The sequence below is a fragment of the Faecalicatena orotica genome, from assembly GCF_905197545.1.
Classification (GTDB): Bacteria; Bacillota; Clostridia; order Lachnospirales; family Lachnospiraceae; genus Faecalicatena_A; species Faecalicatena_A orotica.
Map to the genome: position 1 here is coordinate 230393 of NZ_CAJJZH010000004.1, position 230686 is coordinate 461078.

192 protein-coding genes (2 of these 192 cut by a window edge) are annotated in these 230686 nt (G+C 43.9%); 167 read left to right on the top strand and 25 right to left on the bottom strand.

Features of this window, described 5'->3' with window-relative positions; translation table 11 throughout:
- From ABIN22_RS10575 to ABIN22_RS10610, 8 genes are all read left to right on the top strand, one after another.
- On the top strand, positions 1 to 205 hold the final stretch of the coding sequence (locus ABIN22_RS10575; protein ID WP_346908460.1) for an ATPase, T2SS/T4P/T4SS family. Its footprint begins 851 nt before the window's first position; the window shows 205 of its 1056 coding nt (coding positions 852-1056); its start codon lies beyond the left edge, outside the window; the stop codon is at positions 203 to 205.
- A 26-nt stretch (positions 206 to 231) separates the two neighbouring features.
- Positions 232 to 1734, top strand: a complete 1503-nt coding sequence (locus ABIN22_RS10580) for a hypothetical protein (protein ID WP_346908462.1) — start codon at positions 232 to 234, stop codon at positions 1732 to 1734.
- Positions 1735 to 1903: 169 nt separating this feature from the next.
- On the top strand, positions 1904 to 2059 hold the full coding sequence (locus ABIN22_RS10585) for a hypothetical protein (protein WP_181368682.1): 156 nt from the start codon (positions 1904 to 1906) through the stop codon (positions 2057 to 2059).
- Between the two features lie 31 nt (positions 2060 to 2090).
- Positions 2091 to 2564, top strand: a complete 474-nt coding sequence (locus tag ABIN22_RS10590; protein ID WP_346908464.1) for a hypothetical protein — start codon at positions 2091 to 2093, stop codon at positions 2562 to 2564.
- 11 nt (positions 2565 to 2575) lie between these two features.
- Complete coding sequence (locus ABIN22_RS10595) at positions 2576 to 2908, top strand: hypothetical protein (RefSeq protein ID WP_109731423.1); 333 nt, start codon at positions 2576 to 2578, stop codon at positions 2906 to 2908.
- Between the two features lie 21 nt (positions 2909 to 2929).
- The gene (locus ABIN22_RS10600) at positions 2930 to 3607 is read left to right on the top strand and encodes a hypothetical protein (protein ID WP_118618234.1); all 678 of its coding nucleotides are present in this window, start codon (positions 2930 to 2932) and stop codon (positions 3605 to 3607) included.
- Complete coding sequence (locus tag ABIN22_RS10605; RefSeq protein WP_346908467.1) at positions 3604 to 7437, top strand: right-handed parallel beta-helix repeat-containing protein; 3834 nt, start codon at positions 3604 to 3606, stop codon at positions 7435 to 7437. The genes ABIN22_RS10600 and ABIN22_RS10605 overlap by 4 nt, the downstream gene beginning before the upstream one ends.
- A gap of 218 nt (positions 7438 to 7655) precedes the next feature.
- Entirely contained in the window at positions 7656 to 8834 is a 1179-nt protein-coding gene (locus ABIN22_RS10610; RefSeq protein WP_242996059.1) for a C40 family peptidase, read from the top strand.
- 91 nt (positions 8835 to 8925) lie between these two features.
- On the opposite strand, the gene ABIN22_RS10615 is transcribed toward ABIN22_RS10610, so the two are convergent.
- Positions 8926 to 9294: a VOC family protein gene (locus ABIN22_RS10615; protein ID WP_109731426.1), complete on the bottom strand. Its 369-nt coding sequence runs from the start codon at positions 9292 to 9294 to the stop codon at positions 8926 to 8928.
- 286 nt (positions 9295 to 9580) lie between these two features.
- Between ABIN22_RS10615 and rpsB the strand changes: the two genes are divergently transcribed.
- A complete protein-coding gene (rpsB, locus tag ABIN22_RS10620) occupies positions 9581 to 10333 on the top strand; it encodes a 30S ribosomal protein S2 (protein WP_109731427.1) in 753 nt (250 codons plus the stop codon).
- A 98-nt stretch (positions 10334 to 10431) separates the two neighbouring features.
- Positions 10432 to 11355: a translation elongation factor Ts gene (tsf, locus tag ABIN22_RS10625; RefSeq protein WP_346908470.1), complete on the top strand. Its 924-nt coding sequence runs from the start codon at positions 10432 to 10434 to the stop codon at positions 11353 to 11355.
- Positions 11356 to 11668: 313 nt separating this feature from the next.
- On the opposite strand, the gene ABIN22_RS10630 is transcribed toward tsf, so the two are convergent.
- Positions 11669 to 12886, bottom strand: a complete 1218-nt coding sequence (locus ABIN22_RS10630; RefSeq protein ID WP_346908472.1) for a helix-turn-helix domain-containing protein — start codon at positions 12884 to 12886, stop codon at positions 11669 to 11671.
- A 181-nt stretch (positions 12887 to 13067) separates the two neighbouring features.
- Between ABIN22_RS10630 and ABIN22_RS10635 the strand changes: the two genes are divergently transcribed.
- The 22 genes from ABIN22_RS10635 (at position 13068) to ABIN22_RS10740 (ending at position 43486) form a co-directional block, all read left to right on the top strand.
- Positions 13068 to 14456, top strand: coding sequence for an MFS transporter (locus ABIN22_RS10635; RefSeq protein WP_346908474.1), 1389 nt, complete (start codon positions 13068 to 13070; stop codon positions 14454 to 14456).
- A gap of 30 nt (positions 14457 to 14486) precedes the next feature.
- Entirely contained in the window at positions 14487 to 16748 is a 2262-nt protein-coding gene (locus ABIN22_RS10640) for a glycoside hydrolase family 3 C-terminal domain-containing protein (RefSeq protein ID WP_346908476.1), read from the top strand.
- Between the two features lie 19 nt (positions 16749 to 16767).
- On the top strand, positions 16768 to 18051 hold the full coding sequence (locus ABIN22_RS10645; RefSeq protein ID WP_346908478.1) for a glycoside hydrolase family 1 protein: 1284 nt from the start codon (positions 16768 to 16770) through the stop codon (positions 18049 to 18051).
- A gap of 125 nt (positions 18052 to 18176) precedes the next feature.
- Positions 18177 to 18425 (top strand): polya polymerase, encoded by a 249-nt coding sequence (locus ABIN22_RS10650; RefSeq protein WP_346908480.1) that lies wholly within the window; start codon positions 18177 to 18179, stop codon positions 18423 to 18425.
- A gap of 3 nt (positions 18426 to 18428) precedes the next feature.
- Positions 18429 to 19811, top strand: coding sequence for an MFS transporter (locus ABIN22_RS10655; RefSeq protein ID WP_346908482.1), 1383 nt, complete (start codon positions 18429 to 18431; stop codon positions 19809 to 19811).
- Between the two features lie 140 nt (positions 19812 to 19951).
- On the top strand, positions 19952 to 21199 hold the full coding sequence (locus ABIN22_RS10660; protein WP_346908484.1) for a helix-turn-helix transcriptional regulator: 1248 nt from the start codon (positions 19952 to 19954) through the stop codon (positions 21197 to 21199).
- A 48-nt stretch (positions 21200 to 21247) separates the two neighbouring features.
- The gene (locus ABIN22_RS10665; RefSeq protein WP_346908486.1) at positions 21248 to 24142 is read left to right on the top strand and encodes an alpha-L-rhamnosidase; all 2895 of its coding nucleotides are present in this window, start codon (positions 21248 to 21250) and stop codon (positions 24140 to 24142) included.
- Between the two features lie 18 nt (positions 24143 to 24160).
- The gene (locus ABIN22_RS10670) at positions 24161 to 26554 is read left to right on the top strand and encodes an alpha-L-rhamnosidase-related protein (RefSeq protein ID WP_346908488.1); all 2394 of its coding nucleotides are present in this window, start codon (positions 24161 to 24163) and stop codon (positions 26552 to 26554) included.
- Between the two features lie 113 nt (positions 26555 to 26667).
- On the top strand, positions 26668 to 28737 hold the full coding sequence (locus ABIN22_RS10675; RefSeq protein ID WP_346908490.1) for a hypothetical protein: 2070 nt from the start codon (positions 26668 to 26670) through the stop codon (positions 28735 to 28737).
- Between the two features lie 140 nt (positions 28738 to 28877).
- Positions 28878 to 29933: a family 43 glycosylhydrolase gene (locus ABIN22_RS10680; RefSeq protein ID WP_346908492.1), complete on the top strand. Its 1056-nt coding sequence runs from the start codon at positions 28878 to 28880 to the stop codon at positions 29931 to 29933.
- Complete coding sequence (locus tag ABIN22_RS10685) at positions 29926 to 32340, top strand: glycoside hydrolase family 3 N-terminal domain-containing protein (RefSeq protein ID WP_346908494.1); 2415 nt, start codon at positions 29926 to 29928, stop codon at positions 32338 to 32340. Before ABIN22_RS10680 ends, ABIN22_RS10685 begins: the two co-directional genes overlap by 8 nt.
- Positions 32341 to 32363: 23 nt before the next feature.
- Positions 32364 to 32657, top strand: coding sequence for an alpha-L-rhamnosidase N-terminal domain-containing protein (locus ABIN22_RS10690; RefSeq protein WP_346908496.1), 294 nt, complete (start codon positions 32364 to 32366; stop codon positions 32655 to 32657).
- Between the two features lie 94 nt (positions 32658 to 32751).
- Entirely contained in the window at positions 32752 to 32952 is a 201-nt protein-coding gene (locus ABIN22_RS10695) for a family 78 glycoside hydrolase catalytic domain (protein ID WP_346908498.1), read from the top strand.
- A 125-nt stretch (positions 32953 to 33077) separates the two neighbouring features.
- Positions 33078 to 33203, top strand: coding sequence for a hypothetical protein (locus ABIN22_RS10700; RefSeq protein WP_346908500.1), 126 nt, complete (start codon positions 33078 to 33080; stop codon positions 33201 to 33203).
- Between the two features lie 218 nt (positions 33204 to 33421).
- Positions 33422 to 35002, top strand: coding sequence for a GH35 family beta-galactosidase (locus ABIN22_RS10705; RefSeq protein ID WP_346908502.1), 1581 nt, complete (start codon positions 33422 to 33424; stop codon positions 35000 to 35002).
- 41 nt (positions 35003 to 35043) lie between these two features.
- A complete protein-coding gene (locus tag ABIN22_RS10710) occupies positions 35044 to 35868 on the top strand; it encodes an SDR family NAD(P)-dependent oxidoreductase (RefSeq protein ID WP_346908504.1) in 825 nt (274 codons plus the stop codon).
- Between the two features lie 98 nt (positions 35869 to 35966).
- Entirely contained in the window at positions 35967 to 37484 is a 1518-nt protein-coding gene (locus ABIN22_RS10715) for an apiosidase-like domain-containing protein (protein ID WP_346908506.1), read from the top strand.
- A gap of 54 nt (positions 37485 to 37538) precedes the next feature.
- A complete protein-coding gene (locus tag ABIN22_RS10720) occupies positions 37539 to 39776 on the top strand; it encodes a glycoside hydrolase family 2 protein (protein ID WP_346908508.1) in 2238 nt (745 codons plus the stop codon).
- Between the two features lie 21 nt (positions 39777 to 39797).
- Positions 39798 to 41603 (top strand): family 43 glycosylhydrolase, encoded by a 1806-nt coding sequence (locus ABIN22_RS10725; RefSeq protein WP_346908510.1) that lies wholly within the window; start codon positions 39798 to 39800, stop codon positions 41601 to 41603.
- Between the two features lie 139 nt (positions 41604 to 41742).
- Entirely contained in the window at positions 41743 to 41865 is a 123-nt protein-coding gene (locus tag ABIN22_RS10730) for a hypothetical protein (protein WP_279220768.1), read from the top strand.
- 89 nt (positions 41866 to 41954) lie between these two features.
- Positions 41955 to 43157, top strand: coding sequence for an RtcB family protein (locus ABIN22_RS10735; protein WP_346908513.1), 1203 nt, complete (start codon positions 41955 to 41957; stop codon positions 43155 to 43157).
- A 50-nt stretch (positions 43158 to 43207) separates the two neighbouring features.
- Positions 43208 to 43486 (top strand): helix-turn-helix domain-containing protein, encoded by a 279-nt coding sequence (locus tag ABIN22_RS10740; protein WP_109731441.1) that lies wholly within the window; start codon positions 43208 to 43210, stop codon positions 43484 to 43486.
- Between the two features lie 85 nt (positions 43487 to 43571).
- Here ABIN22_RS10740 and ABIN22_RS10745 read toward each other — a convergent pair whose 3' ends face one another.
- On the bottom strand, positions 43572 to 44912 hold the full coding sequence (locus ABIN22_RS10745; RefSeq protein ID WP_346908516.1) for an ATP-binding protein: 1341 nt from the start codon (positions 44910 to 44912) through the stop codon (positions 43572 to 43574).
- 114 nt (positions 44913 to 45026) lie between these two features.
- Positions 45027 to 45227: a hypothetical protein gene (locus ABIN22_RS10750; protein ID WP_118618258.1), complete on the bottom strand. Its 201-nt coding sequence runs from the start codon at positions 45225 to 45227 to the stop codon at positions 45027 to 45029.
- Between the two features lie 178 nt (positions 45228 to 45405).
- Here ABIN22_RS10750 and ABIN22_RS10755 point away from each other — a divergent pair, with 178 nt between their 5' ends.
- A complete protein-coding gene (locus tag ABIN22_RS10755; protein ID WP_346908518.1) occupies positions 45406 to 47706 on the top strand; it encodes a glycoside hydrolase family 3 C-terminal domain-containing protein in 2301 nt (766 codons plus the stop codon).
- Positions 47687 to 49519 (top strand): family 43 glycosylhydrolase, encoded by a 1833-nt coding sequence (locus tag ABIN22_RS10760; RefSeq protein WP_346908520.1) that lies wholly within the window; start codon positions 47687 to 47689, stop codon positions 49517 to 49519. Before ABIN22_RS10755 ends, ABIN22_RS10760 begins: the two co-directional genes overlap by 20 nt.
- An 8-nt stretch (positions 49520 to 49527) precedes the next feature.
- Here the strand turns inward: ABIN22_RS10760 and ABIN22_RS10765 are convergent, their stop codons facing one another.
- A complete protein-coding gene (locus tag ABIN22_RS10765) occupies positions 49528 to 50712 on the bottom strand; it encodes a helix-turn-helix domain-containing protein (RefSeq protein WP_346908522.1) in 1185 nt (394 codons plus the stop codon).
- A 254-nt stretch (positions 50713 to 50966) separates the two neighbouring features.
- Between ABIN22_RS10765 and ABIN22_RS10770 the strand changes: the two genes are divergently transcribed.
- The 34 genes from ABIN22_RS10770 to ABIN22_RS10935 all read left to right on the top strand — a co-directional run bounded on the left by ABIN22_RS10770 (position 50967) and on the right by ABIN22_RS10935 (position 88950).
- Complete coding sequence (locus ABIN22_RS10770; protein WP_346908524.1) at positions 50967 to 52340, top strand: MFS transporter; 1374 nt, start codon at positions 50967 to 50969, stop codon at positions 52338 to 52340.
- A 16-nt stretch (positions 52341 to 52356) separates the two neighbouring features.
- Entirely contained in the window at positions 52357 to 54717 is a 2361-nt protein-coding gene (locus tag ABIN22_RS10775; RefSeq protein ID WP_346908527.1) for a glycoside hydrolase family 2 TIM barrel-domain containing protein, read from the top strand.
- Positions 54718 to 54816: 99 nt separating this feature from the next.
- Positions 54817 to 55845, top strand: a complete 1029-nt coding sequence (locus ABIN22_RS10780) for a LacI family DNA-binding transcriptional regulator (RefSeq protein ID WP_346908529.1) — start codon at positions 54817 to 54819, stop codon at positions 55843 to 55845.
- A gap of 367 nt (positions 55846 to 56212) precedes the next feature.
- A complete protein-coding gene (locus ABIN22_RS10785; RefSeq protein ID WP_346908531.1) occupies positions 56213 to 56617 on the top strand; it encodes a cupin domain-containing protein in 405 nt (134 codons plus the stop codon).
- Between the two features lie 5 nt (positions 56618 to 56622).
- Positions 56623 to 57033, top strand: a complete 411-nt coding sequence (locus ABIN22_RS10790; RefSeq protein WP_109731444.1) for a cupin domain-containing protein — start codon at positions 56623 to 56625, stop codon at positions 57031 to 57033.
- Between the two features lie 181 nt (positions 57034 to 57214).
- Entirely contained in the window at positions 57215 to 58411 is a 1197-nt protein-coding gene (locus ABIN22_RS10795) for a hypothetical protein (protein WP_346908533.1), read from the top strand.
- Between the two features lie 18 nt (positions 58412 to 58429).
- The gene (locus ABIN22_RS10800; RefSeq protein ID WP_346908535.1) at positions 58430 to 59602 is read left to right on the top strand and encodes an iron-containing alcohol dehydrogenase; all 1173 of its coding nucleotides are present in this window, start codon (positions 58430 to 58432) and stop codon (positions 59600 to 59602) included.
- A 15-nt stretch (positions 59603 to 59617) separates the two neighbouring features.
- The gene (locus tag ABIN22_RS10805) at positions 59618 to 60451 is read left to right on the top strand and encodes an alpha/beta hydrolase fold domain-containing protein (protein WP_346908537.1); all 834 of its coding nucleotides are present in this window, start codon (positions 59618 to 59620) and stop codon (positions 60449 to 60451) included.
- Positions 60448 to 61884 (top strand): 6-phospho-beta-glucosidase, encoded by a 1437-nt coding sequence (locus tag ABIN22_RS10810; RefSeq protein WP_346908539.1) that lies wholly within the window; start codon positions 60448 to 60450, stop codon positions 61882 to 61884. The genes ABIN22_RS10805 and ABIN22_RS10810 overlap by 4 nt, the downstream gene beginning before the upstream one ends.
- An 11-nt stretch (positions 61885 to 61895) precedes the next feature.
- Positions 61896 to 62858, top strand: a complete 963-nt coding sequence (locus ABIN22_RS10815; RefSeq protein WP_346908541.1) for an aldo/keto reductase — start codon at positions 61896 to 61898, stop codon at positions 62856 to 62858.
- Positions 62859 to 63060: 202 nt separating this feature from the next.
- Positions 63061 to 64926, top strand: coding sequence for a BglG family transcription antiterminator (locus ABIN22_RS10820; protein WP_346908543.1), 1866 nt, complete (start codon positions 63061 to 63063; stop codon positions 64924 to 64926).
- Positions 64927 to 64952: 26 nt separating this feature from the next.
- Positions 64953 to 66197, top strand: coding sequence for a PTS sugar transporter subunit IIC (locus ABIN22_RS10825; protein WP_118618286.1), 1245 nt, complete (start codon positions 64953 to 64955; stop codon positions 66195 to 66197).
- Between the two features lie 14 nt (positions 66198 to 66211).
- Positions 66212 to 66523, top strand: coding sequence for a PTS sugar transporter subunit IIB (locus ABIN22_RS10830; protein WP_109731452.1), 312 nt, complete (start codon positions 66212 to 66214; stop codon positions 66521 to 66523).
- A gap of 4 nt (positions 66524 to 66527) precedes the next feature.
- Positions 66528 to 66872: a PTS sugar transporter subunit IIA gene (locus ABIN22_RS10835; protein WP_109731453.1), complete on the top strand. Its 345-nt coding sequence runs from the start codon at positions 66528 to 66530 to the stop codon at positions 66870 to 66872.
- A 34-nt stretch (positions 66873 to 66906) separates the two neighbouring features.
- Complete coding sequence (locus ABIN22_RS10840; RefSeq protein ID WP_118618292.1) at positions 66907 to 67896, top strand: Gfo/Idh/MocA family protein; 990 nt, start codon at positions 66907 to 66909, stop codon at positions 67894 to 67896.
- A 47-nt stretch (positions 67897 to 67943) separates the two neighbouring features.
- On the top strand, positions 67944 to 68966 hold the full coding sequence (locus tag ABIN22_RS10845; RefSeq protein WP_346908547.1) for an NAD-dependent epimerase/dehydratase family protein: 1023 nt from the start codon (positions 67944 to 67946) through the stop codon (positions 68964 to 68966).
- Between the two features lie 13 nt (positions 68967 to 68979).
- Complete coding sequence (locus tag ABIN22_RS10850) at positions 68980 to 69948, top strand: beta-propeller fold lactonase family protein (RefSeq protein ID WP_346908549.1); 969 nt, start codon at positions 68980 to 68982, stop codon at positions 69946 to 69948.
- 4 nt (positions 69949 to 69952) lie between these two features.
- Complete coding sequence (locus tag ABIN22_RS10855; RefSeq protein WP_346908551.1) at positions 69953 to 70801, top strand: aldo/keto reductase; 849 nt, start codon at positions 69953 to 69955, stop codon at positions 70799 to 70801.
- A 268-nt stretch (positions 70802 to 71069) separates the two neighbouring features.
- On the top strand, positions 71070 to 71780 hold the full coding sequence (locus ABIN22_RS10860; protein ID WP_346908553.1) for a LytR/AlgR family response regulator transcription factor: 711 nt from the start codon (positions 71070 to 71072) through the stop codon (positions 71778 to 71780).
- Between the two features lie 152 nt (positions 71781 to 71932).
- Positions 71933 to 73078, top strand: coding sequence for a hypothetical protein (locus ABIN22_RS10865; RefSeq protein WP_346908555.1), 1146 nt, complete (start codon positions 71933 to 71935; stop codon positions 73076 to 73078).
- The gene (locus tag ABIN22_RS10870) at positions 73075 to 74376 is read left to right on the top strand and encodes a hypothetical protein (RefSeq protein WP_346908557.1); all 1302 of its coding nucleotides are present in this window, start codon (positions 73075 to 73077) and stop codon (positions 74374 to 74376) included. The genes ABIN22_RS10865 and ABIN22_RS10870 overlap by 4 nt, the downstream gene beginning before the upstream one ends.
- Positions 74377 to 74404: 28 nt before the next feature.
- On the top strand, positions 74405 to 75703 hold the full coding sequence (locus ABIN22_RS10875) for a hypothetical protein (protein ID WP_346908559.1): 1299 nt from the start codon (positions 74405 to 74407) through the stop codon (positions 75701 to 75703).
- Positions 75704 to 75731: 28 nt separating this feature from the next.
- Positions 75732 to 77033: a hypothetical protein gene (locus ABIN22_RS10880; protein WP_346908561.1), complete on the top strand. Its 1302-nt coding sequence runs from the start codon at positions 75732 to 75734 to the stop codon at positions 77031 to 77033.
- Positions 77030 to 78328 (top strand): hypothetical protein, encoded by a 1299-nt coding sequence (locus ABIN22_RS10885; protein WP_346908563.1) that lies wholly within the window; start codon positions 77030 to 77032, stop codon positions 78326 to 78328. The genes ABIN22_RS10880 and ABIN22_RS10885 overlap by 4 nt, the downstream gene beginning before the upstream one ends.
- 4 nt (positions 78329 to 78332) lie before the next feature.
- Positions 78333 to 79073, top strand: a complete 741-nt coding sequence (locus ABIN22_RS10890; protein WP_346908565.1) for a GHKL domain-containing protein — start codon at positions 78333 to 78335, stop codon at positions 79071 to 79073.
- A 126-nt stretch (positions 79074 to 79199) separates the two neighbouring features.
- Positions 79200 to 79649, top strand: coding sequence for a hypothetical protein (locus tag ABIN22_RS10895; protein WP_346908567.1), 450 nt, complete (start codon positions 79200 to 79202; stop codon positions 79647 to 79649).
- Positions 79650 to 79734: 85 nt separating this feature from the next.
- On the top strand, positions 79735 to 79992 hold the full coding sequence (locus ABIN22_RS10900) for a hypothetical protein (protein WP_346908569.1): 258 nt from the start codon (positions 79735 to 79737) through the stop codon (positions 79990 to 79992).
- Positions 79993 to 79996: 4 nt separating this feature from the next.
- Positions 79997 to 83404 (top strand): FtsK/SpoIIIE domain-containing protein, encoded by a 3408-nt coding sequence (locus ABIN22_RS10905; protein WP_346908571.1) that lies wholly within the window; start codon positions 79997 to 79999, stop codon positions 83402 to 83404.
- A gap of 18 nt (positions 83405 to 83422) precedes the next feature.
- Positions 83423 to 83698, top strand: coding sequence for a hypothetical protein (locus ABIN22_RS10910; RefSeq protein ID WP_346908573.1), 276 nt, complete (start codon positions 83423 to 83425; stop codon positions 83696 to 83698).
- 12 nt (positions 83699 to 83710) lie between these two features.
- Positions 83711 to 84034 (top strand): hypothetical protein, encoded by a 324-nt coding sequence (locus tag ABIN22_RS10915; protein ID WP_346908575.1) that lies wholly within the window; start codon positions 83711 to 83713, stop codon positions 84032 to 84034.
- Positions 84035 to 84317: 283 nt separating this feature from the next.
- On the top strand, positions 84318 to 85637 hold the full coding sequence (locus tag ABIN22_RS10920; protein ID WP_346908577.1) for a radical SAM protein: 1320 nt from the start codon (positions 84318 to 84320) through the stop codon (positions 85635 to 85637).
- Positions 85638 to 85652: 15 nt separating this feature from the next.
- Positions 85653 to 87173, top strand: a complete 1521-nt coding sequence (locus ABIN22_RS10925) for a radical SAM/SPASM domain-containing protein (RefSeq protein ID WP_346908579.1) — start codon at positions 85653 to 85655, stop codon at positions 87171 to 87173.
- Positions 87174 to 88217: a hypothetical protein gene (locus tag ABIN22_RS10930; RefSeq protein WP_346908581.1), complete on the top strand. Its 1044-nt coding sequence runs from the start codon at positions 87174 to 87176 to the stop codon at positions 88215 to 88217.
- A complete protein-coding gene (locus tag ABIN22_RS10935; protein WP_346908583.1) occupies positions 88204 to 88950 on the top strand; it encodes an aldo/keto reductase in 747 nt (248 codons plus the stop codon). Before ABIN22_RS10930 ends, ABIN22_RS10935 begins: the two co-directional genes overlap by 14 nt.
- A gap of 121 nt (positions 88951 to 89071) precedes the next feature.
- Here ABIN22_RS10935 and ABIN22_RS10940 read toward each other — a convergent pair whose 3' ends face one another.
- A complete protein-coding gene (locus ABIN22_RS10940) occupies positions 89072 to 89440 on the bottom strand; it encodes a helix-turn-helix domain-containing protein (protein ID WP_118618300.1) in 369 nt (122 codons plus the stop codon).
- A 209-nt stretch (positions 89441 to 89649) separates the two neighbouring features.
- Here ABIN22_RS10940 and ABIN22_RS10945 point away from each other — a divergent pair, with 209 nt between their 5' ends.
- The 9 genes from ABIN22_RS10945 (at position 89650) to ABIN22_RS10985 (ending at position 99549) form a co-directional block, all read left to right on the top strand.
- Positions 89650 to 90417, top strand: a complete 768-nt coding sequence (locus tag ABIN22_RS10945; RefSeq protein WP_346908585.1) for a Uma2 family endonuclease — start codon at positions 89650 to 89652, stop codon at positions 90415 to 90417.
- Position 90418: 1 nt separating this feature from the next.
- Entirely contained in the window at positions 90419 to 90760 is a 342-nt protein-coding gene (locus ABIN22_RS10950; RefSeq protein ID WP_346908587.1) for an arsenate reductase family protein, read from the top strand.
- Positions 90761 to 90856: 96 nt separating this feature from the next.
- On the top strand, positions 90857 to 91429 hold the full coding sequence (locus ABIN22_RS10955; RefSeq protein WP_346908589.1) for a helix-turn-helix domain-containing protein: 573 nt from the start codon (positions 90857 to 90859) through the stop codon (positions 91427 to 91429).
- Positions 91430 to 91592: 163 nt separating this feature from the next.
- Positions 91593 to 92936 (top strand): MATE family efflux transporter, encoded by a 1344-nt coding sequence (locus tag ABIN22_RS10960; protein ID WP_346908591.1) that lies wholly within the window; start codon positions 91593 to 91595, stop codon positions 92934 to 92936.
- 99 nt (positions 92937 to 93035) lie between these two features.
- On the top strand, positions 93036 to 93785 hold the full coding sequence (locus tag ABIN22_RS10965) for an ABC transporter ATP-binding protein (RefSeq protein WP_346908593.1): 750 nt from the start codon (positions 93036 to 93038) through the stop codon (positions 93783 to 93785).
- A gap of 13 nt (positions 93786 to 93798) precedes the next feature.
- Positions 93799 to 95808, top strand: coding sequence for an FtsX-like permease family protein (locus ABIN22_RS10970; protein WP_346908595.1), 2010 nt, complete (start codon positions 93799 to 93801; stop codon positions 95806 to 95808).
- A 27-nt stretch (positions 95809 to 95835) separates the two neighbouring features.
- Complete coding sequence (locus ABIN22_RS10975) at positions 95836 to 97395, top strand: sensor histidine kinase (protein WP_346908597.1); 1560 nt, start codon at positions 95836 to 95838, stop codon at positions 97393 to 97395.
- The gene (locus tag ABIN22_RS10980; RefSeq protein WP_346908599.1) at positions 97367 to 97987 is read left to right on the top strand and encodes a response regulator transcription factor; all 621 of its coding nucleotides are present in this window, start codon (positions 97367 to 97369) and stop codon (positions 97985 to 97987) included. Before ABIN22_RS10975 ends, ABIN22_RS10980 begins: the two co-directional genes overlap by 29 nt.
- A 164-nt stretch (positions 97988 to 98151) precedes the next feature.
- Entirely contained in the window at positions 98152 to 99549 is a 1398-nt protein-coding gene (locus ABIN22_RS10985; protein WP_242996064.1) for an MATE family efflux transporter, read from the top strand.
- Positions 99550 to 99619: 70 nt separating this feature from the next.
- Here the strand turns inward: ABIN22_RS10985 and ABIN22_RS10990 are convergent, their stop codons facing one another.
- From ABIN22_RS10990 to ABIN22_RS11000, 3 genes are read right to left on the bottom strand one after another with little or no spacing between them, the layout of a single operon-like run.
- Complete coding sequence (locus tag ABIN22_RS10990; RefSeq protein ID WP_346908601.1) at positions 99620 to 100576, bottom strand: EFR1 family ferrodoxin; 957 nt, start codon at positions 100574 to 100576, stop codon at positions 99620 to 99622.
- 42 nt (positions 100577 to 100618) lie between these two features.
- Positions 100619 to 101890, bottom strand: a complete 1272-nt coding sequence (locus ABIN22_RS10995) for an L-lactate MFS transporter (protein ID WP_346908603.1) — start codon at positions 101888 to 101890, stop codon at positions 100619 to 100621.
- Positions 101887 to 103464 (bottom strand): xylulokinase, encoded by a 1578-nt coding sequence (locus tag ABIN22_RS11000; protein WP_346908605.1) that lies wholly within the window; start codon positions 103462 to 103464, stop codon positions 101887 to 101889. The genes ABIN22_RS10995 and ABIN22_RS11000 overlap by 4 nt, the downstream gene beginning before the upstream one ends.
- Before the next feature lie 172 nt (positions 103465 to 103636).
- On the opposite strand from ABIN22_RS11000, the gene ABIN22_RS11005 reads away from it, so the two are divergent.
- Positions 103637 to 104689 carry a zinc-binding dehydrogenase gene (locus ABIN22_RS11005; RefSeq protein ID WP_346908607.1) on the top strand — a complete coding sequence of 351 codons (1053 nt, stop codon included), beginning with the start codon at positions 103637 to 103639 and terminating at the stop codon, positions 104687 to 104689.
- A gap of 826 nt (positions 104690 to 105515) precedes the next feature.
- Here ABIN22_RS11005 and ABIN22_RS11010 read toward each other — a convergent pair.
- A complete protein-coding gene (locus tag ABIN22_RS11010) occupies positions 105516 to 107471 on the bottom strand; it encodes a BglG family transcription antiterminator (RefSeq protein WP_118618325.1) in 1956 nt (651 codons plus the stop codon).
- A gap of 178 nt (positions 107472 to 107649) precedes the next feature.
- Between ABIN22_RS11010 and ABIN22_RS11015 the strand changes: the two genes are divergently transcribed.
- From ABIN22_RS11015 to buk, 12 genes are read left to right on the top strand one after another with little or no spacing between them, the layout of a single operon-like run.
- A complete protein-coding gene (locus ABIN22_RS11015; RefSeq protein WP_346908609.1) occupies positions 107650 to 108795 on the top strand; it encodes an iron-containing alcohol dehydrogenase family protein in 1146 nt (381 codons plus the stop codon).
- A gap of 22 nt (positions 108796 to 108817) precedes the next feature.
- The gene (locus ABIN22_RS11020) at positions 108818 to 110002 is read left to right on the top strand and encodes an MFS transporter (protein ID WP_346908611.1); all 1185 of its coding nucleotides are present in this window, start codon (positions 108818 to 108820) and stop codon (positions 110000 to 110002) included.
- Positions 109999 to 111054 (top strand): NAD(P)-dependent oxidoreductase, encoded by a 1056-nt coding sequence (locus ABIN22_RS11025; RefSeq protein ID WP_346908613.1) that lies wholly within the window; start codon positions 109999 to 110001, stop codon positions 111052 to 111054. Before ABIN22_RS11020 ends, ABIN22_RS11025 begins: the two co-directional genes overlap by 4 nt.
- 11 nt (positions 111055 to 111065) lie before the next feature.
- Positions 111066 to 113036: an oxidoreductase gene (locus ABIN22_RS11030; protein WP_118618333.1), complete on the top strand. Its 1971-nt coding sequence runs from the start codon at positions 111066 to 111068 to the stop codon at positions 113034 to 113036.
- 31 nt (positions 113037 to 113067) lie between these two features.
- The gene (locus ABIN22_RS11035; RefSeq protein WP_109731664.1) at positions 113068 to 113709 is read left to right on the top strand and encodes a class II aldolase/adducin family protein; all 642 of its coding nucleotides are present in this window, start codon (positions 113068 to 113070) and stop codon (positions 113707 to 113709) included.
- A 17-nt stretch (positions 113710 to 113726) separates the two neighbouring features.
- Positions 113727 to 114728: a phosphate acyltransferase gene (locus tag ABIN22_RS11040; protein WP_346908616.1), complete on the top strand. Its 1002-nt coding sequence runs from the start codon at positions 113727 to 113729 to the stop codon at positions 114726 to 114728.
- Between the two features lie 37 nt (positions 114729 to 114765).
- Positions 114766 to 115398, top strand: coding sequence for a 4'-phosphopantetheinyl transferase family protein (locus ABIN22_RS11045; protein ID WP_346908618.1), 633 nt, complete (start codon positions 114766 to 114768; stop codon positions 115396 to 115398).
- Entirely contained in the window at positions 115395 to 115634 is a 240-nt protein-coding gene (locus ABIN22_RS11050; protein ID WP_346908620.1) for an acyl carrier protein, read from the top strand. Before ABIN22_RS11045 ends, ABIN22_RS11050 begins: the two co-directional genes overlap by 4 nt.
- A gap of 11 nt (positions 115635 to 115645) precedes the next feature.
- Positions 115646 to 116935, top strand: coding sequence for a thiolase family protein (locus ABIN22_RS11055; RefSeq protein ID WP_109731476.1), 1290 nt, complete (start codon positions 115646 to 115648; stop codon positions 116933 to 116935).
- A gap of 12 nt (positions 116936 to 116947) precedes the next feature.
- Positions 116948 to 117385, top strand: coding sequence for a Zn-ribbon domain-containing OB-fold protein (locus tag ABIN22_RS11060; protein ID WP_109731477.1), 438 nt, complete (start codon positions 116948 to 116950; stop codon positions 117383 to 117385).
- 14 nt (positions 117386 to 117399) lie between these two features.
- Positions 117400 to 118230, top strand: a complete 831-nt coding sequence (locus ABIN22_RS11065) for a ThuA domain-containing protein (RefSeq protein WP_118618339.1) — start codon at positions 117400 to 117402, stop codon at positions 118228 to 118230.
- Between the two features lie 45 nt (positions 118231 to 118275).
- Positions 118276 to 119376, top strand: a complete 1101-nt coding sequence (gene buk, locus ABIN22_RS11070; RefSeq protein ID WP_346908800.1) for a butyrate kinase — start codon at positions 118276 to 118278, stop codon at positions 119374 to 119376.
- 116 nt (positions 119377 to 119492) lie between these two features.
- Here buk and ABIN22_RS11075 read toward each other — a convergent pair whose 3' ends face one another.
- Both ABIN22_RS11075 and ABIN22_RS11080 read right to left on the bottom strand, forming a co-directional pair.
- On the bottom strand, positions 119493 to 120398 hold the full coding sequence (locus tag ABIN22_RS11075; protein WP_346908623.1) for a hypothetical protein: 906 nt from the start codon (positions 120396 to 120398) through the stop codon (positions 119493 to 119495).
- Positions 120399 to 120763: 365 nt separating this feature from the next.
- Positions 120764 to 121669, bottom strand: coding sequence for a hypothetical protein (locus ABIN22_RS11080; RefSeq protein WP_346908625.1), 906 nt, complete (start codon positions 121667 to 121669; stop codon positions 120764 to 120766).
- A gap of 606 nt (positions 121670 to 122275) precedes the next feature.
- Here ABIN22_RS11080 and ABIN22_RS11085 point away from each other — a divergent pair.
- The 10 genes from ABIN22_RS11085 to ABIN22_RS11130 all read left to right on the top strand — a co-directional run bounded on the left by ABIN22_RS11085 (position 122276) and on the right by ABIN22_RS11130 (position 132455).
- Positions 122276 to 123268 carry a sugar phosphate isomerase/epimerase family protein gene (locus ABIN22_RS11085; protein ID WP_118618343.1) on the top strand — a complete coding sequence of 331 codons (993 nt, stop codon included), beginning with the start codon at positions 122276 to 122278 and terminating at the stop codon, positions 123266 to 123268.
- Positions 123268 to 124203, top strand: coding sequence for a sugar phosphate isomerase/epimerase family protein (locus ABIN22_RS11090; RefSeq protein ID WP_346908627.1), 936 nt, complete (start codon positions 123268 to 123270; stop codon positions 124201 to 124203). Before ABIN22_RS11085 ends, ABIN22_RS11090 begins: the two co-directional genes overlap by 1 nt.
- Before the next feature lie 83 nt (positions 124204 to 124286).
- Entirely contained in the window at positions 124287 to 124778 is a 492-nt protein-coding gene (locus ABIN22_RS11095) for a VOC family protein (protein WP_109731487.1), read from the top strand.
- A 26-nt stretch (positions 124779 to 124804) separates the two neighbouring features.
- Positions 124805 to 125770, top strand: coding sequence for an aldo/keto reductase (locus ABIN22_RS11100; protein ID WP_346908629.1), 966 nt, complete (start codon positions 124805 to 124807; stop codon positions 125768 to 125770).
- A gap of 88 nt (positions 125771 to 125858) precedes the next feature.
- On the top strand, positions 125859 to 127040 hold the full coding sequence (locus ABIN22_RS11105) for an ROK family transcriptional regulator (protein ID WP_346908631.1): 1182 nt from the start codon (positions 125859 to 125861) through the stop codon (positions 127038 to 127040).
- Positions 127041 to 127127: 87 nt separating this feature from the next.
- Positions 127128 to 128411 (top strand): thiolase family protein, encoded by a 1284-nt coding sequence (locus tag ABIN22_RS11110; RefSeq protein ID WP_346908633.1) that lies wholly within the window; start codon positions 127128 to 127130, stop codon positions 128409 to 128411.
- A gap of 12 nt (positions 128412 to 128423) precedes the next feature.
- On the top strand, positions 128424 to 128837 hold the full coding sequence (locus tag ABIN22_RS11115; protein WP_118618351.1) for a Zn-ribbon domain-containing OB-fold protein: 414 nt from the start codon (positions 128424 to 128426) through the stop codon (positions 128835 to 128837).
- 496 nt (positions 128838 to 129333) lie between these two features.
- Positions 129334 to 130326, top strand: coding sequence for a sugar phosphate isomerase/epimerase family protein (locus ABIN22_RS11120; protein WP_346908635.1), 993 nt, complete (start codon positions 129334 to 129336; stop codon positions 130324 to 130326).
- Positions 130327 to 130344: 18 nt separating this feature from the next.
- Positions 130345 to 131493: a Gfo/Idh/MocA family protein gene (locus tag ABIN22_RS11125; protein ID WP_346908637.1), complete on the top strand. Its 1149-nt coding sequence runs from the start codon at positions 130345 to 130347 to the stop codon at positions 131491 to 131493.
- A gap of 83 nt (positions 131494 to 131576) precedes the next feature.
- The gene (locus ABIN22_RS11130; protein WP_346908639.1) at positions 131577 to 132455 is read left to right on the top strand and encodes a ThuA domain-containing protein; all 879 of its coding nucleotides are present in this window, start codon (positions 131577 to 131579) and stop codon (positions 132453 to 132455) included.
- 344 nt (positions 132456 to 132799) lie between these two features.
- On the opposite strand, the gene ABIN22_RS11135 is transcribed toward ABIN22_RS11130, so the two are convergent.
- A complete protein-coding gene (locus tag ABIN22_RS11135) occupies positions 132800 to 133864 on the bottom strand; it encodes a LacI family DNA-binding transcriptional regulator (protein WP_181368693.1) in 1065 nt (354 codons plus the stop codon).
- Positions 133865 to 134145: 281 nt separating this feature from the next.
- Here ABIN22_RS11135 and ABIN22_RS11140 point away from each other — a divergent pair, with 281 nt between their 5' ends.
- From ABIN22_RS11140 to ABIN22_RS11165, 6 genes are all read left to right on the top strand, one after another.
- Positions 134146 to 135573, top strand: a complete 1428-nt coding sequence (locus ABIN22_RS11140) for an alpha-L-fucosidase (protein WP_346908641.1) — start codon at positions 134146 to 134148, stop codon at positions 135571 to 135573.
- Between the two features lie 14 nt (positions 135574 to 135587).
- Positions 135588 to 136922, top strand: a complete 1335-nt coding sequence (locus tag ABIN22_RS11145) for an ABC transporter substrate-binding protein (protein WP_346908643.1) — start codon at positions 135588 to 135590, stop codon at positions 136920 to 136922.
- Between the two features lie 76 nt (positions 136923 to 136998).
- Complete coding sequence (locus ABIN22_RS11150; protein ID WP_346908645.1) at positions 136999 to 137883, top strand: carbohydrate ABC transporter permease; 885 nt, start codon at positions 136999 to 137001, stop codon at positions 137881 to 137883.
- Positions 137880 to 138683, top strand: a complete 804-nt coding sequence (locus ABIN22_RS11155) for a carbohydrate ABC transporter permease (RefSeq protein WP_118618364.1) — start codon at positions 137880 to 137882, stop codon at positions 138681 to 138683. The genes ABIN22_RS11150 and ABIN22_RS11155 overlap by 4 nt, the downstream gene beginning before the upstream one ends.
- Positions 138680 to 140026 carry a glycoside hydrolase family 28 protein gene (locus ABIN22_RS11160; RefSeq protein ID WP_346908647.1) on the top strand — a complete coding sequence of 449 codons (1347 nt, stop codon included), beginning with the start codon at positions 138680 to 138682 and terminating at the stop codon, positions 140024 to 140026. Before ABIN22_RS11155 ends, ABIN22_RS11160 begins: the two co-directional genes overlap by 4 nt.
- Positions 140027 to 140048: 22 nt before the next feature.
- Positions 140049 to 141299, top strand: a complete 1251-nt coding sequence (locus ABIN22_RS11165; protein ID WP_346908649.1) for a glycoside hydrolase family 28 protein — start codon at positions 140049 to 140051, stop codon at positions 141297 to 141299.
- Between the two features lie 175 nt (positions 141300 to 141474).
- On the opposite strand, the gene ABIN22_RS11170 is transcribed toward ABIN22_RS11165, so the two are convergent.
- The gene (locus tag ABIN22_RS11170) at positions 141475 to 142062 is read right to left on the bottom strand and encodes a PD-(D/E)XK nuclease family transposase (protein ID WP_346908651.1); all 588 of its coding nucleotides are present in this window, start codon (positions 142060 to 142062) and stop codon (positions 141475 to 141477) included.
- Positions 142063 to 142152: 90 nt separating this feature from the next.
- Between ABIN22_RS11170 and ABIN22_RS11175 the strand changes: the two genes are divergently transcribed.
- The 30 genes from ABIN22_RS11175 (at position 142153) to ABIN22_RS11320 (ending at position 183213) form a co-directional block, all read left to right on the top strand.
- Positions 142153 to 142680 carry a nitroreductase family protein gene (locus ABIN22_RS11175; protein ID WP_109731503.1) on the top strand — a complete coding sequence of 176 codons (528 nt, stop codon included), beginning with the start codon at positions 142153 to 142155 and terminating at the stop codon, positions 142678 to 142680.
- A 42-nt stretch (positions 142681 to 142722) separates the two neighbouring features.
- Positions 142723 to 145128 carry a GH39 family glycosyl hydrolase gene (locus ABIN22_RS11180; protein WP_346908653.1) on the top strand — a complete coding sequence of 802 codons (2406 nt, stop codon included), beginning with the start codon at positions 142723 to 142725 and terminating at the stop codon, positions 145126 to 145128.
- A gap of 194 nt (positions 145129 to 145322) precedes the next feature.
- A complete protein-coding gene (locus tag ABIN22_RS11185; protein ID WP_181368696.1) occupies positions 145323 to 146987 on the top strand; it encodes an ABC transporter substrate-binding protein in 1665 nt (554 codons plus the stop codon).
- Between the two features lie 157 nt (positions 146988 to 147144).
- The gene (locus tag ABIN22_RS11190) at positions 147145 to 148119 is read left to right on the top strand and encodes an ABC transporter permease (protein ID WP_109731506.1); all 975 of its coding nucleotides are present in this window, start codon (positions 147145 to 147147) and stop codon (positions 148117 to 148119) included.
- Positions 148119 to 149012: an ABC transporter permease gene (locus tag ABIN22_RS11195; RefSeq protein ID WP_109731507.1), complete on the top strand. Its 894-nt coding sequence runs from the start codon at positions 148119 to 148121 to the stop codon at positions 149010 to 149012. Before ABIN22_RS11190 ends, ABIN22_RS11195 begins: the two co-directional genes overlap by 1 nt.
- 12 nt (positions 149013 to 149024) lie before the next feature.
- Positions 149025 to 150005, top strand: a complete 981-nt coding sequence (locus tag ABIN22_RS11200) for an ABC transporter ATP-binding protein (RefSeq protein ID WP_118618369.1) — start codon at positions 149025 to 149027, stop codon at positions 150003 to 150005.
- A 2-nt stretch (positions 150006 to 150007) separates the two neighbouring features.
- Positions 150008 to 150967 (top strand): ABC transporter ATP-binding protein, encoded by a 960-nt coding sequence (locus ABIN22_RS11205; RefSeq protein WP_109731509.1) that lies wholly within the window; start codon positions 150008 to 150010, stop codon positions 150965 to 150967.
- A gap of 12 nt (positions 150968 to 150979) precedes the next feature.
- Complete coding sequence (locus tag ABIN22_RS11210; protein ID WP_109731510.1) at positions 150980 to 151897, top strand: flavodoxin family protein; 918 nt, start codon at positions 150980 to 150982, stop codon at positions 151895 to 151897.
- Between the two features lie 46 nt (positions 151898 to 151943).
- On the top strand, positions 151944 to 152858 hold the full coding sequence (locus tag ABIN22_RS11215; protein WP_346908657.1) for a sugar phosphate isomerase/epimerase family protein: 915 nt from the start codon (positions 151944 to 151946) through the stop codon (positions 152856 to 152858).
- A gap of 37 nt (positions 152859 to 152895) precedes the next feature.
- A complete protein-coding gene (locus ABIN22_RS11220) occupies positions 152896 to 153795 on the top strand; it encodes a sugar phosphate isomerase/epimerase family protein (protein ID WP_346908659.1) in 900 nt (299 codons plus the stop codon).
- Positions 153796 to 153810: 15 nt separating this feature from the next.
- Complete coding sequence (locus ABIN22_RS11225; protein ID WP_346908661.1) at positions 153811 to 154989, top strand: Gfo/Idh/MocA family protein; 1179 nt, start codon at positions 153811 to 153813, stop codon at positions 154987 to 154989.
- Between the two features lie 252 nt (positions 154990 to 155241).
- Complete coding sequence (locus ABIN22_RS11230) at positions 155242 to 156354, top strand: Gfo/Idh/MocA family protein (protein ID WP_346908663.1); 1113 nt, start codon at positions 155242 to 155244, stop codon at positions 156352 to 156354.
- 12 nt (positions 156355 to 156366) lie between these two features.
- Positions 156367 to 156762, top strand: a complete 396-nt coding sequence (locus tag ABIN22_RS11235) for a C-glycoside deglycosidase beta subunit domain-containing protein (protein ID WP_109731515.1) — start codon at positions 156367 to 156369, stop codon at positions 156760 to 156762.
- A 12-nt stretch (positions 156763 to 156774) separates the two neighbouring features.
- On the top strand, positions 156775 to 157830 hold the full coding sequence (locus tag ABIN22_RS11240; protein WP_109731516.1) for a sugar phosphate isomerase/epimerase family protein: 1056 nt from the start codon (positions 156775 to 156777) through the stop codon (positions 157828 to 157830).
- A gap of 67 nt (positions 157831 to 157897) precedes the next feature.
- Positions 157898 to 158947: a Gfo/Idh/MocA family protein gene (locus ABIN22_RS11245; protein ID WP_346908666.1), complete on the top strand. Its 1050-nt coding sequence runs from the start codon at positions 157898 to 157900 to the stop codon at positions 158945 to 158947.
- Positions 158948 to 158980: 33 nt separating this feature from the next.
- Entirely contained in the window at positions 158981 to 160432 is a 1452-nt protein-coding gene (locus ABIN22_RS11250; RefSeq protein ID WP_109731518.1) for an FAD-dependent oxidoreductase, read from the top strand.
- 63 nt (positions 160433 to 160495) lie between these two features.
- Complete coding sequence (locus tag ABIN22_RS11255; protein WP_118618375.1) at positions 160496 to 160837, top strand: nuclear transport factor 2 family protein; 342 nt, start codon at positions 160496 to 160498, stop codon at positions 160835 to 160837.
- A 34-nt stretch (positions 160838 to 160871) separates the two neighbouring features.
- Positions 160872 to 162986, top strand: coding sequence for an FAD-dependent oxidoreductase (locus tag ABIN22_RS11260; protein WP_346908668.1), 2115 nt, complete (start codon positions 160872 to 160874; stop codon positions 162984 to 162986).
- Between the two features lie 4 nt (positions 162987 to 162990).
- Positions 162991 to 164190 (top strand): NADH-ubiquinone oxidoreductase-F iron-sulfur binding region domain-containing protein, encoded by a 1200-nt coding sequence (locus ABIN22_RS11265; RefSeq protein ID WP_346908670.1) that lies wholly within the window; start codon positions 162991 to 162993, stop codon positions 164188 to 164190.
- A 143-nt stretch (positions 164191 to 164333) separates the two neighbouring features.
- Positions 164334 to 166730, top strand: coding sequence for a GH39 family glycosyl hydrolase (locus ABIN22_RS11270; RefSeq protein ID WP_346908672.1), 2397 nt, complete (start codon positions 164334 to 164336; stop codon positions 166728 to 166730).
- 975 nt (positions 166731 to 167705) lie between these two features.
- Positions 167706 to 168677 (top strand): flavodoxin family protein, encoded by a 972-nt coding sequence (locus tag ABIN22_RS11275; RefSeq protein ID WP_346908674.1) that lies wholly within the window; start codon positions 167706 to 167708, stop codon positions 168675 to 168677.
- 48 nt (positions 168678 to 168725) lie between these two features.
- Positions 168726 to 170114 carry an MFS transporter gene (locus ABIN22_RS11280; protein ID WP_109731525.1) on the top strand — a complete coding sequence of 463 codons (1389 nt, stop codon included), beginning with the start codon at positions 168726 to 168728 and terminating at the stop codon, positions 170112 to 170114.
- Between the two features lie 294 nt (positions 170115 to 170408).
- Positions 170409 to 170762 (top strand): Hpt domain-containing protein, encoded by a 354-nt coding sequence (locus ABIN22_RS11285; protein WP_109731526.1) that lies wholly within the window; start codon positions 170409 to 170411, stop codon positions 170760 to 170762.
- A gap of 20 nt (positions 170763 to 170782) precedes the next feature.
- Positions 170783 to 172897 carry a diguanylate cyclase domain-containing protein gene (locus tag ABIN22_RS11290; protein ID WP_346908677.1) on the top strand — a complete coding sequence of 705 codons (2115 nt, stop codon included), beginning with the start codon at positions 170783 to 170785 and terminating at the stop codon, positions 172895 to 172897.
- Complete coding sequence (locus ABIN22_RS11295) at positions 172858 to 174801, top strand: extracellular solute-binding protein (RefSeq protein WP_118618384.1); 1944 nt, start codon at positions 172858 to 172860, stop codon at positions 174799 to 174801. The genes ABIN22_RS11290 and ABIN22_RS11295 overlap by 40 nt, the downstream gene beginning before the upstream one ends.
- A 38-nt stretch (positions 174802 to 174839) precedes the next feature.
- Positions 174840 to 175328, top strand: a complete 489-nt coding sequence (locus ABIN22_RS11300) for a hypothetical protein (protein ID WP_346908680.1) — start codon at positions 174840 to 174842, stop codon at positions 175326 to 175328.
- Between the two features lie 24 nt (positions 175329 to 175352).
- Positions 175353 to 177386 carry an ATP-binding protein gene (locus tag ABIN22_RS11305; protein WP_346908682.1) on the top strand — a complete coding sequence of 678 codons (2034 nt, stop codon included), beginning with the start codon at positions 175353 to 175355 and terminating at the stop codon, positions 177384 to 177386.
- 64 nt (positions 177387 to 177450) lie between these two features.
- Entirely contained in the window at positions 177451 to 178917 is a 1467-nt protein-coding gene (locus ABIN22_RS11310) for a GntR family transcriptional regulator (protein ID WP_346908684.1), read from the top strand.
- A 25-nt stretch (positions 178918 to 178942) separates the two neighbouring features.
- Positions 178943 to 180496 (top strand): sensor domain-containing diguanylate cyclase, encoded by a 1554-nt coding sequence (locus ABIN22_RS11315; protein WP_346908686.1) that lies wholly within the window; start codon positions 178943 to 178945, stop codon positions 180494 to 180496.
- 8 nt (positions 180497 to 180504) lie between these two features.
- Positions 180505 to 183213: a bifunctional diguanylate cyclase/phosphodiesterase gene (locus ABIN22_RS11320; RefSeq protein WP_346908688.1), complete on the top strand. Its 2709-nt coding sequence runs from the start codon at positions 180505 to 180507 to the stop codon at positions 183211 to 183213.
- A 97-nt stretch (positions 183214 to 183310) separates the two neighbouring features.
- Here ABIN22_RS11320 and ABIN22_RS11325 read toward each other — a convergent pair whose 3' ends face one another.
- Positions 183311 to 184597, bottom strand: coding sequence for a sigma 54-interacting transcriptional regulator (locus tag ABIN22_RS11325; RefSeq protein WP_109731532.1), 1287 nt, complete (start codon positions 184595 to 184597; stop codon positions 183311 to 183313).
- A gap of 182 nt (positions 184598 to 184779) precedes the next feature.
- Here ABIN22_RS11325 and ABIN22_RS11330 point away from each other — a divergent pair, with 182 nt between their 5' ends.
- The 8 genes from ABIN22_RS11330 to ABIN22_RS11365 are packed head-to-tail and all read left to right on the top strand — an operon-like array spanning position 184780 to position 192873.
- Positions 184780 to 185769, top strand: coding sequence for an ornithine cyclodeaminase family protein (locus ABIN22_RS11330; RefSeq protein ID WP_346908690.1), 990 nt, complete (start codon positions 184780 to 184782; stop codon positions 185767 to 185769).
- A gap of 17 nt (positions 185770 to 185786) precedes the next feature.
- On the top strand, positions 185787 to 187199 hold the full coding sequence (locus ABIN22_RS11335; RefSeq protein WP_346908692.1) for an MmgE/PrpD family protein: 1413 nt from the start codon (positions 185787 to 185789) through the stop codon (positions 187197 to 187199).
- A gap of 43 nt (positions 187200 to 187242) precedes the next feature.
- Complete coding sequence (locus tag ABIN22_RS11340) at positions 187243 to 188298, top strand: NAD/NADP octopine/nopaline dehydrogenase family protein (RefSeq protein WP_346908694.1); 1056 nt, start codon at positions 187243 to 187245, stop codon at positions 188296 to 188298.
- A 4-nt stretch (positions 188299 to 188302) separates the two neighbouring features.
- Positions 188303 to 189049, top strand: coding sequence for a hypothetical protein (locus ABIN22_RS11345; protein ID WP_346908696.1), 747 nt, complete (start codon positions 188303 to 188305; stop codon positions 189047 to 189049).
- The gene (locus ABIN22_RS11350) at positions 189042 to 190217 is read left to right on the top strand and encodes a M20 family metallopeptidase (protein WP_346908698.1); all 1176 of its coding nucleotides are present in this window, start codon (positions 189042 to 189044) and stop codon (positions 190215 to 190217) included. The genes ABIN22_RS11345 and ABIN22_RS11350 overlap by 8 nt, the downstream gene beginning before the upstream one ends.
- A gap of 3 nt (positions 190218 to 190220) precedes the next feature.
- On the top strand, positions 190221 to 190925 hold the full coding sequence (locus ABIN22_RS11355; RefSeq protein ID WP_346908700.1) for a DUF5058 family protein: 705 nt from the start codon (positions 190221 to 190223) through the stop codon (positions 190923 to 190925).
- Between the two features lie 22 nt (positions 190926 to 190947).
- Entirely contained in the window at positions 190948 to 191652 is a 705-nt protein-coding gene (locus ABIN22_RS11360) for a hypothetical protein (protein WP_109731539.1), read from the top strand.
- Positions 191653 to 191682: 30 nt separating this feature from the next.
- Positions 191683 to 192873, top strand: coding sequence for an amidohydrolase family protein (locus ABIN22_RS11365; RefSeq protein ID WP_346908702.1), 1191 nt, complete (start codon positions 191683 to 191685; stop codon positions 192871 to 192873).
- Here the strand turns inward: ABIN22_RS11365 and ABIN22_RS11370 are convergent.
- Entirely contained in the window at positions 192864 to 194159 is a 1296-nt protein-coding gene (locus tag ABIN22_RS11370; protein ID WP_346908704.1) for a sensor histidine kinase, read from the bottom strand. The two genes, ABIN22_RS11365 and ABIN22_RS11370, sit on opposite strands and share 10 nt — an antisense overlap.
- Positions 194149 to 194832 (bottom strand): response regulator transcription factor, encoded by a 684-nt coding sequence (locus ABIN22_RS11375; RefSeq protein ID WP_346908706.1) that lies wholly within the window; start codon positions 194830 to 194832, stop codon positions 194149 to 194151. Before ABIN22_RS11375 ends, ABIN22_RS11370 begins: the two co-directional genes overlap by 11 nt.
- Positions 194833 to 194971: 139 nt before the next feature.
- Here ABIN22_RS11375 and ABIN22_RS11380 point away from each other — a divergent pair, with 139 nt between their 5' ends.
- From ABIN22_RS11380 to ABIN22_RS11445, 14 genes are all read left to right on the top strand, one after another.
- Entirely contained in the window at positions 194972 to 197209 is a 2238-nt protein-coding gene (locus ABIN22_RS11380; RefSeq protein WP_346908708.1) for an ABC transporter substrate-binding protein, read from the top strand.
- Positions 197157 to 198068 (top strand): carbohydrate ABC transporter permease, encoded by a 912-nt coding sequence (locus tag ABIN22_RS11385; protein ID WP_346908710.1) that lies wholly within the window; start codon positions 197157 to 197159, stop codon positions 198066 to 198068. The genes ABIN22_RS11380 and ABIN22_RS11385 overlap by 53 nt, the downstream gene beginning before the upstream one ends.
- Positions 198069 to 198144: 76 nt before the next feature.
- Positions 198145 to 198936: a carbohydrate ABC transporter permease gene (locus ABIN22_RS11390; RefSeq protein WP_109731668.1), complete on the top strand. Its 792-nt coding sequence runs from the start codon at positions 198145 to 198147 to the stop codon at positions 198934 to 198936.
- A gap of 7 nt (positions 198937 to 198943) precedes the next feature.
- Complete coding sequence (locus tag ABIN22_RS11395) at positions 198944 to 200323, top strand: efflux RND transporter periplasmic adaptor subunit (protein ID WP_346908712.1); 1380 nt, start codon at positions 198944 to 198946, stop codon at positions 200321 to 200323.
- A gap of 14 nt (positions 200324 to 200337) precedes the next feature.
- A complete protein-coding gene (locus tag ABIN22_RS11400) occupies positions 200338 to 201375 on the top strand; it encodes an ABC transporter permease (RefSeq protein ID WP_346908714.1) in 1038 nt (345 codons plus the stop codon).
- The gene (locus ABIN22_RS11405) at positions 201359 to 203407 is read left to right on the top strand and encodes an oxidoreductase (RefSeq protein ID WP_346908716.1); all 2049 of its coding nucleotides are present in this window, start codon (positions 201359 to 201361) and stop codon (positions 203405 to 203407) included. The genes ABIN22_RS11400 and ABIN22_RS11405 overlap by 17 nt, the downstream gene beginning before the upstream one ends.
- Before the next feature lie 16 nt (positions 203408 to 203423).
- Positions 203424 to 204701: an aconitase X gene (locus ABIN22_RS11410; RefSeq protein ID WP_346908718.1), complete on the top strand. Its 1278-nt coding sequence runs from the start codon at positions 203424 to 203426 to the stop codon at positions 204699 to 204701.
- Positions 204702 to 204716: 15 nt separating this feature from the next.
- On the top strand, positions 204717 to 205163 hold the full coding sequence (locus ABIN22_RS11415) for an aconitase X swivel domain-containing protein (protein ID WP_242996070.1): 447 nt from the start codon (positions 204717 to 204719) through the stop codon (positions 205161 to 205163).
- Positions 205164 to 205277: 114 nt separating this feature from the next.
- Entirely contained in the window at positions 205278 to 208166 is a 2889-nt protein-coding gene (locus ABIN22_RS11420; protein ID WP_109731547.1) for a glycoside hydrolase family 3 protein, read from the top strand.
- 109 nt (positions 208167 to 208275) lie between these two features.
- Positions 208276 to 208980, top strand: a complete 705-nt coding sequence (locus ABIN22_RS11425) for a LytR/AlgR family response regulator transcription factor (protein WP_346908720.1) — start codon at positions 208276 to 208278, stop codon at positions 208978 to 208980.
- Entirely contained in the window at positions 208980 to 210350 is a 1371-nt protein-coding gene (locus ABIN22_RS11430) for a GHKL domain-containing protein (RefSeq protein WP_346908722.1), read from the top strand. Before ABIN22_RS11425 ends, ABIN22_RS11430 begins: the two co-directional genes overlap by 1 nt.
- A 115-nt stretch (positions 210351 to 210465) precedes the next feature.
- A complete protein-coding gene (locus tag ABIN22_RS11435; RefSeq protein ID WP_346908724.1) occupies positions 210466 to 214050 on the top strand; it encodes an ABC transporter ATP-binding protein/permease in 3585 nt (1194 codons plus the stop codon).
- A 74-nt stretch (positions 214051 to 214124) separates the two neighbouring features.
- Positions 214125 to 214412 (top strand): ArsR/SmtB family transcription factor, encoded by a 288-nt coding sequence (locus ABIN22_RS11440; protein WP_118618416.1) that lies wholly within the window; start codon positions 214125 to 214127, stop codon positions 214410 to 214412.
- 160 nt (positions 214413 to 214572) lie between these two features.
- The gene (locus tag ABIN22_RS11445) at positions 214573 to 215535 is read left to right on the top strand and encodes a permease (protein ID WP_430517200.1); all 963 of its coding nucleotides are present in this window, start codon (positions 214573 to 214575) and stop codon (positions 215533 to 215535) included.
- 86 nt (positions 215536 to 215621) lie between these two features.
- Here ABIN22_RS11445 and ABIN22_RS11450 read toward each other — a convergent pair whose 3' ends face one another.
- Positions 215622 to 216662, bottom strand: coding sequence for a HAMP domain-containing sensor histidine kinase (locus ABIN22_RS11450; protein WP_346908728.1), 1041 nt, complete (start codon positions 216660 to 216662; stop codon positions 215622 to 215624).
- 1 nt (position 216663) lies between these two features.
- On the bottom strand, positions 216664 to 217335 hold the full coding sequence (locus ABIN22_RS11455) for a response regulator transcription factor (protein WP_109731554.1): 672 nt from the start codon (positions 217333 to 217335) through the stop codon (positions 216664 to 216666).
- Between the two features lie 282 nt (positions 217336 to 217617).
- Here ABIN22_RS11455 and ABIN22_RS11460 point away from each other — a divergent pair, with 282 nt between their 5' ends.
- Positions 217618 to 218217 carry a cytidylate kinase-like family protein gene (locus ABIN22_RS11460; protein WP_346908730.1) on the top strand — a complete coding sequence of 200 codons (600 nt, stop codon included), beginning with the start codon at positions 217618 to 217620 and terminating at the stop codon, positions 218215 to 218217.
- Positions 218218 to 218266: 49 nt separating this feature from the next.
- Here the strand turns inward: ABIN22_RS11460 and ABIN22_RS11465 are convergent, their stop codons facing one another.
- The 4 genes from ABIN22_RS11465 to ABIN22_RS11480 all read right to left on the bottom strand — a co-directional run bounded on the left by ABIN22_RS11465 (position 218267) and on the right by ABIN22_RS11480 (position 221019).
- Entirely contained in the window at positions 218267 to 218827 is a 561-nt protein-coding gene (locus tag ABIN22_RS11465) for a ferritin-like domain-containing protein (protein ID WP_346908732.1), read from the bottom strand.
- A gap of 90 nt (positions 218828 to 218917) precedes the next feature.
- Entirely contained in the window at positions 218918 to 219388 is a 471-nt protein-coding gene (locus ABIN22_RS11470; RefSeq protein WP_346908734.1) for a hypothetical protein, read from the bottom strand.
- Positions 219389 to 219431: 43 nt separating this feature from the next.
- Positions 219432 to 219563, bottom strand: a complete 132-nt coding sequence (locus ABIN22_RS11475; RefSeq protein WP_346908736.1) for a hypothetical protein — start codon at positions 219561 to 219563, stop codon at positions 219432 to 219434.
- Positions 219564 to 220089: 526 nt separating this feature from the next.
- The gene (locus tag ABIN22_RS11480) at positions 220090 to 221019 is read right to left on the bottom strand and encodes an alpha/beta fold hydrolase (RefSeq protein WP_346908738.1); all 930 of its coding nucleotides are present in this window, start codon (positions 221017 to 221019) and stop codon (positions 220090 to 220092) included.
- A 159-nt stretch (positions 221020 to 221178) separates the two neighbouring features.
- Between ABIN22_RS11480 and ABIN22_RS11485 the strand changes: the two genes are divergently transcribed.
- Both ABIN22_RS11485 and ABIN22_RS11490 read left to right on the top strand, forming a co-directional pair.
- Positions 221179 to 221475, top strand: coding sequence for a cysteine-rich small domain-containing protein (locus tag ABIN22_RS11485; RefSeq protein WP_109731558.1), 297 nt, complete (start codon positions 221179 to 221181; stop codon positions 221473 to 221475).
- A 93-nt stretch (positions 221476 to 221568) separates the two neighbouring features.
- Positions 221569 to 221805, top strand: a complete 237-nt coding sequence (locus ABIN22_RS11490) for a hypothetical protein (protein WP_346908740.1) — start codon at positions 221569 to 221571, stop codon at positions 221803 to 221805.
- 112 nt (positions 221806 to 221917) lie between these two features.
- Here ABIN22_RS11490 and ABIN22_RS11495 read toward each other — a convergent pair whose 3' ends face one another.
- The gene (locus ABIN22_RS11495) at positions 221918 to 222511 is read right to left on the bottom strand and encodes a TlpA disulfide reductase family protein (protein ID WP_118618452.1); all 594 of its coding nucleotides are present in this window, start codon (positions 222509 to 222511) and stop codon (positions 221918 to 221920) included.
- A 285-nt stretch (positions 222512 to 222796) separates the two neighbouring features.
- On the opposite strand from ABIN22_RS11495, the gene ABIN22_RS11500 reads away from it, so the two are divergent.
- Positions 222797 to 223714, top strand: a complete 918-nt coding sequence (locus ABIN22_RS11500) for a ketopantoate reductase family protein (RefSeq protein ID WP_346908742.1) — start codon at positions 222797 to 222799, stop codon at positions 223712 to 223714.
- 66 nt (positions 223715 to 223780) lie between these two features.
- Here ABIN22_RS11500 and ABIN22_RS11505 read toward each other — a convergent pair whose 3' ends face one another.
- On the bottom strand, positions 223781 to 224431 hold the full coding sequence (locus ABIN22_RS11505; protein WP_346908744.1) for a Crp/Fnr family transcriptional regulator: 651 nt from the start codon (positions 224429 to 224431) through the stop codon (positions 223781 to 223783).
- A 172-nt stretch (positions 224432 to 224603) separates the two neighbouring features.
- Between ABIN22_RS11505 and ABIN22_RS11510 the strand changes: the two genes are divergently transcribed.
- From ABIN22_RS11510 to ABIN22_RS11530, 5 genes are all read left to right on the top strand, one after another.
- The gene (locus ABIN22_RS11510; protein ID WP_109731561.1) at positions 224604 to 225476 is read left to right on the top strand and encodes a DMT family transporter; all 873 of its coding nucleotides are present in this window, start codon (positions 224604 to 224606) and stop codon (positions 225474 to 225476) included.
- Between the two features lie 361 nt (positions 225477 to 225837).
- Complete coding sequence (locus ABIN22_RS11515; protein ID WP_346908746.1) at positions 225838 to 227334, top strand: YjjI family glycine radical enzyme; 1497 nt, start codon at positions 225838 to 225840, stop codon at positions 227332 to 227334.
- A complete protein-coding gene (locus tag ABIN22_RS11520) occupies positions 227331 to 228188 on the top strand; it encodes a YjjW family glycine radical enzyme activase (protein WP_346908748.1) in 858 nt (285 codons plus the stop codon). The genes ABIN22_RS11515 and ABIN22_RS11520 overlap by 4 nt, the downstream gene beginning before the upstream one ends.
- A gap of 50 nt (positions 228189 to 228238) precedes the next feature.
- Positions 228239 to 229300 carry a BMP family lipoprotein gene (locus tag ABIN22_RS11525; protein WP_109731564.1) on the top strand — a complete coding sequence of 354 codons (1062 nt, stop codon included), beginning with the start codon at positions 228239 to 228241 and terminating at the stop codon, positions 229298 to 229300.
- Positions 229301 to 229324: 24 nt separating this feature from the next.
- Positions 229325 to 230686, top strand: the 5' portion of a protein-coding gene (locus ABIN22_RS11530; RefSeq protein ID WP_118618458.1) for an ABC transporter ATP-binding protein. It continues 174 nt past the right edge of the window; only the first 1362 of its 1536 coding nucleotides appear in the window; its start codon is at positions 229325 to 229327; the stop codon falls past the right edge of the window.

Sequence of the window (230686 nt, forward strand, 5' to 3'; positions counted from 1 at the left end):
AAAGAAGGTGAGTGAAAATAAGGAAGTGGTAAGATACATTGATCAGATATGCCTGTTCGACCGCGTGGGAGAAGAAAATATTGCGCAGCTGATTGTGGAAGGCGGCAGGTTTGTTTCGAAAGAAATACCGGTTAATCTTAGAAAAAAGTTCAGGCTGGAGAATATAAATGACCCATTTGAACAAAAAAATGTCCGGAGTACATAAGAAAGAATCTGTTGGAGGCAGAGAGAATGAAAAAGAGTAGAAAAAAAGGGCGTGTTAAGTACTGGAATCCCGGATATGCAAGACAGGAGGTGCACCGGTTAGGATACCGTTTTTCTGTACGGAAGTACGCAGAGTATCTTCTGGGGCTTTTCGGATGTATTGCTGCATTTACCTGGATCTTCAGACTTAAGGTGCCGTGTGTACTGATCATCAGCGTCGCCTCAGTCTGTTTTATCCCCGGGATTTTTATTATGACATACCGGAATGCCTATGAGCAGAAGCGGTTTGAAGACGTTACAGCTTACATGGAGCAGATCCTGTATTCCTTTAAGCGGCGGGCTAAAATCCTGACTTCACTGGAGGATACACTTGCATTGTTCCAGAAAGGAGAAAGCAGGCTGTATGATGCCATATCTGATGCGATACGTTATATCCAGAATGCAGATGCGAAAGAGAATCTTTACCGGGAAGCTTTTTCATTTATAGAGAAGGAATATGGATGTTCAAGGCTTTATAAAATCCATGACTTCCTGATCAATGCAGAAGAAGTGGGAGGTGACTTCGATGCTTCGGCCGATATTCTCCTGAATGACAGGAAGCTGTGGATTGACCGGGTATACGAACTGCAGCGGGAAAAGAAGAGTGTTAAAGTAAAGATCACAATCGGGATCGGGCTGTCTTTTTTCATATGCGGTATGACTGTCTTCATGCTTCCGAAGGAGTTTGCGGTTACAGATCAGGTTATTTCACAGGCAGTGACTACACTGACAATACTTCTGAACATGCTGATCTGGTATATTGCCCAGAGGAAATTGTCAAAGAGCCTTATTCTGGGTGAGGAAGGCATGGAATATGAAGAAGTGAAAAGACAGTACGATTATGTGATGCACAGAAATCTGGTCAGGGAAAGACAAAAAGGATATTTCCAGGCGGGACTGGTCCTGCCGTTCATCGTGTACCTGGGGCTGAATGGAAAGATGCTGCCGGCCGGGCTTCTGACAGGTTTTGCGGTTCTCATAGCGACACAGCCGGGGCGAAGGTACAGGGTGTCTCTGAAACATGTGACAAGGGCAGTGGAAAAAGCATTTCCTGAGTGGCTGATGAGCATGTCCCTCCAGCTCCAGACGGACAATGTACATGTCTCACTGGCGAAATCCATCGCAAATGCCCCGGAACTTCTTAAGGAGGAATTAGGGACACTGCTCCAGAAGATTGAGAGGGAGCCGGATTCGGTACAGCCTTATCTGGGCTTTATGAAACCGGTCAGCCTTCCTGATATTACATCTGCAATGAAGGTTCTATACTCAATGGCGGAATTTGGCGCCGCAGATATCAGCAGGCAGATCGCCCCGCTGGTAGAGCGCAATGCGGCCATGACGGACAAGGCGGAAAGAATCAGGGCCGAGGATGAGATCGCAGGCATCAGTTTTTTAATTCTGCTCCCGATGATCACGGGAGTGGTAAAAATGCTGGCCGATCTGGCACTTGTCGTAGTTTATATTTTGTCCGCAGTGAATAGTGTGGCATGAAAGGAGGACATATGAAAGAGTTTCTGGAGGAATACGGGGGCATTATTGCAGTTTCGCTCATAGGGTATGCAGTTATGTCAGGCCTGTGGGAGATATTAAGGATGCTTTGTGAAACAAGTATATAGAAGGCAGAAAAACTGTTTTATGATATGTGATGGGAGTTTAGGATATGAAAGAGTTTATAGAAGAATATGGCGGGATTATGATGGCATGCTTTATGGGGCTTTTGTTTCTAGGGGTGATGTCCGGCCTGCTGGACCCGGACGGGGGCTTAAGCCGCCTTGCAGTCATCTTTGCAGAAGGGATCGGAACCCTGTGCAGCTGAGAAGTGCCGGGATGAAAGGGAGGTGCATAACTTGAAGGCGGTGATTGGTGAATATGGAAAAGTGATCATTCTCGCGCTGGTTTTATCGGGGATGGTGCTGTTTTTATTCGGGAAGGGAGAAGACGGATTCCTTGGAATGCTCGCAAGCACAGGCCCTGCAGAGACGATAGGGAACAAAGATGCCTTTGCAGCTGCAAACGCGATCGCCTCAAGAGCACTCCCGGAATTGTCCGTCAGAGTGAAGAAGCTGAGAAGGGGAACGGAGTATAACCTGCTTGACCGTGACTTGTTTGAGATCACGGCCAAAAATGAAGACGGGGAAAATGTGGAACTTTCTATCGTGAGAATCATTGCACCCGGAGAGCAGGATATTACGGCAGTGACGGAGCCGGAGCATTTTACACCCGGACTACAGGGCGAATACAGAATGACATACAGGGCATTAGAAATCTACCTCACCAGTGAGAAGGCAAAGGAAAAAGAGTACCGCTTTATTGCAGACTGAAAGGAGAGAAGATGAAAGGTGCGGTTGAAACAATGATCGGAATGATCATGATTGCTTTTATGGCAGTACTCAGCACAGCGTATATCACGGCATCTTTGAATACGCAGAGGGCACAGAATTATCACTCAGCTGTGATCGCGGAAGTGGAGGCTGGTGATTTTTCGGAAATTGTGATACGCGGCTGTAAGGAAAAAGCAGAAGAAAACGGTTATGCGGGTCTGGAGGTCGAACCGCTTGTGACTGCCGGCGGCGGGAAATATGCGAAAGTAACGCTTACATATGATTATACCATTCCTATGCTAGATTTATTTTTAAAACATGAGATAGTAGGCTATGCCAGATAATAACAGGGAGGAATCAGATTTATGAAGAATGCCGTCATAGGCTTTTTCTTGGTAATCATCCTGATATTTTCAGGAGTTGCCATTCAAACGGCAGAAGACAGGACAACACGGAAAAATGAACTTGACAACAGTCTGGGAGCGGCGATGGAGCAGTCGATGAAGATTCTGACAGTCAATCCGGTGTACCATATTGAAAAAGAGGACGGAAGCGATGAACTGGCAGCAGATTTCATTCAGGGCTTTCTGCTGAAAACAACAAGCAACTCAGACTATACAATAGAAATTCTGGATATTGATGTGGAAAAGGGACTTCTGGATGTCCGGGCAGAGGAAACCTACAAGCAGGTGATAGGACATGGAAAGATATCCTGCCGGAAGACCGTAATTCTGGAAGACCTTGTGGAAAAGGAAGATATCTTTTACCATGTGTCATTTCAGGCAGGATACGCGGAGCATAAAGGTGAAGAAGAGAAGGACTATGTGCTTAAGCAGATCAGTATCCACAGTGGTGACAATCTGACGGCGGAAGCCCTTCCCAACATTAACATGGATAAGGAGGGCCGGAGATTTCGCGGGTGGCGGATAGTGAAACCTGAGGACCATACAGGGATACTGTATAACAGGGAAAACATCAGTGACATATGTGTCACGGAAGAAATCGTACTGCAGGCTGTTTACCAGACGGAGGAAGTGATATGAATAAAAGGGTGAAAGTAATCATTATGTTAATTATTGTGCTCCTGATCTCTGGTCTCTGCTTTCCGATAATCAGTGAGGCACAGATGACTCCTGCAGAAGAGATTTTTCAGGATCCGGATTATGATTATCATGAGGCCGTGTATCAGCTATTCAGGGAAGAGGATGTTGTTTCTATATTAGCCAATGCAGATACCGGTAAAAGGGATACCTTTATGGAGAGGCTCTCAGAAGATGAACTGTACGGGCTGATGCTGCTATACAGGTATGCGCTGGTGTCGGCAACAGTTCAGGATTGTATACAGGCTGAAGGCGGGAACTCTGCAAAGGATGAGGACAGCATAAAAGAAAAGATTGAGAAAGAATTGGAATTTTACGGGGAGCTGATCAACAGGCTGGATGAAACTGCAAAACATCCGGATGCTGATATGGAAGAATGTGTGGAAAATGACCAGATTAAGTCCGGTGCGGATAATCAGAATGATGCAGGGACAGAAAGCAGCCCCGCGGAGGAGTATGAAACTAATGTAGGTCCGGAAGCAGAAAACGTGGACGTGCAAAAATCCCGGGAACAATCAGCATATGCCATATTTCGGGAAACTATAATGGCGAATGACAGTGATATCGAAGCATATGGAGGAGAAATTAATGATTTTGAAGGCTATGCGGCATACCTAAAAACAAAGACTGACTGTAACATTACTGAGCTGATCCGGCTGCTTGAATGTATGGAAGAGAGGGAAGAGGACAGCACCGGGCAGACTGAAGCGGAAGTGAAAGTTCTTTTGTACAGCATGTACGCAGAGGCGCGGAAACCAGATGAGAAAGAGGAATCAAAAGAGCAGGATAAAACACCGTTTATGAGAGCTGCACCATCGGGTATAATGGGGGCGGTACGGGCAGGAAGTCCTGCTAATGCAGTTGCCAGAATAGGGAGTACTTATTATACAACATTCAACAGTGCATTTAATGCCCTTCCGAATGGAGGAACTCTTTATGTCCTGCGTAATTGTGAGGCCACGCATATTGTGACAACCAAGTCATTTTCCATATATCCTGAGGGGCAGAATGTGAAGGTGACTTTCAATGAATCAAAACTGGAACCTGCTGGGATTATCTGTACTCCTCAGGGAACAGGGAACCCTACGTGGACAATTAGCGGGAAAGACGGGTACACGATCACGTTTGACGCGAACAAAATGGGGAGTTCGGGCGTTCTCAGCAGTCATAATGCAGTTATTTACCTAAAGAGCGGTGCCAGACTCACAAATTCGCGGGGAAATGGAGTATGGAATGAATTAGGCACGACAAATGTTTACGATGGCGCATGGATTTATAATAACGGTTCACACGGTATAGCTACATTCGGTACGGTCAATATCTATGGTGGGAAAATATACGGCAACAAGTATGACGGGATGCGTTCACAGAAAGCGATCAACGTATACGGCGGCGAAATCTATAATAATCAGGAATGTGGAGTGCATGTCGGTGAAGGAAGCTGTACGTTCACCATGACCGGGGGTGCAATTCATGATAACATAACCGGTGTCGGAAATATAAACGGTCAGGGGACTATTCAGATCAGCGGAGGCGAAATCTATCATAACAAGAAGAATGGCATCAGCACGCAGGGACGGCAGATGACAATTACAGGGACTGTACGTATCCATAACAATGCAGAAAGCGGCATAGTAATAGGCGGAGGCACGGCATCAGTCACGGGAGGGAGTATCTTTGAGAACCCTGTTTCCGGCATTATAAATAGAAGCACTTTAAACATCAGCGGGGGTGAAGTTTATTCCAATACGGCGCAGAACGGCGCCGGAATTCAGAACTATGGCACCATGAACATGTCGGGAGGCAGTGTGACCGGAAACCGTGCAGCAGGTGCAGGAGGCGGAATCTGCCTTCAGGCAGGAAGTACATTGCAGCTCAGTGGCGGAACGATTCGTGGCAATACAGCCGGCATTGGGAAAGGAGTCTATCACAATGGCGCAGCGATGAAAATGAGTGGTAATGGCGCTGTGGATACAGGGAACGATGTTTACCTGTGTGCAGGAAAGTACATATCTGTTACAGGGAGGCTGGGCGGACAGCACGCGGCAGTACTGACACCTGCTGATTACAGGAACGGCCGAAAGGCCGCGGAATATGCTTGCGACAATAAAAAAGGCAGTACTTGTTTCCGGCAGTTTAGTTTATCACCTAACGGCAGTTACTGCCTGCGCCCCGGAGACTATCAGGACTCCCGGTCCGGTGCATCTGACGGAGATATTGTATTGAGTACAAGATACCGGGCTCATTATCAAAAGAATATTGATGCGGACATTAAGGATATGCCGGGAGAGACAGATAAATACTGGTATGAAACCGGATCTCTTTCTTCTCTGACTCCATCCTCGGATCTGGTAAAATTCAGAGGCTGGTCGGAAAACAGCAGTGCTGACACGGCACAATACCAGCCCGGGGCTGAACTCAATTCTTCCGTGAATAAAGACATTACATTATATGCGGTCTGGAAGACGAAAATTAAGATAAATTATGCCAGTAATAAAAACGTGCAGGGGCAAGTAAAGCCAGATTATGTGACATGGAAGGAATGTACAGCGGGCCGCGGGTACACTGTCCGGAAGAATGCGGAATTTACGCAATATGAGAGAGAACAGTCCTCCTTTGCAGGGTGGGATATTACATCGGATGCACCGGCAAAAACAGTGCGTTTTCCTGAGAGACAGACATCTATCCTTTCATATGAAGATCTGCTGAGACTGGCAGCAGAGCAGCAGGGCAGCAATTATTCAAATGAAGAATTCCTTCAGGAGATCACCCTCTATGCAGTGTGGGATGAAGCACCTGTCATTTCGGCGGACGGAGTGACAGAGTTTTACGAAGGGACAGAAGTTACAAAAAAGATGCTTCTGGAAAATATGAAGGCTGCTGACCGGGAAGACGGCGATATCTCCGAAAGCATCAGGATCCTCCAGATAAAATATGCAGACGGCAAATTATCCGGCGGGGAAAAACAAAAAGGGCAGACAGACACGTGGGAGACGAACATGCCCGATGATTATACGCTGGATACATGGTTTATGCAGATGGACCCCGGGGATTCACCGGTTGTCCATAAAATTAAATATGCTGTCACAGACAGTTTCGGGAATGAAACAAAATATGAATGGACTGTAAAGGTAAAATATAATGAATTCCCAGAAATTGAAACAGAAGACTGGTATTTTACTCTGGAAGAGGCAAAAGCTGGTGCGATAACGGAGGAAACTCTTCTGAGGGATGCTATTTTCGCGGGAAGGGTAAAGGCGAAAGATAAAGAAGATGATGAACTGTATCCCGGAAAAATTCAGGAAAACTTACAGCTCTTGGATTTTCATGCGGAAGATTTTGTAACATTTGAAGAATCAGGATATGTGGTGGTCACCTACTGTGTAAAAGACAGTATGGGGCCCGGTGGTGAAGGGAAAGAAACCTTCCGCCAGAGTACGGTACATATTTTAAAAGACGGGGAAGTGGTAAAGCCGGAACCAGTAAAATATGTAAGGTTTATCAATCAGGAATATTACGAAAAAAACCTGGATTCAGGTAATGAGAAAAATGGCGGTCTGGCCGCTGATTCCAAGTGGTACAAGGACCCTGTGTACAAAGAAAAAATAACCGGTACATGGGAGTGTAAAAACGGAACTGGAGAAATCTGGGAATTTAACAAAAATGATGTCAGAGAGGTGAAAAATTATGTGAAAAAGCACGGAATTGGAAATAGCAGGGAAGAAAAAGCTCTGAAACAGTTTGTTAACAGTTTCGGGTATGCCAGAAAGTAATATTAAAGTCTAAAATATTACGCAAATGTTAAAAAGATATTGCATTTTTTTCACTTATCCTTTATAATTCATTTTGTATGAACATAAGATGAAAATTACATAACCCCAAATTATGTTATTTTTCAATAAATCCTGTTGAAAAATGCTGAAGAATATTGTATAGTAAGGACATATATGTGGGGACATAGATAATAAATAAGTTAAGGATGGGTGAATTTATGAAATTAAAAAAAGTACTTAATATGTTAGTGGCAACAGCAATGACATGTTCTATGGTAGCTGTGCCTGTATTTGCTGCGCCAAATACATCAAGTCTGGAATCAAAGAAGAGTGCTGTACAGAGTGAAGTAAACAGCCTGCAGTCACAGTTGTCAGAACTGATGTCCAAGATGACAGATCTGCAGAATCAGTTGATTACAAAAGGTGAAGAGATCACCAAGGCTGAGAAGCAGTTGAAAGAAGCGGAAGAAAAAGAAGCACAGCAGTATGAAGACATGAAGCTTCGTATTAAATATATGTATGAAGAGGGTGACGGCACAGCCGTAGAGAGAATCTTAAGCTCAGGCAGTATCGCAGAGATGCTTAACCAGGCTGAATATACCCAGAAAGTACATAGTTATGACAGACAGATGTTGGACGAGTATGTTGAGACGGTCAATGAAGTAAAGGACTTAAAGAACACACTTGAAGAAGACATGAACAAGCTTGAGGACATGCAGACAGAATATGAAGCCCAGCAGACTGAATTAAGTACTACAATTGAGAATAAGAGTGCCGAGGTTGCCAATCTGGATGCACAGATTCAGGAAGCAGCAAGAAAAGCAGCAGAGGAGCAGGCTGCAAGAGAGAAAGCTGCTCAGGAAGCTGCGGCAAAGAATAATTCCAATAATAACAATAGCAACAATAATAGTAATAACGCGAACACTAACAATAACGGCAATGAGTCAGCTGTTGATAATAACAACACCGGAGGCGGAGAAAGCAATGGTGGAGGTACTTCTAATCAGACACCAGAGGCTCCAAGTACCCCGGAAAACTCAGGCGGTGGTTCAGGCAGTGCGGGTAATACAAGTGCTGCACAGACAATTGTAAATGCAGCATGGTCACAGATCGGAGTTCCTTATGTATGGGGCGGAACAACACCATATGTCGGACTTGACTGTTCAGGACTTACACAGTGGTGCCATGCACAGGCTGGAATCTCTATTGGACGTGTGGACTCTGCACAGCTGGCAGGTGGAATGCCGGTAAGCGATCCGCAGCCGGGAGATATTGCATGGACACCCGGACATGTGGCGATTTACATAGGCGGCGGCCAGATGATTGAAGCACAGCAGCCGGGAACAACAATTTGTGTCAGCTCAGTACGTGCTTCAGCATATGTAAGATACTGGTAAGAATAAAGCAATAAAAAGAATCCCAGACAATGTGGGATTCTTTTTTTACCGCTTTTTTATTGACAAAAGATAGAGATTCTGGCATATGGCATTATTTTTCAGGAACAATCTCCAGCCAGTATCCATCGGGATCTTCAATGAAGTAGATTCCCATTTCAGGATTTTCAAAACAGACACAGCCCATCTCTTTATGTTTCTTTAAAGCTGCGTCGAAGTCAGTTACACGGAATGCCAGATGAATCTCGTTGTCACCAAGTTCATACGGGCGGTCCATATCGCGAAGCCATGTCAGCTCCAAAAGATGCGGTGTCGTGCCGTCTCCTAGGTATACAAGGGTGAAGCTGCCGTCATCAGCTTCTTTCGTGCTTGAAACCTCCAGACCAAGAGCTTCTTTGTAGAAGTTTAATGACTTTTCCAGGTCGTACACATTTAAATTGTTGTGAGCAAATGTAAATTTCATATCTTACCTCCATAAGGTGTATTATTATTGAGCTGCAGTATATGTAATATGCCCGGAAACAGTATGCCCGGACATATTTCACACCTTTAGCATAACACAGACAATATACTACAGAAAAGCCTTGCATTCCAGTATTTTCTATGATATACTACAACCGTTGCAAAAAAACACGTATGCGGATATCTTTGACGGTGCCTAAGCCTGTTTCAGCGTGCTGATTAAACAGTCCGGTCTCAAAGAAGAGTAAAAGCATACGGAAGTTAAAAACCAAACGGAGGAAAGAAACATGAGCGTTATTTCAATGAAACAACTTTTAGAAGCAGGTGTTCATTTTGGACATCAGACAAGAAGATGGAACCCTAAGATGGCTCCTTACATCTACACAGAGAGAAACGGCATCTACATCATCGACTTACAGAAGTCTGTAGGAATGGTTGACGATGCATATCAGGCAGTTGCAGACATCGCTGCAAACGGCGGAACAATCCTGTTCGTAGGAACAAAGAAACAGGCACAGGATGCAATTAAGGCAGAAGCAGAGCGCTGCGGTATGTTCTATGTTAATGAAAGATGGCTCGGTGGTATGCTGACTAACTTCAAGACAATCCAGAGCAGAGTACAGCGTTTAAAAGATATCGAAAGAATGTCCGAAGACGGAACATTCGACGTACTTCCTAAAAAAGAAGTAATCGAACTGAAAAAAGAATGGGCTAAGTTAGAGAAGAACCTTGGCGGAATCAAAGAAATGAAGAGAGTTCCGGATGCAATCTTCATCGTTGATCCTAAGAAAGAAAGAATCTGTGTTCAGGAAGCTCACACACTGGGAATCCCGCTGATCGGAATCTGTGATACAAACTGTGATCCAGAAGAACTGGATTACGTAATCCCGGGTAACGATGACGCTATCAGAGCTGTTAAATTAATCGTTTCCAAAATGGCTGATGCAGTAATTGAGGCTAATCAGGGAGCAGCAGGCGAAGAATATTATGAAGAAGCTGCAGATGAAGCAGTAGCTGAAGAGACTGTAGAAGCAGAGTAATTACGGACTTAAGATGCTTCAGCCTGTGGATACAGGTTGAAGCATTTTTGTAATAAGGGATTAGAAATATCAAAATAATCATAATGGAGGAATGAATCATGGCAATTACAGCAGGAATGGTAAAAGAATTAAGAGAAATGACAGGCGCAGGAATGATGGACTGCAAGAAGGCTCTGACAGAGACTAACGGAGACATGGATGCAGCAATCGAATTCTTGAGAAAGAACGGACAGGCTAAAGCTGAGAAGAAAGCAGGAAGAATTGCAGCAGAAGGTATCGTTAAGACAGTCGTTAAAGATGATAAAGTGGCAGCAATCGTAGAAGTAAATTCAGAGACAGACTTCGTTGCAAAGAACGCAGATTTCCAGAGCTTCGTAGAAGCAGTGGTAAATCAGGCAGCAGACTCAGATGCAGCGGATATGGATGCATTTATGGCTGAAGCATGGGCAGAGGATACATCTAAGACTGTAAAAGATGCATTGGTAGAAAAAGTTGCAGTTATCGGTGAAAACTTAAACATCAGAAGATTTGAAAAAGTTGTAACAGACGGATGTGTGGTTTCTTACATTCACGGCGGCGGACGCATTGGTGTCCTTGTTGAAGCAGAAACTGATGTAGTAAACGACGAAATCAGAACATGCTTAAAGAACGTAGCAATGCAGGTTGCAGCTATGTATCCGAAGTATGTATCCCGTGCAGAAGTATCTCAGGAATACATGGATCATGAAAAAGAGATTCTGTTAGCTCAGGCTAAGAAAGAGAACCCGGAGAAGCCGGAAAACATCATCGAGAAGATGATCATCGGACGTCTGAACAAAGAACTGAAAGAAGTTTGTCTGTTAGACCAGGCATATGTACAGGACAGCGACCTGACAGTTGCTAAGTATGTAGAGAAAGTAGCAAAAGAGAACAACGCTAACGTAACTGTTAAGAAGTTTGTTCGTTTCGAGACAGGAGAAGGTCTTGAGAAAAAACAGGAGGACTTTGCTGCTGAAGTGGCTGCCCAGATGGGAAGCAACTAGATTTTTGAAAACATCCCGAATAGGGCTGAGAAATCCAGTATTTATGCGGGATAATGAACTTTTAAGAGTATCGTAAAATATCACCATTTATCACCAAGATTTGACTTATATGTACTAATACTAATCTTGGAAATTTTCATTCTACAATTTACAATTAACCTAAAGGGTGCTGTTTCACACTTCGTGTGGCAGCACCCTTTTTCTGAAGACCCTGATTGTAACCCGGATAATCTGTGCAGAAAGGATGAAGAGTAAAAATGGGCAGCATCCCACCCCTCAAGATTGAGGGGCAGGGGAGTTGAATAGCCGAAGGCTATTTTTTATTTAACTTGCTCAGCCGGTATTCTTTAGGCGTACACCCTGCGATTTTTTTAAATTGAGCAGAAAAGTAGCTTGGAGTAGAGTATTTTAACACTTCGCTGATCGAGGAGATAGAAAGCTTTGGATCCAAAAGCTGTTTCTTGGCATATTCAATTTTGGCACTGGCCAAATGTTCTTTAAAGCTTTTTCCTGTTTCTTTTAAGATCTGCCTGGTTAAATAATAGGTAGAATAGCCCAGTGTTTTGGCGATTTCAGAGATGTCAACAGAGAGGGGGATATTGGCGTGAAGCATTGCCAGGCTTTCTGTTACGGCATAGGAGTAGGTGGTTTGATTTTTCAGGGCATGAACCTGATGGATAAATGTGGAATACATGTTGTTTCCTATTAGAATTAACTCATTACCATTCTGACAGGCTTCTATCTTTTGGATATATTGATCAGACAGATTGTAGGCTGTTTCAGAAGGAAGTCCTCCACGAATTGCGGCGCGAGCAACTAATGTAGTATATACGATCATTTCATTTTTTCGTTGACGAATAGGGTCTCCTATCGCCATAGTCCCTACGGTTGCATAGTTATTTTCCATATGATTACTGCTTTCAAAATAGATATTTCCGAAAACAACATTTTCCAATATTTTTTGCTCTATGGCATAGCTTCCATGATAGTTCGTTTTGGCAGAAATCTCGGAAATGGGAGTGCTTTGTTCTGGGAGAGTTGTACTCATTGTTGAAGCATAAATATCTTCTGGCTTAAATGTTTCGTGAAATAGGCAATAGTAAAGCATACTGCCCAAATGTGTAAAATAGATCTGTGGCATGACAGGAATATTGGATACCAGATTGATAAACTTGATCTGGGAAGATACGCTCATATCTTTAATACTCATTCGCTCTCTTAAAATATTTTCGGATATCGTAGTGATCAGAATAGGACCAAGGATATAATAGCCTTTAGAATAGTCCTGTCCCTGATAGGTCAGGACGATCCAGGACAAACCAAAGTCATCATCCAGAAAAGCAACCCGTGTATCAGAATCAGCATCTATTTTTTCTGTATTCTTTCCAAGGAAAAAAATATTTCGAAGCTCGTTTGAACATGGGCTGTTGGTATAGATCAAATCCCACTCAAAATTATAAATCCAAAAGGAAACCTTTTCTGTTTTCAAAAAGATATCAGCTACTGTCTCTAAAGTAGTGTTCTGTATCATTTCTGCACCTCATCATTCTTTTCTTAAAATAAATTATATCAAAAATCCGTTAAAACTGTCAAAAAATATATGAAATATATTTATGCACCTAATAACTAATAGAAATATATAAAAAATAACAGAAAAATGAGCGGGAAAGAGATAGCATTGCATTAACAAAAAGAGTAAAGGAGTATCTCAAATGAAAGAAAAGAAAAAAACGAATTGGTTAAATCCAGAAACAACGGCTGAGAATGAAAAGCTGCCAAGATATGTTAAATGGGCTTGGACGTCCAGAGGTTTATCACTGGCAATCAATGTTATCCTCATTATGCAGCTTACCTACTATTGTACGGATATGCTCGGTATGGCACCTCTTTTAGTGGGCACCTTATTACTTGCTTCCAAGATCTTTGACGGTGTGACCGATATCTTTGTTGGATTCATTATTGATAAAACAAACTCTAAACTGGGAAAAGCTAGACCGTATGAGATATTCATCCTTTTGGCATGGGGATTTACAATCATGCTTTTTTCGGCACCAAAGATGGGAACAATTGGGCTTAGCATCTATGTTTTTGTTTTGTATACGTTGATCAACTCTATATGTGCCACTTTCTTAAATGGTGGAGATGCGGTTTATCTGGCACGAAGCATTAGAAGTGAAAAGAATCGTGTTTCGGTTATGGCATTTAATGGTGGAATCATCATGGTATTCTCGATTATTATCTCTATGCTCCTGCCACAGCTAATCAATGGAATCGGAACAACGAAAGAGGGCTGGACCATTATCGCACTGATCCTTGGTGTTCCAATGGCTGTAATTGGTATTCTGCGATTTGTATTTATCAAAGAAGTTGTTAGTACTGCAAGTGAGCAGAGTGAGAAAAAGGAAACCATTTCTGTCAAGGAAGGCTTAAGATGTATCTTCAAAAACAAATATATCTGGATTTTAGCAGGTATGGGCTTGACAGTTTCGATAATTACAAATATTGGTTCTGCGACACAGACATATTATTTTAAGTACATAATTGGAAATATTGGTTTGGCTACCTTAGTCTCTCTTAGTGGATTGGTTACACCAATCGTTATGATTTTCTTCCCAGTTCTTTCACGTAAACTGGGGACTATAAAGCTGATTCGAGTAGGTGCAGTGATCGGTGTAATAGGATACGTCATTCGTACCCTGGGTGGATCAAATCTTGTGATGCTTACGGTTGGTTCGCTGCTTGCTGGTATAGCAGTATTACCACTCTCTATGATGATGAGCATTTATTTGATTGACTGTATGGATTATGGTGAATGGAAGACAGGAACCAGAGTAGAAGGACTTATGAGCTCTGTCAATAGTTTTCTGGGTAAGTTGGGATCCGGAATCGCTTCAGGTATTGTAGGCCTGATCATGGGCCTCGTAGGTTATGATGGAACACTGGCAGTGCAGTCAACACTTGTCAATACCACTATTATTGCTTTGTTTAACTGGCTGCCATTAGTTATGACGATTTGTTTATTAGTTCTTGCGGTAATTTATAAGCTGGATAAAGAATTACCACAGATCAAAAAAGAGTTACAGGCAAAGCATAATGCATAAGGATATTTTTTTGAAAGGGAGAAGGGAAAAATGACGATAGAAGAACGTATTAAGAAGATGTCGCTGGAAGAAAAGGCTGCGTATCTGACTGGAAAAGACTATTGGTATTCAAAGGATAATGCAGAATTATATCTTCCTGCATTTATGATGTGCGACGGACCAAACGGGCTTAGAAAGCAGGAAGGTGAGAGCGACCATCTGGGAATCAACAAGAGTATAGAAACAGTTTGTTATCCTTCCGCCAGTGCAGTTGCATCTACCTTTGATACAGAGCTGGCAGCAAAGCTTGGAGAGCATTTGGGAGAAGAATGTCAGAGAGAGCATGTCAGCATTCTCCTCGGACCAGGGCTAAATATCAAGAGAAGTCCTCTGGGTGGCAGAAACTTTGAATATTATTCGGAGGATCCATACTTATCAGGAAAAATGGCAACAGGATATGTGAAGGGACTACAGTCTAAGCATATTTCTGCCTGTCCTAAGCATTTTGCAGCAAATAATCAGGAAACACGTCGTATGAGTGGAAATTCGATTGTAGATGAACGTACGCTGAATGAAATCTATCTTACAGCGTTTGAAATGGTGGTAAAAGAAGCCAATCCACATTCCATCATGTGTGCCTATAATCAGGTAAACGGAACCTTTATGGCCGAAAACAAAGAGCTGTTGACAGATGTCCTTCGAGACAAATGGGGATTTGACGGATTTGTCGTCACAGACTGGGGCGCAGGCAAGGATTCTGTAAAGGGTGTAGAAGCCGGCCTTGATCTTGTGATGCCGGGTGGTCATGATGCGGGTAAGGATGCCATAGTTGCAGCAGTACAGGAAGGAAGACTGGAGGAGAGTAAGGTCGATCAGGCTGTCAAAAATATCATGAGCACTATGTTTTGGAGTCTGGAAGGACAACCGGTGAAAGCGCCTGTTTCGGATGATATCACAAGAGCCAATGATTTTGCTTTTGCCAGAGAACTGGCTGAGAATGCAGCGGTTTTATTAAAGAATGAGAAGGAGATTCTTCCTTTAAATGAAAAGGAAAATGTTGCCTTTATCGGCGCATTTGCCAAAACACCTCGCTATCAGGGCTCAGGATCCAGCCATATTAACAGTGCCAGAGTAGTAAGCTCACTGGAAGCAGCAAAGGAGCTTTCTGTCGTATTTGCAGAAGGTTATGATATCAAACAGGAGGACAGAAATGAAGCACTCCTGCAGGAAGCTGTCAAAGTGGCAAAGGAAGCAGACAAGGTCGTTGTCTTTGCAGGACTCCCTGATTCCTATGAATCAGAGGGCTCTGATCGTAAGAGTCTGGATATGCCAGAAAGCCAGAATCAACTGATTTCTGAACTGGCAAAGGTAAATGAAAATATTATCGTAGTGCTTCATAATGGTTCGGCCATCACAATGCCTTGGATCAGTGAAGTAAAAGCTGTACTTGGAATGCACCTGGCAGGAGATGCCTGTGGACAGGCAACCGTAAATCTGTTATATGGAAAGGTAAATCCATCTGGTAAGCTGGCAGAAACCTATCCATTGAATGTAGCACATAATCCAAGTTATCTGAATTTTGCAGAGGCGGATGGTAATCCTGTTTATCAGGAGGGTGTCTTTGTGGGATATCGATATTATGAGAAAAAGCAGATGGATGTCCTGTTTCCATTTGGATTTGGATTGAGCTATACAAGCTTTGCATATGACAATCTCGCTATAGAAAAAACAAAAATGACAGATCAGGAAACCATCAAGGTATCAGTCGATGTGACAAATACAGGAAAGGTGTTTGGAAAAGAGGCAGTCCAGCTTTATGTTGGAAATGCGGAAGGCCGACTTCCTAGAGCAATCAAGGAGTTAAAAGGATTTGCCAAGGTGGCACTTGGTCCAGGTGAAAAAAAGACGGTAACCTTTTCTCTGGATAAAAGAGCGTTTGCTTATTATGAAGTAGCGATTCATGATTTCTATGTAGAAAGTGGAAAATACGAAATCCTTGTAGGTAGTGCATCAAATAATATCCACGTCACTGGAAAGATTGCAGTAGAAGGTACTGTTGAAATCCCTCATCACTTTACCATGCAGTCTACAATAGGAGAAATCTTGTCTACTACAAAAGGCCATGCAGTACTAGAACCTATGATGAAGGCTATGACACAGAAATCCGACTCGATGGATACGGAAGCTCTTGGTGAAGGATCTGCCGAAATGGCGGCAGCGATGGCTATGGAGATGCCGATTGGAGCCTTGATTGGTCTGGCAGGAGTTCCAGCCGAAAAGATTATGCAGATTTTAGAGGCAGTAAACAATTAATTAATGTAGGAGGTTCTATATGAGTTTTTCAAAGAATTTTATGTTTGGTGCAGCAACGGCTGCTCATCAGGTAGAAGGTAACAATATACATAGTGATTTTTGGGCTATGGAGCATATGAAGTATTCCAGCTTTGTTGAACCATCCAATGAAGCGGTGGATCACTATCATCGCTATCAGGAAGATATTTTACTTATGAAAAATGCAGGACTTAATACTTATCGTTTTTCCATTGAATGGGCAAGAATTGAGCCAGAGGAAGGTAAATTTGATCAGGCTGAGGTAGGCCATTATAGAGAAATGCTTCAGTTTTGCAACGATCAACAGATCACACCGATTGTTACCCTGCATCATTTTTCAAGCCCCAAATGGCTTATCACAAAGGGCGGATGGGCTTCCGGGTATGTGGTGGAGGCATTTGCGAAATATTGTAGATTTGTTGTTACAGAATTAGGCGAATATATGGGATACATCTGTACGATTAATGAAGCAAATATGGGTCTGCAGCTGCAAAAGATTACCGAAGAATACAAAAAGCTGGCACAGAACGCTCAGAAGCAGGAGAATGCGAATAAAAATGGAAACGTTCAGGTGGGAGTCAACCTTGATATGGAAAAGATTATGCTTGGAATGAAGGAACAGGGAGAAATCTTTGCCTGTGATCCAAGAAAGGTACATACTTATCTGAGTGGACGAACAGTAGAACAGGATATGATCATTATGCGTGCCCATCAGGCTGCGGTAAAAGTTATTAAGGAGATTAATTCAGATTTAAAAGTGGGTCTAACCTTATCATTGTTTGATTATCAGCCTGCAAAAGATGGACAGGAAACAGCGGATAAATTATGGAATGAAGATTTTGGTATTTATCTTCCATACTTTAAAGAGGATGATTTTCTTGGAGTACAGAATTATAGTCGAAAGATCGTTGATGCAAATGGAACGCTGCCTCCGGCAGAAGGAACCCCTGTCACCCAGATGGGCTATGAGGATTATCCGAAATCTCTTGGCAATGTGATTCGTAAAGTTTCAAGAGAGTTTAAAGGAGACTTGATCGTAACAGAAAATGGTATTGCAACATCAGATGATGAAAGAAGATGTGCTTTTATCCAGGAAGCATTACAGGGAGTTTCTGAGTGTATCGCAGAGAGGATACCGGTTAAAGGCTACTGCTACTGGAGCCTTATGGACAATTTTGAATGGCAGGCAGGATTTGGAATGACTTTTGGTCTGATCGCTGTTGATCGAAACAGCCAGATGCGTTATCCAAAGAAAAGTCTGGAATATGTCAAAAACATAATTTAAATTCTAAATGGTTAAATATTCATCCCTAAACTCCAATTTTGATATAAGGATTTTACTGGTTCTATTATACAATGATGTTATCAAATGAAAGACATGAACAAACAAATATCAAAGGAGGACAATCCATGAAAAAGAAACTGAGAGGCGATATAAATGTTTCTGAAATGTTAAAGGATGCACGTAAATGCAAAGGTGAGGTTTATATTTCTACGGATGAGGGAGATATTTTAAACTTAAAATCGATGCTTTCACAGTATGTAGTAGTTATTCTGGCTGGTCAGCAGGAATTGTTAAAGGCAAGTTATCTGGTCTGTGAGGACAATGCAGATGATGAGATTATGAAATTCTATACGCAGACTAATGGAGGAAAATAAACTATGGGAGCAAAAGGACAAAAAAATAAAGTAAATTCGGATGACAAGCTGAAATTTGGAACGTTAATGATCTGGCAGGGAAGAATGATTTCAACGGCTGTCGTAACATTAATATTTTCGTATCTAATGGTATATTGTACCGATACGTTAAAGATTCCGGGAAGATATGTTGCGGTAATTCTGATCTTAAGTAAGGTCTTAGATGGAGTAACTGATACCTTTGCTGGTTTTATTGTGGATAAAACAAAGACAAAATTCGGAAAAGCCAGACCATATGAGGTTTTTATTATTGGATTGTGGCTGACAACATGGCTTTTGTTTTCAACTCCAGAGAAATTTAGCATCGTGGCAAAATGTATTTGGGTATTCGCTATGTATGCTCTTTCTTGTTCTATTTGTAGTACGTTCCTTACTGCAAATAGTACATCTTATATGGTTCGTGCCTTTAAAGAAAAGCAGATTGTTAAACTTACTTCTTATGGAAGTGTTATTACAATGCTGGCGGCAGCTATATTTAATATCGCATTCCCTACTTTGGTTGGAACGATTGCAGTTTCAGCAACAGGTTGGAGCAGATTGATTGGACTTTTTGCCATTCCTCTTGCAGGAATCGGTATCTTAAGAATGATTTTCATTCCGGAAAAATATGATGTAGATGCTTCTTCAGGTGAAGAAGTGAGAGTGAAAGATATCTCTCGCGTTATGAAAACAAATAAATATATTTTGATTTTGGCTTTAATGAATTTTGTTTTTAATTTTGTGACAAATATGGGAGTTGAAACATACTACTACAAATACATTGTTCAAAATATTGGACTGATGGGTGTGACCAGTGTTGTAACGATTATTGTGATTCCTCTGGCCTTTGCTTTTCCTAAATTAATTGCAAAGTATTCGGTTGTGAAATTAATGATTGTTGGATTTCTCATTTCAGCTTTTGGGTATTTGCTTAACTTTTTCGCTGGAACCAGTATCGTGATATTATTAGTGGCAAAAATCTTAACAGGAATGGGAACCGTTCCAGCCAGTATGTTGTTAGCACTTGTCATTATTGAATGTGCTGATTTCAATGAATGGAAAGGTATTCCTCGAATGGAAGGTACTATGACCAGCATTACCGGGCTCGCATCAAAAATTGGTGCGGCGCTTGGAACAGGTGCTCTGGGAGTGATTATTGACTTTGCTGGATTTACAGGTGATCTTGCGACTACTTCAGAAACATCACTGACAGCAATTCGCTTATTATTTAGTATTGTTCCAATGATTCTTTACATATTAGTTGCAGTATCCCTGAAGGGGTATAAGTTAACGAAGCTTATGCCACAGATTAAAGAGAATATTCAGGCAAAAAGAGAATCAGCAGAAACTGCTAGTGAAATGTCATAAAATCATATGAAGGATGGCTCCGGGTAAAATGGTTTTCTCAGTGCTGTTTGTATAGGTTAATTACGCAAAAAGGATTGCTGTTTCTTATATGGATAAGTATACTATAAATGTGAAAGTAGTATGCAAATAGGAGGTGGCTCATGTTTAAGCTCAACGACGATTATCCAGTTACAATCAAACTAAGAATAATGGCCGGACAGATCTTTGCAGCGGCTGAAATCGGAATGTGGTGTTTTGCAAGCGATCAAAAGCTGTATTATACAACATGTCCGAATGAAGTGGAAGTTTTATCCTTTCTGCAACTGGGAGGTTGTATGGAATATGCTTTTTCCAGAAAAGAGGGATGGGAAAAGCCGGTTTTTTTAAGTGATCAGTTGGGAATGGGATGGATTGCTGAAAGTGTCATTGATGATTTTGAAGATCAGTTAATGATCATAGTTGGGCCTTTTTTCTTAAATCATACTTCGATGAAGCGAGTGGAAGCAGGCCTTCGAAAACAAATCAATTCCGTAAAGCTTTTACATGATTCCCTGCGCCTGATGAGTCAGATTCCTGTAATTACTACATCAGTGGCATATCAGTTTGCATCTATGCTGCATTATACGATTACGGATTGCGTGATTCGGGAACCTGATTTTTATTTTCAACAGAAGGCTGACTCAGAAACAGTAAAGCTTGTTGATTATTACGATGAAGATTATGCAGCAGTTCCGGATCAAAATGACAGAGCGGTCGATTGGGAGATGAGGTTAATGGAAGCCATCAAAACAGGTAATCTGAGCTATACAGAAATATTAAAAGGCGCTTCCAACTATAGAGAAAACTATCTGACAGATACAAAAGATACGCTTCGAGATGGAAAGAATACGATGATTATTTTTAATGCACTTTGCAATCGTGCATCCATCGAGGGTGGTATATCGATTCGTACGGCCAGAGAGATCGAACATTCTTATATGGAAAAAATTGAAGCAAGCGAGACGATAAGTCAATTACAGGCATTAAAGAACAAGATGTTGGAAGAATATGTAAATCGTGTTCGTGAAATTCAGGATCATGGCAATATTTCAAAAGAGATCCAGGGGTGTATGGATTATATCAAGACCAATTTGCAGAAATCATTGGATGTAGATGAGATTGCTGGATTGTGTGGATATACCACATATTATTTTACCAAGAAGTTTTATAAAGAAGTTGGCGTGCGTGTAACAGATTATATCAAGCAGGCCCGAATCGAGTATGCAAAGATTGCACTGATTTCTACACAGAAAAGCATACAGGATATCAGTGATGCACTTCAGTTTGGAAATCGCAATTATTTTAGCCGTGTTTTCCGCGAAGTCGTTGGCATGACGCCAGCAGCTTATCGAGAACGTATGGGAAGATAAGTATTATGATAGAAAAAGAGCTCAATATAAAAAGAGGAGAATAAGGCTATGAAGCTATATGATTTACAAGTGAATCATCTGACAAACCCGATTGGATTTCAGATGGAAAATGTAACCTTTAGCTGGAAAGTAAAAGAAGCAAAAGGAAAGAAGCAAAAGGACGCCAGAATTATTATTGCGGAGGATGCTGACTTTGAAAAGATTGTTACAGACACAGGCTTTTGTGGTGATTTACGCAGCATTGGAAGCAGAGTGGAGATGGGATTAGAACCATGTACACGATATTTCTGGCAGGTGACAGTTCGGACGGATGTGGATGGAGAAGAGGAAACGAGTGAAACAGCTTTCTTTGAAACAGCGAAAAGAGAGCTGTCATGGAGTGCAAAGTGGATCACCTGTGATTCAGGAGACTATAAAGCAGAAGTATCATCCAGAACAAAGAGGCATCCAATTTTTGAAAAGAAGGTTTCCAAAAAGGAAAAGGTTGCAAAAGCACGTCTCTATGTGAGTGGACTTGGTATGTATGAAGCATACTGGATACCACAGGGAGAAGAACTTACAGATAATCTGTTGGATCATGAGGAATACCGGATTGGAGAGGAGTATCTGACACCGTACAGCAATGATTATAATCAGTGGGTACAATATCAGACCTTTGACGTAACAGAGAAAATGCGAAGTGAAAGTGAAAATGGGACACTTGCCATTTTACTGGGAAACGGCTGGTATAAGGCCAGGTTTGGCTTTTCAGCAGCGGAGGATATCGGCTTTTATGGGGATGAGTGGAAGCTAATTGCCGAGCTACATATATGGTATGAGGATGGACAGGAAGAAGTTATTTCTACGGATGATAGCTGGATGGTTCGAAGAAGTACGATTGGTTTTTCAAACCTGTATGATGGGGAACTAAGAGATGATACCTTAGAGCAGTTGCCACTGGAACAGGCCAGACTAGCCGATGCACCTAAGGGAAAACTGACAGAGCGACTCAGTCTTCCGGTTCAGATTCATGAAACATTTACCCCTGTTGAGCTGATCCATACACCAAAGGATGAAGAAGTGTTTGATATGGGGCAGGAGTTTTCTGGTATTTTTGAACTAAAGGTGAATGAACCTGCGGGAACAAAAATTCATATTCAAACAGGTGAGATCCTGCAGCAGGACTGCTTTTATAATGAAAACCTAAGATCTGCAAAGTCCGAATATATCTATATCTCTGATGGTTTGCCCAAGACGGTAAGACCGCATTTTACTTATTATGGTTACCGTTATGTGAAGGTGAGTGGTATCAATCATCTGAAAAAGGAAGATTTTAAGGGATTAGCACTCTATAGTGCAATCACACAAAAGGGTACGGTAGAGACAGGGGTTCCTCTCGTCAATCAGTTCCTGTCAAATGTCCGCTGGGGACTGAAGAGTAACTTCCTGGATGTTCCAAGTGACTGCCCGCAGAGAGATGAGCGAATGGGATGGACTGGGGATGCACAGGTCTTTTCCAGTACAGCGATGTATTTAGAGGATACCTATGCCTTTTATCAGAAATATTTGTATGACATGTATCAGGAGCAGCTTGACTTAGATGGCAAAGTTCCTGATGTGGTTCCATCCTGTGGTGTGGAGTCCTGCGCTTGTGTCTGGGGAGATGCGGCCTGTATCATTCCTTGGAATATGTATCAGGTATATGGAGATAAAACAATTCTGGAAAATCAGTTTGAGAGCATGAGAAGCTGGGTGGATTACGTCTCTCGTGTGGATGGTGATAACCATGGCTGGCGTTATGTATTTCACTATGGAGACTGGCTGGCACTGGACAATCCAAATGGAAATATCGAACAGGTTATGGGCGCGACGGATGAAGAGTTTATAGCTAATATCTATTATGCTGCCAGTGCCGGGATCGTGGCAGATGCAGCGAAGGTTTTGGGAAAGAAAGAGGAAGAGCAGTATTATAGAGCACTATCCGATACACAGTTTCAGATTGTAAAGGATGAATATTTTAGTAAGAATGGCCGATGCTGTGTCAAAACACAGACAGCACTTGTGCTTGCTCTAAAATATCATCTGACAGATAATGTGGAATTGACCAGAAGCCAGCTTAGAAAGCTGTTTAAGGATAATGGAGATAAGCTAAAGACTGGTTTTGTCGGAACACCTCTTCTTTGTAATGTATTATCGGAAAATGGCTTTTCGGATCTGGCATTTACGCTTTTGCTGAATCGAGATTTTCCGGGCTGGCTGCATGAGGTAAAACTGGGTGCGACCACTGTTTGGGAGCGCTGGAACAGCTTACTGGATGATGGGACGATTTCTGGAATCGAAATGAATAGTATGAATCATTATTCCTATGGAGCTGTCACAGACTGGATCTTCCGTCATGTTGCAGGGCTGGATCCGGATAAGAACCATCCGGGATTCACCAGGGTAAATCTGAAACCTCAATTTAACTGGAGACTTCGAAAGGCGGATGCAAGCTATGATTCGCCAGCAGGTTTGTATCAAAGTGGCTGGGAAATGACCGCGCCTGATCAGGTGAAGCTGACTGTTACCGTACCATTTGGGTGTGAAGTAAGAGTAATGCTTCCTTATGCTGAAAAGCTGTTAAGCAGAAGAGAACTGGAACTAGAGAAGGAAGAATTCCAAAATCCAATTTTTAGCAGAGTTGAGGAAAGAATTTTGATTCTACAGCCGGGAAGCTACGAACTGGCATATACCCTGGATCAGCCATTAAAAAAGGTATATACCGTTGATACACCGATTCAGGTGCTTTTGAACGATAGTGATGTTGCAAATGAGATTTCCAAGGTGCTTCCGATTCGCCGTATTCCGGCGCAGTATGTTGACCGGTCCATGAGGGAGATAAAGGAAGAAATATACAGTGGTTTCATTCCGGATGAGATCTACCAGAAAGCACTGGATTTCTTTGATAATTATAACGCAGAATAAAAAGGGAGAGCTATGAAGATGCTTAAGATTGCAAAGCCTGTCTGGGCAAAGAGTCTTACAAATGAATGGAATCAGTTTCTCGGATTTTTTACAGAATTTGATATGGATAAAGGGCAGATTATAACAATTAAAATCGCTGCACGCTCCTATTATCGAATGTTTGTAAATGGAGAGATTATTGCCTGTGGGCCTGCAAGGACTGCGCATGGATATTGCCGGGTGGATGAGATTACATATCAAGTATCCGGAAAGGTGCAAATTGCAGTGGAAGTAGCCGCATTAAACAAACCCGAAAAATATAGTAATGACTGCACGCTGGAGCCCGGTCTGTTTGCCTGCGAGGTAGTAGATTCTAAGGAGAATGTGATTACTGCAACAGGAGATTCCTCATGGAAATATCAGGAGCTGCTTTCCAGACGCTCCCTAGTTGAATTGATGAGCCATTCAAGAGGAATCGTAGAATGGTATGATCTGGATCAACATAGCTTTGACTGGAGAATGGGACAAGGATGTTTTTCCATTCCGATAATTTTAGAGGAACAGGTACAGTATCTGCCGCGCCATGCTCCTTTGGCCAGCCTGCGGCCTATTCCAATGGAAACACTGGAAGAGATTTGTGATAGGATCCCGGCAGAAGGGAGTTTAGAATCTCTGATTTCTTTAGCCAAACATATAAATCCTGACTATTATCAATTGATTTTGAAGGAAAACTTCTTTCTGGAAAGCTTGAGAATGGAAAAGGATACTGCATTTACCGGTCAATATAAGCTGGATGATAGCTGGGAAAATCTGGGGAAGGCGGTTACAATCAGATCAGGTAATTCTGAGGCGGCTGTGACATTTGGACGTGAAAAGTCTGAACTTGGATTTATAGATTTTACCATTGAAGTGGAGAATGAATGCTGCGTAGATGTTATAAACTCAGATCATTTGCATATCAGTGGAGAATTGAAAAGCAACACATATGTGACAAGATATTGTTTGCAGCCGGGGCGGTATCACTTGACGAGCTTTGAACCGAAGCTTACCCGATACATCAAAGTGATTCTAAGAACAGTAGGAACGGTAAAAATGAGTTATCCGGTTTTGCTGGATTACTCCTATGACGATAAGAAGGAATGCTTCTTTTCCTGCAATGATGGTGAGCTGAATGCCATTTATGAAGCATCCAGACGCACTCTTCGATTAGATACCTTAGACATTTTCATGGATTGCCCAGAACGTGAACGGGGTGGATGGCTGTGTGATTCGCATTTTTCATCGCAGGGTGCATGGCAGATGTTCGGAGATTTGTCAGTGGAACGTGACTTTATTGAGAACTTCATGCTGACAGATGGGTCCCAAAAATGGAAAGGCTTTTTCCCCGAAGTATATCCGGCAAGCAAGCCGAATCAGGAGACGGCAGGTATTATGACGTGGTCCTTCTGGCTTATGACTGAATTGTTTGATTTTTATAAGCGTTCCGGGGATAGAGCCTTTATTGATGCGTGCAAGGAACGGGTAAGCTGTTTTATCCAAGGTTTGCTGTCGCTTCGTGGAGAAAGCGGACTATTGGAAGGACTTACGGTTCAGTTTGTTGATTGGTCACATTCAAATTGTGCTTCCTGCCTGGAACCGATCAATATACCAAATAACTGTCTTGCTGTATGTATGCTGGAAAAAATGGCAGACTTATATGGATATGCTGATTGGAAAAGAGAAGCTGATGAGATGCGCAGTATCATCAACGCAATGGATTGCCGAAAGGACCTGGGGCTTGGTAATGGTGACAGTGCTTCTGTTGTAGATGGACAGCTCAGGCGAGGCGATTGCATGACGGAAGCGGGTGCGGCGTATGAAATTTGGAGTGGTTTCCATCTGAAGGATAAAGCGTACATGGATAAATTTGTAAATTACATGGGATATTCTCCAAAATATCGATCAGACCCGAACGTAGGCAAGGCAAATTTGTTTATTGGAATCATTCTGCGTTTTGATATACTGGCTCGCCTTGGTAAAATAGATACGCTAGTTAGGGAAATAAAAAATATCTATTTGGAAGAGCTTCGAGATGGATCAGGAACATTTTTTGAAAATTACAATGCATTTTCCGGCTGTCATGGCGTAAATGGTTTCATAGGAGCGCTTCTGACCAATATGGTTCTTGGATTAGGACAGCCGCATGAACTGACCAAAACAATAAAACTAATGCCACATCCTTGCGGGCTTAACTGGGCCAGAGGAAGTGCAAAATGTTCGGATGGAATGATTTTTATGAATTATAAGGCAGATTACGAAGAGCATGTCATGGAGATTATGCTGCACATGCCTGAAAACTGGAAGTATAAATTTGAAATCCCATTTGAGCTATTGGGCTGGAAGATATTACTCAATGGTAAAGTAGTAGGAAAAGAAAAAGGTGGAATGTCTTAATTTAGATATAGAAAAGTCAATTTTGATATATTCAAAATTGACTTTTCTTTTTATTCTATTCTTAGAAATAAATGAAACAAATAACTTTAAAAGCATAGAATGGGAGGCAGAAAATGGATATTTATGATGCAAAACTGGACGAACAGTTTAAAAATGGAAAAATTGATGTTAGTGAAAAAAGAGAACGAATTTTAGATGATGGGGCAGTAATACCATATCAGTATATTCATGGATATTTTGAGGGGACAGATGTGAAGTTTTCTTTTTGCTTCCCTGAAAAGGAACAGTATGAAGAAAGATTTTATCAGTACCTGTCTCCTTTCCCAGGACCAGATGAAGAGCTGGCTTCCCTTCCTGTAACAGGAATTGATGATAAAGTGGCCTTCTGTCTGGTAAATGGTGCCTATTATGTAGAATCCAATATGGGATCGAAGCAGATGTTTGTGTCATCAGAAGATCCAACACTTTCTTATCGTTCCAGTGCTGCAACAGCAGAATTCTCTCGCCTGATTGCAATAGAGGTATATGGATATGAGCACAGACCATATGGATATGTGTATGGAGGAAGTGGCGGAGGATATCGTACCATTGCCTGCATCGAAAATACCAATGCATTTGATGGGGCTGCTCCATATGTGATCGGATCACCGTATGCAATTCCAAACTGCCAGACGACTCGTGCGCTGGCAGAGAGACTTCTTAGAAACAAGATTGGACAGATTATCGATGCAGTGGATGCAGGTGGAAGCGGAAATCCATATGAAGGACTGGATGAGGTGGAAGCTGCTGCGCTGAAGGAGGTAACAACCTTTGGTTATCCACTCAAGAGCTGGTTTGCCAGTGCTGATTTAAATGATGGTTCCCTTCCAGTGTTACTTCCAGGCATCAAAGAAATTGATACACAGTATTTTACTGATTTCTGGACAAAAGAGGGATATGAGGGTACAGATCCAAGAGAGCATGCATTAGAATATAGAATTCATCTTCAGGTAAAGGTTGTTACAAATTCAATCATGGAATCGGAAAACCATCCGTTAAATAAGGTTGAAATGCAAGATCAGATTGATACGAGAAATGGTGTCAATGATGCCTGGAAAAAAATGATTTCAACTGAGGCAGCAGAAACAGAACCTTGGATTGCAATCGAAAAGTCGGATGGAAAAGAGTACACCTATTTCAAGGGAACAAGAATTTCCATTCTTTCCGGAGAGGCAGCTGGAAAGCTGCTCCAGGTAAAGAAGATGGAAGGAAACAGACTATATCTGGAAGATGGATATGGAACAGATAGTATCACAGATACGTTAGCAATGTTGAAGATTGGAGACGAGATATTGATCGACAATTCAGATTATTTGGCGATTCAGTATTATCACAGACATCAGGTTCCAAGTTCCGATTATTTGGCCTGGGATCAGTTTAGAAATGAGGATGGAACGCCTGGTTATCCGCAAAGGCCAATGTTGGCAGGACCATTTATCAGCGGAAATGGTACAGGAAGTAAACAGACAGGGCTGACCAATGGAAAAATCATCGTTTGTGCTTCTCTGATGGATGAACAGGCTTATCCCTGGCAGGCGGACTGGTATCGTAGAAAGGTCGCATCTGTCCATGATGGAAATGATCAGGATTATATGCGCCTTTGGTATTTTGATAATACCTTGCACGATGATATCACAGCGTCAGTGGATGAACTACATGCAACCTCATATCTGGCTGGACTGAAGCAGGCATTGATCGATTTAGCAAAATGGGTTGAGAAGGGCGTAGAGCCTCTTCCATCTACTCAGTATCAGATGGAGGGGGGACATGTTGTAATTGGTGAAACTGCTTTAGAACGAGGCGGAGTACAGCCAGTGGCAAAGCTTACTGTAAATGGAGAGAAGTGCTGCCGCATAAAAGCGGGAGAAACGCTTACCCTGACTGCCACGGCAGAGGTCCCGGAAAATGCAGGTGCACTTACCTATGTGGAATGGAGTCTCGAGGGAGAGCAGGACTTCCCATATCAGAGTGAGTGGGAACTGGAAAAAGACGGGCAAAAAGGCATTTCCAACATCGGACATACCTACCAGAAAACTGGAACATACTTTGCAGTCGTTCGTGTGAAATCCGAACGAAATGGAGATAAAACAGCTCCGTTTACACAGATCAGGAATATTGACAGGGTAAGAATCGTTGTTGAATAATAATTTCACCTTTGATAGGAAAAGAAGGATTATGGAAGGTCTGTGTGGACCACTGATGCAGGAAGGAATGAGTTTTCTGTTAGGAAAGAAGAAGGGATTGCGGTTTTCATTACGGAGCTAGGGTAGAAATGGAGAGATATATGAAAAAATATAAATCAATCCGCCCCGGCCAGGTATGGCTGGACACGGAAGGAAAGCGGATTCAGGCACATGGCGGTTCCGTCATGTATCTGGACGGCGTGTATTACTGGTATGGAGAAAATAAGGAAAAAACGACAGGAAAAGACGATATCTGGCACTGGGGTGTGAGATGTTATACATCTGCAGACTTATATAACTGGGAAGATAAAGGACTGATTATTCCGCCGGAAACGGATAATCCCGTTTCCTCCCTGCATCCGTCTTCCATGATGGACCGTCCCCACATTATATACAATAAAAGTACGAAAAAATTCGTGTGCTGGATGAAAATCATGAACAGGGACGGCTCCCAGACAGAGACTGTCATGACGGCGGATCACATTTTAGGACCTTATGAAAAGGTGCGGGAAGGTTTACGCCCGCTGAATATGAGTGCAGGCGACTTCGATCTTGCAGTTGCCCCGGACGGGAAAGCATATTACTATTTCGAGCGTGTTCACAGCGAGACAATCTGTGCCGACCTGACCCCGGACTATACGGATGTTACAGGTTATTACAGTACCCATTTCCCACATTCCCACCCGCCTTATGTGAGGGAGGCAACAGCACATTTTGAGCGGAATGGCAGGCACTATCTGGTTACCTCGGGGACAACCGGTTATCTGCCGAACCCTTCTGAGACAGCCATTGCAGATACATGGCACGGCCCGTATACAGTACTTGGGAACACCCATCCGAAAGATGCAAGTCAGACTTCTTTTCATTCCCAGATATCATCCGTATTCAGGGTGGAGGGAAGGAAAGACCTTTACATCGCAGTGGCAGACCGGTGGGTGCCGGACGGAATGGATTTGAGTTACGAAGAATACAGCCAATTATATGATCAGATGTTTTCTCCGGATCATGAAGGACCGGTCCGGTTTGACGAGAAATACGGAAATGATGCAGAAAGAGACACATCAGTCGCAGATTATGTGTGGCTGCCATTTCGTTTTGATAAAGATATGGCATATCTGGATTGGATAGATGAGTGGAAGGTGGAAGATTATGAGTGAAAAATATTTAGATCCATCCCTTTCTCCCGAAGAACGGGCGAAGGATTTGTTGGCAAAAATGAGCCTTGATGAGAAAATGGCACAGGTGAACTGCCTGTTTCCGTTCGGAGGCAATGAGGAGCGGCTCAGGGAAGACGCAAAATATGGAATCGGCCAGGTCAGTACGCTGGAGGTCAGAGGGATATCGAGTTTCGAAGCGGCGGCTGCCTGGCAGAGAAAACTGCAGGAGATGGTGATGGCAAACAGTGAGCACCATATACCGGCCATTTTCCATATGGAGGGGCTTTGCGGCGCATTCATTCAGGACAGCACAAGTTTCCCGTCCGGCATAGCCCGGGGGGCATCATGGGACCCGGAGCTGGAAGAGAAGGTGGGGCAGACTGTCAGCAGACAGGAGATGGCATGTGGTATTACGCAGGTATTGGCCCCGGTTCTGGATATTTCCAGAGATTCCAGAATGGGACGGCAGGGGGAAACCTATGGAGAGGATCCCTCCCTTGCAGCGGCAATGGGCGCGGCTTATACAAAGGGCATACAGAGGTCTGAGACTCCCGGGCGGAAGGCGGAATCTATGGCGAAGCATTTCCTTGGTTTCCATAATTCCCAGGGTGGTATCCACGGGGCTAACTGTGATATTCCTGAAAGACTGTTGGATGAGGTCTATGGAAAACCGTTTCAGGCGGCAATCAGCCAGTCTGATTTAAGGGGGATTATGCCGTGCTACTGTTCGATCAACGGAGAGCCACTGTCTGCATCGAAAAAAATGCTGACAGGCCTTTTAAGGGATGAGATGGGTTTTGACGGGATATGTGGGTCCGATTATTCAGCAGTTTCCAATGTGCATCATGTACAGAAAATTGGTGAGAGCGTGGAAGAAGCAGGTCTGTTGTGCATGGATGCCGGTATGGACGTGGAGATGCAGAATTGCGTCGCATACAATGAAGAACTTAAGGAATGGTTCCGCACGGGAAAGGCAGACATGGAAATACTGGACAAGGCGGTCTTACGTGTATTGTGTGCGAAATTTCGCATGGGTCTTTTTGAACATCCGTATGCGCTGGAGGGAGAAGCGTTAAGAGAAACCTTTTTACATGACAGTGACCGGGAGATCTCTTTGATGTCTGCACTGGAATCTATGGTGCTACTTAAAAATAACGGTGCCCTTCCGATTCAGAAAAAGGTCAAAACAATTGCCGTTATCGGCTGCCATGCCAGAAATGCGAGAAGTTTTTTCGGAGGCTATACACACTTAAGCATGGTTGAGGCAGTTCATGCAGTTGCAAATTCGATTGCGGGGATGGAGTCCGGGGATGTAAGTGGAAAGAAAATGGTTACCATACCCGGGACGCAGATTCAAAGCGATGAATCCGAGGAATTCGATGCAGTCCTAAAGCAGCAGAAACCACAGTGCAGGAGTCTTCTGGAGGAACTAAAGGAGAAGATGCCGGATACAGAAATCATCTATTCCTATGGGTATCCAGTTGCGGGAAATGATCTTTCCCATATAGAGGAAGCGCTTGCAGCTGTTGAGAAAGCCGATCTTGTTATTATGACACTGGGAGGGAAGCATGGTTCCTGTTCCGTGGCATCTATGGGTGAGGGTGTAGACAGTACAGACATTAACCTGCCGGTATGCCAGGATACCTTTATCAAAAAGGCTGCCCAATATGGAAAACCAATGATCGGGATTCACTTTGACGGACGTCCGATCTCCAGTGATGCGGCGGATACATATCTGGACGCCATTCTGGAGGCATGGAACCCTTCCGAGTGCGGGGCAGAGGCGATTACGAAGATACTCCTCGGAGACTTTAATCCGGGAGGAAAGCTGCCTGTGTCTGTGGCATACAACGCGGGACAGATTCCAATCTATTACAACCATCCCAATGGTTCGGCCTACCATCAGGGGGAGAGCATCGGGTTTAAGAATTATATGGATACACCGCATACGCCAAGGTATTTCTTCGGACACGGGCTTTCTTACACAACATTTGAATATGCAGATTTCGTGCTGGATAAAAAGAAAGTGGAACCGGACGGTCAGATTCAGATGGAAGTGACAGTTAAGAATACCGGAAACATGCCTGGAGATGAGGTGGTACAGCTTTATTTCAGTGATTGTTATGCGAGTATGACCCGTCCGGTAAAGGAGCTTGCCGGTTTTAAAAGAGTGTCGCTGAATGCAGGAGAAAGCAAGAAAATTATATTCACTATGCAGGCAAGCCAGTGTGCTTTTCTGGACCGTGAAATGAAGTGGAAGGTAGAAAAAGGGGAGATAGAGGTTCAGGTCGGAAGTTCCTCGGAAGATATCCAGTTAAATGAAACGTTCTCCATTACTGGGGATTTATGGATAGAAGGCAGGGAGCGGGGATTTTATGCCGCGGCTCATGAAGCAGGAATGAATTAAGAACGGAAAGAGGTAGTGAAAATATGGATTTTCAGGCAAAATGGATTCGGCCGGCAGAAGAACTAGGTAATATCTGTCCGGTGTTCAGAAAAAGGTGGAAGGTCTCCGGCCAGCCGATAAGAGCAACGCTGTATCTGACTGCACTGGGTACATATGAAGCAAGGCTGAACGAAAAGAGAGTCAGCAAATATGTATTAGCACCGGGATGGACCGTTTATAAAAAAAGAATTCAATACCAGCGGTATGATATTACAAATCTGCTTGCATCAGGGCAGGAAAAAGAAAATGAATTAGCAGTTACCGTAGGAAAAGGGTAGTTTCGTTCTCCTATGCCGGGCTGGCTGGAATCTGAGGATAAGGCACAGAGAAAGGCACAGCCATGCGGTATTCTGGGCGAAATCCATTGTCTGTATGAAGATGGAGAGGATAGGGGCAAAGAACGTATTTCAGACCCCTTCCGGGGAAACTATCGTAGATTTCGGACAGGAGATTACCGGATATGTGGAATTTACCGTAGATGCGAAAGCTGGGGGAAAGGTGCGGATTCTGCATGGAGAAGTTCTGGACGCTAATGGGAATTTAGAAGTATTAAAAGAAAAATTAAACAATTGATTTGACTAGGAGGCTGCAAATGATAGGAGCACAGGCATTTCCATTGGGAACTAAGTTTAAAAAAAGATATTCGTGGTTTCGCACCGATTGGGGAAGGTGTTATTAAGACCAGAGAATTTTTTGCCATGCGGGAAGAAATTCCTGATTTTAATGGAATTATTGTAATTGATCAGGATAAATCAGCAACAGATATCATGGAAGATTTGCTGACAGGCTATCAATATCTAGAACAGATGATTCGTGTAAAGTAGAGTATGATTGTGTATCACAAAAAATGTTCATCATTTTTTGAACATTTTTCCTAAATTCCGCACTATGTAAAAAAAAATCTCGTTTATAATAATTATAGTTACTGTTAAATAATCCGGCACATTATAGAATCTCCCCTTGAAAGGTTAATTCTACGATGTACCGGTTTGTTTTCACACATATTTACAGCAGTAGCAGAAGATTGAATGGAGGTTTCAAGATGTCTAAAATGCAATCAATTATTCAGGTTAATTCAGAGCCTTTTATCATGCTGGCAGGAGAGGTTCACAATTCGAATTCGTCATCAGTGGAGGTGATGGAGCCCATCTGGCAGAAAGCGGAAAACTTAGGAATGAATACGCTTCTTTTGCCTGTGACGTGGGAAATGCTGGAGCCCGCAGAAGGGGAATTTGACTTCACGCTTGTAGATGGTTTAATCCGGCAGGCCAGAGGATATGGGATGCATATCTGTTTCTTGTGGTTTGGTGCATGGAAAAATGCACAGTGCTATTATGCACCAGAATGGGTGAAAAGTAATCCGCAGCGTTTCTGGCGTGCTGAGGTACAAAAAGGAAAGAAAAAAACCAACCTTGCAAATTTCTATGGCATGCCCTATACAACGCTGTCCAGTCATTGTGAAGCAACCGTAGAAGCGGACAGCAGGGCGTTTGCCATGCTGATGCGGCATATCCGGGAAGTAGATGAGAAAGAGCATACAGTCATCATGATGCAGGTGGAAAATGAATCAGGACTGCAGGGGGCAGCAAGGGAGCATTCTGATTATGCAGAAAAACTTTTCCAAAAAGAGGTTCCATCTGAATTTGCAGAGTATATGAGACAAAACGTTGCTGAAATGAATCCTGAGGTCAGAACTGCAGTTGAAGCAGGAAAAGAATCCGGGGCGTGGGAAGATGTGTTTGGACTGGCAGCGGAAGAGATATTTCAGGCATATTCGGTGGCAAAATATATAGACCGTGTTGCAGCGGCGGGAAAGCAGGAGTACAATCTGCCGATGATGGTGAATGCGTGGCTCGATAAAGGGCAGGAGGCAGGCTTGTATCCAAGCGGCGGACCGGTCGCGAGGATGATGGAAGTGTGGAAATACTGCGCCCCTCATATTGATGTATTCGCTCCGGACATTTATGTACAGAACTTTTGTGAAGTTTGTGATGAGTATACAAAACTTGGAAATCCCCTTATTATCCCGGAAACAGCAGTCCATGGCCATGCCGGCCCCCGCCTTGTTTATGTGATTGGCCATTATCATGCAGCCGGGTTTGCACCATTTGGGTTTGAGGATTTGGGCCAGACACTTACGGCAGCAGACAGCTATCTTTTCGGCGTGGATACTTCTGACCCTCTGCTGAGCACGCCTCAGAACGAGGAAGAATATGCCTGGTACAACAGGACACTGCATTCGATGATGCCGGTACTTGTATCTCGTTATGGCACAGAAAACCTGCAGGCAGTAATCAGTGAACGCCCTGAACAGGACATGATGATGTTTGGACAGTATGGATTTAAGATTATGATGGATTCCCCTCTGTGCACGAGAAAAGACGGCGTATGTCTTGCGGTGAAAGTGGATGAGGATGAATTCTATCTTATTGCAAATGGGTGTATGGTAGCTCCTTTTTCTGCAAATCCAAAGAAACCCCATCTTGATATACTGGCATTGGAAGAAGGGGAGATCAGGGAAGGCAGATGGCATATGAGACGCAGGCTTAATGGTGACGAAGTGGCGGCAATGCGGTATAACAGACCGACACTATTGAGGATAAAACTGTTTATATATGAATAGAATCCTGCAACAATCCATACTAGAAAGGCAGAGGTATAAAGATGATTGAGAACAAGAGAAAAGCGTCGTTTGACACAGTAGATGGAAAAGTAGCTATTGTAACTGGCGCCAGCCGTGGAATTGGAAGAGCCATTGCGTTCATATATGGGGCAAATGGTATCAAGGTGGTTTGTGCAGCAAGAAGTAAGGAACAGGGACTGGCAGTTGCAGACGAAATTTGTGCGGAAGGAGGGGAGGCTATATTCATCCAGACCGACTGCAGCAGCGCAGTACAGATAAAAAAACTTATTGATGAGACTGTGGAACATTACGGTAGGTTAGACGGAATTGTAAATAATGCAGGAATCGGGCAGGGGGGAACACCGCTGCATGAATATGGAATAGAAGAGTATGAGCAAATATTTGGCCTGAATAGTGAGGGAGTATTTGCCGGAATGAAATACGGTGCGGAAGCAATCCTGCGGTCACACAGTAAGGGTGGATTTCTGATTAATGTAGCTTCTATTGCCGGTATTATGCCGCAGCGGGGACAGTCACTTTACACAGCTACAAAGTTCGGCGTAGTAGGAATGACGAAGGCAGCAGCATTAGATTATGCACCGCACAATATTACCGTAAATGCAATTTGTCCGGGGTATACGAAAACAAGCATTTTTGGCGATGCACCGGAGCAGGCAATGGCATTTTTCAGCCAGGACTGTCCGGCAGGCCGAATGGGGGAGCCACAGGAGTGTGCATACCTTGCGTTATTCCTTGCCAGCGGGATGGCACGTTATATTACCGGAGCAGCAATTCCGGTGGATGGGGCCCTTTCAGCGGGAAGTAAAAATGTAATACAGTGGAAACACCCGGAAATATTAGAATAATTATGTGCCAATGGCAGGATCTGTCTGTATACTGGTGAAAACGCATTGTGTATAAGAAAAAGATTTGGCTGACTAAGAAAAGGATGGAGAAAATACATATGAAGTGTTATGAAATGTTCGAATTGACTTTTAGTTGGCCCGAACCGGAAGGATCTTGGGCAGAGACAGATATTACCGGTATATTTCGGTGCGGAGATGATGAAAAAACGGTAAAAGGGTTTTATGACGGCGACGGAATTTATAAAGTGCGTTTCCTGCCGCAGCGGATAGGAACTTATAGATGGAAAGTAGAGGGGAATATACAGGCAGAGGGTACAGAGGAATGTACGGCATCGGACATAAGCCACGGCATGATACGGGCAGTGGGGACGCATTTTGAGTATGAAGACGGAACGAAATACCTTCCTTTCGGGACTACTGTCTATGCACTGGCACACCAGACGGAAGACATGATTGAACAGACGCTGGAGTCACTGGCGGAGTCACCCTTTAACAAAGTACGGCACTGTATTTTCCCAAAACATTATGACTACAATTACAATGACCCTGAATTATATCCATTTGAGAAAGACACAGAAGGGAAGTGGGATGTCCACCATCCCTGCCTTGACTATTGGAAACATTTAGAGAAAATTATTTTGAAAATGGGAGAGATGGGGATCGAAACAGACCTGATTCTTTTTCACCCATATGACCGTTGGGGCTTTGCTTTTCTAAATATGGAAGAGTGTATGGTATATCTTGACTATGTCATGCGAAGGCTTGCGGCCTACCCGTATATATGGTGGAGTATAGCAAATGAGTATGATATTATGTTTCACCGTACAATAGAAGATTGGTATCGAATTGAAGGCTTCATCACCGAAGGGGACCCCTACCGGCATTTGTTAAGCAGCCATAACTGTTTGAAGCTTTATGATTTTTCCAGACCGTCGGTGACGCACTGCTGTGTACAGACAATTGCGATGTACAAAGCTGATGAATGGCAGAAGCGGTTCCAAAAACCTGTAGTCTACGATGAGTGCTGTTACGAGGGGAATTTACAGCATGAATGGGGCAATATTTCCGGGTTTGAGATGGTGAACCGCTTCTGGTGTGCCTGTGTGAAAGGGGCATATGCGACCCACGGCGAGACATTTTTAGACGATCAGGATGTCTTATGGTGGGCGAAAGGCGGAAAACTCAAAGGAAAAAGTCCAAAGAGGATTGCTTTCTTAAAAGATCTGATGTACAGTCTTCCTTCTTATATGACTCCTTGGGAAGAACCATTCTGGGAGGATTTTGAGAAGGTGAAGGAAGCGAAGATGGGGGACGTGGAGGAACATCCGTATTTCAAGCTGATGGATTCTATGGACGAAGAAAACAGAGAAATACTTCAAATAAAAGATGCAAAATATACAGGGTGCTGTGGAGAAGAAGTATTCCTTAAGTATTATGCGAGACAATGCGCAAGGGTATCCTCCATTCACTTGCCGAAGGATAAGAAGTACCGAATCGAAGTAATTGATGTCTGGAATATGACGAGGGAGACACTGTTAGAAGAGGCTGGCGGGACCGTTGAGTTCCAGATGCCCGGAAAAGAGGGGATTGCGGTCTTAGCGGTCCGTACAGATTAGATTCACTATTTAATGATGGGATTTTTAACTGATAAAGGAGAGATAAAAAATAAAATGAGAAAGATAATCGAATTGAAAGAAGCCTGGAATTTTGTGAAAACAGCCGGAACACCGGAAGAAGCTGTAAATGCGCAGGGAATGGAAGTCACCCTCCCGCATACATGGAACGCTGTGGACGGGCAGGACGGCGGCAATGATTATTACCGGGGGACCTGCTGGTACACAAGGAAAATTGAGAAACCTGTGATGGAAGAAGACGATCATGTGTACCTTGAATTCCTTGGTGCTGCAATGACTGCCGATGTGTTCTGGAACGGTGAGAAATTAGCGCATCATGAAGGCGGATATTCTACATTCCGTGTAGATGTCACCGGACGTTTACAGGAAGTAAATGATCTGGCAGTTGCACTGGATAATGATGATAATGATCATATATACCCTCAGAAAGCAGATTTTACATTTTATGGCGGACTTTACCGTATGGTGAATCTGATTGTGGTTCCTCAGGCACACTTTGATCTGGACTATGCAGGAGGGAATGGAATCGCGGTCACTCCTGAAGTACATTGCGATGAGAACAGGATACCGATCGGAAAAGCGACTGTCACAGTTGAAGCATGGGTAAAGGAAAGTGACGGACCGGTTACCATTACGATTACCGGGGTGGATTCCTGGCAGCAGGAAGCAGAAGTGATTGATGGAAAAGCAACGGCAGTGTTTACAGTGGAAAATGTCCATCTATGGGATGGCGTAAAGGATCCGTATTTATACACTGCAAAGGCAGAACTGGAAAGTGGAGATGCCGTGGAGACACGGTTTGGGTGCAGAAGCTTTTATGCGGACCCGCAAAAGGGATTTGTGCTTAATGGAAAGGTATATCCGCTCCGCGGTGTGAGCCGTCATCAGGACCGGGCAGGTGCCGGAAATGCACTGACTCTGGACATGCACAGGGAGGATATGGAAATAATCAAAGAAATCGGGGCAAATACCCTGCGTCTTGCACATTATCAGCATGCACAGGAATTCTATGACCTCTGCGATGAATACGGGATGGTTGTATGGGCTGAGATCCCATTTATCACACTTTTCCTGAAGAATGGGCGGGAGAATACCTTAAGTCAGATGAAGGAACTGGTGGTTCAGAATTACAATCATCCATCCATTGTATGCTGGGGACTTTCGAATGAGATTACAGCGGCGAGTCCGGTGAATGAGGCGCTGCTTGAGAACCACAGGGTCCTGAATGATCTGTGCCACGAATTAGACAAAACACGTTTTACTACGATGGCCAACGTATTCATGCAGGAAACGGACAGTCCGCTTCTTGAAATTCCGGATGTGAACAGCTACAATCTCTATTTTGGATGGTATCTGGGTGAACTGGAGCAGAACGATGAATTTTTCGATGAATATCATAAGAAGTATCCGGACCGCTGCATTGGCTTTTCGGAATACGGTGCTGATGCGAACCCACAGTATCACAGTACCGCACCAACTCATGGCGATTATTCTGAGACATATCAGACAATTTACCATGAACACATTCTGAAGACGATTGAAGAACGGCCATATCTCTGGGCGACCCATGTGTGGAATATGTTTGATTTTGCGGCAGACGGACGAGATGAAGGCGGCAAACATGGCGTGAACCAGAAAGGTCTTGTGACGATGGACCGGAAACTGAAAAAGGATGCTTTTTATCTGTACAAGGCTTACTGGAATAAAGAGGATGCTTTCGTCCATATCTGCGGACGACGCTATATAGACCGGACGGAAGAAAATACAGAGGTAAAAGTATATTCCAATCAGGACGAGGTATCTTTGTATGTGGACGGTATCCTGTTTGATACAAAGAAGGGCAGCCGGATCTTCTGCTTCACAGTTCCAATCTCTGCGGATCATGAGATTACAGCAAAATCAGGAAACTGTTCGGATACCATTCACATCCGTAAAGCAGAGCAGGCTAATCCGGATTATGTGATGGGGGAGATAAAAGATGTAATCAATTGGTTTGATGATGAGGAATACAAACCAGATTTCTATTCCATCAAGGATACTATGGCAGAATTACAGGCAAGTCCAAAAGCCGGGGTGATTTTAGGTCAGCTGATGCAGCAGGGCGCCGGTGCAAGAGGAGATGTGGCAGAGAGTGTAAAGGATAACCCAAATCTGGTCCGCATGATGGGCAGAATGACTCTGGAGAGTATGCTGGGACACATGAAAGACAGCATAACAGAAGAGCAGGTAAAAGGACTGAACCGTATGCTCCAGCAGATTAAAAGGGGAGAATAAAATTAGAAAGGAAGCTTCAATATGAATTATTATTGCAATCCCATTAATATGAATTACCGTTACCAGTTTAATAATGACCCGCGCAGAGAAGGGATACAGGTCGTAAGGGAGGCTGCGGATCCCTCTATGATATGCTTTCAGGGCAGTTATTATATCTTTGCATCCATGCAGTTAAGCGTGTGGGTATCCAAGGACCTTGTCCACTGGGAGAGCCACAGGCTGCTGGAAGAACTGCCTTTGTATGATTATGCGCCGGATGCCAGAGTAGTCGGGGAATATGTATATTTTTGTGCTTCCAGACGTGGAGAAGTGTGTGATTATTACCGGACAAAGGATATACTAAAGGGACCTTATGAAAAAATAGAGGGTACATTTGATTTCTGGGACCCAAACCTGTTTTGTGACGATGACGGGAGACTATATTTTTACTGGGGCTGTTCCAATGTAACGCCTCTGTGGGGTGTGGAACTGGATCCGGTTACCATGCATCCGCTTGGTGAACGGAAGACATTAATTACCGGAGATGCATGGAGCAAAGGGTATGAGCGCGCAGGGGAAAACCACAGTAAGCCGCCGAAAAGTGACGAAGAGACAGAGGCTGCTTTTCAGCAGTTCTTAAAAGCACAGGGGACCTCGGCAGCCGACACCCCTGATGAATATATACCTTTAATCAAAGGGATGCTCAGTGATAAGCCGTATATTGAAGGGGCATGGATGGACAAGTATCAGGGAAAATATTACCTGCAGTATGCATGTCCGGGAACCCAGTACAATATTTATGCGGATGGGGTGTATGTGGGTAACAGTCCGCTGGGACCATTTGAACTGGCGGAAAATAATCCATACTCTTATAAACCGGGCGGATTCATCAGAGGGGCCGGACATGGATCAACAATGAAGGATATACAGGGGAACCTGTGGCATGCTTCTACCATGCAGATTAGCATCAACCACGATTTTGAACGTCGTGTCGGACTCTGGAGGGCCGGGTTTGACGAAGACGGGGAACTTTTCTGCAACCAGCGTTATGGAGACTGGCCGGCAGCGGTGGGAGAAGGGAAGGCAGACCCGTGGGAGGAACCGAAGTGGTATTTGCTGAGTTATAAGAAAAAGGCAGAGGCATCCTCATATGAAGAAGGCAGGGAACCCATGTATGCTGCGGATGAAAACGTACAGACATGGTGGCGCGCTGAAACAGCGGATCCTGGGGAGTGGCTGCAGCTGGACTTAGGAGAGGAATACGATGTTCATGCGGTTCAGATTAATTTTGCAGATGACAAAATTGATATACCGGTACCGGGAAAAATCCGGGGGACAACGCAGGCGCGCTATATTGATGAAGCCGATTATGTTACCCGCTGGAAATTGGAAGGGTCACTGGATGGAGAAACATATTTTGTTATTGAAGATAAGTCTCAGGCCGGGACAGACCTGCCACATGACCTGGTTATCAGAGAAGACGGAATTTGTGTACGTTTCCTGAGACTTACAATATATGAAATTCCCTATGCACAAAAACCCTGCATTTCAGGTCTGCGTGTCTTTGGAACAGGAAATGGGGAGAAGCCGGCTGTACCGGAATTTCTGGCTGAGCGGATTAGTGATATGGATATGAAGGTGGCGATACAGGGTGAAAACGCGGTTGGCTATAATATTCTCTGGGGAAGCAGCCCGGAAAAACTATATCATAGCTTTATGGTTTTTGGTACAGAACAAATTGTGGGTGCACTGGTAGCGGGTAGAGAGTACTATGTCCGTGTAGACGCATTTAATGAAAATGGGATTACTGAAGGGAAGGCAGTACAGTTAAGGGGCGGTAAACAATGAAGTGACTTTTGTGAAAACCTTAATTCAAATAGGAGATAAAATTTATACTAACAGTATAATGACAAATCGGTTTTCATGTGTTATATTGATGTAGAACAAGGAAAAGCGGGCAAGGATAGTCCGGAGAAAGGAAGCAAATATGATGACAGCAATGATAAATGTAAATCTGTTTAATAGTGAACGCTGCTATGGTCTTGATAAAGAACATAGTTTCCTTTTTGTGTGTTCCGATAAGTTAAGCAGATTGAAGCGTCAGGGCTGAAATCAGGTGTAATAGATATGTTTATTGACCGCTTATCTTATTTTGGGATAGGCGGTTTTTTTATTACAAGGAAGGAGGAGAGCGCAGCGATGTTAGAGATAAAAGGTGCAAAGACAACTGCTGTTTGTTACGCAAATATTATTGAGGAAGAAGCAATCGAACAGATCCGCAGAATGTGTGATCAGGATTTTACGGAAGGCTGCCGTGTCAGGATTATGCCGGATGTCCATGCAGGAAAAGGCTGTACGATTGGAACGACTATGACTGTAAATGAGAAAGCAGTGCCCAATGTTGTAGGTGTAGATATTGGATGTGGAATGTATACGGTGAATCTTGGAAAACAGGAGATCAATCTGGGAAAATTTGATGAAGCATGTCATTTTATTCCATCTGGGAAAAATGCCTGGGAAGGAAGGCAGGAGAGGTTTGATTTGACGGAACTTCGATGTTACCGTTCTTTACAAAAAACAAAATGGATCGGGAGAAGCCTTGGGACATTAGGAGGCGGGAACCACTTTATTGAGATTGACCGGGCAGCAGATGGGACGAATTATCTTGTGATCCATACAGGAAGCCGGAACCTTGGGAAACAAGTGGCTGAGATTTATCAGCAGCTTGCCATCGAATTACATCAGGGGAAAGAGGAATATTTTAAAAAGAAAGATGCGCTGATTGCAGAATACAAAGCAGCAGGGCGAAGAAAAGAAATCCAGCAGGCATTGAAAGAGCTCCATTGGAAGAATAAACCATTGTTTATTCCGGAAGACCTCTGCTATGTGTATGGAAGTTACTTAGAGGATTATCTGCATGATGTAGATATTTGCCAGAAATTTGCCCTCAGAAATAGAGAATTATTGTCAGAGATATTACTTGATCGATGCGGATTGGAAGGAAAAGACGTATTCCATACGATTCATAACTATATTGATGTGGATGAAATGATTTTGCGAAAAGGAGCAATCGCGGCACATAAAGGGGAAAAGGTGCTGATTCCGATTAATATGCGGGATGGAAGTATTCTGGCAGCTGGAAAGGGAAATCCGGAATGGAACTTTTCGGCTCCTCATGGTGCAGGGCGTCTGATGTCCAGAACAAAGGCAAAAGCAACACTGAGTCTGGAAGCATATAAAGATGCTATGATAGGAATTTATACGACTTCCGTCAATGAAGCAACATTAGATGAGGCTCCATTTGCGTATAAGTCTTTAGAAGACATTATTGATGTGATTCGGGATTCTGTAGATATTATTGATATTATGAAACCAATTTATAATTTTAAGGCGTCAGACTGATTTTTTTCTGTGTCAGTCTGACGACCGGCACAGAAAGGAGAGAAGAGGCCATGTCAGGTTTTCCAATGATTGATATGGTGAGGACAGGGGAGAATATTTTAAAATTGAGACAGCAGAAAAAGCTGTCAGTAAAGGAGCTACAGCTTATTTTCGGTTTTGAGACACCACAGGCAATTTATAAGTGGCAGCATGGAACTGCATTGCCTACGGTGGATAATCTGGTGATTTTATCGATTATTTTTGAGGTGAAAATGGAGGATATTCTTGTTTTGTCTGAGAAAAAAGAGATGAAAATGTGTGAGAGATATCTGAGGTATGTTTTCTCCTAAATAAAAGAGGGAGAGACTCGAAGGTTCTCCCTCTGGGTACAGGCTTCGCAAGTTTTCGTAAAACGATTACTTAATGAATTTATTATCAATTGTATCTCTGTTGTAACGCCAGCCCAATTAACCGGTCTGCCTGACCTGCCATAAACAGAGGAATGTTCAGCATATCACCATCCAGTTTCAGGTTATCCAGAGAGAACCGGACACGGAGCTTTGCTTGATCCGGGAACAGTTCCTTGAACTTCTTAAGACTTTTGCTAGTGATATTGGTTTCGGATTTGACCTCTACAGGGAAAATATCGTTTTCCCGCTGAATCAGGAAATCAACCTCATAAGGAGGATTTGTCTGTGTCCAATACCGAGGTACGACTTCAAATTGTGTGACCAGAGTCTGAAGCACATAGTTCTCAGTCAGTGCCCCCTTAAACTCTGTAAACAGGCGGCTGCCTTCACCGAAGGCAGTAGGAGCCAGATGTGCCAGACGCCGGAGCAGCCCCACATCCACAAGGTAAATCTTAAAAGCTGAAAGGTCGTCATAGGCAGCAACAGGAAGGCCGGGAGCAGAACTTCGGTAGATTTTATACACCAGGCGGGCATCTACCAGCCATTGCAGGGCATTCTCGTATTCACGGGCTCTTGCCCCTTGTTTGACTACTTTATAGATAAATTTTTTGTTCTCCCTCGCCAGTTGGGACGGTATGGACTTCCAGATCATCGAAATCTTCGGGAACTCACTGATATTAGGGTGTTTCGCAAAGTCACGCTCATAGGCGCCAATGATTCCGGACAGGGCTTCCTGCATGGCAGGGACATCCCGTGCCATTGTCCACATTAAAACAGATTCCGGCATACCTCCGGTTACATAGTACATTTTGAGCTTTTCATAAAGAGGATTGAAGAATGCATCAGGAATTGGTTCAATAGTATCCAAGCTTTCTAAAAATGCCGCCAGATTGCCATCACCATTAGCTAACAGGAACTCCTCAAAGGTCATAGGGTCAATCTGCATAAAGTTGACTTTACCCACAGGGAAAGAGGAAGGCTTTGCCAAAGCAATGCTCAACAAAGAACCCGCGCAGGCAATGTGATACTGCGGTGCGTTCTCACAGAAATACTTCATGGAATTGATGACCTTGGGACAATCCTGCACCTCATCAAAAATAATGAGGGTCCTCTCCGGCACGATCTTTTGGGCACTGGCGAGCATCAGATTCTGCAAAATCCGGTCTACATCCTTTGTCGTTTCAAAGAATTGTTTATATTCCTCGTTTTCATCAAAGTTAAAATAAGCAGTATTTTCATAATAGAGTCTGCCGAACTCTTTGAGAACCCAAGTCTTACCCACCTGACGCACACCCTTCAAAATCAGGGGCTTACGGTAAGGGGAATTCTTCCAATCGAGCAGTTTCTTCATTATAAATCGTTCCATATAAACACTCCTTCACACTTTTATTGGAGTTTACGTGTTCTAAATCACACTTTTATTATATGCAGAAGTTGCGGAGAATACAACCCAAATCACAAAAATATATGAGGTTTATTATTACTGCCATAAAACCTGTGTCAGCCTAAGCAGTGCAGGGATGGTAATGATTGACATCATAGTTGAGGTGACCACAGCTTCTACGGCATAAGGATAGTCGAGGCGGACAAAGGAAATCTGATAGAGGGAAATGGAAGGATTCTGCTGGATGTGCATCACTCCATCTGCCGCAGCTGTTGAAATATTTGAAAAGAAAGACATCGGATATCAAATATCATATTTATAAGGTCAAAAATTTAAAAGAGGCTACGAATGCTGACAAAAAAATTACGTGAATTAGCAAATAGAGAGAATAAAAAGCGAAATTGCGATATTATGCTAAAGGAATTACTGCTATAATAAACCCAATTAATCATACAGGAAAGGTGGTTTTATATGCATGGATTCTGAGATAAGTCAAATTGTTTCGCAGCTTTCACTTGAAGAAAAAATAGCACTAACAATTGGAGAAGGTAATTGGAATACAAAGGATGTAAAGGAAATGGATATTCCGGCGGTACGTATGCAGGATGGTCCACATGGGCTTAGATTACAAGACGGAAATGGGAATGACATGAATGGAGGCGGAGAACCAACGATTTGTTTTCCGGCCGCTTGTTTGAGTGCATCAAGTTTTGACCGTGATCTTTTGAAAGAAATGGGAAAAGAACTGGGACTGGAGTGTCAGGCAAAAGGTGTTCATTTATTGTTAGGACCGGGAATCAATATTAAAAGAAATCCACTGTGCGGGCGTAATTTTGAATATTACAGTGAAGACCCATTCGTTGCGGGAGAACTGGGGGCCGCCTTTGTCCAGGGAGTTCAGGAGCAGGGAACCGGTGCCTGCGTGAAACATTTTTTCGCAAATAATCAGGAATATCGGCGAATGAACAGTTCATCGAATCTGGACGAAAGAACAGCCAGAGAACTGTATTTGCCAGCGTTTGAAAGGGTCATTCAGAAATCACAGCCGTGGGCTGTTATGGCAGCATATAATAAAGTGAATGGAACATATTGCACAGAGAATAAAGACATGCTTGTTGACCTGCTGCGGAATGAATGGGGATTTAAGGGGACGGTGATCAGTGACTGGGGCGCAGTGCATAATCGTGTGAAGGCAGTGGCCGCCGGATGTGACCTGACAATGCCGGGAGAAGAAACCGATGATAAAGTAATGAAAGCGTACCAGAAAGGAGAAATAACAGAGCAGGAATTAGACCGTGCTGCAGAGAATGTATTAAAACTGGCTTTTAAGGGAAAAGGCTTTCATAAAGATAATGTCGAATTTAATTATGAATCAGGGCATAAATTAGCTGGAAAAATTGCGGAAGAATCTATCATTCTTCTTAAAAATGAAGAACAGGTTCTTCCGTTAAAGCAAGAAGATAAGATTGCATATATCGGGAAATTTGCAATTTTCCCCCGGTATCAGGGCGGGGGATCCAGCCACATTAGCAGCAAATATGAGGAAAATGCATTAGAGGCTTCACAAAAACTTATGCCGGAAACAGATATCAGTTTTGCAATGGGATATGAAGATGATACTGTTAATAAAGAATTTATTGCACAGGCAGTGGAAGTTGCTAAAAAAGTGCAGAAAGTAGTTATATTTGCCGGATTATCTGATGAAATGGAGTCAGAAGGATTTGACCGGAAGAGTATGGATTTGCCGGAGAGCCACAATGAATTGATTTACAGGGTTTCAGAAATACAGCCGAATACAATTGTAGTTTTACATAATGGAGCACCAGTGGAATTACCGTGGCTGAAACAGGTAAAGGGGGTGATTGAAACATATCTGGCAGGAGAAGCTGTCGGCACAGCAGTCTCCAAGATTCTTTTTGGTAAAGTGAATCCAAGCGGCAGGCTTCCGGAGTCATTTCCGGAAAAATTGGAGGATAATCCATCTTATTTATCGTTTGGAGGCGAAAATGGTGAGGTAGATTATAATGAGCGTATGTTTGTTGGCTATCGTTATTACTGTAGTGTCGGACGAAAAGTAAGTTTCCCATTTGGGTATGGATTATCTTATACTAATTTTGAACATTCCAATTTACGTGTGGATACTGATAAAATAACTGAAAACAGTACGGTTCATGTATTCATTGATGTCAGGAATACAGGAATGGAAGATGGGAAAGATGTCGTGCAGCTTTACATAGAACCGCCGCTTGGGGAATATAAACGCCCGGTCAGGGAATTAAAGGGATTTGAAAAAATTTCATTACATGCCGGGGAAAGTAAAACAGTACATTTTGAATTGGAGAACAGAGATTTTGCCTGCTACAGCTCGGAATCCAAAGGCTGGTATGCCCGTCCGGGAAAATATGTGATTGCCATTGGAACCTCTGCGGAGGATATGATAGATACTATTTGTATTGAAGCAGAAGGAGAAGAGATTTTACTAACTTCACATTTTGATGAGAGTACAATGATTAAAGAATTTGTCCAGCACCCAATAGGTAAAAAATATTTTCTGGAACATTTCGAAGCAATGACAAGGGGCATGAGCGCCGCAGGACTGATACCGGCAGACATGTTAGAATCAGTTCTTGCTAAGGGGCCGGAAATGGGAATGGAAGACTTATTAAATCAGTCGGTTTCTATACTTCTTGACTTTTCTGGATGCAGTGCAAAAGAGAGGGAAGAATTATTTTCATTCATGAATAGGAGAGGCAGCGATGTCAAATTATTATTGTAATCCACTAAATTTAACATATCGGTATCAATATAACCAAAAAGATGAGGGATTTATCCGGAACAGAGAGGCTGCGGATCCATCATTAATTGTGTTCAAAGGGAAGTACTATTTATTTCCTTCTATGAGCAGGGCATTCTGGAGCAGCACTGACCTTGTAAACTGGGAGATGTACGATTTGAAAAATGTACCAGTATATGATTATGCACCAGATGTCCGTGTGATTGGAGAATATATGTATTTCAGTGCATCAAAAAACGGAGAGATCTGTGATTTTTACAGGACTAAGAACCCTGAGTCCGGAGTATTTGAAAGAATAGAGGGCTCTTTTGAATTCTGGGATCCGAATTTATTTGCAGACGAGGACGGACGCGTCTATTTTTATTGGGGGTGTTCAAACATGACACCTATCTGGGGGGTAGAACTTGATCCGGAAACAATGAAACCTCTGGGAGACAGAATTGAACTAATTAGTAATCATAAGAAAACGTTCGGATACGAGCGTGTTGGAGAAAATCATCATTATGATATGAAAAAAAATAATGTATGGTTTATGATGCGGGAGAATTTTGCAAAGCAGATGGGCTGTAAGGCAGAAGATATCACAGATCTGGAGCCAATAATTGAGAATCTGCCAGAGGAGCAGAAGAAGATTGTTCAGGAGCTGCTGACAGACAATCCTTATATAGAAGGAGCATGGATGACAAAGCACGAAGGCCGGTATTATCTGCAATATGCCTGTACCGGAACAGAATATAATGTATATGGGGATGGGGTATATATTTCAGATAGACCGCTGGGACCATTTAAACCGGCACTTAACAATCCATATTCCTATTCTCCCGGTGGTTTTTTGCCCGGAGCAGGTCATGGTTCAACACTGGAAGATTTACAAGGGCGGTTATGGCATACTGCAACCATGCGTATTTCTGTTAATCATGCTATGGAACGGAGAATTGGATTGTGGCCGGCCGGTTTTGACGAAGATGGGGAATTATTCTGCAATCAGAGATATGGTGACTGGCCAAGAAAAATAGATGAGAATAGTAAGAATCCGTGGGAGGCACCGGAATGGATGCTGCTGTCCTATGGGAAAAAAGTGACAGCTTCCAGCGGATATCATACTGTAAGTAATGTAGTAGATGAGAACGTGCAAACCTGGTGGAAGGCAGATACTTATCAAAGTGGAGAATGGGTTTGTGTAGATTTAGGCGAAAAAGCTGATGTCAGGGCCGTTCAAATCAACTTTGCAGATGATTCAGGAATTGTCAGACTTCCGAAAGGAAAAACGGCTGTCGAAGAGAACAAAAGCCCCTCCCGATATATAGAAGAGGTGATCTATCAGACACAATGGCTTTTAGAAGGGTCGGAAGATGGAGAAAACTGGGTTATAATAGAGGATAAAAGACAGGCAAAAACAGATCTTTCCCATGATTTAGTGGTTCAGGAAAATGGGACAGCAGTAAGGTATATTCGTCTAACAGTGACTAAACTGCCATATGATTCTATACCATGTATTTCGGGATTACGTATCTTTGGCCATATGGAACATAAGAAACCTGAGAAAGCATGTGGGGTAAGTGCTGTCCGCACAAGTGGAATGGATATGAAGATAGTCTGGAGCGGGGAAGCTCAGGGGGCAGTTGTATTATGGGGACATGCTGAAAATAAACTGTACCATAGTTTTATGGTTTATGGAAAGAACCAATTAGAGATTGGAGCACTTATAGCGGATACAGATTACTATTATGTCCGTGTGGACCTTTTCAATGAAGGGGGAATTACCGAGGGAGATATCGTAGAAGTATCCCAGTAAATCAGATCTTACGGAGACTTTAAACGATATTCTCTCGGTGACATACCATATTGCCTGCGAAAGCTGTCTGTAAAATAGCTCTGGGACCCGAACCTGTAGCGCGCGGCTATTTCCTGAATATCTTCATTGGAAGTAGTCAGAAGATTTGCAGCAGCTTTTAAGCGGGCTTCTTTTATGTACTGTGCAGGTGTCTTCCCTGTTTCCTTTTTAAATTTTTTACTGCAGTAATAGTCAGAATAACCGGTGAGTGAAGCCAAATCTGAAATGGATATATCTTCCTCAAGATGAAGTGTGATGTAATCACAGCATTGTCCGATTAATTTTGAGTATTGCTGTATTTTGCATTTGTGGACACGTTCCACAAAATCGCGATGCATAGTGTTGGCAATTGTTGATAATTCACTTAAGCTGTGGCATCCTTCAACTGCCTGAAAATATTGATCGGCCAGGTTATATGCAAGTTCTGGATTGAGTCCCCCTTCAATAGATGCGCGTGAAAAAAGAACAATGCTTACCTCAACTGAGTTCTGCATCTGCCGAAGCATATTATCCGTACAGAGGGTGCCTATTTCTCCAGTAGAACTAAGTGTGTCTAAATAGTGAAAGATTTCAAGATTACCTTCCCTTACCATTTGCAGCATTTTTTGTTCAGCATGATAAGTTCCATGTGCGGTATAGGGTTTGCTTCCTGTTAAACCAGATTTGGCAGCATTTGTCTCTGGCTGGGTAAAAAAGCGTATATCGCTGGAGGATATTTGGGAATCTGAAATACAATGGGCCATCATAATTGTATAATCTATCATGTGATTCCAGGAAATGAGTGGAAGAGTGTGAGAAAGATTTACAATTTGCTGGCGCAATGTTTTGGGGAGGCCCTTCCGCAGCAGATTTAAATCCAGATTATGACTGGAAACATCACTGATGAAAAAAGGTCCTAAAACATGGAGCCTGAAATTTTCTGGACTGCAAAGGTATGGAATTGCGATCCACATCATTTGAATGGAACTGCTTACAATGATAGGAGAAGGGCTCTGGAAAATTTCGTCTGAAAAATCTGCCTGTCTGAAACAAATCTGAAAACATTGGTTAAATGCCTCAGAATTCTGGCAGGAACTTTTTATCAATTCGAGTTCTTTATTATATTCCCAAAAATAAAAATTATGGCAGCAGCATGCCATTTCTTCAAACAGCATGAGTTTGGTTCTATATTTTTCCAATGAATAATTCCTTTCAAAATTTTTATATAAAATTATTGTACTTTATTTCACTATGCATGTCAAAGAGATTAGATATTATTTCTTTAAATTAGACAATAAATCTAAAAAAGAATAATATAAAGAAATAATATCTAATATACGATAGTTTGATTCGTACTATTAGAGTAATATATAGCCATACAAGTTATTTAAGACGAAAATTTTGTGAAAACAAAAGGAGGACAGAGGGTATGAAAACAAAAAACAAAAAAGAAAATCCGGGAAAAATAGGGGCTCTAAAATTTTGGGCATGGAGTGCTAGAGACCTTTCTTTATCGACAAACTTCATAGTATTAAGTTTTATTACAATCTATTGTACAAATACTTTGGACCTGAATCCGGCTCTTGTCGGCGCCTTGCTGATGGCCAGTAAAATTGTAGATGCAATCACAGACTTATTTGCGGGATACGTCATTGACAGGACAGAGACAAAATTAGGTAAAGCAAGACCATATGAATTTGCGATACTCGGGGTTTGGATTTGTACATGGCTGTTATATTCAGCGCCAGCACAGGCAGGCACCGTTGTAAAGTGTATTTGGATTTTCGTAATGTACATATTTGTAAATTCTATATTTACCACATTATTAAATGCAAATGGCAACGCATATATGGTTCGTGCATTTGGCACCAATGAACAGCGGGTAAAACTGGCATCTTTTGGTGGAATTATCATCATGGTAGCTTCCATTTTAATTAATATGATTTTCCCTGTTGCAATGTCACGGATTGCAGTGTCACCGTCAGGCTGGAGTAAAATGGTGGCAATGTTTGCAGTTCCGCTTGGCGTAATTGGGATTATGCGGTTCCTATTTGTTAAAGAAACAGAAAAAGTAGATACTGTATCAGAGAAAGTCCGGTTTAAAGATGTATTGATTGTTTTGAAAGAGAATAAATATGTATACATGGTTGCTTTATTACAATTAGTATACAGCATTGTAACTGGTACAGGTGTAGCAACATATTATTATACTTATATTGTCAGAAATTTAGAAATTATGGGATTTGTCAGTGCGGCCAGTGTGTTTGTTGTTCCCCTCATGATTTTTTTCCCGCTTATGCTTAAAAAAATTACAATGGGTAAAATGGTACAGACTGGCTGCATTATTTATGCGGCAGGAAGTTTTATGATTTTTATTTCTAAAGGAAACATTACTGCATTAATTGCTGCTACTATAATTATAGGAATAGGTTCACTTCCAATTACATATTTAATTAATCTTATGGCTTTGGATTGTGGTTCTTATAATGCTTATATGGGGCGTCAGAGAATGGATGGGACAATTGGGGCGGTAAAAGGATTTGCAAATAAACTCGGGGGTGCCTTAGGATCTGGATTACTTGGAGTCATGCTGTCCCTTGGAGGATTCAATGCAAAACTGGAGGATCAGGGAGCAGGGGCAAATATGGCAATTTCATCAGTATATGGTTTGATTCCGTGTATTTTGTTCGCCGCAATGGCTGTCATGTTAGTATTTTATAAACTGGATAAAATGATGCCGGAAATCAACCGTGCACTTGAACAAAAGAAAGAAGATATTACAAAAGCAGCAGAAGAAATATAAAGCAGCCGGAGAGTGAATGAAAATGCGTTTAGATTTTAATGATAATTGGATGGTAAAGATGAACCATTCAGAATGGAAAAAGGTAATGATTCCACATGATGCAATGCAGGAAGAAGCAAGAAATGCGGATGCCAAAGGTGGTTCAGCTTCTGGATTTTTTCACGGTGGACATTATATATATCAAAAAGAATTAAATCTTACATTAGAAGAATTGGAATTACATTATACACTGGAATTCGGCGGCGTATATAGAGATGCTGAAGTTTATATTAATGGAAATCTGGCAGGAAGCTGTGCTTATGGATATGTTCCCTTCCGTGTTGTTATGGACCCGTTCTTAAAAGAAGGAAGAAATATAGTTACTGTAAAAGCAGATAATTCGGATCAGCCGGATAGCAGGTGGTACACCGGGGCAGGGATATACCGCTCTGTATTTCTGAGAATTCAGAAAAAGCAGCATCTTATTCCGGAACAAATACGAATACGGACACTTCAAATCCAGCCGGCAAAAGTAGAGGTACAGACGGGACATGCAGGAGGAAGAGTCCATGTGGAAATTACCGATCCTGAAATTCAGAAAACCGTGGCCTCTGGAGATGGCAGCAAAGTGGAACTGAAAATAGAAAATGCTGTTCTTTGGGATAGCGGGAATCCGCATCTTTATCAGGTAAATGTTCAATTGTGGGATAGAGATGAAATTCTGGAGGAAATACATATTTCATATGGCATCCGTCTCATTGAAAAGAAAACAGACGGTCTTTATATTAATAAGCAGAAGGTATTATTGAAAGGCGGATGCATTCATCATGATAATGGGATTCTTGGAGCAAGAGAATATCAGGAGAGTGCAGATAGAAAAATACGTATTTTAAAAGAAAATGGGTTTAATGCTATTAGAAGTGCACATAATCCCTGTTCAGAAGAAATACTGAATGCCTGTGATAAATATGGTATTTATGTGATGGATGAAACATGGGATATGTGGTACCGGAAAAAGAATGAATTTGATTATGCATCTGAATTTGAGAAACACTATAAAGATGATATTCACACAATTGTGGAAAAGGACTCTAATCATCCATCTGTCATTCTTTATTCTATCGGGAATGAGGTGAGCGAACCGGCAGAGCAGCGTGGTATACAATTGGCAGAAGAGTTAGTGAGTTTGTTCCATAAAGAAGATCCTGCAAGACTGGTCACTGGTGGATTTAATCTTATGATTATCGCTAATGCGGCAAAAGGTAAACAGATGTATCAGGAGAATGGCGGTTTGGATGCTTCTCAAAACAAAGATCTGTCCGGGATGAACAGTACGATGTTCAATATGATTACATCTATGACCGGAAGTGGAATGAATAAAGCAGCAAACGGGAAAAAAGCTGACCTTGCCGTGTCACCGGTATTAGATAAACTGGATATATCGGGTTACAATTATGCTTCAGGACGTTATCAGGAAGATAGCAGAAAACATCCGGAGCGTTTGATTCTGGGAAGCGAGACATTTCCTCAGGATTTAGCAGCAAATTGGAAAATGGTTGAAGAAATGCCGAATATAATAGGTGATTTTATGTGGACTGCGTGGGATTATCTGGGAGAAGCGGGACTGGGAGCATGGTCTTACGATAAGGATGCAAAAGGGTTTGCCAAACCATATCCGTGGCTTTTAGCAGATTGTGGTGTATTTGATATTCTGGGTAACCCTACAGGAGAAGCTTTATGGACAAAAATAATCTGGGGAGGCTATGTAACCCCTGAGATCACAGTGCGGCCATGTAATCATCCAAAAGAGAAACTGATTAAAGCGGCATGGAGAGGTACAAATGCACTTCCATCATGGAGCTGGCGGGGCTGTGATGGAAATAGGACCATTGTGGAGATATATGCTGACGCATATGTAGCAGAACTTTTTCTGAATGGAAAAAAGATAGGAGAAAGGAAAATTAAAAACAAGATGGCGAAATTTCCTGTGAAATATCAAACGGGAGAATTGAAAACAATCGTTTATGATTGTACAGGCAAAGAAGCAGGGAGAAAAACTATCTGCTCAGGAACCGGAGCTGTGAAACCATCGATCATACCTGAACAAGATGTAATTAAATCAGGGGCTGTCTGCTATCTGAACGTGGCCATGATGTGCGAAAACGGAATTGTTGATTGTAATTCTGACGAAATATTAACAATTCAGGTTGAAAACGGAAAACTCCTGGCTTTTGGAAGTGCGAATCCTAAAACAGAAGAAAGTTTCCTGACCGGACAATACTGTACTTGGTATGGAAAGGCTATGGCGGTTGTCCGGGCAGGAACAGAAGGCAAACTTCATGTAACTGTAAAATCTGCTAAATATACAACAACAAAAGAAATAACAATAGTGGGATAACACGGCATTATAAAATAAAAAGATAATATTATAAATTCATTGACGGATTTATAAAATAAATTTATAATTATATACATAATATTGCCGGAGGTATATGAAATGGCCGTTAGAGCGAAAGACATTGCAGAGGAGCTGGGGGTATCTACAGCGACACTCTCTCTTGTGTTAAATGGAAAACCTGGAATCAGTGAAAAAACAAGAAAGAAAGTATTACAGGGAATCAATGCTCTCGGCTACGGTTATTTGGTACAAGAACAACAGGCAGGCTCAGAAGAGAATAAAACCATAGGTTTTGTAATCTACAAAAATAGTGGTGAACTTCTGGGAATGAATTCCTTTTTTCCATTGATTTTGGATGGGATTGAGTTTACTGCCAGACAGTATGGTTATAATCTCGTGGTCATAAATATAGACCGGAAAGAGATTGATACGCAGATACAATTTATTAAAGATGCCAATTGCAGAGGATATGTTATATTTGCGACAGAAATGCAGGAAGAAGAGGTTTCCTTTTTTGAGCGCCTGCAGATCCCATTTGTATTGTTTGACAACTATTTTATTGATAAGCAGATTAATTCAGTAAAAGCCAATAATGAACAGGGAACGTATCTTGCTGTGAAACATCTTTATGAGATGGGACATAGAAAAATTGGGTACTTAGGGAGCGGACTGGATATAAGGAGTTTTATAGAACGACGAAAGTATGCTTTTTCTGCAATGGAAAGTTTTGGCCTTTCGGGGATGGAGCGCTATAGCTTTGATATAGGGTATCCCCATGAGAGGGCGGAATCCGGGATGGCATCTGTTTTGGAGAAAATCCCGAGGGAAGAGCTGCCTACGGCGTTTATGTCAGATAATGACCTTGTTGCCATTGGGGCAATGCAGGCGGTTAAAAGGCATGGATATAAGATACCGGATGATATTTCTTTTATAGGTTATGATGACAGACCTGTCTGTACCTTGTCAGATCCTAAGTTAAGCACGATTTGTCTGCCTAAAGAGCGTTTTGGGGCAGAAGCCGTGGAGCAGCTGATTTATGTAATTCAAAAGGGCTGGGAATCCTGTATAAAAATAGAAATTAATGGGAATCTGATTGAAAGAGATTCAGTAAGAAATATGAATAAATAAAGTGTTTAAGTAAAGAACTGGCAAATCATGATCTGCCGGTTCTTTTTTAATGCGAAAGTTTATAAATTTGGTGGTTTGATTTTACGTATTACTCATTTTTAAATAAATGATCTATAATAATAGACAAAAAAATGGACTTAGAAATGTTGAAAAGTAATAAAAATATTAGTGTAAACAAATAAATATTGACAGAATGGTATAAAAAATGTAATGTATAATTTATAAATATTATTACAAAATTTATAAATTATACTGATTAAGAATGTCTTAATCTGGTAAGTAAAATGAAAAGGAGAAAAAAATGGCAAATGCACCGGATTGGGTATGTAAATTCCCTTTCAAAAAAGAGGAAAAAAGACCATGTGTTATGAAACAGAGTGAGTTGATGCAGTTTCTTTATACAGAAGTAGCACCAGAAACAAGTGATTTAAACTGGCTCATTGCGAGTACGGATTCAGTTACGGTAGGAGAATATCAGCTGGCGCCGGGATCACACTTTGCACCTGCCGATATTCATCCGGGAGATGAAATCTATTATGTACTTAAAGGACAGGTTACTATGTTCCAGCCGGAAAGCGGACAAGTTGTTGAGGTGAATCAGGGAGAAGGAATTTTGATGCCTAAAGGCTGCCCTCACATTGGATATAATTTTGGTGAAAAAGAGGCCTTTATGTTATATGTAATTGCACCAAAAGCGTGGGATGACTCAAATGGGATTCCACTAGAATATACAGGCGCTATGAAATTATATAAACATGAAGAAAGAGGGTAATTGATGTGAAAGATGTAAAAGATCAGATCGGATTCTATCCGGTAGAAGGAACAAAAGGCAGGGAGGCAAAACTGTTCTATAAACTGAACGATGAAAACGGATTAAAGATGATTAGTGGAAAGAGAACGCCTGCACTTCTCTCCATATGGTGCAGCAATGATCTGGTACAGTTTGGTACGATTAAAATTCTTTCAGGCGGAGCCGGACCCTGGCAGACGGAATACGACCGGCATAAAGGGGATGCAGTTTTTTATATAGCAGAGGGTACGCTCACCTTTTTCCTGAAAGAAAGGAAAGAGACATATGTTGTGCAGCAGGGTGATTTTATGTTCATTCCGGAAGGTGAAGACTATAAGATTATTAACTATTATGCCGGTACGGCAAAAGCAGTATTCGCAATAGCACCACAATTTTAATAGATTAGTAGATGGTATGGAAGGACTGGTTTGTATAACTGGTCCTTTTTGTTGGAAAGATTCTGGAACATAATTTACCATAGCCAATATGGTAAAAGTCGAAATGGAACATGAAAAAAACAAAAGTTATAATGCATATATACTAATAGGAAATTAGTAAAAAATAAAAAGGGGGTCGTATATGCGAAAGATTATCCATAATACTTTTGAGAGCGGAAACGGTATTTTCCGCATGATACCAAATTTTATTTCGATAAAGTTTGGTATGCCGGGGCGCAGGCTTAAGATTCACCCAAATGATTATTATGCTTTTGGGTTAAAAGCAGGAACAATTATGGAACGCTGGCTTTGCTCGGTTAATGGTACACGGGTGAAAAATCCTGATAATCCGAGTCAGGGAATAAGCTATGTTTTAGCTGAGGATGGAGAAAAATTTACTTTAAAAGAAGCGATTGTGGAGCTGGGGGAAGAATTAATTGGTGAGGAATTACAAAAAAAATATGGAACATTTCCGGTATTTTCTAAGTTTTTTGATTATGAAACCCCATTATATTTTCATTTCCATCCCAAAACGGAGATTGCAGCAAGGGTTGGATGTGAAGCAAAACCAGAGTGCTATTATTTTCCACCGCAGCTTAATAATTATAAAGGAAAACGGGCTTCTACATATTTCGGATTTAATCTGGGAGTAACAAAGGAAGATGTGAGACGCTGTATTGAGAATTTTAGTGATTGTGATACAAAGATAACAAATTTATCGAGAGCGTATGATATCGAAGCCGGCGCAGGGTGGTATGTTCCGGCCGGAGTACTCCATGCTCCGGGCTCTCTTTTAACATACGAGCCACAGTGGGGGACAGATTTGAATTGTGTATTAGAAAATGTCGTAAGCGGTGAAATATTTGATGAAAAATATTTGTACGATATTTGTCCTCCGGAAGAAGAAAATAAAGTGGATTATATCATGAATGCAATAGACTGGGATAAAAATTATGATGAAAATTTCAAAGAGCATTATTTCAGGCCGCCAGTGGAATTACCGAAGACACAGGCCGGATTGACAGAAAAGTGGATTTGTTATGGCAATGATTATATAACGGCTAAAGAGGTAACAGTGATGCCTGACGCAAAAGTTGTATTAAAAGATACAGCAGCTTACGGCTGTATCCTGATTCAGGGATTTGGCACATTTGGTTCATTTGATGCTGAGTCAGTGAACATGATGCGTGTAGGTGAACAGACAGCGGATGAGTATTTTGTATGTAAAAGGCGTGCAGAAAAGGGTGTGGAAATTCATAATCGTTCCAAAACAGAGCCAATGGTAATACTGCAGCACTTTGGACCGGACAATATTGTTTATCCAGACAAAAAACGATGAATTGAAAGGGGGACAAGTATGTTAGATTTTGAATATTACAATCCTACAAGGATTATTTTTGGCAGAGAGAGTATAGCGAAAATCCATAGTCTGTTAGAAAATTATGGAGAGAATATCATGTTGTTATATGGAGGCGGAAGTATCAAAAAAAATGGAATCTTTGACAAGGTAATGGAGCAGCTCAGAGATAAAAATGTAATTGAAATGGGTGGGATCGAACCTAATCCAACGATTGAGACTATACGCAGATATATACAAAAATGCCGCGAAGAGAAAGTAGAGTTCATTCTTGGTGTCGGCGGTGGGAGTGTTATGGACAGTGCTAAGATGATCGGGGCAGGGGCTGTCTATGATGGGGATGTCTGGGACTTTTTCAAGAATCATGATCAGCTCCCTGAGGCAATGCTCCCGGTAGCAACAGTGGTTACACTGGCTGGAACCGGAAGTGAAGCGAATCAGAACTTTGTAGTTACAAATCCTGATACCTGTGAAAAGATTGGTAAAAACGGTGGTCCTGCATGTTTTCCGGAGTTTGCAGTTTGTGATCCTCAATTAACATTTACGGTGAATGCTTACCAGACAGCAAGCGGCGCGTTTGACACGATCGCACATGTTTTTGAACATTATTTTGCTGAGGCTGATCAGTATATGCCTGTTCAGGATGGAATGCAGGAGGCTGTTATCCGTGCTGTTATTACGGAACTGCCGCGGGCAATTAAGGAACCGGATAATTATGAGGCAAGGGCGAATCTGATGTGGGCTGCCCAGCAGGCATTGTTTGGAATTGCAGATATGGGAAAGGGTCATGGTGAACGTGTTGAGCACAAGATGGAACATATTTTAAGTGCCAGATATAATTGTGCCCACGGGGCAGGACTTGCAGTAGTGGTGCCTCCGTTCAGAAAGCATATGTGCAGGCTTAATCCTGCAAAGTACAGACAGTTTGCAGAAAATGTATTCCATATTGACTGTGTTGGATTAAGTGATTACGAAGCCGGAATGAAAGGGATCACGGCTCTGGAAGACTTCATAAAAAGTGTAGGTCTTCCTGCAAGTCTGCGTGAGATCGGGGCTGAGAGTGAAACTGATGTCGATTTTCTTGCGGAAGAATTAGTAAGGCAGGGGCGTGTAACAAAAGGAACGGGAATTGGTCTGAAGGAACTAAAAGAGATGTATGCTTCAGTCTATTAAAGCAAGGAGGACAAAATGGAGTTAAAGATATATGAAGTAGTCAATCAGCAATACAATATTGGGGGTGATGGAACAGCAGAGTTTGATATTCCGTATGCTGTGCACTCTGAAAAAAATAAACTGGATTTATACATTCCGACTATAAAAAGGGAAAGGTACCCGTTAGTGGTGTTTATTCATGGCGGTGCATTCTTTAAGAGCAGCAAAGAGCGTCATCTTTCAAATGTTTTAAACTGTCTTCTGTATGGATATGCAGTAGCCAGTATTAACTATCGTTTCAATGATGAAGCAGCATATCCGGAAATTCGTATGGATTGCATAGAAGCATTTAACTTTCTGGCGGCACGTCCGGAAATTGATGACAAAAAAATTGTTTTATGGGGGGAGAGTCATGGTGCGTACCTTGCTGATGATATTACAGTGAGCTGTTCCCATATGTTACAGTTTAAACCTGCAGGGATCGTCAGCTTTTATGCACCGATTGATTTGAAAGATTTTTACCTGTATAAGGAAGAACATCATGAACATGTAATGGTAGACGGGTATGAAAATGACAGTGTTACTTTCCGGGTGGAGGGAGACAGTCTGCTCAAGGAAATGGAGAAATATGCTGTTTTAAAAAATATCAGTGGACAGGAACCTCCGTTTTATCTTCTGCATGGAAAACAGGATGATACCATCCCATACAGATATACAAAAGAGTTCGACAGGGCTTTGGCTGAAAAAAAGGTAGAACATGTAACGGACATAGTAGAAGATGGAATTCATGGAATTGATTTCTACGCATCTCCTAAGTATAATGCCCCCGTATTAAGGTTTATAGAAAGCGTTATGGAGGGCGGCAGATGACAAGGCTTAATATAGATTTTTTGTGGGGAGGGGCGCTGGCGGCACACCAGTTTGAAGGCGGTGTAATAAATACTTCGAAAGGGTATAGCGTTGCCGATGTAATGACCGCCGGAAGTGCCGGGAGACCCAGAAGAATTACGGATGGGGTGATTGAGGGGGAGTATTATCCAAACCATATGGGAATTGATTTTTACTCACATTACAAAGAAGATATTGCACTGCTTGCCGAATTGGGTTTCCGATGCTTTCGAACATCCATAGCATGGAGCAGAATTTTTCCAAAAGGTATTGAAAAGTATCCAAATGAAGAGGGGCTTCAGTTTTATGATGATGTATTTGATGAACTGCTAAAATATAATATCGAACCGGTAATCACGTTATCTCATTTTGAAATGCCATATTGCCTTGCAAAAGAATACGGTGGTTTTTTGAATCGAAAGACAATTGATTGTTTTATAAACTTTGCAAGGACATGCTTTGAACGTTATAAAGGTAAAGTGAAATACTGGATGACCTTTAACGAGATAAATAACCAGATGAATTACAGGAACGATATATTCGGATGGACTAATTCGGGGGTACATTTTGAGGAATATGAAAATCCGGAAAAGGCCATGTATCAATGCGCACATTATGAACTTGTGGCAAGTGCGCTGGCGGTGAAAACAGGCCATGAGATTAACCCTGAGTTTCAAATAGGCAATATGATTGCTATGGTGCCGGTTTACCCATATTCCTGCAGACCGGCGGATATGGTATTACAGGTTCAGGCAATGCATGATAAATGGTTTTTCTGTGATGTTCAGTGCCGTGGGCACTATCCCAATTATGCAAAGAAGATGTTTGAAAGAAAGGGCTATGAACTTGATATAACGCAGGAAGATCTTGAGATTCTTAAAGAAGGGTGTGTCGATTACATAGGATTATCCTATTATATGAGCAATACGGTTGATTCTACTGCATGCAGAGATATTTCTAAAGCAGTAGACTCAACGAATTCTCATTCTGTTAAAAACCCCTTTATCCATTTTTCAGACTGGGGATGGGGGATTGACCCGGAAGGACTGAGATATGCATTAAATATGATGTACGAGAGGTATGAAAAACCTTTATTTATAGTAGAGAATGGTTTTGGCGCTGCTGACCATATGAAGCCGGATGGTACGGTGGAAGACCAATACCGCATTGAGTATTTACGGGCACATATTAAAGAGATGAAAAAAGCTGTTCTTGAAGACGGGGTTGCATTATTGGGATATACAGTATGGGGCTGTATTGATTGTGTATCTTTCACAACAGGTGAAATGGAGAAGCGGTATGGATTAATATATGTGGATCGCGATAATGAAGGAAGAGGGACATATAAACGAAGCAAAAAGCAAAGCTTTGAATGGTTTAAAAAAGTGATTGCTTCAGACGGCGAAATTATTTAGGAGGATAAAAAATGAAGTATGTAACAGTAAAAGGCTCTGACCGGCAGTTTTCCCAGATTAGTTTAGGTACAATGAGAATAGTCCGTAAAGAGATAGATGAAAATGGTAACAAAGTTTATGTTGGCAAAAGCGTGGAAGAAGTTGAAAACTTGATTAAGTGTGCACTTGATCTAGGAATTAATTTGATTGATACGGCAGATATTTATGGACACGGTTTGGCGGAGGAACTGATAGGAGAGGTCATTAAAAAGAATCCTGCAATCAGAGAGAAGATGATACTTCAGACTAAATGTGCCGTAGTATCTACGGATGAAGAAAAGAATTATAATGTATCGAAAGAATACATTCTGGCTAGTGTCAATGCTTCTTTAAAACGTCTAAATACGGATTATCTTGATGTCCTTTTACTTCACAAACCAGATCCACTTTATGATCCGGCGGAGATTGGTGAGGCATTTGAACAGCTTTATGAGGAGGGAAAGGTGCATAATTTTGGGGTTTCGAATTTTACATCTTTACAGGCAGCTGTAATACAGAAGCACTGTAAGAGGCCGATTGCATTTAACCAGCTGCAGTTTTCTATTGTACATTCTTTGATGATAGATTCTGAAGTCAATGTTAATACAAGATCTGAATATGCGGTGAATTATGATATGGGCCTTTTGGATTATTGCCGTTTAAATGATATCAGAATTGAGGCATACAGTGTTGTACAGGGAGATAAGGGGGTATTTATTGATAATCCGGGTTATGAGAAACTGAATCAGGTAATGGATGATCTTTGTATAAAGTACCATACTAATAAAAATGCCCTTGCAGTTGCATGGCTTCTTAAACATCCGGCAGGGATTATTCCGACGATTGGCACAACGAATCCGGAACATTTAAAAGATTCTCTTGACGCACTTAATTTTACATTAACCAGGCAGGATTGGTTTGATTTATATCTTGCTTCTGGTAAACCGTTACCATAAAACAAAATAACTATTGTACTTACAGGATAATTAATCAGCAGCGATGTTTCTTACCGCATTTATAACGGTAAAAAACGAAATTGAAACAAAAGGAGGAAACGAATATAATATAAGTAACACAAAGGATATTACGATCGTACTTTTTAGTGGAAGAAGTTTATTAGTACTAATAACATAGGATTAAAGATGGGGAGGCTTACAAATGGCATCCAAAAAGGAACTTAGGGTTTTAAATAAAATGCTGAAAAAGCCTTGTATAACAAGCAGGGAAGTAGAGGGGATTTTGGGTGTCAGTAATAAAACGGCCCGAAAAATGATAGCACTGCTTAATGATGAGATTGTGCTGAATGGGGCTGAGATTACAGCAAAACCAGGAAAGGGATATTCTTTAATTGTGCATAAAAATGCTGCGTTTGAAAAATTTCTGGAGGTTAATCAGATCATAGATGCAGCAAACACAGAGAATAGGTCTGAATTTTTAATCCGATTATTTATTGATACAGAAGAGTACCTCAAGGTAGAAGAACTGGCTGATATGTTATATATATCGCAGAAAGGAGTCAGTAAATCTTTAAAAGAGGCGGAACATTATTTACATGAATTTGATCTTAACATAATAAGAAAACCGCACTATGGCATGCGGGTTGATGGAAAGGAGTATGATATCCGAAGGTGCCTTTCTTCAATGGCGGGTGAGAATGATTTTACTGCTATAGACAAGAATATTATAGAGGCGGTAGATAAAGTATTCAAAAAGAACGAGGTAAAAATGTCAGAAATGGCTTTAACTTCATTCTTAATCAGTCTTCAAATTACTGTGGACAGAGTGAAAAAGGGAAAATTAGTAGAAATGGATCCGGCCAGATTCGAAATCAGTATGCACTCGCAATTGAGGCACGATATTCAAACGGCAAAAGAGTGTGTGAAAGCTTTGGAAGAAGAATACCAGCTTCTATTTCCAGAGGATGAGATAAATTACATAGCGTTAAATATAATGGATAAAAAATACTACGAAAATAATGGAAGTCTGGTAATTAATGAGGAAATTAATTTATTAGTAACGGAGATTTTAGACAGTATCTATAAAACATATGGGCTGGATTTTCGTAAAGATCTGGATTTCTATATGATGCTAGTAAAACACCTTATCCCCTTAAGGCTGCGGTTATTATATGGAACCATGATTAAGAATCCGATTTTAGAGGAGGTAAAGGAAAAATATCCGTTTGCATGGAGCATTGCTTCGGGCTTGAACCATATTATTAAAAAACATTATGACAGGATGATGTCTGATGATGAACTCGGTTACATTGCGATTGCAGTGCAGCTGGCCATAGATAAACATAAAAAGCAAGTAGACAATAGAAAAAATATTCTTCTGGTTTGTGCAGCAGGGAATGTCTTCTCACGGTTTTTAAAATACCGTTTTCAGGAACTTTTTAAAGACTGTATTGAACAGGCATATACATGTGATTATTCTGACCTGCGGGACTATGATTTCAGTAAAATTGACTATGTGTTTTCAACTGTACCATTAGATATAAGTCTTCCCGTACCAATTTATAAGGTAGAGTATTTCCCGGATGAATCAGAAATGGGGGACATACGCACCGTACTTCAAAAGCCTGCAAGTATTATAGAAAAATATTTTTCAGAGAAGTTGTTTCTTACAGAAGTAGAGGCTGAAAACAAATCGGAAGTGATTAGGCAAATATGTAACCATATTGCAAAAGCAGTAGACGTACCGGAGGATTTTTATGATTTGGTAATGAAACGGGAGAGCCTGCTTCAAACTGCAATGGGAGGACAGGTGGCTGTACCTCATCCACATCATACAGTTACAGACCAAACATTAATCTGCGTTGCTATTTTAAAGAATCCTATTTATTGGAATAAAACAGATAAAGTTAAAGTAGTTTTCCTGATTTCAATTTCACAGAATGATATGGATGATATGGAGAACTTTTATAGTGATTTCTTTAAGCTGGCATTAACAAAGGAAAACATTGATAGTATCGTAAAAAACCAAACGTATGAAAACCTAATGAGTATTGTAAGATCAATTTGAACCGGCAAGGTTCGGAGGAGAAGAGAATGAAAAAAATAGATAAGATATTTGAAAAGTTAGATCCCATATTTGGGAAGATCGGCAATGAAATCCATCTTCTGGCAATCAGAGATGCATTGATGTCCATGATCCCATTTCTGGCAATTGCCGGAATATCAACTTTCTTTGGTGCAATTTTGTTTACTGAGACAAGTATAATCGGAAAATTTATGGATCCGGAAACACTGACAAACATCGGAACATTTTTTACCCGCATCAGTACCGGCACCATTAGTCTGATGTCATTAATGCTGGTAATCATGATCCCGTATTTTATGGGAAAACAGAGGGGGTATTACAATCCATTGATTCTGTCAATTACAAGTCTGTCGCTGTTCTTTGTTTTCGTACCATTAGCAGGCGGATATGATTATTTTGGCACGCAGGGAGCATTACTTGCAATGATCATCGGGTTAACTTCTTCAGAGTTGTTTATAAAGCTGTCAAAAAATAAGAAGTTAAGAATTAATGTAGGCGATAACGTTCCAGAAGCAGTTAAAAACTCATTCAATACAGTTATTATCATCATCATTTTAATTTGTTTATACTCATTGATTGCTACTGTATTATCAGTTGTAACAGGAATGGAAGCAATTGCATTGATTTGTGATATCTTACAGAAGCCTCTTGTCAGTGTTGGAGCAACACTTCCCGGTGCGATTATTTACACATTGGTACAGACAATCCTGTTCTCATTCGGGATTCATCCCGGTGCTGTTGTGGCTCCTATTGAGACCGCATTTGTTACGGCAATGGACCAGGGAAGGATAATCAATTATTCATTTGTAACAACATTTGGGCAAATGGGCGGTACGGGAGCCTGCCTCGGATTATTAATTGTTTTGATGTTCCTTTCTAAGAGAAAAGAGTTAAAGGTAGTGGGCAGACTTTCTGCAATTGCGGATATATTTAATATTAATGAACCATTATCATTTGGTGTTCCGATTGTATTTAATCCAACTTTAATTATTCCATTTATTGTTTGCCCGTTATTTAATACCATCCTGGCATATGCGGCAACAGCAGCAGGCTTTATGTCAGTGTTTACAAATGTGATAACATGGTCTACACCGGCACTCTTCAAAGGGTATATTGCAAGTAACGGTGACATTCGGGCTGTAATTATGGAACTTATCTGTCTGGTATGTGATATTTTAATCTGGCTGCTCTTTGTGAGAATGTATGAAAGACAGCTTAATAAAGCAGACGTTGCATCAAATTCTGCTGACTAAAGGAGGAAAACGTTATGGTACGTATCATTGTTTGTTGTTCACAGGGGATGTCTTCAAGTGCTTTGATGCAAAAAATGAGAAGCTACATAACCAATGCAGGGGTTGATGCGGAGGTAAAGGCTGCTACAACCTCCCAGATTATGTCCGCAGAAATGGATTTTGATATTGTGATGCTGGGACCTCAGATTAGATTCGAAAAGAAAAAACTTCAGGCGGCTTTTCCGGATAAAGTTATTGAGGTTATTCCGATGCAGTCTTATGGCCGTCTGGACGGTGAAGGGGTTGTAAAATTTGGTTTACGTCTCCTGGAAGAAAAGAAAGGTTAATAGTATGGAAAAGCAGAATAGTTTAGAAACAGGACTAGAAACATTTGAAGATAATGTTATGGCATTGATCACAAATGGAGGAAGTGCAAAATCTGAATATGTGAAGGCAATTCAGTATTCCCGGGAAGGAAAGTTTGAAAAAGCCAATGAGATTTATGAAAATGCTACAAAGATGTATGATCAGGCACACAGTGTCCATTTTTCAATGATAGGTATGGAAAATATGGTACCCCGGAATCAAATGGAGAGTCTGCTTCTGATTCATGCAGAAGATCAGTTAAATAGCGCCGAAACATTTAAAATATTATATGAGGAATTTAAAGAGTTATATAAGATGATCAGAAACTAAATATATTATACATCAGGTTTTAGGAGGAAAAAAATTGAAAATTGGAATTGCAGGTTCTGGAATGATAGTTCGCTATGTTCTGGAAAACGTATGGAACGAGGTCGGGAACATAGAAGCGAAAGCCATTTGGTGTCGTGATGCAGAGCGTGATGCAGCAGAAAACATTGCAGGAGATTATAGCATTAAAGATATTTATGAAGACTATGATGAGTTCTTAAAAGATAACAGTTTTGATTTTGTATATATTGGGCTTGTCAACTCATTGCATTACGAGTATTCGCTGAAGGCAATCAAGGCGGGCAAAAGTGTTATTTGTGAAAAACCATTTACGTCAACGGCAAAGCAGGCGAAAGAACTTCTGGATGCAGCCAGAGAAAATCATGTATATGTGTTTGAATCAATTCTGCCCTGGTATTCGGATAACTATGATGAAATTAAGAACAGATTACCGGAGGTTGGGGACATTAAGCTGATCCAGTGTAATTTCTCACAGTATTCCCGCAGATATGCTAGTTATCTAAATGGAACAGTACTGCCGGTATTTAATCCACTTTTGGATGGTGGCGCTTTATATGATATTGGTGTGTATAGCATTCATTGGGTTATGGGACTTGCCGGTGTACCGGAAAAGACAGCTTACTTCCCGAATATAGGATATAACGGCATTGATACATCTGGAATATTGGTTATGGATTACGGCAGCTTTAAAGCTGTATGTACTTCGGCTAAAGACTCGGCGTCCCCGGGATGCTGCATGGTACAGGGAGATAAGGGCTGTATTGTGATGCATTCCCATCCGGGAGAATGTCACAAGATTGAACTTACATTAAACGGGGCAGACCCAGTATGTCTGGACAAAGCGCCTCTGGGTGAACCCTTTGTGAATGTATATGAGAGAATCCTGCCAATTGTAGAGAAAGATGAATATGATGTATGTTATGCAATGATGGATAAAGTCATTGAAGTCATGCAGGTGATGGAAGATGCCAGAAAAGGGGCCGGAATTAAATTTTCCTGTGATTAATTTAGTCATAATGTGAAAAATAAAATTAATAGAAAGAGGTAATTGAAATGAAAAAAGTACTTATTGTTGGCGGAACAGGAACTATATCGGAACCGGTTGCCAAAATGCTGGCAAAAGATAAAGAAGTAGAATTGTACCTTCTTACAAGAACAGGGGCATCGAATAGACTGCCCGATACCGTAAAATACATCAAAGCTGACATAAAAGCAAATCCGGATGATGTAAAGGAACAAATAAAGGACATGTCTTTTGATTCAGTAATAGACTTTATTATTATGAATTTAGAAGATGCCCGAAACAGCACAGATATTTTTAAAAATCATACAAGGCAGTTTATTTTAATCAGTACTGTAGATGCACTGGATCATCGTTTTAACTGTCTGGTAGACGAGTCTATGCCATATGGAAACCAGTACTATGATTACGGCCAGAACAAAGAAGCTGTAGAAAAATATTTTTTGGATGAGTGTAAAAGAGGTTTCCCTGTTACAATTGTAAGGCCTACTCAAACATATTCCAAAAACAGAATTCCTCTCAGCATTAAGGGAAAGTCATGCTGGAGTGTGGTTGAGCGTATGCTGCAGGGAAAAGAGGTCATTATTCACGGAGATGGACAGGGGCTGTGGGCGAGTACTCATGCAGAAGACTTTGCACCTTTGTTTTGCCCTTTGGTAGGCCGGAAAGAAGCAATTGGAGAGATATTTCAGGTGATGAATCCAGAGCCCATGACCTGGGACATGATTTATCAGAATCTGGCTGACTTACTTGGTGTCGAATATAAACCAGTATATATTAGCACATATCTTTTGGATGAATCTAAAGTATATGGCTGGAAAGGCTCTATTCATGGGGACAAGCATTATTCATGTTTGTTTGACATCTCAAAAGCAAAACAATTTTGTCCGGAATATTCTCCAAAGATAGACATTCGCACAGGTCTTAAAATGTTTCTGGATTATATGGATGAAAATCCACAGCTTAAAGTTACAGATCCGCAATTTGATGAATGGTGTGACAAAACAATTGCCCGTTATAAAGAATGCATGGGTGAATTCATAAAAGATATATAATGAGAGGAATATAATGGAAAGGGAGCAGATGGCGCTTTATCTGACTGCATATGGAAATGCGGAACAAAAAGATAAAGGTATTGTGAGATTAGTATTTAACAGAGTGAATGGAAGCATCCGGAAAGAAAGCACTTACCCCTTAAATGGAAAAGCAAATATGGTAATTGATTTACCAGATCAATTGATTGTTTCAGTAAAGGGACCGGAGAAAACAACTTTGGATTTCTATGGAAAAAACGGCATAAAAATGCGGGAAGTCGCGACAGATTTATTTTATAGCTTTGCCTCTCCGGCAGAAGGAGGATTCCTGCTTGCCAGTTATGAAAGCGGAGCAGATAGTTTTTATGATTTAACAGCAGATCAAATCCGAAAAACAGTTGTACATAAAAGGGAGGGATATGAGAAGGCGGGAAAATCACACTTCATTCACCAGATGGAAGATGGAAGATGCATATCTGTAGAAAATAGTTTACAGCAGATTTATGTATATAAAGATGAAGGTCTGGAAATAGAAGATGTAATTAATTTTCCCCAATATGCAGAGAAGAATATTCGTCTGCTGGCTTTTTCACAGCACCATCAGAAAGCATATCTTAACACAGAACTTACAAATGAAATTATTGTTTTAGACACAAAAGAGTTTGCAATAATAAAAGAAATCAAAATGACGGATGAAAAGGAAGTTTTCAGTGGCGGTCATGCGATTCGGGAAGATGAGAAACTTTTATGTACGGCATTGAGAGGAAAAAATGTAATTGTTGTTTCAGAGATATGTGACGATGGCATACCAGATATTAAGTATGAATTTTCTTGTGGTAAAACGCCAAGAGATTTAAAATTTATTGGAGACTATTTACTTGTAAGCTGTACAGACAGTAATTGTGTGGAAGTATATCAGGTAACCGGGGAAAAAGCGTATAAGATAGATGAAGCAGAAGTATTTCAGCCAATTACATTTGCGATCGACGGGGAAAGGAAATAAAAAAATGAATAAGGCAACAGATACATTTACTCTGAAAAATGGAGTAGAGATACCCTGCATTGGGTTTGGGACATGGCAGACTCCAGATAATGAGGCCGCGTACACAGCAATTGAAACGGCAATTGCAGCAGGCTACCGTCATATTGATACTGCGAAGATTTATAAGAACGAAGAAAGTGTAGGTAATGCTATAAAGAAATCCATAGTTCCCCGTGAAGAATTATTTATTACAGGAAAAGTGTGGAATACGGACCGCGGATATGAAACAACCCTCATGGCATGTAAAGAATCATTAAAGAAAATGCAGTTGGAGTATTTTGATTTGTATCTCATACACTGGCCAGCTTCTTTTAATAATTATGAGAATTGGGAACAGATTAATGTGGATACATGGAAAGCAATGACAGACCTGTATAAAGCCGGAATGGTAAAGTCAATAGGCGTATCTAATTTTATGCCGCATCATTTAAGGGCATTAATTGACATGGAAATTGTGCCGATGGTAAACCAGATTGAGTTCCATCCGGGACAAATGGAACAAGAGACTGTTCATTTCTGCAGAAAATACAACATCGTTGTGGAGGCATATAGTCCGCTTGGAACAGGCCGGATGCTTGATAATGCAGTTTTAAAGTCGATTGGTAAAAAATACAATAAAACGGCTGCACAAATTTGTCTGAGATGGGCTGTACAAAACAAGGTAATTCCTTTGCCCAAATCAATAACACCTGACAGAATTAAGGAAAATATTCAAATATTTGATTTCGAATTGAGTGCGGACGATATGGATGTAATCAACTCAATGGAATACTTTGCGGGATCAGGACATCATCCAGATTCCATGAAGGAATAGGGCGCTGGAAATTTCATTGGTACAGGAATACACGGTATAAAGCTTTTATAGAATAAACTTCTAAGAAATTATAGCTATTAGTTTCTGCTTTAGGAGATTATTTTATAAAAGCTTTTTGTATTCTGATCAAGATAAATGCAAGTGTAAATAAATTATAAACAAATCCCCTCTTTTCTGATACAATAAAAAGAAAAGTTTAGCGAAGGAACAGATTACCGGATTGGATGAGCTGGTTTTTCGAAGAACAATGGAAAAAGGATGAGGGGCTATGGTAATAGGGATATGTGATGACGATAAAAACTGGTGTATTGAGGCTGGGAAAAGAATAGAGGACTATGCAGGAAGAGTGTTTTTGAATGTGGAAGTGAATTATTTTGAAAATGAGGAACAGCTTCTACGCTATGAGGGCAGTCCTATGGAGGTGCTTTTTCTGGATATTGAGCTGGAGGGGAAAAATGGAATTCAGGCAGCACAGAGAGTAAATGAAAAGTGGAAGAACTGTCAGATTGTGTATCTGACCAATTATCTTTACTATGCGACAGAAGTATATTCCACCATACATACTTTCTTCGTCCTGAAGGAGCAGTTCGAGGCAAAAATCGGAGAGATATTCCAAAAAGTAGAGCATGAGCTGGAACAGCAGGAAAAGAAACTGGTCTTTGATGTCATCGGCTATAAAGAAGTAGTGCTGGCCCCTAATGAGATACTCTATTTTGAGCGGATGAAGAGAACGACTAACATCGTGACTGTCTGGGGTGTCTATGGAATTTGGGATAAAATTAAGGACATTGAAGGGAGGCTTCCTAAGATAGATTTTGTCCGCTGCCATAATAGCTATATTGTATATCTACCGGCTGTGAGAGAAATGAGAAAGGACTCATTTCTTATGAATAACGAGGCAAAGGTCATGATAAGCAGGGCCTATGCGAAGAATACGAAGGGAGCCTTTATGAAATGGGCGTTAACACAGATGTCCTGAGTATCTTAAACAGCATTTTTCGTCCATTCATAGTATCATTTATTTGTGCTGTGTGCTTTTTTAATCTATTGGATTGGATGCTGCTAAGACAACGAAAACGCACAGTGCTTATTCTATACTATGTTTCGAAGATGGTAATTTTGAATATAGTTATGGGGACATTTCTGAATACCTTTTTTCAGGGGATTTTATTGTGGGATGCAATTTATACATCTCTGGTAATTATAACCATCGTGACTAATTACCTTGCAGTTTGTTATACATATCAGGACCGTTTTATCAAAATTGCAGTGGCAGCATGTATTGCAGAGATGGTGGCCACCTATCTAGTGTCATTTTCATTGGTTATTATTAATTTAATAGAAGGAAGAGAGGATGTTCTGGCTTACATGTCAGGGCCCCATCCATTAGATATTTTTTTGATTCCACTTGTCGGGGGATTATTATGGATTTTTTATCATTACATATCTCCGTATATTGTGAAGTTTAAAAATTATCGTTTAAAGAATGAGAAAATATGGTGGACTGCATTATTTATTTATATTATAGTAACGTCTCTTTCTATGTTTGGTGATAAATCAAGGGCGATGGTAATGGTTACTACTCAGATATTATGTGGAGGCGCATCTACAGCGGTGGTAGCGTTTATTGTGAAGAAATATTTAAGAAGTGTACAGACAGAGCAGCAATATCTCACTGCACAGCAGCAGTTATTGGGGTCCCATTATACTGCGCTCTACGACCAGATTTACCAGATGGAAAACCAACAGCGGGAAATAGACAGAAGTATGCAGGAAATTATGGCGCTTGAGGAAAATGGCGGTGACACAGGAAAAGTATTAGATTATCTGCATGAGCTGAGACAGGAATATCAGGGTATCAGAGCGGGACTGTACTGCGATGACTGGAAGCTGGATGCCCTTCTGTTTAGTCAGGCAGAGATAATCAGAAAGCAGGGGATTACATTTGAATGCTCTATGCAGGGGTATAAGTCTGGAATGATAGAGGAACAGGATTTTACAGTGATTCTCTTGTATCTGTTGAACTTTGGCGTGCAGGCTAACGAGCTGTCTGAATACACAGGGAAGAAGTGGGTACGGCTTCGGGCCGCGGAAGTAAAGAACCAGCTGATAATTGAATACACAGGGACCTGCCCAGTAAATAACCATATCCGCAGGAGGCGGCTCCGTCAAAGTATAAAAAAATATAACGGGAATCTGCTGTTGAAGAAGAATGCAATGGATATAAAGATTGTGCTGACACTGGAGCAGATGAAAAAGGGGTACATAACATTATGAGTGCAGAAGAGCTGAGCCTGTATAGTGGCATGCTGAGATATTTTATTTTGTCTGTAACAAATATATATACCATGATTTTTATTATGTGCCATCTGCTTGAAAAGCGGAGAAGCCTGAAAGTATTCTGGTTATATGCTTTGGGTAAAATATTAATTGTTAATATATTTTTTTGCTATATCCTCCCCTTTTATATAGGGAAAAGTGTGTGGATTCAGACGATTAGTACGTCAGTTGTATGCGTAGCAGCGTTATTGAATTATGTATTGTTTGTCTATATATTTGAAGGGGGATTTTTGCGGATTGCAGTTACTGCGTGCGGTGCTGAGATTCTAGCATCTATCATAGGTTATTTTATGATGGTAATATTCAATTTACTGGAAGGTCGGGGGCACTTGACGAATTTTGCAGCAGAATTTAAAGGTTGGGATCTGGGGATACCTGTTTTGATAATTAGTCTGTTGACATTATTGGAACATTGTCTGCGGCCTTTTGAAATGAGCCTGAAAGGTTTTGAACTTAAGCACCGGAAATTATTGTGGATAGTTGCAGTTGGGTATCCTTTGCTTGCAATATTTACTATGCTAATTGATGCCAGAAAAAATACCAGTGTCACAGGGGTAATTTACTCTATATTTATTTCTAGTGGACTGCTTCTTGTTATATATCAGATTGTAAGGAAATACCAGAACAAAGTGTGCCACAATCAGCAGTTCCTTAATATACAGCGCCGGCTTATGGTTGTGCACTATGAGGCAGTGAAGGGACAGATAAATAAGATGGAGAGCGACCAACAGCTGATCGAGGGGCAGATGGTGAAAATCAGCCAAACAAATGATACAGTGGCAGCCAGTAAAAAAATTGAAGAGTATCTTGCAGAGTTAAAGGAGAGTTATGAAGAAGTTCGATCGGGAATCTATTGCGATAACTGGATGATTGATGCAGTGCTATGCACACAGAGGTCTATATTTGAGCATCGGGGAATTCATTTCGAGTGTAAAATGCAGAAATTCAGTCTTGGCATGATAGAGGAGCAGGACTTTATACAGCTTCTTCTGAAACTGTTGGACTTAGGACTTAAGGCAAATCAAGAGACAGAAATGTCAGAAAATAAAATAGTACACCTTGGTGTATCTGCAGTTAAGAATCAATTGATTATAAAGTTTTCTGCTGCTTGTGGCAAGAAGATGCAGATACCCAAAAGGGTATTCCGTGAATATTTGAAGAAGTATTCTGGTACGGTTCAGACAGGCAAGGGGGAAAGCAGAGTAAGTTGTGCTCTAAGTCTGCAGAGAGAGTAAACACGGATAGAGGGTGAAAGGAAATAATATGATGGATGCAGAAATGATGCAGGTATTAAGTACTTCTTCAAGACTTTGTCTGGTGACAGTAGTTAACTGGGTGGTATCTACAAGTGTGGTTTGTGCTTTACTGGAAAGGCGACGGAACATATCGTTGCTTATTATTTATAAAACAGTAAAAACATTACTTCATACTGTGTTGATAAGTTATATTTTAAAATTTTATTATGGAGAAATGCAGTGGCTTCAGATTATAACGCTCTTTTCAGTTTGTTCCTTTTCGATTTTAACATATGTAGTATATTATTATACATTTAAGGGCGGTCTGTTAAAAGTTGCAATAGCAGCATTGGTGGGAGAGGTGACAGCAATTTTTTTAGGATATTTTTCCATAGCAGCCGTTAACTTAATTGAGAGAAAAAAAGATATTTGGAATTTACTGGATACAATTCAGGTTCCTGATTTGGGAATACCTGTTATAGTATTTACTTTGTACTTATTTTTTAATCATTATGCGGTTCCATATTTACATAGATTCAGAGACTATAAGCTGCGCTGTGAAAAAATATTGTGGCTGCTTTTTATAGGATATGTGATATTAGGCAGTGTAACAATGATAATGTCATATGACAGTTTGGTTATTGCTAGTACATTTGCTGGATTATTTAGCTGTATAATAGTAGTTTTCTTATGTAACCTGATTGTGAGATATCAAAGGAGACTTAAGGCTAAGCAGAGTTTTTTAACGCAACAACAGAAGAGAATGGAGGAAAATTTAGGAACTATACAGAGACAAATTTACGAGACAGGGAAAAAGCAGCTAAAAACTGAGAGTCAGATGGAGGAAATCAGCCAAATGAATGATACAGTGGCAGCCAGTATAAAAATTGAAGAGTATCTTGCAGAGTTAAAGGAGAGTTATGAAGAGGTTCGATCGGGAATCTATTGCGATAACTGGATGATCGATGCAGTGCTATGCACACAGAGGTCTGTATTAGAGCATCGGGGAATTCATTTCGAGTGTAAAATGCAGAAATTCAGTCTTGGCATGATAGAGGAGCAGGACTTTATACAGCTTCTTCTGAAACTGTTGGACTTAGGACTTAAGGCAAATCAAGAGACAGAAATGTCAGAAAATAAAATAGTACACCTTGGTGTATCTGCAGTTAAGAATCAATTGATTATAAAGTTTTCTGCTGCTTGTGGCAAGAAGATGCAGATACCCAAAAGGGTATTCCGTGAATATTTGAAGAAGTATTCTGGTACGGTTCAGACAGGCAAGGGGGAAAGCAGAGTAAGTTGTGCTCTAAGTCTGCAGAGAGAGTAAACGCGAATAATGGGTGAAAGGAAATAATATGTTGGTTGCAGAAATGATGCAGGTAATCAGTACCTCCATAAGGCTTATTCTGGTTGCTAGTGTCAATATGGGAGTGGCGACTTTTGTTACAAATGTCATGCTTGTAAGACGCAGAAGCCTGTTAGGGATCAGTCTGTATTGGGCAGTGAAAATTCTGACTCAGAATATTGCATTGGGGTATGTTTTGCCATACTATTATGGGCAGACTGAGTGGATTGGGAAGACGATGGTAATAATGTCTTCAATATTTGCGGTACTCACATTTGTTATGTACTGTTATACTTTTACGGGTGGATTATTAAAAATAGCTATCGCTGCAATGTTTGGTAATATAGTGACAGCATTTTTGGGTTATTTCAGTATGGCACTTGTCAATCTGGCAGAAGGGAGAGAAGATATCTGGGGGGTATTTTATGAATTTGAACTTATGGATCTGGCCATTCCGGCAGTGGATATCGCTTTGCTTCTCTTACTTTATCACTATACTGCATCGTTTTTGTACAAATTCAGGGATTATGAACTGCAGCATAGGACATTTCTTTGGGGGGCATTTGTCAGCTTTGTTATATTTGGAACTATGACGACAGTTTCAAATACATATGATACTGCCGGCCCGACTATATTGCTGGTTATTTGTATAACCATATTTGTAATAGGCTGGATGGTTTTAAAATACTATAGAAGCCTTCGGAACAAACAAATATTTTTAACTGCCCAAAAGAAGATGGCAGAGGCATATTATGAGGTCATACGGGGGCAGATTTCTGAGATAGAGGCAAAACAGCAGGAAATCGACAGCCAGATGAGAGAAATCAGCAAAATGCAAAATAGTGTATCGGATGCGGAAAGGATTGCATGCTACATTTCTGTCCTCAGGCAGAATTATGAAGATATCAAGGCAGGGGTGTATTGTAATAACTGGACGATGGATGCGGTCCTTTACACGCAGGGACAGATATTAAAAAAGCAGGGAATTGCATTTGATTGTAAGCTGCAGGAATGTGATCTTGGCAAAATAGAAGAAGAGGATTTTCTAAGGATACTTCTGATTTTGCTGGAAATTGGGGCAGATGCAAATCAAAGAGTAAAGAGGCAAAAGGATAAAGTGGTTCAGCTTCGTGCGGCAGCAGTCAGAAATCAGCTTATGGTTGAATTCATAAGTGGGTGCTGTAACAGATTGCGCGTCTCGAAAAAGATGTTTAAGGGATATTTGAAAAAATATCAAGGGACAATGACCGTTCGGCAGAATGAAAATTTTGTAAACTGTGCACTGGTTCTACAGAGGGGAGAAACAAGATGAGCAGAGAAATGATGGACTTAGTTGGAAGTTCATTAAGAATGTTAATGATAGCCTCAATCAATATGGCAGTTTCGGTTTTTACTATAAATATAATATTGGAAAAACGAAAGGGATTTCTGGGTATCGGAATGTTTTTAACAGGGAAAACTCTGATTCAGATTATATTGCTGAATAATATTCTGCCTTATTTTTATGGAGGCACTAAGTGGCTTCAGATATTGAATTTGTTGTGTAGCTGGACCTTTGCTATTTTGCTTTATGTGATGTACTGCTATACATTTCAGGGGGAATTTCTGAAGATAGCGGTTGCTGCATGGATTGGTGAAATGACCACAACTTTTCTCGGGTATTTTAGTCTTGCAGTTATCAACCTGATAGAAGGAAGAAAAGATATCTGGGCAGTAGCTGACAAGTTTTTGCCTATGGATCTTCTGATTCCGATTGTGGACATGGCACTGCTAGTGGTCTTTTCTCATTTTGCCGGACCCATACTAAGAAAATTGAGGGATTATCAGTTTAGGCATAGAAAAGTATTATGGACATTGTTTGTGACATGTGTTGTTTTAGCAACCCTGTCAACACTATCTTCATATCGTGAAATTAGTTTCAGTGCGGGGATATCAATGATATGCTGTAATATTGTTATTCTGTTGGCAGTGTATATTGTCGTCAGATATCAGAGAAATCTCCGGCAGAAACATGAATTTTTTGAAATACAACATAAGCTTATGGAAATGCATTATGAAGTGGTCCAGAAGCAGATATATCAGATGGAAAGCAGTCAGAAAACCATTGATGCCCAGATGCACGAAATCGGCAAAATAGAGGAAGAAATGAAAGGCTGTGCGGAGGCAAGGAGGAAAATATCGGCTTATCTTGCCGGATTGCAGCAAAGTTATGAGAGTCTTTGTGCGGGAATGTATTGCGATGACTGGATGTTAGATGCCGTACTGTATACACAGTCAGAGCTTCTAAAAAGACAGGGGATAAACTTTGACTGCAGTATGCAGGATTATGAGAGAGGTAGTATTGCAGAAGCGGATCTGGTAAAAATATTTCTTGCTTTGCTGGATTTTGCAATTGGGGCCAATCAAAAGCAGCAGAAGGATAAGGTACAGCTTAAAGCCGCTTCAGTCAGGAATCAGCTTATTATCGAATTTGTAAGTGGCTGCGAAAGGGGATATAGGCTGTCCCGACGGATATTTTCACCATACATAGAGCGGTATCAAGGGACTGTTGAGATAAAGCGGGAGGCACATAAGCTACGGTTTATGCTGGCATTACAGAAAGGATAAAGGGATGGCAGTTTTTATAGGGTTTTTAGTAGTTTTATTTGTGGCACTGATTATTGTGTTTAAGGTCATGCAGACCAGAGAGCTGGAGCAGGCGAATCATCTGATGCAGATGTATATGCTTTCCATGCAGGAATTCTACAGTGCAATACAAAACCGGATTGAAGCAACCAGACGCTACAGGCATGATCTGGCAAAGCATATCCAGACATTGGAGCATCTTCTGGAGAAGCACGGAGAGGCACAGGAAATGCAGGAATATATGGCGGATCTGCAGGAACGTTATTCAAAGCTGAAGAAGGAACAATATTGTACGGATGAAATTATAAATTCCATCATTTCGATCAAAAAACAGCAATGTGAGAAGAAGTTAATCCCTCTTAAGATTCATATAGAGGATGCATATTACGGGGATGTACGGGAGGTAGATATGGTCGGTCTTCTGCATAATCTTCTGGACAATGCAATTGAGGCCAATGAGCGTATCGATGGACAGAAACAACGTGGGATAACATTTTCAATGGGAAGGAAGGGTGACGGTATTTGGATTGAAGTCTCTAACCGGATATGTCCGGGTGAGAAGGTGACCTTTATGACGAAAAAGGAAGAGAAGGATGAACATGGTATCGGGACAAAGATTATAGAATCGCTTGTGGTCAAATATAACGGGAAGAAAAAGATTACAATAGATGAGAAGGCACATATCTTTTGTAAAAAAATTGATCTTCTGCCGGACAAAGTAAAATAGCAGGAGTGCAGAATATTACAAAATATGTGCAGTTTTTGCAGAGGGCCAATCTGGGCTGGTATTTTTTGATATAATTCAACTGCAGAGTTATTGCGTTAAAAATACTGGCTTTAGGAGGAAAGAGAAATGTTTGATTACAACAGAATGAGGTCCATACTTGAGAATGAGTTTACGCCATGCGGGCAGGTGACTCTGGAGGCATTAACACCGAGTATTGTTCAGAAATTTCAAATGGCGGGTATACCGGTAGCTACAAAATCAGATTCTATAAAATCAGGATTACTGGCCAAGGATCCCTGTGTGGTTGTATATAATCCACAGAATCTGAATTACCATACGATTGTGCTGGTGATCAGAACTATAAATACCGGACGTGTTATTTCTGTATATTCAGCGGGAAGTGCAGCAGGACAGCATATTGGCGGGGGGATTTTAAATGTGGAACATCAGTCTAATAAGCTGAAAGGAATGCTTAAGTCGAGTAAACAGAAGGAAGCTGAAGAGGATGAGTATAACAGCAGGGCTTTTGGATGTATATTCAGTGCGCTGGCTTCACATGGAATTTATGCAAGATAACATGCAAATGACGGTGCTGTACATATTTGATGTGCAGCTCCTTTACTATGGAAAATTTCGAAGTGAAAATGGGGTGTAAACAGAGATGGGGACAATAGAACGAGAAATCAGAGACTGGTTCATAGAAGCAGAGGATCTTGGGAAAATCGGATGTGCCCTGGGTGATTCGGTAAACGATATGCAGCGTAAAAAGCTGTCTTTGTCCATTACACGCGAGGTGATGACCCAATGCCGGGAAATCAGTGATATTGCAAAGGATTTGCAGCGAAGCATGGAGGCACTTACAGAGTTTACGGATGAAGAAAACGAAGAGCTCCAAAAGATAAAAAAGTATCCGGGGTGATGAGATGGCAGAATACTACTTTATAGATTTAAGAAAGCGTTATATTGAAATCAGTAAAAAGCTGCATGAATATAATTCTATGGGTCAGAAGCTTGATGAGAAGATAAAAAAGATTGAAGATGAAACAAACGAAAGGCTGTCGGCGTATCGTGACCAGCATGATACGCTGGCTGATAATGTGATCGACAAGAAACAGGAATATCTGGCCACCAGCCTTGCGTATGCGGAAGAAGTGATAAACGATATTTATAATCTACAGTTGTACTTTGATAAACAGATATCAGGCTCAAACACATTTCAGGAGGAAGGAAAACGCCGGGCAGGCGTGACCAGAATACCCTACTCTCAGGATATTCAGGAGAATATCAATATTCTGGAGCAGCTAAACGTACAGATATCCTCAAAAATAGCAGAATGCACACGGGATTGTGGAATTATAGGATTTGGGAAGAAACTGGCTGGTTATAACAACAGTGTATATGTAGATACATACTATCTGATTTACCAGGCATATCAATTTTTTGATGGCCTGAAGGATCATTTCCGCACATTATTGTCAAACGAGCATGACAAGATGGCTATGGACAGGAATCAGTTCCATGATACTGTCTGTGCTGAGGCGGATGCAAAAGTGGCTGAACTTGATAGTGAATATGACAAAGAAAGAGAACAGTGGAGACGGGGATTTGACCAGTTCCTTGACAGTATATTACCGGTTTACTATCTAGAGGATTTGGAACAGACGTATAACAAGGCTGTTCAGACATCGGCAGAAATGGCGGAAAATCAGGTTCACAGGTATATTCCTTTAGGAAAATTATGCTTTTATATTGGCGGCATAAAGGATTGGACTGAGCTGTATCATATGTTTGAACAGAAATATGGAAGATTCATACAAAATGACTATATATGTGCATATGCAGTATGGAATGTGTCAGAAAGCAGGAATTTTATTTTTGCTAACTACGGGCAGAATAGCCGGTTTTGTGACGAGATTGAGTCCATGATATGTAAAGGTATTAAGGTAGCACCCGCTGGTGACTTTTGCTTTACCATGTGTAACGCTTCAGGGCTTATTGATACATATAAGGACCTATCCAACTTTATAGTCGAGTTTCCCCAAATATCAGGCGGCAGAGTCCTGACAAATAAAAGCGAAATTTCAGAAGTTCTGGAGAAGTATATAATACTGATGGATGACATTCTTCAGCGCCAGCTCATAGGTTACAGCAGCTTTGAACAATTCAACCAGAAGAATCCGAATCAGAAAATACCATACCGTTGTCTGTGTATTACAGGTTTCCCAGCGAATTTTGATGAGGCAATGCTGGAACGGCTCCTTCGCCTTTTGAAACAGGGGGATAAGGCCGGAATACAGATTTTACTCCAGTATGACAATAAATATTATCAGAAAGAAGCTGGGAGTACGTGGAAGAACTATGTGAATGAGATTATGAATGTGGAAGAAGATTTTCAGGAAAAGGACTACTTCTGGAGAAATCAGTTCTATCCGCTTATAGATCTGGTATTTACACGGTGTGCTTTTCGTATAGAGAATCATAATCTTTTTGATGAATTCAGAGAAAAATACCATAAAGAAATAAATAAGGCCCTTGGCCTTTCAGAACTGCTCGACAGACAGGAGTGGTTCCGGGGGTTCAGCGGGGATATGTTGAAAATACCGATTGGATTGAACGAGTATGGCCAGACACAGTACTTTGAGATGGGGGATTCTGTGGCAAACGGGACCTCACATTATGCAATAATTGCAGGGCCTACCGGTTCTGGTAAATCCACACTTCTTCATACGCTGATCATGAACTGCCTTCTTTCTTATAGTCCGGAGGAAGTGCAGCTTTATCTGATGGACTTTAAAGAAGGAACAGAGTTCAAAATATACAGAGAGAAGAAGATTCCGCATATCCGCTGTATTGCACTTGATGCGATGCAGGAATTCGGGGAGAGTATTCTCAATAAGCTGTGGACTATTCTAGAAGAGAGAAATGAACAGTTTATGGAAGTGTCCCAGAGAGGTCGTGAGATTAAGAATATCAGCGATTACCGCAAGGCAGGCTATCATATGCCGCGTATACTTGTAGTTCTCGATGAGTTTCAGGTACTCTTTGACAGGGACCACAACAAAAAGGCTGCAGACAGGGCTGCTTCAAGGATGTCGGACTTCATCTCAAAAGGCAGGGTTTACGGGATTCATTTTATCTTTGCAACACAGACTATGCATAAGATATTAGAGGGCGGTTCGGCCATCAGCAGGGCGACTCTGGAAGAGATGCATATCAGGATAGGCCTGCAGTGTCAGCCCAAGGAGATGGAATTGCTCTTTGGGGAGCAGAATTTTAAGGAATGTCAGAAAAAGGTTTCTGCTAAAAAAGGTTCAGCAATCTATCTTGAAAACGATATCGTATCCCAGCCAATAGGAATGCAGGTGGCTTATGCAGATCCCAAGGAGCAGCAAAAGCTTCTGGAAGAAATTGAAAGACACTTTGCAGACCGGGAGTTTGAGCCGGCTGTTGTATTCAGAGGAAAGGATGAGTGCAGTTTTCCATATGTTGACTTTTTACAGAAGCCGGATGAACAGACATCCATATATTTAGGTGAGCCTATCGGAATTGATGACCCTGTCCGTATCAGCCTTTCAAAGAAAAAGCGAAGCAATCTTCTGGCCGTGGGTGAGATACAGCCTGTGCTAAACCGCATTGGTGTTCTGTGGACATGGCAGGCAGCTATGATGAATAAAGCTTATGGGGGGACAGCGGTATATTTGTTTGACGGGGCACAGATGATTGATGAGAAGCCCCTACTCAGTGAACGGATGCAGGAAGAATGTGGAAACACAGTTAGGATAATCGACAATGTATTCCGCGTGATTCCGGCGGTTAATGAATTGTATGAGATCTTTGAAGGCCGTAAAAAGCGCATGGTGCAGGGGATCAAAGAGGTTCAGGATGAACAAAAAATACATATGATTGTCAGCAATTACCAGTGGATAGAACCTATGATGAGGCTGATGGAAAAACGGAGTGTATCTGAGTTTGAACCCGAGCGGGAGACAGCTGAACAAAATACGCTTGACGGCCTGATGTCAATGCTGAACGATAGCGGTGGTAAAAAAGGAACAGGGACTGTACAGAAGCTCCATATTTTACTGGAAAGCGGGTATCTGTGCGGAATCCAGACGCTATTTACTTGTTCAGATTTTACAGTTGTCAAAAAGGTTACATCGGCAGATCTGGCACCATTTACTAACCGTATATTATTAAAAACGGTGTCATCTGCGGCATATATGCTGGTTGATTCAGATATTAATATGAAAAACATAAGACAAAATACGGCATTGTTTAGTGATGGCGTGAATCAGCCGTATTTGTTTAAACCATACATACTGGAGAGATAATAGAAAGAAGGTTAAGATATGAGTGGAAACAGTAGTTCTGTCGATGCTATGGACGATATGATTAAAATGTTGACAGGGTTCCAGGAAAAGCAGCAGGAGATGGGGAATCAGCTGAAGCGGGAATACGACATTGTGGGATCGGAGTGGGATGATGCACAGTATAAAAATCTGGAAAATGTAATGTGTGATATCTATACAACGCTGAATGCCAGTTATGTACAGGTGTCCGAATGTATCACGAAGATACAGCTCTTAAAAAGAGCGCTGGAAGAGTATCTGCGTGTCCGGATTTAAGAGGAGGACGTCATGAGTTCTTTTGTGGATACGGATACAGAGCCTTTATATAGGCTGAAAAACCAGCTTGAGCGGTTTCGTGAACAGACGGAATACATGCAAATGTTCACTGGGGCGGAGTTGGATGAGTTTGAAAGAGAGATAGGTCAGCAGTCTGGCGGGCGCAAGGAGGATGACGACTTCCGCGCCCTGTGGGGCCGGTATGAAAACTGTCGGGAGCTTTTTCAGGAGCGGGTTGACAGACTGCTGAAGCATGAAATTGTGAATCGCGAAGGGGAACGGAACATTTATACGTTGATCTCTATTCTGGAAACATATTTTGACAATCTGATTTAAAATAATTGATATATAAGGCATTATTTTAATATAGCCCTTTTATATAAAAAATGAGAGAGGAGAATATGCTATGAAGATCACAGTTAAAGTTGTAAAGGCTGCTTCTGAGAAAAAGAATGTGCTTTGTTGCACATGTGGAATTATCAGCTAATATAAAGCTGTAATTCCACTCAAACGGGGGGAACACACCCTCCGTTTGAGGAGTGGTGTAGTTAATTTCCTCAAATATTTTAACTTTAAATTATAACATTTAGTTTTTTATATCAAAGAGGATGGTTAAAATATGACTAAATTATCGAAATATGTTAGGGCTATAGATTATCATGACGATTTAGCTCTTTATAATACTATAAACCATGCAGTAATTCAGCTTCCCAGAGAGGCTGTTAAGGATGGGGTCATTGTTGCTGACCTGGATGAAGATTCGTTAAAGGTTCTTCATGAATCATGTTTCTTGGATGAGACCGATCAGAGTGTTGAAAGTAACCTTTCATCTTTTTTAATAAACGAAAAAAAACTGTTTATCAGCTTAGAACTTAACCTTAGTTGTAATCTTCGGTGTCCATATTGTTATCAGGCAGGAACGCATGATGGCAAAATAATAGAAGATAGTACGATAGACAAACTTACAGATTATGTTCATAAGGTGTATGAAAAGACCTCGTTTGAGGATTTATACGTTAAAATTTTGGGCGGAGAACCTACCCTGGTTTGGAATAAATTTATGAAAGTTTATAATTCACTTATGAGCTTTTGTAAATCAATGAATGTTCGTTTTCATGTTCTCGTTGATACTAATGGTACATTAATTGATGGACTGCTTACTTTGAATGGATATGATAGTCTTTTGCTAACGGTTCCTCTTTCATATAAAAAATGTCATGATAAAGTCAGGTTTGATTCAAAAGGGAATGGTACATATGATGCAATCGTTGAAAATATTAATGTTTTCCATATGAAAAAGCCAAAAACAAAAATAGTTATTAGGTACAACATAGACGATAATAATTGGAGTCATTTTAAAGAGTTCCTCGATGATATTGGTGAAAAATTGACTTTTAAACCACTGGTAAGTGTTAATTACACAGCAGAACTAAATGATTCTCGTGATTTTAAGAATAAGATGACTTATCTTGACTTTGTTGAATGGTGTAGCACGAAGGCTATAGACGATTTGGTCTCATCTGAAATACCAGTAACGATTTCACCCATCGTTTCCATTGAAGAGTGTCAATTTCGATCAAAATACAGTTTAAAATTATTTTCCGATGGTACTGTTGGAAGTTGTGCTATGTCTTTTTTTGATCATGATCGCCTTTCAATAGAAGAAATAGTCACAAATTTTTCAAAGAAAAATATTTTTTCTGCAAAAAAAGAGAAGCAGACAATTATTGCAGACTCACAATGTATGAGTTGTGCGGATATTTTTATCTGTGGCGGAACAAGCAAGTTGCCGTGTATTAAGGCACTAAATCCAAATCTATGCAATGAGAAGCGCTTTAGCGTTGATTTAAATAAATTTATTCAAAAGTATTTATCTTGTGTAGAAAATGGAACAAGAGACTTGTTTGTTGTATTCGAAAACGGAGAATCTTACAGATAATTAAGGAGGGTTTAAATGAAAATTGTTAGAGGAAATACCCTGCCAGATTACTCTCTGTTAAGTATGAATGCGGGAAGTGCTGAAATTGATGGATACCAGCATCATGAAAAATGGCAATATAAACCAATCATGGGGGTAAATGTTGAGGATATATTAGGTGAAGATATCTTGAATATTTCTTCAGATGATTTTGAACGTGCATTAAAAAGAATTTCTGATTCCAAGCTTTTACCTTCATTGTTTAATCTTGAAAGAACATTTGATGATTCTACAACAGTTCTTATTAATACAATGACAGAGGCAGTCGCATTATTGAATCAAGAAGAATATAAAAAATATAAGACGATTTCTTTGGCTCCAGATTATCACGATAAAACTATTGTGCAGCTTTTTCTTCTCGGCCTTTTAACAAAAGCTGATGATAGCGAATTATTTAAATTAGACGTCATTCGAAATCGTTCTGCCTTTGCTTCAAGTGATGCGATTAACATTACAATATATCCAACTCAAGAGTGTAATGCACGTTGTTTTTACTGTTTTGAAAATGGAGAGAACCGTAAACCTATGACATATGAAACTGCAGAAAAAGTAGTGGAATATATTACTGGAAATGTAACTGTCTCTGATGAAGTCGTTTTTAGATGGTTTGGAGGAGAACCTCTTGTAGGAGATCATATTATCGACTATATTACTGCTAATGTTGATAAGCATTTTAATGGAGGACTGAAGTTCAGTTCAATCATAACCACAAATGGTTTTAACATTTCAGACGACCTTATAAAAAAAGCCAAGGAGAAGTGGCATGCAAAAAAATTCCATGTAACAATTGATGGCTATGGTTCTGAACATGATCGACGAAAGAACTATTATGACAAGAGTGTCAATGCATATCAAAAACTTCTGTCAGATATATCGAAGCTTATTTCAGCAGGAATCTTTGTCGTCTGTAGATTTAACCTTGACAAAAAGAATATTAACCAGCTAGATGATATTTTAAATGATTTGAAACAATTTAAGGACAGTGATTTGTTCTACATCCACACAACGACCCTTAGACGCCCACCACATGCTCCACTTGAGGACTATATTTTGGCGCAAGATTATGACTGGGCATATGATATGATTTGGCGAAAAATGTATGCTTACGGATTTTATAAAGGGATTAAGCATATTCTTCCTTTGAGGTTGCGTGGTAATTGTCTTGCTTGTGTTATGAATGAGGTTCTAATTAATTCAGAAGGTAATCTTTTCAAGTGTTTACAGCATACTACAGAAGAATCTCATAAAGTGGGGGATTGCACCACAGGTGTTGTGTTCAATCAGAACTATCTGGACTGGCTTGATGTATCTATCAAACGTCCTCAGTGTCAAAAGTGCGCTTATCTCCCAATGTGCTCTGGAGGCTGTAAACAGTATTGGTATGAAAACAGGCCGGAAATCTCTCCTTGTGCAAGAGAAAAAACATATTTCAATACATTAACCGAGTTAATTCACGAATGGGTAACATGTGGTGAGATAAAAATGAGGAGTAAGTAAATGAATGTTAAATTAAAAGAGGACAAATTTCATATTCGTGTATTTTTTGCCCCTTGCTCCTGTCATTGTCGTTTCTGTTGCTTGGGGGACTATCCGAAAAATAGGCAAGTATCATTTGAAGACTATTCGAAGGTTATGAAAAAATATGTCAGAGTTGTTGATAGATATGGAATGCGTTTGCGTTCTTTCGTATATAACTGTCCAGAACATTCTTATGTCAAAGAGCAGATACAACTTTATGATTCACTTCCAATGGAAAGATCTGAATATGTTCAGCTTGACTTAAATGGTACAAAAATCAAGTCAGCAGAGGAAGTAACTAGATGGTTTGACGTGCTACAGGATGCAGGCGTGAAAAAAGTGGCTTTTTCTTGGTTCGGAAATGAAGCAACACAGGATCAATTCGTTAATCGAAAAGGTTACTTTGATTATCTTTATTTATGTGCAGCTGAAGCAAAACGTAGAAATATTCCTGTAATAAGCAAAGTCTTTCTTCACAAAGGAATTCTTAGAGAAATTGATACTCTTATTACCAGCTTGAAAGAGTTCAGCACTACAATTAACTGTGCTTTTATGGAGTATAGTGGTAATGCTAAAAGAATGGAAAGTGAATTTTTAACTGTTGATGATTACAATTCTTTATCTGACAGCACTAAAAAACTCATTAGTGAACCATACCGGGGAAAATTTAAAACAGAACAAGAATGGATTACACTAGCACAAAAAGGTGCCTTCCCCAAATTCAATATTGTAGATTATGTTCTCTATATAGACTCGTCTAATATTCAATATATCCTGGAAAGTGAAGTAGATGATATCATTCGAGAATTTAGAAATATGAATGACAAGTTTCAAAGCTCTTTTGGGGAAATTAGTGAATTGGCAGTGGAATTTGGAAATAAAGATTGCTATATTCTGTATGAATGCCGTGATATCCTGCGAAAATGGCTGGATCAATATTTTGAAAAGGAATCACTTGATGAATCACAGCTTTTTAGTTTTACTCATAACTGTGTAGAGTGGAAAGTATATGAAAGACTATAAACACTATATCGGCACTATTATTACACATAGTGGCAGAGAATATCCAGATTTTGCATTAGGCACATACTTGCGTACCGAGGATGAAATTTTAGAGCTTCTAAAAGTATATCCCTATGATAAGCTAATGATTGATACAGCATATAGGTATAACAATGAGCAGGCAGTTTCCAGTGCTGTTATAAAAAGCGGTTATCCACAAAATCAAATAGTTTATATAGGGAAAATAAACACGGGTCAACAAGAAAGCGGTAATACTGTACGGGAGGAATTTGAAGGTACATTGCATCGGCTGCGTATTCCTAAAATTAATATTTATATGATTCATTCTAGTAGGAGTTCTAAATATTGTAAAACTTGGATAGAAATGATTAAACTTCAAAATGAAGGACTAATTGATTCTATAGGAGTATCAAATTTTGGTATTGCTGCTATAGAAAAAATATATAATCAATCTGGCGTATACCCAGAAATTAACCAGATTGTATTTCCTCAGAATGCTTCAGAAAGAGATATGTACGATGTGCAAAAGATTATTGAGTATTGTCAAGATAAGGGAATTAGTGTTCAGGCTGCCATGCCATTTGGTGGAAGCAAAAGGAGTAATGAGTTGTCTGAATTGCAGCGATTAGTAATATTAAAACAATTGCGAAGCCAAGATTTGACGTGTGTTTTTGGAACTAAAAACATCCAACATTTATGTCAAAATATATCTTGGATTGAATTTGGAAGGTGATATCATGTTTAAGAAAACTATAAGTGCAGAGGAATACAAAGGAGAACTCAAGAGGTATATTTATGAAGAATTGGCTGGAGAAACAGAAATAACTGCTGACTCCAGCTGTTTTTTAGTAATTTTACATATCTTTTATAAATTTCAAAATCTTTATCATCTTATCCTGCTCCTCCACAGAAAACTGATGCACAATATTCAAAAGCTCGGCATCCCGGGCTTCGGAGCGTTTTTTCTCGTCTGTATCAGCATCCCCGGTGTATTCCCCGGCATTTAAGATAGAATCCAGAGTTACATTGCATAGTTTTGCGTAATATAAAAGAACGCGAAGATTTAATTTAGCACGGTTATTTTCGATATTGCTGATAAATGATACCGTACAGCCAAGGTCATTGGCTATTTGTTCCTGCGTATAAGAATGCTTTGTCCTGAGCCGTTTCAATTCCATTCCCACTTTACTCAAATCCTGCTGTTCCATTGCTTTCACTCCCATCTATATTACAGTTTATCTGCTCCGGATACGTTTGGCAGTATGAACCGTAATTGATTTATACTAATAAGTATATTTTAGTATACTTAACAGTTGAAAACAACCAGTTTATTTAGTATAATAAAATATACTTATCAGTATAGGGAGAAAAACTTGGGATGGAGATTCGGGAGATATTAGATTTATAAAGAAAAGATCAGGAGGTGAGCATTATGACTATTCAGGAAATGAAACAGTTGATGCAGGAGCGGGGATATACTTATGCCCAAATTGCAGATTTATCAGGTGTTCCGCTTGGAACGGTACAGAAGATTTTTAATGGGGAAACTAAAGGTTTAAGGTATGATATACTTACTGCACTTGAGGGGATATTTAAGGAACCGATGGCAGTGATGGAGAGCTGCGCGGCTTACGGGGAGGAAAAAAAGCCCGGTATGTATACCATAGAGGATTACCGCGCACTGCCGGAGGAGCAGAGAGTGGAGCTGATAGACGGATATTTTTATGATATGGCGGCACCTACGACCTTCCATCAGTTGATAGCAGGCGAGGTATACCGCCAGATTGCAAACTATATCATAGATCAGGGAGGTGCATGTACGCCGTTTATCTCTCCGATTGATGTCCAGCTTGATAATGATGAAAAGACCATGATTCAGCCGGATGTGATTATTGTGTGTAAGCCTGATCAGATTGAAAGGCGTAATATCATGGGAGCGCCTGATTTTGTTCTGGAGGTTATTTCACCGGGAACCAAGAGAAGGGACCATGTCGTCAAGTTATTTAAATATGAACAGGCAGGTGTCCGGGAATATTGGATTGCAGACCCCTATAAGAAGAGGGTACTGGTGTACTTTTTCCAGCGTGAAGCTTCCCCTGTGATTTATCCGATTGACGCGGACATTCCGGTAAATATCTATGAAGGAAAGCTGACGATTAAGTTTCAGCAGATTGCCAAATGGGGAGAGCAGGAGGATTAACATGAATATACAGATTTTTGGCACAAATAAATGTTTTGACACGAAGAAGGCCATGCGCTATTTCAAAGAACGGAATATAAAGTATCAGTTTATTGATATGAAAGAAAAAGGAATGAGTAAGGGCGAATACAATAGCGTAAAGCAGTCAGTAGGCGGACTGGATGCCATGCTGGATGAAAAATGCAAAGACAGGGACGCTCTGGCACTGATCAAATATATCGCAGACGAAGATAAAGATGAAAAGGTTTTGGAAAACCAGAAGGTGCTGAAGACGCCAATCGTCCGGAATGGTAAGCAGGCAACGGTAGGGTACTGCCCTGAGATTTGGAAAGTATGGAACTGAGCTGGATAACAAGAAAGAAGAAAATAGGCAAGACTGACTGTGTCAAAAGCTTGACAGATAGAGATATTAAGAATATAATTGAACAAAAGTTCAATTATGGAGGGCGAGATGGCGCAGGTATTAAAGGAAGATATAAATAAAAGAATACTAAAAGCTGCTCTGGAAGAATTCTATGAGAAGGGGTATAAATCAGCCGCTATGCGGAATATTGCACAGAAAGCTAAAATACCGGCGGGTCTCATTTATTCCTATTATAAAAATAAAGAGGCACTTTTTAATGCTGTTCTAAGTCCGGTCCGGTATGACTGGGAACGGGTATTGAATACAAAGGATGATACACATAATGAGGGTGAGATATATGGTCTGAGCCGGGCCGAGACAGATTGTTTGATTCAGTTGTTTGAACATAGGAAGGAATTTATCATCCTAATGGATAAAAGTGAGGGGACAAAATACGCACCGGAGAAAGAACGGTTTGTACTGGATATAGAAAGTCATTTAAACAGGCATCGCAGAGATGAAATTGCAGATGCAGTTTTTATCCATATTGTTGCAAGTAACTTTGCAGATGGCTTAATGCAAATTATGTATCATTATGAAGGAAAGGAATGGGCGATTATGATACTGCAAAAATTATCGAAAATGTATTTATCGGGAATTGGTCTGTAAGGCTGGTTCCTTTTTTTATTGAACAATATTGAATTAATGTTCAATATTGAGGTGGGAACACGATATGAAGCAATAGTGTGTGTTCACGTGGTTTAGATATTATCTGGCATAAGTGTTTTACCTTTTGCCGTTAATATAAATAAAATATCAGGAGGATATTATAATGAAAGAAGAATCAACAAGAATCAATTTATTACAAAAAGCGGATGTTTCAACTGCACTTATCAAATTGGGAATACCTACAATGATCGGCATGCTTATTTCTGCATTGTATAATGCCATTGATGCTTATTTTGTAGGCGGTCTGGGAATAAGCCAGATGGGCGCCGTGTCTGTAGTGTTTCCAATCGTCCAGATTGTTATTGGTTTGGGAATGATGTTTGGAGCGGGTGCATCTTCCTACATATCACGCCTGCTTGGAAAAGGGGATCAGGAACAGGCGGACCAAGTAGCATCTACAACACTTTTTTCAAGTATACTGGCAGGTGCCATAGTGATTGCAGGAATTCTTATCTTTCTGGATTCCGTACTTACTTCACTGGGAGCAACAGATACAATCTTACCCTATGCAGCGGCATATGCGCGGATTTATGTAACAGGTTCTATCATAAATGTATTCACAGTTACAATGAACAATCTGCTTACGGCACAGGGAGCAACAAAGTTTACAATGATAGCAATGCTTACGGGAAGCATTACGAATGTCATTCTGGACCCGGTTATGATTTACGGAATGAAATTAGGCATAGAGGGAGCGGCTATCGCTACTGTTATTTCCTTATGTATCAATATGCTGTTCTATATTGGATACATCGTAAAAAAACGAGGAGTTTTAAGAATTTCATTTAATAGGATTAAATTTTCTAAAACGATCTACGTGGAAATTCTGAAAATTGGCATACCTGTACTACTATTTCAACTTTTAGCCAGTGCTTCAATGGGGGCCATTAACATGTCGGCGAAACTGTATGGAGACTATGCAGTTGCGGCAATGGGAGCGGTTACCCGGATTATGACTGTAGTTACCTATGTAGTATTTGGATTTCTGAAAGGATTTCAGCCGTTTGCCGGATATAATTATGGGGCAGGGCAGTTTGGAAGATTAAAAAAATCCATTCACCTTTGTATGGTATGGTCTACCGGATTTTGTATCATTGCGGGAATTATACTTATTATTTTTTCAACACCAATCGTTTCCCTTTTCGGAACAGATACGCAGATGATCCGGCTGGCAGGTAAGGCACTTAAAATGAACGCAGTTATGTTTATGACGTTTGGCTTTCAAATGGTATATGCGTCATTGTATCTTGCAATTGGTAAAAGTCTGGTTGGAAGTTTGCTAAGTCTGGGCAGGCAGGGAATCTTTTTCTTTCCGTTAATTGTTTTCCTGCCCCGGATTCTGGGACTGGCAGGGGTGATCAGTGTTCAGCCGGTGGCAGACTTTTTTACTACAATAATCACTGTGTACTTTGCAATAAAAATAGATAAGCAGCTTATGATAGGTTAGGTTTTTCCAGCTAGGCTGTTAACATTGCCGGATTTACTCATTCGCTTCTTTCTCCACAGGAGTACAATACAGGTACCAAATGAAAAAGGAGAGGTTACTATGAGTATATTGTTAGAAGCGAAAGAGGTAACAAAAATTTATGCCAGGGCACAGCGCCCCAGCTTAAACAAGGTATCTTTTTGTATAGGCAGGGGCGAATTTATCGGTATTATGGGTGCATCCGGTTCCGGAAAGACTACCCTGCTCAATGTGCTTTCGACGATTGATACGCCTACAAGCGGAGAGATCCGGATAGACGGTGTAAATTTGAAGAAGCTCAATACGACAAGTGCCGCCGATTTCCGCAGAGACCATCTGGGTTTCATTTTTCAGGAATATTTCCTGCTTGACAGTCTTACGATCCGTGAAAATATATCTGTTCCACTCACTCTTCAAAAGCTGCCGCCAGAAAAAATCGAACATATGGTGCGAAGTCTGGCAGAAAGATTTGGAATCGCGTCACAACTGGGCAAATATCCCAATGAGCTGTCCGGAGGACAGAGGCAGAGGGCGTCAGCGGCAAGGGCTGTTGTAAAACATCCGCGCATCTTGTTTGCGGATGAGCCGACAGGCGCTCTGGATTCAAGTTCGGCTGCAGATCTGCTGGCTGCTTTGAAAGAAGCTAATGAGGAGCTTCATACGACCATATTGATGGTTACCCATGACGCTTACGCGGCAAGCTTTGCAAACCGTATTTTGATTTTCAAAGATGGCAGTATTATCAGGGAACTGCATAAACATAACGGCAGCAGGCATGAATTTTATGAGAAGATAACTGCAGAAAACGCAAAACTGGATACGGAAAGATAAGGGGGGCAGGACAATGAATACTTTATCTGTGGCAGTCAAAAATTTAAGGAAAAATGCTTCATTTTATGCCCTCTACCTGCTATCAGCGGCCCTTGTAGTTACTGTTTTCTTTGCTTTTGCATCGTTTTCCGTGAACGATGTAATGCTTGATAAAATATCTTCGGATGGCCGGGTAGAGTCGATGTGCAGTACCATCTCGCTTTTTTTAATGGCATTTGTGGTATTTTATATGTCCTATACGAACCGTTTTTTTCTGAAACGCCGTACAAAGGAACTTGGTATTTATTTACTGCTGGGGTATCGGAAAACGACGATATTGTCCCTGCTTACTGCTGAGAATATAATAATCGGCTGCTTTGCTTTTGCTGTTGGGCTCGGTTCAGGAGCAATAGCCCATAAAGGGATTGTATGGGGCATTACGCGTCTTCTGAAACTTTCAGCAGATACTTCACAGATACCACTTTTTAATATCCATGCCATCATAAAAACTGCAGGATTTTTCCTGCTGGTTATGTTTGCCCTGTGTCTCTCAAACGGAAGATTTCTTTTTAAAAGCTCTCTTATGGAGATGATACGTTTTGAAAAGAAGGCAGAGAAGGGCATGAAATTTCATCGCATTCCTGCTGTGCTCGGGCTTGTAATGACCTTATCGGGTTACATTCTGGCGCTGGATATTCTGAGAGGTTCACAATCCCTCTGGATTTCCGCCGGATTTTATTCTGTCGGCATGCTGACGGCAATGCTTATTGTGATCGGCACAATATTCTTTATCTCATCATTCCTTCCTTATGTGATGAAGAAAAGTAAGAATAATAAACGGTCGTTTTACACTGAAACGAAAATCATAACGACACCAAACTTTATCTACCGGATCCGTTCCAATGCAAGAACTCTGGTTATGCTTACACTGCTTTCTGCGGCAGCCCTATCAGTATCTAGCATTATGGCCTTGACAATCTATTATCCAATTGCCGCTGTGTCCCGTGTTGCCCCGTCGGAAATCGAGTTCAGAGTGGAAGATGAAACGCAGATAGATGCGGCCAGACAGATCGTCCATAATTATGGAATTGATGATAATGAGGTTACTTTTTCGCAGACAAATATTTATAAAGTCACATCGTCTGCACCAGACCTTCCCGTGGAGTATAGTGTCGGTACTGCAATGGGGGATGCCAAAAACAAAGAAATACTGAGGGAAGCCGGTTTTGAATGCATCTCTTATTCAGACTTTATTTCACTTTTACAGGCGCAGGGCAGGGCAGATATTCCTGGCGGGATAAATAGCATGGAATGTATTTTAGTCAAATATCAGCCTGATGGAGACGGAAATTCCGAGGCGGGCAGTATCTACCCCCTGAATATAGATGGCGGTGAAGTACCGCTGACTGTAAGGGAGGTTACATTAAACAATCCGGTTTCTTTTGCAAACAGTATCGGAACCTTGATTGTGAGCGATGAGATTTACGGGCGCCTGAAGCTGACAGACTCACCGGCCACAAGGATCTTAAGCATCAATGGGAAAGCTGTTGAAGATAACGATGCACTGTATGCCGATATCAGCGATATGCTTGGGAACAGCCCTTATCTGCAGGGATACTCGCACAGGGTAAATGAATTGTTTTCGCTGAACAGTTCGACGTTCCTGCTGATTGGTTTTCTCGTCGTTTTGTTTTTCATAGCTGCCGGAAGTATTTTGTATTTTAACAATATATCTGCCGTTTCCGACACAAAATCTGATTATGAAATCTTGATGAAAATGGGATATTCCATCCGGAGCATTCAGAAAATCATCAGGAAACAAGTGATGACATTTTTTGGCATACCGTTCATACTCGGCCTTGTAGATTGTATTTTTGCAGCCATCGTGTATAAGGCCGGGCTGATGCAGAACCTGCTTGGAAATGCATTCATCCAGTATGTTCCGGCTGTTATCGCCATAGCTGTGACAGCACTCATTTATGTGATCTATTACCTCCTTACCGTACACACTTGCTGTACAATGGTATGCAAAAAGATGCTATAATAGTAGATATCTAAAAGGAGGGTGGTAATGAAAAATACAATAGGGAGGCTGTTGTTCTGGTTGAATTACATTTTGGTTGTCCTTTACATGGCCCACCAGGTCAGCAGGGGACAGACAATAATTGAAAGTAGTGTGGCGATTCTTATTTCGTCACTCATGCTCATAGATAGTACGTATATCAGCGCGTGCAACATCAGAGATAATAAAGTCATTACGCTTTTCTGCGGGCTTCTGGCTTTAGACAGCTGGTATATACTTCTGTCTTTTTCGGAAAGTGCGGCAGAGGGCTTCATCTTTATCGCACTAAGCCCGTTGATATGGTATGTGTCAATCCGTTTTGTGCTGATGTTTTTATTTCAGGGAAGCGGATATAAATTCCAGAAAGCGGTGCATGTGGTGCTCCTGGCAGCCTGTACCGGCTCACTTGCCGGCATCTGCATTTCGGATAGGGTATATGCATGTTTCTATGGGATACAGTTTTTATTAAGCTGCCTGTGCTTTTTATTTATCGTTATCTATCACTGGAAAAGAGCTGCCTTTGTATTGAAAAATGAGTGGAAGAGCCTCTCATTTTCAGCAGCAGTGATTACGTTCCTTTTCCTGTTGTATTATTTTGCCACTCTGGATGTACATGGCCATATCTCTAATTTCGGGATATACCTGCCTGGGCTTCTGTTCTTAATGAGCATTCATGGAATTGTTCTGAAAGAGAACAGCGGCAGTCCACTTTCTACGATTTTCAGTAAAAAGCAGTTGGCGCTAATGATAATCTTATTTCTTCTTATTCCGGGGCTGGCCGTTATGCTTACAGGCGGCAGTTATGAAGAATGGTGCATTGCCGTAAATATCCTGTTTTCTTTTACTTATATCTGTAATATCGTTTTAGGCTATAACTTAAGGAAGGGGGAAAGCAGGTTAATCAAGGAAAGCCAATATGGGGAAGCTCTGCGGCAGCTTAAGCAGGAAGAGCTGCTGAAAGCGGAATTTGCCAATTTTTTGCACGATGATGTACTGCAGGACCTTCTTTCTGTGAAAAATATGATGACAAAAGTGCATCGTCCGGATGTGCAGGATATGATAATTGAAACACTGGATGGCCTGAATAATCATATCCGCAGCCAGATGCAGGATTACCATCCCGTTATCCTGAAAAACCTGACTGCAAAGGAAAATTATCAAAATCTAATAGAGGCTGTTTCGCAGTCGTTCCCCGGGCGGAACATGCAGATCTCTTTTGACTGTCCTGAAAACCTATTCTTAGTTGAGCCATACAACGTTTTTATATACCGGATGCTCAAAGAACTTCTGACAAATGCCTTCAGGCATTCTGACGGGAGCCAGGTATGGGTAATGCTTACACTGGAAAACGGGACTATAGAGTTATCTGTCAGCGATGACGGGAATGCCGGGGCAAACGCCCTGATTACAGCAGATAAAGCAAAGCACAAGGGGATCGCTTCCGTGAAAGAGCAGGTAAATAACATGGACGGATTGATGACGATATCGGATAACACGCCACATGGCATCAGGGTACAAATCTCAATACCAATGAAAGGAGATGTTTCTTATCAATATTTTATTAGTTGATGACCATACACTTTTTGCAGGAAGTCTTTCGATTGCCCTGGATGAATATGATGAAATCGACCATTTCTATTCAACGCAGTACATTCAGAGTCTGCAAAAGATGATCAGTGATAAAAGCATAGATATTGTTTTGATGGACATTAACCTCGGTAATTTAAGTGATGCCGATGGATTAGAAATAGCGGCAGGTTTGTTAAAAGAGAATTCTGCAGTAAAAATCGTGGTTCTCACGGGCTATGATCTTCCCGTTTACAGGCATGAGGCGAAAAAAGCGGGTATAAGTGGTTTCCTGAATAAAAACATCAGTCCCGATGATTTGATTTCATCGCTGATTCGTGTTTTTCGTGGTGGTACTTGTTTCCCCTCAGAGAATGGGGACATTATTATTGAGGATTTAACGAGTATGGAAAAGAAAATCTTACGGCTGATCAGCAGCGGAAAAACGCGGAAGTGTGTTGCCGGGGAATTATATATGAGTGAGAGGACTCTTTCAAATCACTTGCAGCATATCTTTGGAAAGTTAGAAGTTTCTTCTGTCGTGGAAGCTGTGACTAAAGCAATTCAGCTCGGGTATATATCACCGATATGGTGAAAAAAGATTAAGTTAAACAGAGAACAAAAATCATATCCTGATTTTCGTTCTCTGTTTTTTTGACGACAGGATATAACGAAAAATCGTATATAAGGAGGATAAGCATAGGAAAGTCTTTATTTGTTTTCCGGGATATAATGAGGGTTAAAAAGGGGGAATCCATCATGGGAAAATTATTCGGGCCGGTCGATATGACAAAAGGGACGCCCTGGAAGAAGATCGGGATATTTACGATTCCTATGCTGCTGGGAAATATTGCGCAGCAATTGTACAATACAGTGGATAGCGTCGTGGTAGGGAAATATATTGGGGATTCTGCACTGGCGGCCGTTGGTTCGGCAGGACCGGTCGTGAATCTTCTGATTGTATTATTTGTAGGAATCAGTGTCGGCGCAAGTATAGTGGTATCCCAGTATCTGGGAGCCAGAATACGCGACGGGCTTTCACATACAATCGGCAACTGTATTACGCTTACATTTATTGCATCTTTGTTAATCATGGTGGTAGCCACGCTTCTGGCCAGGCCGATGCTGCAACTTTTAAATACACCTGACAGCATCATTGACTGGTGCACATCCTATTTGAGAATTTTATTTCTGGGATCGGCAGGGCTGGCCTTTTTTAATATACTCAGCGGAGTTCTGCGTGGATTAGGTGATTCTGTTTCCGCATTAATTTATCTGCTAATTTCAAGCATGATTAATATTATTTTAGACCTGTTTTTTGTTTCTGTGCTGAAACTGGGAGTTGACGGGGTAGCCTATGCAACCATTATTGCACAGGGGATTTCCGGACTATTATGCTTTCTCAAATTAAAACGGATGGATACACTGTTTGATATTAAACCTCAGAATCTGAAATTAAAGAAGGAATTTGCCATTGATATTATCAGGCTGGGATTTCCTTCAGGAGTGTCACAGGCTATTCTGGCGACTTCAATGCTGCTGGTACAGTCATTGACAAACAGTTTCGGTGAATTATTTATTGCAGCGAATGTGATGGTAATGCGTGTGGACGGCTTCGCGATGCTGCCGAACCAATCCTTCGGAAACGGACTGACGACATATGCGGGGCAGAATGTGGGCGCCGGGGATCAGGCAAGGGTTGAGCAGGGGGCCAGACAGGGGACGCTGATGACAATCATAACAACTTCTGTGATCACGGTTTCCATCCTGATCTTCGGGAGGAACCTTATGGGGATATTTACAAACACAGAGGAACTGATTGCTACGAGTATGAAAATGATGATGATACTTGCCCCGGGCTATGTTGCAATGGGAATCGTACAGGGATTAACCGGTGTTATGAGAGGGGCAGGAGATACGGTCACACCAATGTGGATAGCCATAACAATGACATTGTTTATCCGCGTGCCGCTGTCATATTTACTCATATTTTTGACGAAAAGTGCACAATACCCACAGGGAAGAAAGGAATATATCTTTATTTCACTGACGCTATCCTTAATTATGGGGGCAGTCATGAGTGTTTACTTCTACAGAAGAGGGAAGTGGAGAGGGAAGAGTGTAGTTGACAGTGAGGTCAGGAACACAGAAAAATAGAAGAGAAGGAATATGAAGAGATTGCCCGGAAAAGCCGCATATAGCGATTTTTTCCGGGCAGTCTCTTCCTTTATTCCTCTGGTTTTGCCGGTACTTTAAAATGTGGTTTGTCCGGATGTGCCAGACAATAAGGTGTGTTAAATCCAACCTCTTCAATGGGAATTAGTCTTCTGAATTCGCCGTTACGTTCGGCTTCATCTAAAATGCTTTCGAATAATGTTTTCCGAACGCCAATCAGAGGCTTGATATGTTCTTCAATACTAGGTTCTAGGCGAATAGCACCAGTCGGACAAATCATGAAACACCATGCGCATTCATGGTTGTCGTTGCAGCAGCAGCCCTCGCTTCCAAACTTTTGGGGTTTACATGATAAATCAATGTAATCCATCGTACAATTATCCATACAACGCGTACATTTGGGATAAATACATTTTTCCGGATCACGCACAATTTTTCCCTGAGGGTTCCCATATTCTAATAGCATATTTACAATTGCAACAGCCTGATTTTTATTAACGTCATTTTCCGGCATTGGCGGGATGAGATCTGTCTCACCATTGTGAATACGCTGACTCCTTTCCACCATTTCACGGCCAAATGCTTTGGCTTCTGCCAGATCCTGTGCATCAGGATGCCCGGCAGTGTAATAAGGCTCAGGCATGCCCGGCATTACGACGTTTCCATACCACCGCCTGCTTCCGATAACTGTAAAACCGGCTTTCTTTAGGTTTGGGAGCACAACCGGGAAATAAAACCCCGGCATTGTGCCATGTGTACAAAATGAAAAAATATGTTTGCCCTTTTGGTCAGGGGCATTATTATAAAATCTGCGGATATTCGGCGGGTCAGCTTTCCAGACAGGGCTTCCGAGACCAATTAAATCATAATTTTCCAGCATTTCATAAGAAACTTTTTTAATGCTTTTTACATCAACCTGTGATGCTGCTTCTCTGGCGCCGTCACCGATGCTGTGTGCAATTTTGCGTGTATTCCCGCTTTGAGAGAAATAAATAATTAACACTTTCATGAGTTTCACTCCTATACTTGAACTTTCTCAGGTACACAGGGGCTAACGGGTCTTTCTCCGGTATAAGAGGGACAGTAATATTCCCAAAACCGCTAACCCAATGGCGATGACAAATGCTAAGCTGTAATTTCCAGACGCGCTATACACCTGATTCATAATCGTAGGCCCTAAATAACCTGCCAATGCAAATCCGATAAACATAATCCCATAATTTACGCTGTTATTTTTCTGGCCGAACTGATCCGCGGTGAATCCGGGGAATACGCCCATGAAGGAACCGAAACAAAGTCCGATTATAGATACCCCGATATAGAATTTTACCACATCGCCAATCCCGGACGTACAGATCAAAAGCAGTCCCGGTATGGATGAAACGAGCATAATCATGAGAACATTAATCCTTCCGATGATATCCGACAGATACCCGGCGGCAACTCTTCCCAGAGTGTTAAACAGTGCAAGAACGGAAACAGCAGTTGTGGCTGACATAACTGACATCCCGATCATCTGCTGGGCGATAGGGGAGGCCTGTGAGATGGTCATTAAGCCAAATACAGCCCCGCAGGTCAGCATTGTGATCATGATGTAAAACACCGGGTCCTGTAACATTTGACGCCAGTTTTTTTCTTCTTGTATTCTGGTATGTTCTTTTTTATCCTTTCCGCCGTTCTTCTTTTGAGCCATTTTTTCTTCATATCCAGCAGGTACAAAACCTTCCGGACACTTTTCAATAAAAAATGCCCCGATGCATATAACTAAAATAAATACAATACCTAACAACTTGAAAGTAGGGATGATTCCCATGCGGTGAATACATACATTTGCTATAGGAGGAATTACAACAGAACTGATCCCATATGAAGCCGTTGCAATTCCGCCGACCAGACCGCGCCGGTCAGGAAACAGTTTTACAGAATTATTGATGGTGCATCCGTATACAAGTCCCATCCCCAGACCACACCCTAATCCATAGCTTACCATAAGTGATGGGATGCTTTTTGCAAACCCGGACCCGATCATGCCGATTCCAAACAGCAGTCCTCCTAAAAAGACAACCCATTTTGGCCCGAATTTGTCATTAATCATACCGCCTGAAATGAGTGTGACCGGCCCTACCGAATTCGCAATCGTGAATACAATTGCGAGGTCGGAAGCTGTAATTGCCGATAAAGTAACGGAGCTTAAATAATCTGCCATTGGCGCGGCAAAGACACTCCATACATATAGGGAGCCGATACAAAGATTAATCATACAGCTGGCAACTAAGACAGCCCACCTTTTCTTTGTTAATTGTTTTGTTTTCTCATAATTCATCTTTTTTCTCCATCATGCTCCAGTTCCTGCATGGTTTTCCGAAGTTTTATAAAATCCTCATCCAGATGTTTGTACATATCCAGATAATAAGGATAGAGCCGGTCGTAAACCGCAGCCCATTCTTCATCAGGCTGAATGACTTCTTTCACCCGGATCAGCTTGTCAATGCTTGCAGTAAGGTCTGAAAAGACTCCGATAGAATGTCCCACAATCAATGCATCGCCGAAGGGAACGTCTCCGGACTTCTCATCCAGAATGTGCACAGGCATATGCAGCATAGAGGCTTTGATTCTGGACCATGTACGGCTTTTGGCTCCGCCCCCGGTAATGCGCAGGCAGTCTGCTTTTCCGCCGGCGGATTTGATCGTATCCATAACATGGCGCAGGGCAAAAGCGGTTCCCTCAAAAACACTGCGGAGCATTTCATCCTTTGTTGTGTCGAGAGACATGCCGATAAACATTCCTCGCGCATGGGAATTCCAGAGCGGCGCCCGCTCTCCGAGCAGATAGGGGAAGAAAAGAACACCACCGCTGCCGGGTGCGGCATTTAATGCAAGCTGGTTGATATGGTCATATACGTTCATCCCGTGTGCGGCTGCGTAGTCCTTTTCTGGCTGTCCGAAGGTATCCAGATACCATTTCAGCGCGGCTCCGCTTGTATTAATCGGTGCATCAAAGACGTAAGGCATTCCGTCTATGGAGCATGGCTTGGTTACGACAGGGATATCTGTCGCGCTGCGCCGGTCACTTCCTACAAACACAAGGGATGTCGTGCCAGAGGATTCCCCTGCTTCACCGAGTCTGCTCAAACCGGTTGCGTACATAGAAGCCATCGCATCACTGGCGCCGGCAGCCACCGGAATGCCGCTGACCAGCCCGGTTAACGCAGCTGCCTGTGGTGTAACAGTCCCGATAATTTCAGTTGTCAGGCTTGGTGCAGGAAGCAGTGCATCCAGATCACATCCGATTACTTTCTGGATTTCTTCGGACCACTTTAAATTCTGGAGATCCAGACATTGGCACCGCACGGCCTGATCGATATCCATCGTCATTTGACCTGTGAGTTTATAATTAATATAGGAACTTGCCTGCAGCACCCGGTATGTCTTAGAAAAAAGTTCCGGTTCATTCTTTTTGAACCACAGGATTTTATTAGGAAGAAAAGCAACATCCGGCTGTGCACCAATGATTGAAACAAGCCTGTTAAAGCCAATGGAATCTATGATATAGTGCAGTTCTGCAGCAGAACGGCTGTCCATCCATATCATGGCATTCCTTAAGGGACTGCCTTCTTTATCTACGGGAAGCATAGTGACGGTCTGGGAGCTTACAGAGATGCCACGGATCTTCCTCACGACTTCCGGTCCGGCTTTCCGTGTGATTTCCTGCAGGATTTCTACGGTATTGCTCCACCAGAGTGCTGCATCCTGTTCTACCATTTCCGGTCCGGGGAACAGCAGTTTGTTTTCCCTTGACGCCGAGGCGATTACTGTCCCGTCATCTGCTAAAATAATACCCTTTACGTTGGTTGTTCCCAAGTCAATGCCGATCAGGCAGTTTTCTGGATTACTCATATAGGGTGTACCTCCTCTAAAAATATAGTGTGCATCATACTATAAATAATGTTAACAGGTGAGTATCAACTTCTCAAAACACAAATTGCCGTAACAAAACGGCAATATAAAAATTGCTTCTGCGGGGATGCAATTTTATACTGTAAGCAGAAAATGACAGGAGGAAGATAATATGGAAATGAAAGCGGCAGTGATGTACGGACCGAATGATATAAGGGTGGAATCTGTGGAAAAACCGGCGTGTCCCAGGGACGGGCTTATATTGAAAATCATGGCGGTTGGCCTGTGCGGCTCCGATATCCGGAATCTGACAAGTGACTCAAGGAAAGGAAACTACCCGTTTATTTATGGACATGAAATAGTAGGTGTCGTGGATGAGGTCGGCGAAGAAGAGACGAAGTATCAGACGGGAGACCGTTTATTTTTATTTCCGGGAACCTATTGTATGGAATGCGAGGAATGCATCAGCGGTCATAGTGAAAACTGTTCCAACAAAGAGGTAGCTTCTCTTGCGGGAACCGGTGGTTTTGCACAATACGTGGCAGTAAAAGGGGAAAAAATCCGGAGGGGCGGAATCTATGAGATTCCTGAGGATGTTTCATTCGAGGCGGCGAGTCTTGGAGAACCACTGACCTCTGTCTTTGCGTGTCTTGAAAACGTAAAGGTGGAATATCCGGATGTGCTGGTTATTATCGGCGCAGGTCCGATCGGATGTTTCATGGCACAGCTGGCAAAGATCAGGGGCGCCCAGAAAGTCATAATGATCGATTTGAACGATACACGTCTGGAAATGGCAAAACAGTTTGGAGTCGATGTTACCGTCAACAGTTCCGTGGAAGATCCCATTGAGGCTGTCAAACGGCTGACAAACGGAAAAGGTGCAGATAAAGTCATCTCAGCCACGCCTGCCAATGCAACACAGACACAGAGCATCCACATGGTAAAAAAAGGCGGGCTTGTCGTATTCTTCGGCGGAGTCCCGAAAGGCTCCATGACAGAACTGGACTGCAATCTGATTCATTACAACAATATCTGGATAAAAGGACATTTCGGGGCCTCCTACAGCCAGTCTAAGAGAGCATACCAGCTTGCGATTTCACCGACGTTCCCGACGGAGAAATTCATCACACATATACTGCCTCTGGATAAAATCAACGAAGGGATCCAGCTGACAAAATCAGGTGAGGCAATCAAGGTAGTACTTCATCCCTGGGATATAAGTTAACGAGCTTTAGTTTTGTTGACGGATGGGGGGACGCAAAGCGAAAGGCGAGTATGCCGGACACCGGGGCCTTCCCTGCTGTTTCTAGATCCTGACCGTTTACTAAGAGCCCGTAATGGAAAAATCGGAGAAAATAGAGGTACCAGCCGCATTTGGGTCAAAATCTTGATGATTTTGCCCCGCAGGCGTCTTCAGAATTTGATGCGGACATCAAATTCTGCCCTCTATTTTCTCCGATTTTTCCCTAACGGGCTCTAAGTGCACTTTATGGATCTAGAAACAGCAGGGAAGGCCCCGGTGCCCGGCAGACTCGTCTTTCACTTTGCTGGTGCATCCAGCCGGTAGGAAAAGACTCGTTTCCCAAAGGGAATTTCAAGTCAGGTGCGGCGTATGTGTATAGGCTGCCCGGCTGTTAGCTGCTTCGGTTATAAATCATAGTGAGGACACATCCGTTTCACATGGTTAGAGTCCCTCCCGAGTCTTTCCTGCCGCCCGGATGAACCAGCCTGCGGTGGAATGGGACGAAGCCCTGACGGAAGCATGGGGCCTGTTTGGAATACATAGAGTGAGCTTAGCAGCAGTTAGAGGATACACACAAAATCAGACGGAGAAAAGTGAATTACCAAATTCACTTTTCAGACCGCCTGAGATGCCTAATCATCAGATTAGGTATTGAATGCGGGCGGTGCCGCCTGATTTTGCGTGTATTCTCTTACTGCTGCTTAGCGAACGTACAGTATTCCAAACAGGCCCCATGCTTCCGTCAGGGCTTCGTCCCATTCCACCACAGGTGTCCCCCATTCCGTCTTCAAAGCGAAGACTCGCTCCCTCACTCTTCGCAGTTTTTGGGGGTTGAGAAAAAGTTTAACAATTCCTCTTTGGTATGTACCCTGCGGAAATAGTCAGTATTGTCATGTTCAACATATATTTCCTGTAGCAGCTTCAGGAGTAATGGCTGGCTTGACGCGTCGAAGCAGGCCATGATTATAACCCGGATTTTGTTGGATTTCCACAGGATTCGGTGCTCTAAGGTTGCGACTGAAAGCTGTGTTTTTTCAGCCGGTTTAAGAGAATACAAAAATAATACCCCGGGCTGGAATCCGTATGTGTAAGTGGACTCTCTTCTTAAGATATCCTCCAGAAACTCAGAGGTTACCAGTCCGTCGCGGATAAAATCTTCACACAGGTATTCGATAACCGGAAATCTTTCGGTTACGCTTATGTTTTCATGCCAGTAGGCGTCAGGCAGGAGGCTGGACAGGGACTGGGGCTGGTTCTTAAAGAGGAACTTCATGCAGTTGTCGGATACTACCTTCTGAATACGGAAGTAATCCTCCGGCAGCATATCAGGGGAGATGCGCAAAACCTGTGTGCCCGGATGATCTGTTATCTTTTTCTGGACGGTTGTCAGAACGAGGTCTGTATTCTGAAAATTAAAGGCGCTTCGTGCATTCACGGGCAGCAGGGCAGTGATGTTGATGTAATTGCCGAAGGCACCCAGTGTTTTTCTTTTAATCGCCCAGATCGCCGGCAGATTCAAGTGACAGCAGATGACGGTCCGTATGCGGTTTTCCGGATGGCATGTCCAGTAACCTTCCAGAGCGCCGGAAATACAGAATGTCAGGTAAATCAGTTCTTTTTCATTCAGGTAATAACCCAGATATTCCAACGCCACCGGCTGCATCAGATAAGCGATTTCAGAGTCAACGAGAAGATTCTTCCGGATCAGATTGATATTCCCCTGTGCATTGAATATATGACCGGGTGATTTCAGGTAACGAAGATATTGTAAAAGTGTAATGTAGAAATCTTCATCATCAGAAAAATCAATATGGAAGGTCGCGCGGACTTTTTTTAAATAGCAGTCTGCCATTTCAAGAAAGAGCGGGTCAAAATAATCGGCCACCGTTTTAAAATTCAATTTTGATGCATCCAGTAAATGGCTGTCGCACAGATGCCGGTAAATGGCCTGTTTCTCCTGAGGGGGAAAGCTGCAGGAAAATACCTCTTCCATAGAATCGAATATATCCGTACACAGGCTGAATACGTTGTCATTGATATCCGTATATGCAGGCTCCTCGGGCAGAATATGTCCGGACAGCATACGGTAATACATAATTGCAAGTGAAAGATTAAGTGATACCAGATTTGCATCTTCAATCTGGAAATGGCAGTTATATAAATGTCTGGCAGTAATCTGCATAATCAGATTCATGATATCTTCGTCCAGAAAATGATAATTGTAATAGGCATTTCCCGTGGTGTTGTAATTCCAGTCATCGTGGAACAACTGGTTCAATATTGCACGGCGTTTTGACTCACAATGCTCGAATTCCCATGTGTTGTCAATGTGTTTTAATTTTATATGGGGATCGGAAAGAACATAGAGTCTCTTCAGTGTCGCGATATCATTGTCCAGTGTGGTTTTGCTTACATACATTTCATCTTCCAAATCATATTGGTTCAATGGGACCTCTGACAGGCACAGCTGGAAAGTCAGATAGCGGATACGGTCCTCTCTGGTTGACAACATGTCGTCTGTTTTAAACTGCTCCTGAAAGGACTTCATATCTGGGCATTCTAAAAAGTACCCCTTGCTACGTTCTGCAGATATTCTGGCGCCACAGGCAGTGAGGGCCTGATTGATTTCAACAATATCGTTGCGTATAGTGCGGGGGGAAACACCGAGCTGCTTGGCTAATGTCTGTCCGGTAATATGTGAGGTCTGATTCTGTATCAGGTTCAAAAGCTTGCGCTGCCTTAAAGACAATGTAATAGATTCCATATAAAACTCCTTTTCATGGACTTGCAGTGTGTCTGCCCATAGGTTTGAACAGAGATTACAGATTTATAATAACAGAAAATATTTCCTCTTTAAAGAGGAAAAAGTGGATTTGAGACACAGCGGGAAAATAGTTACCATTGTACTTAGAAAAAATGATACCAGAAAAAGGAGACAGACTATGGCATTTGAATTTTTTGTAAAAAGCGATATCACATTTGGCAGAAACTCTGTAAAAGAACTATCGAAAGTAATAAAGGGCTATAAAGCAAAGAAAGTGATGCTTGTTTATGATGCCGGGGTAAAATTTGCAGGTATTGCAGATACCGTGCTTGAGAACCTGAAAACAGCGGATGTGGATATTGTGATTTTTGATAAGGTGATTCCAAACCCTACGAATGAAATCGTGGAAGAAGCGGCTGAGATTGCGAAGCGTGAAAATGTAGATGCATTCGTTGCAGTCGGCGGGGGAAGCAGCATTGACCTTGCAAAGGCGATTGATGTTTTGATGACAAATCCAGGACCGATCGGCAGATACGGCGGAATCGGCATGGTGGAAAATGAACTGCTTCCATTAATCGCAATTCCGACTACGGCAGGGACATCCAGTGAGATTACCAACGTAAGCGCCCTGATTGATACGGAAAAAGTGCTAAAGTATGTAGTCATCGACAATAAGCTTGTTCCATCCAAAGTCATCATTGACCCGGAGTTCACAAAGACGATGCCTGCATCGGTGACCGCCTCGACAGGAATGGATGCGATTACACATGCAGTTGAGAGTTATATTTCAAATATGGCGACCCCGTTAACGGAATTTCATTCCTTACAGGGACTGAAAATCATCTACAGTAATCTGCCGGCGGCCGTGAAAGATGGCTCGAACATGGAGGCAAGGGAACAGATGATGCTTGGATGCGTCATCACCGGGTTTGGTTTTTCCAATGCAAACCTGGGGCTGGTACACGGGATTGCCCATACGTTAAGTGCACATTTCCAACTTGCCCACGGGATGGCAAATGCAACGGTTCTGCCGTATGTTATGGCTTTTAACGCGGAAAGCTGTCCGGAGAAAATGGTTGAACTGGCTAAAGCGATTGATCTTCCTGTAACAGGGAATATCGATACCGATAAATATCTTCTCTCAGATGAGCTCTTAAAGCTTACGAAAGAATTAGGCATCAAAACATTGTCAGAGCAGGGGATCAGGGAAGAGGATTTCGAGATGCTGGCTGAAGATGTTCTTCACGAGCCGGTCCTTGGCTTTAATCCGAGACAAAACATTACAAAAGAAGATATCCTTGGCATCTTGAAGAAAGCATATTAAGGAAGACATACAATAGAAGGGAATGCAGACATTGAATAAATCACAGAAAATGAAAATCATCCTTGCTGTTGTGGCAATTTCGTTCATACAGGGGCTGCAGTATTGTGTTTCACCGGTATTGGGGCAGATACAGGAGCATTATTCCGATATCAATGTGTCGCTGGTACAGATGCTGATTACGGCGCCGGCACTGCTCTCTATGATTGTAGCGCTGGTTTCCGGGGGATTAGTGGTAAAAATCAGTAAGAAAAAGCTGCTTCTTTTTGCCGCTCTGGTCGCAGGCATCACCGGGTTTCTGCCGTATCTGGCGGACAGCTTCTGGCTGCTATTCGTATCGCGTACATTGTACGGAGTTGCACTGGGACTGGCCTGTACCTTGAACACAGCCGTTGTGGCAGAGTTTTTTGAAGGGAATGAGCGGGTTTCTGTCATGGGAATACAGGCGGCCAGTATCGGCATGGGGATGGTAATCATCACGACAGCGGGCGGAAAACTGGGAAGCTTCGGATTTACCTACTCATACATAACTAATGTCATAGGCTTTCTTTCCTTCATCGTGCTTGCAGTTATGCTCCCCGATACGGGGACGGCTAAGGTAACAAAGACGGAGAGAATCCGGTTAAATAAGCGGGTATTCCAGATTGCATTTCTCGGATTTTTAGAATTTATGTTTTTGATTACATTTACGACGAATATCGCGATGCACATAAGCGGGGCACTGGCAGGGGACAGTTCGGTATCCGGTATCCTGACGGGAATTTTCTCGGGGGCACAGATCGTCATGGGGTTGATTCTTGGCCGGGTTGTCCGGGTGACGAAGCAGGCGACTCTTTCGGCAGCAATGATAAGCTTTCTGATCGGGGCAGTCCTTTTAATACTCTTTCCGTCCAATCTGCCGGTCCTCATGGCTGCGTCTGTCTTTTGCGGATTCTCGCAGGGGATGTTTATCCCGCAGGCGATGGTGGAGGTGGCGAATGCCGTTCAGCCGGTTGCGACAGCTATGGCATCTGCGTGCTTCACCTGTGCAATGAGCTTTGGACAATTGGTATCGCCAAGTATTTTAAATACAATATCAAAACTGGTTTTTGGAAATATAAGTACTTCAAATGTGTTTAAAATTGCGGCAGCAGGCATGGCTGTTTCGGCTTTGATTGGATGCCTGATCACATGCCGCAGTGAAAATAAAAGAAGAGGAGAAAAAATATGAAAAAAACATTAGCATTATGCACATCCATCCCCGAAAAACAGATGGAAATCATCAAAGAGCAGTGTGAAATCACGATTTGCGGTGAATTAAAGCATGGCAAAGGAAACGTAACAGAAGATATGACAAAAGAGGAATGCATGGGGCATGAAATCGTAGTACTCGGTGATGAATACGCAGGTGCAGACACAATTACAGCCTGGGCGGAATCCGGGATGAAGTTTATGGGGGTTGCAAAAGGAACGCCTGCAACGGTTGACCATGATGCAATTCAGGCGGCAGGTCTGGAGTTGTCTTACACACCGGGAAGAAACCGTGTGGCAGTCGCGGAGTTTAACATGGGACTCATGATAGCGGCGGCAAGGAACCTGACACTGAGCTGTACCGGTCTGTCGAAGGGTGAGCATACCGGTCCTGCGAAGGATAATATTTACGATGTGCCGGATGTAAAGAATGTTACGTTTGGCCCGCTGGATGAGAATCATCCGTTTACGGATTACGGGATTGGTTTTGAATTATACGGGAAAAAACTGGGAATCGCAGGATATGGCGCGATCGGGCGTGAAGTGGCAGTAAGGGCCCTTGCATTCGGCATGGAAGTTCTGGCCTATGACCCGTATATGCCGGCCGACAGGGTGGAAGCCGACGGGGCGAAGGCTGTGGATCTTGACACGATGCTTTCTGAAAGTGACATGGTCAGCATCCATCTGCCGGTTCTGCCTTCCACAAAGGCAATGGTAAACAAAGAATGGTTTTCCAAAATGAAGCCTTCTGCATATTTAATCAATACGGCAAGGGCAGCAGTCATTGACCAGAAGGATTTGGTTGAGGCACTTCAGAATAAAGAGATTGGCGGAGCCGCGATAGATGTGTACTGGGAAGAACCGGTACCGGCAAACCATCCACTGCTTTCTATGAGAAACGTTGTGTGTACACCGCATATGGCCGGACTTACAACGGATGTTGACAACTGGTCAGGAACCATGATGGGTGACGAGGTCATTGCGTACTTAAAGGGAGAACCGAGAAAGTATATCTGGAAAGTAAGAAAATAGAGGAGGCAGATATGGCAGGAAAGTGTGCTAGAGGAAAAGAAAAATATCCACATCTGTTTGAGCCGGTCAGAATCGGAAACATACGGATGAAAAACAGGATCATCGCGGCGCCGACAAGCCCGAGCATGATTACAACGGAAGGGCATTTCACACCGGAAATGACAGCATATCTGGAAGAAAAGGCGAAAGGCGGGGTAGGTGTGGTTACCTATGGAGAAGCGATTGTACATTCTGCAACGGGAAAATCACATAATAAGCAGCTTCAGCTGGATTCTTTCGGGGTAAAACAGGGGATGGCGCAGGTTGCAAGGGCGATTCACAATGGCGGGGCCTATGCTAATATCCAGCTTTCCCACGGTGGTATGTATGGTGGTCTTGCAAGCGTCGGAGGAGATCAGGACCGCCCGGCCGTTGCCTATGGACCAAGCCGGATGACAATGCCTGCGGGCGAAGTAGAGGAAATGCCGAGAGAGATGATTTTTGAAATCGTAGAATCCTATAAAACAAGTGCAAAGCTTTGCAAGGACTGCGGGTTTGATATGGTACAGGTCCATGCGGCGCATGGGTGGTTATTCTCTCAGTTTTTATCCCCGGCCTTTAACAAGAGGACGGATGAATTCGGTGGTTCTCTGGAGAACCGTGCGAGATTCCTTCTTATGGCCCTTGATGCAGTAAGAGAAGGCGTGGGACCTCATTTCCCGATTGAAATCCGTATTTCGGGAGATGATTTGAGTACGAATGGCCTTGGAATGGAAGACTGCATAAAAGTTGCCAAAATGGTAGAGGACAAGGTTGATTTGTATAATGTATCCTGCGGAAACCATGAAGACCCTGCACTGTTTTGCAGGACACACCCGTCGGCATTCTATCCCCGCGGCGTCAATGTATATCTCGCGGCAGAGATAAAGAAACAGGTGAATAAACCGGTTGCCTGTGTAGGTTCTTTAAATAATCCGGCCCAGATGGAGCAGATTATAGCAGACGGGCAGGCAGATATCGTGGAGATCGGGCGTGCACTTCTCGCAGATCCTTACCTTGCTAAAAAAGCACTGGAAGATAAAGCTGATGATATTACCCCATGTCTGCGCTGCTATGAATGTTTTGGTGAGACATCTAAGAGCGAGACTTTGAAATGTACTGTGAATCCGACAATGGGGCAGCAGCTGCCTGCTAAATATGGAAAGGCAGCACCAAAGAAACAGAAAAAGGTTCTGATAGCAGGAGGCGGGCCCGCAGGCATGCAGGCGGCTGTCACGCTGGCAGAGCGCGGCCACGAAGTGACACTTGTGGATAAGGCTGGAAAATTAGGCGGCAATCTGCATCCGGCAGGGGCACCTTATTTTAAAGAAGACATTCTGAAATTTGCCCATGTACTTGAGGCGCGCGTAGCAAAAGCCGGTGTGACGGTTGTATTAAATACGGAAGTGACACCTGAATATGTAAAAGCATTTGCTCCGGATGCATTGTTTGTGGCGATTGGATCGAACGAACTGCGCCCGCCGATTAAAGGCATTGACCTTCCTCATGTGATCATGGCGGTTGACGCGGAATTACACCCGGAAAAACTGGGCAGGAGAGTGGCAATCATGGGCGGCGGACTGGTAGGCAGTGAGGCGGCAGTATCATTCAGCCATGAAGGGAAACAGTGCTCGATTATCGAAATGAAGCCTGCAGTGGCAGAGGAAGTCAATTCCTTTTACCGCGGGGGATTGATGACAGAGGTAGAAAAGTCTGCCGACATTTATGTGAATACCAAAGTAAAAGAAATCATTCCGGCAGGGGTTCTGTGTGAACGTGACGGGGAAGAATTTGTGGTAGAAGCAGACTCTGTCGTATGTGCACTGGGATTCCGATCTCCGTATGACAAAGTAGATGCACTCTGCGAATGTGCAGATGAATATTACATTGTAGGAGACTGCAGCAATGTGGGACAGATTTATCAGGCAACGAACCAGGCATATTACGCAGCACTGCGGGTGTGATAAAAAGGAAGAAAAGAAAGGAAAAAAAGAGATGAAATATGAAAGAATTAGAAAAATTGTATTAGACGCTATTTTAGATGCAGTAAACCAGGGGCTGATCAAAGGAACATCAGGGAACATTGCGCTTCGTGATGACGATGAGGATGTTGTTGCAATTACCCCGAGCGGTATTGCTTACAGCACAATGAAAGCAGAAGACATTGCAATTGTAGACTTAAACGGCAAATGGCTGGACGGACCATACAAGCCATCTTCAGAAGTGCCGATGCATACTGCTGTTCTGCGTGCAAGACCGGATGTGAAAGCAACCGTACATACTCATGCAATGTTCGCAACAATCATGGCAATGGGAGACGGTGAAATTAAGGCAACAACACCGCCGCAGTGTGAATTCGTGCCGGTTCGGGTAGTGCCTTTCACAATGCCGGGAAGCAACGATCTGGCAGAAAAAGTCGCAGAAGCTTTAGGGGAAGATGGCAGAGCCTGCTTAATCAAGAACCACGGAATGTTCTGCTGTGGAAAAGATATGAAGGCGGCGATGGCAGCTACAGTATATACAGAGGAAATGGCAATCACAGAGTATTATGCAAGACTTCTTGGTAATTATGAACCAATGCCGCAGGAGGCTGTCGACGCTATGCAGGCGCTGATCAAAGCCGACCAGGCCGTGTAAGAACCGGAGGAATTTTTATGGGAGTATTGGACCAGATTTATGAAAAAGCAAAAGTAAATCCTCAGAGAGTAGCTTTTCCGGAGGCGGCAAATGAAAAGATGATGCAGGCTGCCTATGAGACTGGAAAAGAAGGCTTTATCAGGCCAATCCTTGTAGGTGATGCGGCTGAATTAAACGCGCTGTGTAAAGAAAGAGGATATGAGACAGAAGTATTTACGATTGTTGATATTCAGGAAGAAACATACAGACAGAAATTAATTGCTGATTATGTTGCACTTCCGGGAACGCTTCTTAAGGAGAGGGCTGTTGGAAGGCGTATGGAGAATCCGCTGTATTTTGCGATGGTGATGCAGGCTGTGGGGGAAGCGGATGTGACATTTGCCGGAATTGATAATACAACCGGTGACGTGCTGATTGCAGGGCAGACGATCATCGGCTTACAGCCGGGAATCAGCACCGTATCAAGTATCGGACTCTGTGATATTCCCGGATTTGAAGGCAGCGAAGGGACTCTTCTTGCGGTGGGCGACAGTGCGGTGTGCACGAATCCGAGTGCCGGGCAGCTTGCGGATATAGCAGTTTCTGCCTGTGATACAGTAAAGAGCCTGCTTGACTGGGAGCCGAGATGCGCGATGATTAGTTACTCTACGCTTGGCAGCGGCCAGAGCGAGCTGGTTGATAAGGTTGTGGAAGCACTTCATATCGCACAGGAAAAACGTCCTGACTTAAAAATAGACGGGGAATTCCAGCTTGACGCCGCCATCAAACCAGAGGTTGCAGCGAAGAAGGTTTTAAGAGAAAGCGAAGTTGCAGGGAAAGCCAACGTATTGATCTGGCCGGACCTGAATGTAGGCAACACGGCCGTGAAATTAATTCAGACATTCGGCCATGCGGATGCGTACGGACCGATGCTGCAGGGATTTAACAAGGTGGTTTGCGACTGCTCAAGAGGGGCGCCGGTTTCAGAAATCAAAGGAAACATTGTGATCAGTGCAGTGCGTGCTGCGGGAAACAAATAACATATTTTGAGGTTAGTGAAACTGAAGGGGCGGGGTTATGATGGCGGAGAGTGTGAAAATAATCATCGCAGATGCACGGCTTGCTGAAGGAAAGGAAGAATATTTACTTTCACAGGCTGCACCCTGTTATGTGAAGAAGCACAAAGCATCAAAGATTAAAAAGGATGCCCTTCAGGAGCTTGTCACAGGATATCTGCTGAAACACTACCTTGGCATCAGTAAAGATGAACAGCTTACTTACAACATGTATGATAAACCTTCCCTTGCATCGGCAGAGACATGTTTTAACATCTCACACAGTGGGGATTATGTTGTGCTTGCAATCGCGGATTGCGAGGTCGGTGTTGATATTGAAAAAGTCATGCCATTCCATGAAGCAACTGTTAAGAAGGTATTCCATACAAAACAAAAAGAAGAATTATATAAAACAGAGGGTCTGGCAAGGAATGAGAGGTTTACTCAAATGTGGACCCAGTGTGAGGCCAGGCTCAAACTGAAAGGGGTCGGATTCGCTGAAGGGTGGGACAAGGCGAAAGAATCAGAAAAGTGCTGTAGTTTGTATACAACCAGAATTGATGATTATTTCATATCCTGTGCCACAGAAAATCCGGCTGACATTGAGATAGTAACTTTAAATAACGAAGATGAAAAATGGAGGAAAGAATTATGACAAGAGAAGAAGTAGTAGCAAAGATGATCGAGTATGCGGCAATGGCATTTCAGGCAAATGCGGCAAATATCAATGAAAACACAAACATTGCAGAAGAACTGGGCGTTGCATCTACACAGAGGGTAGCCATGAGCGCTTCTATTGAGAATGACTTTGATGTTATGATCCCGGTTGCAAGATTCGGAAATTATAAGACAATCGGAGAGTTGGCAGACTTTGTAATGGAAGAAATGTAAGAGGTGGTACTGTGGTACATAATGTAAAAATTGGAAAAAATATGAGGAGTGTGTCCATCGTTGGAGTCGGTGCAACGCCGTTTTTTAACGGGATAACCAATCCTCAGTACAAAGGGCTTACAAACGGTGAGTTATTTGGATATGCGGCTCTGGATGCAATGAAAGATGCGCATGTGGAGCCGAGGGATGTTCAGTATTTCTTCCACGGTTCTGCAAATCCGCACGTGTTAAACGGATGTATTACACCAAACCTTCAGGTTGCCGACTGGTTTGGCATGAGAGGGAAAGGCTCCATCTCACATTCGGAGGGGTGCTGTACAGGATATATAGCACTCGAGGAGGCTGTCTTTGCGGTGGCAAGCGGCGCCTATGAGGTCGTTCTTTCCGGCTGCAGTGAACAGGGCACCGGTATGCCGGACGGCAACACGCCGGACCATATGCGTACGGCGCTTACTTCAGAAGTATTGTTCCCGGATCTGGACTCTATTTTTGACCGGGCTTATGGAAGATACTTAGGCGGCGGGCCGGGGATGAACCATGATGACTGGATCAACTTCTATGCCAAAGAAAACGGACTGACGCAGGAACAGGTGGATGATGTGCTGAACCATCAGGCGTATCATTTCAGGCGGGCGGCAGAACTGTGTCCCCGGGCGATTCGCAGGACTCCTTATGAAAAGCTTGCAAAAGACGCCGGATATGATGATGTCTGGGAGTACATGAGATCCCCGCACAATCCGAAGATGACGCAGTATTTAAGGACTTCCAGTGATTCCTGCGTGGCGGACGGTGCGGCCTGCTGTATCGTAGTGCCGACAGAAATTGCACATCAGTTCTGTGACAAACCGGTCGAGGTACTGGCGACGGGGGCTTCCGTATTGGATGCAATCGTGCCCCATCTGGAGAAAAAAGCGACAGCAGAGGCAGCGCGCCAGGTCTTTGAAGCGACAGGACTTACTGCGGATGATATGGATTTACTGTACGTCAATGATTTTATCGGTTCCTCGGCATTCCTTGCGGCAGAAGAGATCGGTTATCTACCGAAGGGTGAAGGCTGGAAATATGCTCTTGACGGAAGGCTGGCATATGACGGTGACAAGCCAATGAATACAAATGGCGGACGTACCTCTTACGGACATGCATTTGGTGCATCCGGAATGGCGGATGTATTTGAAGCAGTGACACAGATGCGTGGAGAGGCCGGAGAACGTCAGATCAAAAAAAGACCGAAGCATACTTTCTTAAGAGGATTTGGCGGAGCACAAAACGTCCGGGCTACAATCTTAAGAGCTAACTTTTAGGGGGTGATGAGGATGGATCAGAATAGAATCAGCACGGAAGAATTTTGGAATCCGGAGCATGTAGTGGAAAAATTCTGGAACGGCTTACAGGAAGGAACCATTTATGCAAAAAAATGTAAGGAATGTGGAGCAATTGAATTCCCCCCGCATCATGCCTGCAATTCCTGCGGTTATCACGATACAGAGTGGACAACGCTGGCGGGAAAGGGCGTGCTGAAAACATTTGTATTTACAGGAGCATTAAACGCAAGGCTTGAACTGGAAGACAGGGGACTGAAATATGTCTGCGGAGAAGTCCAGTTCGATGAGGGACCGGAAATGAATGCCGTTATCCTTGGAATTAATAAGAAAAAAGCACGGGAAATTTCCGATAAACTTCCAGTGAGAGTCCGCCCTGTATTCTTTGATATGGGAAGATATACGACTCTTTTCTTCGAACTTGATGAGTAGAGGAGGAGAAGGACTTGGAAAAATTAAATGTGCTTCTGGTAACCGGCCTGCTGACTGCAGAGCATCAGGGACGGCTGATTACACAGCGATTGAGGGAGCTTCTGGAGGCGACCGGCCGTTTTCGGGTTGCGATTGTAGAAGAGTTCCGTAATATTACACCCGCTTTTTTAAAACCATACGACGTATTATTTATAGATTACGACGGGAAAACATGGCCTACAGACAAGGCACAGAGGTTTGGGGAACAGAGCGAAAAAGCGGTTTATGATTTTGTCTCAGAAGGAAAGGGAATCGTATTCTATCATTCATCCGTCTGGGTGGATGCGGACTGGCCGGACGAATGGAGAAAACTTCTGGGCGGCTATTGTGCAATGGAAAAAGGGTGCAGGCGCTGTCCGAAAGATGACCATTTCGTGGAAACAATGGATGAAAACCACCCTGTAACAAAAGGAATTGATAAGAAATGGATGAATGTTTTCGATGATTTATTTACACATCTGATCATTCATCCTGAAGCAAACGTTCATGTACTGGCAGCTATATTTGACGATGTTGAAAATTACAGGGTTCCAGGTTTTCCACCGCCGCACCACCCGGTAGATATTCCGGACGGAAGGCTTGAAAATATGGAAGGGGTCAACCAGTATACACCGGTAATCTGGACAAATGAATATGGCAGAGGCCGTGTCTTTGTGACATCCATCGGACACTGGGAGGCTCTTGACCGTTTTAACTTTATTACGATGCTTGTCCGCGGCGCAGAGTGGGCCGGGACAGGCGAAGTTACCCTTGAAAAACCAGACAGGTCCGGTAATAACCGTTTAAAATTATTTCCGTATTATTAAAAAAGTGCCGCATTGCTGCGGCGCTTTTTATCTAAAAGGAGAAGAATAAGTATGTTTAAAATATTTACAATCAATCCGGGATCCACATCCACAAAGATTGCACTTTTTGAAGATGAAACAAAAGTATTTTCTAAGAATGTAAACCATGCAGCAGAAAAGCTGGCACAGTATCCGGCAATCTCCGACCAGCTTGAATACCGGAAAGAGACGATTGACACGCTATTGAAAGAAAACAACATTTCTCTTGACGGAGTCACCGCATTTGTCGGACGGGGCGGCGGGCTGCTTGCAATGGACGGCGGTACCTATGAGGTGGATGACCTTGTTCTCGATCATGCAGTACGTGGTGCAAATGGAGTTCAGCATCCAGCGATGCTGGGACCGCAGATTGCACATGAATATGCAAGGCTATACCATACAAAAGCCTATGTCGTGAATCCGCCGGATGTCGATGAACTGCAGGACCTTGCAAGAATGACGGGGATTAAGGGCGTGTACAGGACTGTACATTTACATGCGTTGAATTTAAAAGAGACTGCAATCCGACATGCTGAAAGTATGAATAAAAAATATGAAGACTGTAATTTTATCGTCTGCCACATCGGCGGCGGAATCTCGATTTCTGCCCATCGAGGCGGGAAGATGGTAGACGGATATGACATTGTCGGGGGCGAAGGCCCGATGGCGCCAACAAGATGCGGCAGTATTGCGGTATCAGATATCCTGAAATATTGCAGAGACAAGGAGCTGGGAGAAGTGAAACAGCTCTGCACAAGAAGCGGCGGATTCGTCAGCCACCTTGGCATTTCCGATGCGTTAGAGGTGAGCAGCCGTGCAAAAGGCGGCGATCCATATGCAGCGATGCTGTGGAATACCATGATTTACCAGATTGAGAAATGCATCGGTTCGATGGCGGCAGTGCTTCATGGAAGAATCGATGGGATTCTGCTTGGCGGCGGAATGGTCTATAACGAAGACCTTGTGTCACAGATTAAAGACACTTGTGAATGGATAGCACCGGTAACTGCATACCCGGGCGAGTTCGAAATGGAGGCTATGGCTGCAGGAGCGGTCAGGGTCTTAAGTGGAAAAGAAGAACTGAAAAAATACAGTGGAGAATGTAAGTTTAAAGGGTTTGACTTTTAATCAAAACAGGAAGTCCGCCGCATCTCTATTTTTGGTGTATAGATGCGGCGGACTTCCTGTTTATGCAGTTTAGTCTCGTAACATTACTATTCAGGGATTTGGACTGTTACATAGTTTTAAGAGTCCTCTTTCAATGAAGCGATAAGTTCCTGAATAGTTTCCACAGATTCTTCCAGTTCATCAGCGATTTCCTCCGGACTTTTTCCTTTAGACAGCTTCTTTTTTAATAGTTCAATTAACTTATCACTACGGCCTTCTTCACGACCTTCCTCCCTGCCGCGGCTTAGCCCTTCGGTATATGCTTCTTCACGCTGTACCTCGATGTCCATGTCATAATCATATTCGGCTATCAGCATATTGATCACCTCACTGTCTTTCTTTTTTAGATAGTCTGCGAGAATACCGGAATCTATGCACTGCTCGATGGTATGTTTGAAGGCATCGCTATCCCCTTTCGACTGATAATCCCGTAAAATATCAACGAACTGTCCGTATTCCTTCAGAACCCTGCATTTTTCCAGAACCTTATGCTGCTGGGCCGGATTGATATTGATCACTTTTACTTCCAGGTCAAGCATAGGGGGACCATCCTGAACCATATAGGCATCTGAAAGTTTTAGGACCTTTTCTGTTACCCAGTCTTTCTCGCCGTTGTAGAACGTGTAAAACTCAGGCTTTGGAAGCTTTACCAGCTTTTTCTTATACCTGTCCCTGACCGGTACAATCTTTTCATATGCCCGCCCGATGTACATCAGGCTCCGAAGCGGCATGTTTTCATTGATGGTAGACTGGTGTTCCCCGAACACCATGACCTTCCCGCCGACCCCGAAAGAGACATCATTCTTGAAGTTCAGATACAGGATATCGTCTACGCGTATCTTCTGTATCAAGGTTCCTTCGGGCAGCGGTTCATCATGAAGTGCATTATATAGCGAGATATCATTTTCTTCCGCCAGTGCGTCTTCGAAGAATAGGTCTACAAACATACTGTTCTTGTATTCTCTGTTTTCTTTTACTGTCATAAGCACCCTCCTTTGTGCTTTGTTCCATTCACAGGAGAGGCTCGTTTTTGGGTAACTGCCTGTAGATTTTGAACAGCCACAGTTTCCTTATACATAGAGTATAAGAAATACGGCAGGTATAATCAAGCCCTCTCTTTATATAAATGGAACGGATTTTAATGTGAATTGTCTGGTAATAATAGGGGAGATATTCCCTTTTGGATGGTACACTTCCTGACCATTTGAATAAACGGATCTTTTTGTTTCATGGTTAGAATTACTATAAGCAGAAGTGGAATAGAAAACAGATTGGACTCCCACTTCCACAGATGGTAAGTAATAATAAATAAGTCTTAGTGGGAGTCCAATTTTTACTTTATAAAACTTCAGACGTCTTCCCCCAATGAAGCCATAAGTTCCTGAATAGTATCCACAGATTCCTCCAGTTCATCAGCAATTTCTTCCGGACTTTTTCCTTTAGACAGCTTCTTTTTTAACTGTTCAATTAACTTATCACTACGGCCTTCTTCACGCCCTTCCTCCCTGCCGCGGCTTAGTCCCTCGGTATATGCCTCTTCACGCTGTACCTCGATGTCCATGTCATAATCATATTCGGCTATCAGCATATTGATCACCTCACTGTCTTTCTTTTTTAGATAGTCTGCGAGAATACCGGAATCTATGCACTGCTCGATGGTATGTTTGAAGGCATCGCTATCCCCTTTCGACTGATAATCCCGTAAAATATCAACGAACTGTCCGTATTCCTTCAGAACCCTGCATTTTTCCAGAACCTTATGCTGCTGGGCCGGATTGATATTGATCACTTTTACTTCCAGGTCAAGCATAGGGGGACCATCCTGAACCATATAGGCATCTGAAAGTTTTAGGACCTTTTCTGTTACCCAGTCTTTCTCGCCGTTGTAGAACGTGTAAAACTCAGGCTTTGGAAGCTTTACCAGCTTTTTCTTATACCTGTCCCTGACCGGTACAATCTTTTCATATGCCCGCCCGATGTACATCAGGCTCCGAAGCGGCATGTTTTCATTGATGGTAGACTGGTGTTCCCCGAACACCATGACCTTCCCGCCGACCCCGAAAGAGACATCATTCTTGAAGTTCAGATACAGGATATCGTCTACGCGTATCTTCTGTATCAAGGTTCCTTCGGGCAGCGGTTCATCATGAAGTGCATTATATAGCGAGATATCATTTTCTTCCGCCAGTGCGTCTTCGAAGAATAGGTCTACAAACATACTGTTCTTGTATTCTCTGTTTTCTTTTACTGTCATAAGCACCCTCCTTTGTGCTTTGTTCTGCTCACAGGAGAGGCTTAATTTTTCTGGTAACTGCCTATAGATATTAAGCAGATACAGTTTCCTTATACATAAAGTATAAGAAATACGGCAGGTATAATCAAGCCCCTTCTTTATATAAACGGAACGTATTTTAGTGTGAACTGTTTGGTAAAAACGGGGGAATATTCCCTTTTAGATGGTCTGTTTCCTGACCATTTGAATAAACGGATCCTTTTGTTTCATGGATAGACCTTCCATGAGCAGATTTAGAATAGCATACTGTAGATTAGATTACAATACATTTTCTTTGCATTGGCATCAAAATTTTGTTCGTAACATGTGGATATCTGTTGGATAACTATGGGATAACGAGGATAATAAAACTTTCCAGAAAGCTGTTCCGTAAATTGACTTCAGAGAGCAAAAATCCCACTATGATTTTTGCTCTCTGTTCCTTTGCATTTATAAGATAAAGCATAATTAATCCCTTATATTTAGCACTTATTTTAAATATTAAAAAAAGTCTTTATTTTAGTGTTGACACAAGGGGGAACATGCAGTATTCTACAGATAGAAAGATTCATTCAAAGGAGGTAAAAAATGAAAGCTGTTGCAAGTTTTGGCATCGTAAATGCCGACACAAGCGGACCAGGCGCCTTTTTAAGAGCTGCGAAATGGTATTGGGATGAGATAACGGATATGTTTCCGGCCGCAGGTTTTTCATCTATCATGATTCCTATGGTTCCTAATACAGAGAACGTGTCAAGAAATGGTGCACCGATATGTACAGCATCAATCAGGACACGCTTTGGTTCGCCAAAGGGGTATCTGAGTTACTTAAATGACAAAGGTGTAGAAAATGTGGAAGCCATTACCATTTCTGCCCAGAGCCAGTTTAATAGTCTTTTTGAGACAGGGCTCCCCATTGAGAAGTTTTTTGACGAGTTTTACGACCATGCGGCGGACACTGTAGAAGCCCTGCAGGAATTGAAAGGGAGCACGCTACTTGTTTCACCGACACCGGGGATTGGCTTTTTGAATCAGACATTTAACGGTGATGAGAATCAGATAGAGAAGTTCCTTGCTGATGCTGCCCAATGTATGAACCGGATCGGCGCAAACTGCCGGAAGAACCAAATTAATCTTGCCATTCGCAATGAGTATTGGACGTTGATGAGGGGCACCGGAATTGATGCGTTTATGAAAATAGTTGACAAGGACCTTGTATCCTATGCTCCGGACCCTGCACATCTGCACATTGCCGGTGCAGACCCTGATGCTTACTTTAAGAAGTATGCCGGGCAGGCAAAGGCAGTCTGCTTTACAGATACAAAATTCGTGGATGAGTCAGATGTATATAAGACGATTTCACCGGAATTCCCGCAGGACGGACGCCTGCAGAGGGTGTATTATGATCTGGGATTTGGGGACATGGATTTCGAGAAGCTTTACGCAATTCTCAAAGAAGCAGATTTTGACGGTCCGGTCATTCTGGATTCTAAATATTCCCTGGATATTCCAAAAGGAATACTCAGGATGAGAACATTCTGGAACAATCTTGAAAAAAATTACGCTGCGAAGGAGGTTCAGTAATGGAAAACAGAAACATCAATTATACATACATGACTAATCTCTGGGGCAATATCAATTACAAACAGATTAATAATTTCAATGAATGGTATATGGGAGATTTTGGTTCAGCCTATTATTATCAGGATTGGGATAAGATCCTTCGGTATTTTGCCGGGGCAGGCTTCAAAGGAATTGAAATCATGGTATTCTCGGTCCCAAGCATTGTGAATGCATTCGGATCTATGAAGAACTTCAAAGAATTTGCTTTGGAGAGGGGAATCGAGAGAATTACAGGTATGTTTTCCCATCACGTAGGTTCTCAGGATAAGAGAAATCACCCGGACATCTTTGCATACGAACAGCAGGCGATTGATGCACTCGCAGAGTGCGGCGGTATTAATCTCATTGTACAGCCGGCAGGACAGTATTATGGAACAGGACCTCTTGATGAGGAAGGGTTAAAGAACGTTGCAGAGTGTATGAACACAGTGGGACGCATGTGTGCCGAGAAGGGGCTGGCTGTTTCCATTCACAATGAATTCTGGTGTGCAGTCAACAAATACGACCATGAGAAGTTTTTGGAAATGACAGATCCTAATTATGTTTACTACTGCCTCGATACAGCTCAGGTAGCGATTATGGGCAAGGACATCCTGCATTTTTATGATACATATCATGACAGGGTTCAGTATTTCCATATCAAAGATACAACCTATGTAAATGCCCCGGATGAGAAACGCTTTGGGGCAGGAGCAGAATTCGATGAGCAGGGAGCCAGATGGTTCTGGGAGCCGGGCGGTGGTGTGCTTGATTTCAGGGGATTGTGGGAACTTATGAAAAAGCATAATCACCAAGGCTGGATTGGAATTGAGTCAGATGGAACACCGGACCCGTTGGCAACCATTCTGCTGACAAAGAATTATATCGACACAGTCCTTGATCCGATATACAAATAAAATTAAAGCTAACCAAAAAAGAAACACCTGTTCATTATTTTGAACAGAAATATAAAATAAATGATTTTCAGGAGGAAGAAAAAATGGATACACAGTTCGCAAAATTTTTACAGATTGGAATTATCGTTGAGAATGTGGAGGAAACAATCAAACACTATGAGGAATACGGCGTAGGTCCGTGGAGAGTCAGCCCGTTAGATTCCAATGAGTTCCCGGATTTCTCTATGAACGGAACAAAGGACAGACTTCAGACAATTATGGCATTCTGTGACTGCTGGGGATTCGAAATCGAATTGATCCAGCCGATCAGCGAAAGCCCATATAAAACATGGTTAGACGAGCATGGCCCGGGGATGCACCACATTGCACTGATTACAAGAGACAGCTTTGGCGAAGTGATTGAGCAGCACAAGAAACTTACAGGAAGAGATCCTTGGCTTTTATGTAAAGATCCTCAGATCGGAATGGAATTTGCATATCTTGACCTCCACAAGGAATTGGGATTATACCTCGAAGTATACAATGAGGACAAGAAGGGCGGCCTCGATGCTAACTTCAAGCTGCCGGAAGAATAGAACGTGATAAGGGAGGAAATGAGAAAATGGAATATGTAAAGTTTGACGGAATAGAAAAAAAGGTAAGTAAGTTTTTTATGGGAACATTCGGAATGTTCCCGGATAATAAAGAAAAACATTTTCAGACATTAGATGCGGCATATGATCTTGGAATCACGGCAATTGATACTGCCAGGGCATATGATTCTGAGCCGACAGTCGGGGAATGGATCAAGTCCCGCGGAGTACGTGAGAATATTGTGCTTCTTTCAAAGGGAGCACATCCTACTGACTACCGTGAAAGAGTGACACCATACGATATTGACTCTGACCTTGCGGAAACACTGGCAGAGTTACAGACAGATTATCTTGATATTTATCTCCTCCACAGAGATAACACAAAGCTCCCTGTAGGACCGATCGTGGAGAAGCTCAATGAACATCAGGCAGCAGGCAGGATCAAAATTTTCGGGGGATCTAACTGGACCCATGAGCGTCTGGAAGAGGCAAATGAATATGCTTATGCTCACAATCTCACGCCGATGTCAGTCTCCTCTCCAAACTTCAGTCTGGCTGAGCAGGTGAAGAACCCATTTGCACCGGGATGTGTTACTATCGCAGGCAATAAAAATGCAGATGCACAGGAGTGGTATACAAAGAATCAGATGCCGGTACTGGCATATTCTTCACTGGCAAGAGGTTTATTCTCAGGAAGAATTACAAGAGAACTGCTTGCAAACGATCCGGAGAGCATTGATATGTTCTGTCGCATCGGATACTGCTATGAAGAGAACTTCGTAAGACTTGACCGCTGCAAGGAAATTGCGGAAGAAAAGGGATGCTCCATTCCGCAGGTAGCGATGGCTTACGTACTCGACAGCCCGCTCAATGCGTTCCCGATCATCGGGGCTGCAAACAGAAGCGAGATTGAGTCTTCACTCGGTGCTTTGGATGTGAAGCTGACTCCTTCAGAGGTTCTTTACCTTGAGCTTAAGACAGATGATAGAAAATAAGCAGGGCCTGTGTTAAAATAGTATTTAGTAATACTTTAAAAAACTATAAAAGAAAGACGGTAGATGAAATATGAAAGTTGCTAATACTATGGAAATACGTTTACAGAATGCGTTTTATATCATCAATGAAATTGAATGTAACCCGGGGATCACGAATACGGAGATTGCTCAAAAAAGAGGATTAAGTGTACCAACGATATCAAATATCATGAACATCCTGAAGGGCAGTGATATCGTAATGACAACAGGGACAGGAGAATCTTCCGGAGGAAGAAGACCTGTTCAGCTGTCATTGAACCCCGAATACCAGTATTCCATCGGAGTAAGCATCGCAAGGCATACGGTATACGTGTTATTGATTGATTTTGAAGGCCATATCCATGAAAAGGAAAAGCATTATATCCAGTTTGTAGAAAACGAGGAATACTGGCGCCAGATTGACAGCCTGATTAAAGGGATGCAGGAAAGGGCGCCGATCCCATGTGGAGTGGGACTTGCGTTACCCGGTTTTGTGGATTATGAACAAAAAGTTATTTCCGATACCTATACTCTGGGGGTGCCTGAGGTATCCCTCGAGAGTATATACCGGATTCTTGGGGAGCATGTGGCAATAGGGGATTCCTGCAGACTGGCAGCGATGGCACAGGTGTTTGCGAATACGAACGTTGAGGACAATTTTTTTATCCTGCTAAGCAGGCGTGTAAGCGGGATTTTGATTCACGACAGAAGTTTTTTTAGTTTGAAAGTTTCAAGTCTGGATATCGGTTCCATGATTATAGAACCGGATAAGAAGAAGCTGACATATGAATCGTCAGGCAGTCTTTTAGGGTTATGCTCCGCAAGTACGATCATTGAAATACTTAAGAAAAATTTTCCGATCAGCAGCTACGAGGAATTGTTTGAAGAAATTGATAAAGGCAGCCTTGTATATGAAAAGCTCTGGGATTCTTATCTGCACCATCTGGCGATAGCAATATATAATATCTATGCTATTTTTAAAGTGGATATTGTAATCGGCGGGGAAATGGCAAAGTATATTGAACCATACACAGAGAAGTTAAACGATTTTATCAGTGCCCTGTCACCCGAGAGCGGCCAGACAATCAGAATCCACTGCAGTATATACGGGGATTATGATGATGCATACGGCGCGGCATTGGAAACAAGGTCACTCTGCCTGCATAAAATGCTTCCGGAATTATTTAAGAACTCAGTAGCCGCGGTGCCTGCCCGGAAAAAAGATGTAAAAAGAAAGAGCGTAAAAAAATAGAATATAGAATGTTATTCATCAGAAGTGAAGGAAGGGTTACTGTGTATACCGCAGGGGGTAAACAGTAATCAGGAAGGAGCAGTAGATATGGTAGAGGGAAAACTTGGCAAGTATGCCCGCAGTGTTTCCATTATTGGGATTGGTGCAACCCCATTCTGTAATATAGATGAAGACCCGGACATGAAAGGGCTGACAGAAGGAGAGTTTTTCGGTCATGCTGCACTGATGGCGATGGAAGATGCCGGATTAGAGCCGAGAGATGTTGATTATTTTTATCACGGATCAGCAAATCCTAAGTTCTTTAATTTCGCAGCAACGCCAAATATGCAGGTTGCAGAGTGGTTCGGGATGCGGGGGAAAGGATCGGTTCATCATTCTGAAGCATGCTGTTCAGGTTATGTAGGGCTGGATGAAGCCGTGAAAGATGTGGCGAGCGGTGCACATGATATTGTGTTAACCGGCTGTGTTGAAATGGCATGCGGTCTGCCTGTAATGGGTAAGCCTGCCCATATACGCAGAACGATAACGACAGAGGATGTAATCCCGGATCTGGAAGCCATTATGGACCGTGCATATACGCGCGCGTTAGGCGGCGGGCATATCGGCCAGGATGACTGGATGGATCTGTATCGGGACGAATATGGCCTGACAGAGACGCAGATTGATGACGTCCTCAATACGATGTCCTATCATGGAAGAAGGGCGGCTGCGCTGAATCCATTGGCAATGCTCCGCACTCCGTTCGAGGAAATCGCAAAACAGTATGGTTTTGATGATCCTATGGAATATCTGCGGTCACCTTTTAATCCTAAGACAACACAGTACCTCAGAGTTACAGGAAACGCACCAAGTGCGGACGGCGCTGCGTGTGTCATTGTATGCCCGACAGAGATGGCATCGAAGTTTAAGCAGAAACCGATAGAAGTCCTGGGCATTGGCGCGTCCTGTCTGGAATTAATGCAGCCGCATAATGAGATGGAGATTACCAAAGAGGCAGCACGCCAGGTATATGAGACAACTGGATTGACACCGGAAGATATAGATCTTCTTCTTGTGAACGATTTTGTACTTTGTTCACAGCTCTTAGCAGCCGAGGAAGTAGGTTACCTGCCGAAAGGAGAAGGCTGGAAATGGGTAATGGAAGGGCGTACTGCATTTGACGGGGACCGCCCGATTAATCCGCATGGAGGACGCACATCCTATGGACATGCTTATGGCGCATCCGGAATGGCAGATGTTTATGAGGCAGTTCTTCAGCTCCGCGGCCAGGCAGGTTCACATCAGGTCAAGAATCAGCCAAAGACGGCAATGCTCCGTGGTTTCGGCGGCGGACAGAACTGTCGTATTCCTATTCTTAGAACAGTGGATTAGGGGGGAAAGACGTTGAAAATTGAAAAAATTGTAGAAAAATTCTATCAGGGTTTAGCGGAACATAAGCTTTACGGACGTAAATGCAAAGAGTGCGGTGCAATCGAGTATCCGCCGAGATATGCATGTAATACATGTGGATATCATGAAACGGAATGGGTGGAACTATCCGGGAAGGGAAAACTCCACAGTATGATTTTACCGTCCACTCTAAATGCAGACCCCTGGAATGCCAGCCTTGGTACATATGGGTATGGACTTATCGAATTGGAAGAAGGGGTTATGTTTAATGCTACGGTTTTCGGCATAAGCAAGAAAAAAGCAAAGAAATTAAGACCGCTGCTGCCTTTGCCGGTACATCCGCTTTTTGTAGAGAAGGATGGAGTGACAGTCGTATTTTTTGAGTTGGACGAAGTAGAAGAGGGTTAGAGAACAAGGGGGACTTGTGAACGGGTGGGGACGCCTGCCGTGGAGGTTGACGGGGTGCATGAGGGTGGCATATATCCTATGGAAAATGCTGACCGTTATGCTAAGCAGCAGTAAGAGGAAACACGTACAATCTGCCGGCACCATACGCATTCACCGCCTAATCTGATGATTAGGCGGCTCAGGCGTATTCAAAAGTTAATTTGGAAATTAACTTTTGTCCGGCAGATTGTGCGTATTTCCTCTAACTGCTGCTAAAGCTCACTAAAAGCATTTGCCATAGGATATATGCCGCCCTCACGCACCCCGTCAACTTCCACGGCAGGCTGGTTCATCCAGTCAGCAGGAAAGTCTTGTTCTCTGGAGGAACCCCTAAGTTCAAGCGCAGTGAATGTGTATTGGCTATGTGGATTGTATAAAAAGTTATTAAAATGTATTGATATAAAAAAACGTATTATGTTGCAATTAAATAAATATTATAAAATGGAGGTAGAATGTTATGGCAAGACCGGTTACGTTGATGACGGCACAGTGGGCAGATATCCCTTTTGATGAGATGTGTGTGTTAGCAAAGAAGATGGGATATGACGGATTGGAGATTGCATGTTGGGGAAGTCATATTGACATTAACCGTGCAGTGGAAGACCCGGACTATGTGGAATGGATTTTAAACACATTGAAGGAAAACGGACTTATCTGCAAGGCAATCGCTGTTCATACAATAGGACAGTGCGTCGGAGATTATGATGATCCGAGACTTGATAATTTTGCACCGGCCGAGCTGGCCGGAAAACCGGATGAGATTCGTGCATGGGCAGTTAAGACGATGCTTAATGCACCGAAAGTAGCTAAGATGATGGGCGTTCATATTATCACGGGATTTGTGGGATCACCAATCTGGAAATATCTTTACTCTTTCCCACAGACAAGTGAAAAGATGATCGAGGACGGATATCAGGAAATCTATGATTTATGGAAACCTATCATGGATGAGTGTAAGAAGTATGATGTGAAGTTTGCGCTCGAGGTACATCCGGGAGAAATTGCATTTGATTATTATTCAACAAAGAGATTACTGGAGAAATTCGCTGACTGTCCGGAATTCGGAATCAATTTCGATCCGAGCCACTTGATCTGGCAGGGCGTTACACCACATGTATTCTTAAATGATTTTATTGACCGTGTATATCATGTACATATGAAGGATGCAGCCGTTACATTAGACGGAAAGAGCGGACTGCTTGGTTCCCACATCGACTTCGGCGATCTGCGCAGAGGATGGAATTTCCGTTCTTTAGGTCATGGAGATGTAAACTTCGAAGATATTATACGTGTGCTTAACGCATATAACTATCAGGGACCGCTTTCTGTAGAGTGGGAAGACTCAGGTATGGAAAGAGTTTATGGTGCTACAGAAGCAGCGGAGTTTGTCCGGAAAGTAGATTTTGCACCTTCAGATGTTGCTTTCGATGCAGCGATTGCTAATAAATAGCGGTGAAGGAGGTTAAGAATGAAGAAAACATTAAGTTATGGAATGGTAGGAGGCAGCCTCACAGCTTTTATAGGGGGCGTGCACAGAGTCGGTGTTGATTTTGACGGGAGAGCCTTTTTAAAGGCCGGATGCTTCAGCCAGAATGAGGCTAAGAATAAAGAATGTGCAGAGTTTTATCAGGTAGATGATGAACGTACTTATAAGAATTTTCATGAGATGGCTGAAAAAGAAGGCTCGCGGGAAGACGGAATCGACTTCGTGACGATAACGGCTCCGAATGATGTTCATTATGAAGCAGCAAAAGCATTCCTTGAGAATGGAATCCACGTACTCTGCGAAAAACCTCTTTGTTTTGAGATCGGACAGGCAGAAGAACTGAAAAAAATTGCGGAAGAGAAAAACCTTCTGTTCTGTGTGAACTATTCTTACTCAGGCAATGCAATGGTGAAGGAAGCGAGAGAATTGATTACAAGCGGATACATCGGTGACGTGATCAATGTAAACGCAGAATACCTTCAGGAATATCTGGTTGATGATATCGGTGCCGGAGACCAGGTGATGGTAAAGCTTTCTTCATGGAGAAAAGATCCTGCCGTGGCAGGTATTTCAAACTGTGTGGGTGATATTGGAACACATATCGAAAATACAGTAAGCTATATGACCGGATTAAAGTTAAAGAGAGTTGCGGCAAAACTGGACTACTGGGGACAGCCACTGGACCTGAATGCAAACATTCTTGTTGAGTTTGAAAATGGTGCACATGGTGTATTCTGTTCATCACAGGTATGTGTAGGCCATATGAACGGCCTTGTAGTGAGAATTTTCGGGACAAAGGGTGCAATCGAATGGGTTCAGGAGAATCCGAATATTCTTTATGTGACCCTGAAAGGACAGCCGACACAGATTTACAACCGTGGTATGGGATATGTCACAGAGCGCACAGCCGAAATCAGCAGAATTCCGTCCGGCCACCCGGAAGGATTGTACGTAGCATTTGCTAATATTTACAGAGTCTGGATTTCCAGTATCCTGAAGTTGAAAAACGGTGAGGAACTGAGCGGTTATGACTATGATTTCCCGTCTATAGATGATGGAATTGAAGGCGTTAAGTTTATTCAGGCTTGTGTGAAAAGCAGTAAAAATGACGCCGTATGGACAGAAGTATAATGTAACAGTAACAACAGTACAGGAAGGTCTGCGTATTTACTGCGCAGACCTTACAAATTTCTGAAAACAAAAAAGGAGCAGCCATGAGTAAAACGATGTATCAAATTTTGATTGTTACAGGAATTGTAACCTCGGAGCATGACCCTAAAACCAACAGAATGCTGAAAAGGACTTTGGAGTCAACAGGCAGATTCCGGGTAAAGATCACAGAAGAATTCAGAGGCGCGACAGCAGAAACATTAAAAGGCTATGACGCTGTTCTGTTCAATTATGATGGGAAAGCTGACGTAAAGGCTCCGTATATCCCGTTGGGAGATACCGCAGTAGAAACTCTATGTAAGTTTGTAGCAGACGGAGGCGGAATCATTATCTATCATTCATCCGCGATATCACAGGAAGAGGAATTCCCTGATGAATTTGTGAAGATGATAGGCGGCGCTTTTAAGTTTACCAATGGAGGACGTAAAAACCCTAAGCTGTCATTTAGAGTAGACACCGTAAAGGGCGATCCCATTTGTGAGGATGTACCCGATTACTGGTATACTGCACAGGATGACTTATTTGTAAATATCAAATGGCTTGAGGGGAATCAGGTGGATGTCCTTGCTACTGTTTATGACGGTGAAGAGGATTACGACCTGAACCGGATGCAGAAACATCTGGCGAAAGACTATCAGAATATCGATTTTTCAAAACTGGAGAATCTGAACAAGGATCATCCGGTGATCTGGAAAAATACATACGGAAAGGGACGCGTTTTCGTCCCGTTTATCGGCCACGGAACAGATACCATACGCAGACCGGAATTCGTCTCCATATTTGCACGCGGATGCGAGTGGGCGTGCTGCGGGGAGGTTACCATTCCATATCCGGATATACAGGAAGAAAAAAGATTTGCCGTGTGGCCGTACTATGATAATATTTCACTGGCAAAAATGGCAGAACTGACAGAAGGAATTTAGTGTAGGAGGGCGCCTGCCGGGGAAGGGGACGGAGGACGACGGGAGTATCTGACCTGTTTGAATGACTGCCCGCTATGCTAAACAGCAATAAGAGAGAATACGCAAAATCAGCCGGAACCGTACGCATTCACCGCCTAATCTGATGATTAGACGGCTCAGGCGTACTGAAAAGTTAATTCGGAATTAACTTTTCTCCGGCTGGTTTTGCGTATTTTCACTAACTGCTGCTAAGCCTGCTCTATGCATTTCAAACAGGTTAGATACTCCCGCTGCCCTCCGCCCCCCTTCCCCTGAAGGCTGGGCTCATCCGACTTGTAGTGAGAACCCTTGCACTGAGGAGAATCCTAAACGATGCTCAGGGTTTGAGGTGCAATTGTTTTGCGTTCAACGATATGTGTGGAGAATATGACGTTTCGGATACAAGGATTATCTACAGGACTTTTTAAATGCAGTTTATCCAGCAGGATCCGGACGGCCTCCTGACCGAGTTCCTCACGGGGGTAGGAGATGGTTGTTAGGGGTGGATTCACATATTGTGAAAATTCTATATTATCACACCCAATGATCGATATATCCTCAGGAATAGAGTATCCGAGTTCCTGGATTGCTCTCATGGCGCCGATAGCCATTCTGTCATTCGCCGCAAACACTGCTGTAATATCAGCGGTGGAGGTTAATAACTTTTTCATTTCCATGTAGGCGTTCTCCATATCCCAATTAATATTGAGCAGCAGGGAAGGGTTCAATTGTCTGTTGTTGGCCAGCATGGCCATTGCATATCCGCGGAAGCGGTCTTCATATTCCAGAATACGTATTTTATCAGGTGTGTAACCGCTGATATCTCCGATGTAAACAATCTGGCTGTGTCCCAGATCAATCAGGCGCTGGATAATGGAGTATACAGTACTCTCAAAATTGAGGGATATCTTGTCATTCTGGAATCTGCCATATCCCCGGAACATCTCGACAGCAGGAATCTGTTTTTCATAAAAATACTCGTATATTTCTATGGGAACATCACCTATAAAAATAACACCGTCACAGGCGGAGGGTTCTCCCTTTTCACGCACTGCGGAATCAGAAAATTCCTCTGCTGAAAGCGCAAAGCTTAAGTTACATTTCTGCGCAATCAATTCCGACTCTATTCCCTTGATGATATCGGAAAAATAACTGTCGTCAAAGGAATGCTCATCTTTGGTTACGATATAACCGATATTCTTTGTCCTTGAATTAGTCTGGGACTTGGTTTTCCGTTTTTTTACCTTATAGCCGAGTTCTCGTACACTTTCCCAGATCTTTTCTTCTGTTTCTTTTGAAACGTTCATTGTTTTATCATAGTTTATAACTCTCGAAACCGTGGTCAGGGAAACGCCTGCCTTCTCGGCTACATCACTTAGTTTAACCGCCATTTTATAACCATCCTTTTGCTTATACCCAAAGGGCATACCGATAAGCATTTTACTAAAATCTATAAAGCTATATTAACATACTATTTTCTGGTTTTCAATGGGTTCTTTCGGAAATCTAAATTTTAGTAAAAAATGTAATAGTTTATAATACATGTAAAATATAATAAATTCAATAATGGTAAATATTTCCACTGGATCAGAAAGAATGATAATTTTAGTAAAATTAGTGTTGACAAATTTACTAAAATTATATATATTAAAATAAAAAAGGAGGTAACGGAATGGAAGAAAAACAAAAGAAAACGAGTTATGAAGCGAATTGGGAATCTTTAAAGCAGCATGAGCCCTCGGAATGGTTTAAGGATTCAAAGTTTGGTATTTTTGTACACTGGGGTGTGTACTCTGTGCCGGCATGGGCGCCGACCAATGACTGCCAGATCGACCAGTATACGAAACTGCATGGGACTCACCCGTATGCGGAGATTTACCTGTATTGTATGAGGTTCAGGAACAGTCCTTTCTGGAAACACCACGTAGAGACGTATGGGAGCAATTTTCATTACGATGACTTTATACCGATGTTTCAGGCTGAAAATTACCATGCAGAGGAATGGGCAGACCTGTTTAGGGAGGCAGGGGCAAAATATTCAGTCATGGTTACAAAACACAGTGACGATTTTGCTATGTGGCCTACGGAATATTCGGACAGGAATGCATTCAAAATGGGACCACATAAGGATCTTGTCGGGGAATTTGCGGAGGCAATGAGAAGCCGTGATCTGAAGCTCGGGTTATATTTTACATGGTGTTTTAATGTCTATTACTCACATTATCCGAGTTTTCCGTATACGGATTATATCCATGCGCAGGCAAAGGAACTGATCGATACATATCATCCGGACCTGTTCTGGCCGGATGCAGAGTATGCGGTGCCCAGACAGAGGGTTCCGGCAGAGCTATGGAGAAGCGAGGAGATGATTTCCTACTTTTATAATCAGGCAAAGGACCCGGCACAGGTACTTGTAAATGACAGGTGGGGAAAGGTTGATAATGAGCGGCTTCTTGGAGACTATATGACGCCGGAATATGCAAGCATGGATGGGATTCCTGAATTTTACTGGGAAACGACGAGAGGGATCGGACGGTCATTTGGCTATAACCAGATGGAAGGCGAAGAAGATTATGCCAGTGTGAAAGCACTTGTGCACATTCTGGTAGATAATGTAAGTAAGAACGGCAACCTGCTATTAAATGTCGGACCGAAAGCAGACGGAACAATACCGGATATACAAAAGAACCGGCTGCTTGGAATCGGCAGATGGCTGAAGAAAAACGGAGAGGCTATCTATGGCACACGCCACTGGGTACATTTTGGAACAACAACAAAAGACGAGATCCCCATCAGGTATACCAAAAAGGGAGATACGGTTTATGCGATTGCTCTTGAGCGTCCGACAGGAAACCTGAGTATACCGTATCTGTATGCGAAGGACAATACGGTAATCAGGGGTGTGGCAGCGAACCGGGAACTGGAATGGCGGCAGAAAGGGAATGAGCTTGAAATTATACTGCCGGAAAACCTGGAAGAGTCAGAGGCTTATGCATTCTCGATCAGCCCGGAGCCATACTGCCTTATAACGGAGGAGAATAAGCCCAAAATACTGAAGGTAACAGATCTTCAGGTAATGGGACTGGATAAGCACTGGTAAAGGAGGAGAATTTTATGAAAAAGTGTAGGATTTTGAGTGTTTTATTGTGCGCGGCTATGCTGGTAACAGGGCTCGCGGCATGTGGAAAATCAGACGGGGATAAGGCTCAGAAGGATGGAGGCGGTGATGGGAAAATCAAACTGACCTTTATGGGGTGGCAGCCTGAGCTGCAGATGATGAATGACAAGATGCTTCCTGTGGTGAAGGAAAAATATCCGGATATCGAGATACAGGTGGAGATACTGGAATGGTTTGATTACTGGGATAAACTGACGATAGACTCGGCAGCGGGGGATGCTGCGGATATCGTTGCGATGGATGTAGACCATATTGCGACTTTTGAGGATTATTATATGGGACTGGATGATCTGGCAAAGGATGTGCTGGGTGATGGCTGGGAGGACCAGTATAATGACGGCATATTGGATGACCTGCGCGGTGTGTCCTCAGACGGGACACTGAAGATGATGCCGTCTGATGTGACAGGGCTCTGGTATATTTTCTACAACAAAACAATTTGCGATAAGCTGGGAGTCGAACCGCCAAATGGGGAATATGAGGATCTGGCAAGATTTGCGGCGGAAATCAAAGAGAAAGACTCATCTATACTGCCAGTAGCATTTGCAGCAAAAGAAGATGTGAATCTGGGTTATTTCTATCTCTGGCTTGCAACAAATAATCAGCAGGGGATTGTTCAGGATGCAGTAGAAGGAAAAGCGTCTTTTACAGATGATGCCTTCGTAAAAGCATTTGACCAGCTCCAGAGAATGTATGATGATGGGATTCTGGCAGAAGAGAATTTCGGACTGGATGCTTATCCGGGATGTGATGAAGCTCTGAAGAATGGAAACTGTGCGGCTTATCTGACAGGAGAATGGTACCTTGGCAACTATCTGATGGGAACTTCCCTAAAGGGGACACCTACGGAAGATGATGAGATGGGTGTTGTTACCATGCGCAATGTGCAGGGCGGCGAAACCTGTATGCAGAAATATACTTCATTCGGATATGCCATCAGCAACGAATGTGAATATAAAGAGGAAGCAATGAAGATTCTGGAAGAATGGACTCAGGGAGAAGCAGCAAATGAATGGATGAATTACATGGCCTGTGTCCCAGCAGCAAAATCTGTATCGATTGATGTCGGCAATATGAAATCCGAGGAGGCAAAGAAGACTTATCAGAAGGCACTGGATGACTTGAATCAAAATCCATCCGTTCTCCGTTCAACATTAAATATTGAACTGGATAATAAAATAGGTGAGGCTGTTGTTTCGGTTATGCGTTCAGGTCTGGACGTGGATGAGGCGTTGAAACAAATACAGGATACCGCAGATGCAGTGAGGTAACAGCGGTCTTAAAGGATATCAGGAAGCAGTGTCCTCAGCTTCCTGATATCCGGGTAAAAACGGGAAGGTGGCATGGATGAGAAAAAATAAATGGAATTCATATTTATATATATTGCCTGCAGTTGCATTCGTTAGTGTTTTTCTGATTTATCCGATTCTCTTCAACCTGATATCCAGCTTTACAAAATGGAAGGGGCTGAATTTCAGTGCGGCAGAGTTTGTTGGACTCCAGAATTATGCAGCTTTATGGAAGGATACAGTTTTCAGGAATGATTTGAAAAACTGCATTTTCTTTATGGTGCTGACGCTGTTTTTCCAGATGAGTATCGGGCTGCTGCTCACGGTTCTGCTTAATATGAAACTGGCAGGGCACCGGTTTCTGGAGACAGTGTACTTTTTTCCGGTTGTGTTGTCATCTGTTGTGATCGGGTATACATTTTCGCATATCTTCGAGCCGAATTTCGGAGCCCTGAACACATTTTTACAATCGGTCGGGCTGTCAAATCTGAAGAGGATGTGGATTGGAGACCCAAAGTACGCTATCTATGCGATTCTGATAGCCAATATTTACCAATGGGCGGGTATGGGAATCATATACTACAGGGCAGGTCTGGCAGGGATTTCAAAGGATATCTATGATGCCGCTAAAATAGACGGGGCAGGATTCTGGCAGAGTTTTTTCAAGATTACAATCCCGCTGCTTAAAAATATCCATGTGATTATCCTGCTGATGGGGACTATTGGGTGTCTGAAATTCTTTGATCTGGCCTATATCATGACGAGCGGGGGACCGGCCAATTCCACAGAATTCCCGCTTTTGTATCTTTACAGGAAGTTTATGAGAGAGTCGAACAGCGGGCTGGCAAGTGCGGTTGCAATTATCATTATTATTCTGGCAACTCTTATGTCAGCGGGAATTTTGAAAATTACGGGGAACGGTAAGGAAGAGGGCGAATTATGAATAATGCAAAGAAGAAAAATTTACTGATTGAAGTAATATTGTTTGCTGTCGCTGCGGTCTGGATTATTCCAGTATTGTCAACGGTACAGATCTCTTTGAAAAATGGCGGGATTCAGAATTATCAGGATGTATTTGCCACAAAAATCAATGAAGTAATGATTCTGCCGAAAATGATATTGAATAGTGTGATTGTGACAGGCGGAACGATCCTGATTGTTATGGTATCTGCAACACTGGCTGCTTACGCATTTTCAAAGCAGGTTTTTCGCGGGAAACATTTTTTCTTCGTCCTTCTATTATCCTGCTATGCAATCCCGATGCTGTCCACACTAATTCCCAATTCACTGCTGATGAAAAGCCTTGGCCTGCGCGGATCCTATATCTCCATGATATTTCTGCTTGCAACGGCGAATATTCCATTGGCAATTTTAATCTTCAAGGGCAATTTTGACGGGATATCGAAGACATACATAGAAGCAGCCGCAATAGACGGGAGTACGGATCTGAAAACATTCCTCTTTATTATTCTGCCGATGTCAAAGCCTGCAGTCGTAAATGTCCTTGTAGTACTTTTTATACAGGTGTGGAATGATTTCCAGATACCACTGGTTTTCTCTACGAGTCCGGAAAAGTATACACTTACCCTTGCGCCGACATTCTTCGGATTGACACAGAACCGTCTGGACCTGCCCCATTTGTATGCTTCCATTGTAATTATTGCCATACCGGTTATTGTCTTTTATATGTTTATGCAGGATAAGATTGTGGAAGGAATGAGTCTGGGAGGGTTAAAAGAATGATAAATATAAAAAAAGAAATATTGCTCGTACCTGAACCAGAGGGTACAGATGATACGGGGAGAATCCAGGCAGCGGTGGATAGCTGCAGGGAAACGGGAGGCAGGGTAGTCTTTGCACCGGGAAAATATTATACAGGGACGATACATTTGTGCAGTAATTTGATGATAGAATTCACAGAAGGCAGTGAAATAATCGGAAGTGATGACCTGGCGAAGTATACGGTTCATGAATACAGCCACCAGTCAAAGCAGAATTACTGGCAGAGTCTCTTTTTTGCAAGAGATGCGGTACATGTGGTGCTAAAGGGAAAGGGCCGGATATCCGGTCAGGGGGATCATTTTCCATATGGACTGGAGGCATACAGTGTGGATGATCAGGATATGGCACCAGTCAGGGAATATAAAGTAAGGCCCAGCCTGCTCTATTTGAAAGGCTGTACAGATGTGAAAGTAGAACAGTTAGAATTGAGAGATGCCGCCCAGTTTGCAGTGCTGACAGAAGAATGTACAAAAGTGGAGTTTCGGGACGTCAGTGTCATTAATAGAAAGAACCAGAACACAGACGGGTTTCATTTCTCCATGATCAGAGATATTATGGTCGAGAACTGCAGGCTGGACTGTGGAGACGATGCGGTCGTCCTCAACAGAAGCGCCGCCGGAGTCAGGATCAGAAATTGTGATATTTCATCCAGATGGGCGGGAATACGGATCGGACCTTTTTCAGATGGAGAGTTTACCAGGATTGAAGTCTGTGGCTGCCACATTCATCATACTTACGGATGCGCTGTAAAGATACAGGTAGGGGAGGGCGGCTATGCTCATGATCTATATTTTCACGATCTGGTGATGGACGAAGTTACAGGACCAGTTCAAATCAGGCTGTGTCATTTTCCGGGGTGGGAGACGAAAAAAGAAACAAACATAAGTCCCGGCAGAATTGATCGTATTACCTTTGAAAGAATCAGGGCCAGAGTAATCGCCGAGGGAAAACCGAAGCCTCATGAAGTGCCCGTATTCGACGGCGAAAGATATTCCTGTGTTCAGGTTCAGGGACTGGATGAATATAAGATAGGCCGGCTGACATGCAGGGATTGGGACATTCAATATGAGGGCGGGTATGAAGATACGGCATACAGCCTGCATTTAACAGAAAATGCAGACTACAGATATCCGGAATATTTTATATTTGGGATTATGCCATGTTATGCCATGTATGCGGCCCATGTAGAAAAACTGGTGCTTTCCGGTCTGCATTTTTCTTGTGAAAAAAGGGATGTCAGGGTGCCGTTTGTTTTTCATGATATAGCTGGAATAGAAATGACAGGAATGCAGACAGAACAATAAACACGACCAGTGAGGAGAGACTATGGAAAATGTGAAATTATTTGGAGCGGCAGGGGACGGGATACAGGATGATACACAGGCGATACAGCACGCGGCAGACCAGGCGGCAGCAGCGGACGGAGAAGTTTATTTCCCGGAGGGTACATACCTGACAGGGACACTATTCTTAAGGAGCGGCCTGCATATACGGCTGAGTGAACGTGCGGTACTGCTGGGCAGCCCGGAAATTAAAAGCTATAGTACGAAGACACATTATAATAGGTATGCAGGAGAGCATTTTCTGGACAGATGCCTCATTTATGCGGAGGATGCGGAAAATATTAGGATATCGGGCGGGATAATTGACGGCAATGGGGCTGCCTTTTATGAGGAAGGAAATCCTGATATAGTGCATCCGATGTTGTTTCGCTTTTTGAGATGTAAGAATATCAGGATGAATGATCTTAATATTCGTATGCCTGCCGGATGGAGTACGGCGTTTCTTGAATGTGAAAACATCCGGATATCCGGAATCAGTATCATAAGCAGACACTTTAATGGTGACGGGCTGGACTTCGACAGCTGCCGCGATGTCCGGGTGTCAGACTGTATGCTGGATACCAGCGATGATTCCCTGTGTATTCAGAATTCAGTGGCGGAAAGGGTAAGCCAAAATTTTGTGATCAATAATTGTATTATGAGAAGCAGGTGGGCAGCAGTCCGCATTGGTCTTTTAAACAGCGGAGACATAGAAAATGTGACAATATCAAACTGCATCTTCCACGATGTCTTATGCAGCGGACTTAAGATTCAGGCGGCTGAGGGCGGCAGAATCCACAATATTATGATAAGCAGTCTGCTGATGAAAAATGTCCCCAGACCGGTATTTGTAACATCGAATTATTGCAGGATGGGGGTACTGGATGATAGTCCCCACGATGGTGAACGTGGGATTGACGGAGTATATTTCAAAAATATAGTGATTGAGAGTGACTATACAATGAAATCAGACCCGGCAGCCGGATTTATCGTTCTGGGGACAGGAAAAAGGAAAATAAAAAACATCCGTTTTGATGATATTACGTATCACGCACCCGGAGGCTGGAAAGACATACCAGACAGCATACCGGAACTCGAAGGCAAAAGACCTGAATACTTTTCAATTGGCCAGATTAGTGCATCTGCATTTTATGCAGCACACATAGAGGGGCTGCATCTGGAGAGATTTACATACAGCTTTACAGAAAAAGACGTAAGACCCCCTATCGTTTTTAACGATGTACAGGTAGTCTAGTACTAGGGGGGGCTTTCGAAAAATTACAGAATTTATCAAAAATGCCAACTTACGGGAGAAGAGAACGGGGACAGCAGGAAGCATATAACCTGTTTGTCTTCCGTTCTCTTCTACGTTCAGCAGGTAAAGCCGCTCAGAGAGATTTAAAACTATATCCAGTGTATGTGTATTAACTTTAATTGATATGATATTCAGAGAGCGGTTTTTCAGCAGCTGGCTGCCTGATTCGTTTTAGAAGGATATCATCGGAATCTTGGGAGTTTGCCTTTACAACATTATAAATTTCTTTAAGATCATCTGCAGATTCTTCTAAATCATCTGCTATTTCTGTTAATGTTTTTCCCTTAAGATATTTTTTCTTTATCTGTGAAATTAATTTTAGAAATTCTCCATCTTCAAGCCCAGCCTTACGACCTTCTTCAAGTCCTTCCCTGCGCCCTTGGTTTACAGCGGTCTGCAGCCGGCTTATTTCATCACTGATAGCCATCTCGCGGCGCAGATATAAGTAGCGCTCGTTTTCATCCTGGTTTATTTTCTCCAATTCGTCTTTTGCTGCCTCCATATAGGGATTCCCTTTGGTCTCCATACATATCGCCTCCCAGCTTTTTGCCGCAATAACCTTTGCCCATTTGTAAAGCTCCGGTTCCTGTTCTTTTTCTGCTCCTGTTGCATCTTTTAATTTCTTTAATTCTATCACATGGAACTGGAATTTACTACTGTATACTTCATGAGGAAATTGTTGCCGGATACCGTTATTTGCCATATATAAGAGGCAAAACGGCGTTTGAGAGAAAGGGAAATCCTGAACTATAATTTAGTCAACAAATCGAATCGAATAGAAAGGAAGAAGCACATGAAAGAGACCATAGCTGATATCAAAATGCGTCGGAGTGTAAAGGAGTACAAGAAGGAGCAGATTACGGATGAAGAGCTGCTTACTGTTCTTGAGGCCGGGATGAATGCACCGTCCGGGGGGAATAAACAGTCACCCATTTTTATTGCAGTACAGAATCCGGAATGGATTCAGAAGCTTTGCAAATTAAATGCGGAGATTGCAGGGGCTCCGGAAGGGTTTGATGTATTTTACGGTGCGCCTACCATTATTCTTGTATTAGCCCAAAAGGGAGTTGGCAATCCGGTGGAGGACGCAAGCCTGTGCCTCGGAAATATGTTTAATGCAGCGTATGCCCTTGGCCTTGGTTCACGCTGGATCAACCGGATTTATGAAACCTTTGAGACTGATCTGGGAAAGGAACTGCTCAAAGAGGCCGGATATGAGGGCGAGTACATAGGTGTCGGGTCCTGTATCCTCGGATATCCGAAAAACGGGTTCCCGGAACCAATCGAAAGAAAGCCGGATTACTATAAAATTATTAAATAATGAACTTCATTCATGCACTGTTTTAGGAAGCGGGGATTGCTGATGAGAGAAATTATGCATCTGGAGTTTATTACTGACCGGGAAAGCAGGACGCATCTGCATCAGGATCTGGAAATCATCTATATTCTAAAAGGGGATGTTGAGATCCTGCTTGATAATAAAAGTTACAAACTTTCTGAAAATGACTTTATCCTGATCAACACGAACAAAAAGCACTGGATCAAAAGTGGGAAAAATTCGGTTCTGGGACTTCGATTTCTCATTGATTACCAGATACTGACAGAGTACATGAAAACAAACCAGCTTTTATTCTGGTGCAACACAGTAACGGATAATGAGGAGAGCTATACGCTCCTTAGGAAGATCATGGATCAGATTCTGAGTCTGTATTTTGACGGGGCAGAAGCAGATGCGTTCCGTATCAGAAGCCTGATGAATGAGATGCTCTATCTGCTGACAAGTAACTTCCTGGTCAGGAATGAGATGAAGAAAGCGGCGTTACTGAACAATGAAGAAGATGCCCGGGTGATTGAAATCAGGAATTATATACTGACGAATTACCAGAAACAGTTAAGCCTGAATGATCTGGCAGAACAAATGCATCTGTCAAGTGCACATTTATCCCGGTATATAAAACAGAACTTTGGAATTAGTTTTCTTGAATATTTAAACAATGTACGTCTTTTCCACGCCGTAGATGACCTTGTGTATTCCAATAAAAAAATCATTAATATTGCGATTGACAACGGTTATCCAACACCTACAGCGTTCAACAAAGCATTTCGCGACTGCTATCAGATGACACCGTCTGAGTATCGCAGCAAAGCGAATGAAACAAATGTAGATGATGGTCAGATGACCCGAATGACAAAAGAAAAACAAAGGGAATTGAAAAAGATCATCAGGCAGAAAAAGAATTATCTGAAGAAGGAAAGCCTACAGGACCACAGTCTTCTTGTTGTAGATGCAGAACAGATCAGACCGCTGAAAAGTGTATGTAATGAGATTTTAAACGTGGGTGATATTACGAACCTAATGCGTTCTGATGTCCGAAGCCAGATACATTTTTTACAGAATAAACTGAATTTTAAATATATCCGGATGTGGAACATGCTCAGACAGCTTGTTTATAAAGATGACGAGGAGCATATACAGCTTAACTTTACCCAATTGGACCGCATTTTGGATTTTTGTTTAGAGATACATTTAATTCCCCATATAGAAATCGGGTATAAGCCGGTGATTCTGATGGAAAGGGTAGAGAAACAGATCTACTCGGAAGCGGATACAATTTTATTCCAGACGCTGGAAGAATATGAGGAGGTCCTGAAAAGATGGTTTATGCATCTGATTAACCGGTACGGACTGGAAGAATTTGAAACATGGCGGTTTGAAATGCGCAGGGATATCACACATTACCCGCAAAAGAGTGATACGTTTTTCGAGTGTTTTCCCACGGCAAAGAAACTGCTCAGGGAACTTTCTCCAAAAATCAGGCTGGGCGGCCCAGGAATTATTCTAGGGTATGAGAATTACCAGTATGATGATTTGTTTGAAAAGTGGAAGGAAATTCCGGAGGCAGAACCGGATTTTATCAGTGTCTACAGTTTCGGTTATGTAACAGTTGAAAAGGACGGGAAATATTATGTAAAGAAATCCGTTGATTCCCAGTATACAAACCATCAGGTAGAACTGCTGAAAGAGGTCCTAGACCGGAATGGTTTCTCAGATCAGAAAATCTACGTGACAGAGTGGAATTATTCGATCTCAAACCGTAATGTGCTCAATGACAGTTGTGCGATGGGTGCTTACGTCATGCAGAACCTGATACAGGCAGAGAACATGGTCGAGTCTATGGGCTGGTGGCATGCGACAGATCTTTTGACAGAGTACCATGATACAGATACAGCGTTGAACGGTGACAACGGAATGCTTACCTGTGACGGAATACAAAAACCGGTTTATTATGCCTTTGAATTTATGAATAAACTGCATACAGGCATGCTTGGTAAAAATGAGAATCTGCTGATTACTACAAATGAAAAGGGCCGTTATACGCTTGTGTGCCATAACAGTAAAAGACTGTGCTATCACGGCAGGACTGTAATGGAAAATAAAATCCGCATAGAGGATGTGGATGAGTTGTTTGAGAATACGGAACCCATACGGCTGAAGGTACAGATCCATAACGTAAAGCCGGGAATCTACCGGATGAAATCCAGTTTTATTAACAGAGAACATGGAAGTGTGCAGGATTTGTGGACGCAGATGGGGAAAAAGAAGAATCTGTCCAGAAGTGAGAGTGATTATCTGAACCGGATTACAGTGCCCCATATTAAGATCACAGAGATTGAATCAACAGAGAATATTTTGAATTTTGAAATCGACTTACAGCCATATGAAATCAGGCTTATAAAGTTAGATTATCAATATAAAAGCCATAAATAGGAAACAGATGTTGCGATAAAAATACATATCAAAAATGAACCTATTGTTTTTGATGCTGCAAGTAATAGTGACTGTGACTTTTGCATGAAAGTCAATAGAAAAACAGCGCAGGGAGGGAAGAAATAAAATCAGAATAAAAATATAATATAACTATCATGCAGCACAAATATAAGATCAAAAAAAGGAGGAACAGTATGAAAAAGAAAATGGTAAAGAGGATTCTGGCGTGTGCATTAGCAGCTACGATGGTGGTGGCAATGGCAGGGTGCGGATCTTCAAAAGACACAAAGGAGACCAGTGCGAAGAGCGGTGAGGAGTCTAAAAAGCCGGCATCTGTAAGTGACATCGAAATCAACGAGGCAGGTGTAGACGCAACAGGGCATGAGGGAGAAGAGGCGCCGGAGGGCGTGCAGGAAGGGACAACCTATAACCACTGGACAAACTATGACATTCCAATTTATACACCGTGGATGGATAACCGTGCAGCAGTCCTTTCTTATCAGATTTATGACAACCTGCTTGTAAAGTGGAGAGGGGATGTGAATGACATCCGTTGTAATATTGCAGAAAGTTATGAAGTTTCAGACGATGGACTTGTATGGGACTTTAAACTGAGGGATGACGTTACGTTTTCTGACGGGTCAGGCTTAACGGCACAGGATTTTATTGCTACATGGGACGTTATGGAGACATATCAGCCACGCCCATTTGCCAGTGTGGAAAGCTATGAGGCAGTCAGTGACTATGAACTGAAGATTACCTTAAGTGCACCGAACCCGACCTTTATCTATGAACTGCCGACACAGAACATCTATGGCGTTGTTTCCCACAAGGCACTGGAGCAGTACGGACCGGAAGATAACAGGAGTGCAGTGGGATGTGGACCTTACTATGTTGAATCATATACAACCGGCGAGAAATTCGTTCTGAAGGCAAGGGAAGATTACTGGAATAAAGAACGTGCACCTCATATTGAAACATGCGAAATCGATATCATTGCGGACGAGAATACAGCTATGATGGGCCTGCTTAACGGCGAGCTTGACTGTATGAACACCGTGGATATTGAAGTTATGAATAACCTTCTGGATAACGGAATTACACTGGCCCTGATCGAAGACCGCGAAAATCCGTTCTGGCTGAACTGCCGTACCGTAGACTGCTTAAAGGACATAAAAGTACGTGAAGCACTCTGTCATATGATTGACTGGGATGCGCTTTCTGAACTGGTGTATGACGGATTATACCCACATCCGGACAGCTATTTTACAGGAGACGAGGCACCAAAATATTCAGAAAAATATGATTATGACCCGGAACTTGGACTTAAGATGCTGGATGAAGCAGGATATAAACCGGAAGATATTGACTTTACAATTCTGGCAGATCCGGACTTTACAGATTTAGAAGTTGCTCTGGTTTCACAGTTTAATGAGCATGGCCTTACAAACATTGATACAGTAACTTATGACGGTGCTACATGCTACGGTATGCTGAAATCAGGTACATATGACTGCTTCCCGGTACACAATGGGTACGATCCGACTTCACCGCTGACACCATTTACAATGGGACTTCTGGAAGGTGGAACACAGCCTTGTATGTTCTTAAAGGATGCGGATGAGGCAGCTTATAATGAGGCAGTTGCTATTTATGACAAGGTAGTATCTTCAACTACGACAGATGAATATTTTAAAAATGTGACAGAGCTTGAAAATCTGGTACAGGAGCAGTGTCTGGCACTTGGAGGACTTCAGGTAATCAGAGGTTATGCATTCTCTGATAAAATCCGCGGTGCATATGTATCACCAGTCAGTGCTGAAATCCAGTTTAGCGATCTGTGGGTTGCTGAAGACTAATATGCAACAGTTCAGGACTGTCTGAAATGTAATATATATACTGCACCGGACAGCTGAATGTAAGAGGAAACGTCGGCAGGAACCTGTGGGCTTGGGTCTGCAGGTTCCTGCCTTTCTTATTAGTAATGTTAAATCAGATGATTTAGGGGGACCATATATGGCGAAATATATTATAAAAAGAATTTTGATGGTACCTGTGCTGCTTCTGCTTATTGCGATGTTTGTTTTCTTTCTTCTCAATCTTTCAGAAGCGGATCCGGTCTTAATGATGATGCCGGCTGAATATTCACAGGAGGACTATGATGAGATGGCAGAGCGGTTTGGCCTGGATAAACCAAAACCGGTCCAGTTTGTAAACTGGGTGAAAAGTGCCGTTACGGGTGAATTCGGAACTTCCTACAAATCCAAAGCGGCTGTATCAGATGAAGTGCTTTACAGAATTCCTGTCAGCCTGAAACTTGCCGGTGTGACAACACTGCTGATGATCCTGATCGGAGTTCCTATGGGGGTCATGTGTGCGGTGAAGCAGTACTCGGTGTATGACAATATTGTAAATATTGCCGCAAAATTTATGGGATCCATCCCCGGTTTCTGGCTCGGACTGATGCTCATCCTTGTGTTTTCCGTAAACCTGCACTGGCTGCCTTCGTTTGGAATGAAGAGCTGGAAGAGCTGGATTCTGCCGGTATTTACCTTTTTGCTCCCGTATCTTGCCAACTACCTGCGGCAGGTGCGCAGTGCGATGCTTGACTGTATCCGTCAGGACTATGTGCGGACATCCCGGAGCAAGGGACAGAAAGAAAGCGTTGTTATTTTCCGGGATGCACTGAAAAATGCATTGCTTCCGATCATTACCCTGACTGGCGGTACTTTTGCATCCATGATCGGTGGTGCGGTCATGATAGAGCAGGTATTTGCATTCCCGGGAATTGGATATAAGGTGCTGGAGGGAATTAATAACAGGGATATGCCTGTCATACTTGCCTGTACGATTATCCTGGCATTATTCACGATCGGTGCACAATTGATTATTGATATCCTGTATGCGGTTGTGGATCCGAGAATCAGGAGCAGCTTTGCCGGGAAGAAGAAAGTGAAAAAAGAAATCAGCACGGCAGGAGGTACGAATTGATGGCTAATACGGGAAAAGATGGAAGAAAAAGGATGAAGAAACGCGGTCAGATGGCAGAGGCATGGGCTCGCATGAAGACGCAGCCGATCGCCGTGGTATCGCTCGCGGTTGTTGCAGTACTGGTTCTTGTTGCAATTTTTGCAGACCTGATTGTTCCTTACAGCAAGGCAATTACCCAGGTCGCATCGGACAAGCTCCTGCCGCCGGGAACGGCCGGACACATACTGGGAACGGACGGCTTCGGAAGGGATATGTTTGCCAGAATCATTCATGGTACACGTACTGCATTGGAGATCGGATTGATTTCTGCAGGTGCATCTATTGTTATTTCGACCTTTCTGGCATGTTTATGTGCCACGGTCGGCGGATGGGTTGATAACCTCATCATGCGTTTTATTGACGTTGTAAGCTGCATTCCAAGTCTGGTCATGGCGCTGGCTATCTGTGCCGCACTCGGAAACGGAATTCCCCAGCTTGTATTTGCCCTGTTTTTCACAGGACTGCCCATGCACACGAAAATGGTACGAAGTGTGGCTTTAGGTGTTGCAAAAATGGAATATGTGGAATCGGCGGTTGCACTCGGTGCAAAGCCCGGATATATCATGATGCGGCATATGATACCGAATCTGGCGAGCGTTATTATCATCAATGGTACGGCACAGGTATCCATGAATATCATGATGGGGGCAACCTTAGGATTTGTCGGCCTCGGTGTAAAAGCTCCGACTCCTGAATGGGGAACGATGCTGGCTGACGGCTTAAGCTACATGCTGCGCAACCAGTACATGGTTCTGGTACCGGGACTTGTTCTGGCACTTGCAGCCTTATTCATTAACTCACTGGGCGACAGCCTGCGTGATGCACTCGACCCGCAATTGAAAGGCAGAGCATAGGAGGAGCGTAAGATGGGAGAAAAATTACTGGAAATTAAAGATTATAGCGTCAGATTTACAACCGATAAGGTGATCTCCAGAGCGGTCAACCACGTGAATCTTTCTGTGGATAAAGGGGAAGTTCTCGGACTTGTCGGGGAGACAGGCGCAGGGAAAACGACGACTGCACTTTCTGTTATGGGCCTGCTTCCGAAGTATGCGGTAGAGACAGAAGGAAAAATCATATTTGACGGTCAGGAACTGACAGGGATGAAGGAAAGGCAGTACCGGAATATACGGGGAAAACGGATTTCTATGATTTTTCAGGATCCGATGACCAGCTTAAATCCGGTATTCAGGGTAGGGGACCAGATCGCCGACGTGATCAAGATTCACAATCCCAAGATAAGCCAGACCGAGGTAAACAAACGGGTAGACGACATCATGAGGATGGTAGGGATTGCGAAGGAACGAAAAAGCGAATATCCGCACCAATTTTCAGGCGGTATGAAACAGAGGGTTATGATAGCTATTGCGATTGCGGGTAATCCGGACCTTCTGATAGCAGATGAACCAACGACGGCACTTGATGTGACAATTCAGGCCCAGGTAATCAAAATGATGCGTTCCCTGCAGAAAGAACTGGGTTCCTCCGTTATCCTGATTACGCACGATCTGGGAATCGTGGCAAACTTTTGTGATAAGGTTGCGATCATGTATGCAGGGGAAATCGTAGAGAGTGGTACACTGGAAGATATTTTTGACAAGAGCAGAGAACATCATCCATATACGGAAGGGCTGTTTGCATCACTTCCCAATATTACTGAACGCACCGAGCGTCTGACACCTATTAAGGGACTGACACCCCATCCGTCAGAACTGCCGGCCGGATGTAAGTTCCATCCGCGCTGTCCGAAATGCTCGGAAATATGCAGCCAGGGTGACACACCTCCGCAAAAACAGAAAGAGACCCATATGGTTCAATGCCACCAGATTCATGAGGAGGAGATGTAAATATGAGTGAAAAGAAAATATTGCTTGAATGCAAAAACTTAATGAAATATTTTGAGACTCCCCGTGGGATGCTGCATGCGGTTGATGATGTAACTTTCCGGCTCGAGGAAGGAAAGACGCTTGGTGTTGTAGGAGAGTCGGGGTGTGGAAAATCCACGCTCGGAAGAACAATACTGCGGCTGCTTCCATCGACCGGTGGGCAGATTATCTTTGACGGGAAGGATATTACAAAACTGCCAGATAAGGAAATGCTGAATCTGAGAAAGCAGATGCAGATTGTCTTTCAGGACCCGTTTTCCTCACTGGACCCGAAAATGACGGTTTCACAGATCATTGAAGAACCTTTGAAAATACATAAGCTTTACAACAGCAAGGAAAAAATGAGTGAGCGTGTCAGCGAACTGATGGAGATTGTCGGACTGGACGACAGGTATGTGAATACCTACCCGCATGAACTAGACGGCGGAAGACGGCAGAGAATCGGTATTGCCCGCGCCATTGCGTTAAACCCGAAATTTATCGTCTGCGATGAGCCGGTGTCCGCACTGGATGTATCGATCCAGGCCCAGATCCTGAACCTGATGATGGACCTGAAGGAAGAACTGGGACTGACTTACATATTTATCACTCACGATCTTTCTGTAGTCAAGCATATCAGCGATGAGATTCTCGTTCTCTATCTTGGGAAAATGGTCGAAAAAACCAGTTCAGACAGGCTGTTTGAGAACCCGCTTCATCCATACACAAAAGCACTGCTGTCCGCAATTCCGATTCCGGATATCGCTTTTAAAGGGAAGGAAGCACAGGTTATGAAGGGAGAAGTTACATCTCCGATTGAACCACCCGAGGGATGCCGGTTTGCTTCCAGATGTCCAAATGCCACGGAGCGATGCTTTAAAGTAAGCCCGGAATTCAAAGAAGTGGAAGAGGACCATTTTGTTGCATGTCATTTATATGAATAGGAGAGGCTTAAGATGAAGAAAGTATTGGGACTGAATTTTGGACGGGTAAACGGAAATTGTAAGAAATTTTTAACAGAGGCAGTGGAGGCGGCAAAGTGCGCAGGCGCCGAAACGCAGATCATAGATACGATGAAGCTGGAGATTAAACCCTGCATTGGCTGCGGGGCATGTTCCAGAGTGCTTGAGAGCGGAAAAGGGCAGATTACATGCTGCCAGAAGGATGATTATGAGATGCTGTCGGATGCCGTACTTGCGGCGGATGCGATTATTGTGGCGGCGCCCGTGTATGTGCTGGCACCGACCGGGCAGATGAAAAACTTCATAGACCGCTTTGGTCCTGCCCATGATAAGGCATATATGCTTTTTGAGAATGAGCTCCGCAAGGATACAGGGGGCGAGGAACTAAATCCGGACTGCCTGAAACGCCATCTCGTGTCCTATATATCCGTCGGCGGAGCGACAACCCCGCACTGGGTTGCTTATGGAATTCCGGGTATGAACCTGTTCGGTATGAGCCTGAATATGAAGGTAGTAGACCAGCTGGATGCCTACGGGGCATATGTACCGGATAACCATCAGAAATTATTAGAGAAATCGAAACATATGGGTACAAGGATTGTGGAAGCACTGGATCTGAAAAACAGTGAAATCACCTGGGAATCCGATCCCGGCGTATGTCCGGTCTGCCACTGCAAAGAAGTGACACTGAACGGGACAGATCAGGTTTGCTGCCCGGTCTGCGGTATTTACGGCACTTTGAAAATGGATGGCACAAAGGTCTGCGTCGAGTTTTCAGAAGAGGAACAGAGCCGCAGCCGCCTGAAATTTACAGGTGTGCTGGAGCATCAGGTGGAGCAGGGCAGAAAAGACCGTTATCCGAGGTTTGACGAGTATGTAGAGAAGTTCAGGGCAATGCAGGAAGAATTGTAGGGGGGACATGAAAATGGAAGCTTGCTTTAGCACAGAAACTGTGGATTTGAATCATCAAATGCCCAATCGGAATCAGAGAGAAAGTAAGTATTACTGGGATGAATTATACCAACTGATCGCTGCGGCGGGATTTACCTCTATAGAAGTGCCATATGAGCCAAAATGGGATTTCGGCGGCCGTTCCGGAATCCCCCGGACACTGCGGTCTGTCACGGTGAAATACGGGACCATGCAGAAATATATGGAAGAAATCAGGAAGAACGGAATTGAGAAAATCAGCAGTGTACACCTTGATCCATCTCTCTTCTGTCAGGGAAACCTTAAGATGTACCTTGGCGCTTTCGGGCATTTTGGAGAAGAAGCAATACAGTTTGCAAAAGGAGCGGGCGCAGAGACAATCGTATTGACTGCCTCACCTTCTATTTATTCCGTGAGGAAACTGATGGAAGGATCTTCACATGGGGAAGAAGAGTTCCTAAGCCAGACTGCCCGCGTCATTGACGGCCTTGCAGAAATGGCAGGGGAAGAAGGCTTAAAGCTGTGTCTGAAAAATGAATACTGGGGGCTGCTTCGGGGAGAGGCAGTACTGCAATTCCTGAAACAGTGCAGAAAAGAGATTTATCTTGACATTGATACGGCACATCTTAAGATAGCCGGCACAGATCCTGCAAAGTTTATTGCTGCAAATAAGGAAAAAATCGGTATCGTACATTTGACCGACACCGGTTTTACAGACGATCAGGAGGCTTATCTGCAGCCCCTGCCGGAATATCCGGCAAAAACTGCTGCAAAGGTATTCTGCGATATCGGGAAAGGCAGCGTAGATTTACCCGCGGTATTAGCGGCGCTGGAAAATGCAGGGTATGACAAAACAGTCATATATAATTGTAAAGATTCCAATGATGTATACCGTTCTCTTTTGAGGACGCGCTGCTACATTCAAAACAAATTATCGGAATAAGCGGGAGGGAATGATGTCAAATATTAAATTATCACATATGAGCCACTGGAAAACCGTTCCATATAAACAGATTGATAACTTCAGAGATTATTATTATGAGGATAAATCCAATATTTGTTACTATCAGGACTGGGACAGGATTCTCCGCTACCACAAAGCAGCAGGATACGATGGGATTGAGATTGCACCGTGGGACCTGAATGAGATTCTGGGACTGTTCGGGACACCGGGAGAATTCACGGCATTTGCAAAAGACCACGGAATAGAAGTCAGCGGTATGTTCCACGGCTGTGACGATTCACAGATTCCGGAGAAATATGATGAAGTGCTTCAGGCAGGAAAAGATGCCATCGACACACTGCAAGCCTTTGGGGGAAAACATCTGAATGTATGCCCGGCGAGAAATTATTATGGGGTGGGGCCTTTAGGCGATGAGGACCTGAAGAATTCTGCAAAGGTGATAAATGAAATCGGACGTTACGCAGTCGATCATGGGATTCAGATCGGACTCCACAATGAATTCTTCTGCGCGGTAAATAAAGAAAACCACAGGAAGTTTCTGGAGATGACAGATCCGCGGTATGTCTTTTACTGTCTGGATACCGCACAGATTGCACTGCTCGGGGATGACCTTTTAAACTTCTACGATACATATGCAGAACGTATCTGTACATTCCACCTAAAGGATACCGCATCACACGGTGAGCCGGATGAAACAAGGCATGGACAGGATGTAGAAATCTGTGATGATGGCTGGCGCTGGTTCTGGGAGCCGGGGGAGGGAGTGCTTCCCTTAAAAGAATTGTGGGAGCTTGTCAAAAAACATGGATTCAAGGGCTGGTGTACAGTTGAAGACGATGGCGCGCCGGATTATCTGGCGGCAATGTGTCTCTCTTCCTATTATGTAAAGCAGGTGCTTGGAAAAATCTATGAATAAAAGGATGGGAATTATATGAGTGAGAAGAAAATTGGAATTGGTGTAATTGGGTGCGGAACAATCAGTGACGTGTATCTTACGAATATTACACAGCATTATCGGAATCTGGATTTGATTGCAGTTGCGGATATGTTTCCTGAGAAAGCTAAGATGACCCAGGAAAAGTATAATGTTCCGAAAGCATGTACAGTAGAGGAACTTCTGGCAGATGAGAAGATACAGATTGTATTAAACCTGACAATCCCTGCAGCACATTATGACGTGAATATGCAGATCCTGAATGCAGGAAAGCATCTGTACTGTGAGAAACCTTTGACCCTGAAATTTGAGGATGCAGTGAAGGTTGTGGAGACTGCAAAAGAAAAAGGGCTGATGGCGGTGAGTGCACCGGATACATTTTTAGGGGCAGGGGCACAGACATGCCGGGTTTTGATGGAAGAAGGAAAGATTGGAGAACCGATTGGATTTACTGCCAATATGACATGTCCGGGACACGAACTGTGGCATCCGGCTCCGGGGTTCTACTATAAAAAAGGCGGCGGACCGATGTTCGACATGGGACCATACTATATCACTACATTAGTTGCGCTGCTGGGACCGATCAGGAAGATATCATGTTTTGCCATAAAGGGACGGCCGGTCAGAAATGTTTTAGGAATGCAGCAGGAGTCGGAAGTACCGACACACTATACGGCAATAGTAGAATTCGTGTGCGGGGCAGTCGGAAATGTAAATATGAGTTTTGATGTGTGGAATTCGGAATTACCATGTATGGAAATCTATGGAAGCGAAGGAAGTATTTCCGTTCCGGACCCGAATATGTTTGGCGGGCAGGTGAAGTTCTGCGACGGAAAGAAACTGGAAGGAATCGTAGGAGCTGTCACAGAACCGCATCCGGCAAAAATTATAGCGATGATGACAAACCAGAAGTCCTGTATTACAGAGCAGGAGCCGCTTTTTGCATCAGATCCGGATCCGCGCGGAAACATGCGGGGGCTGGGTGTGTCTGATATGGCACAGGCTCTTCTGGATGGAAGGAAAAGCAGGCTGTCTTCTGAAATCTCCCTGCATGTTGTGGAGGCATTAAATGCATTTGAAACAGCGGCGGAAACGAATACGGTTTATGAGATGAAAACAACCTGTCAGAAACCGGAAATGATGGGACAGGATTGGGATTTGTGGGAAGTAAGATAGGACAACAATTGACTGGTGTGCAGTTCTATGTATACAGCAGCTATTTCAGGACAAAAAAAGATATGCTTTTTTTGTCCTTAAAAAATTCAGGGAAAAAATTAGCCTAAATCCGGTAACGGTATAGGTTAATTCAAGGAAAGTTTTCGACAAACTGTGTGATTATAATAAAGGCAAGGTAAGACATAACCCCCGCAGCAGGCCGCGTGCAGGCCGGATGAGTGCGGGAACAAATTAAGAATAGGAGAATGAGTTATGGAAAAATTAAAGATTGCTATTGTTGGATGTGGTGGAATTGCAAATCAGAAACATATGCCTTCCTTAAAGGCACAGGCAGATAAGGCGGAAATGGTTGCATTTTGTGACATTATCCCGGAGCGTGCTGAGAAAGCGGCAAAGGAATATGGTGCGGAAGGCGCAAAGGTTTACACCGATTACAATGAGATGCTTTCAGATACCGGAATTGAGATTGACGTGGTACATGTATGTACACCAAATGTAGCACACTGCCCGATTACTGTTGCGGCTTTCCAGGCAGGAAAACACGTTATGTGTGAGAAACCTATGGCACACAACACAGAAGACGCGAAGCAGATGATTGAGGCATGGAAAGCATCAGGAAAGAAATTTACGATTGGATATCAGAACCGTCTGCGTGATGATACACAGACGCTGCATGCCTCCTGTGAAGCAGGGGAGCTGGGAGAGGTTTATTTTGCAAAGGCACATGCACTGAGAAGAAGGGCCGTACCGACATGGGGCGTATTCCCGAACAAGGCGCTTCAGGGCGGCGGACCTCTGATTGATATCGGAACCCATGCACTGGATATCACCCTCTGGATGATGAACAACTATGAGCCAGAGTCTGTATCCGGACAGGTATTCTACAAACTTGGCCGTCAGGAAGACGGACCGGCAGGAAACGTATTCGGACCGTGGGACCCGGAAACATTTGAAGTAGAAGATTCTGCATTCGGCCTTGTAAAGATGAAAAACGGAGCTACGATCTATCTGGAGGCGTCATGGGCGCTGAACGTTTTAAAATCTATGGAGGCATCCACAACCCTTTGCGGGACAAAGGGCGGCGCAGAGATCCATCATGGCGGGAGCTATCCGCAGGATGAGCTGATTTATAACACAGTAGAGCACAACCAGCTGATGGAAAAAACGATTTCACCGGCAGGTGTTGTCGATTTCTTCGAGGGCGGGGCAGCAGCAGAAGCCGTACGTGAGCAGGAGCAGTGGCTCAATGCAATCATCAATGACACAGACCCTCTTGTTCTGCCAGAGCAGGCATACGTCGTAACACAGATTCTGGAAGGAATCTACAAATCAGCAGAGACAGGAAAAGAAGTATTTTTCGATTAGGGAGGATTTAAAATGGCCGGCAGACAGATTTATAATCCGCAGGGATTTCAGAATGTAACAGAAGACGGAGTGGCTGTGGGATACCAGTTCCAGTTTAAAGCGCAGTATTACCGCGGCATTACGCTTTCTATTGTAAGAGATATCAAGGTGAATGTAGACGGAGAGGATGCGAAAAGAGAGGATATCCGGTTTACGGTGAACGGCGAGACATTTACGCTTGAGGAAATGCGTACAGTAGTGGATTCTGATTACCGCTGGGAATTTGGTGACTATGCGCAGGTTACAGTATTGAAAGAGGGCGGGCTTTCTAAAGGAAAGCACCACATCAGGGCGGTACAGGTGATCGACCCGTCATACATGCCGTTCCAGATAGAAGCGGTTTGTGAAGCAGATTTTGAGATTGAATAGGAGGAACGGGTAATGGGCTGTGATATAAAAAGAAGTGTGTCCCTTTATAGTTATCAGGATGAATACTATGATGGAAAATTAGATCTGGAAGGATGTTTAAGAGAAACTGCTAAAACGGGGGCGACAGGAGTAGAACTTCTCGCAGAGCAGATGATCCGCCGTTTCCCGCTGCCGATTGAGACGGAAGAATTCAGGGACCAGTGGTTTGGATGGCTGGAGAAATATAATCTGGAACCGTCCTGCTACGATGCGTTTCTGGAAAACCACATTTATGACAACCGCATGCTTTCTCTGGGAGAGCAGATTAATATGATGAAACGGGATATCCGTCTGGCTTCTCTGCTTGGTTTTCACAATCTGCGTACACTGGTTTCCACACCGATGGATGTGATTGAGGGAAGTCTTGCATATGCGGAGGAAAAGAACGTAAGGATTGGTCTGGAAGTACATGCGCCGTTTTCCCTGAATTCCGGATGGGCAGACGGGTATATGGAAATGATTCACCGGACAGGCACGAAATATTTCGGATTTATCCCTGACACAGGTATCTTCTGCAGGAATATCCCGGATGTGCTGCGTGATAAAGCAAGAAGGCAGGGAGCTTCCGAGGAATGTATTAAGATTGTAGACGAGGCATATGCGCAGAGAGTAGAAAAAGGGTTTGTGAAGATCAAATATGACCTGAACCTCGGAAAAGCGAATATGGAATACCGCATGGCGAACGGGATGAAGGAAATGATGGATGCGGTAGAAAAGGCAGGCGGAGGTCCGGCCGACAAGGCATATGCGGGTGCTTCCTTTACTTATTCCTGGTCAAGTCCCCAGGACCTGGTCGACAACATTGACTACATCTATCATACACATGCAAAATTCTACAACGTGCATGAGGACTATCAGGAGACTGCAGTTGCAATTCCGGAGGTCGTGGAAGCATTTAAGAAAGCCGGATATAAAGGATACTTAAGTTCCGAGTATGAGGGCGGGGAACATCTGCGCGACATCGGAGTGGACAGCATCGAGCAGGTACGCCGCCATCAGGAAGCATTGAGAAGGGCGATTGAAGAGTAATATGCCTTTCCAAAGCGGGAAGGAAACAGGTTTATACATTTGCATATAGCGGAAGAGAGGGAAACAGATGGAAAAGATGAAATTGGGGATTGTCGGTTTTGGATTTATGGGGCACTGCGATGCAGATATGATGGCTACATTTGATGAAATTGATCTGGTGGCAGTTGCAGATACGAATCCGGAGCAGTTCAAAGATGCGCCGGAAGGAGTAGAGACCTATGCCAGCATTGACGAAATGCTGGAAAGTGCGGATATTAACGTAGTCATGATATCTACACCAAACCCAAGCCATCCCGAGATGGTAAAAAAAGCCGCTGCAGCGAAAAAGCATGTCATATGCGAGAAACCGGCAGCGATGAGTGTGGCCGAATTCGATGAGATGGTCGCAGCCTGTAAAGAAAATCATGTTCTTTTCACGGTTCACCAGCAGAGGCGGTGGGACAAAGATTACCGGATCATGAAAGAAGTCTATGACAAGGCGCTCGTAGGAGATATGTATATTATCAAATCACAGCTTTACGGTGTGAACGGGAACATGCATGACTGGCATGTGTATCCGGAAATGGGCGGCGGCATGCTCTATGACTGGGGCGTTCATTTAATTGACCAGATGCTGGATATGGTGAAATCCGAAATCGTATCGCTGTATGCAGATGTACAGAACGTAATCAATGAAAAGGTAGATGACTATTTTAAGATCATTATGAAATTTAAAAACGGGGTGACTGCGGAAATCGAGCTTGGTACCTATTATCTGACCCCGAAGCGTGCATGGTTCATCGGGGGAAACACAGGATCTGCGATAATAGACGGCTTTGGCGGTGAGGGGAAGATTGTGCGTACAGCCCATCTTCTGGAGAATGTACCGGGCAAGATTACCATGACGGCAGCCGGTCCGACCAGAAGCTTCGGCCCTCCGGCACCGGGGCTGCTGTCCGAAGAGGCACTGCCGGAGACGGATGTGGCACACAGAAATTATTTTGAACATTTTCTGAAGGCTTTTCATGGGGAAGAAGAAATCGTTGTAAAGCCGGAACAGGTAAGACGCGTGCTCCGCGTTATGGACAGTGTGAGAGAGTCTGCAAGAACCGGGAAGGCAATCGCATTTGAAGAATAGAAAATTAGGAAAGAAAAAGTGAGGTAGGAAATTATGGCAAATTATGAAACCCAGATCGTTGTAATCGCGGCAGGCCCGTCAGGATTATCGGCAGCAGTACAGGCAGCGGAAGACGGCGCGGATGTCATTGTAATGGAAAAAGCGGCTGCAGTCGGCGGAGCGGCAAATATGGGGATGGGACCTCTGGGAATCGGTACAAAGTACCAGAAACAGCAGATGGTAGACATCAGTGTGGAGAAAGCCTTTGGCATGTTCATGGAATATACACATTATAACGTAGATGCAAGGCTGGTAAAACGGTATTTTGAGCAATCTGCAGAGACGATTGAATGGCTCGAGGACATGGGCGTTGAATTCGAAGGTGCATTCCGTTATTTCCCGAAGTCCGAGGCAACATGGCACATCGTTAAGACAGACCAGGGCATCGGCCCGCGTGCGGCTTCTTTTATGAATAAAGCGTTATATGCCAGAGCACAGGAACTTGGCGTGAAGATACTCCTTGAGACACCGGCAAAGAAAATTCTGATGGAAGACGGCCGTGTATCAGGCGTACTCGGAACTGATAAAGACGGAAACGAAGTAGAGATTACATGTAAGGCAGCGATTATCTGTACAGGCGGTGCAGGATGTAATAAACAGTTCATCAAAGAGGAGACCGGATATGAACACGGTGTTGACATGTTTAACTTCGCTATCCCGGGAATTATGGGAGAGGGGCTGAAGATGGCCTGGGAGGCAGGTGCAGACAAGCTTCCTGTCAGAATCGAGCAGGCAGCAAGCATCGAAGGCATTGACGACCTTCCGGGAAGTGTGGCAAATGTGATGGGACAGCCAAATCTTCTTGTAAACATTCAGGGAAAAAGAATCATGAATGAAGACCACATGCAGAATTCCACCTACCTCTCTAATGTAGTATCCCACCAGAAGGGGAAAGTTGCATTCAGTATTGTGGACTCCTCCATTGTAAGATATTACATAAAGAACGGTGTGGACAATGTATGTCTGGTTCGTCCGGACCCGGATGTATCCGATTTTGCAGACGGCGTAAAGATGGCGCAGGAGAATGGAAACGAAGGACTGTTTATCGCCGACAGCATAGAAGAATTAGCACAGATGACAGGAATTGACGAAGAAACACTGGTAGAGACCGTGGAAGAATACAATGATTTCTGTGACAGTGTGGATGAAGAATTCTTTAAAGAGAGGAGATACTTAAGGCCTATCACCAAGAAGCCTTTCTATGCGGCGAGAGTCCGTCCGGGTGGATATGGAACAGTCGGCGGTATCAGAATCAATGAAAACTGTGAGGCATGTGATAAAGAATTTGAGGCAATTCCGGGACTTTATGCAGCCGGTGCTGATGCCTGCAACATCTATGATGACAGCTATATGTTCCTGCTTCCCGGCAACTCGATGGGATTTGCAGTCAATACCGGAAGAATTGCCGGAATGAGTGCAGCAGAATTTGTAGAGGATGAAGATTAAGAAATCGTTGGTTACTGTTTACAGGAGTGCCTGTGAACAGCAGCCATCATTGGGGATGAGACATTGGAAAAGAAGAATAAAGAAGTAATCAGAACGTTTTATGAAGAATTTTTCAACCTGCACCGGATAGAAACAGCAGATTTATATGTGAGGGAAGACTACATCCAGCATAATCCCGGCGTAGAGCAGGGCCGTGCTGGATTGAAGCGCGCATTTGCAGAAAAATTCAAAGAGCATCCGGAATTTCGTCTGAACATCCAGATGATGATCGCTGAAGGAGATATGGTGGCGGTCTATCTGAAAAATGTAGGGGAAGACGGGAGTACCAGATGCAGGGTAGTAGATATATACCGGCTGGAGAATGAAATGCTGGCGGAACACTGGGATGTCTTACAGCCCTGTTAGCAGAAAATCAGGCCAAAGTAGAGGAGGTTGTGTTATGGCAGTCATTACCATAGATGGGAAAACGCTGGACGTGCCGGAGAATAAAAATGTGCTTGAATGTGCATTGGAAGCAGGAATTTATATTCCACATTTGTGCCACCACAAGGATTTGAGCCCGCTTGGGTCATGCAGGATGTGTGTGGTTGAAGTAGAAGGAGAAGACCAGGTGACAACGGCCTGCACACTAAAAGCGAGAGACGGGCTGCGGATTCATACGAAAACGCCGGAAGTGGAGCGGCTTCGGATGCTGGCTCTGGAACTTTTACTGACGGGGCATCCCGAAGATTGTTCCACCTGCCCGAAGTATGGTAATTGTGAGCTCCAGATGCTGATCCAGTATATCGGACCGAAAACCGGGCGGCTTAAGATGCGTACGAAAGGTTTCCGTCCCAAAGAAGAGAATCCGCTGATCCTGCACGATATGAACCGCTGTGTACTGTGCGGCAGGTGCGTGCGGGCATGTAATGAACTGAGGGGAGTCAAGGTCCTGAATTACCAGAAAAAGGAAATGGAAACTTATGTGGGCACGCTCCACGATAAACTGCTGAAAGATGCAGACTGCCGCTTCTGCGGTGCATGTGTGGAAGTATGTCCGACAGGGACGATCCGGGACAAGGTGCTGAATCAGGAAGTAAAGAAAGAGGATGCGGTTGTGCCGTGCCGGTACGCCTGTCCTGCCCATACAGACATCCCCCGCTATATCCGCCATGTGAAAAACGGCGAATACGACGAGGCGGCGGCGGTCATCCGTGAGAAAGTGCCGTTCCCGAACGCGCTGGGGCATATCTGTACCCATACCTGTGAGTTGGAGTGTAAGAGAAAAGAAGTCAATGAAGCCATGTCCATCCGTGACATCAAGCGGTATGCGGCAGAGCATGACACGGGTTCCTTATGGAAGGGCAAAGGAAAACAACTGCCGGATACAGGAAAGAAAGTCTGTGTTGCAGGCGGAGGTCCTGCGGGCCTGACAGCGGCCTATTATCTGCGCAAACAGGGCCATGCGGTAACCATAAAAGAAGCACTGCCCACACCCGGCGGCATGATGGCCTATGGGATACCGTCCTACCGTCTGCCAAGAGAAATCATTGCGGATGAAGTAAAGGTGATTGAGGATCAGGGCGTACAGATCGAAGTGAATGCAAAGGTAGAGAAGCCGGAAGAATTATTGAAGGAATACGATGCCGTCCTCATGGCAATCGGCGGGCATAAAGGCGTTCGCCTGCCTATGGAGGGCAGTGGGCTTAACGGAGTCATCATAAATACAGATTTTCTGCGTGCCGTAAGCCTCGGAAATGAAACCGGCCTCGGGAAAAAAGTGATTGTCCTTGGCGGAGGAAACGTAGCGTTTGACTGTGCAAGAACTGCAAAGCGGCTTGGCGCAGAGGAAATCCATCTGGCATGTCTGGAAGCCAGAGATGTGATGACGGCAGATGGTGAAGAAATCGAACAGGCACAGGAGGAAGGCATTTTTGTACATCCGGCCCAGACATTCGAGCGGATTACAGGAACAGACCATGTGACAGGGGTTGATTTCATGAATGTGAAGTCCTTTACCTTTGATGAGAACCGCCGTGCGATCATCGAAAAAGAAGAAGGCTCTGAACACCACATTGATGCGGACACCGTTATTTTCGCGGTCGGCCAGAGACCGGACATTACAGAGGAAGCCGGACTGGAACTCGGAAGGGGCAACAGCATTAAAGTGAAGGATATGGAACAGGACAAGTCAACCTCGGTTCCGGGAATCTTCGCGGCGGGCGATGCTGTCTACGGGACAAAATCCGTTATCATGGCGATCGAATCAGGAAGAGAAGCAGCAAGCCAGATCGACCGGTATCTGGGAGGAGACGGTGATATTTCTGAAATTCTTGCACCTGTAAAGAAACCGGAACCTTATATCGGCCAGTGCCCGGGATTCGGCTATGCACAGAGGAAACAGCCGGCAATAGATCCGCCTGAGGATCGCGGCAGCCATTTTGGCCCATTTGACCACGGAATCTGTGAGTCGGATATTTGTGCGGAAGCCGGACGCTGTCTGCAGTGCGACCTGCGTCTTCAGATTTCCAGGCCAAGCCTGTGGGGCGATTTTGCAGAGAGTAAGGAGGTCTAGGGATATGAGTGCTTTAGAAAATGCCGTAGGACTAAGTAAAGAACAGGTAATTGAGAAAATAAAAGCTTCAGGGCTGCAGGAATATGGCCTGTGCCGGGAAACACTTACCCGCCGTTTCGAAAATGCCCTCAAGGAGTGCAGGGAGGAAGAAAAAGAACCGGGAGTCGTGGCGGCACTGAATAATGCGGACACATCCGGTGTACTTCTGGAAATTCTGCGCTCAGAGCCGGAAAAGGTAATGGAGGGAATCTCCATTGCCGCATATGCTGTCGGGGCTGATAAAAAGGTTCTGCATATCCCGGAATATGAGGCCCAGCTTTCTGAGACAGTGAAGCCCGCGGCAGAAAAGTATGGGATCGAAGTCGTAACGGGCCTTGTGAATATACGTGATTCAAAGGGCTGTGTACTGCTTCATCTTGTGACGGCCGCACAGCTGGCAGAGGTGTTCCTCGATACATACGAAAAAGGAATTTATGTCTCTGTTAATGGAGGGACCCTTCAAAAAGCCGCATGCAGCACGAAAATATCGGACCTTGCAGATATGAGGGAAGCAAAAGCAATCCAGGCAGGATACCGGTATTATCTGCCCGAACAGGGAGAAATGACGGTGGAGGAAGCAAGAATCGATAACGGCGTCCTGAACATTCTGACAGAAAAGGAATGCGTAGTATGTGAGACAGAGAAGCAGCTTGCCGCATCCAGAAAGCAAAGCTGCGGGAAATGTGTTTTCTGCAGGGAAGGACTGCTCCAGTTGCACCATATGCAGAAGGAAATCACGGAAGGCAGGGGAAAGATGGAATTTATTGACCTGACGAAGGAAATCGGTGAGGCAATGACAATCTCCACGCCCTGTACGATGGGACAGGAATCCTCGAAAACAGCCCTTTTGGCCGTGGAACTGTTTGAAGAGGAATACAAGTCACATATCAAGAAGAAAAACTGTCCGGCGGGTGTGTGCAGTTCTTTCGTCAATATCTATATCAATCCGTCAGCATGCGAAGGCTGCGGGGAATGCGCGGATGTATGTCCAAAAGACTGTATCGAAGGAAAGCCGAAATACATCCATATGATTGACGATTTCGACTGCGATAAATGCGGAAAATGTATAGATGCCTGCGATGCAGGGGCGATTATCCGGACAACGGGCAAGGTACCGAAGCTGCCGAACAGATTAACAAAAGTAGGTAAGTTTAAAAAACATTAGGATATAAAATTTTTTGGTTTTCGTTTTTAAGAATTCGCTTGAAAATAAGTGCAATATAAAATAAGATGATTGATAGAGATACTACGATTAATCAGATATATAATGAAAACTAAAATGTGATATACGAAAACGAGGAGTAAAGTATGGATAACAGGCGGAAATTGATGCAGCTTTATTTTCTGACAGAGCCGGAGGTATGTACCCACTATCATCAGGATCCGGAATTGTTCTATCTGCTGAGCGGACATTTTGAGGTGAAGATAGATGATGCAGTTTACCAGATGAAAAAAGGGGATATTCTCTTAATCAATGCCAATAAACGCCATACCCTGGCAGCAAAAGGGGACCTGCTGATGGCAAGATTTGAGATAGACTTCCATCTGCTGGCGGAACAGCTTGGATCCATGCAGCTCCTTTTCTGGTGTAATTCGGTTATTGACAAGAATGAAGCCTTTCAGGAACTGAGAATACTTCTGGACAAAATTATAGACCGTTATTTTGAACAGGAAAATAAGGATGCACTCCGCATGAATGCCCTTTATTATGAAACACTGTATGTGCTTGCAGGCAATTTCCTTGTGAAGTCAGACGACATCCGTCTGAATGTAGAGGATTCTCAGGACCGCGTCCGGATACGGCAGATTCAAAACTATATTCAGGCAAATTACCAGAGCCAGATCAGCCTGAACGATCTGGCAGACAGGCTGTTTCTTTCGAATGCATATCTTTCTAAATACATAAAGAAACACCTCGGCCTGACATTTATGGAATATCTGAACAATGTACGCCTGTTTCACGCCGTAGATGAACTTCTGTACTCCAAAAAGAATATTACTCATATAGCAATGGACAATGGATTTCCTACTTCTGCCGCATTTACCAAAGCGTTCCGTGACGTACACGGGGAGTCGCCCAGTGAATACCGGAAACTTATGCAGGAGGAAAATTCCACACCGCGGGACAGGAGGGAACTTACAAAAGAGGAAGAACTCAAGATTGTCGAATACCTGAAATTGAAAAGGCAGGAAGATGAGGCGGAAATCAGTGACTCCCGGATATGCCATATGGATGCTGCCGTGATAACCGGAAAGACCAACGACTTCGGAAAAGCAGTCGTGCTTGGGGATGCATACACCATCCTGCAGTCAGATGTACAGGAACAGCTTAAAGAACTGAAGCAGACAACGGGAATCCAATATGTAAAAATATGGAATATTCTTTCAAAGGAACATTGTTTTCTTGAGAAAAAAGGCTACAATTTCAGAAAACTGGATCTGGTATTGGATTTTATGGTTGAAAACCACATGAAGCCATATCTCGAACTGGGACATAAGCCGACTTTGTTTATGTATACCCCGGAGCGGAGTGTCAAAGGACAGGAAGAGGAACGGAAAATCTACCAGTACAGTGTTTTCGAAGAAATCATAAAACAGCTCTGCACCCATCTGGTTAACCGCTATGGGATAGAGGAACTGGAGAGCTGGTATTTTGCATACTGGAATGATCCACAGCTCAATATGACAGAGGCTGAAGGGAAATATTATCCATATTTTGAGATGATTTACAGGACACTGAAAGAAATTTCCCCAGACATCCGCGTCGGGGGTGCCAGCCTGATACTCGGGTATGAGTTAGACGTATGCAGCAATATACTAAATTTATGGAAACAGCGGAACATCACCCCGGATTTCTTCTCCGTCTGTTCCTTCCAGTATATTGCAGTTACAGACCATGAGACAAGATATGGCAGAAAATCAATCGACAGCAAATATATGAAGAATCAGATTGATATCCTGCAGAATGCAATGGATGAGAGCGGGATTGGAAATATAGAGCTTCATGTTGATGAATGGAATTTTACCATTTCCAACCGCAACGTCCTGAACGACAGCTGTGAACAGGGGGCCTATATCCTGAAAAACTATATTGACATGGAAGGTACAGTCGATTTTATGGCGTACTGGCATGCGCTGGATCTGTATTCCGATTACTATGACACAAATACCATACTAAACGGAGATTCAGGCCTGATCTCCAGGGACGGCATCCGCAAGCCATCATTCTACGCCTTCTCTTTCATAAACCGGCTTCTGCCTTATGTCATCTATAAGGATGAAAACGCTATCGTAACAACAAATAAGCGTGGGCGCTATGTCATTGGGTGCCATAATTTCAAAAAACTTTCTTCCAGATATGTATTTACGGAAGAAGACGAGATCAAGGTCCGGGAGCTGGACAACTACATGGAGGACATGGACCCGCTCGAGAGGAAATTCTGCATCAGCAATGTGAAAAACGGCAGCTATATCGTAAAAATGCATTATGTCAACAAAGAGAACGGAAGCGTACAGGATCTTTGGAAACAGATGGACTATACAAAAGGACTCGCCAAAGAAGAACTGGAATATCTGAAAAACAGTGCCATACCGTCAATTATAATGAGAACCGTTCTGGTAGAAGACGGGGTACTGGAAATAGAGAACGTGCTCAAAGCACAGGAAATCAGAATGCTGGATATACAATACCAGTACAGCTTATAAAAAGGGAGCGGTTGTCGGGGGGACGCCAGAGAATCAGGGGAGGCAGGGAACTTCCGGGTGTGTATATGCCGTTCCAAATTCCACCCCGTTTACAAAGAATCCATAAGAGAAACAGCAGGGAAAATAGAGGTCCGGCGACATGCGACCCCAAATTCGATAATTTTGGGTCTTAGGTCGCCTCAGAATTTGCCGTGATACAGCAAATTCCGCCCTCCATTTTCCCTGCTGTTTCTCTAACGGATTCTAAGTGCCCTCTAGGAATTTGGAACGGCATATACACACCCGAAAGCCCCCTGCCCCCCCTGACTCTCCGGCTGGTTCATCCAGCTATAGCTCGCTTCGTTTTTAGGAGAGAGCTGAAACCATATGCAGTGTACAGGCAATGGGTATTTGAAAATATATGTCATAGGAACTTTGATGAATGAATTATTTGAGAAGCACTTTCGAAGGAATGAGGTTTTTCCTTCTGACTGGATGAGCCAGCTGATGGCGGGGTGGGGGATGCTCCTGCGGGGGCCTGTGTGCTGCTTCTGTATCCATAAAGCACGCTTTAGAAGGTGTTGGTGAAAAAATGGGGGGAAAGGAAGGGCAGAATTTGTTTTCCAAAACAAATTCTGGTGCCGCCTGAAGTTCAAAACCATCAGGTTTTGGACTGAATGCGGCGTGTACCTTCCTTTTTCCCGTTTTTTCACTTACAGCTTCTTAGCACGCGTTCAGGATGCAGAAGCAGCACACAGGCCCCCGCAGGAGCATCTCCCATCCCGTCATCAGCACCCCACTCTGTTATCTGAAAAAAGCTCAGTCCTGCCCCCGTATTTGGAGAACAAAAAATGTTCTCCTTTTTTTGTTGTTTCTGATTGGGGCTGAAAATGAAAGCAAAAATTCTCCCCTTGATACAGGAGTGTCAGAAAAGCGGAATTATGCAAAAAAGTGTAGAGTAGAGATACAAAGAAAATTTACAAATGGAGGGAAAATATGAAGGTATTGGGTATTTCTTTTGGAAGAAAAAACCAGCGCAGCGATGTGATGGTAAAAGAGGCGTTATTTGCAGCGAAAGCGGCAGGTGCTGATGTGCAGTTTATCAATACGATCCGTATGGATATCGGACACTGCCGGGCATGTGATTACTGCAGCCGTAACCGTGACAAGGGGGAACGGGAGATTCACTGCTGTATGAAGGATGATTACCATATTCTGGAAGAGGCGTGTCTGGATGCAGATGGTATTATTATTGCAGCTCCGGTTTATGCAGTTGGAATCGTAGGACAGTTTAAGAATTTTGTGGACCGTTTTGGTCCGTCACATGACAGGGCGGCACTTTTGGAAGAGAATAAGAAGCGTATTGCAGAAGGTAAGTCTGAGGACGAGCTTCTGGATCCGAGGTACTTTAAGGACCGTTATGTGGGATACATTTCCGTAGGAGGGGCACAGACACACAACTGGGTTTCACTGGGACTGCCTATGCTGGATTTATTTTCATTCTCTTTCTGTATGAAATGTGTAGGACATGTGGACGCTTATGACCAGGGAAGAACGGGACACCCATTATTTGACCCGGCGCTGATGGAGCAGTGTGCGAAACTGGGAGATGCAGTTGCCCGGTCTATCGGAAAGCCTTATGATGAATGTGAGGAATGGGTTGGCGATGAAGGGGTCTGCCCGGTATGCCATAATCCGCTTCTGAGTATGAACGGCACTACAAAAGTAGAGTGTCCGATCTGTGGAATCTGGGGTGAACTTTCTGTGGAAGGTGACAAAGTAAAGGTTGATTTCCCAGAAGAGGAGATTGCAAGGGCAAGGTATACAAACACTGGAATTTACGAGCACTACAATGAAATTCAGAATATGATAAAAGTTTGTGTTCCGAAACTGGTTGCTAACAAAGATGTGCTTCCGAAGATGATGGAAAAATACGAGAGATTCGAGGAAACAATCGCAAACATGTAAGGCAGCATTAGGAAAACTTAAACACTATGTTAGGAAGCGGAGATAAAGATGAAAGAAAATAATTTGAATGAATATGGCATGGCCCCGTTAACTGCAAAGCACTATTTTGTATATGGTCTGGGAAATTTTGCGTCCCAGTTATCATGGACGATGGTCAGCACTTATCTTTCCATTTTTTATACAGATGTATTCGGTCTGGGAACAGGGGCAGTTGCGTTGTTAATGCTGGTTGCCAAGATCTGGGATGGAATCAATGACCCGATGATGGGAACTCTGATGGAGCGTACACACACGAAATACGGACGATTCAGACCGTACATTTTTGTGGGGGCGATTTTCCTTGTAATATTCACAGTTCTGACGTTTACCGTACCGGGATTTGGCGGACCTGCGAAATTGGCTTATGCTTATATTACATATATCGGCCTGGGTATGTCCTATACAATGACAAATGTGCCGTACACGGCGCTGCCGGTTGTTATGACGCGTGACCCAAAGGAAATTAACAAATTGAATGCAGCACAGATGATGGGTATGACGATCGGCCAGATCGTATTGAACCTCTTTGTACTGAAACTGGTTCTCTGGTTTGGAAAGGGAGACCAGGCCGCAGGGTACCAGGCCACGGCTGTCTTACTGGCGGCTATCGCCCTGCCGATGTTCTGGGCAGTTGCAGTTCTGTCAAAAGAGCGGATTACGGTGAAGAAAGAGAGTCAGGGAAAAGTCAGGGAAGGTCTGAAACTGGTATTTAAAAACAAGAATCTGGTATGTGCGATGCTTTACAGTTTCTTCAATATGTTTGGTATATTGGGACGTATTTCTGTTGCCGTTTACTTCTATTTATATTGCGTACAGAATTTTACATTTGTAACCGTATTTATGATGATGCAGATGATCGTCGGAACCCTGATTATGCCATTTACACCGAAAATTATCGACCGGTTCGGTAAGCGAAATGTAGGGATTCTATCCATGATCATCCAGGGAGGCGCGCTGATTGTCCTGTTCGTAGGCCCGTATGAGAATATTGTGTTTGACTTTGTGATTCTGATCGTTTATGGACTGGGTTATGTGGCAGGACCATGCGGGGCAGGCATGATGGTTGATGCAATCGATGATTTTGATGACAAATATGGATATCGTAATGATGGAATGGCTTTCTCATTCCAGGGCTGTGCAATCAAGGTGGCTACAGCAATCGCGAACTCTCTGTTTTTATTAGTCATGGGAGCTTTCGGATATGCAGGCGGTGTGGAGATGACCCCGCATATCCAGAAGGGAATTAATCTGGCAGCTAACCTGCTTCCGGGTATTGTCTTTTTCATTGGAATTATTCCACTGTTAATCTATAATCTGGACAAACCGGGATACATGGAAGGAGTCAGAAAACGTCTGACTGAAAGGGATAAAGCAAAACATACGATATCAGCAGAATAAAATAATGTGTGGGAAAAGGCAGAAGCGGCGGCTTCTGCCTTTTTATATAATAATCATAAAAATATATACATTACTGATATGAAATAAATAATAACATAGTAATCTTACATAAATCATGAAATCACTTATTTTAGTTGCAAAATAAGGTACTTTACTTTATAATTATTTGGATAAGGAACCAAGATTGGATCCTGCATTTGTCATGCCTGATATCAGGATACTTGTCGGAAATTTATTGGTATTTCACATGCCGGGTATATATTACTCAGTATAATGTGTAGAAAGGAATCATTTATGACAGTCAAAGAAGCCTATGAAAAACTGGGCGGGAATTATGTGGATTTGACATATCGGGTTGGGGAGGATATGCTTTTGCGGCTGATTAGCTTATTAGTCAGGGATGAGAGTTATACAGATATCTGCATGGCGCTGGAGGGAGAGGATTATGAATCTGCTTTTAATGCGGCTCATACTCTGAAAGGAATTGCACTGAACATGGGACTTACAATATTGGCGGAAAAGGCATCTGTACTTACAGAATCTTTACGCAGCAGGGGATATAACAGCAACATTCAGCCATCTTTTGCGGAATTAGAAGAGGTATATAAGGAAACATATACCGTTCTGTCTGAAGTGCTTGATTCTTAGATACCGGGGGGCATTGAACAATGACAAAGAATACAAAAATACTAGTTGCCGATGATTCGGAAATTAACCGGGCCATATTGGCAGATATACTAACTCCGGAGTATGAGGTCCTGGAGGCCTGCGATGGCGAAGAAGCCCTGTATTATCTGAAGAGGTACCATTCTGAAATCGCTCTTGTCCTGCTGGATATTGTGATGCCAAAGCTGGATGGATTTGATGTACTGACAATTATGAACCGTGACGGTATGCTCAATAATATTCCGGTCATTATCGTATCTTCCGAAACATCAGCTGCTTATATTGACCATGCCTATAATCTGGGGGCGGCGGAGTATATCAGCCGTCCGTTCCATAAGATGACCGTACGCCACCGTATTGAGAATACGGTGAAACTTTATGCAAAACAGAAGTATCTGGAGAATATCGTTACAGATCAGATATTAGAGAAGGAAAAAAATAATGTGGTCATGGTTGATATCCTCAGCCACATAGTTGAATTCCGAAACGGCGAAAGCGGCCTCCATGTCCTGCATATCCGTACCATAACCGAACTGCTGCTGCGGCAGCTGCAAAGGACATGCAGCCAGTATCATTTAACACCGGCAAGGATTGCACTTATGACGAATGCCTCAGCCCTCCATGACATCGGGAAGATTTCAATTCCGGGAGAAATCCTGAACAAGCCGGGCAGATTAACGGCAGAAGAATTTGAAATCATAAAGACCCACAGCGTAATCGGGGCCGAGATGCTGGAAGACCTTACCTACTATCAGGATGAAGAACTGGTACAGGTGGCGAGAGACATCTGCCGCTGGCACCACGAGCGGTATGACGGCGGAGGATATCCGGACAGTCTGAAAGGGGAACAGATTCCCATTGCGGCCCAGGTTGTTTCTCTGGCAGACGTATATGATGCCCTGACAAGTGAACGGGTGTATAAGCCGGCTTACTCCCACGAACAGACACTGGAAATGATTTTCAGTGGTGAATGCGGTGTATTTAATCCGGTCCTGCTGGATGCATTAAAAGCAATGGAGGATCATCTGGAAAGCGAGGTAAAACTTCGCTCGGCAGGAAAAATAACAAGGGACCAGATACATGAGTTGACATATGAGGGACTCAATAACTACGGAGTTTCTGACAGGACACTGGATCTTTTGGAACAGGAGAGGACAAAATACCAGTTTTATGCCTCCCTGACCAGAGAGATACAGTTCGAGTATACTTATGGATCTGATACACTGATTATTTCTGAGTGGGGCGCTGCTCAGGCAGGGATACCGGAAAGTGTGCCCCATCCGCGAAATTCTCCCGAATTATTTAAGATATTTGCCGAAGAGGATTTCTGGGACCTGCATTCCCGCCTGAAACAGGTGACGCCGGACAAACCGATCGTCAGTGAGGTTTACCGCCTGACAATCAAAGGGGAGCGACGCTGGTATAAGGCGGTGGTCCGTCCGATCTGGGGGCTGGACGAGAATGCTCCTCCCACAAAGATCATCGGCAAACTGGTTGACAATGATGAGGAACAGAATACACTGGACCAGCTGGCCCTGCAGGCTATGCATGATGATCTGACCGGACTGCTCGGCAAGAATTATGCCCGCAAGGAAATTGAACAGCATCTCGCCTGTTTGAGGAAGAAAAAAGCGGCCCTCATGATTGTAGATCTGGATATATTTAAAAGTGTAAACGACCAGTACGGGCACCTTTACGGAGATAAGATGCTGAAGACTGTTGGATCACGGCTGAAGAAGAGTGTGCGTAATTCAGATGTTGTGGCACGCATCGGCGGGGATGAATTTTTAGTATATGTAGAATACAAAGAGCACATAGGCAGGCTGGCAGAACGTGTCTTCCATACCGTATCAGGGTCTTATGATGGAGTGGATGTGTCAGTCAGCATAGGAATTGCTTTAGCGAAAGAGAACGGTACGACATATGAAGAATTGTTCTTTCATGCAGATCAGGCTCTGTATGCAAGTAAACAGGCCGGAAGAAACCAGTACCGCTTCTATGAGGATTCCATGCAGACAATATTGCTGCCATATCATATGGATTTGGAGACAGGACAGGAAAGAAAGGGTGAAACTTTATGCGCAGCAGAACAAAAAGACGGATTGCAGGAACGCTGAGTATTGCTATTTTATTTGGCCTGCTCACAGGCTGTGCCACACAGGAACCGAAGGAAAAAACAGTCGTAAAGATTCTTTATTTAAGCAACTTTAAAAATGTAGAGAAGCTGGTGGAGTCCACTTATGATGACATAGACCTGCAGGTGGAAATATCACCCTATTCCAGTGAGGAGATCCGGCGGCTGGAGAAAGGGGACGGGCCGGACCTTGTGATAGCCGCGCACCCGGACAGCAATCTGGTGCAGAAATATCTGATGGACTTGAGTGACACGAAGACCAGTGCTGCCTATGACGGTACAATTATGAATGCGCTCAAGCTGGAGGGGAAGACCTATCTCATCCCGTTTCCCGGTGTATACAGCGGATATATCATCAATGAAACACTGTTTGAAGAGGCGGGCCTTGCAGTTCCCACTTCGAATGAGGAACTGGTGGCAGCGCTGTCAGAATTGAAAGAGAAGGGACTTGGTGTCGGCGGGGACCATGCCAATTTTTCCATATATAGTGACTATAATGCGGCGGTAGGGATGTTTTATGTCGGCTGTATGGTTCCCGATTTCCTTGGTACAATGGAAGGTGTGCAGTGGCTGTCTGATTTCAGGGATAAGAAAGCAACTTTTACCGGGGTATGGGAGGAAAGCTTCGTGCTGTCGGATACGCTGGCAGCAGAGGGGCTGATGGATCCAACAGCGATTTCACGACAGCGTAATACAGTACTCTGCCGGCGCAGACTGGGGAACGGAACTCTTGCCGCTGCATTTGGTGACTCTGCCTTGTACTATGAATGTGTTGCAGAAAATAAAAAAGCGGTGGAAGAAGGTACGTCTAAAGAGTATTCCTACCGTATGCTCCCCCTTTTCAGCGAGGAAGGGAATGAACCGTGGTTCCTGTTTGCACCCTCCGCACTCATAGGAATCAATAATGCCATCAGTGAAGAAAAAGAGGACGCCTGCAAACGCGTTTTAGCTATACTTTCTACGCCTGAAGGACAGGAAGCGCTGAATCAGGATCTGGGAACGGGTATATCCTGTCTGCTAGATTATGAGCAGACAGAAGCTGGAATTCCGGCAGGTGTGGGAGAGTATGTAGAATCAGGTTATATTTATAATGTACTGTTTCCAAGCAAGACTGTGGAATATCTGGGGGGCTGTGCCCGGGAAGTGCTGGCCGGCAAAAAGACGGTGGGAGAAGCACTTAAGGAGGTTGACAAGTCTTACTATGAAGGCACGGCGGAGTCAGGATATGATTTTACTGTTGTAGGTAAGATGGATCACGATCTTCTGTTGGAAAATTTTAATGCAAGGCGCGGGGAAACAGAACTTGGCAATTTCATTGCGGACTGTGCCCTGGATGCTTCCGGCGCCCAGGCCGCGGTAATCAATGGAGGCGGAATCCGGGCCAGCTTTTATGAAGGGGTGGTATATGGCGGGGACCTCTCCGCAGTATGTCCCTTTGATAATAAGATTATTGTGCTGGAAATGAAGGGGCAGACTGTGTGGGATATGCTGGAAAAAGGGCTGGAAACCTGTAGTGATGAGTTTCCTGGCGGAAGTTTTCTGCAAATTTCAGGACTTCAGTATAATTTTGACAGCAGCAGACCGTCCGGCAGCAGGCTGGTAAGCGTAAAGATGCCGGATGGCTCAGATCTTGATCCGGACGGGGAATATCAAGTTGCAGTGAATGACTATATGGCAGGAAAAGGCAGTTATGCTGAAGGAAACGGCGACGGGTTTACGATGCTGAATTACTACGATGACGATACCCCGAAGGGCAGTGTGACACTGGTAAAAGATACAGGGCTGTTTTACCGGGATGCAATGGCATTGTATTTCGAGAAACACGGCGATGCCGCTGTTGATGTCCGGATTGAAGGAAGAATCTGCGATTTAGCACAGGACAAATAAATTATTTACGATGCAGAAAGGATGGAGTCCCATTGAGAATGCAACATAAAAGAAAGAAAGAATATAGGACGCTTATTTTTATCTCTGCGCTGATTCTTATGGTTTCTTTCCTATGCCTGTTTGCGTCTGCTGTATTTAGTAAAGAAACGGAACGTACCGTGACGAATATCAGTGAGATTTACCTGAAGGAAATGACTGTGCAGATCAGCAGCCATTTCCGGACAAATCTGGAAAGCCAGTTTTCCCAAATCCGCACCATTGCGTCTTCTGTATCAGAATACGATCTGGAGGATGAAGAAAGTCTTAGGAATTTTTTGAAAAAGGCCCAGATAGACAATGACTTTACGCATATTGCACTGGTAACGGATAAAGGGATTGCCTATTCTCCGAAAGATACGGTTCCCGTGATATCAAAAATATCGGCACTGGACCAATTAATAAACGGCTCCAAAAGGCTGGTTTCTGTGAACGAAAATATATGGGAGAGCAATACACTTCTTTTGGGGACCTCTATCAACCCCATGTAGTTCGGGGATGAAAAACTCGTTGCTGTGATTACTGGGATCCACACCGCCAATATCGGGGCGAAACTTGGGATGGACAGTGAGAAAGAGACAGATTCCTATACAGATATTATAACCAGAGAAGGAGATTTTGTGCTCAAAAGCGCTTTCTCCCGGACAGGTTCATATGGTACGAATCTTTTTACAATTTATGAGCAGGAGGCTGTTTTCGACAAGGGTTTTGACATGGAGTCTTTTCATGCTGCGGTAGATGCGGGGGAAAGCGGTATGACACTGCTGAGTGTCGGGGAAAATCATGAGTACCTTTATTATATGCCTCTTCCGGGAACGGAATGGTACGTCGTTACAAGTATGGCGTATCAGACGGTGAACGACCAGATTGCATATTTAAGCCATCTGATGCTTTTAGTGGGGATAGGGATATTTTCAGCGATTCTGATTACAATTATCACGTTTTTCTTACTATTGCGGCGCAATGAAAAGCGCAGTAGTGCACTCGTGCTTATGGAAAAGGAACGGGCTGAGAAGGCAAACAGGGCAAAAAGCGACTTCCTGTCCCAGATGTCACATGAGATCAGAACACCGCTCAACGGTATTATCGGCATGACCGAAGTTGGAAAGAGCCATATTGGGGAACCGGAGCGTATCCGTACCTGTTTTGAGAAGATCACCCTTTCTTCCAGGCACCTGCTTGCTCTGGTCAACGATATCCTTGACATGGCTAAAATCGAAAGTGGAAAGATTGAACTGCATCGAGAAAAATTTGATCTGGGACAGCTTTTGCGGGCATTGACAACGGTATTTTATGTGCAGGCGAAGAGTAAAAAAATCTCTTATAAGATATACATGAGGGGAGAACTGGAAGAATTCCTGATCGGCGACGAACTCCGCCTCAACCAGATTCTGACCAACCTGCTCTCAAATGCAATGAAATTTACGCCTGAAAATGGCTGTGTGAGTCTGACTGCCGAGGAACTGCGTCGTGAAGCGGGAGTTTTATGGCTCAGGTTTGAGGTCCGCGATACCGGCCGGGGGATTACTCCGGAGAATATAGAACGTATATTTGAGACATTTACACAAGAAAACAGTGGAATTTCCCGCCAGTATGGTGGGACCGGACTGGGCCTTCCTATTACGAAGAACTTTGTGGAGATGATGGGCGGCACCATAACAGTATCCAGTCAGGCCGGTTCAGGCAGTACTTTCCGGGTGGACCTGCCGTTCACCTGTGCACAGGAAATGCAGGAAATCGATGGAGAAGCATGTGGAACTGGCCAGCATGTCCTGATTATCAACAGGGATAAAAAGCGGGAAACCCATCTGGCCAGTGTTCTTAAGAAAGAGGGATTTTCAGTCCGCCCGGTGGATGTCAGGGAGAAAGGCAGCATACAGCAAGCGGTAAAGAGCGGAGGACCTTATTCATTATGTATTATAGAACTGGATTATTGTGACGAGATGAAGCTTATGGCGGATATGATCCGAAAGGAATCCCCAGATACGGAGCTTAAAATAGTCGCAGCGGGATTTGACCAGGATGAGCTGGATGATGTGGCAAGGCAGTGCCGGATTGATGCAACTCTGTGCAGGCCTGCATTTCACCGGGATATCGTACAGCTCATGAAAAAACTCGGCGGTGAAGAGCAGTCCCTTCCGGCAAAGGAGGAGCCTGATATATTAAATAGTGTCAGGGTACTGGTTGTAGAAGATAATGAAATTAATCTGTACATTGTAGTAGAATTGCTTGAAAATGCAGGCGCTGTTGTCACAACGGCCCAGAATGGCCAGGAGGCTGTTGATATATTTTCAGGATCAGATGAAGGCGAGTATCAGTTGGTTTTAATGGATGTACAGATGCCTGTTATGGATGGATACAGGGCAACACGCGCAATCCGGGGACTTTCCCGCTCTGATGCAGCAAGCGTTATCATTATTGCAATGACGGCCAACTCATTTCAGGAAGACATCCGTAAATGTCTGGATGTTGGTATGAATGCACATATTGCAAAGCCTTTCGTTATGGAGGATGTCTGCCGCACATATGCGGAGGCACTGGTTGATTAATCAAAAAAAGAATGATATCATTTGACACATATAAAGTGGAAGAATAGGAAAGGTGATTATCATTTTGAATTACGATAGCATGAAATATGAGCGGGTTTTCCAGATATTGAAAAATAAAATTGAGTGTGGCTTATTGCCGGCAGGTTCGAGCCTTCCGTCACGGCAGGTCCTGAGCAGGGAATTTCAAACTTCGGAGAAAACAATCCGGCATGCACTTGCAAAGCTGGAGGAAGAGGGCCTGATTCAGACACAGCAGAGAAAGAGGCCCGTTGTGAGCAGGGGGAATGCCCATGAACATCAGGTAACAAAGCTTGCGATGAAGAAAATTGATACTACGATTACAAACGACCTCCTGAAGACCGGTGTGCTGCTGTGTTACCCGGTGATAAAAAACGGGATTGCGCTGTGTGAGCAGGAGGACCTGAAAATACCCCGCAGGATTCTGGAAAATATAGATGTTGAAAACGGGGAAGAGTTCTGGGTACAGACGAAACGCTTTTTAAGATTTTTTATAGCACGCAATGAAAATAATCTGAGTCTGAGCACGGTAGACAGTCTGGGGCTTGAAGACCTGAAACCAATGAAAGACACGGCTGAAATCAGGAGCCGGCTTTATAAACAGCTGGATGATTTTTTGCAGATCATAGAGCGGGGGGAACCATCGGAAAGTGCTTATTTCGACGACCTGTCTGAACTGTACGGACTTACATATGCAAAACAGCCCGCATTTCGTGTTCCGGTCGATTCTGCTGTTATTTTCGGAAGGGAAGATCTGGAAAAACCTCTGGCGGGCGCCGAATTGAGGTATTCAGCAGTGTACATGGATCTGCTCAGCCTGATTGCAATGGGGCGCTACCTGCCGGGGGATAAACTGCCCTCCCATCTGGAATTGCAGAAAATTTATAATGTCAGTGTGGATACAACCTCAAAGGCAATACAGCTGATGCAGGAATGGGGAATTGTAAAAACGGTCCGCGGCAATGGAATCTACGTGGAGATGGATCTGGCTGAACTGAAGAAGATCCAGATTCCGGCAGATCTAATTGCTTACCATGTCCGGCGCTATCTGGACAGTTTGGAATTACTTGTCTTAACCATTGAAGGGGCGGCAGCCTGCGCGGTTCCGAATATCAGGCAGGAAGAAATAGCAAAAGTAAAAGAAAAAATGGACCAGTTGTGGAATGAAGAATACCTGTACGAGCGTACTCCGGCCATATTGCTGGACTTCATAACAGAGCATCTGAGAATCAATGCATTTCAGGCAATCTATAAACTGCTGCAGAGGAACTTTAGGATTGGACGCAGTATTCCGGCCCTGCTTGATACGAATAAAACGCCTGTTAACACGAGAATTCACGAGCAATGTGTGGAAGCACTGGATACACTTAGTGAAGGCAGCCAGGAAGTTTTTCCAGGGAAGGCATACCTGCTGTTTGAGGACATCCGCAGCTTAGTTATTCAGGAATGTAAAAGACTGGGATACTATGAGGCTGCGATGGAAGTTTATGATGGAAGCTCGCTATGGAAGTAGGGTGAAAGGGGATCCGGTATAAGAAATGAAACGAAAGAAAAACAATGGCAAAGGTGGTCAGTGGGAGGTATCGTTTTTCCCGATTATACGTTATAATGTGATATTTTGTGTATTAGTTATGGTTTTCATCATGGCGGGGGGAGCTATACTCTCTGCCGGCCGTATGAAGTCAGACGCAAAAGCCGCATTAAGCAGTGCTCAGGCACAAATATCACAGAGAGTTACCGGTGCAGTTGACCTGTTAGAAGCTCTTGCAAGTTTTCCGGATTTTAATGATCCTGAGACAGAGCCTATCGTTAAAGTGAAGAGACTGGATCAGATGAGCCCCTATTTTGGTTTTATGATGATGTGTTATGTAGATGAGGATATTCTGGTTTATTCTGATGGGGCTGAACCGGCCAGCCTTGCAAGCAGGGACTATATGCAGCGCCTGTTTTCCACAGGGCAGCGGCAGGTTACAGACAGTTTTGCGGCAGGTGCGGACGGCGAGACTCTGAACTATACAGTGGCAGTCCCCCTGACTGATCAGGGGGGCAATATAACAGGCGCCCTCTTTTCTGCCATTTACTTTGATGAAGTAGTCCAGATATTGGAAGAGTCGGCAGGGAAAGTGAATGCTAATGCGACTCTGTTAGGATCTCAGGGACAGGTTATGTCCTCTACCACGGACCTGTCTTACGGTGACCCGGTAATGGAGGCACTTCGGGACGATAAACTGCTGGGCACAACATCAGATAAACTGGAAGAGAAACTGCTTGCCGCACAGACCGGAGGGTACTGGAGCATCCATGGCGGGGACCTCTGTTATACGGCTTATCAGCGTGTAGACAACACAAACTGGGACATCTTATGCTCAGTCAGCTTTGGCGATGTATTTTTTCAAATACTACCTTCTCTGCTGTTTGTAGTGTGTCTGGCGGTATTTGCCTGTATCATTCTGCTGCTGTTCCTGAAGCGTTATATAGAAAAACAGATGCAGGTTGTAAAAATGCTGGTGCAGTCGATGGAAGAACTGGAAAAAAGGGTTTATCAGAATGAACGGCCCGAAAATGTTGATTTTAATGAAATTCTCCGCCTGACCAGTGACGGCCTCTCAGACAGCCTGACCGGCGTGGTTACGCGTACCGTGTTTCTAAATAAAGCGGAAGCGCAATTGAAAAATGCAGATCCGAAGCTGGTAAAAGCCCTGTTTTTTGTGGATATGGATAACCTGAAATACATCAATGATACATGTGGGCATGACAGCGGTGATATTGCGCTGAAAAGTGTGGGATACATTCTCAGGGAGTACGAGAAGAAGTATGACGGTGTGGTAGGGCGCTATGGCGGGGATGAGTTTGTCATGCTTCTGACCAGTCTGGATGATGAAAAAGAATTGCGTGATGTTCTCGATGGGCTGATCCTGCGTCTCCAGTCTAAAATTCCGTCCGGAGGTCAGAATATTCCGGTACAGTGCAGTATAGGCGTGTCGGTATACCAGCCGGGGATTGAGCTGGAACGTATGATTTTCGAAGCAGATGAGGCTCTCTACCATGTGAAGCAAAATGGTAAAGGATACTATCATATTCACCAGAATTGAGGATTAGGATGAAGAAGTATAGCAGAAAGCGGATTCTTTCTTTTGCCGGTGTGCTGTTGTTTATTTTTGCCGTGGTCACAGTACTAGGAATGTATTTGCGCAGCGAAATGATCAGTATACGGCAAAGGGAAGCCAAGAATATTTTATATCATTATAATGACAAGATTATATTGCAGCTGCAGGGAACCATGAATGAGGCGGACTCTCTGGCACAAATGGCCCTTGTGTCAGGCGGCAAAGAAACGGAATGGTTCAATCTTGCGTCGGAACCACTTTTAAAGCGGGAAGAGGTGTGCTTTGTCGGCCTTTTTGAGGGAGATACCCTTGTAAGTGCGCTGCCGGAAGAGGAGTGTGCTGAATTGGTCGGGCGGGACCTGAAGGATTTTTCCTATGCCTATACACTTGCTAAAGTAGTCGGAGAGCTGGTTGTGGAAGGGCCAAGTGCGCTGGAGATTGGTTCGGAACAGCAAAAAGTGTTTCTGTTCCTGCAGCCTTTTCTGGATAACGGGGCTTATAAGGGGGAGGCTGTCGTAGCTCTGAATTGGGATTATGTACAGGAAAAGCTGGCTCTGGACAGCTTATCCGCCCAGGGATATGATTATGAACTCTGGAGGGTAGAACCGCAGAAAGGTGCCAAGGAAGTCATTGCAAGTACAGGGGATAATGTTGATTTTTCAGAGGCAGAAAAGATTACCTTCTATCTGCCCAGCCAATGGAATCTCAGCATCCAGCCTGACAACGGCTGGATGAGCCCGGTGCAGAAAAGAGGCCTTGCGGCGGTATGTGCGGTGCTTACAGGTCTCCTGATGGTGCTGGCTTATCTGGTTTACCGGCATTTTGACAGGGAACGCATCCTGAAAAGACTCGAATTAATGGATGAAGCTACGGGACTTTATAATCAGAAAGGATTCACTAAGGAGCTGGACAGATGGCTTTCTGGCGGACGCATTCCTGTCATACTGTTTTATTTTTCCATAGAAGGTTACAGCCAGGCAGCCAGACTGATCGGAACGAAAGAAGAGTCTGCTTTTCTAAAAAGCATTCCCGGACGTCTGGATGAGTATATCCGCAGCCCGTATCTGGCAGGATATCTGGGTTCAGGAAATTTCATTCTTGCTGTCCGTGATGAAATGAGCGGGACAGAGCAGGAAGAATTTGCAAAAGGACTGTCTCTGGAACTCCTGCTGAAGGTCCGTATCGGGGCTGAGAAGAACTTCCTTCTGGCCCGTTATCAATATGCGTCCTGCCAGGCAGGAAAAGGACGGGCAGGGATAGAAATGGAAGCACTGTTTCATGCCTATTATGACGAGATAAGAAAGGAATCCCCTATACGGATGATGACTGAAAAATGCGAGCAGCTCATTGAGGGGAAAGACGATGTCATATTTGACGAGTACACAGACCTCGATATGATGGAACTGTCCAAGACCTTTAACCGTTACCACAAACAGGTGGAACAGCTGGCTTACTTTGATCCGGTGTTCAACGTCGGCAACCGGTCGAAATATTTCAGGGATACAGATATGCTGATTTCCTATGATCCTAAGAGATCGTTCAGTCTTTTCTGTATTGATATCTGTAATTTCAGCCAGTATAACGAACTATTTAGTGCGGATGTGGGTGATGACATACTGCATGAAGTACTGAGGCGCATGTCAAGGACTTTTGGTTCATACCTGTATCGTATTAACGGTGATGTCTTTCTGGGAGTTTCACTTTCCAAGGAGAAAACGGACTCTTTTGCGGAACATCTCCATGAGACACTGACACGCCCTGTCATGGCTGGAAATTTGTCTATCCCCCTGCAGATCCGCCTTGTTGTCTGTCAGTATCCGTTATATGGGGGAACGCCCGGTGTTCTGCTTGAACGGATTCAGTCGGCCATGAGCTTTTCTAAAACGTCAGGCAGAAATATTGTGATCTATAATACGGAACTGGACGATATGGTGCGCACAGAGGCAGATATTTTACACCGGCTGCGTATAGCAATCCAGCAGCGGACATTGGAAGTGTGGTATCAGCCGCTGATGTATCTGGAAACAGACAGCTATCAGGCAGCCGAGGCGCTTGTCCGCCTTCGGGACGGCAAGGGTGGCTATTTTTCTGCATTTCAGGTCATATCGCTTGCCGAACGCAATGGAATGGTGGAAGAACTTGGCGATTATGTACTGGCCCACGCCTGCTCCTTTATGCGGGACTATGGTGAATCGCTGGGGCTTAACCGCATGAGTATCAACCTGTCTGTGCAGCAGCTTCTGATTGGGAACAGCGCAGAGCACCTGCTGCAGCTGATCCATGCATCCCATGTTGATCCACGGCGGATTACGCTGGAGATCACCGAGAGCGTTCTGATCCAGTCCATTGACCGTGCGGCTGATACATTGGAACGGCTGCGCCGGGAAGGGATTAATATCGCTCTGGATGATTTCGGGGTAGGCTACAGCAGCCTTAACTATTTATCAAATCTTCCTGTGAACATTGTCAAAATCGACCGTTCACTGACACAGCAGATACTGACAAATAAAAAACAGTATGCGCTGCTGAAATCTATTGTAGAGATGTCACGGGTGAATGACCTGATGGTGGTAGCCGAGGGTGTGGAAAATAAAGAGGAACAAAAACTGATTTCTTCCGCAGGTGTGCATTATATACAGGGATATTATTATGCAAAGCCGATGCCGGAGGAGAAATTTATAAAACATTTGAAAGAAAGATAAAAGACTGCGGATAATAGGTACAGCCATAGCTAAAAAGCGGGCAGGCCCTTCATGAATGAGGGGACCTGCCCATTTTGTATGGAGTTACGGACTTGTTTTATGCCACTAAATATTTATCCAATATATCCTGAAGTGTGTAATTATACCGTATCACAATCGGAATATCCCTAAGAAGTGTATCTAATATTTTACTGCTCCCGCCGACTGTGAAGAGGGAGAGTGCAATATTCTGGTTCAGATTGCTAAACTCAATTTCCAGATGTTCTTTATGCTGCAGCAGGTGTTTATAATAGGCATTTGCGCAGGTCAGGCATATATCAGTAGAAAGCTGCCCGATGTTATTTGGACAGTCATAATGTACAAACGTACTGATAATCTTGCGGTCTATCCGTATTTCTTTCTTCAGATTGACAGCCTCCCTCCAGAAAAAGAATAAAACAAGCCGCAGGCGTTCTGCGACAGAGCGTTCCGCCAGAGAGGGGAGCTTGATCTGCACCGGAATCCTGCGGAGAAAGGTACTGAGCATCGCACTCTGGGGGCTTTCAGTCGTGGCGCAGATCAGGAGGACATCCGCATGTCTTGTCCTTGTCGTCTCTCCGAGGCGCCGGAAAATCCCTTTGTCCATAAGCAGGAATAGTTTTTCCTGCCCTTCCGGGTTCAGGCGGTGGATTTCGTCAAGGAAAAGTATGCTTTTATCAGCCAATTCAACAAGTCCCGGTTTATCAGAATCGGCTCCGGTAAATGCCCCTTTTGAATGACCAAACAACTGCGACATGACGAGCTGCGGGTTCTCCGCATAACTGGCACAATTATAAGTAATCAGGGTAGCGAACGGTGAGATACGTCCGCTTTTTTTTGCGAAATCGAACATGGAATTCGCAAAATGGCTCTTACCAACTCCGGTCGGCCCGGTAAGCAGTGTATCGAGTCCGTGGGGAGGATACAAAATAGCCGCTTTTGCCTGTTCAATATGGGCGCTTAAACTTCCTCTGCATCCGACTAAAGAATCGAAATCAGACAGCACGGATGCATCGAGACAGCTGTCCCCATTCTGCCCTTCAGATAATGGGGAGGGGGGATCCAGAAAATCGCAGAAAGCATCCATTGAAGAGAATTCATATGTAGGAAGCTGCCTGCCTAACAGTTCTTCTAACACAGAAATACTAAAATAGATAACAGGACGGCCTTTGATACGCATGACAAGTCCGTCGGAAAAAAGGCGGCCAAGCTCCATACTTATATTATTCGGACTGATTCCTGTTTTCTCTGAAAGAGAACTGATATGCAGGGATTCTATATTCATCTCCGGGTTTTTGGGGGAAAACTGTGCAGTCGCTTCCAGCACTGCCTGATAAATCTTTTCTTTCCTGGTATATTGCTTCATTAGTATCAGCCACCTTTGATATTAATATCATTTTATAATACTGATTATAAATCCGTAAAAATGAGTTGTCAATTTAAAAGAAAAAAACGCCATATTTATAAGGAAAAATTAAGTTAAGAGAAAAGTTGGCACAAAGATTGCTATATAGATTAATAAGAATAAAAAGAAAGGAAATAAAAGTTATGAGTTATCCAATTAAGGTAAGAATGATTTCTAAAACAGAAGTAGAAAACCTGGTATCTCCTAAAGACGTTCTGGAGGCGGTAGACGCTACCTTTCAGGCTCTGGGGAACGGGCGGATATTCCATCCGGTAAAAGAGCCGATCTGGATGGGGAAGGAAAATGCAAACATGCTGATTGCAATGCCTGCACATCTGAAAGAAAAAAACATCGTAGGGATGAAATGGGTGAATATGTACACCTACCAACAGGAGGGGATCCCCTCATCCTATGGGAACCTTCTGATTCTGAGCCATGAAGAGAATGGCCAGCCATATGCAATTATCGAGGCGACCGCGATTACTACGATGCGTACGGCGGGAGGGCACGGAGTCGTTGCCGCACAGTATCTTGCGAAGAAGTCTTCAGAGATACTGGCTGTAGTCGGATGCGGGGCAGAAGGAATAGCGGGAATTAAAAGCTTTCTGTATGCTTTCCCCGGGTTAAAAGAATTACGTGTATGTGACAGGAATCCGGCCGCTTTGGAGAATGTAAAAGAACAGTTTGGAAGCCAGATAAAAATCACAGCATGGGAGAATGCAGAAGACGCCGTCAGACCGGCAGATATTGTTCTGCTTGTGACAACGGCGAGAAAACCGGTTGTCATGTTTGACTGGCTGAAGAAAGGCTGCTTTGTATCCGGCCTGTACTCCTTCAACGACCTTGATCCGGAATGTTCCAGAAGGGCGGATAAATGGTTCCTCGGCTCAAAGGATACGGATTACCACCAGATTATCAAAGCACCGTATCTTGCACCGTACAACCTGAGCATGGAAAACGTAACAGGAGACCTTGGGGAAGTGGCTGCAGGAAAATGTGCGGGGAGAGAAAACGATGACGAGATCATTGTGTATACACACATGGGGATGGGTGCCCTTGATATAGCAGTGGGTGATATCATTTACCGTCGGGCGGAAGAACAGAATATAGGGAAAGTAATTGATTTATCATAAGAGGAGGAAATGGAAAAATGGGAAGAAAGTATTTTGCAGCGAATGCAACAGATTACACACAAAAGCTGGCTGATTATGCGGTAGATTTGAAGTTCGGGGATATTCCCGCCGAGGTAATTGAAAGGGCCAAAATGCTGACCCTGCACACTTTGGGTGTTGCGCTGGCAGCAAAACCAATCGAACTGTCAGACGCAGCCATAAAAGTGGCAGAGGCTGCCAATGGAGGAAAGGGAGGAGAGGCTTCTGTCTGGCTTGGCGGTGATAAATTATCTATGGCCAGCGCTGCATTTGCGAACGGGACATTATCTGACATGCTGGACTGGGAAGACTGTGCATGGGCCGGACATCCGAATTCCGGGGCAATCCCGGCGGCGATGGCGGTTGCCGAGGGGCTGAAAAAGGACGGAAAAGCTTACCTTGAGGCAGTGGTAGCTGCACTTGAGGTTTACCAAAGGGTTTCTATGGCAGTACAGCCGGCAGATGATTTCGACCACAATGAAGGGTGGGCTATAGCTAACTGGCAGATATTCGCGGCATCCACGCCTGCGGCAAAGCTGATGGGATTAACAAAACAGGAGATGAACCAGACCTTTGGTGCAAGCGTCCTGTTTGCGAAAATGCCTTCGAACCTCCAGCAGGCGACCATGAGCAACGCTTACCACTATGAATACGGAATTACGGCGCAGAACGGGATTCTTGCGGCAATGTGCGCTAAAAATGGTGTGGCTAACCTGATGGACTGCTTTGATATTCCCAATGCATATTGTGAACAGCTTACAAAAGCAGTAGACAGGACATGGCTGGACCGCAGTCTGGATGACAGGTTCTATATGATGGATATTCTCGTGAAGCACTGGCCTGCAAATATGTGGGTGCAGACTCCTGTCGAATTAGTGGATTTGCTTGTGAAAGAGAATAACATCCATGCAGATGATATTGCAGAAATCGTGGTAAACCCTCCGACACAATACCGCATGCATTTCTATGAGGAAGGATTTGAAAGCCTGATGGAGGCACAGTTCAGTATTCCTTATGTTATTGCAGCGATGCTTCTGGATCCTAAGCCGGGCCCGAACTGGTATACACCGGAGATGTTTAAAGATCCTAAGTTAATAGAACATGCCAAAAAAGTAAAGGCAGGACCGGATAAAGAAGATACTCTGCTGGAATGTTTCCATATCTACCAGAATGGCAGCCACCCGGAGAAAACGGTCACGATTACAATGAAAGACGGCACCGTGTATGAGAAGACACAGAGAACGCATAAAGGACATCCGCTGGATATGCTTACATTAGATGAGTTCTGTGATTTATTCCGCAGAGAAGCTTCCTTTACACTGACTCCAGAGCGGACGGAGGAAATCATTGACTTTGTTCTGAACCTTGAAAATGTAGATGATATGTCAAAGATTCATGAGCTGCTGGTATAGACGTCTAAAGAAAATGGATCTGACAATATAAGGAGGGAAGCTCATGAAAAGAATTACTGTAATGGGAGGCGGCGGAACCGGAATTATGATGGCAGCCGATTTGTCTCTCAAAGGACATGATGTTACTTTGTTTGAGGTTAAAGAACATGCGGCCGGAATTGAAGAGATAAAAGAACGGGGATACATAGAGGTTACCGGGAATGCGGCCAATGGAAAAGCGGTTATACATACGATTACGACGGATATTGCGGAAGCAATGAAGAACCCGGAATATATCCTGATCGGAGCTATGGCACAGCGGCAGGAAGAGTTTATGGATTTAGCGGTTCCTTATCTGAAAGACGGGACAGTTGTCTGCTTCTCGGCCGGAAACTGCGCCTCTGTCATACTGAAGAATAAGATAGGGGACAAGGATGTGTTAGTGGGGGAAATGCAGGGAAATATTTATCCGTGCCGTTTGCTTCCGGACGGAAAACTGATTAGTGCATTCCCATACAAGGAAAAAGGGATGGCGGCATTTCCGGCACGGGATAATGATAAGTTTATCGAAGCAATGAATCAGGTTTACCCGTGCCATCCCGTGAAGAATGTATTTGAAGCGGCATTAAACTCCCCCAATACTTCTATCCATCTTGCAGGAAGCATACTGGGAATCACCAAGATGGAGACGATGGAGGATTTCCGCCTCTACAGGGACGGTCTTTGTCCTTCCGTTGCGTCACTTATCCGTGGCGTGGAAGAGGAAAAGGCACTGGTGATGGAAAAAATGGGCTATGAGATGGGCCGGGCTGTCGGGCAGATAGAAGCCCTCATGGAATATGACAGGCACCCGGAGCTGGAAATATTCAGGGGGCTGGAAGGCCCGACGAGTGTCCATCACCGGTATATTACAGAAGATGCATATGCAGGGAACAGCCTGCTTTTATCTCTGGCAAAAGAGTATGGCATCGAAACACCGCTGTGTGAGGGCCTGCTTGCCATTGCATCGTCACTCAATGAGACACCCTTCTACCAATTAGGGAGGACTGCTGCATATTTCGGTTTAAGTGGGATGGAGCCGGAGGAAATCAACAGATATCTTGAGACAGGAGAAAAATAACTATATGGAAAAGAGCAGGAAAAAGTATGTAGTAGGAGTGATCAATGTCAGGAATACGAAAAGTTCGGTGATGGAAGAAGAGTTTGCTGTCGGATTTCCTGATAACGTGGAAATCGTTATGGCTTATGCGCCGTTGGAACTTGTCTCCTACGATGGTCTGATGGGGTTTTTGGATGCACTCCCGGGTGCATTGGATCAATTTATAGACAAAGACCCGGATATCATCATTGTACCCAGTCTCACGGGAAGTGCGATAAAGGGCTATGAAATTGTAAATATACTGGAACAGCGAAGCGGCCGTCCGGTCATTGTGCCTGCTCTTGAGACAAAGAAATGTTTCAAAACGCTTGGAATCAGGCAGATCGCAATCGTTTCGGCATTTGGCGTGGAATTAGGGCTTCTGGAGCAGTTATTCTTCCGTAACCATGATATTGAAGTTATGAATCTTATTAACATTTTTGACGAGCCTAGTGATGACAGACTGCGAATTGACCAGGTTGACAGCGCCCTGATTCTTGAAAAGGCAAGAAAGGAGGATTTCAGGGGGGCACAGGCAGTCTTTTTCGACAGTCCCACCTACAAGCTGCGGCCTATTATAGAGGAATTGAAGTCTTTGATAAAGCTGCCGCTATTTTCGGTGAACCAGATTATCATTTATTCCGCATTGAAAAGGCTGGGGCTTCCGGCAGACCACCTGCCGATTGCCGAATATTACAGGGAAGAAGAGGAAAGGAGGCAGAGCCGTGTATAAGAAAGAGAAAATAACGGAAGTAATTGAGAGGAACAGAGAGGAAATCACGGAGCTTTGTGAGTACATTTTTGAGAATCCGGAATTGGGATTTCACGAATACAAAGCAAGTGCTGCATTGAAGGATTTTCTTGAGAAACATGGGTTTACAGTAGAGATGGGTGTGGCAGGGCTTGAGACTGCGTTTCGTGCAGAGAGAAAAGGAAAAGGGCAGGGACCAACAGTCGGATTTCTCTGCGAATATGACGCACTTCCAAACGGGCATTCCTGCGGACATAATATTATCGCAACCTCTGCGGTGATGGCAGGCGCAGGGCTTGCGGAAGCTATGGGGGAATATGATGGGAATGTCGTTGTGCTTGGGACACCTTCGGAGGAAGGAAGCGGGGGCGGAAAAGAGCTCCTCTACCAGGCAGGGGTCATGGATGATATCGACTGCGCCATGATGTTCCATCCGGGTAATAAGACTGTGATCAATGATATTCTGCTTGCAATCAGCGCTTATTCGTTTACCTTCCACGGCCGGGCAGCCCATGCAGGAGCCTGTCCGGAAAAAGGCATCAGTGCTGTCGAGGCCGTGATACAGATGTTCAACAATGTAAACGGGATGCGCGTAACCGTAAAACCGGACACAAGAATCCACGGGATTATAAAACAGGGCGGTGTAGTGACAAACGTGATTCCGGACCTCACGGAAGCGCAGTTTGGAATCCGGGCGAAGACGAAGGAGGAATTAGAGGAACTGGTAGAACGTGTAAAAAACTGTGCCAGAGGCGCTGCACTTTCTACAGGGTGTACGGTGGACATCCGGGAGATCGGTATTTCTTACATGAATTTGAAAAATAGTGAAGTACTTCTTCAGCTGGCTGAAAAAAATATGGCGGATATGGGGGAACAAATCGATGTAAGAAATGCATCAGAAGGCCTTGGGTCCAGTGATGTCGGGAATATTTCACACAGAATCCCGACCTTCCAGATCATGATTGGAGTTGGAAGCCCGGCAATCCCGCACTCAGAAGCATTTGCAGAAGCCTGCGGGGGAAAACGAGGTGCAGATATTGCAGTCAGGGCGGCAACGGCACTGGCGATGACAGGAATGGATTTATTTAACAAACCAGAACTTATTGAAAAAGCAAAAGAAGAACTATTAAAGGATAAAGAGGAGGAATAAAGTATGAAGACAATGGATTTAACTCAATTGAACAGCCCGCTTATGTGGCTGGGATGCGGACTGCCGGTGTTATTCTTATTGTTTCTGGCCGGAAGGACATGGAAGAAGTCCTATAAAACAGGACAGGAGATAGGGCTGGAGCAAAGCCAGCTAAAGGCTGCGATCAAAACAAGTGCAATTACGGCAATCGGACCGTCTATCGCCTGCCTCGCAGGAATGTTTGCCGTCATGGCAATCATGGGGGGCCCGGTGGCATTCATGCGGCTGTCCTTTGTAGGAAATTCCATGTTCGAACTGATGGCGGCAGGATTTGGTGCAGGAGCAACGGGGATTCAGGTCGGTGTTGATAAGATGACGGAGAATGGATTCATGGCCGCACTCCTTGTTATGATTTTAGGTTCTATTCCCTGGGTACTGTTTGGAACATTTGCTTCTGATAAGATGGACAAGATCCAGAATAAAATTGTAAAAAAAGTTGGAAGGTCCATATTACCTGTTATTTCAACAGGAGCCCTGCTTGGTGCGCTTGGCGCAAACAACGCAACCTACCTGACGGCAATAGATAAGACAACCGTATCCTGTCTGTTAGGTGCAGCAATCATGGCAGCAGCGTGCATCATTGCCAAAACAAAAAACATCAAATGGCTTTCACAATGGAACCTGACAATCGCGATTTTCCCGGCAATGATTATCACGGCACTTTTGTAGAATAGAAAGGAAGGGTAAAAATATGTTAAAACCAGAAGAGGTAAGAGAGGATATTTATCAGAACAGTTACTTAAAAGGAATCCATAAAAGCGGTAAAATAGGCAACTATATCTGTGTTGTTTTCTGCTTTATCCCTGCGATTCTTGTTGCCCTTGTATATGGGATCGAAATCCCCTGGGCGGCAGTACTGACAGGATGGCTTTCCATCGCAAGTGCGATCGGGGTTGTATGGTTTGTAGAACCGATTTCCAATTTCCCGATTGTAGGTTCGGCGGGAACTTACATCAATGTTGTTGCAGGAAATACATCGAATATGCGTGTGCCCTGTGCGGTTATGGCACAGAAAGAAGCAGGGGTAGAGCAGGGGACGCCGGAAGGCTCCATCATTTCAACACTTGGCATTTGTACGTCTGTGTTTGTTAATGTGCCCGTACTGGCAGTCGGAGCAATCCTCAGCAGCGTTATTATGAGTTATCTCCCTCAGGGAGTGCTGGATGCATTTAACTATCTGCTGCCCGCACTCTTCGGAGCCGTATTTGTACAGTTTGCTATGACAAAGCCGAAGATCGTACCGGTTGCATTACTGCTCGGGATTTCATTCTGTTTCATGGTAAAGAAGGGCGTATTCAGCTTCCTCGGCCCAAACCCGAGCTATGTGACATCACTCGTCGGAACATTCGGAACAATTGCGTTTGCTCTCTGGATGTATAAAAAAGGAAAAATCTGATTCTGAGAAACAAAACAGGAGGGATTCTGTATGATCATTGCAGCAGATAAAATTGTGACCGGAGACGGTGCAACCGTTTTAGAAGATTCCGCTGTCCGCATAGATGAGGGCGGGAGAATAGGGAAGATTGGAACATGTTCAGCAGTAAAGACAGCATATCCGGGAGAAGAAGTGATTTCATATCCGGGAAGTACGCTGCTTCCGGGGCTGATTGATTTACACGCACACTTGGGGCATTGGGGATACAGGCCGGCGCCCCAGGTGCAGAATGATTACATGATGGCATATATCACCCAAAAGTATGCACAGGATGCATTTAAACGCGGCGTGACAACACTTCGGGACGTAGGTTCTCCGGAAGGGGTGTGCATGACGATGAAAGAGGCATCCAGAATGGGATTTTTCAAAATTCCGAGGATGGAATACTGCGGCAGCGCACTGTGCATTACGGGAGGGCACGGGAGCTCATTTGGGCTGGGAGAAGGCGTGGAAGAGACTGACGGTATTATCGCACTTCAAAGGGCAATCAGGACCCGGATCAAGCATGGCAGCAAATGGATCAAAATCATGACAAGCCACCGGTCAGACCTCTGCGAGTACAGTCAGGAAGAACTGGATGCGGCGGTCAGGGAATGCCACAGGCTGGGGGCTAAGATAACCGTGCACTCCGGGACACAGCCTTCCATTGGTATGTGTATCAAGGCCGGATTTGATACGATTGAACATGCAACATTTGTTACGAGGGAACAGATACAGGAGATGGCCGGTAAGAAAATTGCGTGGACCCCGACGATCCTCCCCTATACAGTCATTTATGAGAATCTGGAAAAGAAGTACGAAAATATAGAAGAAAAACCGAGAGAGTATTACTATTGCAAGGCGGCGGCCGATATGTATAAAGATCATTTTAAAGAGTATTATGACATTGGGGTGCTCGTAGGCGCCGGGACGGATAATATTACGGCAGCCGGACGGACAGATACCTTTGTCGCAAAGGAACTTGCATATATGACAGAATATGGTCTTACGCCTCTTGAGGCAATCCAGACAGGGACTATGAATGGCGCAAAGGTCCTTGGCATGGAAGACCAGGTAGGACAGGTGAAGGAAGGTCTGTACGCAGACCTGCTGATTGTAAACGGAGATGCGTCAAAAGATATCCGTGCACTTGAAAATGTCAATACAGTATATCTAAACGGCGAAACAGTATATCATACATAAAATTCGACGGTAAAGGTACTCCCGCCCCCGTCCGTATCCTCCACCTTCAGCCTGGCCCCCTGAACCCTGGCAAGTTCCGAAGCGATAGAGAGACCCAGTCCAAAGTGCTCTTTCTTACTCCGGGACTTGTCGCCACGGTAGAAGCGGTCAAAAATACGGCCTTTTTCTTCTTCCGGTATCCCGGCTCCGTAATCAACTACGGAGACAGAAACACGGCCCTGCAAGGTTTCTGCTTTTAGTAAAATCTTCGGATACCTGCTGTTTTCAAGCCCGTAAGCAGCCGCATTATCCAACAGGATGGTGAAGATCTGCAGGCAGAGTGCCGGGTCCGCTTTTATCCGGGGCAGGACCATATCCGGGAGCTCGAGCAGCAGGCTGCTGTTCTTTGCATGGAAGACAGGTTCATACAGCTCCAGAAGATGCAGGAGTAATTCGTCGATTTCTACGTTTTCTTTCTGTATTGTCAGGTGGTTGGAATCCATATTCGCAAGAAGCAAAAGATTCTTAACCAGGGAACTGCCCCGGTCACACTCTTTTTGTATGACGGACAATAGCCGCGGCATTTCTAGGGGGGCATCCGTAATGGCTGCAGCATTTGCCTGAATGACGGCAAGCGGGGAGCGTAATTCATGGGAGGCCGCTGACACAAAGTCCTGCTGTTTCTGATAACTTTCCTCCAAGGGTGCTGAGGCACGGCGGACAAAACGCCTTCCGGCCAGATAGAGCAGGAAGACTCCAATGCAGTCTGCCAACAGAAACAAAAGCCCCATAATCAGGATGCGGAAATGTTCCCCGCTTTCATCGGATAAGAGGATTAGCTTTTTATAACCGGAATCTGTGCGGATAACCAGCACATTGCCAAGCCATGTATCATGGTGCTGTCCTTTTGTACGAAAGACAGAGCTTTGTAACGTGTTTGAGGAGACTGGCAGGGAATCCTCATAGATTCCTTCTTTTTCGGCCTGTCTGCCAGCCTGTTCCAGCAGAAAATCCCGGTTCTTGGTGGTTTCATACGTACCGGGGAAGAACAGGGGGGTCCCGTTTTCTTCGATATAAATAATCAGTTCATTTCGCGTTTCCATTTCTGCCAGATAGGAATCGGTAACCGTATTATCTGTCTGCAGTCTGGAAGTCAGCGTAAACAGATGATTCTGGAACAGCGACTGCCGTTTGTTTTCCAGCGATACCAGTGAAAAAAGAAACGTAAGAACAACAATCAGGGTCAGAATCAGGCCCGTACTTAACGTATATAAAAATATCAGGTTTTTCTTAAACTCACGAAACATGTGGTCCCTCCAGACGGTAGCCCAGGCCGTGCATGGTTGATATAACCGTCTCGCTGTGCAATGTCTTCAGATGTTTTCTCAGGAAATAAATATAAGTGTCTAAATTCCCGTCTTCTACTGCAGTATCCGCGCCCCAGATCCGCAGGAATATCTGTTCCCTTGTCAGTGTCTTTTCGGGATTGCGTAAAAAGTATTCCATCAGCAGGGCAGCCCGGCCGGAGAGCCGCAGTTCCAGCCCGTTGCACTTCAGAATCCGGGTATCCGGTGTAAAAGAAAGATCGCTAAAAGCAAGGTCCTGATGCTCGGAAAGGATGGCCGGGCGTCGGGAAAGAGCGCGGATTCGCGCCATCAGTTCTTCAATCGCATAAGGTTTGACCAGATAATCATCGGCACCGCAGTCCAGCCCGTCGATCCGGTCGTTTACAGTATCTAACGCGGTAGTCAGGATTACCGGGACCGTGATATGGTTCTGGCGTATGGCGCGCAGGATGGACAGCCCGTCAATCTCAGGAAGCATCCTGTCCAGCAGGATCAGTTCGTACGAGCCGTTCAGGGCATGGTATAAAGCATCACTTCCCTTATGGCAGCAGTCAGAAGAATGGTTTCTGGCTTTTAGCTGAAGCCTAAGGGCATCGCAGAGTTCTTTGTCGTCTTCTATGATCAAAATGTGCATAATTAGTCCCCCTCGTCCTGTAATAAAAACATTATAGCAGATAAATCTCAAAAAAATCTTTAAAAAAAGAATCTGGCTTTCAAGATTTTTTGAGATAGTTTCTGTATGATAGATAATAAAGAATGTAAGGAGGGGTGTTATGAAAAATATGTGGAAATATACAATTGTATTTTTGTTGATTTTATCATTGGCAGCCGGGGGGCTTACGGGCTGTAAGGGCGATGGTAAAAAGAAGTCCTCCGGAAAAGGGCGGTATGTTGAAAAGGACATAGAATTCCCGGTGAAGGAGGGACAGGAGCAATTCATAAGTTTTTTACAGTCAAAGGATGGCAATCCGCTGTTGTTTGCAAGCAACTACCTGAGGGCGGAAATCGCCCGGTACGAATATGTGGATGGAAAATGGGAAGAGACTGACCTTGACTGGTTCAGCAGACTGCACGATGAAGGAATGCCGACGATCGGCAAGGTGCGGGATGTACAGGAGTCTGATGATGGCACACAGGTGGTAATCATGCAGGGCACTGCGGGGACCCCGGACATTATATGCCGCGGGAAAGTAGGAAGTGCGGGAGAGATTCTCGAAATCCCTTATGTGACAGAGAAATCGGGAAACCAGTACATGATGGTTCAAAATATGGTGATAGACAAAGAAGGAAACTACTGGCTGAACGATCTGAATAATTTGAAGGCCGTGGTCATCTCACCGGATACACTGGAAACTATTATGGAGGTGGATTCTGCTTATTACGGCGATGCATTTTCCGGTTATGGAAGGCTTGCAAAAGGAAAGGACGGAAGTATAGCAGTCCAGGCAGAGGATGGCATCTGCAAGATATATGATGCCAAAAGCCTTGAAACAAAAGGTAAATTAACATTTGAAAAGGGTGAATGGCCTGCATTATGCAGTGATGGCAGCAATTGGTATGCTGTCTCCGAAAAAGGAATCAGCCGCTGCCAGATTGGCAGTGATATGACGGAAATTATGATGGACGGCGGCATGGGAATGATGGGACAGCCCAAATACAGGGCCGGTTCCGTAATCATGGGAAATGATGACGATTTCTATGTGCTTTACGGGCAGAATAAGGACTATGATTATAACCTGAAGCATTATGTTTATGATCCGGATATCTCAGCAGTACCGGAAAAGACACTGACTGTGTTTGGCTTGTCGGACAATGATACGGTTCGTCAGGGGATTCAGGAATTCCAGAGGAAGAACCCGGATGTCAGGGTAGATTTCCATACATCAGGCAAAGAGGACAGCGAAGTGACTTCAGATGATATCCGGACACTGAATACGGAACTGCTCAGTGGAAACGGCGCAGATGTGCTGCTTATGGATGGCCTGCCCCTGGATGCCTATATAGAAAAAGGGACACTGGCGGACCTGACAGACTTCACGAAGGAATTGACAGCCGAAGATTCCTATCTGGATAACATTTTAGAAAATACGGCGCAGAAGGATGGCAGGATTTATGCCCTGCCAATAAAATTCAGGATTCCAATTATGTATGGAAGCCCGGAAGTCCGGGATGCATTAGAGTCAATTGATTCTTTGGAACGTTATCTGGACAAAGAGCCTGATGCAACTGTTTTTAGCTTTCCTGACCACTGGTACATCAGAGATCTTCTCTTTCAGCTATATCACGAAGAGATTGTGAAAACAAACGGTAAAGTCGATCAGAAGAAGCTAAGGACACTCCTTGAACTGGAAGAAAAAATCTGTGAAAATGCCGGGACAAAAGAATTCGAAGAACGAAACGATATTACAGAGAAGTACAAGGATTCCGCGGGGATATTCACCAGTTGGGCAGAATTTGGGATTATAAAGCATCCGGATACAGCAGAAACCGCGGAGATTTCCAGCGTGCCCGGCATGACCTTCCCTTATGGAATTATGCGTGAGCTAAGCCTGTCCCCGGTATCCATCCAGAATCTGTATCATCCGGTCGGTATCGTGGGAGTGAACCAGAACAGCACCCAGAAGGATTTGGCAGAGGAATTCCTAAAATTCCTGCTGTCCGAAGAGGTACAGTCGGTGCAGCAGAAAGAGGGACTTCCGGTTCTGGCAGATTCAATGGACGGCCTGAAGGAAGAACTTGATAGTACATATATGAATTCACTTAGCAGTGGATGGAGATTTGAAACAGAAGATGGAGAAATGGAGTTTATTGCATTTGGATATGCAGTGACGGAGGAAGAACTTCGGGGCCTGCTTGACATGAGCCGGACACTGACCAAACCTCTGATACAGGACCGTGCCGTATGGGGCATTTATCAGGAGAACGCGGAAAAATATCTGGAGGGCAGTATCGATGTGGATGAAGCAGTTGAGACCATTGCGCAGAAGGCGGATACCTATCTCGCAGAGTAAGAAGACGGAATACCGGACGGCATACCTGTTCCTGCTCCCAAGTCTTTTGGGAGTGGGAGGGTTCGTCTTCCTTCCCTTTCTGGATGTCTTCCGGCGCTCCTTTTTACAGGCATCCGGACACGTGTTTGTAGGGTTTGGGAATTACCGGACTGTGCTTCAAAACGAAGCTTTCCAAAGGGCGGCAGGCAATACAGCGAAGTTTATGCTGGTCTGTATCCCGCTGCTTCTTACATTGTCCCTTAGTATTGCGGTATTCGTCCAACAGAGCAAAACATACCAGAAACTTATGAAGACAGGGTTCCTGCTTCCGATGGCACTGCCGGTGGCATCTGTGGCAGTCTGCTTTAAAATGATATTCGACCGGCACGGCTGGCTGAACCTGTTCCTCAGGCAGTTTGGAGGGAAAGGGGCGGACTGGCTCTCTTCAGACAATGCTTTCTGGGTGCTGATTGCCTGTTACGTGTGGAAGAATCTTGGATATGACATGGTGCTGTGGCTGGCAGGGTTAAGTGCAATACCGAAGGAGCAGTATGATGCGGCTAAGGTACAGGGTGCAGGGCGGTGGGCTCTTTTTCGCTATATCACCCTGCCCCAGCTGGCAGAGACGATATTTGTAACGGGACTTCTTTCTTTTATCAATGCGTTCCGTGTCTTTCGTGAAGCATACCTGCTCTCAGGGGATTATCCGGACAAAAGCATCTATATGCTGCAGCATTTGTTTAACAACTGGTTTACCAGTCTGGATATCCAGAAAATGACAGCCGCAGCGGTGATGCTGGTGCTGTTGATAGGAGGGATCTTAAGCGGTGAGGAATTTTGGAAGAACTGCCGGGAGAAAAAGGAAGAGCAAAAGAAATAGCGGGGGTGCAAGAAGGAAGAAGAGGCAGTTATTTGAAGGTGTGACAGGTCTGTTCCTGTTTTTTGTACTGGTTATCATGGTATCGCCGCTGCTCCTGATCGTATCCTATTCGTTTATGGGAAGCGGAGAGCTCAAGGAAGTGTGTGGTGCAGTTCTGTCAGGGATGAAAGGGATGGCGGGATTCAGGTTCTTTCCTGCATATCCAACGCTTCGTGCATACGTGCAGATCCTTCTGGATTCACCGGAGTTTTTTACGTCTTTCTGGAATTCCTGCATACAGACGGGGGGAATCCTGCTGGGGCAGTTTCTTGTGGCAGTCCCGGCCGCATGGGCATTTGCCAATTTCAGGTTCCCGGGAAAGAATGTGCTGTGGTTTCTTTATATGCTTCTGATGATCCTGCCGTTTCAGGTGACGATGGTTTCCGGATATCTGGTTTTAAACAAAATACATCTGATGGATACGTTTGCAGCAATCATCCTGCCGGGAATGTTTTCCACACTTCCGGTCTTCATTTTAAGGAAAACCTTTGCAGCAGTTCCGAGAGAGATCATTGAAACGGCGAAGGTGGACGGGGCGGACGAGTTCAGGATTTTCCTGTCTATAGGACTGCCATTGGGAAAGGCGGGGATCTTTGCAATCCTCATCTTAGGATTTCTGGAGAGCTGGAACGCGATTGAGCAGCCCATGACGTATTTAAAGACAGCGGCGTATTGGCCAATGTCACTGTATCTGCCGCAGATTATGGAGAAAAATGCTTCTCTTGCGTTTGTAGCTTCTATGATTATGCTGGTGCCGGCACTTCTTTTGTTCTTCTTTGGACAGGATTATCTGGAACAGGGGATTGCTGCATCAGGGCTAAAGGGGTAGACAGAATATGGATAAAAAGAAAAAACTTGCGGTTCGCATTCTGGCCGGATTTTTTATCGCAATGGCGGTATGTACTATTATTGCAAGGGCGGCGGCATCTTTGATGGTTGCACAGGTGAACGTGGACAAAGTAAGAAGGGGACGGCTCACCTATTCCTACACGGGGAGCGGGAAGATTGTGCCTGAGAAAGAAGAGCAGATTTTCCTCTGGCCGGGCCAGCAGGTAGAAAAAGCCGCAAAGGAAGGGAGTACTGTGAAGAGGGGCGAATGCCTTGTACAGTTTCGCGGGGAGTATCTCTTAAAGACTATTGAGCAGAAACAAAGTGAGGTCGAGCAGCTTAAGCTTAGGCGCGAACAGCAGCTTATTTCCACGAGGGAGACACAGAGGGTACCGGCTTCTGCAAGTGCAGCGCTTGCCCTTAAGTCTGCCGAAGACCGTCTCGCACAGGCATGGCAGAAGGAAGCAGACGCCCAGTATGCCTATGATTCGGAGGAATCCGAAGAATTGAAACAGCAGCTATATCAGGAAGTGCAAAGTACTCAGGCGGAAGCAGCGTCTTTGGAACAGGCGGTGACAGATGCCCAGAATGCTTATGATTTAGCCTGCCAGCAGGATGCGGCACAGGAAGAAAACGATGCAAATGCCAGGGAGGCTGCTGAATTGGGGATAAAAGATCTGGACATCCAGATCAGACAGGCAGAGGAAGAACTGAAAAAGCTGCAGGAATATCAGGCTGCCGACGGTAAAATCTATGCAGAAAAAACTTGTGTGATACTGAAATCAGGCGTGCAGGAAGGGAGTATTTCCACAGGGACAGAAGTACTGACGGTTGGAAACAGCGGATGGCGCCTTCAGGGGACTGCCGGTACAGAGGAGAAAGAGGTACTGGAAGCAGGACTTCAGGTGGAAATTGAAACTTCTTCATCAGAGAAATATAAAGTAGAGATTGAGTCAGTTGCGCAGGACAGAGACGGGGAGAACACGGGAATCCTTTCCGGCCAAACTGGCAATGCAGACGCCGGAGGCGATCCGGCCGCAGAGGTTACTTTTTGGTCTGCTTCCCTTCCGGACGGTATGGTAGCGGCATACAATGAAACTTTTATCTGGAAGACAGAGATAGAAACCGAGGAAGAGTTTGACCAGATCATTCCCCAGTCAGCGCTCCGGGAGGGTGCATCTGGCTACTACTGCCTGGTCCTTTCAGAAGAAACCGGCATGCTTGGAACTGTTCAGGCAGCAAAAAAGGTGAATGTAAACGTGATAAAAAAAGACGGTGAGAAGGCGGCAGTTGAAGGCGGTCTTAAAAGAGACAGCCAAATCATAGTATCTTCTGACAAATATGTAGAGGAGGGTGATCAGGTACGGATAAAGGAAAACGAAAACTAATATGTTATCTGATATTGGCAGCACTTCTACTGTTGGTGGATCTTTGGCTGTTCAGCCGCATGTCTGTACAGGAGGAGTTTTCTGAACACCTGAGTATGCGCTTCCGGGAGGGAACTATTTCGGAAGGGGCATTCGATGCCTTTATGGAAAGCAGCAGTAAAGAAGAGTTTTCTTTGGCCGCCGTGTGGAAATCAGACGGTGAGGCAGCGGCAGCAGCAAAGAACACAGGAAGAAGAGAGCAGTTAAAGTGCTATCGTATCAAAGGACAGCCGGAGGCAGTGTTTGGGGTGACGCTGTGCCTTGGCCGGTATTTCTTTCAGGATGAGGAGGATGCCTGCCTGCTGGACCAGAAAGCGGCACAGTGTTTATTTGGGACAGAAGATGCTGTGGGAAATATTGTGGAACTGGACGGGAAAAAATATCAGGTTGCAGGAATCCTGTCAGGCGGCAGGATGGTCTGCGCCATCCCGGCAGATAAAGGGGCTGCCTTTGACGGGATCGCGGTCTGCAGAGCATCGTCAAAGCAGTCTGTTAAGAACAGCATCAAAACACTGGAAATGTATTTTGGAAACGCGGATGAAGTGATTGACGGACAGTTCTACTTCTCATCCGCGTATATTCTGTTTGCCCTGAATCTGGCGGTGACATGGTTCATGATCTGCTTTTTAATCGGTTTTTCTGCCAGCCGGCCAGTTAAAATATTGTTTCTGGTAACCGGAGGGGTATTTGCTGTCCTGATTCTAATCATGGGAATACGTTTTTCAGGATTAGGGAGAGAGTATCTCCCTACTTACTGGTCAGACTTTGAATTTTACGAAAACTTATGGAGGGAGAAGGCGGATGCGGTAAGGCAGCTTTCGAGGCATCAGGAATTCTGGCAGGAACAGCTGATATGGACACGGTGGCTGCAGGCAGTCATAGGGAATCTTGTTCTTATAGGCGTGCAGATACTGACTGTGTATGTTACAATAGACATAACACGAAGCATGCAGCTTCATACCAGAAAAGGAATGCACAGGAAGAGGAGGAATGAGGATGGATCCAAGGCTTGAACCTTTATTTACGCCGTGGCGTATCGGAAACTGTGAGATTAAGAACCGCATTGTTTTAACTTCTATGGGAGGGACGAATCTCTTAGGATGGATGGAGAAGAACCATTTTGACAAAGACGGGGCCCGCTTTATCATGGAGGTGGCAAAGAATAACGCCGGACTGGTGCTGCCGGGGTGCCAGCCGGTCTACAACCCGATGTTCGGGCAGTGGCTTTATAAGAACAAAAAGATGTATGAGGATTTAAAAGCATGGCTCCCGGAATTCCATAAGACGGGGGCAAAGCTGTTTATCCAGCTGACGGCGGGCTTCGGACGCTCTTTTACGATCAGCGGACTGATGGAGACTCTTTACACAAATAAGTTTTTAAGAGTAGTCTCCAAACCGTTTATGGATCTGGATAAGATTACGGCGACAGCCAGCCCTTCACCGAACCGGTGGTCTGATAAGGTGCCGTCAAGAGAGCTGACTGTGGAGGAAATCCATGAATATGTAGAAGCTTTTGCGAAATGTGCAAGGCTGCTTCAGGATGCCGGCGTGGACGGCATCGAGATCCATGCGGTACATGAGGGCTATCTGCTGGACCAGTTTACCCTCAAATATGTGAACCACCGCACGGACGAGTATGGCGGCTCCTTCGAAAACCGTTACCGTTTTCCGGTGGAGATTGTGCAGGCCATTAAGAAAGAATGTGGAAAAGATTTCCCGGTATCCTTAAGATACAGTGTCCGTTCCATGACAAAGGGATTCAGGGAAGGGGCCCTGCCGGGCGAAGATTTCGTAGAAGCAGGAAGGGATATGGAAGAGTCCGAAAAGGCTGTGAAATATCTTCAGGATGCTGGCTATGATATGCTGAACTGTGATAATGGTACATATGACGCATGGTATTGGGCACATCCGCCGATCTATATGCCTGAGAACTGTAATCTGGAGGATGTAGAGCACATCAGGCAGTTTGTGGATATCCCCGTTGTATGTGCGGGCCGGATGGAACCATACACTGCGGCCGAATCCATTTCCGCAGGGAAAATCGACGGTGCAGGGTTTGCGCGGCAGTTTCTGGCGGACCAGGAGTGGGTTACAAAGATGAAGGAAGGCAGGGAAGAGGACATCCGACCCTGTATTTTATGCCATAACGGGTGCTTTAACATGTGCCATTACAAGGGCGTTGCAAATGACCAGGAACTTTCCGACAGCCTGCATTTGTCAAGATGCGCGGTTAATGCAGAGACGATGCAGTGGGATAAACACTATATTCATAAGGCATCAAAGCCCCAGACAGTATCCATTATCGGCGGCGGTATCGGAGGCATGGAAGCGGCAAGGGTATTAAAACTCAGGGGGCATGACCCGGTTATTTATGAAAAAAACAGTGTCCTTGGGGGAACTTTTATTCCGGCAAGTGCAGAATCCTATAAAGAGAAGCTTAGAAGCCTGCTTGCATGGTACAGACGCCAGATGGAGGTACTGGGTGTAAAAGTGAATCTGAACCACAAAGTCACAGATACGGAAACGTTTAAGGACGGCCCTGTTATTATTGCCACGGGTTCTGTTCCGAGGCTTCTGAAAAATGTGCCCGGTTATGAGCGTATGATCGAGGCATGTGACTTCTTAAACGGAGCAGAAGCAGGTGACACGGTGGCTGTGATCGGCGGGGGGCTGACCGGAAGCGAGATCGCATATGAACTGGCATTGATGGGAAAGAACCCGGTCATTGTGGAGATGAAGGATGACCTGATCTCCCAGACAGGTGTCTGTCTTGCCAACAGTTCTTATTTGCGTGAATGGTTCGCACTCCACAAGGTCCCGGTTTATCTGGAGACGACCTTGAAAGAGGTAAAGGAAGGTTCTGTAATCTGCCGGACCAAGGATGGAAAAGACATAGAGATCGCATGTGATTCGGTCATTAGCTCTGCGGGATATATACCAGATCCGTTGGATAAGAAAGGGGCATATCTGGTAGGTGACTGTAAGAATGTAGGCAATCTCAGGTCAGTGATCTGGGGCGCGTACGAGACGGCAATGAAAATATGATGGGAGGCCGGATACGATGATAAAGTATAAAATGAAACTGTCGAAGGAGCAGGAAGCAATCTTAAACGGCAGCAAAGGCGAGGTTATGGCAAAGGTTATGGAGACCATGATCCGTTACGGGGAATTGTTCGGGGCAGACAGGATGGTCCCGATTACCAGTGAATACAACCATCTGGTTACCTCCTTCGGACTGAAGGCGCTGGGTCCTGTATATGACCTGATGGAGAAACTGATTGATGCAGGGTGTGTGTCCTCACAGAAATTCACCGCAGACCCGAGGCCGTTAGACAAGAATGTACCAAGCTCTTTCATACAGAATATTGTTTTCAACCACTTTATGTACAGTAAACAGGATTTCTATGAGGACCAATTAGGGAAGCTGGGGCTGCTTGAAAGGGACGCCTTTACGTGTACCTGCTATATGGACGAGGTAGGAAATGCACCGAAGCCGGGAGACGTTCTATCCTGGTCAGAGTCCTCGGCAGTCGTATATGCGAATTCCGTACTGGGAGCCAGATGCAACCGTAATTCGGGTATTATCGACCTGATGGGATCCGTGGTAGGGTACGTGCCCTATTTTGGGCTGCTGACGGATGAAGGCCGCAGGGCGGACTGGATTATTGAAATCAAGACGACAGAGAAACCGGAGGCACAACTGTTAGGCTCTGCCGTCGGCATGAAGGTTATGGAGGATGTCCCCTATATTGTCGGGCTTGACAAGTGGCTCGGGGAACTGGACGAAGATGCAAGGACATACCTGAAGGATTTTGGGGCGGCCACGGCTTCCAACGGCGCAGTGGGGCTGTACCATGTGGAGGGAATCACCCCGGAGGCAGTGCAGCAAAAGAAGGCACTGCTGAAAGAGAATCCGAATGTATATGTCATCGACGATGCGGAACTGAAAAGGGTCTATGACAGCTATCCGGTCATCTGGAAAAACAAAGAGGCAAAGCCAAAGCTGTGCTTCATGGGGTGTCCGCACATGAGTCTGAACCAGCTTGTTAACTGGACCGAAAAGGTGGAGCGGGGCTTAAAAGAAGCCGGCAATGAAAAAGTCGTGATTCCTACCGTATTTACGGCTGCCCCGGCGGTACTGAAAAAGTTTGAAGAGACGCCTTATGCGGCGCGGCTGAAAAAGACGGGGGTAATCTTATCTTACATCTGCCCCCTTATGTATATGAATAATCCTTTGAGTACGAGTATGCCTGTCATAACTTCCAGCAATAAGCTCCGTACCTATACGAGTGCGAGATACTATACGGATGAGGAAATTCTGGAACAGATCACCAGGTGAACAAGGAGGTAAGATATGATGAAGAGTTTTCAGGGAAGGGTTGTGACCCCGGGGAATATGACTGCACAGGCGCTTGTGAGCCATGAAGGACTCAATACACTGGCGTCTTTCCAAAAAGCACTGCAGTTTGGCGATAAGAAGGCAACCTGTGGGGACCAGAACAACACAGACTTATACGGGAAACAGATGGCGGGCAGGGCACTCTGCCTGCCGAGAACCATCGGTTCCACTACAGGAGGGCTTGTTCTTTACTGTGCCTGTTCCATGAAACGGCAGCCGGCGTGTATGCTGTTTTCCGAACCGATCGACTCACTGGCCGGGGCCGGGGCAATCCTGGCGGACGTGTGGCTGAATGATGTAACGATGCCGGTGGTGGATTCACTGGGAGAAGCATTTTTAGAGTATGTGAAGGATGACATGACTATTACGGTGAAAGAAGACGGCGTAGTGGAAGTGGGCTGATAAGAGACTTCGAACAAGATATGCCAGCAGATATACAAGATGTGCCAGAATGAAAACACCTTCATTTTTTTGTGATATTCTTTCCGTGAATTATAAGACAGGGAGGAAAAAGAGATGAAGGGAAAAAAACCAATCTCAAAAGTAACGGCAGCAGTTAGTTACATTGTATGTGCGGCTGTCATTATCGGGCTGGTTATCGGCAATTCATATGCATTGAAATATCAGAACCTGATATCTGTATATTTTAATCAGCCGACACAGAAGGTAGTATCGTCGGAGAGTGAGGAGACAGAACACTTTGTCAGTGATTTTGACAGCAAAGAAGAGCGTAAGGCTCATCTGGAGGAACTGGGAACACAGCTTGAGGCAGAAGGAATCGTGCTTCTTAGGAACCAGGATGGGGCGCTTCCGCTTGGGGACGGTGCGAAGATCAGCCTGTTCGGACAGGACAGCGTGGACCCGGTTTACGGGGGCGGAGGAGCCAGCACGATTGATACATCTGTGGCAGTTAACATTAAGGATGCCTTTACCGACAGGGGGCTGACACTGAATGACACCCTGTGGGATTTCTATGACACGGGTGCCGGAAAGGATTACAGGAAGACACAGCCTGATGTTTACGGAGTCGGGGCATTTACGGTCAATGAGGTCCCGGCAGATGTTTACACAGAGGAAGTGAAGGGAAGCTTTGCAGAGTTTGCCGATGCGGCGGTTGTCATGATCGGACGCACGGGAAGCGAGGTATCCGACCATTCCGCAAAAGCAATGGACACAGGATATCATTACCTCCAGCTGGACGGCAATGAGAGGGATATGCTTCAGATGGCGGCAGACAACTTTGAGAAGGTAATCGTAGTGCTCAATACATCGAATCCTATGGAATTAGGCGTACTGGAAGAATACGATGTCGATGCGGTTCTCTGGGCCGGTGCATTGGGCCAGACAGGTTCCTATGCTGTGGCAGATGTGCTGACAGGCGCGGTAAATCCGTCAGGCGCACTGGTAGACACTTATGCCTATGACACAACGAGCGCTCCGGGCATGGCTAATTTTGGGGATTACACGATTGCGAACAGCAGCGTGGACCGTGGAGACAAGTATCTCGTATATGGAGAGGGGATCTATGTAGGATATCTCTATTACGAGACAAGATACGAGGATGTGGTTCTGGGTAATGAAGATCCCAAGGCCTATGATTATACGGCATCCGTGCAGTATCCGTTTGGATATGGACTTTCATATACTGACTTTGAATGGTCAGATTTCGAGATGGAAGAACAGGAGGATACTTACGAGATTTCCGTAAAAGTGAAAAATACAGGTGATGTGGCAGGAAAGGATATTGTCCAGATTTATATGCAGTCCCCTTACACAGAATATGATAAAGAAAACGGGATAGAGAAGGCTGCGGCAGAACTGGCAGGGTTCGCAAAGACATCCTTACTGGAAGCGGGAGCAGGGGAAACGGTGACTGTCAGCGTTCCGAAAGAACTTATGAAAGCGTATGATGCAAAGGGTGCAGGAACGTATATTGTGGATGCGGGAAGCTACTATTTCGCGGCAGGTACGGATTCTCACAATGCATTAAATAACATTCTCGCTGCAAAGGGAAAGAGCACAGCAGACGGAATGGATAAAGACGGAAATGCTGATTTTGCAGCGGAGGTTACAGTAAAGGAGCTTGATACAGAGACATATGCCAGCTCAGCGGCAACGGGAAATGAGATTACGAATCAGTTTGAGAGCACTGATATCCGTTATTATGATCCGGATTATCAGTATCTCAGCCGTAGCGACTGGGACGGCACATGGCCGGAGACATATAAAGATGGTACATGGGAGGCACCGGACGGACTTTTGGCAGACCTGGAAATTTCCTATACAGAGGATGAGGATGCGACGGAACCTGTAACAGATACAGTTGATGAAGAACTAGGCAGGCTGAACACAGCGGCCTTAATGGATCTGGACCCGGAAGACAGTGCATGGGATACTCTGATCCGTCAGATGAGCGTCAGCGAACTGGACAGCCTCGTCAGGATCGGGGGCTACGCTACGCAGCAGATTGATTCGATACAGCTTCCGGCAACGACAGACAAGGACGGGACAGCGGGGATATCCAGCGCCTTAGTAGGCGGAGAGAGCGGGACGGCATATCCGCCGGAGATTGTGATCGCATCTACCTGGAATGTGGAGCTGGCCGGGGAGTTTGGCCGGTGCATCGGGGAAGACAGCATCAGCCTCGGGGTAACGGTATGGTATGCACCAGCCTGCAATATCCACAGATCCCCATTCAGCGGCCGTAATTTCGAATACTATTCCGAGGACGGCTTCCTGTCGGGAAAGATGGCGGCCAAGACAGTGGAAGGTGCGCAGTCAAAAGGCGTGATCGTTACTGTTAAACATTTTGCATTAAACGATCAGGAGTGCAACAGAACCGGCGGGGCCATGTTTGCGAATGAGCAGTCTGTCAGGGAACTGTACCTACGGCCGTTTGAGATTGCTGTCCGCGATGCAGATGCACTGGGGATGATGGCATCTATGAACCGTCTCGGTGCAAGATGGTCGGGCGGCCATTACGGGCTTATGACCTCTACACTGAGGGAGGAATGGGGATTCAAGGGATTCGTTGTAACGGATCAGGCATCATTTGACGTATTTGCTTATGAAGATTTAAGGGAGGGACTTGAAGCGGGGACTGACCTGTGGCTGAATACGGATGCCGGCCTGTGGAAGCTCTCCGATGCCGAGATGACACCAACGGTTATAGGTAATATGCAGAAAGCGTCCGGACATATCGCATATGCAGTGGCAAACAGCAATGCCATGAATGGCCTTTCGGCAGGAAGCAGGATTGTGTCCGTTATGCCGCTCTGGATGAAGCTGCTTGTGGCACTGGATGTTGCAGCAGGAATTATCGTACTGTGTGTAGTGGTCATCACGACAGGACGACTCTTAAAGAAAAAGCAGTCAAATGCAGAAATTCAGGATCTTTCTAAATAATAAGATATGGAATCTGCGGATAATAGATGATAAATAATTGAGGGCATGTCCGGTGCGCGGCATAACGCGGCCGGATATACCCTCGATTTGACGTACTGGAGGGAAGGGAATGAAACTGGCGGTTGTGGATGATGAAAAGAAAATGACAGAGCTGCTGTCAGACTATATCAGTCGGTTTGCAGAGGAAAGGCAGATGCCGGTCCAGGTGTCCGTATTCCATCATCCGAATGATTTTCTGACAAAGTATACGAAAGATTACGACCTGGTCCTGATGGACATCGAGATGCCGGGGCTAAATGGTATCGAAACTGCCCGGGAACTCAGGAAGATGGACGCAAGGGTCGTTTTAATGTTTATCACTAACATGGCGCAGTATGCAATCAATGGCTACGAGGTAGAAGCAGTAGATTTTATAGTCAAGCCTGTCTCCTATCCGGATTTTGCAATGAAGCTGGCAAAGGCCCTGCGCTATGTGAAACGTAATGAGGAGAAACGTCTTGTATTGAATACGCCGGATTCGGTCGTACATATTTCACTGGGGGATATTTACTATGTCGAGGTCATACGGCATTATCTCGTGTACCATACCGTGTCAGGGAACTATACCGTCCGGGGCGTACTAAAAGAAATGGACGAACTGCTCGCGGAATATCATTTTGTCAGAAGTAACCATTGTTATCTGGTAAATCTGAAGTATGTAGAGTCGATCACGGGGAATCTGGTGAAAGTAGCCGGTGATGAACTGCAGATCAGCAGAAACAAGAAGACGGAATTCATGATGGCATTTACCAGATATGTAGGAGGGATGGATTAATGAGTGCTTTGGATGTTTTTGAAGAACTGCGTTTTATCATAGAATTGCTTGTAGCAGAACAACTATTTACGTTTCATTTCGCAAAGAGGAAGAAGGACCACGGAAGGATTAATCTGGCAGGAAGCCTTCTCCTTATTCTGACTGCAGTCAGCTTTGTACCGATCCAGAAACTGGCGGTGTCCACAGACATCAAGATGTTAATCTATACCCTGCATGTATCATGGTACATATTCCTGCTGTTTCTGAGTCTGATACTCGTAAGGCTGACTTATGAAATCACGATAAGTGATCTTATGTTCCTGGGAATATCAAGTTATTCGGCACAGCACATTGAATATGTTGTCGTGAATGAGATACTTGCAATGGGGATCTGGCCCGGGCTGCCGGACCATCTTATACTCTATGCACTGGTATGCATTGTTACCTGCGCGGCATGGTACTGGCTCTTAGCAAAAATTTTTGCATCAAGGTTAAAAGATCTGGAAGGAATTATTTATGAAGACAAACCTTCTACCATTTTCTACTTTGCGCTGATGCTTATCATGCTTATTGTATCTGCATTCATGGGGCAAAACCTGTTTCGTGGGGAGGATTATCCTGCAGGGGTGAATTACCGGGGGGCTCTTACGGATGTATTTAACTGTATTCTGGTACTGGTTGTCCAGTACAGTGTCTACCGGATCAGCGCCCTGAACAAGGAGAAGGAAGTAGTCAGGCAGCTCCTCTATGAACGGCAGAAACAGTATGCGCTTTCAAAGGAGAATATTGATATCATTAACCAGAAATGCCATGATCTGAAGCACCAGCTGCAGGGACTGAAGGACACGAAAGAAGAAGAACGCAGAAAGTATATCGAAGAAGTAGAAGAGTCTATTATGTTTTACGATTCGGTAGTAAAGACGAGTAATGAAGTTGTGAATACAATCCTGTCCGAGAAGAGCCTGTACTGTGAAAAACATAAGATCCGGCTGACGTGCATTGTCGATGCAAAACCTCTGGATTTCATGAATACACTGGATATCTATGCCCTTCTTGGGAATGCTTTAGATAATGCAATCGAATGTGTCAGCAAATATGAGGATACAGATAAAAGAGTTGTCAGCCTCAACATATCTGCGAAGGGTGGATTTTTGTGCATACAGACAAACAACTACATGGAGGGCGAACTAAAGTTTCAGGACGGGCTGCCGGTTTCTACGAAGGTGAGAAAGCGTGAGAACCACGGGTTCGGGATGAAGAGTATGAGACATCTTACCGATAAATACGGCGGTACGATGTGCGCGGACATTGAAAACGGGATCTTCATGCTCCAGATTGTAATTCCCATGCCGAAAGAGTTCCTGAGACTTCTGAACGAGGCGGGTGCGTGACAGGAGCTTTGCAGCGGAATAGAAGGAAAACTGAAAAAATATGACCGGTTCTTGTAAGTTGAGGTTAGGTTGAGGTTGGGCATGTATCTTTGGTAAGACAAGGAGAGTGAATAACATGCTGCAGATTAAGAGTATTAGCAAAAAATATAAAACGGGAGACCTGATACAGACGGCCCTGAATGAAGTCAGCCTGAATCTTAGAGATAATGAGTTCGTTGCAATCTTAGGCCCCAGTGGTTCGGGAAAGACAACACTTCTAAATATTATTGGGGGGCTTGACCGTTATGACAGTGGAGACCTGATTATCAACGGCATTTCTACGAAAAAATATCAGGACCGAGACTGGGATTCCTACAGAAACCATACCATCGGTTTTGTATTTCAGAGTTATAACCTGATTCCCCACCAGACGATACTGGCGAATGTGGAACTGGCACTGACCATTTCCGGAATCAGCAAGGCCGAACGTAAGAAACGGGCTCGCGAGGCGCTGGAAGAGGTAGGGCTCGGGGAGCAGCTGCACAAAAAGCCGACCCAGATGTCCGGCGGGCAGATGCAGAGGGTTGCCATTGCCAGGGCGCTTGTAAACAATCCTGATATTGTGCTGGCCGATGAGCCGACCGGGGCACTTGACAGTGAGACCAGCCTTCAGGTCATGGAGCTTTTAAAAGAGGTGGCAAAAGACCGCCTTGTAGTAATGGTTACACATAACCCGGAGCTGGCAGACCAGTATGCAAACCGGATTGTAAAATTAAAGGACGGCACGATCCGCTCGGACTCCAATCCGTATGAGCTGGATGAAGATAGCATGGAGGAGCCGGAACACCGGAACATGGGGAAATCCTCCATGTCATTTCTGACGGCACTTTCGCTGAGTTTTAACAACCTGCGGACAAAAAAGGCCCGGACACTGCTGACCGCCTTTGCGGGTTCCATTGGTATCATCGGAATTGCACTGATACTGTCGCTCTCCACGGGGGCAAACGACTACATCCAGTCCGTGGAGGAGGAGACCCTTTCCGAATATCCCCTCCAGATTCAAAGCACTGGTTTCGACATTTCAGCTTTGATGGTCGGAAATTCAGGGGGAGGCGGGAAAAAAGAAGACGGTGATATCCATGTGGTGCAGATGGTGACGGATATGTTTTCCACGATGAATTCCAATGACCTGGAATCTCTGAAGAATTATCTGGACAGCGGTGAAAGCGGGATAGAGCCATATACAAAAGCCATCGAATACTCTTATAATGGTGTCCCCCAGATTTACCGTGAGGATGGAGATAAGATCCGTCAGGTCAATCCGGATAAATCCTTCGATTCTCTTGGATTTGGCTCAGCCTCCGGTTCCAATAGTATGATGTCCTCTATGATGAGCACGGATATGTTCTATGAAATGCCGGAAAATGCCTCTTTGTATAAAGACCAGTACGATGTAAAGGCCGGGCACTGGCCGGAAAATTACAAGGAATGTGTTGTCGTTCTAAACAGCAGCGGTAGCATCAGTGACTTAATGCTCTACACATTGGGGCTGAGAGATGTCATGGAACTGGATGAAATGATTCAGCAGTTTATTGATGAGGAGACAATCAATACACCCGATAATATGGGCTCCTATACTTATGAAGATATTCTGGGGACTACCTACAAGCTGGTAAACAGTTCAGATTATTATGAATATGACAGTGAGCATAAAGTGTGGACGGATAAGACCGATAACAAGGATTATATGCGCACACTGGTGAAAAACGGGGAAGAGCTTAAAGTGGTTGGTATTGTGCAGCTTTCAGAGGGGGCAAACGGTTCCGCACTTAAGCCGGGGATCGGATACACGGTTTCCCTGACACAGCATACTGCAAAGCAGGCGAAGAACAGCAGGATCGTACAGCAGCAGATGGCAGAAACGGATGTAAATGTGTTTACCAACGAGCCGTTCGGTGATACGGACAGTAACAAGAACTCCCTGAATATGGATTCTCTTTTTTCAATAGATACGAATGCCATACAGAATGCCTTTAAGTTTAATGAAGACGCCCTGTCCGGCGGATTCTCTGATTCGATGGACCTGTCCGGGGCTTTTCAGATGGATGGAAATTCACTGGATTTGTCCGGAATGATGAATTTCGGGGATATGAAACTGGATCTTCCGGAAATGGAAGGCCTCAGCATGGAAAGTCTGCTGAACGGACTGAATCTGACTGTTTCCAGAGACAATCTGGAACAAATGGTGGGCGGGCTTTTGAAAGGTTACCAGAACTATACTGCAGGGAATCCACAGGCAGACTACACGAAACTGGACGATGCAGTTTATACTTATCTGGTATCCGAGGAAGCGAAGGCGGTCTTAACAGAAAATATAAAAGACATGATACAGGAAAACGGCGGGGGTGTTACCGTTTCTACAGAGCAGCTTCAGGCAATGTTTTCTGAAATTATGGCCGGTTATCAGGCATATGCAGCCGGGCAGGGGTATACGGACCCCGACCTGTTTGATGAGTACCTGATCGAGTATCTGCAGACAGCAGAAGCACAGGAAATCCTTACCCGGTGGGGAAATGAAATTTTCCAGAGCAATATCGATGTGACGGTCACATCTGAACAGCTGCAGAAGCTGGCTTTGGAGCTGGCGGCAGGCTATCAGCAGTATGCGGCTGCCAACAGCCTGCCGGACCCGTCCTTAATGGGACAATACTTTATGGAATATCTGAACACAGCAGAGGGCAGACAGCAGCTTTCGGACGGAATATACAGCATGGTTGATATGAACAGTCTGGAGACACAGATATCCACGGTTATTCAGGAATATATGACAAAATCAATGGGAAGCTTTACAGAGGCAATGTCACAGACACTTCAGACGCAGATGTCATCCCTGATGGAGCAGATTGTAAACCAGATCAGTGGCAGCATCGAAGGCGCCATGCAGTCAGTCATGGGCCAGATCGGAAGCCAGCTTCAGAGTGCAATGGGTGATGCCATGCAGATTGACGAGGAAGCGTTTGCAAAGGCTTTTCAGATGAATATGGATCAGGATGAAATGTCAGAACTTCTGATGTCCTTCATGACCACGGAAGGAGCCACTTATAAAGGAAATTTGGAAAAACTGGGATACGTGGATTTCGACCAGCCGACCGGGATCAATATCTATCCGCTGGATTTTGCGAGCAAGGAACAAGTAGTCCAGATTCTGGATGATTATAACAGCCGCATGGAGGAAGAAGGAAAAGATGAGCAGGTTATTTCCTACACAGATATAGTAGGGACAATGATGTCTTCTGTAACGAACATTATCGACATCATCAGCTATGTGCTGATCGCCTTTGTAGCGATTTCTCTCGTAGTTTCGTCTATCATGATCGGAGTCATCACATATATCAGTGTACTGGAGCGGAAAAAGGAAATCGGAATCCTGCGTGCGATCGGGGCATCGAAGGGGAATGTATCCCAGATTTTTAATGCGGAAACCTTCATCATCGGCCTCTGTGCGGGAGGGATCGGAATCATTCTGACACTTCTGATCCTGATACCGGGGAATGCACTAATCCACCATCTGGCAGGGAATTCGTCCATCAGCGCAGTTCTGCCCGTACAGTATGCAGTCATACTGATCCTGCTCAGCGTGCTGCTGACGATACTGGGAGGCCTGATCCCATCCAGCAAGGCTGCGAAGAATGACCCGGTGACGGCACTTCGGGTTGAGTAATTGAGTATTGACAAGAAGAGGTATGTAGGTTATGATAGTCATATCAAAATAATTTGATGTAAAGGACAGTGGAAATGACAGATTTTTCGAAAGATGCTAAAATTTTCAAAGCACTCTGTGATGAAAAGAGACTGGCTATTTTAGAACATTTAAAAGGCGGGGAAAAGTGTGCGTGTGTCCTAATTGAGTGTATGGACATGGGGCAGTCGGCTTTATCTTATCATATGAAAATACTTTGTGAATCAGGTATTGTAACAGGCAGACAGGAAGGGAAATGGACACACTACAGCCTGAATCAAAAGGGAAGTGAGTACGCTGCAAAGCGCCTTTTAGAATTGACAACGCCGGATATACAGGCATAGTTAGAACATTGTGTACCCTTGGGGTGTATAAAAGTCATCGTGCGATGGCTTTTATATATCCTCAATACATCAAAAAAAATTGATTTGAAAAAAGAATGGAGGGGTTTTTTTGACAATTTTAAGTGATATATGGTTATTTTTTCAGGACCAGATATTAGGTATGAAATGGCTGAACAGTTTAATAGGCGGCCTTCTGTCAGCTTCGGGGCTGGACATCGAAAGCCGCATAGGGGGGAGCATTCAGTTTTTTATTTATGATGTGATTAAGATCACTATTTTGTTATGTCTGTTAATTTTTTTCATCTCGTTTATACAAAGCTATTTCCCGCCTGAAAGAAGTAAGAAAATATTAGGACGGTTTCATGGGACAGGGGCAAATATTATATCGGCTTTACTGGGAACGGTTACTCCTTTTTGTTCATGTTCCTCTATACCGTTATTTATCGGGTTTACAAATGCCGGACTTTCTTTAGGCGTTACCTTTTCATTCCTGATATCTTCCCCTATGGTAGACTTGGGAAGCCTTGTCCTGCTTATGAGTATCTTCGGCGCAAAAGTTGCCTTTGCCTATGTACTGATTGGGTTAGTGATTGCGGTTACCGGTGGGACAATTATTGAAAAAATGCACATGGAAAAGTATGTGGAAGAATTTATAAGGAGCGCAGGCAGTGTGGATATTAATACCCCTGCACTCACAAAAAGGGACAGAATACAGTTTGCGAAAGAACAGGTTACAGAAACATTTAAAAAAGTATTCCCCTATATTTTAGCAGGTGTCGGAATCGGGGCGGTCATTCATAACTGGATACCGGAAAGCTGGGTGGAAACAGTCTTAGGAAGCAATAACCCGTTTGGCGTCATATTAGCTGCATTAGTCGGTATCCCGATGTATGCGGACATTTTTGGCACCATACCGGTTGCCGAGGCGCTGCTTGCGAAGGGCGCGCAGTTAGGCACAATTCTGGCTTTTATGATGGCAGTTACGACTTTAAGCCTGCCGTCTATGATTATGTTAAAGAAAGCAGTAAAGCCTAAGCTGTTAGCATTGTTTATTGCTATCTGCACGGTCGGGATTATCATTGTCGGATATTTGTTTAATATATTTCATGCATATTTAATTTAATTAAAAAAGGGGATCACAGAATAGCTGTGATCTCCATTTTTAACTCTTAATAGGTGGTGTTGATATTATGTTTTCTTACGGTATTACTACTCCTGCTGTATTTCTTCCGGGAGCGTTACTGTAAAAATAGTGCCGGCCCCGGCCCTGCTGGAAACTTTGATCGTTCCGTTATGCAGGTCGACGATCCGTTTTGCCAGAGTCAGCCCTAAGCCATTGCCGCCCCCGGTACGTGCGGCGTCTGCCTGATAGAACTTTTCGTATACTCTTTTTATTGTGTCTTCATCCATACCGACCCCGTTATCTGCAATGGAAACTATAATGTTTTTCTGCTTTTTTCTTAGAAGAATCTGTATCTGTCCCTGTTGGGATACGAATTTAATCGCATTACCCAGTATATTCTGCCATACCTGCATGAGCAGTTCTTTGTTGCCGCTGTAATCCACTGAACACAGGTCGATATCCAGATCCAGTTCTTTTTGCGTCCATTGTGTTTCAAAGAGTAAGATGACTTCCCGAAGCTGTTCGTCCAGAGAATAGCTTTCTTTTTTAACCTCAATTTCCTGATTCTCAAGCCGCGCCAGCAGGAGGATATTGCCTGTCAGTGAGGAAAGCTGCCTTGTATTGAAGAGGATTCGTTCCGTGTATTCCGCCCGTTTTTCCTCGGACAGGGATTTCTTCTGCAGGAGTGTCACATATCCCTCAATGGCAGCCAGTGGTGTTTTAAATTCATGGGAAACATTTTCTATAAAATCTTTCCGGAAAATTTCTGTATTTGCCAGTTCTTTTACCATAACATTAAAATTATGGGCCATAGAGCTTAATTCAGTGACAGGGGTGTCTTCATCTACCCGGACGTTAAAATTTCCCTTTACCACTTCCTTCGTTGCCTCATTAATGGAGAAAATTGCCCTTAAAGGCCGTTTCCCGGCAAACTGTGAAAAAATGGTTCCCAGAATTACACTGACCACACCAGATATGAGAAGGATCAGACCGGTCATGGGATCCTGGATGATTCCCAGATTGAGTAAGGTAATAGCTAAGAATCCCATCAATGTCATAGTAATAGTGAGTATGATAAATACTAAAAAAGAAAACATGACGGTGGCTTTAAATGTATGTTTATTCATGTTACTTTTTCACCGCCTTATAACCGAGTCCACGGACCGTCACGATATCAAAATCGGGATTGCTCTTGAATTTTTCCCTAAGACGGCTGATATGGACATCTAAAGTATGAGTATCTGTTTCAGAGTCAGGACCCCAGATTTCCTCCATAATCTGTCTGCGTGTGAAAATCCGGTTGGGCGAAGCGGCCAGTTTAAAGAGCAGGAGAAATTCCTTCTGGGGCAGCTCAGTTACCGAGGAACCACACCGGACGGTCAATGTATCGCAGTCAAATACAGTCGAGCCGAGCTGGGTCTTACGCTGACTGACAATCTGTGAACGGCGCAGAAGTGCCTCTACTCTCCAGACCATCTCATTTACATCAATCGGCTTGACCATATAGTCATCAGTGCCAGACCGGAACCCCTCCTGTTTATCTGCCGGATCTTCTTTCGCGGTTATAATGAGGATCGGCATCGTATACCTTGCTTCCCGCACCGCTCTTATCATTTCGAAACCGTCCATAACAGGCATCATGACATCGGATATGATTAAATCTACATAAGTATGATCGAGAATATCAAACGCATTCATTCCATCTGTTGCGGGGATTGCAGTATAACCGTTGTCGGTCAGAACTGTACAGAAAAGATCCCGCAATTCTTTGTTGTCTTCTACTACTAAAATATGAAACATCTTCTCTACCTCCGAATTTTATTCTATCACAGTTTGGACATTTCTTCCAAAAGAAGTTATATGAGGGCAGCATGGCACAGGGAATTCTGTTACTGTATTTTATACGTTCAACCTCAAATGTACCTCAACGGTGCTAAAGGAAAGTATGGATTACGAGTTGAAAATGACCGGAAGAAGGTATAAACTATAAGAATAGTTACACCTATAAAACAGAAAGTATACCCTTAGCTGAGGCGTGTGTTCCTGTCAACTGGGGGCAGGCAAAAAGGAAGGCGAAGTGAAATGAAGTACAGTTTTATCACAATTGAAAGGGAATATGGAAGCGGAGGAACAAAGGTAGGAAGAAGACTTTCGGAGGTAAGCAAGGTCCCCTGTTACGGCATTGAGATATTGGAAATGGTTTCTCAAAAATATAATATCTCCGTTGAGAGAATCGGGAGATATGAGGAGACAGCCACAAACAGCCTGATGTATTCTCTTTATATGATGAGCCAGGTACAGAACGGTAATGTAAATATGCTGTCCAATGAGGGACGTATTTTTCTGGAAGAGCAGAAGACCATTCAAAGGCTGGCAGATGCGGGAGAGGCAATTTTTCTTGGACATTGTGCATCAGAAGTGCTGAAGGACAGGGATGATGTGCTGAATGTCTTCATTCATGCGGAACTTCCGAATAAGAAAAAACGGATAGCAGCAGAATATGGAATTCCGGAAGGGGATGTGGAAAGTACCATGAAGAAGTTCGATAAGAAACGTGCAAATTACTATTTTGCAAATACAGGGAAGAAGTGGGATGATCTGCGCCGCTATGATGTTGTGCTGGACAGCAGCCGGCTGGGAATAGAAGGATGCGTGGAATTTCTGGAGGGAGCCCTGAAATAGAAGACTGCAGACGGGGCAGGACCGATACGGTTCTGCCCCACAAGATTTTCTAGCGGCAATACTCATCATAGAGCGATTCGAAGATTCTGATATGTAGTTCTTCATCTTCGATAATTCTCTTAAGAGATTCCACAATATACTTATCCTCAATCCGGGCACATTGATTTTGATATTTTTGTACAGCGCCCTTTTCCATGTTCACTGCGTTTACAAGCAGGGGCTTTAATTCAATGGAGTAAGTATTATATCCCGGCGTCCAGTAGACCATCCGGCTGCCGCGGTGTGTCCAGAGTCTGGGGGCTTCACCCATAATCCTTGCAATCTCCCCGAAAATATGAAGATGATGCATCTCTACAATACTGATTCCCTTGAAGATATTGGAAATCCGGTCATTCTCATCAATCAGCATATTATTATAAAGATAGAGACTTATGGTAGTCATTTCCGAATGCTGCCCTCCCATATTATCCAGCATCATTCTTCCGTAAAGGCTGTTGCGCTCACAGACCCGCACGGGAGGGTAAGGGCCGGGGGCAGAAAAACTTTCTTTCGGCTGTCCGGGTACAGCATCGCGGCCGCTGCAGCAGTTCTCTTTATTCTCATTTGGCATATTTAGAACACTCCTTGCTAATGGATGTATTTAGTATACAATCTATGATAACAGGAATTTGGATATGCAGAATATTCAGGAATCGCTACGTCAGATCCCAAATTCTTTAAATAGCTGTCTCTGGTATTCCCTATCTTTAGAGGCTTTCTCAATATCATCGTACCTTTTATCTGCGAGGAGAAGAAGCGTCAGACGGTTGACTCTTTCTTCCCCCTCAGCAATACCTTCAGCGAGGCCTTCAGCAATCCCCGCACTTACTAATTTCTGTCCTATCCTGGTCATTTTTATTTCCTCCATGATTTCTTCGATATCCATTGATTCTAAAAACTTGTCTGCCATAGCATAGATCACCGCCTCGATTTTCCTGACTTCATCAGGATTGATTGTTGTTGCCTCCCTTGTAATTGCAAATGCAGCCCTGATCCTGTCCTTTTGCGGCATTGTTCCACCCATCAAGGGGCAGAGGGGAAGCATTACAAGGTCTTCACGCTTCAGGGGGGCATCTTCTGCCACACATTTTTCCAGTCTGTCAATCAGCTCGTCGGCACTCTTTTCCCGCATAATAATGGGGATGACCCGGTATGTATTCATTCCTTCTGTAAATTCAGTTACAGGATGCCGAATCGATCCGGAAAACAATACATAAGAAATGCATCATTGTCTTTAAGACTGCATCTTCGTGCTGTACAGCGGCAGGCGGCTCCTCCTGCCAAACTGTTTTGGTTGTGTTGTCCATATAGTATCCTTTCTATGCAACTATACAGAGAAACTATCTGATTTTACTATAGCAAAAAATTTGGGGGCAGACAATGGTATATTACTGCAAAATATAGGGGGGCTGTGTATTTCTGAAAAATTCCCTGATCATAGGGGTGACTCAAAGATCTATTAGATTGTTTGAGATTGCTTATTAAGATGCTATGTGATAGTTTCCATGTACAGAACCATCATCTGCGTATGCATAAGTGTAAAAGAGGGAAAGGGAAAAGTCAAGTGCTGTTTGCAAAACCAATACACATTTCACTTGTTATTATTAGAGTGTGTTTGATAATTCATTGTACACGTCTGACCGCCCCACTTCACCCCCTATTTGCGCCAAATTTTATCAACGTAGGACCCACTACGCCTCAAAAATTTGGCTCAAATATCTCGCAAAGTGGGACAATCAGCCGTATACATGAATTATCAAACACACTCTGGCACAGATGCCGCGCTCTCTGGAGTACGGCATCTGTATAGATAAAGTGTTGGTTTACAATTGGCTAATCCTCAAGTACTCCATCCATAAATTCAATGATTCCTGCCTCGACCTCATCTTTGATGGCAGCATAATTATGGATTTCATGACGGTAGCCGGAATATACTTTGGTCGTAACACGGTGCCCGGTATCCCACAGCCAGTTTGATACCTCATAGATTCCTTTTCCATATTCGCCGACTGGGTCCTGATCACCGCCGATATTATAAACCGGAAGTGATTTCGGCACTTTTTCAGCCCATTCGGTACCTTTAATTGCCTCCATCATCTGTGTAAAATCATAAAGGGAGCGGTTGCTGGTTGGCTTTGTAAAGGCATCAAAAGGATCTTCTGCATGATCCTTCTGTACATAAGGATCTGCGCAGATCCACTCATTTCCGATCGTGACATCATCACAGCGTTCGCACATCCACCCCATCAGAGCCCCTGTAAATTCAGCATTGGAATCTTTCCCGAGTCCTTCATCTACAGCTTTCTTCAAAAGTACGGCGGCTTCGGAAGCCCCGCGGAAGGTTCCTGTAGTCCCGCAGATTGTGACCCCGGCCAGATCATCGCCGTATGCTGCGGCATAATCTCTTGCAATAAAGGACCCCATGCTGTGTCCAAAAAGAAAGTATGGAAGATCCGGGTATTTCTCGCATACCAGTTTTTTCAGGGTGTGTTCATCCTCCATCATGGTATGGAAGCCTGCATCACCCCAGTCACCCCAGATTCCGCTGACCATCGCGGTTTTTCCGTGTCCAACATGGTCATCCGCTGCTACAATGTAACCGGCATCCATAAATTTTACGATCATGTGCAGATACCGTCTGGAATGTTCACCGAATCCGTGAATAATCTGGACAATGCCCTTTGGTTTTACAGCAGGGGCATAGATCCAGCCCTGTACCTCGTCGCGCTTGTTGAAGGATAAAAAGTTTACCTCATGTAACATAACAACACCTCCGTTTTCTATAAAATAACTACTACATTCATTGTAGAATGCGGGGGCAGGAGTGTCAAACAAATTTAGGTAAAAATGGAGCAGTAACAAAAGCTGGTTTGCATCTGCGTATAAACAGTGATATAGTAGTGTTCTAAAGGAGATGAAAATATGTCCCGGAAAGATAAGAATATAAAAGAAAAGAAATATTCATTTTTCAGCCATAAGGAATGTGAATATTTTCCATGCCATAAGACGAATGACCCGGATAATTTTAACTGTCTGTTCTGTTACTGCCCCTTATATGCATTAGGCGACAGATGTGGAGGTAATTTCAGGTATACGGACAGGGGGGTTAAGGACTGTACGAACTGCACCCTTCCCCACAAGCGGGAGAATTACGATTATGTGACAGGTAAATACAGCGAGATCAAAGAACTTGTTATGAACCAGAGAACAAAAGAATAAATCTGGAAAAAAACAGGAATAAATTCCCAAGCCCGGCCATATAATTTAATAGAGCGTTAAATAACGTAAAAATTAGCGATAGGAGAGAAAGATATGGCGAGACAGAGGAAATCATTAGACAACCAGATCCATGCTTTGGAAGAGCAGATAAATAAACAGCAGGACAAGCTGGATGTTCTGATGCAGCAGAAAGAAGAGCTTGAGAATAAAAAGCGGGAAGAAGAGCTCGGTGAGCTTTATAATTTTATGAAGGCGAATGAGCTGTCCATTGAGGATCTGTACGGGCTCATTGGACAGAATGAAGGGCAGGAAGATTTGCAGACGGCCTGACCAGTCGGAATCGTATCTGTATAATACGAATTAAAAAGCCGGGAACAAAAATCAAAGGATGATTGTTCCCGGCTTTTTACCGCGAAGCAGCAGCCTGCTGCTACCACGGCGTTCAGCCAACCGCGCAGTCTGCCGGATGGTCATTTTCACATATCTGGCTGTGATATTTTTCAAATTCTGTTTCCCAGAATGCTTTATCTTCGGCCTTTGTATATGCTGTCCCCAACTGCCGGCCGTCGCGGCTGATAAAGATTGTTGTCGGTGTATCAGGATACTGGTCCAGTATCTGTTTGTCTAATTCATCTGAATCGAGAAGATGAATATAATGTGCATCGGTATCGGCTATTACTGCAAGTGCATCTTCATCTTTTTCTTTCGTAACTCCGCGGACGATTCCGACCACCTGAATCCCTTTGCCGGAATACTGGCCGGATAGTTCTGAAAAAATTTTCATTTCATCAGGACAGGTATCACAGGACGGATCCCATATATTGACGACGGTAAGCTCTGCTTTCTGTAGAAGGCTGTTTAAATCGGTCTCTGTTCCATCCAGTCTTTGAAGCTTGAAGTTTTCAAGGGTGGAAGAGCCGGCTGTCTTTTCCGGGGCATCCTTTTTCGTATCATCAGCACCAGTGGACTTCTGACAAGCACTCAGCAGCAGGGCAGCGCAGGTCAGAATCGTGAATAAGAAGATTCTTTTCTTCATGGTATGGTCACCTCTTTCTGTAAATAAAATAAGTACAGTTCATACTGTAATTATAGCAGTTACAGATATATGCGTCAAGTAAAAAATATTTTCTATTTGCGGGAAACGTATAAACAGATATATATCTAAATACTTAACGAGGTATTTTACGAGTTTAGTATTTATGATATACTATTTACACTTGGTGAGGTATTTCCGAATCTAGTGTTCATGGTAACTATTTTCAGCAATTCAAATATCCCGCGCCGCTTCATTGCCCACGGGAATAAAGGAGGCAGAATGAATATGGAAATGAAAAGTGCAGCATTAATCGGACTTGGCGCAATGGGCGTGTTCTTCGCCCCGCGTATGGAGGAACATTTGGGCAGGGAGAATTTCTGCGTCATTGCCCGGGGAAAAAGAAAAGAGCGTCTGGAGAATAAGGGTGTAACCGTGAATGGAGTCAATTACCGGTTCCCGGTCTGTACACCTGAGGAAGGAACGAAAAAAGATCTGGTCATCATGGCGGTAAAGGACATGGGACTGGACCAGGCCATTGAAGATATCCGTAATTTCGTCGGGGACGGTACCCAGATCCTGTGTGTGATGAATGGCGTGGAAAGCGAAGAGAGGGTCGCTGCTGTTTACGGCTGGGAGCATGTCCTCTATTCTTATATGCGGATGTCAATTGTGATGAGGAATGGGAAAGCAGATTTCGACCCATACTGGGGCAAAGTGTACTTCGGAGAAGCAAAGAATGAAGTTCTGACAGAGCGTGTAAAGGCTGTTTCTGATTTGATGGAAAGGTGTGATATCCCTTATAAGGTAGAGAAGGATATGATGTGGGGGCTCTGGTTTAAATACATGTGCAATGTCGGTGAGAACCTGACCTGTGCACTGCTCGGAATCCCATTCGGAATGTTCCGGGACAGTGAGCCGGCCAATGAAATCCGCTGGGCAGCCATGAAGGAAGTACAGGCAGTTGCAAAGGCAAAGGGAATTATCATAACAGATGAGCAGATGCGCAGGCAGTATGACACGATATGCAGGATTCCGTATGAGAATAAGCCTTCAACTCTGCAGGATCTCGAGGCAAAGAAAAAGACAGAAATCGAGATGTTTGCCGGCAGCATGGTAAAGATGGGGAAAGAAGAGGGAATCCCCACACCCATATGCTGGATGTTTTTGGAAGGAATTAAGGTTCTGGAGGAGAAGAACCGTTAAGCTGTTTTTACTATGGAAACCCACAGAATATTTTGATTTCCTATCTGGACGGGAAGATTGAGTGAGTCAAAGTCCCCCCTCATTCCCCGCCCGCCTGATTAACACATCCCGGTTTAGAATGTGGTATCCGCAGGCCGATTTTTCCAGCACTTTTTCGCAGCAGAGCTGGTTTAAGAGGCGCAGCATATGCCTGTAGCTCATGCCAAGGGAGTATGCGGTATCTGTCAGGGTATCACGGAAGATTCCATTGTGTGACGCGTGCAGGATATAGGAACAGAGTCTTTCTTCTCCGGTGCACAGAGAGGCGGAGACCAGACTGTGCGAACTCGTGATTAGTTTAAAAGCGAGCTCTTTCCCGATAATATTTAAAAATTCTACATGATTTCTCAATGCTGCAGCATTCCTCTGGTAAGGGACTGCGATGCATTCAAATTCAGTGATGGCGATAACGGTGGCAGTTGCAGTATTTGCATCTGCCATCAGTTCGACATCCCCAAGTATCCCTTTAGACACATAATAGCATAAGACGAGATGTTTCCCGTTTGGAGTAGTAGAGCATACTTTTGCCCTGCCTGACAGGACGAGGTATAGATATTTTATGGGCATATCCTCCTGAATCAGTATTTCACCCGGATCATAGCTGAGACAGACACATGCTTCCAGCGGCAGATCAGACAGAGCGAATTCTTTTAATTTTTCATAATGTTTTTCAGTCAAAGGCCTTCTTTGCATTCTCTGTACCTCGCTTTTATCAATCCGAATGTTTTTAAATTTCTTGTCAAAATTCTTTTTTCCCGGCATCATATGATTACTATGACATATGTCATATGTAAACGTCAATCCTAATTCTATAATGAATCTATAAAGTATCAGTACGGGAGGTAAGGTAATGTACAACTTTTTAGCTCTTCTTTCAGGTTTGGCAATATCAGTTATGGTTTCTATTAATGGGAGTTTGTCGCAGAGACTTGGTGTTTTCTGGGCGACGGTGATTGTCCATGCGGTTGGCACCGTATTTGCCCTTCTGGTGTGTAAAGGGAAGAAGGCAGGAATACCAGGGAAGATATTCCATCCGCTGTGGATCTATGCAGGCGGTGCGGTTGGTGTCATGACGGTTGTGTTTAACAATTTCGCCTACGGGCATATCAGCATGACGAGCATCATCGCACTCGGTTTACTGGGGCAGACCGCGGCATCTCTGGTGATCGACAGCTTCGGATTTTTTGGAATGGAAAAATGTCCTTTTCGGAAATCAGTCTTTGCAGGGCTTGCCTTTTCCATAATTGGAATCATCATCATGCTGGACCATTCCGTGACAACGGGGGTTTTGGCGGTCATCTTCTCTCTCTTTTCCGGCATTACCGTAGTGCTTTCGAGAACAATTAATGCCCGCCTTGCACAGCAGATCGGTGAGATGCAGAGTTCCTTTGTCAACCACCTCGCAGGTTTGATTGTATCTGCCTTTACGGCACTGCTTTTCGCGGGTATCACGCCGGCATACACACTGGATTTATCAGGCACAAGGCCGTGGATGTATATGGGAGGAATGCTGGGAGTTATGGCCGTATACCTCTGCAACATTATCGTCCCGGCACTGCCGGCATTCCGTCTGACCCTGCTGACGTTTGTAGCGCAGGTATTTACGGGGATCATTATCGACCTGTTTTTCATGAATACATATTCGAAGACGACCTTTACAGGAGGACTGATTGTTGCCTTCGCAATGGCGCTGAATCTGATGATGGAGAAACGGCAGAATTAGGTGTGCCATTTTAACATCCCATAGTTAAATACAATATTGTGATATTTTCGGGGACTTTCGTTTTTTAAAATCGAAAGTCCTTTTTGTGCGTTTTTACTAAAGCAAAAATGCGATAAAATAGGACACAAGTCCCTTTTTATTTGGCGTTATTACTAAAAAATGCCTGATAATACCGTTTACTTTTCACAAAATGGATATGGATTTTTCAAAACAGGACATAAGTCCTTTAATCAGACGGACAAGCCGATATAATTTGCTTATGAGGCGTAAGCAAATGAGACATAAGCGCTTATCTGAAAAAGATAAAGTACATCAGGGCATATTTGAAACGGCCGACAAATTTATGAAGAGGTGATACGTTATGAGCACAGCATTCGAGGTTGTGACATCGAAGGGACTTACTTATGAACAAAAGGTAGTTGCACTTGCCCATGCGGCAGAGAATAGTCTGGATGTTTTGGACATACCGGAAAAGACAAGGCACTACATGGAGACCGGGGCCATCTGTGATCTGGATGAGGGACATGCGCCGTACCGTCCGCGCTACATCATGCCGGATTATGAAAAAGCGGTCAGAGAGGGCTGCCAGTTTTTGAGGCTGGAACCGCCGAAAGATCTGGATGAACTGCTTTCCTTCCTAATGATCTTTTACCGGCATGTGCCATCAATTACGAGCTACCCGGTATTCTTGGGAAATATAGACAAGTTGATTGAACCGTTCCTGGACGGGGTATCAGACGAAGAGGCAGCGAAAAAGATAAAGCTGTTCCTGATCTATCTGGACCGGACGATTACAGACGGTTTCTGTCATGCGAATCTGGGACCGGAAGAGACACGTGCCGGTAAAATCATCCTGACGTTGGAAAAAGACCTGCAGAACGCAGTGCCGAACCTGACCTTGAAATATGACCCGGATATCACACCGGACGCTTATGCAGAACTGGCATTATATACGTCCCTGTATTGTGCAAACCCCGCGATCTGCAATCACAGGATGCATAAAGATACTTATGGGGATTACGGGATTTCAAGCTGCTATAACATCCTTCCGATCGGGGGAGGCTCCTACACACTGACAAGGATCGTGCTGCCGAGGCTGGCGAAGGAGGCTGACAGCAGGGAACATTTCTTGAAAGAACTTCTGCCGGACTGCTTAAGGCATATGGGAGATTATATGAATGAGAGGATACGGTTCCTTGTAGAACGGTCCAATTTCTTTGAAAGTTCTTTTTTGTCCCGCGAGGGCTTTATAGACAGAGAAAATTTTCTGGCAATGTTCGGTGTTGTCGGGCTGGCAGAATGTACGAACATGCTGATGGATGATAAAAACAAGACATATGGACATGATGCGGATGCAGATGATCTGGCAGAGGAGATTATGAACGTGATCGCGCAATATGCGGAGAATTCCGAGGCACTATATTCCGAAATCTTCCACGGACATTTTGCCCTGCATGCGCAGGTCGGTATCGACTCAGACCACGGAATTACCTCCGGCGTCAGAATACCTGTCGGTGCAGAACCGGACAGCATGTTTGACCACCTCCGCCACAGCGCGAGGTTCCATAAGTTTTTCCCGACAGGCTGTGCAGACATCTTTTCCTTTGACCCAACCGGACGCAATAATCCCGCGGCGGTGCTGGATATCGTTAAAGGCGCGTTCAAACTGGGCGATAAATACATCAGCTTCTATGCATCCGACAGCGATCTGGTGCGGATCACAGGCTACCTTGTGAAACGCAGTGATATGGAACATTACTATAAGGGCGAGGCGGTCCTTCAGAATACAGTCTACTTAGGCGGAGATAATTACCGCAACGCGCATCTTGAAAACAGGAAGGTAAGGTCGTCGAATTGAGGGCGCCGGTCAACAAGATCATCCCGCTGAGCGTGGTGGATGGGCCGGGAAACCGGACGTCCGTTTTCCTGCAGAAATGTAACATCGCATGTGCCTACTGCCATAACCCGGAGACACAGAGAATGTGCACCGGATGCGGCATCTGTGTGGAAAAGTGCCCGGTACAGGCATTGAGTCTGGTTCAGGAGAAGGGGTGGGATTTAGAAGGGCTTCCCGTGATCTGGGATGAGAAAAAATGTGTGCAGTGTGATACATGCATCCGGGTCTGCCCGTATTTTTCCTCACCCAAAATACACCTTATGGAGGTGGAAGAAGTTTTCAGTGAGATCAAGAAGAATCTTCCCTTCATCAGGGGGATTACCGTGTCGGGCGGGGAATGTACACTCTATCCTGAGTTTCTGACAGAACTGTTTACACAGGTAAGGGCAGAAGGACTGACCTGTTACATCGACAGCAATGGCTGTGTGGATTTCAGCAGGTATCCGGACCTGATGGACGTATGCGATAAAGTTATGCTGGATGTAAAGGCATGGGATGAGAATGTATTTTACAGTCTGACAAGAAGCAGCAATGAAACTGTTAAGAAAAATCTCATTTATCTGGCTAAAAGGCACCAGCTCGAAGAAGTGCGTATTGTATGTCTGGAGCCGGAGGTAGATGTAGAAGCCGTGATCCGGGGGATTGCAGGGAGTGTGCGGGAACACCTGGATGATTTCACATTAAAGCTTATTGCATTCCGCAGCCACGGAGTCAGGACCGCGTTAAAAGATAAGGAAATGCCATCTGGTGAACAGATGGAAAAATGGAGAGGAATTGCCGTAAACTGCGGCTTTTCGAATATACGTATTGTCTGAGACAGTACAGGAAACAAAGAAACCACTATTTTTAAGGAGGAAACAAGATTATGAAATTCAAGAAGGCAATGGCAATCGGACTGGCAGCAGCGATGACACTTTCACTGGCAGCATGCGGAGGTTCAAAGGACAAAGAGGAGAAGACTTCTGACAGCAAGACATCGGATAAGAAGAGCGATTATTCCGTAGCAATGATTACGGATACGGGCGGAATCAATGACCAGTCCTTCAACCAGTCGGCCTGGGAGGGGCTTCAGGAGTTAAGCGAAGAGACGGGCGCCGATGTAAACTATATTGAGTCAAAGCAGGCATCTGATTTCGTAACAAATCTGGAGCGTCTTGGAGACAGCGGGGCAACACTTCTCTGGGGAATCGGGTATGCGTGTGCGGATGCAGTACTGGAAGCGGCAGATTCAAACCCGGATCTCCAATATGCAGTCGTGGACAACTCCTATGAGGAAACCCCGGATAATGTGACAGGCGTTATGTTCCGAGCACAGGAGCCGTCCTTCATGGTAGGCTATGTGGCAGGAAAGACGACAGAGAGCAATAAGGTTGGGTTCGTAGGCGGTATCTCATCCGGCCTGATCGACCAGTTCCAGTATGGATACGAGGCCGGCGTACAGTATGCGGCAAAAGAGCTGGGCAAAGAGATTGAGGTTTCAGTTCAGTATGCAGAGAGCTTCAGCGATGCGGCAAAAGGAAAAGCGATTGCAAGCAAGATGTATTCCGACGGCTGTGATGTTGTATACCATGCTGCAGGCGGAAGCGGGACAGGCGTCATCGAAGCGGCAAAAGAAGCAGGCAAATGGGTCATCGGAGTGGACAGGGACCAGGCATATCTTGCACCGGATAATGTGCTGACATCTGCCCTGAAACTGGTTGGAAAAGCAGTAAAAGAAGTTTCTATGGAAGCAATGGACGGAGAAGAGATCGGCGGACAGACACTGACATTCGGACTGGAAGAAGAATGTGTCGGTATCTCAGAAGAGCATAAAAACATGCCGGAGGGTGTATATGAAGCCACTCTGGAAATCGGCGAGAAGATCAAGAGCGGGGAAATTGAAGTACCTTCTACAAAAGATGAATATGAGGCATTTATCACAAAGTAGGATAAGGCGAAAGGAGATAACGGTATGGCTGGGGCAAGCAGCGAATACGCGGTACAGATGCATGGGATCACGAAGAGCTTCGGTTCTTTCTATGCACTTCAGGATATGGAACTGAATGTAAAAAAGGGCAGCATCCATTCTCTGTTAGGTGAAAACGGAGCAGGGAAAAGTACATTGATGAATATCCTTTACGGTCTGTATCAGGCTGATGAGGGAGAGATTTTAATAGACGGAAAAAAGGTAGATATTAAAAACCCGAATGTAGCGATTGAACACGGGATCGGAATGGTCCACCAGCACTTCATGCTGGTAGACGATTTCACGGTGACGCAGAACATCATCCTGGGAAATGAAACAACGTCCCATGCGGGATTCGTGGATATGAAGAAAGCCAGGAAACAGATACTGGAGATTGTGGATAAGTATGGCCTGGAAGTCGAACCGGATGCAAAAGTCAGTGACATTTCCGTCGGGATGCAGCAAAGAGTTGAGATTCTGAAGGCATTGTACCGCGGCGCCCAGCTGCTTATCCTGGACGAACCGACGGCCGTCCTGACACCTCAGGAAATCGAGGACCTGATCTCGATCATGAATAATCTGGTAAAGGACGGCAAGGCAATCATTATTATTACTCATAAGCTGAAAGAAATTAAGGCATCTTCGGATACCTGTACAATCATCCGCAGGGGGAAATACATTGATACTATCCCGGTGAAGGATGTAACCGAAAATGAACTCGCAACCCTGATGGTTGGCCATGAGGTAAATCTGGTCGTGGACAAGACACCGGCGAAACCGGGCGAAGTCGTGTTCGAGATTCAGAATCTGGTTGTGAAAAATGACCGGAAGCTGGACGCAGTCAAGGGACTGGACCTGAAGGTAAGGCGCGGGGAAATCGTCGGAATCGCAGGCATAGACGGCAACGGGCAGAAGGAACTGATTGAGGCGGTCAACTGCCTGACACCGGTTGTTTCCGGAAGTATTCTGATTAACGGAAAACACATCGAAAACACCTCGCCGAGGCGGGTCATAGACAGCGGTGTCAGCACCATTCCGGAGGACCGTCAGAAGCGGGGGCTCGTACTGGACTTTACGGTCAATGAGAATGCAGTCCTGGAGCAGTACAGAACCGCACCGTTTTCGGAAAAGGGAATCCTGAACAAGAAAGAAATGGAAGCATTTACAAAGAAGCTGATTAAAGAGTACGATGTCCGCCCGGAGGACTGCGGACCGAAGAGGGCGGGAGGACTGTCCGGAGGGAATCAGCAGAAGGTAATTATCGGGCGTGAAATCGCGATGAACCCGGACCTGCTGATCGCAGTACAGCCTACGAGGGGACTGGATGTAGGGGCCATCGAGACAGTACATAAGACCCTGATTCGGGAG

Coding starts and splice junctions, on each gene's coding strand:
- ABIN22_RS11235 (WP_109731515.1), top strand. CDS start 156,367: ATGGCCGGCAGACAGATTTATAATCCGCAGGGATTTCAGAATGTAACA.
- ABIN22_RS10815 (WP_346908541.1), top strand. CDS start 61,896: ATGAAGTATGTAACAGTAAAAGGCTCTGACCGGCAGTTTTCCCAGATT.
- ABIN22_RS11230 (WP_346908663.1), top strand. CDS start 155,242: ATGGAAAAATTAAAGATTGCTATTGTTGGATGTGGTGGAATTGCAAAT.
- ABIN22_RS10965 (WP_346908593.1), top strand. CDS start 93,036: ATGAGTATATTGTTAGAAGCGAAAGAGGTAACAAAAATTTATGCCAGG.
- ABIN22_RS11470 (WP_346908734.1), bottom strand. CDS start 219,388: ATGCGGGAAAAGAGTGCCGACGAGCTGATTGACAGACTGGAAAAATGT.
- ABIN22_RS11475 (WP_346908736.1), bottom strand. CDS start 219,563: ATGGACAACACAACCAAAACAGTTTGGCAGGAGGAGCCGCCTGCCGCT.
- ABIN22_RS11225 (WP_346908661.1), top strand. CDS start 153,811: ATGAGTGAGAAGAAAATTGGAATTGGTGTAATTGGGTGCGGAACAATC.
- ABIN22_RS11170 (WP_346908651.1), bottom strand. CDS start 142,062: ATGGCAAATAACGGTATCCGGCAACAATTTCCTCATGAAGTATACAGT.
- ABIN22_RS11395 (WP_346908712.1), top strand. CDS start 198,944: ATGGATAAAAAGAAAAAACTTGCGGTTCGCATTCTGGCCGGATTTTTT.
- ABIN22_RS11150 (WP_346908645.1), top strand. CDS start 136,999: ATGAGAAAAAATAAATGGAATTCATATTTATATATATTGCCTGCAGTT.
- ABIN22_RS10970 (WP_346908595.1), top strand. CDS start 93,799: ATGAATACTTTATCTGTGGCAGTCAAAAATTTAAGGAAAAATGCTTCA.
- ABIN22_RS10765 (WP_346908522.1), bottom strand. CDS start 50,712: ATGCTGTTTGAAGAAATGGCATGCTGCTGCCATAATTTTTATTTTTGG.
- ABIN22_RS11340 (WP_346908694.1), top strand. CDS start 187,243: ATGAAAAGAATTACTGTAATGGGAGGCGGCGGAACCGGAATTATGATG.
- ABIN22_RS11105 (WP_346908631.1), top strand. CDS start 125,859: ATGGAAATACGTTTACAGAATGCGTTTTATATCATCAATGAAATTGAA.
- ABIN22_RS10735 (WP_346908513.1), top strand. CDS start 41,955: ATGTTAGAGATAAAAGGTGCAAAGACAACTGCTGTTTGTTACGCAAAT.
- ABIN22_RS10900 (WP_346908569.1), top strand. CDS start 79,735: ATGGGGACAATAGAACGAGAAATCAGAGACTGGTTCATAGAAGCAGAG.
- ABIN22_RS10775 (WP_346908527.1), top strand. CDS start 52,357: ATGAAAATGCGTTTAGATTTTAATGATAATTGGATGGTAAAGATGAAC.
- ABIN22_RS11005 (WP_346908607.1), top strand. CDS start 103,637: ATGGAAATGAAAGCGGCAGTGATGTACGGACCGAATGATATAAGGGTG.
- ABIN22_RS10595 (WP_109731423.1), top strand. CDS start 2,576: ATGAAAGGTGCGGTTGAAACAATGATCGGAATGATCATGATTGCTTTT.
- ABIN22_RS10585 (WP_181368682.1), top strand. CDS start 1,904: ATGAAAGAGTTTATAGAAGAATATGGCGGGATTATGATGGCATGCTTT.
- ABIN22_RS11325 (WP_109731532.1), bottom strand. CDS start 184,597: ATGAAGCAATATACCAGGAAAGAAAAGATTTATCAGGCAGTGCTGGAA.
- ABIN22_RS10925 (WP_346908579.1), top strand. CDS start 85,653: ATGAAAATTGTTAGAGGAAATACCCTGCCAGATTACTCTCTGTTAAGT.
- ABIN22_RS11515 (WP_346908746.1), top strand. CDS start 225,838: ATGAGCACAGCATTCGAGGTTGTGACATCGAAGGGACTTACTTATGAA.
- ABIN22_RS10885 (WP_346908563.1), top strand. CDS start 77,030: ATGAGCAGAGAAATGATGGACTTAGTTGGAAGTTCATTAAGAATGTTA.
- ABIN22_RS10875 (WP_346908559.1), top strand. CDS start 74,405: ATGATGGATGCAGAAATGATGCAGGTATTAAGTACTTCTTCAAGACTT.
- ABIN22_RS11430 (WP_346908722.1), top strand. CDS start 208,980: ATGAGTGCTTTGGATGTTTTTGAAGAACTGCGTTTTATCATAGAATTG.
- ABIN22_RS11425 (WP_346908720.1), top strand. CDS start 208,276: ATGAAACTGGCGGTTGTGGATGATGAAAAGAAAATGACAGAGCTGCTG.
- ABIN22_RS11185 (WP_181368696.1), top strand. CDS start 145,323: ATGAAAAAGAAAATGGTAAAGAGGATTCTGGCGTGTGCATTAGCAGCT.
- ABIN22_RS10785 (WP_346908531.1), top strand. CDS start 56,213: ATGAAACAGAGTGAGTTGATGCAGTTTCTTTATACAGAAGTAGCACCA.
- ABIN22_RS10610 (WP_242996059.1), top strand. CDS start 7,656: ATGAAATTAAAAAAAGTACTTAATATGTTAGTGGCAACAGCAATGACA.
- ABIN22_RS11265 (WP_346908670.1), top strand. CDS start 162,991: ATGAGTGCTTTAGAAAATGCCGTAGGACTAAGTAAAGAACAGGTAATT.
- ABIN22_RS11345 (WP_346908696.1), top strand. CDS start 188,303: ATGGAAAAGAGCAGGAAAAAGTATGTAGTAGGAGTGATCAATGTCAGG.
- ABIN22_RS11445 (WP_430517200.1), top strand. CDS start 214,573: ATGAAATGGCTGAACAGTTTAATAGGCGGCCTTCTGTCAGCTTCGGGG.
- ABIN22_RS10770 (WP_346908524.1), top strand. CDS start 50,967: ATGAAAACAAAAAACAAAAAAGAAAATCCGGGAAAAATAGGGGCTCTA.
- ABIN22_RS11045 (WP_346908618.1), top strand. CDS start 114,766: ATGATGGCGGAGAGTGTGAAAATAATCATCGCAGATGCACGGCTTGCT.
- ABIN22_RS11385 (WP_346908710.1), top strand. CDS start 197,157: ATGAAGCAGTTGAGACCATTGCGCAGAAGGCGGATACCTATCTCGCAG.
- tsf (WP_346908470.1), top strand. CDS start 10,432: ATGGCAATTACAGCAGGAATGGTAAAAGAATTAAGAGAAATGACAGGC.
- ABIN22_RS10755 (WP_346908518.1), top strand. CDS start 45,406: ATGGATTCTGAGATAAGTCAAATTGTTTCGCAGCTTTCACTTGAAGAA.
- ABIN22_RS10655 (WP_346908482.1), top strand. CDS start 18,429: ATGGGAGCAAAAGGACAAAAAAATAAAGTAAATTCGGATGACAAGCTG.
- ABIN22_RS11250 (WP_109731518.1), top strand. CDS start 158,981: ATGGCAAATTATGAAACCCAGATCGTTGTAATCGCGGCAGGCCCGTCA.
- ABIN22_RS10960 (WP_346908591.1), top strand. CDS start 91,593: ATGAAAGAAGAATCAACAAGAATCAATTTATTACAAAAAGCGGATGTT.
- ABIN22_RS11300 (WP_346908680.1), top strand. CDS start 174,840: ATGCAACATAAAAGAAAGAAAGAATATAGGACGCTTATTTTTATCTCT.
- ABIN22_RS10850 (WP_346908549.1), top strand. CDS start 68,980: ATGGAAAGGGAGCAGATGGCGCTTTATCTGACTGCATATGGAAATGCG.
- ABIN22_RS10690 (WP_346908496.1), top strand. CDS start 32,364: ATGGATTTTCAGGCAAAATGGATTCGGCCGGCAGAAGAACTAGGTAAT.
- ABIN22_RS11240 (WP_109731516.1), top strand. CDS start 156,775: ATGGGCTGTGATATAAAAAGAAGTGTGTCCCTTTATAGTTATCAGGAT.
- ABIN22_RS11355 (WP_346908700.1), top strand. CDS start 190,221: ATGAAGACAATGGATTTAACTCAATTGAACAGCCCGCTTATGTGGCTG.
- ABIN22_RS10995 (WP_346908603.1), bottom strand. CDS start 101,890: ATGAATTATGAGAAAACAAAACAATTAACAAAGAAAAGGTGGGCTGTC.
- ABIN22_RS11410 (WP_346908718.1), top strand. CDS start 203,424: ATGATAAAGTATAAAATGAAACTGTCGAAGGAGCAGGAAGCAATCTTA.
- ABIN22_RS10795 (WP_346908533.1), top strand. CDS start 57,215: ATGCGAAAGATTATCCATAATACTTTTGAGAGCGGAAACGGTATTTTC.
- ABIN22_RS11000 (WP_346908605.1), bottom strand. CDS start 103,464: ATGAGTAATCCAGAAAACTGCCTGATCGGCATTGACTTGGGAACAACC.
- ABIN22_RS11285 (WP_109731526.1), top strand. CDS start 170,409: ATGACAGTCAAAGAAGCCTATGAAAAACTGGGCGGGAATTATGTGGAT.
- ABIN22_RS11510 (WP_109731561.1), top strand. CDS start 224,604: ATGTACAACTTTTTAGCTCTTCTTTCAGGTTTGGCAATATCAGTTATG.
- ABIN22_RS11490 (WP_346908740.1), top strand. CDS start 221,569: ATGGCGAGACAGAGGAAATCATTAGACAACCAGATCCATGCTTTGGAA.
- ABIN22_RS10945 (WP_346908585.1), top strand. CDS start 89,650: ATGACTATTCAGGAAATGAAACAGTTGATGCAGGAGCGGGGATATACT.
- ABIN22_RS10950 (WP_346908587.1), top strand. CDS start 90,419: ATGAATATACAGATTTTTGGCACAAATAAATGTTTTGACACGAAGAAG.
- ABIN22_RS11420 (WP_109731547.1), top strand. CDS start 205,278: ATGAAGGGAAAAAAACCAATCTCAAAAGTAACGGCAGCAGTTAGTTAC.
- ABIN22_RS11040 (WP_346908616.1), top strand. CDS start 113,727: ATGGGAGTATTGGACCAGATTTATGAAAAAGCAAAAGTAAATCCTCAG.
- ABIN22_RS11440 (WP_118618416.1), top strand. CDS start 214,125: ATGACAGATTTTTCGAAAGATGCTAAAATTTTCAAAGCACTCTGTGAT.
- ABIN22_RS10675 (WP_346908490.1), top strand. CDS start 26,668: ATGGATATTTATGATGCAAAACTGGACGAACAGTTTAAAAATGGAAAA.
- ABIN22_RS11095 (WP_109731487.1), top strand. CDS start 124,287: ATGGATACACAGTTCGCAAAATTTTTACAGATTGGAATTATCGTTGAG.
- ABIN22_RS11320 (WP_346908688.1), top strand. CDS start 180,505: ATGAAGAAGTATAGCAGAAAGCGGATTCTTTCTTTTGCCGGTGTGCTG.
- ABIN22_RS10865 (WP_346908555.1), top strand. CDS start 71,933: ATGGGGACATTTCTGAATACCTTTTTTCAGGGGATTTTATTGTGGGAT.
- ABIN22_RS11495 (WP_118618452.1), bottom strand. CDS start 222,511: ATGAAGAAAAGAATCTTCTTATTCACGATTCTGACCTGCGCTGCCCTG.
- ABIN22_RS10870 (WP_346908557.1), top strand. CDS start 73,075: ATGAGTGCAGAAGAGCTGAGCCTGTATAGTGGCATGCTGAGATATTTT.
- ABIN22_RS11090 (WP_346908627.1), top strand. CDS start 123,268: ATGGAAAACAGAAACATCAATTATACATACATGACTAATCTCTGGGGC.
- ABIN22_RS11480 (WP_346908738.1), bottom strand. CDS start 221,019: ATGTTACATGAGGTAAACTTTTTATCCTTCAACAAGCGCGACGAGGTA.
- ABIN22_RS11195 (WP_109731507.1), top strand. CDS start 148,119: ATGGCTAATACGGGAAAAGATGGAAGAAAAAGGATGAAGAAACGCGGT.
- ABIN22_RS10985 (WP_242996064.1), top strand. CDS start 98,152: ATGGGAAAATTATTCGGGCCGGTCGATATGACAAAAGGGACGCCCTGG.
- ABIN22_RS11435 (WP_346908724.1), top strand. CDS start 210,466: ATGCTGCAGATTAAGAGTATTAGCAAAAAATATAAAACGGGAGACCTG.
- ABIN22_RS11145 (WP_346908643.1), top strand. CDS start 135,588: ATGAAAAAGTGTAGGATTTTGAGTGTTTTATTGTGCGCGGCTATGCTG.
- ABIN22_RS11175 (WP_109731503.1), top strand. CDS start 142,153: ATGAAAGAGACCATAGCTGATATCAAAATGCGTCGGAGTGTAAAGGAG.
- ABIN22_RS10750 (WP_118618258.1), bottom strand. CDS start 45,227: ATGTCTTTCTTTTCAAATATTTCAACAGCTGCGGCAGATGGAGTGATG.
- ABIN22_RS11260 (WP_346908668.1), top strand. CDS start 160,872: ATGGCAGTCATTACCATAGATGGGAAAACGCTGGACGTGCCGGAGAAT.
- ABIN22_RS11275 (WP_346908674.1), top strand. CDS start 167,706: ATGAAGGTATTGGGTATTTCTTTTGGAAGAAAAAACCAGCGCAGCGAT.
- ABIN22_RS11380 (WP_346908708.1), top strand. CDS start 194,972: ATGAAAAATATGTGGAAATATACAATTGTATTTTTGTTGATTTTATCA.
- ABIN22_RS10810 (WP_346908539.1), top strand. CDS start 60,448: ATGACAAGGCTTAATATAGATTTTTTGTGGGGAGGGGCGCTGGCGGCA.
- ABIN22_RS11085 (WP_118618343.1), top strand. CDS start 122,276: ATGAAAGCTGTTGCAAGTTTTGGCATCGTAAATGCCGACACAAGCGGA.
- ABIN22_RS11140 (WP_346908641.1), top strand. CDS start 134,146: ATGGAAGAAAAACAAAAGAAAACGAGTTATGAAGCGAATTGGGAATCT.
- ABIN22_RS11035 (WP_109731664.1), top strand. CDS start 113,068: ATGAAATATGAAAGAATTAGAAAAATTGTATTAGACGCTATTTTAGAT.
- ABIN22_RS10860 (WP_346908553.1), top strand. CDS start 71,070: ATGGTAATAGGGATATGTGATGACGATAAAAACTGGTGTATTGAGGCT.
- ABIN22_RS11100 (WP_346908629.1), top strand. CDS start 124,805: ATGGAATATGTAAAGTTTGACGGAATAGAAAAAAAGGTAAGTAAGTTT.
- ABIN22_RS11025 (WP_346908613.1), top strand. CDS start 109,999: ATGAAAAAAACATTAGCATTATGCACATCCATCCCCGAAAAACAGATG.
- ABIN22_RS11375 (WP_346908706.1), bottom strand. CDS start 194,832: ATGCACATTTTGATCATAGAAGACGACAAAGAACTCTGCGATGCCCTT.
- ABIN22_RS10670 (WP_346908488.1), top strand. CDS start 24,161: ATGCTTAAGATTGCAAAGCCTGTCTGGGCAAAGAGTCTTACAAATGAA.
- ABIN22_RS10745 (WP_346908516.1), bottom strand. CDS start 44,912: ATGGAACGATTTATAATGAAGAAACTGCTCGATTGGAAGAATTCCCCT.
- ABIN22_RS11190 (WP_109731506.1), top strand. CDS start 147,145: ATGGCGAAATATATTATAAAAAGAATTTTGATGGTACCTGTGCTGCTT.
- ABIN22_RS10975 (WP_346908597.1), top strand. CDS start 95,836: ATGAAAAATACAATAGGGAGGCTGTTGTTCTGGTTGAATTACATTTTG.
- ABIN22_RS11455 (WP_109731554.1), bottom strand. CDS start 217,335: ATGTTTCATATTTTAGTAGTAGAAGACAACAAAGAATTGCGGGATCTT.
- ABIN22_RS11020 (WP_346908611.1), top strand. CDS start 108,818: ATGCAGACATTGAATAAATCACAGAAAATGAAAATCATCCTTGCTGTT.
- ABIN22_RS10665 (WP_346908486.1), top strand. CDS start 21,248: ATGAAGCTATATGATTTACAAGTGAATCATCTGACAAACCCGATTGGA.
- ABIN22_RS11060 (WP_109731477.1), top strand. CDS start 116,948: ATGGATCAGAATAGAATCAGCACGGAAGAATTTTGGAATCCGGAGCAT.
- ABIN22_RS10940 (WP_118618300.1), bottom strand. CDS start 89,440: ATGGGAGTGAAAGCAATGGAACAGCAGGATTTGAGTAAAGTGGGAATG.
- ABIN22_RS11130 (WP_346908639.1), top strand. CDS start 131,577: ATGAGTAAAACGATGTATCAAATTTTGATTGTTACAGGAATTGTAACC.
- ABIN22_RS11465 (WP_346908732.1), bottom strand. CDS start 218,827: ATGCCAAATGAGAATAAAGAGAACTGCTGCAGCGGCCGCGATGCTGTA.
- ABIN22_RS10650 (WP_346908480.1), top strand. CDS start 18,177: ATGAAAAAGAAACTGAGAGGCGATATAAATGTTTCTGAAATGTTAAAG.
- ABIN22_RS11370 (WP_346908704.1), bottom strand. CDS start 194,159: ATGTTTCGTGAGTTTAAGAAAAACCTGATATTTTTATATACGTTAAGT.
- ABIN22_RS10880 (WP_346908561.1), top strand. CDS start 75,732: ATGTTGGTTGCAGAAATGATGCAGGTAATCAGTACCTCCATAAGGCTT.
- ABIN22_RS11080 (WP_346908625.1), bottom strand. CDS start 121,669: ATGACAGTAAAAGAAAACAGAGAATACAAGAACAGTATGTTTGTAGAC.
- ABIN22_RS10720 (WP_346908508.1), top strand. CDS start 37,539: ATGAGAAAGATAATCGAATTGAAAGAAGCCTGGAATTTTGTGAAAACA.
- ABIN22_RS10835 (WP_109731453.1), top strand. CDS start 66,528: ATGGAAAAGCAGAATAGTTTAGAAACAGGACTAGAAACATTTGAAGAT.
- ABIN22_RS10920 (WP_346908577.1), top strand. CDS start 84,318: ATGACTAAATTATCGAAATATGTTAGGGCTATAGATTATCATGACGAT.
- ABIN22_RS11075 (WP_346908623.1), bottom strand. CDS start 120,398: ATGACAGTAAAAGAAAACAGAGAATACAAGAACAGTATGTTTGTAGAC.
- ABIN22_RS10615 (WP_109731426.1), bottom strand. CDS start 9,294: ATGAAATTTACATTTGCTCACAACAATTTAAATGTGTACGACCTGGAA.
- ABIN22_RS10890 (WP_346908565.1), top strand. CDS start 78,333: ATGGCAGTTTTTATAGGGTTTTTAGTAGTTTTATTTGTGGCACTGATT.
- ABIN22_RS10685 (WP_346908494.1), top strand. CDS start 29,926: ATGAGTGAAAAATATTTAGATCCATCCCTTTCTCCCGAAGAACGGGCG.
- ABIN22_RS10705 (WP_346908502.1), top strand. CDS start 33,422: ATGTCTAAAATGCAATCAATTATTCAGGTTAATTCAGAGCCTTTTATC.
- ABIN22_RS11200 (WP_118618369.1), top strand. CDS start 149,025: ATGGGAGAAAAATTACTGGAAATTAAAGATTATAGCGTCAGATTTACA.
- ABIN22_RS10660 (WP_346908484.1), top strand. CDS start 19,952: ATGTTTAAGCTCAACGACGATTATCCAGTTACAATCAAACTAAGAATA.
- ABIN22_RS10955 (WP_346908589.1), top strand. CDS start 90,857: ATGGAGGGCGAGATGGCGCAGGTATTAAAGGAAGATATAAATAAAAGA.
- ABIN22_RS11165 (WP_346908649.1), top strand. CDS start 140,049: ATGGAAAATGTGAAATTATTTGGAGCGGCAGGGGACGGGATACAGGAT.
- ABIN22_RS11460 (WP_346908730.1), top strand. CDS start 217,618: ATGAAGTACAGTTTTATCACAATTGAAAGGGAATATGGAAGCGGAGGA.
- ABIN22_RS10640 (WP_346908476.1), top strand. CDS start 14,487: ATGACGATAGAAGAACGTATTAAGAAGATGTCGCTGGAAGAAAAGGCT.
- ABIN22_RS10730 (WP_279220768.1), top strand. CDS start 41,743: ATGATGACAGCAATGATAAATGTAAATCTGTTTAATAGTGAACGCTGC.
- ABIN22_RS10830 (WP_109731452.1), top strand. CDS start 66,212: ATGGTACGTATCATTGTTTGTTGTTCACAGGGGATGTCTTCAAGTGCT.
- ABIN22_RS11120 (WP_346908635.1), top strand. CDS start 129,334: ATGGCAAGACCGGTTACGTTGATGACGGCACAGTGGGCAGATATCCCT.
- ABIN22_RS10605 (WP_346908467.1), top strand. CDS start 3,604: ATGAATAAAAGGGTGAAAGTAATCATTATGTTAATTATTGTGCTCCTG.
- ABIN22_RS10700 (WP_346908500.1), top strand. CDS start 33,078: ATGCGGGAAGAAATTCCTGATTTTAATGGAATTATTGTAATTGATCAG.
- ABIN22_RS11485 (WP_109731558.1), top strand. CDS start 221,179: ATGTCCCGGAAAGATAAGAATATAAAAGAAAAGAAATATTCATTTTTC.
- ABIN22_RS10715 (WP_346908506.1), top strand. CDS start 35,967: ATGAAGTGTTATGAAATGTTCGAATTGACTTTTAGTTGGCCCGAACCG.
- ABIN22_RS11450 (WP_346908728.1), bottom strand. CDS start 216,662: ATGAATAAACATACATTTAAAGCCACCGTCATGTTTTCTTTTTTAGTA.
- ABIN22_RS11050 (WP_346908620.1), top strand. CDS start 115,395: ATGACAAGAGAAGAAGTAGTAGCAAAGATGATCGAGTATGCGGCAATG.
- ABIN22_RS11205 (WP_109731509.1), top strand. CDS start 150,008: ATGAGTGAAAAGAAAATATTGCTTGAATGCAAAAACTTAATGAAATAT.
- ABIN22_RS10635 (WP_346908474.1), top strand. CDS start 13,068: ATGAAAGAAAAGAAAAAAACGAATTGGTTAAATCCAGAAACAACGGCT.
- ABIN22_RS10895 (WP_346908567.1), top strand. CDS start 79,200: ATGTTTGATTACAACAGAATGAGGTCCATACTTGAGAATGAGTTTACG.
- ABIN22_RS11280 (WP_109731525.1), top strand. CDS start 168,726: ATGAAAGAAAATAATTTGAATGAATATGGCATGGCCCCGTTAACTGCA.
- ABIN22_RS10740 (WP_109731441.1), top strand. CDS start 43,208: ATGTCAGGTTTTCCAATGATTGATATGGTGAGGACAGGGGAGAATATT.
- ABIN22_RS10845 (WP_346908547.1), top strand. CDS start 67,944: ATGAAAAAAGTACTTATTGTTGGCGGAACAGGAACTATATCGGAACCG.
- rpsB (WP_109731427.1), top strand. CDS start 9,581: ATGAGCGTTATTTCAATGAAACAACTTTTAGAAGCAGGTGTTCATTTT.
- ABIN22_RS11525 (WP_109731564.1), top strand. CDS start 228,239: ATGAAATTCAAGAAGGCAATGGCAATCGGACTGGCAGCAGCGATGACA.
- ABIN22_RS11390 (WP_109731668.1), top strand. CDS start 198,145: ATGGTATCGCCGCTGCTCCTGATCGTATCCTATTCGTTTATGGGAAGC.
- ABIN22_RS11010 (WP_118618325.1), bottom strand. CDS start 107,471: ATGGAATCTATTACATTGTCTTTAAGGCAGCGCAAGCTTTTGAACCTG.
- ABIN22_RS10825 (WP_118618286.1), top strand. CDS start 64,953: ATGAAAAAAATAGATAAGATATTTGAAAAGTTAGATCCCATATTTGGG.
- ABIN22_RS10695 (WP_346908498.1), top strand. CDS start 32,752: ATGAAGATGGAGAGGATAGGGGCAAAGAACGTATTTCAGACCCCTTCC.
- ABIN22_RS11135 (WP_181368693.1), bottom strand. CDS start 133,864: ATGGCGGTTAAACTAAGTGATGTAGCCGAGAAGGCAGGCGTTTCCCTG.
- ABIN22_RS11415 (WP_242996070.1), top strand. CDS start 204,717: ATGATGAAGAGTTTTCAGGGAAGGGTTGTGACCCCGGGGAATATGACT.
- ABIN22_RS10820 (WP_346908543.1), top strand. CDS start 63,061: ATGGCATCCAAAAAGGAACTTAGGGTTTTAAATAAAATGCTGAAAAAG.
- ABIN22_RS11110 (WP_346908633.1), top strand. CDS start 127,128: ATGGTAGAGGGAAAACTTGGCAAGTATGCCCGCAGTGTTTCCATTATT.
- ABIN22_RS10580 (WP_346908462.1), top strand. CDS start 232: ATGAAAAAGAGTAGAAAAAAAGGGCGTGTTAAGTACTGGAATCCCGGA.
- ABIN22_RS11245 (WP_346908666.1), top strand. CDS start 157,898: ATGGAAAAGATGAAATTGGGGATTGTCGGTTTTGGATTTATGGGGCAC.
- ABIN22_RS10710 (WP_346908504.1), top strand. CDS start 35,044: ATGATTGAGAACAAGAGAAAAGCGTCGTTTGACACAGTAGATGGAAAA.
- ABIN22_RS10905 (WP_346908571.1), top strand. CDS start 79,997: ATGGCAGAATACTACTTTATAGATTTAAGAAAGCGTTATATTGAAATC.
- ABIN22_RS10930 (WP_346908581.1), top strand. CDS start 87,174: ATGAATGTTAAATTAAAAGAGGACAAATTTCATATTCGTGTATTTTTT.
- ABIN22_RS10805 (WP_346908537.1), top strand. CDS start 59,618: ATGGAGTTAAAGATATATGAAGTAGTCAATCAGCAATACAATATTGGG.
- ABIN22_RS11125 (WP_346908637.1), top strand. CDS start 130,345: ATGAAGAAAACATTAAGTTATGGAATGGTAGGAGGCAGCCTCACAGCT.
- ABIN22_RS10855 (WP_346908551.1), top strand. CDS start 69,953: ATGAATAAGGCAACAGATACATTTACTCTGAAAAATGGAGTAGAGATA.
- ABIN22_RS10725 (WP_346908510.1), top strand. CDS start 39,798: ATGAATTATTATTGCAATCCCATTAATATGAATTACCGTTACCAGTTT.
- ABIN22_RS11500 (WP_346908742.1), top strand. CDS start 222,797: ATGGAAATGAAAAGTGCAGCATTAATCGGACTTGGCGCAATGGGCGTG.
- ABIN22_RS10800 (WP_346908535.1), top strand. CDS start 58,430: ATGTTAGATTTTGAATATTACAATCCTACAAGGATTATTTTTGGCAGA.
- ABIN22_RS11270 (WP_346908672.1), top strand. CDS start 164,334: ATGGATAACAGGCGGAAATTGATGCAGCTTTATTTTCTGACAGAGCCG.
- ABIN22_RS10980 (WP_346908599.1), top strand. CDS start 97,367: ATGTTTCTTATCAATATTTTATTAGTTGATGACCATACACTTTTTGCA.
- ABIN22_RS11330 (WP_346908690.1), top strand. CDS start 184,780: ATGAGTTATCCAATTAAGGTAAGAATGATTTCTAAAACAGAAGTAGAA.
- ABIN22_RS10760 (WP_346908520.1), top strand. CDS start 47,687: ATGTCAAATTATTATTGTAATCCACTAAATTTAACATATCGGTATCAA.
- ABIN22_RS10600 (WP_118618234.1), top strand. CDS start 2,930: ATGAAGAATGCCGTCATAGGCTTTTTCTTGGTAATCATCCTGATATTT.
- ABIN22_RS11315 (WP_346908686.1), top strand. CDS start 178,943: ATGAAACGAAAGAAAAACAATGGCAAAGGTGGTCAGTGGGAGGTATCG.
- ABIN22_RS11405 (WP_346908716.1), top strand. CDS start 201,359: ATGGATCCAAGGCTTGAACCTTTATTTACGCCGTGGCGTATCGGAAAC.
- ABIN22_RS11160 (WP_346908647.1), top strand. CDS start 138,680: ATGATAAATATAAAAAAAGAAATATTGCTCGTACCTGAACCAGAGGGT.
- ABIN22_RS10630 (WP_346908472.1), bottom strand. CDS start 12,886: ATGATACAGAACACTACTTTAGAGACAGTAGCTGATATCTTTTTGAAA.
- ABIN22_RS11220 (WP_346908659.1), top strand. CDS start 152,896: ATGAGCCACTGGAAAACCGTTCCATATAAACAGATTGATAACTTCAGA.
- ABIN22_RS11155 (WP_118618364.1), top strand. CDS start 137,880: ATGAATAATGCAAAGAAGAAAAATTTACTGATTGAAGTAATATTGTTT.
- ABIN22_RS11030 (WP_118618333.1), top strand. CDS start 111,066: ATGGCAGGAAAGTGTGCTAGAGGAAAAGAAAAATATCCACATCTGTTT.
- ABIN22_RS11365 (WP_346908702.1), top strand. CDS start 191,683: ATGATCATTGCAGCAGATAAAATTGTGACCGGAGACGGTGCAACCGTT.
- ABIN22_RS11210 (WP_109731510.1), top strand. CDS start 150,980: ATGAAGAAAGTATTGGGACTGAATTTTGGACGGGTAAACGGAAATTGT.
- ABIN22_RS11360 (WP_109731539.1), top strand. CDS start 190,948: ATGTTAAAACCAGAAGAGGTAAGAGAGGATATTTATCAGAACAGTTAC.
- ABIN22_RS10645 (WP_346908478.1), top strand. CDS start 16,768: ATGAGTTTTTCAAAGAATTTTATGTTTGGTGCAGCAACGGCTGCTCAT.
- ABIN22_RS10780 (WP_346908529.1), top strand. CDS start 54,817: ATGGCCGTTAGAGCGAAAGACATTGCAGAGGAGCTGGGGGTATCTACA.
- ABIN22_RS11295 (WP_118618384.1), top strand. CDS start 172,858: ATGCGCAGCAGAACAAAAAGACGGATTGCAGGAACGCTGAGTATTGCT.
- ABIN22_RS11335 (WP_346908692.1), top strand. CDS start 185,787: ATGGGAAGAAAGTATTTTGCAGCGAATGCAACAGATTACACACAAAAG.
- ABIN22_RS10935 (WP_346908583.1), top strand. CDS start 88,204: ATGAAAGACTATAAACACTATATCGGCACTATTATTACACATAGTGGC.
- ABIN22_RS11180 (WP_346908653.1), top strand. CDS start 142,723: ATGAGAGAAATTATGCATCTGGAGTTTATTACTGACCGGGAAAGCAGG.
- ABIN22_RS10915 (WP_346908575.1), top strand. CDS start 83,711: ATGAGTTCTTTTGTGGATACGGATACAGAGCCTTTATATAGGCTGAAA.
- ABIN22_RS10680 (WP_346908492.1), top strand. CDS start 28,878: ATGAAAAAATATAAATCAATCCGCCCCGGCCAGGTATGGCTGGACACG.
- ABIN22_RS10910 (WP_346908573.1), top strand. CDS start 83,423: ATGAGTGGAAACAGTAGTTCTGTCGATGCTATGGACGATATGATTAAA.
- ABIN22_RS11015 (WP_346908609.1), top strand. CDS start 107,650: ATGGCATTTGAATTTTTTGTAAAAAGCGATATCACATTTGGCAGAAAC.
- ABIN22_RS11290 (WP_346908677.1), top strand. CDS start 170,783: ATGACAAAGAATACAAAAATACTAGTTGCCGATGATTCGGAAATTAAC.
- ABIN22_RS10990 (WP_346908601.1), bottom strand. CDS start 100,576: ATGAAAGTGTTAATTATTTATTTCTCTCAAAGCGGGAATACACGCAAA.